General features: G+C 70.6%; 201 protein-coding genes, 4 tRNA genes and 2 riboswitches (1 of these 207 cut by a window edge). Of the genes, 88 read left to right on the top strand and 117 right to left on the bottom strand.

What is annotated here, in order from left to right; all coding sequences use genetic code 11:
- Both ASC58_RS14675 and ASC58_RS14670 read left to right on the top strand, forming a co-directional pair.
- Positions 1-1,073, top strand: partial view of an O-antigen ligase gene (locus ASC58_RS14675; RefSeq protein WP_157598528.1) — the 3' portion only. The gene continues 190 nt to the left of window position 1, outside the view; 1,073 of the gene's 1,263 nt are visible here — the last part of the coding sequence; its start codon lies beyond the left edge, outside the window; its stop codon occupies positions 1,071-1,073.
- Positions 1,070-2,218, top strand: coding sequence for a glycosyltransferase family 4 protein (locus ASC58_RS14670; RefSeq protein WP_056919803.1), 1,149 nt, complete (start codon positions 1,070-1,072; stop codon positions 2,216-2,218). The genes ASC58_RS14675 and ASC58_RS14670 overlap by 4 nt, the downstream gene beginning before the upstream one ends.
- Before the next feature lie 172 nt (positions 2,219-2,390).
- Here the strand turns inward: ASC58_RS14670 and ASC58_RS14665 are convergent, their stop codons facing one another.
- The 8 genes from ASC58_RS14665 to ASC58_RS14630 all read right to left on the bottom strand — a co-directional run bounded on the left by ASC58_RS14665 (position 2,391) and on the right by ASC58_RS14630 (position 18,376).
- A complete protein-coding gene (locus ASC58_RS14665) occupies positions 2,391-6,182 on the bottom strand; it encodes a PKD domain-containing protein (protein WP_235529248.1) in 3,792 nt (1,263 codons plus the stop codon).
- 989 nt (positions 6,183-7,171) lie between these two features.
- Entirely contained in the window at positions 7,172-11,884 is a 4,713-nt protein-coding gene (locus tag ASC58_RS14660) for a LamG domain-containing protein (protein ID WP_082553323.1), read from the bottom strand.
- Positions 11,874-13,196, bottom strand: coding sequence for a hypothetical protein (locus ASC58_RS14655; RefSeq protein ID WP_056919800.1), 1,323 nt, complete (start codon positions 13,194-13,196; stop codon positions 11,874-11,876). The genes ASC58_RS14660 and ASC58_RS14655 overlap by 11 nt, the downstream gene beginning before the upstream one ends.
- Positions 13,193-13,888, bottom strand: coding sequence for a hypothetical protein (locus ASC58_RS14650; protein ID WP_056919799.1), 696 nt, complete (start codon positions 13,886-13,888; stop codon positions 13,193-13,195). The genes ASC58_RS14655 and ASC58_RS14650 overlap by 4 nt, the downstream gene beginning before the upstream one ends.
- A complete protein-coding gene (locus ASC58_RS14645) occupies positions 13,888-15,474 on the bottom strand; it encodes a sugar transferase (RefSeq protein WP_082553322.1) in 1,587 nt (528 codons plus the stop codon). The genes ASC58_RS14650 and ASC58_RS14645 overlap by 1 nt, the downstream gene beginning before the upstream one ends.
- 354 nt (positions 15,475-15,828) lie before the next feature.
- The gene (gene pth / locus ASC58_RS14640; protein ID WP_056916568.1) at positions 15,829-16,431 is read right to left on the bottom strand and encodes an aminoacyl-tRNA hydrolase; all 603 of its coding nucleotides are present in this window, start codon (positions 16,429-16,431) and stop codon (positions 15,829-15,831) included.
- A 127-nt stretch (positions 16,432-16,558) separates the two neighbouring features.
- On the bottom strand, positions 16,559-17,254 hold the full coding sequence (locus tag ASC58_RS14635; RefSeq protein WP_056919798.1) for a 50S ribosomal protein L25/general stress protein Ctc: 696 nt from the start codon (positions 17,252-17,254) through the stop codon (positions 16,559-16,561).
- Positions 17,255-17,401: 147 nt separating this feature from the next.
- Complete coding sequence (locus ASC58_RS14630; RefSeq protein WP_056916566.1) at positions 17,402-18,376, bottom strand: EamA family transporter; 975 nt, start codon at positions 18,374-18,376, stop codon at positions 17,402-17,404.
- A gap of 89 nt (positions 18,377-18,465) precedes the next feature.
- Between ASC58_RS14630 and ASC58_RS14625 the strand changes: the two genes are divergently transcribed.
- A complete protein-coding gene (locus ASC58_RS14625) occupies positions 18,466-19,017 on the top strand; it encodes a CGNR zinc finger domain-containing protein (protein ID WP_056919797.1) in 552 nt (183 codons plus the stop codon).
- Positions 19,018-19,063: 46 nt separating this feature from the next.
- On the opposite strand, the gene ASC58_RS14620 is transcribed toward ASC58_RS14625, so the two are convergent.
- Together ASC58_RS14620 and glmU are read right to left on the bottom strand one after the other, a co-directional pair.
- Complete coding sequence (locus ASC58_RS14620) at positions 19,064-20,044, bottom strand: ribose-phosphate diphosphokinase (RefSeq protein ID WP_056916564.1); 981 nt, start codon at positions 20,042-20,044, stop codon at positions 19,064-19,066.
- Complete coding sequence (gene glmU / locus ASC58_RS14615; RefSeq protein ID WP_082553321.1) at positions 20,041-21,582, bottom strand: bifunctional UDP-N-acetylglucosamine diphosphorylase/glucosamine-1-phosphate N-acetyltransferase GlmU; 1,542 nt, start codon at positions 21,580-21,582, stop codon at positions 20,041-20,043. The genes ASC58_RS14620 and glmU overlap by 4 nt, the downstream gene beginning before the upstream one ends.
- A gap of 150 nt (positions 21,583-21,732) precedes the next feature.
- Here glmU and ASC58_RS14610 point away from each other — a divergent pair, with 150 nt between their 5' ends.
- Entirely contained in the window at positions 21,733-22,059 is a 327-nt protein-coding gene (locus tag ASC58_RS14610) for a hypothetical protein (RefSeq protein WP_157598527.1), read from the top strand.
- Positions 22,060-22,067: 8 nt separating this feature from the next.
- Here ASC58_RS14610 and ASC58_RS14605 read toward each other — a convergent pair whose 3' ends face one another.
- The 6 genes from ASC58_RS14605 to ASC58_RS20705 all read right to left on the bottom strand — a co-directional run bounded on the left by ASC58_RS14605 (position 22,068) and on the right by ASC58_RS20705 (position 26,534).
- Positions 22,068-22,652: a hypothetical protein gene (locus ASC58_RS14605; protein ID WP_157598526.1), complete on the bottom strand. Its 585-nt coding sequence runs from the start codon at positions 22,650-22,652 to the stop codon at positions 22,068-22,070.
- 7 nt (positions 22,653-22,659) lie between these two features.
- On the bottom strand, positions 22,660-24,084 hold the full coding sequence (locus tag ASC58_RS14600) for an HNH endonuclease signature motif containing protein (protein WP_157598525.1): 1,425 nt from the start codon (positions 24,082-24,084) through the stop codon (positions 22,660-22,662).
- A 97-nt stretch (positions 24,085-24,181) separates the two neighbouring features.
- Positions 24,182-24,892 (bottom strand): class F sortase, encoded by a 711-nt coding sequence (locus ASC58_RS14595; RefSeq protein WP_056919793.1) that lies wholly within the window; start codon positions 24,890-24,892, stop codon positions 24,182-24,184.
- Positions 24,892-25,656, bottom strand: coding sequence for a CHRD domain-containing protein (locus tag ASC58_RS14590; RefSeq protein WP_056916560.1), 765 nt, complete (start codon positions 25,654-25,656; stop codon positions 24,892-24,894). Before ASC58_RS14590 ends, ASC58_RS14595 begins: the two co-directional genes overlap by 1 nt.
- 102 nt (positions 25,657-25,758) lie before the next feature.
- Complete coding sequence (locus ASC58_RS14585) at positions 25,759-26,172, bottom strand: hypothetical protein (RefSeq protein ID WP_235529247.1); 414 nt, start codon at positions 26,170-26,172, stop codon at positions 25,759-25,761.
- Positions 26,173-26,225: 53 nt separating this feature from the next.
- Complete coding sequence (locus ASC58_RS20705; protein ID WP_235529257.1) at positions 26,226-26,534, bottom strand: cupredoxin domain-containing protein; 309 nt, start codon at positions 26,532-26,534, stop codon at positions 26,226-26,228.
- On the opposite strand from ASC58_RS20705, the gene ASC58_RS21700 reads away from it, so the two are divergent.
- The 3 genes from ASC58_RS21700 to ASC58_RS21825 all read left to right on the top strand — a co-directional run bounded on the left by ASC58_RS21700 (position 26,449) and on the right by ASC58_RS21825 (position 27,808).
- Positions 26,449-26,667, top strand: a complete 219-nt coding sequence (locus ASC58_RS21700) for a hypothetical protein (RefSeq protein WP_235529258.1) — start codon at positions 26,449-26,451, stop codon at positions 26,665-26,667. The two genes, ASC58_RS20705 and ASC58_RS21700, sit on opposite strands and share 86 nt — an antisense overlap.
- A gap of 280 nt (positions 26,668-26,947) precedes the next feature.
- The gene (locus ASC58_RS14570; RefSeq protein WP_162246859.1) at positions 26,948-27,589 is read left to right on the top strand and encodes a VOC family protein; all 642 of its coding nucleotides are present in this window, start codon (positions 26,948-26,950) and stop codon (positions 27,587-27,589) included.
- 93 nt (positions 27,590-27,682) lie between these two features.
- Entirely contained in the window at positions 27,683-27,808 is a 126-nt protein-coding gene (locus tag ASC58_RS21825; protein ID WP_255353305.1) for a hypothetical protein, read from the top strand.
- A gap of 197 nt (positions 27,809-28,005) precedes the next feature.
- Here the strand turns inward: ASC58_RS21825 and ASC58_RS14565 are convergent, their stop codons facing one another.
- The gene (locus tag ASC58_RS14565; protein WP_056919790.1) at positions 28,006-28,683 is read right to left on the bottom strand and encodes a GPP34 family phosphoprotein; all 678 of its coding nucleotides are present in this window, start codon (positions 28,681-28,683) and stop codon (positions 28,006-28,008) included.
- Positions 28,684-28,782: 99 nt separating this feature from the next.
- Positions 28,783-28,861, bottom strand: a tRNA-Gln gene (locus ASC58_RS14560).
- Between the two features lie 175 nt (positions 28,862-29,036).
- On the opposite strand from ASC58_RS14560, the gene ASC58_RS14555 reads away from it, so the two are divergent.
- Positions 29,037-29,639 (top strand): TetR/AcrR family transcriptional regulator, encoded by a 603-nt coding sequence (locus ASC58_RS14555; RefSeq protein WP_056919852.1) that lies wholly within the window; start codon positions 29,037-29,039, stop codon positions 29,637-29,639.
- Between the two features lie 20 nt (positions 29,640-29,659).
- Here the strand turns inward: ASC58_RS14555 and ASC58_RS14550 are convergent, their stop codons facing one another.
- A complete protein-coding gene (locus ASC58_RS14550; protein ID WP_056919789.1) occupies positions 29,660-30,466 on the bottom strand; it encodes a methyltransferase domain-containing protein in 807 nt (268 codons plus the stop codon).
- Between the two features lie 64 nt (positions 30,467-30,530).
- On the opposite strand from ASC58_RS14550, the gene ASC58_RS14545 reads away from it, so the two are divergent.
- A complete protein-coding gene (locus ASC58_RS14545; RefSeq protein WP_056919788.1) occupies positions 30,531-31,052 on the top strand; it encodes a MarR family winged helix-turn-helix transcriptional regulator in 522 nt (173 codons plus the stop codon).
- Positions 31,053-31,058: 6 nt separating this feature from the next.
- On the opposite strand, the gene ASC58_RS14540 is transcribed toward ASC58_RS14545, so the two are convergent.
- Both ASC58_RS14540 and ASC58_RS14535 read right to left on the bottom strand, forming a co-directional pair.
- Complete coding sequence (locus ASC58_RS14540) at positions 31,059-32,879, bottom strand: ABC-F family ATP-binding cassette domain-containing protein (protein ID WP_056919787.1); 1,821 nt, start codon at positions 32,877-32,879, stop codon at positions 31,059-31,061.
- The gene (locus ASC58_RS14535; RefSeq protein WP_056916553.1) at positions 32,879-33,814 is read right to left on the bottom strand and encodes a 4-(cytidine 5'-diphospho)-2-C-methyl-D-erythritol kinase; all 936 of its coding nucleotides are present in this window, start codon (positions 33,812-33,814) and stop codon (positions 32,879-32,881) included. The genes ASC58_RS14540 and ASC58_RS14535 overlap by 1 nt, the downstream gene beginning before the upstream one ends.
- Before the next feature lie 150 nt (positions 33,815-33,964).
- On the opposite strand from ASC58_RS14535, the gene ASC58_RS14530 reads away from it, so the two are divergent.
- Together ASC58_RS14530 and ASC58_RS14525 are read left to right on the top strand one after the other, a co-directional pair.
- The gene (locus ASC58_RS14530) at positions 33,965-34,651 is read left to right on the top strand and encodes a response regulator transcription factor (RefSeq protein ID WP_056916552.1); all 687 of its coding nucleotides are present in this window, start codon (positions 33,965-33,967) and stop codon (positions 34,649-34,651) included.
- Positions 34,648-37,161: a DUF4153 domain-containing protein gene (locus ASC58_RS14525; RefSeq protein WP_056919786.1), complete on the top strand. Its 2,514-nt coding sequence runs from the start codon at positions 34,648-34,650 to the stop codon at positions 37,159-37,161. The genes ASC58_RS14530 and ASC58_RS14525 overlap by 4 nt, the downstream gene beginning before the upstream one ends.
- 19 nt (positions 37,162-37,180) lie before the next feature.
- Here ASC58_RS14525 and rsmA read toward each other — a convergent pair whose 3' ends face one another.
- From rsmA to metG, 4 genes are all read right to left on the bottom strand, one after another.
- On the bottom strand, positions 37,181-38,047 hold the full coding sequence (rsmA, locus tag ASC58_RS14520) for a 16S rRNA (adenine(1518)-N(6)/adenine(1519)-N(6))-dimethyltransferase RsmA (protein ID WP_056919785.1): 867 nt from the start codon (positions 38,045-38,047) through the stop codon (positions 37,181-37,183).
- A gap of 131 nt (positions 38,048-38,178) precedes the next feature.
- Positions 38,179-39,273: a resuscitation-promoting factor gene (locus tag ASC58_RS14515; protein WP_304438398.1), complete on the bottom strand. Its 1,095-nt coding sequence runs from the start codon at positions 39,271-39,273 to the stop codon at positions 38,179-38,181.
- A 326-nt stretch (positions 39,274-39,599) separates the two neighbouring features.
- Complete coding sequence (locus ASC58_RS14510; protein WP_056919783.1) at positions 39,600-40,472, bottom strand: TatD family hydrolase; 873 nt, start codon at positions 40,470-40,472, stop codon at positions 39,600-39,602.
- A 14-nt stretch (positions 40,473-40,486) separates the two neighbouring features.
- Positions 40,487-42,289: a methionine--tRNA ligase gene (gene metG, locus ASC58_RS14505; RefSeq protein WP_056916547.1), complete on the bottom strand. Its 1,803-nt coding sequence runs from the start codon at positions 42,287-42,289 to the stop codon at positions 40,487-40,489.
- 314 nt (positions 42,290-42,603) lie between these two features.
- Here metG and ASC58_RS14500 point away from each other — a divergent pair, with 314 nt between their 5' ends.
- The 3 genes from ASC58_RS14500 (at position 42,604) to ASC58_RS14490 (ending at position 45,257) form a co-directional block, all read left to right on the top strand.
- Entirely contained in the window at positions 42,604-43,761 is a 1,158-nt protein-coding gene (locus ASC58_RS14500) for a cell wall-binding repeat-containing protein (RefSeq protein WP_056916546.1), read from the top strand.
- A 94-nt stretch (positions 43,762-43,855) separates the two neighbouring features.
- On the top strand, positions 43,856-44,455 hold the full coding sequence (locus ASC58_RS14495; protein WP_056919782.1) for a DUF4126 domain-containing protein: 600 nt from the start codon (positions 43,856-43,858) through the stop codon (positions 44,453-44,455).
- 31 nt (positions 44,456-44,486) lie between these two features.
- Positions 44,487-45,257, top strand: a complete 771-nt coding sequence (locus ASC58_RS14490; protein WP_056919781.1) for a CPBP family intramembrane glutamic endopeptidase — start codon at positions 44,487-44,489, stop codon at positions 45,255-45,257.
- 24 nt (positions 45,258-45,281) lie between these two features.
- Here ASC58_RS14490 and rsmI read toward each other — a convergent pair whose 3' ends face one another.
- Complete coding sequence (gene rsmI, locus ASC58_RS14485) at positions 45,282-46,133, bottom strand: 16S rRNA (cytidine(1402)-2'-O)-methyltransferase (protein ID WP_056917416.1); 852 nt, start codon at positions 46,131-46,133, stop codon at positions 45,282-45,284.
- Between the two features lie 33 nt (positions 46,134-46,166).
- Between rsmI and ASC58_RS14480 the strand changes: the two genes are divergently transcribed.
- Complete coding sequence (locus ASC58_RS14480) at positions 46,167-47,723, top strand: dolichyl-phosphate-mannose--protein mannosyltransferase (RefSeq protein WP_056916543.1); 1,557 nt, start codon at positions 46,167-46,169, stop codon at positions 47,721-47,723.
- Between the two features lie 17 nt (positions 47,724-47,740).
- The gene (locus ASC58_RS14475; protein WP_056919780.1) at positions 47,741-48,001 is read left to right on the top strand and encodes a hypothetical protein; all 261 of its coding nucleotides are present in this window, start codon (positions 47,741-47,743) and stop codon (positions 47,999-48,001) included.
- A gap of 81 nt (positions 48,002-48,082) precedes the next feature.
- Here the strand turns inward: ASC58_RS14475 and ASC58_RS14470 are convergent, their stop codons facing one another.
- The 3 genes from ASC58_RS14470 to ASC58_RS14460 form a co-directional block, all read right to left on the bottom strand.
- Positions 48,083-50,299 (bottom strand): glycoside hydrolase family 31 protein, encoded by a 2,217-nt coding sequence (locus ASC58_RS14470; protein ID WP_056919779.1) that lies wholly within the window; start codon positions 50,297-50,299, stop codon positions 48,083-48,085.
- A gap of 71 nt (positions 50,300-50,370) precedes the next feature.
- Complete coding sequence (locus ASC58_RS14465) at positions 50,371-52,437, bottom strand: ATP-binding protein (RefSeq protein WP_056919778.1); 2,067 nt, start codon at positions 52,435-52,437, stop codon at positions 50,371-50,373.
- Between the two features lies 1 nt (position 52,438).
- A complete protein-coding gene (locus ASC58_RS14460) occupies positions 52,439-52,867 on the bottom strand; it encodes a response regulator (RefSeq protein ID WP_056919777.1) in 429 nt (142 codons plus the stop codon).
- A 492-nt stretch (positions 52,868-53,359) separates the two neighbouring features.
- Here ASC58_RS14460 and ASC58_RS14455 point away from each other — a divergent pair, with 492 nt between their 5' ends.
- Both ASC58_RS14455 and ASC58_RS14450 read left to right on the top strand, forming a co-directional pair.
- Positions 53,360-54,082, top strand: a complete 723-nt coding sequence (locus tag ASC58_RS14455) for a response regulator transcription factor (protein WP_082553316.1) — start codon at positions 53,360-53,362, stop codon at positions 54,080-54,082.
- A gap of 16 nt (positions 54,083-54,098) precedes the next feature.
- Positions 54,099-54,320, top strand: coding sequence for a hypothetical protein (locus ASC58_RS14450; RefSeq protein ID WP_157598524.1), 222 nt, complete (start codon positions 54,099-54,101; stop codon positions 54,318-54,320).
- Between the two features lie 10 nt (positions 54,321-54,330).
- Here ASC58_RS14450 and ASC58_RS14445 read toward each other — a convergent pair whose 3' ends face one another.
- From ASC58_RS14445 to ASC58_RS14430, 4 genes are all read right to left on the bottom strand, one after another.
- Positions 54,331-54,753: a response regulator transcription factor gene (locus ASC58_RS14445; RefSeq protein WP_056919775.1), complete on the bottom strand. Its 423-nt coding sequence runs from the start codon at positions 54,751-54,753 to the stop codon at positions 54,331-54,333.
- Between the two features lie 177 nt (positions 54,754-54,930).
- Complete coding sequence (locus tag ASC58_RS21130; RefSeq protein ID WP_235529245.1) at positions 54,931-55,248, bottom strand: hypothetical protein; 318 nt, start codon at positions 55,246-55,248, stop codon at positions 54,931-54,933.
- Positions 55,245-55,688 (bottom strand): MarR family winged helix-turn-helix transcriptional regulator, encoded by a 444-nt coding sequence (locus ASC58_RS14435; RefSeq protein ID WP_235529244.1) that lies wholly within the window; start codon positions 55,686-55,688, stop codon positions 55,245-55,247. The genes ASC58_RS21130 and ASC58_RS14435 overlap by 4 nt, the downstream gene beginning before the upstream one ends.
- A gap of 272 nt (positions 55,689-55,960) precedes the next feature.
- The gene (locus ASC58_RS14430; protein ID WP_056919772.1) at positions 55,961-56,413 is read right to left on the bottom strand and encodes a response regulator; all 453 of its coding nucleotides are present in this window, start codon (positions 56,411-56,413) and stop codon (positions 55,961-55,963) included.
- A 229-nt stretch (positions 56,414-56,642) separates the two neighbouring features.
- Here ASC58_RS14430 and ASC58_RS14425 point away from each other — a divergent pair, with 229 nt between their 5' ends.
- A complete protein-coding gene (locus ASC58_RS14425; RefSeq protein WP_157598522.1) occupies positions 56,643-58,049 on the top strand; it encodes a cell wall metabolism sensor histidine kinase WalK in 1,407 nt (468 codons plus the stop codon).
- Here ASC58_RS14425 and ASC58_RS14420 read toward each other — a convergent pair.
- Positions 58,018-58,707, bottom strand: a complete 690-nt coding sequence (locus tag ASC58_RS14420; RefSeq protein WP_056919851.1) for a response regulator transcription factor — start codon at positions 58,705-58,707, stop codon at positions 58,018-58,020. The two genes, ASC58_RS14425 and ASC58_RS14420, sit on opposite strands and share 32 nt — an antisense overlap.
- Entirely contained in the window at positions 58,688-59,425 is a 738-nt protein-coding gene (locus ASC58_RS14415; protein ID WP_157598521.1) for a phosphatase PAP2 family protein, read from the bottom strand. Before ASC58_RS14415 ends, ASC58_RS14420 begins: the two co-directional genes overlap by 20 nt.
- Positions 59,426-59,599: 174 nt before the next feature.
- Here ASC58_RS14415 and ASC58_RS14410 point away from each other — a divergent pair, with 174 nt between their 5' ends.
- Positions 59,600-60,646 carry a flippase-like domain-containing protein gene (locus ASC58_RS14410; RefSeq protein ID WP_056919769.1) on the top strand — a complete coding sequence of 349 codons (1,047 nt, stop codon included), beginning with the start codon at positions 59,600-59,602 and terminating at the stop codon, positions 60,644-60,646.
- A complete protein-coding gene (locus ASC58_RS14405) occupies positions 60,643-61,890 on the top strand; it encodes a glycosyltransferase family 4 protein (RefSeq protein ID WP_162246858.1) in 1,248 nt (415 codons plus the stop codon). Before ASC58_RS14410 ends, ASC58_RS14405 begins: the two co-directional genes overlap by 4 nt.
- A 7-nt stretch (positions 61,891-61,897) precedes the next feature.
- Here the strand turns inward: ASC58_RS14405 and ASC58_RS14400 are convergent, their stop codons facing one another.
- Entirely contained in the window at positions 61,898-62,290 is a 393-nt protein-coding gene (locus ASC58_RS14400) for a hypothetical protein (protein ID WP_157598520.1), read from the bottom strand.
- 81 nt (positions 62,291-62,371) lie between these two features.
- Positions 62,372-63,190: a hypothetical protein gene (locus tag ASC58_RS14395; protein WP_235529243.1), complete on the bottom strand. Its 819-nt coding sequence runs from the start codon at positions 63,188-63,190 to the stop codon at positions 62,372-62,374.
- Positions 63,191-63,281: 91 nt separating this feature from the next.
- On the opposite strand from ASC58_RS14395, the gene ASC58_RS14390 reads away from it, so the two are divergent.
- The gene (locus ASC58_RS14390) at positions 63,282-64,178 is read left to right on the top strand and encodes a GDSL-type esterase/lipase family protein (protein WP_157598519.1); all 897 of its coding nucleotides are present in this window, start codon (positions 63,282-63,284) and stop codon (positions 64,176-64,178) included.
- 1 nt (position 64,179) lies between these two features.
- Here the strand turns inward: ASC58_RS14390 and ASC58_RS14385 are convergent, their stop codons facing one another.
- The gene (locus tag ASC58_RS14385) at positions 64,180-65,346 is read right to left on the bottom strand and encodes an esterase family protein (RefSeq protein WP_056919765.1); all 1,167 of its coding nucleotides are present in this window, start codon (positions 65,344-65,346) and stop codon (positions 64,180-64,182) included.
- A gap of 171 nt (positions 65,347-65,517) precedes the next feature.
- Here ASC58_RS14385 and ASC58_RS14380 point away from each other — a divergent pair, with 171 nt between their 5' ends.
- Positions 65,518-65,946, top strand: coding sequence for a VOC family protein (locus ASC58_RS14380; protein WP_056917414.1), 429 nt, complete (start codon positions 65,518-65,520; stop codon positions 65,944-65,946).
- Between the two features lie 95 nt (positions 65,947-66,041).
- Here ASC58_RS14380 and ASC58_RS14375 read toward each other — a convergent pair whose 3' ends face one another.
- Together ASC58_RS14375 and ASC58_RS14370 are read right to left on the bottom strand one after the other, a co-directional pair.
- A complete protein-coding gene (locus ASC58_RS14375; RefSeq protein WP_056919764.1) occupies positions 66,042-67,052 on the bottom strand; it encodes a hypothetical protein in 1,011 nt (336 codons plus the stop codon).
- Positions 67,053-67,132: 80 nt separating this feature from the next.
- Positions 67,133-67,534, bottom strand: a complete 402-nt coding sequence (locus ASC58_RS14370) for a helix-turn-helix transcriptional regulator (protein ID WP_056916524.1) — start codon at positions 67,532-67,534, stop codon at positions 67,133-67,135.
- A gap of 86 nt (positions 67,535-67,620) precedes the next feature.
- Here ASC58_RS14370 and ASC58_RS14365 point away from each other — a divergent pair, with 86 nt between their 5' ends.
- A complete protein-coding gene (locus ASC58_RS14365) occupies positions 67,621-68,379 on the top strand; it encodes an MIP/aquaporin family protein (RefSeq protein ID WP_056919849.1) in 759 nt (252 codons plus the stop codon).
- Positions 68,376-68,801 carry an arsenate reductase ArsC gene (locus ASC58_RS14360; RefSeq protein ID WP_056916522.1) on the top strand — a complete coding sequence of 142 codons (426 nt, stop codon included), beginning with the start codon at positions 68,376-68,378 and terminating at the stop codon, positions 68,799-68,801. The genes ASC58_RS14365 and ASC58_RS14360 overlap by 4 nt, the downstream gene beginning before the upstream one ends.
- A 31-nt stretch (positions 68,802-68,832) precedes the next feature.
- Here ASC58_RS14360 and ASC58_RS21125 read toward each other — a convergent pair whose 3' ends face one another.
- The 4 genes from ASC58_RS21125 to ASC58_RS14340 all read right to left on the bottom strand — a co-directional run bounded on the left by ASC58_RS21125 (position 68,833) and on the right by ASC58_RS14340 (position 71,292).
- Positions 68,833-69,399 carry a hypothetical protein gene (locus tag ASC58_RS21125; protein ID WP_157581486.1) on the bottom strand — a complete coding sequence of 189 codons (567 nt, stop codon included), beginning with the start codon at positions 69,397-69,399 and terminating at the stop codon, positions 68,833-68,835.
- 200 nt (positions 69,400-69,599) lie between these two features.
- Positions 69,600-69,672: transfer RNA gene (locus tag ASC58_RS14350), tRNA-Ala, on the bottom strand.
- A gap of 118 nt (positions 69,673-69,790) precedes the next feature.
- Positions 69,791-70,753, bottom strand: coding sequence for a zf-HC2 domain-containing protein (locus tag ASC58_RS21395; protein ID WP_056919763.1), 963 nt, complete (start codon positions 70,751-70,753; stop codon positions 69,791-69,793).
- Positions 70,750-71,292 carry a sigma-70 family RNA polymerase sigma factor gene (locus ASC58_RS14340; protein WP_056916519.1) on the bottom strand — a complete coding sequence of 181 codons (543 nt, stop codon included), beginning with the start codon at positions 71,290-71,292 and terminating at the stop codon, positions 70,750-70,752. The genes ASC58_RS21395 and ASC58_RS14340 overlap by 4 nt, the downstream gene beginning before the upstream one ends.
- Positions 71,293-71,418: 126 nt before the next feature.
- Here ASC58_RS14340 and ASC58_RS14335 point away from each other — a divergent pair, with 126 nt between their 5' ends.
- Positions 71,419-71,859, top strand: a complete 441-nt coding sequence (locus ASC58_RS14335) for a DUF2231 domain-containing protein (RefSeq protein ID WP_056919762.1) — start codon at positions 71,419-71,421, stop codon at positions 71,857-71,859.
- A gap of 43 nt (positions 71,860-71,902) precedes the next feature.
- Here ASC58_RS14335 and ASC58_RS14330 read toward each other — a convergent pair whose 3' ends face one another.
- From ASC58_RS14330 to galU, 6 genes are read right to left on the bottom strand one after another with little or no spacing between them, the layout of a single operon-like run.
- The gene (locus ASC58_RS14330; RefSeq protein ID WP_157598518.1) at positions 71,903-72,985 is read right to left on the bottom strand and encodes a hypothetical protein; all 1,083 of its coding nucleotides are present in this window, start codon (positions 72,983-72,985) and stop codon (positions 71,903-71,905) included.
- Positions 72,986-72,995: 10 nt separating this feature from the next.
- A complete protein-coding gene (locus ASC58_RS14325; protein ID WP_056917413.1) occupies positions 72,996-73,658 on the bottom strand; it encodes a GNAT family N-acetyltransferase in 663 nt (220 codons plus the stop codon).
- 19 nt (positions 73,659-73,677) lie between these two features.
- On the bottom strand, positions 73,678-74,190 hold the full coding sequence (locus ASC58_RS14320) for a molybdenum cofactor biosynthesis protein B (RefSeq protein WP_056919760.1): 513 nt from the start codon (positions 74,188-74,190) through the stop codon (positions 73,678-73,680).
- Positions 74,187-74,702 carry a cyclic pyranopterin monophosphate synthase MoaC gene (gene moaC / locus ASC58_RS14315; RefSeq protein ID WP_157581484.1) on the bottom strand — a complete coding sequence of 172 codons (516 nt, stop codon included), beginning with the start codon at positions 74,700-74,702 and terminating at the stop codon, positions 74,187-74,189. Before moaC ends, ASC58_RS14320 begins: the two co-directional genes overlap by 4 nt.
- Positions 74,699-75,919 carry a gephyrin-like molybdotransferase Glp gene (glp, locus tag ASC58_RS14310; RefSeq protein ID WP_056916516.1) on the bottom strand — a complete coding sequence of 407 codons (1,221 nt, stop codon included), beginning with the start codon at positions 75,917-75,919 and terminating at the stop codon, positions 74,699-74,701. Before glp ends, moaC begins: the two co-directional genes overlap by 4 nt.
- Positions 75,916-76,836, bottom strand: a complete 921-nt coding sequence (gene galU / locus ASC58_RS14305) for a UTP--glucose-1-phosphate uridylyltransferase GalU (RefSeq protein WP_056916515.1) — start codon at positions 76,834-76,836, stop codon at positions 75,916-75,918. Before galU ends, glp begins: the two co-directional genes overlap by 4 nt.
- Positions 76,837-76,900: 64 nt before the next feature.
- Between galU and ASC58_RS14300 the strand changes: the two genes are divergently transcribed.
- Positions 76,901-77,554, top strand: a complete 654-nt coding sequence (locus ASC58_RS14300; RefSeq protein ID WP_200947834.1) for a 5-formyltetrahydrofolate cyclo-ligase — start codon at positions 76,901-76,903, stop codon at positions 77,552-77,554.
- Here ASC58_RS14300 and ASC58_RS14295 read toward each other — a convergent pair.
- Complete coding sequence (locus tag ASC58_RS14295) at positions 77,551-80,238, bottom strand: penicillin acylase family protein (protein ID WP_056919759.1); 2,688 nt, start codon at positions 80,236-80,238, stop codon at positions 77,551-77,553. The two genes, ASC58_RS14300 and ASC58_RS14295, sit on opposite strands and share 4 nt — an antisense overlap.
- Before the next feature lie 47 nt (positions 80,239-80,285).
- On the opposite strand from ASC58_RS14295, the gene ASC58_RS14290 reads away from it, so the two are divergent.
- The 5 genes from ASC58_RS14290 (at position 80,286) to mscL (ending at position 84,582) form a co-directional block, all read left to right on the top strand.
- Positions 80,286-81,956 (top strand): potassium/proton antiporter, encoded by a 1,671-nt coding sequence (locus ASC58_RS14290; RefSeq protein ID WP_082553313.1) that lies wholly within the window; start codon positions 80,286-80,288, stop codon positions 81,954-81,956.
- 86 nt (positions 81,957-82,042) lie between these two features.
- Positions 82,043-82,417, top strand: coding sequence for an FmdB family zinc ribbon protein (locus ASC58_RS14285; protein ID WP_056919758.1), 375 nt, complete (start codon positions 82,043-82,045; stop codon positions 82,415-82,417).
- Between the two features lie 120 nt (positions 82,418-82,537).
- Positions 82,538-83,374 carry an S-methyl-5'-thioadenosine phosphorylase gene (locus tag ASC58_RS14280; protein WP_056919757.1) on the top strand — a complete coding sequence of 279 codons (837 nt, stop codon included), beginning with the start codon at positions 82,538-82,540 and terminating at the stop codon, positions 83,372-83,374.
- Between the two features lie 10 nt (positions 83,375-83,384).
- Entirely contained in the window at positions 83,385-84,077 is a 693-nt protein-coding gene (locus ASC58_RS14275; RefSeq protein ID WP_056919756.1) for an SAF domain-containing protein, read from the top strand.
- A 139-nt stretch (positions 84,078-84,216) separates the two neighbouring features.
- Positions 84,217-84,582, top strand: coding sequence for a large conductance mechanosensitive channel protein MscL (gene mscL / locus ASC58_RS14270; protein WP_056916510.1), 366 nt, complete (start codon positions 84,217-84,219; stop codon positions 84,580-84,582).
- Between the two features lie 151 nt (positions 84,583-84,733).
- Here the strand turns inward: mscL and ASC58_RS14265 are convergent, their stop codons facing one another.
- Together ASC58_RS14265 and ASC58_RS14260 are read right to left on the bottom strand one after the other, a co-directional pair.
- Positions 84,734-89,119: an AAA domain-containing protein gene (locus tag ASC58_RS14265; RefSeq protein ID WP_056919755.1), complete on the bottom strand. Its 4,386-nt coding sequence runs from the start codon at positions 89,117-89,119 to the stop codon at positions 84,734-84,736.
- A gap of 9 nt (positions 89,120-89,128) precedes the next feature.
- Positions 89,129-90,457, bottom strand: coding sequence for an MFS transporter (locus ASC58_RS14260; RefSeq protein ID WP_235529242.1), 1,329 nt, complete (start codon positions 90,455-90,457; stop codon positions 89,129-89,131).
- 148 nt (positions 90,458-90,605) lie between these two features.
- Between ASC58_RS14260 and ASC58_RS14255 the strand changes: the two genes are divergently transcribed.
- Entirely contained in the window at positions 90,606-92,525 is a 1,920-nt protein-coding gene (locus ASC58_RS14255; protein ID WP_056919754.1) for a hypothetical protein, read from the top strand.
- A gap of 108 nt (positions 92,526-92,633) precedes the next feature.
- Here ASC58_RS14255 and ASC58_RS14250 read toward each other — a convergent pair whose 3' ends face one another.
- The 3 genes from ASC58_RS14250 to ASC58_RS14240 all read right to left on the bottom strand — a co-directional run bounded on the left by ASC58_RS14250 (position 92,634) and on the right by ASC58_RS14240 (position 95,571).
- Entirely contained in the window at positions 92,634-93,641 is a 1,008-nt protein-coding gene (locus tag ASC58_RS14250) for a LacI family DNA-binding transcriptional regulator (protein ID WP_235529241.1), read from the bottom strand.
- 27 nt (positions 93,642-93,668) lie between these two features.
- Positions 93,669-94,442 (bottom strand): matrixin family metalloprotease, encoded by a 774-nt coding sequence (locus ASC58_RS14245; RefSeq protein WP_056919752.1) that lies wholly within the window; start codon positions 94,440-94,442, stop codon positions 93,669-93,671.
- A gap of 250 nt (positions 94,443-94,692) precedes the next feature.
- On the bottom strand, positions 94,693-95,571 hold the full coding sequence (locus ASC58_RS14240) for a universal stress protein (RefSeq protein WP_056919848.1): 879 nt from the start codon (positions 95,569-95,571) through the stop codon (positions 94,693-94,695).
- A gap of 308 nt (positions 95,572-95,879) precedes the next feature.
- Between ASC58_RS14240 and ASC58_RS14235 the strand changes: the two genes are divergently transcribed.
- The gene (locus ASC58_RS14235; protein ID WP_056919751.1) at positions 95,880-96,659 is read left to right on the top strand and encodes a hypothetical protein; all 780 of its coding nucleotides are present in this window, start codon (positions 95,880-95,882) and stop codon (positions 96,657-96,659) included.
- 118 nt (positions 96,660-96,777) lie between these two features.
- Positions 96,778-96,853, top strand: a tRNA-Arg gene (locus ASC58_RS14230).
- Positions 96,854-96,881: 28 nt separating this feature from the next.
- Here the strand turns inward: ASC58_RS14230 and ASC58_RS14225 are convergent.
- Together ASC58_RS14225 and ASC58_RS21980 are read right to left on the bottom strand one after the other, a co-directional pair.
- Positions 96,882-98,018 carry a site-specific integrase gene (locus ASC58_RS14225; RefSeq protein WP_056919750.1) on the bottom strand — a complete coding sequence of 379 codons (1,137 nt, stop codon included), beginning with the start codon at positions 98,016-98,018 and terminating at the stop codon, positions 96,882-96,884.
- Positions 98,015-98,281 carry a helix-turn-helix domain-containing protein gene (locus ASC58_RS21980; protein WP_369796238.1) on the bottom strand — a complete coding sequence of 89 codons (267 nt, stop codon included), beginning with the start codon at positions 98,279-98,281 and terminating at the stop codon, positions 98,015-98,017. Before ASC58_RS21980 ends, ASC58_RS14225 begins: the two co-directional genes overlap by 4 nt.
- 346 nt (positions 98,282-98,627) lie before the next feature.
- On the opposite strand from ASC58_RS21980, the gene mobF reads away from it, so the two are divergent.
- The 6 genes from mobF to ASC58_RS21110 all read left to right on the top strand — a co-directional run bounded on the left by mobF (position 98,628) and on the right by ASC58_RS21110 (position 111,958).
- Complete coding sequence (gene mobF / locus ASC58_RS14215) at positions 98,628-101,555, top strand: MobF family relaxase (RefSeq protein WP_235529240.1); 2,928 nt, start codon at positions 98,628-98,630, stop codon at positions 101,553-101,555.
- Between the two features lie 174 nt (positions 101,556-101,729).
- Complete coding sequence (locus tag ASC58_RS14210; RefSeq protein ID WP_056919747.1) at positions 101,730-104,789, top strand: BPTD_3080 family restriction endonuclease; 3,060 nt, start codon at positions 101,730-101,732, stop codon at positions 104,787-104,789.
- Positions 104,779-107,472 carry a site-specific DNA-methyltransferase gene (locus ASC58_RS14205; protein ID WP_056919746.1) on the top strand — a complete coding sequence of 898 codons (2,694 nt, stop codon included), beginning with the start codon at positions 104,779-104,781 and terminating at the stop codon, positions 107,470-107,472. The genes ASC58_RS14210 and ASC58_RS14205 overlap by 11 nt, the downstream gene beginning before the upstream one ends.
- A 208-nt stretch (positions 107,473-107,680) precedes the next feature.
- Positions 107,681-109,003, top strand: a complete 1,323-nt coding sequence (locus ASC58_RS14200; protein ID WP_157598517.1) for a hypothetical protein — start codon at positions 107,681-107,683, stop codon at positions 109,001-109,003.
- Positions 109,004-109,243: 240 nt separating this feature from the next.
- Complete coding sequence (locus ASC58_RS21115; protein WP_157598516.1) at positions 109,244-111,661, top strand: hypothetical protein; 2,418 nt, start codon at positions 109,244-109,246, stop codon at positions 111,659-111,661.
- 188 nt (positions 111,662-111,849) lie between these two features.
- Positions 111,850-111,958 (top strand) — tRNA-Ser (locus ASC58_RS21110).
- Between the two features lie 499 nt (positions 111,959-112,457).
- Here ASC58_RS21110 and ASC58_RS14190 read toward each other — a convergent pair.
- Positions 112,458-113,309, bottom strand: coding sequence for a hypothetical protein (locus tag ASC58_RS14190; RefSeq protein ID WP_056919743.1), 852 nt, complete (start codon positions 113,307-113,309; stop codon positions 112,458-112,460).
- Positions 113,310-113,429: 120 nt separating this feature from the next.
- Between ASC58_RS14190 and ASC58_RS14185 the strand changes: the two genes are divergently transcribed.
- On the top strand, positions 113,430-114,164 hold the full coding sequence (locus ASC58_RS14185) for a hypothetical protein (protein WP_056919742.1): 735 nt from the start codon (positions 113,430-113,432) through the stop codon (positions 114,162-114,164).
- Positions 114,165-114,360: 196 nt separating this feature from the next.
- Here the strand turns inward: ASC58_RS14185 and ASC58_RS14180 are convergent, their stop codons facing one another.
- Both ASC58_RS14180 and ASC58_RS21105 read right to left on the bottom strand, forming a co-directional pair.
- A complete protein-coding gene (locus ASC58_RS14180) occupies positions 114,361-114,576 on the bottom strand; it encodes a hypothetical protein (RefSeq protein WP_056919741.1) in 216 nt (71 codons plus the stop codon).
- Between the two features lie 175 nt (positions 114,577-114,751).
- Entirely contained in the window at positions 114,752-114,895 is a 144-nt protein-coding gene (locus ASC58_RS21105; protein ID WP_157598515.1) for a hypothetical protein, read from the bottom strand.
- Positions 114,896-115,015: 120 nt separating this feature from the next.
- Here ASC58_RS21105 and ASC58_RS14175 point away from each other — a divergent pair, with 120 nt between their 5' ends.
- Positions 115,016-115,555: a hypothetical protein gene (locus ASC58_RS14175; RefSeq protein WP_200947833.1), complete on the top strand. Its 540-nt coding sequence runs from the start codon at positions 115,016-115,018 to the stop codon at positions 115,553-115,555.
- A gap of 138 nt (positions 115,556-115,693) precedes the next feature.
- Here ASC58_RS14175 and ASC58_RS14170 read toward each other — a convergent pair whose 3' ends face one another.
- A complete protein-coding gene (locus ASC58_RS14170) occupies positions 115,694-116,485 on the bottom strand; it encodes a hypothetical protein (protein WP_157598514.1) in 792 nt (263 codons plus the stop codon).
- Between the two features lie 550 nt (positions 116,486-117,035).
- On the opposite strand from ASC58_RS14170, the gene ASC58_RS14165 reads away from it, so the two are divergent.
- Together ASC58_RS14165 and ASC58_RS14160 are read left to right on the top strand one after the other, a co-directional pair.
- Positions 117,036-117,680, top strand: a complete 645-nt coding sequence (locus tag ASC58_RS14165) for a hypothetical protein (RefSeq protein ID WP_056919738.1) — start codon at positions 117,036-117,038, stop codon at positions 117,678-117,680.
- 99 nt (positions 117,681-117,779) lie between these two features.
- The gene (locus ASC58_RS14160; protein ID WP_056916493.1) at positions 117,780-117,977 is read left to right on the top strand and encodes a hypothetical protein; all 198 of its coding nucleotides are present in this window, start codon (positions 117,780-117,782) and stop codon (positions 117,975-117,977) included.
- Between the two features lie 73 nt (positions 117,978-118,050).
- Here the strand turns inward: ASC58_RS14160 and ASC58_RS14155 are convergent, their stop codons facing one another.
- Positions 118,051-118,296, bottom strand: a complete 246-nt coding sequence (locus ASC58_RS14155; protein WP_157598512.1) for a hypothetical protein — start codon at positions 118,294-118,296, stop codon at positions 118,051-118,053.
- 331 nt (positions 118,297-118,627) lie between these two features.
- A riboswitch (guanidine-III (ykkC-III) riboswitch) is annotated at positions 118,628-118,688 on the top strand.
- An 11-nt stretch (positions 118,689-118,699) separates the two neighbouring features.
- Here ASC58_RS14155 and ASC58_RS14150 point away from each other — a divergent pair.
- Entirely contained in the window at positions 118,700-119,014 is a 315-nt protein-coding gene (locus ASC58_RS14150) for a multidrug efflux SMR transporter (protein ID WP_056919736.1), read from the top strand.
- A gap of 61 nt (positions 119,015-119,075) precedes the next feature.
- Here ASC58_RS14150 and ASC58_RS14145 read toward each other — a convergent pair whose 3' ends face one another.
- The 7 genes from ASC58_RS14145 to ASC58_RS14115 all read right to left on the bottom strand — a co-directional run bounded on the left by ASC58_RS14145 (position 119,076) and on the right by ASC58_RS14115 (position 129,234).
- Positions 119,076-122,234 (bottom strand): hypothetical protein, encoded by a 3,159-nt coding sequence (locus tag ASC58_RS14145; RefSeq protein ID WP_056919735.1) that lies wholly within the window; start codon positions 122,232-122,234, stop codon positions 119,076-119,078.
- A 234-nt stretch (positions 122,235-122,468) separates the two neighbouring features.
- Complete coding sequence (locus ASC58_RS14140; RefSeq protein ID WP_082553308.1) at positions 122,469-123,764, bottom strand: AGE family epimerase/isomerase; 1,296 nt, start codon at positions 123,762-123,764, stop codon at positions 122,469-122,471.
- Positions 123,761-125,053 carry an ADP-dependent glucokinase/phosphofructokinase gene (locus ASC58_RS14135; protein ID WP_056919734.1) on the bottom strand — a complete coding sequence of 431 codons (1,293 nt, stop codon included), beginning with the start codon at positions 125,051-125,053 and terminating at the stop codon, positions 123,761-123,763. Before ASC58_RS14135 ends, ASC58_RS14140 begins: the two co-directional genes overlap by 4 nt.
- 73 nt (positions 125,054-125,126) lie before the next feature.
- Complete coding sequence (locus tag ASC58_RS14130) at positions 125,127-125,990, bottom strand: ketose-bisphosphate aldolase (protein WP_056916488.1); 864 nt, start codon at positions 125,988-125,990, stop codon at positions 125,127-125,129.
- Positions 125,991-126,042: 52 nt separating this feature from the next.
- A complete protein-coding gene (locus ASC58_RS14125) occupies positions 126,043-126,888 on the bottom strand; it encodes a carbohydrate ABC transporter permease (RefSeq protein WP_056917408.1) in 846 nt (281 codons plus the stop codon).
- An 11-nt stretch (positions 126,889-126,899) separates the two neighbouring features.
- The gene (locus ASC58_RS14120; RefSeq protein ID WP_235529239.1) at positions 126,900-127,859 is read right to left on the bottom strand and encodes a carbohydrate ABC transporter permease; all 960 of its coding nucleotides are present in this window, start codon (positions 127,857-127,859) and stop codon (positions 126,900-126,902) included.
- Between the two features lie 64 nt (positions 127,860-127,923).
- The gene (locus tag ASC58_RS14115; RefSeq protein ID WP_056916487.1) at positions 127,924-129,234 is read right to left on the bottom strand and encodes a sugar ABC transporter substrate-binding protein; all 1,311 of its coding nucleotides are present in this window, start codon (positions 129,232-129,234) and stop codon (positions 127,924-127,926) included.
- 308 nt (positions 129,235-129,542) lie between these two features.
- Between ASC58_RS14115 and ASC58_RS14110 the strand changes: the two genes are divergently transcribed.
- From ASC58_RS14110 to ASC58_RS14100, 3 genes are all read left to right on the top strand, one after another.
- The gene (locus ASC58_RS14110; RefSeq protein ID WP_056917406.1) at positions 129,543-130,361 is read left to right on the top strand and encodes a DeoR/GlpR family DNA-binding transcription regulator; all 819 of its coding nucleotides are present in this window, start codon (positions 129,543-129,545) and stop codon (positions 130,359-130,361) included.
- 115 nt (positions 130,362-130,476) lie between these two features.
- Positions 130,477-130,887 carry an ankyrin repeat domain-containing protein gene (locus ASC58_RS14105; protein WP_056916486.1) on the top strand — a complete coding sequence of 137 codons (411 nt, stop codon included), beginning with the start codon at positions 130,477-130,479 and terminating at the stop codon, positions 130,885-130,887.
- Between the two features lie 130 nt (positions 130,888-131,017).
- Positions 131,018-131,266: a hypothetical protein gene (locus ASC58_RS14100; RefSeq protein WP_056919733.1), complete on the top strand. Its 249-nt coding sequence runs from the start codon at positions 131,018-131,020 to the stop codon at positions 131,264-131,266.
- Between the two features lie 3 nt (positions 131,267-131,269).
- Here the strand turns inward: ASC58_RS14100 and ASC58_RS14095 are convergent, their stop codons facing one another.
- A complete protein-coding gene (locus ASC58_RS14095) occupies positions 131,270-131,455 on the bottom strand; it encodes a hypothetical protein (protein WP_056916484.1) in 186 nt (61 codons plus the stop codon).
- A gap of 73 nt (positions 131,456-131,528) precedes the next feature.
- Between ASC58_RS14095 and ASC58_RS14090 the strand changes: the two genes are divergently transcribed.
- Together ASC58_RS14090 and ASC58_RS14085 are read left to right on the top strand one after the other, a co-directional pair.
- A complete protein-coding gene (locus tag ASC58_RS14090; RefSeq protein WP_235529238.1) occupies positions 131,529-132,023 on the top strand; it encodes a MarR family winged helix-turn-helix transcriptional regulator in 495 nt (164 codons plus the stop codon).
- Positions 132,024-132,120: 97 nt separating this feature from the next.
- A complete protein-coding gene (locus ASC58_RS14085) occupies positions 132,121-132,987 on the top strand; it encodes an alpha/beta fold hydrolase (protein WP_056916483.1) in 867 nt (288 codons plus the stop codon).
- A 24-nt stretch (positions 132,988-133,011) separates the two neighbouring features.
- On the opposite strand, the gene ASC58_RS14080 is transcribed toward ASC58_RS14085, so the two are convergent.
- Positions 133,012-133,233 carry a hypothetical protein gene (locus ASC58_RS14080; protein ID WP_056919732.1) on the bottom strand — a complete coding sequence of 74 codons (222 nt, stop codon included), beginning with the start codon at positions 133,231-133,233 and terminating at the stop codon, positions 133,012-133,014.
- A 168-nt stretch (positions 133,234-133,401) separates the two neighbouring features.
- Here ASC58_RS14080 and ASC58_RS14075 point away from each other — a divergent pair, with 168 nt between their 5' ends.
- Positions 133,402-134,718 carry a D-alanyl-D-alanine carboxypeptidase/D-alanyl-D-alanine-endopeptidase gene (locus tag ASC58_RS14075; RefSeq protein ID WP_056919731.1) on the top strand — a complete coding sequence of 439 codons (1,317 nt, stop codon included), beginning with the start codon at positions 133,402-133,404 and terminating at the stop codon, positions 134,716-134,718.
- Between the two features lie 10 nt (positions 134,719-134,728).
- On the opposite strand, the gene ASC58_RS14070 is transcribed toward ASC58_RS14075, so the two are convergent.
- The gene (locus tag ASC58_RS14070) at positions 134,729-134,935 is read right to left on the bottom strand and encodes a hypothetical protein (protein WP_162246857.1); all 207 of its coding nucleotides are present in this window, start codon (positions 134,933-134,935) and stop codon (positions 134,729-134,731) included.
- A 131-nt stretch (positions 134,936-135,066) separates the two neighbouring features.
- Between ASC58_RS14070 and ASC58_RS14065 the strand changes: the two genes are divergently transcribed.
- Together ASC58_RS14065 and ASC58_RS20685 are read left to right on the top strand one after the other, a co-directional pair.
- Positions 135,067-136,764: an alpha-glucosidase gene (locus ASC58_RS14065; protein ID WP_200947832.1), complete on the top strand. Its 1,698-nt coding sequence runs from the start codon at positions 135,067-135,069 to the stop codon at positions 136,762-136,764.
- Positions 136,765-136,865: 101 nt separating this feature from the next.
- Complete coding sequence (locus tag ASC58_RS20685; protein WP_082553306.1) at positions 136,866-137,393, top strand: PLD nuclease N-terminal domain-containing protein; 528 nt, start codon at positions 136,866-136,868, stop codon at positions 137,391-137,393.
- On the opposite strand, the gene ASC58_RS14055 is transcribed toward ASC58_RS20685, so the two are convergent.
- On the bottom strand, positions 137,372-138,262 hold the full coding sequence (locus tag ASC58_RS14055; RefSeq protein WP_056919730.1) for a DUF1028 domain-containing protein: 891 nt from the start codon (positions 138,260-138,262) through the stop codon (positions 137,372-137,374). The genes ASC58_RS20685 and ASC58_RS14055 overlap by 22 nt on opposite strands.
- Before the next feature lie 90 nt (positions 138,263-138,352).
- Between ASC58_RS14055 and ASC58_RS14050 the strand changes: the two genes are divergently transcribed.
- Entirely contained in the window at positions 138,353-139,450 is a 1,098-nt protein-coding gene (locus tag ASC58_RS14050; RefSeq protein ID WP_056916478.1) for a calcium:proton antiporter, read from the top strand.
- Positions 139,451-139,464: 14 nt separating this feature from the next.
- On the top strand, positions 139,465-139,995 hold the full coding sequence (locus ASC58_RS14045; protein WP_056919729.1) for an O-acetyl-ADP-ribose deacetylase: 531 nt from the start codon (positions 139,465-139,467) through the stop codon (positions 139,993-139,995).
- 5 nt (positions 139,996-140,000) lie between these two features.
- On the opposite strand, the gene ASC58_RS14040 is transcribed toward ASC58_RS14045, so the two are convergent.
- The 4 genes from ASC58_RS14040 to ASC58_RS14025 all read right to left on the bottom strand — a co-directional run bounded on the left by ASC58_RS14040 (position 140,001) and on the right by ASC58_RS14025 (position 143,959).
- Complete coding sequence (locus ASC58_RS14040; protein WP_162246856.1) at positions 140,001-140,678, bottom strand: DsbA family oxidoreductase; 678 nt, start codon at positions 140,676-140,678, stop codon at positions 140,001-140,003.
- A gap of 158 nt (positions 140,679-140,836) precedes the next feature.
- The gene (locus tag ASC58_RS14035; protein ID WP_082553304.1) at positions 140,837-141,595 is read right to left on the bottom strand and encodes a C40 family peptidase; all 759 of its coding nucleotides are present in this window, start codon (positions 141,593-141,595) and stop codon (positions 140,837-140,839) included.
- A gap of 2 nt (positions 141,596-141,597) precedes the next feature.
- Positions 141,598-141,813, bottom strand: a riboswitch (cyclic di-AMP (ydaO/yuaA leader).
- A gap of 179 nt (positions 141,814-141,992) precedes the next feature.
- Positions 141,993-142,691, bottom strand: coding sequence for a metal-dependent transcriptional regulator (locus tag ASC58_RS14030; RefSeq protein WP_056916474.1), 699 nt, complete (start codon positions 142,689-142,691; stop codon positions 141,993-141,995).
- 44 nt (positions 142,692-142,735) lie between these two features.
- Positions 142,736-143,959 carry an MFS transporter gene (locus tag ASC58_RS14025; RefSeq protein WP_157598511.1) on the bottom strand — a complete coding sequence of 408 codons (1,224 nt, stop codon included), beginning with the start codon at positions 143,957-143,959 and terminating at the stop codon, positions 142,736-142,738.
- 88 nt (positions 143,960-144,047) lie between these two features.
- Here ASC58_RS14025 and ASC58_RS14020 point away from each other — a divergent pair, with 88 nt between their 5' ends.
- Entirely contained in the window at positions 144,048-144,800 is a 753-nt protein-coding gene (locus ASC58_RS14020) for a hypothetical protein (protein WP_056919726.1), read from the top strand.
- Positions 144,797-145,543, top strand: a complete 747-nt coding sequence (locus tag ASC58_RS14015) for an SDR family NAD(P)-dependent oxidoreductase (protein ID WP_056916471.1) — start codon at positions 144,797-144,799, stop codon at positions 145,541-145,543. The genes ASC58_RS14020 and ASC58_RS14015 overlap by 4 nt, the downstream gene beginning before the upstream one ends.
- Before the next feature lie 168 nt (positions 145,544-145,711).
- On the opposite strand, the gene ASC58_RS14010 is transcribed toward ASC58_RS14015, so the two are convergent.
- From ASC58_RS14010 to ASC58_RS14000, 3 genes are all read right to left on the bottom strand, one after another.
- Complete coding sequence (locus ASC58_RS14010) at positions 145,712-148,087, bottom strand: beta-galactosidase (protein ID WP_056919725.1); 2,376 nt, start codon at positions 148,085-148,087, stop codon at positions 145,712-145,714.
- Between the two features lie 78 nt (positions 148,088-148,165).
- Complete coding sequence (locus tag ASC58_RS14005; protein WP_056919724.1) at positions 148,166-150,337, bottom strand: glycoside hydrolase family 3 N-terminal domain-containing protein; 2,172 nt, start codon at positions 150,335-150,337, stop codon at positions 148,166-148,168.
- A gap of 1 nt (position 150,338) precedes the next feature.
- Entirely contained in the window at positions 150,339-153,752 is a 3,414-nt protein-coding gene (locus tag ASC58_RS14000; RefSeq protein WP_157598510.1) for a GH36-type glycosyl hydrolase domain-containing protein, read from the bottom strand.
- Positions 153,753-154,053: 301 nt separating this feature from the next.
- Here ASC58_RS14000 and ASC58_RS13995 point away from each other — a divergent pair, with 301 nt between their 5' ends.
- From ASC58_RS13995 to ASC58_RS13970, 6 genes are all read left to right on the top strand, one after another.
- The gene (locus ASC58_RS13995; RefSeq protein ID WP_056919722.1) at positions 154,054-155,625 is read left to right on the top strand and encodes an ABC transporter substrate-binding protein; all 1,572 of its coding nucleotides are present in this window, start codon (positions 154,054-154,056) and stop codon (positions 155,623-155,625) included.
- Positions 155,626-155,768: 143 nt separating this feature from the next.
- A complete protein-coding gene (locus ASC58_RS13990) occupies positions 155,769-156,758 on the top strand; it encodes an ABC transporter permease (protein ID WP_056916466.1) in 990 nt (329 codons plus the stop codon).
- Positions 156,755-157,687, top strand: a complete 933-nt coding sequence (locus ASC58_RS13985; RefSeq protein ID WP_056919721.1) for an ABC transporter permease — start codon at positions 156,755-156,757, stop codon at positions 157,685-157,687. The genes ASC58_RS13990 and ASC58_RS13985 overlap by 4 nt, the downstream gene beginning before the upstream one ends.
- On the top strand, positions 157,684-159,654 hold the full coding sequence (locus ASC58_RS13980; protein ID WP_235529237.1) for an ABC transporter ATP-binding protein: 1,971 nt from the start codon (positions 157,684-157,686) through the stop codon (positions 159,652-159,654). Before ASC58_RS13985 ends, ASC58_RS13980 begins: the two co-directional genes overlap by 4 nt.
- A 108-nt stretch (positions 159,655-159,762) precedes the next feature.
- The gene (locus ASC58_RS13975) at positions 159,763-160,836 is read left to right on the top strand and encodes a LacI family DNA-binding transcriptional regulator (RefSeq protein WP_082553302.1); all 1,074 of its coding nucleotides are present in this window, start codon (positions 159,763-159,765) and stop codon (positions 160,834-160,836) included.
- 52 nt (positions 160,837-160,888) lie between these two features.
- On the top strand, positions 160,889-161,554 hold the full coding sequence (locus tag ASC58_RS13970) for a malonic semialdehyde reductase (RefSeq protein WP_235529236.1): 666 nt from the start codon (positions 160,889-160,891) through the stop codon (positions 161,552-161,554).
- A 462-nt stretch (positions 161,555-162,016) separates the two neighbouring features.
- On the opposite strand, the gene eda is transcribed toward ASC58_RS13970, so the two are convergent.
- Together eda and edd are read right to left on the bottom strand one after the other, a co-directional pair.
- On the bottom strand, positions 162,017-162,679 hold the full coding sequence (gene eda / locus ASC58_RS13965) for a bifunctional 4-hydroxy-2-oxoglutarate aldolase/2-dehydro-3-deoxy-phosphogluconate aldolase (protein ID WP_082553301.1): 663 nt from the start codon (positions 162,677-162,679) through the stop codon (positions 162,017-162,019).
- Entirely contained in the window at positions 162,676-164,538 is a 1,863-nt protein-coding gene (gene edd / locus ASC58_RS13960; RefSeq protein WP_369796240.1) for a phosphogluconate dehydratase, read from the bottom strand. Before edd ends, eda begins: the two co-directional genes overlap by 4 nt.
- 210 nt (positions 164,539-164,748) lie before the next feature.
- Between edd and ASC58_RS13955 the strand changes: the two genes are divergently transcribed.
- Complete coding sequence (locus ASC58_RS13955) at positions 164,749-165,282, top strand: phosphate-starvation-inducible PsiE family protein (protein ID WP_157581474.1); 534 nt, start codon at positions 164,749-164,751, stop codon at positions 165,280-165,282.
- Here the strand turns inward: ASC58_RS13955 and pdxH are convergent.
- Entirely contained in the window at positions 165,279-165,959 is a 681-nt protein-coding gene (gene pdxH, locus ASC58_RS13950) for a pyridoxamine 5'-phosphate oxidase (protein WP_056919719.1), read from the bottom strand. The two genes, ASC58_RS13955 and pdxH, sit on opposite strands and share 4 nt — an antisense overlap.
- 47 nt (positions 165,960-166,006) lie before the next feature.
- Here pdxH and ASC58_RS13945 point away from each other — a divergent pair, with 47 nt between their 5' ends.
- Positions 166,007-166,402, top strand: coding sequence for a hypothetical protein (locus tag ASC58_RS13945; RefSeq protein ID WP_056916460.1), 396 nt, complete (start codon positions 166,007-166,009; stop codon positions 166,400-166,402).
- A gap of 7 nt (positions 166,403-166,409) precedes the next feature.
- A complete protein-coding gene (locus ASC58_RS13940) occupies positions 166,410-167,330 on the top strand; it encodes an oxygenase MpaB family protein (RefSeq protein ID WP_082553342.1) in 921 nt (306 codons plus the stop codon).
- Positions 167,331-167,440: 110 nt separating this feature from the next.
- On the opposite strand, the gene ASC58_RS13935 is transcribed toward ASC58_RS13940, so the two are convergent.
- Entirely contained in the window at positions 167,441-168,721 is a 1,281-nt protein-coding gene (locus ASC58_RS13935; RefSeq protein WP_157598535.1) for an MFS transporter, read from the bottom strand.
- Between the two features lie 59 nt (positions 168,722-168,780).
- On the opposite strand from ASC58_RS13935, the gene ASC58_RS13930 reads away from it, so the two are divergent.
- Positions 168,781-169,650: an NYN domain-containing protein gene (locus tag ASC58_RS13930; protein WP_056919716.1), complete on the top strand. Its 870-nt coding sequence runs from the start codon at positions 168,781-168,783 to the stop codon at positions 169,648-169,650.
- A 3-nt stretch (positions 169,651-169,653) separates the two neighbouring features.
- Here ASC58_RS13930 and ASC58_RS13925 read toward each other — a convergent pair whose 3' ends face one another.
- Complete coding sequence (locus ASC58_RS13925; protein WP_056919715.1) at positions 169,654-170,244, bottom strand: pentapeptide repeat-containing protein; 591 nt, start codon at positions 170,242-170,244, stop codon at positions 169,654-169,656.
- A gap of 86 nt (positions 170,245-170,330) precedes the next feature.
- Between ASC58_RS13925 and ASC58_RS13920 the strand changes: the two genes are divergently transcribed.
- The 4 genes from ASC58_RS13920 to ASC58_RS13905 all read left to right on the top strand — a co-directional run bounded on the left by ASC58_RS13920 (position 170,331) and on the right by ASC58_RS13905 (position 175,367).
- Positions 170,331-171,428, top strand: coding sequence for a citrate synthase 2 (locus ASC58_RS13920; protein ID WP_056917400.1), 1,098 nt, complete (start codon positions 170,331-170,333; stop codon positions 171,426-171,428).
- 207 nt (positions 171,429-171,635) lie between these two features.
- A complete protein-coding gene (locus tag ASC58_RS13915; protein WP_056919714.1) occupies positions 171,636-172,628 on the top strand; it encodes a type IV toxin-antitoxin system AbiEi family antitoxin domain-containing protein in 993 nt (330 codons plus the stop codon).
- Positions 172,629-172,825: 197 nt separating this feature from the next.
- Positions 172,826-173,947: a phosphoserine transaminase gene (gene serC / locus ASC58_RS13910; protein WP_056916455.1), complete on the top strand. Its 1,122-nt coding sequence runs from the start codon at positions 172,826-172,828 to the stop codon at positions 173,945-173,947.
- Between the two features lie 103 nt (positions 173,948-174,050).
- A complete protein-coding gene (locus ASC58_RS13905; RefSeq protein ID WP_056919713.1) occupies positions 174,051-175,367 on the top strand; it encodes a lytic transglycosylase domain-containing protein in 1,317 nt (438 codons plus the stop codon).
- Between the two features lie 36 nt (positions 175,368-175,403).
- Here the strand turns inward: ASC58_RS13905 and ASC58_RS13900 are convergent, their stop codons facing one another.
- From ASC58_RS13900 to ASC58_RS13890, 3 genes are all read right to left on the bottom strand, one after another.
- On the bottom strand, positions 175,404-175,652 hold the full coding sequence (locus ASC58_RS13900) for a hypothetical protein (RefSeq protein WP_056916453.1): 249 nt from the start codon (positions 175,650-175,652) through the stop codon (positions 175,404-175,406).
- A 153-nt stretch (positions 175,653-175,805) separates the two neighbouring features.
- Entirely contained in the window at positions 175,806-177,107 is a 1,302-nt protein-coding gene (locus ASC58_RS13895; RefSeq protein WP_056916452.1) for an MFS transporter, read from the bottom strand.
- Positions 177,104-177,574, bottom strand: a complete 471-nt coding sequence (locus ASC58_RS13890; RefSeq protein WP_056916451.1) for a MarR family winged helix-turn-helix transcriptional regulator — start codon at positions 177,572-177,574, stop codon at positions 177,104-177,106. Before ASC58_RS13890 ends, ASC58_RS13895 begins: the two co-directional genes overlap by 4 nt.
- A gap of 215 nt (positions 177,575-177,789) precedes the next feature.
- Here ASC58_RS13890 and ASC58_RS13885 point away from each other — a divergent pair, with 215 nt between their 5' ends.
- Positions 177,790-180,918 (top strand): BTAD domain-containing putative transcriptional regulator, encoded by a 3,129-nt coding sequence (locus ASC58_RS13885; protein WP_056919712.1) that lies wholly within the window; start codon positions 177,790-177,792, stop codon positions 180,916-180,918.
- Here ASC58_RS13885 and ASC58_RS13880 read toward each other — a convergent pair.
- The 3 genes from ASC58_RS13880 to ASC58_RS13870 form a co-directional block, all read right to left on the bottom strand.
- On the bottom strand, positions 180,902-181,759 hold the full coding sequence (locus tag ASC58_RS13880; protein WP_056916449.1) for an ABC transporter permease: 858 nt from the start codon (positions 181,757-181,759) through the stop codon (positions 180,902-180,904). The two genes, ASC58_RS13885 and ASC58_RS13880, sit on opposite strands and share 17 nt — an antisense overlap.
- Positions 181,756-182,802, bottom strand: a complete 1,047-nt coding sequence (locus tag ASC58_RS13875) for an ATP-binding cassette domain-containing protein (RefSeq protein WP_056919711.1) — start codon at positions 182,800-182,802, stop codon at positions 181,756-181,758. The genes ASC58_RS13880 and ASC58_RS13875 overlap by 4 nt, the downstream gene beginning before the upstream one ends.
- 157 nt (positions 182,803-182,959) lie before the next feature.
- Positions 182,960-184,471 (bottom strand): NCS2 family permease, encoded by a 1,512-nt coding sequence (locus tag ASC58_RS13870; protein WP_056916447.1) that lies wholly within the window; start codon positions 184,469-184,471, stop codon positions 182,960-182,962.
- Between the two features lie 54 nt (positions 184,472-184,525).
- Here ASC58_RS13870 and ASC58_RS13865 point away from each other — a divergent pair, with 54 nt between their 5' ends.
- Positions 184,526-184,780 carry a DUF2530 domain-containing protein gene (locus ASC58_RS13865; protein ID WP_082553299.1) on the top strand — a complete coding sequence of 85 codons (255 nt, stop codon included), beginning with the start codon at positions 184,526-184,528 and terminating at the stop codon, positions 184,778-184,780.
- A gap of 164 nt (positions 184,781-184,944) precedes the next feature.
- On the opposite strand, the gene ASC58_RS13860 is transcribed toward ASC58_RS13865, so the two are convergent.
- The 3 genes from ASC58_RS13860 to ASC58_RS21870 form a co-directional block, all read right to left on the bottom strand.
- Positions 184,945-185,880 carry a type IV toxin-antitoxin system AbiEi family antitoxin domain-containing protein gene (locus tag ASC58_RS13860; protein ID WP_056919710.1) on the bottom strand — a complete coding sequence of 312 codons (936 nt, stop codon included), beginning with the start codon at positions 185,878-185,880 and terminating at the stop codon, positions 184,945-184,947.
- A gap of 196 nt (positions 185,881-186,076) precedes the next feature.
- A complete protein-coding gene (locus ASC58_RS13855) occupies positions 186,077-186,814 on the bottom strand; it encodes a DUF3027 domain-containing protein (protein ID WP_056916444.1) in 738 nt (245 codons plus the stop codon).
- Between the two features lie 2 nt (positions 186,815-186,816).
- Entirely contained in the window at positions 186,817-187,212 is a 396-nt protein-coding gene (locus tag ASC58_RS21870; protein ID WP_056916443.1) for a cold-shock protein, read from the bottom strand.
- A gap of 177 nt (positions 187,213-187,389) precedes the next feature.
- Here ASC58_RS21870 and ASC58_RS13845 point away from each other — a divergent pair, with 177 nt between their 5' ends.
- Entirely contained in the window at positions 187,390-188,703 is a 1,314-nt protein-coding gene (locus ASC58_RS13845; protein ID WP_056919709.1) for an MFS transporter, read from the top strand.
- A 3-nt stretch (positions 188,704-188,706) separates the two neighbouring features.
- Here the strand turns inward: ASC58_RS13845 and ASC58_RS13840 are convergent, their stop codons facing one another.
- On the bottom strand, positions 188,707-189,636 hold the full coding sequence (locus ASC58_RS13840) for an aldose 1-epimerase family protein (protein WP_056919708.1): 930 nt from the start codon (positions 189,634-189,636) through the stop codon (positions 188,707-188,709).
- 44 nt (positions 189,637-189,680) lie between these two features.
- Positions 189,681-190,592 carry a hypothetical protein gene (locus tag ASC58_RS21100; RefSeq protein ID WP_056919707.1) on the bottom strand — a complete coding sequence of 304 codons (912 nt, stop codon included), beginning with the start codon at positions 190,590-190,592 and terminating at the stop codon, positions 189,681-189,683.
- Positions 190,593-190,833: 241 nt separating this feature from the next.
- Here ASC58_RS21100 and ASC58_RS13830 point away from each other — a divergent pair, with 241 nt between their 5' ends.
- A complete protein-coding gene (locus ASC58_RS13830) occupies positions 190,834-193,122 on the top strand; it encodes a helicase-associated domain-containing protein (RefSeq protein WP_235529235.1) in 2,289 nt (762 codons plus the stop codon).
- A gap of 17 nt (positions 193,123-193,139) precedes the next feature.
- On the opposite strand, the gene ASC58_RS13825 is transcribed toward ASC58_RS13830, so the two are convergent.
- On the bottom strand, positions 193,140-194,081 hold the full coding sequence (locus ASC58_RS13825) for a hydroxymethylglutaryl-CoA lyase (protein ID WP_056919706.1): 942 nt from the start codon (positions 194,079-194,081) through the stop codon (positions 193,140-193,142).
- 103 nt (positions 194,082-194,184) lie between these two features.
- On the opposite strand from ASC58_RS13825, the gene ASC58_RS13820 reads away from it, so the two are divergent.
- From ASC58_RS13820 to ASC58_RS20675, 3 genes are all read left to right on the top strand, one after another.
- A complete protein-coding gene (locus ASC58_RS13820) occupies positions 194,185-194,880 on the top strand; it encodes a hypothetical protein (RefSeq protein WP_056919705.1) in 696 nt (231 codons plus the stop codon).
- Entirely contained in the window at positions 194,877-196,526 is a 1,650-nt protein-coding gene (locus ASC58_RS13815; RefSeq protein ID WP_056916437.1) for a DNA repair helicase XPB, read from the top strand. The genes ASC58_RS13820 and ASC58_RS13815 overlap by 4 nt, the downstream gene beginning before the upstream one ends.
- Positions 196,527-196,808: 282 nt before the next feature.
- The gene (locus ASC58_RS20675; protein WP_082553295.1) at positions 196,809-197,585 is read left to right on the top strand and encodes a CHAP domain-containing protein; all 777 of its coding nucleotides are present in this window, start codon (positions 196,809-196,811) and stop codon (positions 197,583-197,585) included.
- Between the two features lie 95 nt (positions 197,586-197,680).
- Here ASC58_RS20675 and ASC58_RS13805 read toward each other — a convergent pair whose 3' ends face one another.
- The 3 genes from ASC58_RS13805 to ASC58_RS13795 all read right to left on the bottom strand — a co-directional run bounded on the left by ASC58_RS13805 (position 197,681) and on the right by ASC58_RS13795 (position 201,056).
- On the bottom strand, positions 197,681-198,619 hold the full coding sequence (locus tag ASC58_RS13805; RefSeq protein WP_056919704.1) for an acetamidase/formamidase family protein: 939 nt from the start codon (positions 198,617-198,619) through the stop codon (positions 197,681-197,683).
- A complete protein-coding gene (locus tag ASC58_RS13800; protein WP_056919703.1) occupies positions 198,616-200,037 on the bottom strand; it encodes an APC family permease in 1,422 nt (473 codons plus the stop codon). Before ASC58_RS13800 ends, ASC58_RS13805 begins: the two co-directional genes overlap by 4 nt.
- An 83-nt stretch (positions 200,038-200,120) precedes the next feature.
- Complete coding sequence (locus tag ASC58_RS13795; RefSeq protein ID WP_056919702.1) at positions 200,121-201,056, bottom strand: proline iminopeptidase-family hydrolase; 936 nt, start codon at positions 201,054-201,056, stop codon at positions 200,121-200,123.
- A 131-nt stretch (positions 201,057-201,187) separates the two neighbouring features.
- Here ASC58_RS13795 and ASC58_RS13790 point away from each other — a divergent pair, with 131 nt between their 5' ends.
- From ASC58_RS13790 to ASC58_RS13765, 6 genes are all read left to right on the top strand, one after another.
- Positions 201,188-201,958: a FadR/GntR family transcriptional regulator gene (locus ASC58_RS13790; protein ID WP_157581472.1), complete on the top strand. Its 771-nt coding sequence runs from the start codon at positions 201,188-201,190 to the stop codon at positions 201,956-201,958.
- Positions 201,959-202,045: 87 nt separating this feature from the next.
- Entirely contained in the window at positions 202,046-202,753 is a 708-nt protein-coding gene (locus ASC58_RS13785; protein ID WP_056916432.1) for a response regulator transcription factor, read from the top strand.
- Positions 202,754-204,241 carry a HAMP domain-containing sensor histidine kinase gene (locus ASC58_RS13780; RefSeq protein ID WP_235529234.1) on the top strand — a complete coding sequence of 496 codons (1,488 nt, stop codon included), beginning with the start codon at positions 202,754-202,756 and terminating at the stop codon, positions 204,239-204,241.
- A 52-nt stretch (positions 204,242-204,293) separates the two neighbouring features.
- Positions 204,294-205,901 (top strand): trypsin-like peptidase domain-containing protein, encoded by a 1,608-nt coding sequence (locus ASC58_RS13775; protein ID WP_235529233.1) that lies wholly within the window; start codon positions 204,294-204,296, stop codon positions 205,899-205,901.
- A 122-nt stretch (positions 205,902-206,023) separates the two neighbouring features.
- Positions 206,024-208,036, top strand: a complete 2,013-nt coding sequence (locus ASC58_RS13770) for an AAA family ATPase (RefSeq protein ID WP_235529232.1) — start codon at positions 206,024-206,026, stop codon at positions 208,034-208,036.
- A gap of 53 nt (positions 208,037-208,089) precedes the next feature.
- Positions 208,090-208,743, top strand: a complete 654-nt coding sequence (locus ASC58_RS13765; RefSeq protein WP_056919701.1) for a hypothetical protein — start codon at positions 208,090-208,092, stop codon at positions 208,741-208,743.
- Positions 208,744-208,751: 8 nt separating this feature from the next.
- On the opposite strand, the gene ASC58_RS13760 is transcribed toward ASC58_RS13765, so the two are convergent.
- The gene (locus ASC58_RS13760) at positions 208,752-209,270 is read right to left on the bottom strand and encodes an NUDIX hydrolase (RefSeq protein ID WP_056919700.1); all 519 of its coding nucleotides are present in this window, start codon (positions 209,268-209,270) and stop codon (positions 208,752-208,754) included.
- The gene (locus ASC58_RS21685) at positions 209,267-210,013 is read right to left on the bottom strand and encodes a DUF4031 domain-containing protein (protein WP_157598508.1); all 747 of its coding nucleotides are present in this window, start codon (positions 210,011-210,013) and stop codon (positions 209,267-209,269) included. Before ASC58_RS21685 ends, ASC58_RS13760 begins: the two co-directional genes overlap by 4 nt.
- Positions 210,014-210,136: 123 nt before the next feature.
- Here ASC58_RS21685 and ASC58_RS13750 point away from each other — a divergent pair, with 123 nt between their 5' ends.
- Positions 210,137-210,427 carry a WXG100 family type VII secretion target gene (locus ASC58_RS13750; RefSeq protein ID WP_056916429.1) on the top strand — a complete coding sequence of 97 codons (291 nt, stop codon included), beginning with the start codon at positions 210,137-210,139 and terminating at the stop codon, positions 210,425-210,427.
- A gap of 93 nt (positions 210,428-210,520) precedes the next feature.
- Positions 210,521-211,135: an SHOCT domain-containing protein gene (locus ASC58_RS13745; RefSeq protein WP_056916428.1), complete on the top strand. Its 615-nt coding sequence runs from the start codon at positions 210,521-210,523 to the stop codon at positions 211,133-211,135.
- Positions 211,136-211,176: 41 nt separating this feature from the next.
- Here the strand turns inward: ASC58_RS13745 and ASC58_RS13740 are convergent, their stop codons facing one another.
- The 4 genes from ASC58_RS13740 to groL form a co-directional block, all read right to left on the bottom strand.
- The gene (locus ASC58_RS13740; protein ID WP_056919699.1) at positions 211,177-213,717 is read right to left on the bottom strand and encodes an ABC transporter permease; all 2,541 of its coding nucleotides are present in this window, start codon (positions 213,715-213,717) and stop codon (positions 211,177-211,179) included.
- Between the two features lie 2 nt (positions 213,718-213,719).
- Positions 213,720-214,532, bottom strand: a complete 813-nt coding sequence (locus ASC58_RS13735) for an ABC transporter ATP-binding protein (RefSeq protein WP_082553294.1) — start codon at positions 214,530-214,532, stop codon at positions 213,720-213,722.
- A 169-nt stretch (positions 214,533-214,701) separates the two neighbouring features.
- Complete coding sequence (locus ASC58_RS13730; protein ID WP_235529231.1) at positions 214,702-216,402, bottom strand: alkaline phosphatase D family protein; 1,701 nt, start codon at positions 216,400-216,402, stop codon at positions 214,702-214,704.
- A 306-nt stretch (positions 216,403-216,708) separates the two neighbouring features.
- Positions 216,709-218,334, bottom strand: coding sequence for a chaperonin GroEL (groL, locus tag ASC58_RS13725; RefSeq protein ID WP_056916426.1), 1,626 nt, complete (start codon positions 218,332-218,334; stop codon positions 216,709-216,711).
- Between the two features lie 414 nt (positions 218,335-218,748).
- Between groL and ASC58_RS13720 the strand changes: the two genes are divergently transcribed.
- Positions 218,749-219,186, top strand: a complete 438-nt coding sequence (locus ASC58_RS13720; RefSeq protein ID WP_056919698.1) for a phage tail protein — start codon at positions 218,749-218,751, stop codon at positions 219,184-219,186.
- Positions 219,187-219,352: 166 nt separating this feature from the next.
- Here ASC58_RS13720 and ASC58_RS13715 read toward each other — a convergent pair whose 3' ends face one another.
- The 10 genes from ASC58_RS13715 to ASC58_RS13670 form a co-directional block, all read right to left on the bottom strand.
- Positions 219,353-222,361, bottom strand: a complete 3,009-nt coding sequence (locus ASC58_RS13715; RefSeq protein ID WP_056919697.1) for a glycoside hydrolase family 38 C-terminal domain-containing protein — start codon at positions 222,359-222,361, stop codon at positions 219,353-219,355.
- A 93-nt stretch (positions 222,362-222,454) separates the two neighbouring features.
- A complete protein-coding gene (locus ASC58_RS13710; RefSeq protein WP_056919696.1) occupies positions 222,455-223,729 on the bottom strand; it encodes a CehA/McbA family metallohydrolase in 1,275 nt (424 codons plus the stop codon).
- Complete coding sequence (locus ASC58_RS13705; RefSeq protein ID WP_056919695.1) at positions 223,726-224,838, bottom strand: ABC transporter ATP-binding protein; 1,113 nt, start codon at positions 224,836-224,838, stop codon at positions 223,726-223,728. Before ASC58_RS13705 ends, ASC58_RS13710 begins: the two co-directional genes overlap by 4 nt.
- Positions 224,838-225,707, bottom strand: a complete 870-nt coding sequence (locus ASC58_RS13700; protein ID WP_082553293.1) for a carbohydrate ABC transporter permease — start codon at positions 225,705-225,707, stop codon at positions 224,838-224,840. Before ASC58_RS13700 ends, ASC58_RS13705 begins: the two co-directional genes overlap by 1 nt.
- The gene (locus ASC58_RS13695; protein WP_056916422.1) at positions 225,704-226,615 is read right to left on the bottom strand and encodes a carbohydrate ABC transporter permease; all 912 of its coding nucleotides are present in this window, start codon (positions 226,613-226,615) and stop codon (positions 225,704-225,706) included. Before ASC58_RS13695 ends, ASC58_RS13700 begins: the two co-directional genes overlap by 4 nt.
- A complete protein-coding gene (locus ASC58_RS13690; protein WP_235529230.1) occupies positions 226,590-228,110 on the bottom strand; it encodes an extracellular solute-binding protein in 1,521 nt (506 codons plus the stop codon). The genes ASC58_RS13695 and ASC58_RS13690 overlap by 26 nt, the downstream gene beginning before the upstream one ends.
- Before the next feature lie 113 nt (positions 228,111-228,223).
- Positions 228,224-228,670 carry a hypothetical protein gene (locus ASC58_RS13685; RefSeq protein WP_056916421.1) on the bottom strand — a complete coding sequence of 149 codons (447 nt, stop codon included), beginning with the start codon at positions 228,668-228,670 and terminating at the stop codon, positions 228,224-228,226.
- Positions 228,667-229,716 carry a P1 family peptidase gene (locus tag ASC58_RS13680; protein ID WP_056919694.1) on the bottom strand — a complete coding sequence of 350 codons (1,050 nt, stop codon included), beginning with the start codon at positions 229,714-229,716 and terminating at the stop codon, positions 228,667-228,669. Before ASC58_RS13680 ends, ASC58_RS13685 begins: the two co-directional genes overlap by 4 nt.
- Before the next feature lie 4 nt (positions 229,717-229,720).
- A complete protein-coding gene (locus tag ASC58_RS13675; RefSeq protein ID WP_255353304.1) occupies positions 229,721-230,095 on the bottom strand; it encodes a VOC family protein in 375 nt (124 codons plus the stop codon).
- A complete protein-coding gene (locus tag ASC58_RS13670; RefSeq protein WP_056919693.1) occupies positions 230,092-230,547 on the bottom strand; it encodes a GNAT family N-acetyltransferase in 456 nt (151 codons plus the stop codon). Before ASC58_RS13670 ends, ASC58_RS13675 begins: the two co-directional genes overlap by 4 nt.
- Between the last annotated feature and the right edge of the window lie 139 nt (positions 230,548-230,686).

Raw genomic sequence — 230,686 nt, 5'->3', positions numbered from 1 at the left:
AGGGTGCGCTTGGAGTGGCTGCGTTGACGATTGCCGCGAACGCCGCCCGAAGAAGCCGTCGGGGCCATGCCATCGGCACTCGGACGATCGTGATAGCAGCCAGCTACCTCGTGGCGTCCGTTGTCGGGGGATGGGCGGCGGGAAGCACGGTACCGGCTGCCGTTATCGCCGTACGCGTCGCGATGCTCGTCATGAGCATCGCGTTCCTGGCCAGTGCCTTCGAGACGGACCGGCTGATAGCCAGCGTGGTTGGGTCTTTGGCATCAGTGGCCGCTGTCTCGGCTGTCACCGGTGTCGGAACCCTGCGCTCAGGTCGGTTGGAGGGCGGCCTGCCCTCCCTGGCCTCAAACGAGATCGCGTTCGCCTGCGGCGTGGTTGTCCTGTTCGTCATGCACCATGCGAAGGAGAGCGTTGCTCGCGTCTGGCACCTGGCGGCTGGCGTGACCGGGTTCGCCGTGATGTGGTTGACAGGATCTCGCACCACCACTGCCACATTCGTCGTCGCCGCCTTTGTCCTCATCCTCCAGTCGCGCGTGCTTTCGGTACCCGCCTTCATCACTTGCGCGGCGGCGGTGCCGGTGGCCGCATGGGTGGCGCTCTCCACCCCCGTGATCACCGAGCTTCTGTTTCGCGGCGGGAGCTCGAACGTCACCACCTTGAGCTCGCGCACCATCGCGTGGCAGGCGGCCCTCTCGTTCGACGGAGCCACCTTCCAGAAGTGGTTCGGAGGTGGTCTGGCTCTCAAGTATGTCCCAGTATCGGGTCAGTATTGGCAGACACAGCTGCTGGACAGTAGCTGGATCTCCGCCTTGGTACAGGTCGGATTTGTCGGCCTCGCGCTCGCCGCCTTATGGGTATGCCTTGCGTTTGTCGGCGCGATGGCCTCTCCACGCCCGTGGCGTCCGCTGTGGTTGGCACTGCTCGTGTTCATGGTGCCGAGGAGCGCTCTGGAGAGCGGCCTCTTTGACGCCAGTGCCGCCTTCATCGTTTTCGCCCTAGTCAGCCTGCAGGTCGAACCGGCCGCCCATTCGCCAGCTCCAGCTGCTCCCGATCCTGTCCGGGAATCCGCGTGACACCCCCCAACGGCGCTGGGATCCTCGTCGTCAACCCGGGCGCCGACGTATATGGGTCTGACCTGCAGCTCCTCGAGTCAGTTACAGCGATGATCGACGGCGGATCCCAGGTCATGGTCGCCTGTCCCGAGCAAGGACCGCTGCTGCCCCTGCTGGTCGACCGTGGCTGTGACGTGCGCGTGGTCGACTTCCCCGTCCTCCGGCGCTCGTACCTATCCGCACGCGGCATCATGTCGTTGGCAGTCGAGCTGGCGCGAACACTGCCGGCGATGTGGCGACTCATCGGCGATGTGGACCCCGAGGCAATCTACGTCAACACCACCACCATTCCGTGGTGGATATTCTTGGCCCGTCTTCGTCGAGTGCCCGTGGTGTGCCATGTTCACGAGGCCGAGGACACCGCCGGCAGTCTCGCAGGACGGCTGCTCAACGCCCCGCTGCTCACTGCCGATCGACTCATCCTGATCTCGGAGACGGCGGCCTCGTCGGTCTGGCAGGTCTTTCCGCGCCTTCGCCGCAAGAGCGTGATCGTCATGAACGGGGTTCCAGACCGCACTGATCTCCCCACTCCATACTCGACGAACCATGGAGCGCTGCGACTCGCTGTCGTCGGCCGGTTGTCGCCGCGCAAAGCCCCGCACGTGGCGATCCAAGCGCTCAAGGTGCTGGTGGACCGAGGTGTAGACGCGACCCTTGAGGTCGCTGGCTCGGTGTTCCCAGGGTATGAGTGGTATGAAGAGCAGTTGCGATCCGACGCTGCACGGCTGGAGGTCGCAGAGAGGGTGTCATTCACCGGCTACGTCTGGCCCTCCCATGTCGCTTTCGACAGAACTGACATCGTCATCGCGCCCTCGGTCCGTGAGCCTTTCGGGAACGTCGTCGTGGAGGCCCAGCTCTCAGCGCGTCCGGTCATCGCAGCGGCCTACGGCGGGCATCTGGAATCAATCGAGGACGGCGTGACGGGAATCCTCGTGCCGCCTGAGGACCCCGAGGCCGTGGCTCTCGCCGTGGAACGACTCCTCGCAGACCCGGTGACGGCCGCAGACATCGCTAGGAAGGCCCGCGGCTCCGCCCTGCGCCAGTTCGGGATTCCCCGATATCAGATGGGCATCCGCCAAGTCCTGACCGAGACCGTCCAGCGCTGAATCGGCTGTCCATGCCCTCGAAGGTGCCTGACACCTGGCCGGCAGCGACGTAGACAGGTGGCGCCTTAAAGGTGGCAACGGGCGCATCAGTTGACCTCGCCGCTCCCACCTCACAGAGATGACGGAGTCGAGAACCCCCAAGGATTCCCGACTCCGCCCTCGTCTGGCCGACTTAGGGGCGCGGCGGACCGACCCAGAACTGGTCGATTCCGTACACCACCGGGATGTTAGTCGTGGTCCCACTGAGGTAGGCCCATACCCCGGCCGAGCCTGGCACCTGCAAGCCGGCCGTGCTATCGGCGGTCGTGAGCGTCCACGACGCTGGCTCGGTCGCCGTGCTCTTCCAGACCTTGGCGCGCACCGTGGTGGGCGACGTACCCGTCACCTGGGTGCGGACCCGAAGCTGGTCACCGGCCGCGTACGCGAGGCCGGAGATGGTAGACGAGGAAATAAGCGTCTCGGTCCCACCTGTGTTGCGGACCAACCAGAGAGTGACTTGACCATTGGATGCCATCCGGACCTTCGCCCGGTAGTCGACCGAGGCGCTGACGCGGCGGCCGATAAGGCTGACGTACTGTCCACCGCCGGTCGGAGCCTTGTCCGTTGTCACCAGTGCGGAGACCTCGGTCGTGGAGCTGGCGACACTGGACAGGTACGCCGTGTACCCGTCACCGGCGTTGAGGCTCAACTTGCCCTGGCCGCCAGAGACGCTCCAGCGGGTAGCGGGCCCACCGAGGGTCCAGGCGCCGCCCAAGTCGGCCGTGCCCCAACCGGTAGCCATGGTGCGCGCGAAGTCGTCCTGGGCGAACACGGTGGGAGCGGCCACGGTCACTGCCGCCGACTTCGTGGCGGTGCCGCCACCGTTGTCCGTCACGGTGAGGGTCACCGTGAAGGTGCCGGCCGCGGCATACGTGTGGTTGGCCGTGACCCCGCTGCCGGCGGCGGTGCCGTCACCCCAGTTCCACGAGTAGGACGCGATGGTGCCGTCCGGGTCGCTGGAGGTCGAGCCGTTGACCGAGGTCGCGAGCCCGTTCTCCGTGTGGGTGAACGCCGCCGTGGGCAGCTGGTTGGGCGGGCCGGCGACGGTGACCGTGTCGGTCTTCGTCCCGGTCTTGCCCTTGTTGTCGGTCACCGTGAGGACGACCGTGTAGGTGCCCGCCGTGGAGTACGCATGGGTCGGGGTCGCGCCACTGCCCGCAGGCGTGCCGTCACCCCAGCTCCACGAGTAGCCCGTGATGGTGCCGTCGGCGTCGGAGGACCCGGAGCCGTCGAACGCCACCGACAGGTTCGTCGGCGTCGAGGTGAACGCCGCCGTGGGTGCCTGGTTGGCCACGACCGTGACGACCTGCGACGAGGTGCCGGTGGCGCCCTTGTCGTCGGTGACCGTGAGGACGACCGTGTAGCTTCCCGCCGCCGCGTACGAGTGGGTGGCGTTGACGCCGCTGCCCGGAGGCGTGGCGTCACCCCAGTTCCACGAGTACGACGCGATGGTGCCGTCGGCGTCGCTCGAGGTGGCGCCGTCGGCGGCCACGTCGAGGAAGTCCTTGGTCACCGTGAACGCCGAGGTCGGCGGCTGGTTGGCCGGCGGCGCCGTCATCGTGACCGAGTGGGTCACGGTGTTGGTGCCGCCGCGGTTGTCCGTCACCGTGAGGGTGACGTCGTAGGTGCCCGCCGCGGCATACGAGTGGGTGGCGTTGGCACCACTGCCCGCGGGCGTGTTGTCACCCCAGCTCCAGGAGTACGACGCGATGGTGCCGTCAGGGTCGCTCGAGCCGGAGCCGTCGACCGACAGGTCCTGGAACGACTCGGAGTGGCTGAACGCCGCGGTCGGCGCCTGGTTGGGCAGCTGGCCGCCACCGGCCTGGAAGTGCGCCGCGACGGTGCTCGGGGAGAGCACCGAGGAGTAGACCGCGACCTCGTCGATGGTGGCGTCGAGGAACGGGCTGCAGCAGCCCCAGTGGTTGTCGCCACCGACCCGCCAGTAGCCGGCGTAGTCCTGGGCGTCGGTCTGGCCGTTGGTGCCGATGAGCTGGCCGTCGACGTAGAGCTTCATGCCGTCGGTGTTGCTCTGGCTGGCCACCACGTGGTGCCACTGGCCGTCGTTGACGGGGTTGTTCGTCGTGATCGTGTTCATCATGCCGGTCCAGACACCGAAGGTAAGCTTGCCGTCGTCGCTTACGTAGACGTGCCGGTCGTAGCAACCGGACGTCCCCGTCTGCGAGCAGCCGAACCCGATGATCTTGCCCCCGTTGGTCGACGTGGTCTTGAACCACGCCTCGAGGGTGTAGTTGTGCGGGTTGCTGTACTGCGTGTTGGAGGCGATGAATCCGTCCGTGCCGTTGAAGGCCACCGCCTTGTTCGTCGCAGGGTCGAACGCGCCGGCCTGGCCCTGGGTGTAGCCACCCTGGTAGGTGCCGTTGGACTCGTTCGGGCCGGAGTCCTTGGCCGTGCCGTTCGTGTCGCCCAGGCGCCAGTACAGGTCCGGGTTGGCGTCCCAGACCGCCTGGCCGTAGGCGTCGGTCGGACGGGTCGGGACGTTGAGCGTGCGACCGCTCGCGGTGTAGTGCGACTGCACCGTGGTCAGCGCGAGCGCCGTCGGGTAGATCGCCACGTCGTCGATGTCACCGGCGAAGTAGGGGTTGCCGCTCCAGGGGCTGTCCCCGCCGACGCGCCAGTACCCGGAGTAGGGCTGACCGGCCGAGGTCCCGGCGTTGCGGCCGATCCGCTTGCCGTCGACGTAGAGGACCACGCCCGACGCGTCGAGGCTGCCTACGACCTGGTGCCACTGGCCGTCGTTGAGGGCGGTCGGAGACGTGACGGTGAAGAAGCCGTTGTTGTAGACGCCGAAGGTGACCCGGCCGTCCGGCTCCATGTAGATGTGGCGGTCGTAGTTGTTCGACAGACCCGCGTTGGCGTTGCCGAAACCGACGATCTTGCCGCCGCTGGTGGTCGTCGTGCGGAACCACGACTCGACGCTGAACACGTCCGGGCCGACGACCGGGGAGGTCGTGGCACCGAGGCCGTCAGCTCCCCCGAAGGTCGTGGACTTGTCGGTGTCGCCGATGACGGCGCCGTCAGCACCACGGGTGAGCCCGCCCGACATCGTCAGGTCGTCGAACCCGGCCCAGTCGATGGCGCTGCCCGACGGCTCACCGAGCCGCCAGAGGTGGTTGGCTCCGTCGTCGAGGACCTTCTGCGCATAGGCGCTCGGCGAACCGCTGCCGACGGTTACGGTGTTGGAGACCGGGCTCCACAGGATGTTGCCGTCAGGGTCGGTGATCCGCACCTGGTAGCGCACCGTGGTGCCCGGGGTGAGGCCCTTGTCGACGAAGCCCATGGTGGGCAGCGTCCAGAAGTTGGAGTCGCCCGTGGTGGTATAGACCCAGGTGGTGTTGTTGCGCAGCACCTCGTACTTGAGGTTCTTGTCGTCCTGGTCCCAGGCCGAGCCCCACGAGACACGCACCGTTCCCGCGCTCAGCGAAACGGCGTTCGTGCTGGGGATGGGGGTCGCAGGGATGGTTGTGTACCGAGGACCGCGCAGCTTGGGTGCGGTCGGTCGGGTCTTGAAGCGGGTCAGGCCCTGCTGGCTCGCGCCGTTGACTCGTGGGAACTCACCTCCGAGGACGACGTAGTCACCCGAGCCCTCGACTGCCCAGGCGGCCTGTCCCGCCGACGTGTAGGAGCCAAAAGCGAGGTCCGGCCACCAATTCAGCATCTTGGCGTACTTGTAGCCCCGGTAGTCCCACCCGTAGGCGTCGTTCTTGGTCGTGACGTCCGTCGGATAGTTGACCATCGCCACAGCCTTCTGCCATCGCGAGCGCGGGTTGGTGTCGCCGAACCGGTCGACGGCCGAGCAGTCGTGGTAGTGGCTCACCGCATACAGGAGGTTGCCCACCGGGGAGACGTCGTAGGTGTCACCGAGGCAGTCGTTGACCCAGTCAATATCACCTGATGACGGATCCAAGCCAAACGTACCTTCAAAGTTTGCGTTGGAGTTGCCAAGGACGAAGGCGTAACCGCTGCCGTACACCCGTTGGCCATCCGCCTTCAGCGACGTAATGGCGGCGGCACTTCCGCCGGCGTGGATCTTTCCGTTGGCTCCCCACGGGAGTGTCACCCCCGTGCCCGCATCTAGCGCACCCATTCCGATGGCTCCAACCCCGTTGAGGGTCGTGAAGGAGCCTCCCGGGATGACCTTGGTCCCGTCAGGCGTCATGGTCATCGTCCAGACGTAGCCACCCTCAGCCTTCGGCGCCCACGGCAACATCGCCCCATTGGACGTCTGGAACGCTGCCAGCCTTGTCCGCGCCGCTCCATTGGCGGACAGGAAGTTGCCGCCCACGTAGACGGTGTTCGAGGTGATGCCGAGTCCGCGAACCTGGCTGCTGACGTTCGGCGCCCACGACGTGACAAGGGCATTCGTCGCTGTGGCGAAGGCAGCCACCTTGCCGCGCGCAACGCCGTCCACCGTGGAGAAGTCCCCGCCCACGTAGACTCGCGACCCATCGGGAGCGGCCTTGATGACGAGACCTTGCGCATTGAGTGAGTGGTCAAAGGACGCCACACGGTTCCCGGTCGTGAGGTCATAGGCGAAGATGTTGTTCGCGGCGACTTCTCCGGCGCCACCGGCGGCGACACCCGGGGGGCGGGCCTTAGTGAAGCTACCAGTGACGTAGACCGTCGTTCCGACTATTGCCTGACTGTAGACGACGCCGTTGATCTGCCACGTGGGCAGCGCGTCGGCAGTTGCCGTGGCAGGGTCCGGCGCAGGTGGTGGATCTGCTGCCTGCGCGGGCGCTGCGAGCACCGTGAGCCCGACGGCCGCCAGTGCGGCCACCGTCAACCCCACGACGGCCTGTTGCGTGAATGAAGCAAGTCTGGTCCCTGCAGACGTTCTCATGCGTTCCCCGCCTGTGTCGGCTCCGCGGCGCGGAGCAATGGAGTGGTCCGACCTCATGGGAGTTCGGTCACGGTGTAGTTGTCGATCCCGTAGACGACGGGGGCGTTGACGGTGCTGCCACTGAGGTAGAGGTAGACGCCGGCGCTGCCCGAGACCTGCATCGACGCCGTCGAGTCGGTCGTGGTGAGCCAGGTGGTGGGCTCAGGGCTGCCTAGCTTCCACACACGGGCGCGGATCGTGCTGGGCGACGTCCCGGTCACCTGCAGACGGACCACGACCCGGTCCCCTGCGGCGTAGGTGAAACCGCTCGTCGCCTGGGTCGCCAAGATCGTCTCGGTAGCCCCTTGGTTACGCGCCAACCAGAGGGACACATCGCCGTTGGCGGCAAACCGCACCTTCGCACGATAGCTGTCGGTGCTACCGGTCCGGCGACCGATGACGCTGGCGTACTGGCCGCCGCCGGTCGGCACCTTGTCGGTGGTGAGGGTGGCACTCACGTCCGCCTTCGAGCTGGACACCCCACTCAACGTCGCCGTGTAGCCATCGGCCGCATTGAGGGACAATCGACCCGCGCCGTTCGAAACCGACCACCGGCCGGCGAGTCCGTTCAGGGTCCAGGCGCCGCCGGCTTCAGCGGTACCCCAACCCGTCACCAGAGTCCGCTCGAAGGTGTCGGAGGCGAGCACTGCCCCCACCACCACGGTCGCCGTGGTGGCGCCCGTGGCGCCCCCGTCGTCAGTTACGGTGAGCGTGACCGTGTACGCGCCGGTGGTGGCGTACGTGTGGGTCGCCGTCGAGCCCGTGCCTGCGATGGTCCCGTCTCCCCAGCTCCACGAGTACGTCATCAGCGAACCATCGGCATCCGTGGATCCCGTGCCAGAGACCGATGTCGTGAGCCCGTTCTCCGTGTGGGTGAGCGCCGCGACTGGGGCCTGGTTGGGTGCCGCCTGGACCGTCACCGACCGTGTGATCGTCGCGGTGCCACCTTGGTCATCGGTCACGGTCAGGGTGACCGGATAGGTACCGGCGGTGGAATACGAGTGCGTGGCCGAAGAGCCAGTGCCGCCGCCTGTCCCATCCCCCCAGTTCCACGCGTACGACAAAACGCTGCCGTCCGGGTCGCTCGACGCAGTCCCGTCGACGGACAGGGCAAGGAACACCTCGCGGTCGGTGAAGGACGCCGTCGGTGCGACGTTGGCTGCCACCGTCACAGAAGCGGTCCGAGTCGACGCTGTCCCCTTGTCGTCGGTAACCGTGAGGGCCACGGTGAACGTCCCTGCTGCAGCATAGGCGTGGCTCGCCGTGGCACCGGATCCGTCGGGGGTCCCGTCTCCCCAGTTCCAGGTGTACGAAGCGATGGTGCCGTCGGGGTCGTTGGACCCGCCACCGTCGACCGATGTCTGGAGGAAGACTTCGCTGTGCGTGAAGGACGCGACCGGTGGGTCGTTGGGTCGCACACTGACAGTCACCGCTTGGCTGCTCGTTGAGCTCCCGCCGCGGTCGTCAACGACGGTGAGGATGACCGAGTAGGTGCCCGCTGCCGCATACGTGTGCGTCGCCGTTGCGCCGACACCGTCGGGTGTCGCGTCACCCCAATTCCAGGAGTAGGAGGTGATGGCACCGTCTGTGTCGATGGAACGACTGCCATCAACGGACAGGGCAAGGAAGGAGGAGCTGCTCGTCCATGACGCGATCGGTGCCTGGTTGAGCACTGTGCCGCCGGCCGCTTCGAAATGCGCGCGGACCTGGGCCGAGGTGAGAGCGCTTGGGTAGACCGCGACCTCGTCTAGGTCGGCCGCGAGGTAGTTGCTCGTGGTGCCACCAAAGGTCCGGTCCCCACCTACGCGCCACCAGCCCACGAAGTTCTGCGCATCCGAGATGGAATTGCTCGCAACGCGCGATCCGTCGACGTACAGAGCCATGCCGGCCGCGCCCTGTGTCGCGACAACGTGGTGCCACTGGCCGTTGTTGTATGCCGCAGCGCTCTCCAATGTGGTGCGCACTGCTCCGTTGGTGCCGAACTGCAGGTGGCCGTTGCTGAGCATCACCACCTGGCGGTCGTAGGAGGAGCTGAGGCCCGTCGCGGCATTGCCGAAGCCAATCAACTTCCCACCCTTGGTCGTCGAGGTGCGGAACCACGCTTCAGTCGAGTAGAACTTGGGCGCCGTCGCGGTCTCCTTGTCGACCAGCAGGCCGTTCGTGCCGTTGAAGGTCGCTGCTCGGCCGGGGCCGGTGGCCGGGGAACCGGCCACCCCCAGCGTGACTCCGCCCACGTAGGCGCCGTCCTGCCCCGACGCCGATGCGTCGACTGCGGTACTTGCGCCCAAGGATTCCCCTAGCCGCCAGTAAAGGTCAGGCCCATCGGCAACCACCGACTGGCCATACGGGTCCGCCGGCGCGCTAGACCAGTTCGCTGCGCGGTTGGAGGCGACGTACTGCGCTTGGATCTGTGCCTGGCTGAGTTCCGTCGGAAACACCGTGACCTCGTCGAAGGAACCCGCGAGGCCGGCATTAGTCGGGCGGTTCGGAAGCCCGGTCGTCTGGTCTGCAAGCAGGCGCCAGTAGCCGGTGAAGCCGGTCATCACCACCGGGGCCTGGTCGCGGCCAACCCTCCTCCCGTCGACGAACAGGGAGATGCCGGAGGATCCTGCCGTGGCGGACACCAGGTGCCACTGCCCGTCGTTGACGGTTCGATTGCTGGCTACCGCACGCACGGCGCCGCCGATCCCCGTCTGCGCAAAAGCCAGCTTGTTCGCGCTGTTCACGTAGAGGACGAGGTCGTTGGTCGTGGCGGCCGAAGTGCCTGTCTGGCTGTTACCAAATCCGATGATCCGGCCGCCCGCAACGCTCGTGGTCTTCATCCATGCCTGAACCGTCACCTCACCGGGGTGAGCCTCATTGAAACTCGTCCAGAGCTTGGAGGTGGCTCCGCCTGGGGACGAGATCGCGGAGTCGTCGGTCACCGCGCCAACGGAGCCGAAGGTGATACCAGTGGACGTTCCGTTGCCTCCGCCGACGGCGTCATTGATCGTCGGTCCGGCATCCCCGAGTCGCCATACGTGGGAAGGCGAGTCGGAGCGAAGAGCTCCGAGGAAGGGCGACGGGCTCGAGGACGAAACCGTCACCGGAGCGGACGCGAGACTCCATTGGACGTTGCCGTCCTTGTCCTTGGCCCGGATCTTGTAGCTGTGAGTGGTCCCTGGTGCAGAGGCGGCGTCCGTGAAGGTCAGACCCGGCAGGGTCCAGAAGTTGCTCGCCGCGGTGAGTGCACCGATGGCCGGGCCACCGTCTCGGTAGACCTCGTACGTCAAAGTGGCGTCATCGCGATCCCACATCGTTCCGAAGTCCACCTTGACCCGACCGGCTTCGGTCGACGTCGCCACCGGATCCATCGAGGGGCTATAGATCGGCTTCATGCCCTTCGGAGCGATCGACGGCATGGCAAACCGGACGAGCCCCTGCTGCGCCTTACCGTTGACCGTAGGGAACTCTCCGCCATAGGTGACGTAGTCGCCCGCGCCAGCAACCGACCACGCAGCCTGACCCGCCGAGGTATATGTGCCGAATTTGAAGTCCGGGAACCAGTGCAGAATGCCGGCGTACCGGTAGCCGCGGAAGTCCCAACCATAGGCATCTTTCACACCGATGGTGCCCGTCGGGTACGTCGGAGCCGCTGTCGCCTTCTGCCACCGCGCACGCGGGCTGGTGTCGGGAAACGAGCCCACAACGCTGCAATCGTGGGAGTGACCCACGCTGTAGAGCACGTGGTTCACGGCATAGGTGCTGTAGTTGTCGCCCAAGCAGTCATTGATCCAGTTGATAGAACCCGTGGTTGGCTCCGCCGCGAACGTCCCCTCGAACGCTGCCCCGGCGCCGAACGCGTATCCGCTGCCGAAGATCTGGGTTCCATCCGTGCTGAGACTCGTGATACCCCCGTTGTTGCCGCCAGACCGAATCTTCTGGTTGGCATCCCATCGCCCTACCTCACCAGTGACAGCGTCAACCGCGCCCATTCCCAGCGCGGGGATGCCATTGATCTGTTCGAAAGATCCGGCCAGCACGACCCTCCTCTGGTCCGGGGTAACAAGCAGTGCGGCTACGGACGGGTTTACACCTTGCGCCGACGGCGCCCAGGGCAGCAGGAGCGGCTTCGTCGCCGAGTATGCAGCCAGCTGGTCGCGTGCCTGTCCGCCCGCAGAAGGAAAGCCTCCCCCCGCGTACACCGTGTCGCTGGTTGCCGCCACGGCCCGCACCTGTCCCCCGATGTTGGCCGCCCAAGGGAGCAGGGCCCCCGTATCCGCGGCGAAGGCCGCGATGTGCCCGTGGGCCACGCCGTCCACCGTGGTGAAGTCGCCCGCCACGTAGATCCGTGAACCATCGGGGGACCTGGTCAGGGCCAGGCCCTGGGCGTTCAGCGCGTGGTCGAAGGACGCGACCCGGTTACCGGTGGTGATGTCGTAGGCGAAGATGTTGAGGGCGTCGACCTCGCCGACGCCACCGACGGCCACGCCCGGCGGGCGGGCCTTGGTGAAGCTGCCGGTGACGTAGACGGTGTTGCCGACGATGGCCTGGCTCCACACGACGCCGTTGATCTGCCACGTCGGCAGGGCGTCCGCGGTCACCGGCGCCGCGGTCGGGACGACCGGCGGCGGTTCCGCGGCACTGGCCGGCGTGGCCAGCGCCGAGGCGCCTGCGAGGACGACCGCGGCAGCAGCTGCTGCAGCGACAGCGCGACGGACGAGACCGCCGAGTTCCTCAACGTGCATGGTGTGCTGCCTCTCGGGGCTGCGCGGGGGCGGGGACCGCCGGGGCGCTGGTGGTGACTGACTGCTCCATGCGGAGCATCGGGGTGAGGACGACGAAGCGGGTGACCAGGCCGGCTGCGACCGGTCCGAGGGCGAGGACGAACGGCGTTGCGGCCGTGGGCAGGTCGGCGAGCAACCAGGCGACGAGCGCGACGAGCGAGACCGCGGCGTCCAGGAGCCGGACGCCGAGCATCGCGCGCTGGCGTCCGCGAGCAGCGGCGAGGCTGACGAACGGCTGCATCGACGCGATGGCCGCGGCGTAGCAGGCCCAGCCGGCCACGGCGAGCAGGGGGACGGTGAACCCGTCACCGGTGACCCACGGTCCGACGAGGGGCGCAGCCAACCAGATCAGGAGGCCGGCACCGAGGGCACCGAGGACGAGAGCGGTGCTGCCCCGACGCGCCCGGGTGACGAGCGCAGTCAGGGCGAGGGAACGGTCGCGCCCGTAGGACGCGAGCAGGTACGACCCGAGCCCCTGGACCATGAGCAGGGCGGGTGCCACGAGGATCCGGGCGGCTTCGAGGTGACCCAGCGCCGCGGCCCCGGCCACCGCCACGACGAGCAGGCGGAACGCCGTGAAGACGCCGGGGTTGACCGCGACCTGCGCCCCGCGCCATACGCCGAAGGACGCGACGTCACGCACGGCGCCGCCACGGACGGGAGCAGCCCACCGCTCCGACGGCGCCAGCATGGCGGCCACGGTGAGCAACCCGGTCGCCTGCCCGAGGGCGACGGCGCCCAGGAAGCTCCCGAGGGTGATGGTGCCGGCCAGGCCGAACGCCACCAGCGCCGCGACCGCCGTGGCCAGGGCGACGGAGTCGACGACCACGAGCCGCCAGAAGCGCAGCGACGCCATCAGCAGCCGGCGCCCCACCTCCTCGACCGCGAACAGGGCCGCGGCGAGCAGGAACAACCCGGCCTCGGCGGCGTCGAGCGAACCCGTGCCCCACAGCACCGCGGCGGCCAGGGCCGGACCAGCGGTGCCGAGCACGAGGGCCCACCACTGCAGGCCACCACGGACGCGGGAGTCCGCGCGGTCGAGCACGGTGAGCGAGTCGCCCACGAATCCGCTCGTGACCGCGGTGACCAGCACGATGGTGCCCAGGCAGAGCGAGACGAGGCCGAGACCCTTCGCACCGAGCACGTGCGCGGCCACGACCTGGAGCACGAAGCTGGTCGCCGCCTGCCAGACCTGTGCGACGAGGGCGCCCGAGGCGTGCGACGTGACGAGCGCGCGCAGACGTCCCGTCGGCAGGCCCCGGTGGTGGCTCACGAGACCACGACCGCGCCGGAGTAGGTGGCCGAGGTGTGGGTGCCGTCGAAGTCGACGACCATGGTCAGCTTCTTCAGCCCGGAGTCCGGCACGGCGAAGGCGTAGAACGCCGTCGCGGAGGCGCCGGGCTTGACGATGCCGGAGAAGTCGTAGGTCTTGGCGCTCTCGGTGTAGACCGGGGCGGCCAGCTGCTTGGACGCGGAGTAGTAGGTCGTGAGGACGACCTGGTTGAGGTTGATCGCCTTGGCCGAGCCGTTGGTGAGCTTGAGCTCGAAGCGGACGTACTTGCGGCCGGCCATGACCCCGGGGCCGTGACCGGTCTCGGTGGCCCGCACGGTCCGGACGATGTCGAGGCGGACCCCGTCGGGGTAGGTGACCGGCGCGGTGAACTTCGCGGCCGGTGCGGTGACCGACGGCGAGGACGGCTGGCCGGAACGCTTGACCTTCGGGACCGACGCCACCGGCTGCGGCAGGGGCGGCGGCACGGTGGCCGACGTGGTCGGGCTCTCGGCGTCGTCAGGCGTCGTGGTCGCCGACGGGCTCGCGCTCGAGGAGCTCGACGACGCGACCGGGCCGACGGCCGCGGTGCTGCTGGCGGCGGTGGGCGACGTGCGGTCGCCCGAGCAACCGGACAGGAGGGCGGCGGTGACGGCACCGACGACGAGGACGGCGGGGAGGCGGCGCAGGGACATCAGTACGCCCCCGTCCCACGCAGGACGGCCTTGGCGGTGCGCACGATGATCTGCAGGTCCAGCAGCAGGGACCAGTTGTCGACGTACCAGAGGTCCAGCCGCAGGGACTCGTCCCAGGACAGGTCGCTGCGTCCGCTCACCTGCCACAGACCGGTGAGGCCCGGCTTGACCCGCAGGCGGCGGGTGGCGTCCGACTCGTAGCCGGCGACCTCGGAGGGCAGCGGTGGCCGCGGACCGACCAGCGACATCTCGCCTCGGATGACGTTGATGAGCTGGGGGACCTCGTCGATGGACAGTCGGCGCAGGATCCGGCCGACCGAGGTGACGCGCGGGTCGCGGCGCATCTTGAACAGGACCGTGTTGCCGGCGTCCACCGCGGTGACGAGCTCGGCCTTGCGCTGCTCGGCGTCGACGACCATGGTGCGGAACTTGAGCATCTGGAACGTCTCGCCGCGGGCACCGACCCGGGTTTGGCGGAAGATGACGCCACCGGGTGAGTCCAGGCGGATCGCGACGGCGATGCCGAGCAGGACCGGGGCGGCCAGGACGATGAGCACGACCCCCAGGACCAGGTCGACGGTGCGCTTGAACACACGGCGAGCGCCCGACATCGCGGGCCGCTCCACGTGCAGCAGCGGCATGCCGGCAGAGGGGCGGATGCTCAGTCGCGGGCCGGCCACCTCGAAGAGGCCGGGGGCGATGACGAGGTCGACGGCGCGCTCCTCGAGGCTCCATGCCAGGCGACGCAGGCTGGGGCCGCTGAGCTCGGGGTCGCTGGACACGGCCACGACCTCGGCGTCGAGCAGGTCGATGGCGTACATCGCCTCGTCGGGGTAGCCGAAGACCGGCACGCCCTCGATCTCGGTGGAGAAGTCGCCCTCGGTCGCGATGCCGGAGACGCACGCGCCGACGACCTGCATGCCCTCGCCGGGCGCGCGGCGGAGCTGGCGGATGAGGGGGGCGACGGTACGGACGTTGCCGATGACCACGGTGCGCTGGGAGTCGATGCCGACCTCGCGGCGGGCCAGCAGGCCACGACGCAGGAGGTGGCGGCCGAGCAGGCCGAGGACGAGCAGCGGCGGGGCAGCGGTGAGCACCAGCCCGCGGGCGATTTCGGCGTGGACGAGCCAGGACAGGACGGCGACCGACACGACCAGCCCGACGACGGCCCGGCCGATGGCGCGGTACTCGTCGGCGGTGATCCCGAGGTAGCGCCGCTCGTAGCCGTGGCAGAGCAGGATCGCGAGGTACCAGGCGCCGGGGAGGGCGAGCGCGACCAGGCCGCGGTCGACCAGCGGGGCGTCACCGATGGGGACGAAGGTGCACAGCAGCCCGGCGACGACGGCGCCGGCGATGTCCACGGCGACCGCCTTGGAGCGGTAGCGCAGGTACCAGGACTGCTTGGCCGGGTGCTCGGGCGCCACCCCCGCCCAGTCGTGCGTCCCGACGAGCCCGGCCGTCCCGATGGCCTCGGTCGGCGTCGTCGGTCGTCCGATGAGGTCGTCCGACGGCACCTGGACCGGCACCTGCACCGGCGCTGGTGTCGGGATCGACGACACGGAATCCGCCCCCGCGAGATCCGTCATGACTTGCACCCCTTGCGCATCGCTTTCGGCCGAAGGTAGACCCCCACGGTCGACCTGTTAATGGCTCCTGCAGAAGTCATCAACCGGCTCCGCCAGCCTTGCAGGACAAGGGTTTCGACCTGTACGCCGCGCAACGGACGGTGATCCACCCCAGGTGGAGTAGCGCTGTCTACGTACTCACCTCATACCGATGGTGGAGTTCGCGAACACGAGCCGTTCGCTCGGTCCCGCAGGGACGAAGGGGTCGACCCTCGGCACCGTTCGCCTGACGTAGGGATACGCAAAAGGAACTAGTCCCAAAAATAGTCACTCCCGCGCCCCGCCCCGAGGGGTGGACGGGAGGAGCAGCAGGCCTCAGGCGGGGCTGTGGAACTTCTGCTGGGCCGTCTGCAGCCCCTCGGTGACGACCATCTCCGCCGCGTCGGCGGCGGCATCGAGCAGGAACGGCAGCTCCTTGCGCTCGGTCGGTGAGAAGTCGCGCAGGACGAAGTCGGCGGCGTCCATCCGGCCGGGCGGGCGCCCGATCCCCACCCGCACGCGCAGGTAGTCCTTGGTGCCCAGGGAGGAGCTGATCGAGCGCAGGCCGTTGTGGCCGCCCTCGCCGCCGCCCTTCTTGAGCCGGACGTCACCGGCAGGGATGTCGAGCTCGTCGTGGATGACCACGAGGTGGTCGGGGTCCACGGAGAAGAAGGACATGAGGGCCTTCACCGGACCGCCGGACTCGTTCATGTACGACAGCGGGACGCCGATGACAGCGCGGGGGCCGGGAGCGCCGCCGGGCAGCATGCCGATCCTGATCGTCGCCGCCACGGCCCGCGCCTTGTGCTTCGTGAGGGACGCCGACCCCCGTCGGGCCAGCTCGTCGACGACCATCGCACCGACGTTGTGGCGGTTTCCCGCGTAGGTGGGCCCGGGGTTGCCGAGCCCGACCACCAGCCACGTCCCGTCTGCACTCACGGGCGGCAAGTATGCCGGAAGGCCGGGTCCGTCGCGGACCCGGCCTTCCGGTGTGGAGCAGTGGTGGAGCCTGTGGCGCGGCCGCTGGGCCGCCCCTGTGGCACGGCTCGCGCCGTGCCGGTGGGACTCAGGCGTCCTCGGACTCGGCCTTCGCGCCGTCCGTGGACTCGCCCTCGGCAGCAGCGGAGTCGCCCTGGGCGGCGGCGTCCTCGTCGGACTCCTCGCGCTCGATGCCGGCCTCTTCCTCGGCCTCGGCGAGCTCGGCGTCCAGCTCCTCCTGCGAGATCTGCTGGGTGATGTTGACGACGAGGGTCTCCTCGTCGACGATCAGCGTCGCGCCGCGGGGCAGCTCGACGTCGGACGCCTTGATCTGCGTGCCGGCCTGGAGGCCCTCGACCGAGATGACGATGTTCTCGGGGATGTGGGTGGCCTCGACCTCGAGCTGCAGGGTCTGGGAGTCCAGCGTGACCACGGTCTCGGGGGCGGCGTCGCCCTCGAGGTGCACGGGCACGTCCACGGTGACCTTCTCGCCCTTGCGGACGACGACGAGGTCGATGTGCTCGATGACCGGCTTGATGGCGTCGCGCTGCACGTCCTTGGCCAGGGCGAGCTGCTCGTCACCGTCGATGACGATGGTGAGGAGGGCGTTGGCGGTCTTGAGCGCCATCATCGTCTCGTGGCCGGGGAGGGTGATGTGCACCGGCTCCGCGCCGTGGCCGTACATGACGGCGGGGATCTTGTGGTCGCGGCGGATCTTGCGCGCGGCGCCCTTGCCGAACTGCGTGCGCTTCTCGGCGTTGAGCGTGAGGTTGGTGTCAGACACGGGGACTCCTTGGACGGGGACTCGAGTAGGCGGTGGGCCTCGACGCGGGGCGCAGCACGGAGACCACACCGCGTCGAATTACGGACGTGACCGGCCCCCAGGTGGTGGCAGCCGTGCAGTGTCCCTCGCCGAGGCAACCCGGAGAGTCTAGGCGACGCCTGCGGGGAGAGGGAAATCCGCGTCGTCCGCCGCGGCCGTCGCCCGGGCCGAACGCTCGCGGCGCAGCTCGCCGAGGCGGACGGCGACCACGCCCCCGACGATGCAGACCCCGCCGAGCAGCTGGACCAGGCCCGGCAGCTCGCCCAGCAGCACCCACGCGAACAGCACCGCGAAGAGCACCTCGGTCAGCCCCACGAAGGACGCGACCGTGGAGCCGAGTATGCGGGCGGCCGTGACCCCGAGCAGGTATGCCGCGGCGGCGGCCACGAGGGCCAGCTCACCGACCGCGACCCACCAGGGCACGTCCGCGCCGCGCAGGACCACGTCGGTGGCGACGAAGTGCATCGGCAGCACACCGACCGCACCGAGCACACCGAGGCCGACCGCACCGGCGCCCATGCCGAGACCGGCCAGGGCGACCGGCGGGAGGTGGCTCTCCTCGGCCGCGAGGACGAAGAAGGTCGCCAGGCCCGCGGCGGCGACCAGCCCCCAGCCGACACCGACGAGGTCGGGCGCGGCCTGGCCACCGAGGTCGAGCACGAGCGCGAGCCCGCCGATCGCGAGCACGACCCCGAGCCCGGTGAGGGCACTGGGGGCCCGCCGGGTGCGCGCCCAGACGAACAGCACCACGAGGACGACACCGAGGTACTCCAGCAGCAGGGCGACCCCGACGTCGAGGCGCTGGACCGCGTAGAAGTAGGCGACCTGGCAGCCGGCGACGGCCACGGCGCCATACGTGAGGACGGCAGCGAGGTTCTCCCGCACGAGGTGCCACCGACCACGCAGGGCGAGCACGGTCGGGACGGCGAGGACGAGCGTGGCGCCGGCGACGCGGAGCAGGACGATCGCCCCCGAGCTCCAGCCCTCGACGAGCAGGGACTTGGCGAACGGGCCGCTGCTGCCGAACGTCGCCGCCGACGCGAGGGCGAGCCAGAGGCCGACCGCGGTGGACCGTGGGTGCATGACACGCCTCGCTTCGTCGTCAGGGATCTTGTCAGGATCAAAACTCCTTATACTCGTGACGGTACCGATGGTCCATGTCAGGAGTCAACATGTTGTTCGCCCATGACACCGAGGAAGCCTTGCGCGGCTGCGCGGCCCTGGTCAACACGGCCGCGACCCTGCCCACGGACACCGACGACCTGCAGACCCTCCCCCAGCTCGACACGTTCGTGCGCGAGTGGCAGTGGACCGGTTCGCGCGCCCACGACGCCGCCGAGCTCGAGGCGGTGCGCGCCCTCAGGCCGCGGTTGCGCGAGCTGTGGACCGCGGACACGGACCGCGCCGTCGAGCTCGTCAACACGCTGCTCGCCGAGGCCGACGCCCTCCCCCAGCTCGTGCGCCACGACGGGTGGACCTGGCACCTGCACGCGACGCCGCCCGAGGCCCCGCTGTCGACCCGGATGGCCGTCGAGGCGGCCATGGCGATGGTCGACGTGATCCGCGCCGACGAGCTGGCCCGGCTGCGCACGTGCGCGGCCGACGACTGCGAGGACGTCGTCGTCGACCTGTCGAAGAACAGGTCGAAGCGCTACTGCGACGGCGGTTGCGGGAACCGCGCCAACGTCGCCGCCTACCGGGCGCGCAGGGCCTCGACCGGCTGACCCGAGGCGACGGTGGCCCTGTCCTCGCAGCGTGGACGCACTGTGCTCAGGCGTGGCCGTCGAACAGGCTCGTCACCGAGCCGTCCTCGAAGACCTCCTGGATCGCACGGCTGATGAGCGGGGCGATCGACAAGGTCGTCAGCTTGTCGAAGTCGTGCGCCTCGTCGATCGGCAGCGTGTCGGTGACGATGACCTCCTGCGCGGTGCAGGCCTTGAGCCGGTCGACCGCAGGACCGGAGAGGATCGCGTGCGTCGCGGCGATGACCACGCCGGCCGCACCGTCCGCCATGAGGGCGTCGGCGGCCTTCGTGATGGTGCCGCCGGTGTCGATCATGTCGTCGACCAGGACGCAGATGCGGCCCTTGACCTCACCGACGACCCGGTTCGCGACGGTCTCGTTCGGCCGGTTGATGTCCCGCGTCTTGTGGATGAACGCCAGCGGCGCGTGACCGAGGCGCTCGGACCACTGCTCGGCGACCTTGATACGACCGGCGTCGGGCGAGACGACCGCGAGCTTCTCGTTCCCGTACTTCTCGCGCACGTAGTCCGACAGGATCGGCAGCGCCATGAGGTGGTCGACGGGACCGTCGAAGAACCCCTGGATCTGCGCGGTGTGCAGGTCGACGGCCATGAGGCGGTTGGCCCCGGCGGTCTTGAACAGGTCGGCCATGAGGCGGGCCGAGATCGGCTCACGACCACGGTGCTTCTTGTCCTGACGGGCGTACCCGTAGAACGGCAGCACCACGGTGATGCGCTTGGCGGAGGCGCGCTTGAGCGCGTCGATCATGATGAGCTGCTCCATGATCGCCTCGTTGAGCGGCGCGGTGTGGCTCTGGATCACGAACGCGTCGGAGCCGCGCACCGACTCCTCGTACCGCACGTAGATCTCACCGTTCGCGAAGTCGTAGGCGCTGGTCGGCACGAGGCCGGTCCCCAGCATCCGGGCGACGTCCTCGGCGAGCCCGGGGTGGGCCCTGCCGGAGAAGACCATGAGGTTCTTCTCGGTGGTCTTGAGGATGCCGGTCACGCCTGGCCCTGCCCTTCCGTGGAGTCTTCGGTATGCGGCGCAGCCACCTTCGCGGCCTGCGCCGCCCTGGCGGCTTCGTCCGTCTTCGTGCCGGCGCGGGCGCGGGCCACCCAGCCGTCGATGTTCTTCTGCCGTCCGCGGGCCACCGCGATCTGGCCCGGGTCGACGTCACCGGTCACTGCGGAGCCGGCGCCGACGTACGCGCCGTCGGCGATGGTGACCGGCGCGACGAGCACCGAGTTGGAGCCCACGAAGCTGTGCCGCCCGATCGTCGTGTGGTGCTTCTTGATGCCGTCGTAGTTGGCGAAGATCGTCCCCGCGCCGATGTTGGCGCCCTCACCGATGGTGACGTCACCGGCATACGTGAGGTGCGGGACCTTGGCACCGTCGGCGATCTTCGCGTTCTTGGTCTCGACGAAACCGCCGATCTTGCCCTTCGCGCCGAGCTCGGTGCCGGGGCGCAGGTAGCTGAACGGACCCACCGTCGCGCCCGCGCCGATGACGGCGAGCAGGGCCTCGGTGCGCTTGACCTCGGCCCCCTCCCCCACCTCGGTGTCGGTGAGGGTGGTGTCGGGGCCGATGACGGCGGTCGCACCGATGGTCGTCGCCCCGAGCAGCTGGGTGCCGGGCAGGACGGTGGCGTCACGGCCGATGGTGACGTCCGTGTCGATCCACGTGGTGTCGGGGTCGATGATCGTGACGCCCTCACGCATCCAGCGCTCGGTGGTGCGGCGGTTGAGCTCCTTGCCGAGGCGGGCGAGCTGCACCCGGTCGTTCACGCCCTCGGTCTGCCACAGGTCCTCGATGAGGTGGGCGCTGACCCGGCCACCGGCGCCACGGGCGATGGCCAGCACGTCGGTGAGGTACTTCTCTCCCTGGGCGTTGTCGGTGCCGACCTTGGCCAGAGCCTCACGCAGGACCGTCGCGTCGAAGGCGTAGATCCCCGAGTTGATCTCGGTGATCGCGCGCTGCTGCTCGGTGGCGTCCTTCTGCTCGACGATCCCCTCGACGCCGCCGTCGGCGTCCCGCAGGATCCGGCCGTACCCCGTGGGGTCGGCGAGGTGGGCCGTGATCACGGTTGCGGCGCTGCCGGACTCCGCGTGCTCGGCGAGCAGCGACACCAGGGTGTCGCCGGCGAGCAGGGGGACGTCGCCGTACGTGACGAGGACGGTGCCCTCGAGGTCGGCGGGGAGCACGTCGAGAGCGCACTCCGTGGCGCGGCCGGTGCCCTTGACCTCGTCCTGGTCCGCGATGACCGCGGAGGAGTCGACCTCTGCGACGTGGGCGGCGACGAGGTCGCGCTCGTGGCGGACGACGACCGCGAGGTGCTCCGGCTGGGCCGCCCGGGCCGCTGCGATCGCGTGTCCGACGAGGGTCCGGCCCCCGATCCGGTGCAGGACCTTGGGGGTCGAGGACTTCATCCGGGTGCCCTCACCTGCGGCGAGGACGATGACTGCAGCGAGCCTGGGGGTGCCGTGGGGGACGTTCACGCGCGAGGACTCCAGAGATCTGGTCGGGTGCGACGGGTCGGGCGTCATGCTACCCGCCGGTCAGGTGCTGTTCGCCCCACGGTTGCCGACCCCGCGCAGGACGGGCGACCTGGTCCGTTCGGGCAGGTTCTCGGCCGGCGCGAACCGCTGGCCGTCCCCGTGGTGCGGTTCGTCCGGGTTGGGCGCACAGTGGTGGACATGACGGATCTGGGGGCGGCGTCGCAGCTCCACACTGAGGCAACACCGGCACCGGCTACCGAGCTGGACGGGCTGCTGTCCCGCTCCGCCCTCGGCGACGCCACGGCCTTCGGGGACCTGTACGACCGCACCGCGGCGCGCTTCTACCACCTCGCCCTCACCGTGCTCGGTGACCATGGCCGGGCCGAGGAGACCACCCTGGCTGCCTACGCCCAGATCTGGGCCACTGCCCGGGACTTCGACACCCTGCAGCACCGGTCGTTGAGCTGGATGACGACGATCGTCTACGACCTCGCCCGCTCGGCACGCGGACCCCGGGCCGCCTGACCCACTCGTCAGAACGGCTGGTCCCAGGCTCGCGCGACCGCCTCCCGCTGTTCCTCCGGCGACATCCGCGTCACGTCGACCACGTGGTCGGCGAACGGCACCTGCTCCGCCTGGGCACGGTGGAGCTCCTCGAACTCCTCGCCGGTGAGCTGAACCTCTCGCCCGATCGCACGACGCGCGGCCTCCTGCGGGGACACGGCGAGGTGCACGACGGCCACCCTCTCGAGCAGCTCGCGGTACATGGTGGTCGTTGCCGGTGTCAGCACGTCAGCGACGACCACGGCGAACCCCTCGGTGGTCAGGCTGCGAGCCAGGAGACACGCGTGCCGCACCCCGAGCTCCTGCTGAAGCAGGCCATTCGAGCCCTCCCAGGGTGCGGCGTGGCCCGCAACCACGAGGTGCCGCGGGTCGTCGACGTCGATCACCGCTGCACGCTCAAGCTGTGCAGCGACGGCGCGAGCCGTGGACGTCTTCCCTGCTGCGGGCCCGCCCGTCAGGACGAGCACCGGCAAGGCATGGACGGCACGGTCATCCAGTGGAGTCACCCCAGCACCATCCCAGAACTGCAACACCGGGAGGTGGGCGTGGACCATCGCCCGCTCAGGTCGTGGCGGGGTGGGGGCGTGGCCGTGTCCGGGCTCGTTGTCGGGTGCGTTGTCGCCATTCGTCGAGGGTGGTGTCGTAGGAGCCGACCGTCAGGTCCCACTCGACCCGTGGGCTGCCGTGCTCGAGGCGGACCCTGCCGCCGTAGCGGTTCGTGTGCACCACCGTGTGATGGGCCCGGCACAACAGGGCAGCGTTGTCGATGTCCGTCGGGCCACCGTCGGCCCAGTGGACCAGGTGGTGCGCATCCGTCCACGCCGCAGGCTTCGAACAGCCGGGGAAGGTGCACTGCCCATCCCGCAACCACAGGTGCCGGACCTGCGCCCGGTCGAACAACCGCCGCCCCATCCCCTGGTCCAGCACCTCACCACGAGCACCCAGGACCACAGGGATGACCTGCGCGTCGCACGCCATCCGACGCACCGCCCCCACCGTCAGGGCCTCACCATCGAGGGTCATCCCCGCCCCCCGGCACCGGCCCTGCAAAACGTCCAGCGGCACTGTCACCACGAGGCTCGTCTTCGCCTGCCGAGGCACCCCGCTGGGTGCGGACACCGCCCTGGCCACCAGGTCCAACAACGCGTCCGCGCGACGCGCAGCCGGGGTGCGCGGGTCCAGCTCCCCGGTGTCCTCGTCCCGCCGCGGCTTCGCCAGCGCATCGACGGCGGCATCGACGACCGCGGCGCCTTCCTCGTCCAGCAGCAACGTGTAGCGGGACATCCCCACCGGACCACGCGACTTCACCAGCGACCGGTGGTCCCGACGGACCTGCGCGTCCCGCTCCACCGTCCCGTCCGAGCGCGCCACATCCGTGGTGCGCCTGACCGCGACCGCCAACGTGCGCTCGTCCCAACCCCACCTGCCCCGTGCCGCATCCACCAGGTCAGCCGTCGCCCCGGCCAACCAGGCCGGCTCGGCCAACCCACGGATCCCGCGGTGGAACCGGCACAGCTGCGCCGCCTTGGACACGGGCAACGCCCCGGCCCGCTCCTGCGCATCACCCGAGGCGGCTGCAGCGACCGCATCGGCGACCTCGCCCAACCGGTGGTCGCCGAGCTCGGGACGAACCCCGTCGAGGACCGCGGTCGCCACGACATGAGCGTCGAGCAGGTCCTTGGTAGGCAGGGACGGCGCCATCGCCCGTGCCCAGTCGACCGCGCCCCACCCCTGGCCCGAACCCAGGCTGCGACCCTTGGCCTCTGCCAGCACCGCGACCAGCTGGGCCGCAACAGCCGCGTGCACCTCAGCCAGCACGCCGAGCGCGTCACCGACTTCGGCGTCGGACAACGCCCACAACCGATCTGCGGCACCGTCGGTCATTGCCTCCAGGGCGACCCGCGCGCCACCCAGCACCGGACGGGCCGCACCCTTGCGTGCACCACCACCGAAGGTGGGGTGCGACGTGCCCGGAGCGATCGCCATACCGAGGACACTATCGGCGACCACTGACAAGGGCACCGGCACCGTCCACAGGCCCAGCATCGTTGCGCAGCAACGGAATCGGGCCGGGAAAGATCCGTCAGGAGGTGAGGTGGGCGAACGCCACGATGTTGTCGACGTAGTGACCCGTGGACTGGTCGAAGGCACCGCCGCAGGTGATGAGCCGGAGCTCGGCGCGGCCCTTCGTGTCGCCGTAGACGGTCATGGTCGGGAAGTCCGCCTTCGAGTAGCGCGCGACACGGTCGACGACGAAGCGCGCCGTCGAACCGTCCTTGCGGGCCACGGACACGGTGGCGCCCTTCTTCAACGATCCCAGGCGGTAGAACACGGCGGGACCGGACTTGCTGTCGACGTGGGCACCGATGACCGCGGGGCCGAACTCACCCGGGGTCGGGCCGTTGGCGTACCAGCCGGCCCTGCCGAAGTCGGTCGGGGCCTGCAGCTTGCCGCTCTTGTCGAGACCGAGGTCGACGATGCCCTTGGTGTCGACACCGATCGACGGGATCTTCAGCGAGACGGGCGCGCTCGGTCCCATGATCGGACCGAAGTCCGCGGTGCTGGGAGCAGCGGTCTTCCCGGTCGCGGAGGTGGGTGACGACGTCGGGCTCGGCGGTGAGGACGAGGGTGCCGGCGTGACCGACGGTGCGGACTGGGCTGCGTCGGGCTGCGGCGGGGCATCGGTTCCCGAGAAGGACTTCGCGACGAGGAACCCACCGACCACGAGAAGCACGACGGTGACCGCCGCGGCAATGCTGCCGCGACGGCCACCGGACTTCGTGATGTCAGACATCAGACGCGGTTACGAGCCTTGCGAGCAGTGAAGGCACCGGTGCCGACAGCCGCCATGAGCAGGCCGCCACCGAGGAGGAGCATGCCCTCGTTGTTCGGGGTGGACGTGCCACCCGCGCCGGTGTCCATGCCGCCGGCGGGAGCGGCGTTCAGGACGCCACAGATGGCCGGGTCAGTGGCCTCGGTGGGCAGGCTCGGGTCGAGGTCGCTCTTGGTCGTGCCGTCGTACTTGCCGTCGTTGTTGTGGTCAACGCCGTGGACGACGACGACAGCCTTGCCCTCGGTGATGGCCTGGGCCACGCCGGAGGAGACGTTGATGCTGCCGCGCTCGTAGTTGATCTTGCCGCCGGGGGCGGTGTCGAAGCGGTCGACCGCGAGGCCGCTCTTCGGCGAGGTGTCACCGGTCTTGGTCAGGGAGACCACGATCGGACCGTATGCCGGGCCACCGTCGGTGGTGTTGATGGTGCCGTCGCCCTTGGCGTCGTCACCGGCGACCGGGCACTCGTGCCGAGCGTCCGCACCGAAGTGGATGTGGGCCGCGTGCGGCGCGTCGGGGAGCAGGCCGTTGGCGGCCATGGTCACGTCGATGCGGGTGCCGTTCACGGTCACCATCGCGGTGCCGCTGCCCTTGACACCGTTCAACGCGACGGGACGGAGGGTCGCCATCGTGCTGCCGTCGGCAGCCTGGGCGACACCTGCACCGAGGAACGGCAGGAGCACTGCAGAGCCGAGGGCGACAGAAGCAATCTTCGAGGTAGTGCGCATTCTGGTATCTCCTTGATTCGCGGCCGCATCGGGCCGCACTGGGAACCACGCTTGTGCAGGTACTTCGGTGCCCGGCGTGGAACGGACTGGTGCGGGGGCCAACTAGTTTCTGGTCGGGCCGCCGTGCCGTGGGGCCGAGCTGCGGCCGGTGGTGAGCGACAACGCCAACAGGGCCCCCGCAGCCGCAACGCCCTCGGCGACGGCGCTGAGCGTCTTCTCGGCGAACCACACCGGCTCGTACATCGCCGGCAGGGGGCCGATGGCGGGGACGTTGACGTAGCGGTAGAGGACGACGGCGGCGACCGCGCTCACCCCCACGGCGAAGGCGGCGAGGAAGGCAGCGCGGCCACCGCGCCAGGCGAGCCAGACCGCGACGCCGAGCGCGAAGACGGCCTGGATGCGGAAGAGGTTGCCCGCACCGATGCCGCTCGGGGCGGACTGCTGGTACCCACGGGCGAGGTGGAGGTGCACGGCGGCGTCCACGACCAGGCAGAGAGCCACAGCCACGCGGAGCACGACGCCAGCGTTGTCTCGCGAGCTCCGTTGCTGCACAACGGTGCGTGCGGTGCTCACTTGACGACGAGCGTGCTGGACATGTCCGCGTGGAAGGTGCAGACGAAGTCGAAGCTGCCCGCCTTGTCGGGGGCCTTCATCGTCGCGGTGCCGTTGGGGTCGATCTTGACGTCGAAGCCGCCCGACTTGGACGTGACGGTGTGCGCCTGCGAGTCGCCGTTCTTGATGGTGATGGTGGCGCCGGGCGCCACCGATGCAGGCACCTTGAACTTGAAGTCCGTGATCGTGATGACGGCGGACGCGGCGTCGGATGCGCTCGACGACGGCGACTCAGCGGCCTTCGAAGAGGGCGTCTCCGAGGGCATCGGCATGGACGACATGGACGTCGAGGAGGTGGAGGGCGACGAGGCGCTGTCCGAGTTCGACGAGCCACAGGCAGCCAGGCCGAGGGCCAGAACGGGGACGAGGGCGATGAGTGTGATCTTGCGGGTCATGTGATGCCTCCGGATCAGGTGGTCGATGTGACGGCCACGGGGAGGAGTTCGGCGCCGAGCGCCTTCCGGGTTGGCGAAAGGCTCCGAGGGCGCCTGCGGGTCGGGCCCGAGGAGGGGAGCCCGTGCGGGTGACCGTCTCTGGACCGACTGCGCCGACAGCGTTGAACGCGACGGGACGGCCGGTCGGAATTCCGTTGCGTCCCCATGAACCGAGGCCTAGCGTCGATCAGTGGAAACCCCGGGTGAGGGCAGCACCCGCTGGGCCGATCGAACTCGGAGGCGCGATGACCAGCCGGCTGGTGGAGCTCTGCTTCGACGCGCGGCACCCACGTCGCCTCGCGGGGTTCTGGGCGAGCGTGCTCGGCCGGGACGTCGCCGGCGACGGGGTGACCCTGCTCCCCGGTGACGACGGGCAGCTCCAGGTCCGCTTCCTGCCCACGGAGGTCCCGAAGACCCGGCCGAACCAGATCCACTTCGACCTGATGACCCTGTCGCTGCAGGACCAGCAGGACACGGTGGCGCGCGCCCTCGCGGCCGGCGGACGACACCTCGATGTCGGACAGCTGCCCGAGGAGGAGCACGTCGTCCTGGCGGACCCGGAGGGCAATGAGTTCTGCGTCGTGGAGCCGACGAACAACTTCCTGCGCGGCACCGGCCGGATCGGCGCCTTCTCCTCCGACGGCAGCCAACAGGTGGGCTACTTCTGGAGCGAGGCCCTGGGTTGGCCGCTGGTCTGGGACCAGGACGAGGAGACGGCCATCCAGGCCGCGGACGGTGGATCGAAGATCAGCTGGGGCGGACCGCCCTTCCACCCCAAGCTCGCGAAGAACCGGCTGCACCTCAACCTCGCCCCGCACTCAGCAGGCGACACCGATGAGGTCGAGCGCCTCCTCTCCCTCGGCGCCGCGAGGTCGAGCGTCGGGTAGTGCGGCGAGGGCTGGGTCGCCATGACCGATCCCGACGGGAACGAGTTCTGCCTCCGAACCGCGAACCCAGCCTGACGCGGCATACTCGCCGGCATGTCCCTGAGCGACTCGCTGCGAAGAACGCTCGTGGCGACGGCCGCCGAGGTGGACGAGACCGAGGTCCTGACGTTCGGGGCCGCGGCATCCTGTTGCGGACGCCCGCCGGCCAGCACTCCCTGATGCTCGCGGCCTCCTGCGGGGCTGTCATGGCGGGGGCGCTCGGCGGCTGACGCGACCCAGCCGGACGCGACCGTCGCGGTCAGGTTAGCTCCTTGAACTGCCACGCCGGCGCCCACATCGCAGCGAGCGCAGCGACGAAGGCGACGACGAGAGGGCGACGGCGAAGGCCACTCCGGCGCTCTGGACTGCAGGTGACCTCAGCCGCCCGGGCCACTCCAGCCGGGGTTCCCGTCCATGCCGAGGAGCGGGCCCATGCTCACCAGGTAGGACACCGCGGGTTCGAGCCTGGGCACCAGCGCGCTGTTGGCGAGGAACCTCCGCGTGGGCTCGATGACCCCCGAGTCCGTGAAGGCGTTCGTGCTGAGGACGTGTTCGGCGATCCCCGCGCACCAGGCCACGGCGAGCACGCCTTCCTCCTGCGCAGAGGCGGTGCCACGGCCTCCGATCACGGCGAGGAGCCTCGCCCGCTCCCGGCGCGCGACGGCGAGGTCGGGCCTGCGTCGTGGCGCCATCCATCGCCGCACGGGACGCGGGACCTCCTCGGCCATCCCCTGCCTCGCCAGGTCCGCGCCGACGGCGTCCCAGTTCTGGGAACCCATGGCGTTGATGGCGTGGATGACTCGGAGCGGCTCCCTCCCTCCGGACTCCTCGAGCGCGGCAGCCCAGCGCCCGATGAGCGCGTCCGAAGGCGACTCACCGGTGCATACGACCTCGGGCTGGCCGGACGAGTCGACCCACGTTGCCGCACCACTGCCGACGACGTCGACGAGCGCCGCCGCGGCCACGGCGACCCCCATCGCACCGACCCGCGGCCGGAACAGCTGCTCGTCCTGCCCCAGCAACCAGAGCACGCGAGCGACCGACAGCTCCCCCATCACCGGAGCGTCCCACGTCGAGCCACAAGGCACGAGCGGAGCAACACCCTCCGATGGTCCGCCCCGGGGCTGGAGTAACCCGCGCGCCTCAGAACGGCGCTCCCCGGGTAGGAATCGAACCTACGTCGCTTGTCCTGATTCAAAGTCAGGCGGGCCCTGCCAGCAGACCAACCGGGGAACGTCCCGCAGAGGGACCTGCAAAGGGTAGCCAATCCGCGGCGGTGCCCTCACCCCGCTGGACCTCACGGTCCGGCCACGCGGCACACCGGTCGGGCGGGGCGGGGGCAACAGGCATGATGGAGCGTGTGAGCAGCAGCCATGACAAGCCCGTGACCACGGTCGCGAAGTCGCGCATGACCGGGAAGCAGCGTCGCGAGCAGCTCATCGACGTGGGCAGGAAGTTGTTTGCCGACAAGGGTTTCGAGGGTACGACCGTCGAGGAGATCGCCGCGAAGGCCAACGTCTCCAAGCCGGTCGTCTACGAGCACTTCGGGGGCAAGGAGGGCTTGTACGCCGTCGTGGTCGACCGTGAGATCGCCGCCCTCCTCACCCTCGTCACCGGAGCGCTGACCGCCGACCTCAACAGTCGCCAGACCCTGGAACGCGCAGCCATGGCCCTGCTCGACTACATCGAGAGCTCCACCGACGGGTTCCGGATCCTCGTCCGCGACAGCCCGCCCGGGCAGTCGACCGGTTCGTTCGCGAGCCTCATGTCCGACGTCGCGAGCCAGGTCGAGCACATCCTCGCGGCCGAGTTCAAGCGCCGGAAGATCGACCCCAAGACCGCCCCCCTCTATGCCCAGATGCTCGTCGGCATGGTGGCCCTCACCGGCCAGTGGTGGCTCGACTCGCGCAAGATGAAGAAGGCCGACGTCGCCGCCCACCTCGTCAACCTCGCGTGGAACGGCCTCGCCAACCTCGAGAACAAGCCGACCCTCGCCATCACCGCCAAGTAGGCCGCTGGCGCGCCCGGCGGTCAGGCACCGGTGCGGTGGGCCACGGCGAACACCCGCCGGAACGCCAGGATCACCCCCACCGGCGTGCGGGGGTATGCCGCGCGGAGCCGCGCGTCGTAGTCCGCCAGGAACGCCGCTCGTTCCGTCTCGTCGTCGAGCGCCTCGAGGACCGGCCGCAGCCCGGTCCCTCGCACCCACTCGAGCACCGGGTTGTCCTGCGCACCGCCCGGGTCGAGGACGTGCTGGTAGGTCGTCTCCCACCCGTCGACCTCGCAGCCGAGGGCGCCGAGCTCCACGACGTACCGGGCCGGGTCGTGGACGGCCAGCCGGTCGAGCGCAGGAGCGAGCCGGTCGGCCGCGGGGTGGTCCGCCGCCGTCTCACGCATGAGCGCGTGAGAGGGAGCGTCGTTGTTGCCGGGCACCTGCATCGCGAACCAGCCGCCGGGAGCGAGCGCCTGCACCCAGGCGCGGACGAGCGCGAGGTGACCGGGCACCCACTGCAGCGTCGCGTTGGTGACGATGACGTCCGGGGCCGCCCCGAGCGAGCCCACGTCCCACGACGCGACATCGGCCTCCACCCACTCGACGCGCCCCTCGGCGTCGAGCTCTCGAGCCGCGTCCAACATCTCCGGCGAGTGGTCCACGCCCACGACGCGCGCGTCGGGCCACCGGCGGGCGAGCCCCAACGTCAGCGGGCCGTTGCCGCAACCGAGGTCGACGACCAGACCGGGCGAGCTCGCACCGACCCGGGCCATGAGGTCCCCGAAGGGGCGCGACCGGTGGTCGGAGAACTTGGCGTACTGCGTCGGGTCCCAGTGGGTGCTCATGTCCTCATGATGCCCCTCACTTCTCTTGATATCAAGATACTTGATGAGGGGTACAGTTCTCGCCATGAGTCCCCGACGCCCAGGACCGGTCGTGCCACCGGCCGACGACGTGGACCACATCGTCGAGGCCTGGCGGCGCGAGCGCCCCGACCTCGACGTCGCCCCGTTGCAGGTGTTCTCCCGCGTCTCCCGCCTCGCCCGCCGCCTGGACCTCGACCGCGCGCAGGCGTTCGCGCTGCACCAGCTCGAGGGTTGGGAGTTCGACGTCCTCTCGGCCCTGCGCCGCGCCGGCGACCCCTACGAGCTCTCCCCCGGGCAGCTGATCCGCCAGACCCTCGTCACCAGCGGCACCATGACCAACCGCGTGGACCGGCTCGAGCGTCGCGGCCTCGTCGGCCGCAGCCCCGACCCCACCGACCGCCGCGGCGTCATCGTCCGGCTCACCCCGGCGGGGCAGCAGGCCGTTGACGCCGCGATGGCCGACCTCCTCGACCGCGAGCGCACGCTGCTCGCCGAGCTGTCCCCCAAGGACCACGAGGAGCTTGCGGCGATGCTGCGCCGCCTCCTCTCGCCGTTCGAGGTCTGAGGCTCCTCAGCCGACGATCTCCGCCGCGGCCAGCCACTCCAGCTCGAGGTTCTCGCGCTCGTCGACGATCTCGCGCAGCTGGCCGTTGAGCTCGAGCACCTTCGCGTGGTCGGCGGCGGCCTCTGCCATCGCGAGGTGGACCTTGTCCTCGCGCTGCGTCAGCCGGGTCAGCTGCTTCTCGATCCGCGCCATGTCCTTGCGCGCCTCGCGCAGCTCAGCCGGGCTCGGCCCGGACGTGCCGGCGACCGGAGCGTTGTCCACCCGCGCGGACGTCGAAACGGCTTCTCTCGCAGCAGATTCGATCGCCGCGTGCCGGAGCTCGAGGTACTGGTCGACACCGCCAGGGAGCTGTCGGAGCTTGCCGTCGCCGAGCAGGGCGACCTGCCGGTCGCAGGCCCGCTCGAGCAGGTAGCGGTCGTGCGAGACGACGAGCAGCGTGCCGGCCCAGCCGTCGAGGACGTCCTCGAGCGAGGTCAGGGTCTCGATGTCGAGGTCGTTGGTGGGCTCGTCGAGCAGCAGCACGTTGGGCTCGTCCATGAGCAGCCTGGTCAGCTGCAGCCGTCGTCGCTCACCACCGGACAGGTCGGAGACCCGGGTCTGCTGCCGCCCGCCGGTGAACCCCAGGCGCGTGGCGAGCTGGGACGCCGAGATCTCCTTGGGCCCGAGCCGCACGAACTTGCGGACGTCCTCGATCGCCTCGATGACTCGCCAGTCGGCATACCGCTCCAGCTCCCTGACCTCCTGCGAGAGGTAGGCCAGGCGCACGGTGATGCCCTGCTTGCGCTTGCCCGAGGCCAGCGGCAGCTGACCCGCGATGGCGCGCAGGAGGGTGGACTTGCCCGCACCGTTGACCCCCACGACCCCGATGCGTTCGCCGGGCGCGAGGTGCCAGGTGAGCCGGTCGAGAAGGACCCGGTCACCGAGGGCGACGGTCGCGTCGATGAGGTCGACGACGTCCTTGCCCAGGCGCGTGGTCGCGAACCTCAGCAGCTCGACGTCGTCGCGCGGGGGCGGCTCGTCGACGATGAGGGTGTTGGCCGCGTCGATGCGGAACTTCGGCTTGGACGTCCTGGCCGGCGGGCCCCGGCGCAGCCAGGCGAGCTCCTTGCGGAGCAGGTTGTCGCGCCGCTCGGCGGTCACCTGCGCCATCCGCTCGCGCTCGGCCTTCGCGAGCACGTATGCCGCGTAGCCGCCCTCGAAGGCGTTGACCGTGCCGTCCACGACCTCCCACGTGTTCGTGGCGATGGCGTCGAGGAACCACCGGTCGTGGGTGATCGCGACGACGGCGTTGTCAGGACGGGCTCGGTGACGGACCAGGTGCTCGGCCAGCCACGCGACCCCCTCGACGTCGAGGTGGTTCGTGGGTTCGTCGAGGAACAGCACGGTCGGGTCCTGCACGAGCAGGCGGGCGAGCGCCAGCCGACGGCGTTCGCCACCGGACATCGGACCGATCGTCGCCTCGAAACCGCCCACGGACTGCGCCTCGATGCCCCCGAGCAGGCCCGTCAGCACGTCGCGTACGCGGGCGTCACCGGCCCAGACGTGCTCGGCGAGGTCGCCGAGCACCACCTCGCGCACGGTGTGGGTGGGGTCGAGGACGTCCTCCTGGGCGAGCACTCCCACGCTGGAGACCCCGGCGCGGGTCACCCGTCCGGAGTCGACCTCCCGCTGGCCGGCGAGGACGCTGAGCAGGGTCGTCTTGCCGCCGCCGTTGCGGCCGACGATGCCGATGCGGTCGCCACCGAGGACACCGAGGGACACCTCGTCGAGGACCTGGGCGGTGCCGAGGGCCAGGGAGGCGCGCTCGACACTGATGAGGTTCGCCATCAGCCGGGCCGCGGTCCGCTGATCTCGTGGGCACCGTGCGCGGGGCCGGTGGCGCGCCGGACGTCCTGCACCGCGCCCGAGGCCGTCAGCGACACGGCCAGGTCGAGGGCGGCCTCGTTGTTCTCCACCACGAACGCCACGGTCGGTCCCGAACCGGAGACGACGCCGCCGAGGGCCCCGAACTCCAGGCCTGCGTCGAGCACGTCACCCAGCGCCGGCATGAGCGAGATCGCCGCCGCCTGCAGGTCGTTCTGAAGCGCCTCGCCGAGGGCCCGCGGGTCGCCGGAGCGCAGTGCCTGCATCATCTGCGGGCTCGATGAGGGGTCCTTGACGGCCTTGTCGCCGCGCAGCCGGTCGCACTCGGCGTACACGGCCGGCGTGGACAGTCCGGTCTCGCTGAGCGCGAACACCCAGTGGAAGCTGCCCCGCGCCAGCACTGGTGCCAGCACCTCGCCGCGCCCGGATCCCATCGAGGTGCCGCCGGAGAGCAGGAAGGGGACGTCGCTCCCGAGCTCGGCCGCGATGTGCTCGAGCTCGGTCCGGGGCAGCGCCAGCCCCCACAGCCGGTCGCACGCGACCAGGGCGGCCGCGGCGTCGGCCGAACCACCCGCCATACCGCCCATCACGGGGATGTCCTTGCGGATGCTCACGTGCACGGGCTCGCGCACCTCGCCGACCTCGGCGAGCATGCGCGCGGCCCGGAGGGCGAGGTTGCTCTCGTCCACCGGCACCCCGAGGGACTGCGGGCCCGAGACCCCCACCCCCCAGTCGTCCGCGGCGGCGACGGTGACCTCGTCGTAGAGGCTCACGGCGTGGTAGACGGTCGCCAGCGGGTGGTAGCCGTCCTCACGGGGCGCACCGACGAGCAGCTCGAGGTTGACCTTGGCCGGGACCCGCACCGTCACGGACGACGGCATCACGGCGGCAGAGGTCATGGTCGCAACCCTAACGGGGACGGCCGCACCGCGCGGATCAGCACAGCCGCCGGCACCTGGGGGCCCTCGAGGACCGACGCCTCACACATCTGCACAGAACCTTCACATGATCTCCGCCGACCCTCCTCGCGCTCCTCCTACGCTCGAACCGTGAGCCATCCACCCCGTGTCCTGGTCGTCGAGGACGAGCCGACCATCGCCGACGCCATCACCGCCCGCCTCGTCGCCGAGGGCTTCGACGCGCAGCAGGTGCACGACGGGCTGGTGGCCCTCGACCACGCCGCGACGTGGGACCCCCAGGTCGTCGTCCTCGACGTCATGCTGCCGGGGCTCGACGGGCTCGAGGTGTGCCGCCGCCTCCAGGCGACCCGACCGGTGCCGGTCCTCATGCTTACCGCACGCGACGACGAGACCGACCTGCTGGTGGGCCTCGGCATCGGCGCGGACGACTACATGACCAAGCCGTTCTCGATGCGCGAGCTCGTGGCCCGGCTCCGCGTCCTGCTGCGCCGGGTCGAGCGGGCTGCCGAGGCGCACGCCCCCGCCCCCACCGTCGCCGTCAACGGCCTGCGGATCGACGGCGCGCAGCGCAGGGTCTGGGCGGGCGACGCCGAGGTGCACCTCACCCCCACCGAGTTCGACCTGCTCGCCTGCCTCGCCGCCCGTCCCGGCACCGTCCTGTCCAGGGAGGCACTGCTCGCCGAGGTGTGGGGCTGGGCCGACGCCTCCGGCACCCGCACCGTCGACAGCCACGTGAAGTCGTTGCGCCGCAAGCTCGGCGCCGACCGCGTCCGCACGGTCCACGGCGTCGGCTACGCCCTGGAGCCGGGCGCGTGAACTACGACCTGCGTCCCCTCGACCGGGCCCGTTCCATCAAGACCAAGCTCGGCCTGCTGGTCGCCGTGACGATCACCGTGGCGTCGGTCCTCGCCGTGGTGGGCACGCGCCTCGGCGTCTCGCCGTGGGCGACGGTGCCGGTCGCGGTCGTGGCCGCCCTCGTGGTCACCCAGCTGCTGGCCCGCGGCATGACCTCGCCGCTGCGGGAGATGACGGTGGCGGCGCAGCGCATGGCGCAGGGGGACTACTCCCAGCGCGTGCGCGCCACCTCCGGCGACGAGGTGGGCGAGCTGGCGCGGGCGTTCAACCGGATGTCGGCGACCCTCGAGCTGGTGGACCGGCACCGTCGCGACCTCGTCGCCAACGTCTCGCACGAGCTGCGGACCCCGATCTCCGCGCTCCAGGCCGTCCTGGAGAACCTCGTCGACGGCGTCTCCGAACCCGGCCCCGAGGAGCTGCGGTCAGCCCTGGCCCAGACCGAGCGACTGGGTCGCCTGGTCGGCGACCTCCTCGACCTGTCCCGCGTGGAGGAGGGCGTGACACCCCTCCAGGTCGCGAAGGTGGACGTCGCCGAGCTCCTCGAGGAAGCCGTCGCGCAGGCCCGGACCGACGGCCTGCGCTACTCCGTGGTGGTCTCACCTCCCGGACTGCGGCTGTCGGCGGACGCGGACCGCCTGCACCAGCTGCTCGCCAACCTCCTCGACAACGCTGCCCGCCACAGCCCGCGCGACGGCGAGATCAGGGTGGCGGCCGTCGCCGAGGGCGACCGGGTCCGCCTCGACGTCGCCGACGACGGACCGGGCATCGCGCCGGCCGAACGCGGCCTCGTGTTCGAGCGGTTCACCACGAGCGCAGCCCACAACAGCGGCACCGGGCTGGGCCTGGCCATCTCGCGCTGGGTCGTCCAGCTGCACGGCGGCACCATCGCCGTCGCCGACAGTGAGCACGGCTGCCGCATCGAGGTGCTGCTACCCGTCGACCCCACCCGTCCGACCACGACCAAGGAGCCCGTCATGAGCACCCTGACCCCGCCGGCACCCTCGCAGCCACCCCTTCCCGCGCCCGCCCGTGACACCCTCACCGCGTTCTGGCCCGACGCGGACCGGCGCCGGCCGGGCCTCGTGGGGGCAGCTGCCGCGTCCGGCATCCTCGCCGCCCTGGTGCTGCCCGACCACCGCATCGGGCTCGGCGCAGCACTCGTGCTCGCGGCCATCTGCGCCACGGTGCTCGCGACGCGCACCCGCCGGGCCGGCAGGGGCACCTGGTCCTGGACGGACACCGCCGACGTCGCCGTCGTCGTCCTGCTGCTCGTCACCCTGGTGCTGCGCGACGCCGCGTGGATCACGGTGCTCTGCCTGCTGGCTGCGCTGGCCCTCGTCGCCGTGGGCTCGACCCGTGCGAGCTCCGTCCTCGGCACCGTCGGGTCCGCCGTGGCCGTCCCCCTGGCCGGCCTGCGCGGTCTCCCCTGGCTGGGGCGCACGCTGCGTCCCCGCGGCGGCACGCAGAGCTGGCTCCCGGCCGTGCGCGCAGGGCTCCTGTCCGCCGTCCTGCTCCTCGTGTTCGGGTCGCTGTTCGCCTCAGCGGATGCCCTCTTCGCGACCTGGGTCGACGCGATCACCCCGGACATCACCTGGAACGACCTGCCCGCCCGCACGGCCCTGGCCCTCTTCGTCGCGGGCGGCACCCTCGCGGCGGCCTACGTGGGCCTCGCCCCACCAGCCGTCGACCGCCTCCAGCCGCGGCTGCGTCCCAGCCGCCGCCCCTTCGAGTGGCTGGCCCCGATCGCGGCCGTCAACGCCGTCTTCGCCGCCTTCCTCGTGGCCCAGGCGACCGCGCTCTTCGGTGGCCACGACTACCTCCAGCGGACGACCGGGCTGACGTATGCCGACTACGTCCACGAGGGGTTCGGCCAGCTGACCGTGGCGACCGTGCTCACCCTCACCGTCGTCGCCTGGGCCAGCCACAAGGCCGAGCCGTCGCGGCGCCGTGACGTGGCGCTCGGCGCCCTGTGCCTGATGACCATCGTCGTGGTCGTCTCCGCCCTGCACCGGATGAGCCTCTACGAGGAGGCGTACGGCTTCACCCGGCTCCGGCTGCTCGTCTCGGTCTTCGAGGGCTGGCTCGGCCTCGTGCTGGTGATGGTGCTCGTCGCCGGGGTCGTGGGCGGGCGCCGGTGGCTCGTCCCGGTCGCCGTCCGGACCGGAGCGCTCGGGCTGCTGGGCCTGGCCCTGGTCAACCCGGACCTCTACATCGCCGAGCACAACCTCTCCCGCACGCAGGCCACCACTCCCGTCGACTACGCCTACCTGCGGTCGCTGTCCGCGGACGCCCTCCCCGCGATCGTCCGGCTGCCGGACGCCGAGTTCGCCTGCGCGGTGCGCGGCCTCCAGGTGCCGGTCCGCGGCGACTGGCTCGACTTCAACCTCGCCCGCGAGCGGGGCGCGGACCAGCTCGCCGAGCGCACCGCGTCGGGGGCCGGCTCGGCCGTCGTCTGCCCGACGACGCCCTGAGACCGGTGGCCGCGGCCCGTCAGTCGCCGAGCGCGGCGCGGGCCGCGGCGATCGCGGCGAACTCCGCGATGCCCAGCTGCTCCCCCCGCGTGCGGGGGTCGACCCCGGCGGCGCGCAGGCACTCCTCGGCACGGGGGGCCGAACCCGCCCACCCGCTCAGCGCGGCGCGCAACGTCTTGCGCCGCTGGGCGAACGCCGCGTCGATGCAGGTGAAGGTGTCGCGGCGGCTGGCGGCGGTCGTCGGCGCCGGTCGCCGTTCCAGCAGCACCAGGCCCGACTCGACGTTCGGCACCGGCCAGAACACGCTGCGTGGCACCGTCCCTGCGAGCCGCACCGCGGCATACCAGGCGGCTTTGACGCTCGGCACGCCGTAGGCCTTGGACCCCGGCGACGCGGCGAGGCGTTCGGCGACCTCGAGCTGGACCATGACGAGCACCCGCTCGAGCGTCGGGAACGTCTCGAGGAAGTTGAGCACCACGGGCACGGAGACGTTGTACGGCAGGTTCGCGACGAGGGCGGTGGGCTGCGGGTCGGGCAGCTCGCGGACCTGCATCGCGTCCGCGTGGACGAGCGTGAGCCGGTCGGCGTATGCCGGCGCGAGCCGGCTCACCGTGCCCGGCAGCGCCTCCGCGAGGGTCGGGTCCACCTCGACGGCCGTGACGTGACCCACCTCGGGCAGGAGGGCCAGGGTGAGCGAGCCCAGACCGGGTCCGACCTCGACCACGACGTCGTCCTGACCCACACCGGCCAGCCGCACGATGCGCTTGACCGTGTTGGCATCGACGACGAAGTTCTGGCCCCACTGCTTGGTGGGACGCATCCCGAGCCCGGCGGCGATCTCGCGGATCTGGGCGGCCCCGAGGAATCCGCTGGTCTGCTCCGCCATGCCGAGAACTCTAGGGGAGGTGGGCGCGCTCCCCTCACACCCAGGGACACCCGGCGGGACACACGAGGACGCCCCCGACCCGGTGGGGTCGAGGGCGCCGTCGGTGACGTGTCAGGACGTCGGCACGGCGATCAGGCCGCGTGGGCGCATCCCCACGGGCTCAGGCCCGCCTTGGCGTAGTAGCGGTTCGCCACCGTGATCTGCTCGGCCCGGGAGGCCAGGTCAGGGCGCGACGCGAAGTCCCCGCCACCGTTGGCCATCCACGACGAGATGTCGAACTGCAGGCCACCGTAGTAGCCGTTGCCGGTGTTGATCGACCAGTTGCCGGTCGACTCGCACTGGGCGATGCGGTCCCACATCGCGGCGTTCGAGAGGTTGATCCCGGCGCCGGAGGTGTTGCCCGCGCTGGGACGGCTGCTGGTGGTGGCCGCCGGACGCGACTTGGTGCCGACGGCGACGATCCTGGTCACCGGCTTCTGGGTGACGACGGAGGAGAGCTTCTTGCGGCTCTCGACCTTGCCGTCGACCTTGGTGACGCGCCAGGTGGTGACGCGGGCACCCTCGGAGCCGGCCTTGAGGACCTTGCTCTGGCCCTTGAACAGGCCGCTGTCGTTCTTCTGCGAGACCGGGGCGGCGATCGACTCGGTGGTCTTGGCCTGGGTGGCGGAGACGCGCAGGACCGAGATCTTCATGCCCTTGGTCACCGCACGCGCGGGGCCGGGAGCCACGCGGTCGTCGGCGTCCATGGTCACGCCGAGCTCCTTGAGCGCGGCACCGACCGTGGTGCCCGTCGTGGTCTCGGAGCGGTTCTTGCCGTCCACGCGGACGAGGACGTCCTTGGGGGTGGTCACGGAGAGCGCCAGGCCCTCGCGGCCCAGGCTCATCGAACGTGACGCGGAGAGCTTGGCGGAGTCGGCGCGGATGCCGAGCTCCTGCAGGGCACCGTCGACCGTGGTCGCGGTGGTCCAGTAGTCACGCGTGGCGCCGTCGACGGTCACGGTGAGCTTGCGTCCGTAACGGACGACGATCTTCTGCCCGTCGGACACCTTGGTGTCGGGGGCCGGCACGACCACGTCGTGCTCCTTGAGGGTGATGTCCTGCTTCGCGAGGACGTCACCCACCGTGCCGCCGAAGGCGTGGACGGTGGAGGGCTTGCCGTCGACCGAGACGGTCACGGACTTGTCGAGGTGCGAGACGCCAACGGCTCCGGCGACGAGGGACGTCACCACCGCGGCTTGGGCGATACGCCGAACGGGACGGGTGATCACAATGCTCCAGTGGTCGATCTCCCCGGGCATCGGTGGGGTGCCGCGTCCCGCCGGCAAGGGTTCCACCGGCAAAGAAAGAGGGGCGCTCCGGGCCGCCGGTTCCCCGACGGATTGAGCACCCCCGCTCGCGTCACCCAAGGTCCGACCCCGGCCAACAGTCATCAACCATGACCGCCGATCTCCCGTAGGTCAACTTTTGATAACGGAACCGTCTTGCTTTCACCAAGGACATGCGGGACTCCCGTCACAGGAGCACCATGTGCGCCCACGCGCCCGACGCCACCTCACCAGGGGCCGTAGACGTCCTCCGACGTGGCACTCAGGGCCTGGCAGAGAGTCGGCACGGCGACGCCCAGGACCCCTGCCATGGCCCGGACCGTGAGGGGGACGAGGAAGGGCGAGTTCGTCGCCCCCCGCCACGGCACCGGCGTCAGGTACGGGGCGTCGGTCTCGACGAGCAGGCGGTCCAACGGGGTGACAGCCAGGGCGTCCCGCAGGCCCTTGGCGTTCTTGAACGTGACCGTCCCGGCGAAGGACAGGTAGTAGCCGCGCTCGACGCACTCACGCGCCATACCCATGTCTCCGGAGAAGCAGTGGAGCACCGTCTTCTCAGGTGCCCCCTCCTCGGCGAGGATCCGCAGGACGTCGTCGTGGGCATCACGGTCGTGGATCTGGAGCGCCTTGCCCGTGCGCTTGGCGAGGTCGATGTGCCACCGGAACGAATCCTGTTGCACCCCAACCCCTTCGGGACCGGTGCGGTAGTAGTCCAGCCCCGTCTCCCCGATGACCCGGACCCGGGGGTGGGCGGCCAGCGCCTCGATCTCCGCACGGGCGGAGGGCAGGTCGCCCTGCTCGGCGAGGCGGGGCACCTCGTTGGGGTGCAGGGCCACCCCGCCGAGCATCGCGCGGTGCCGGTCGACGACCTCGACGGTGAACCTGGCGCCGGGCAGGTCGCACCCGATCTGGACCATCCGGTCGACCCCGACCGAGGCCGCGAGCGCCACCGCGGCAGCGACGTCGGGGGCGTCCTCCCCCTCGCGCGCGATGTCGAGGTGGGTGTGGTTGTCGACGACCGGGATGGGCAACGGGTCGGGCGCGGTGGGCACCCGGCCGTGGCCGGTGCGCGCGGGCGCGTCGCTGCTCGTGGGGTCCGCCATCCGGGGCCGTCCGGTCAGCTCTGCTCGAGCCGGGCGAGCTCTTCCTCGACGACCGCCTCGTCCAGCTTGGTGAAGATGGGTGTGGGCTTGGTCACACTCGCCCCGACACGCACCGGACGGGACTCCCAGCGTGGTGTCGAGGTGTACTCGCCGGTGATGATCGGGTAGCTGCGGCCCTCGTCGCCGGCGTCCAGGCCGGGGACGTCCTGCACGGCCGGCATCGGCATGAACCCGCCCTCGCCACCGATGGCCAGGTGCACGGCATTCGAGGAGTGCGGCAGGAACGGGCTGAGCACCGTGTTGAGGTCGCTGACGCACTGGACGAGGGTGTGCAGCACGGTCGCCAGACGGACCTGCTGGTCCTCGCCCTTGAGCTTGAACGGCTCGGTGTCGGTGACGTACTTGTTGACCTCGCCCACGGTGCGCATCGCCTCCGCGACGGCGGACTTGATCCGCTGGCGCGCGAGCAGGTCGCCGACCGTCCCGAACGCCGCGAGCACCTTGGCCCGGACGGCCTCGTCGACCGGCTCGAGCGGACCGGGCTGCGGGATCTCGCCGAAGTTCTTCGCGACCATGGCCGCCGTGCGGTTGACCAGGTTGCCCCAGCCGGCGACGAGCTCGGAGTTGTTGCGCTGGACGAACTCGGCCCAGGTGAAGTTGGAGTCCTGGTTCTCCGGTCCGGCCGCACAGATGAAGTAGCGGATCGCATCGGGGCCGTAGCGCTCGAGCACGTCGCGGATGTGGATGACGTACCCGCGGGACGTCGAGAACTGCTTGCCCTCCATCGTGAGGTACTCGCTCGAGACGACCTCGGTCGGCAGGTTGAGCGTCCCGAACGCCCCCGGCTCTCCCCCCTTGCTGCCCAGACCGGCATACCCGAGGAGCTCGGCCGGCCAGATCTGGGAGTGGAAGGTGATGTTGTCCTTGCCCATGAAGTAGTAGGACACGGCCTCCGGGTCGTTCCACCACTCGCGCCAGCGCTCGGGCTCACCGAGCCGGCGGGCCCACTCGACCGAGGCCGACAGGTAGCCGATGACGGCGTCGAACCACACGTAGAGACGCTTGGTCGGCTGGTCGACCCAGCCCTCGAGCGGCACCGGGATGCCCCAGTCGATGTCGCGGGTCATGGCCCGCGGGCGGATGTCGTCGAGGATGTTGAGGCTGAACTTGATGACGTTGGGACGCCACGTACCCGACGCCTCGCGACCCTCGAGCCACTCGCGCAGGGCGTCCGCGAGCGCCGGCAGGTCGAGGAAGAAGTGCTGCGTCTCGATGAACTCCGGGGTCTCGCCGTTGACCTTGGACCGCGGGTTGATCAGCTCGGTCGGGTCGAGCTGGTTGCCGCAGTTGTCGCACTGGTCGCCGCGGGCCTCGGGGTACGAGCAGATCGGGCAGGTGCCCTCGATGTAGCGGTCGGGCAGCGTCCGGCCCGTCGACGGGGAGATGGCGCCACGGGTGGTCTGCTCGACCATGTAGCCGTTCTTCCAGACCTGCGTGAACAGCTCCTGCGCCACGGAGTAGTGGTTGGCCGTCGTGGTGCGCGTGTAGAGGTCGTAGGAGCACCCGAGGTCGGCGAGCTCGTGCGCGATGATCGCGTGGTTGCGGTCGACCAGCTCGCGGGCGGTCACACCCTCCTGGTCGGCCAGCACGAGGATCGGGGTGCCGTGCTCGTCGGAGCCGCTGACCATGAGGACGTCGTTGCCGGCCATCCGCATGTAGCGGCTGAACACGTCGGACGGCACGGCGAACCCGGCGACGTGGCCGAGGTGGCGCGGCCCGTTGGCGTAGGGCCAGGCGACGGCGGACAGGACCTTCATGCGGCGACGGCCTCGGTGCCCGGGCAGCGCACGTGCGGTGCCGGCAGGGCTCGGGAGCATGGGACGACGGTTGCGGTGCTCACGCACCGATCCTAGGGGGCGCGGGCAAGCGACTTCCGGCCGCTCCGGGCACCCCCGCACCGGTATGGCGCCCGCGCGCCACCGCGCGCGTCATACCTCCTGCTGAACCGGCCGGACGTGTCGGTTCCGTGGGGAGGCACAAATTTTGCCGGTTATGCCTTACTTCGACGCGGGTGAGGACCTACTGTGAGCGCGTGCGGCGGGGAGATGCCGCCTTTCCAGAGAGAAGAGACATGGCCAACCGTCTGCCCAAGGCTGCAGCCCTCATCGCTGCAGTGATCGCCGTCCCGCTCGGAGCTGGCGCCGCCACCGCGTCACCGGTGACCAAGCCCGCCCCCCAGACCGTCCAGTCGGCCTCCCAGGCCAAGGCGCTGGCGAAGCTGCTGCACCAGCGCTCCGACCACCGCGCCACCGCCAAGAAGGTGGCCCCGAACGCCGCGGGAGAGCCCACCACGGGTCGTCTGGCCGGTGCCGACCGTTACGCCACGTCGGTCGCGGTCTCCAAGACCAGCTACGACGACAAGCAGCTCGCGGGTGGCACGCTGGTCGTCGCCTCCGGGATGCAGTTCCCCGACGCCCTCGCCGGCGGCCCTGCCGCGGCAGGCATCGGTGGCCCCCTCCTCCTCGTCCCGCCGAACGGCACCGTCCCGGCCGGCACCATCGCCGAGATCAAGCGCCTCGGCGTCGAGTCCATCGTCATCATGGGTGGCACCGGTGCGGTCAGCAGCGGCATCGAGGACCAGCTCGCCAAGGTCGTCCCCTTCGTCGACCGCCTGTACGGCGACAACCGCTACGAGACGGCGGCCTTCGCGTCGTACTTCACGTGGCAGTTCGACGAGGCCAACCCCGACGCCGAGCCCACCCCGCCGTCGGTCGTCTACCTCTCCAGCGGCAAGACCTTCGCCGACGCCCTCGCAGGTGGCGCCGCCGGGTCCATCGCCGGTGCGCCGCTCATGCTGACCGACCCCGCGAGCCTTCCGGACGTGACGCAGTTCGCCCTCGAGGACACCAACCCCACCGAGGTCCGCATCCTGGGCGGGACCGGCGCCGTCTCCGGCGCGGTCGCCTCCAAGATCCGCATGGTCCTGCCCAACGTGAAGATCACCCGCCTCGGTGGAGCCAACCGCTACGGCACCGCGGCGCTGACGGCGCACAACCTGGGCCTGCCCACCGGCGGCGCGGTCATGCTGGCCAACGGCAGCACGTTCCCGGACGCCCTGTCCGCCTCCACCTCCTCGGCCGTCATCGGCGCCCCGCTGCTGCTGGTCCAGCAGAAGTGCGTCCCGGCCGAGACGTTCAAGGCGGTCAACGAGCTGGAGCCGAGGCTCATCCGCGCCATCGGCGGCACGGCGATCGTGTCCAACGACGCGCTCAACGGGAAGCCCTGCTGACCCAGCTCCACAGCACCACCCGCACGACCGTGATCCACCCGAAGGGCCCGGCAGCCACCACGGCTGCCGGGCCCTTCGCCCTAGGAGGTGACCGATGATCGCCGCCCTCACCGGCATGGGCCTGTCCGCCGCGGCGGGCCTGAACGCCTACATCCCGTTCCTGCTCGTCGCGCTCGTCGCACGCTTCACCGACGTCCTCACGCTCCCCCAGTCCTACGCCTGGATCGAGTCCTGGTGGGCCATCGGGATCGGCGCACTGCTGCTGCTCACCGAGGTCGTGCTCGACAAGATCCCCGCCGTCGACACCGTCAACGACGCCGTGCAGACCTTCATCCGTCCGAGCATGGGTGGCCTGGTCTTCGCGGCCACGTCCGCGGCGGACCAGATCGACCGCTCCACCTGGATGACCGACCACCCGTGGGTCGGGATCGCCCTGGGGGTGGTGGTGTCCGGCCTGGTCCACACCGGCAAGACCGTGGCGCGGCCGGCGATCAACGCCGGAACCCTCGGCTTCGGCGCCCCGGTCGCCTCGACCGTCGAGGACGGCGCCTCCATCGGGATGAGCCTGGTCGCGGTCTTCCTGCCCGTCCTGGTGATCGTCCTGCTCGTCGCCCTCGCTGCGCTGCTCGTGTGGCTGTGGCGCGTCGCCCGGCGACGACGGCGCCGACGCGACAGCCGCTCAGCGCTTGCATGACGCTCTCAGGGTTCGCGGACAGGATGGGCGCATGACCGTCGCCACCACCCCGCTGTCGCGTCGCTCGCTGGTCACCGAGACGGTCCTCGTCCTCGGCGTCAGCCTGGGGGCGTCGGCGATCTGGTCGCTCCTGTCGATCATCAACAAGCTCACGCAGCAGCGCGCGCTCAACCAGCAGACCACCGCGATGAACTCGTCGGTGACGCCCGACCGACCCTGGCTCGACCTGGCCTACCAGCTCGTCGGCATCGCCATCGCCCTCGTCCCGGTCGCCCTCGCCGTGCACCTGCTGCGGCGCGACCGCCCCGACGCCACCCACGCCATCGGGGCCGACCTGCGCCAGCCCGGCCGGGACCTCGTCCGGGGACTGCTGCTGGCAGCCGCCGTGGGACTGCCGGGACTGGCGCTGTACGCCGCGGCGAAGGCCGCCGGGTTCAACACCACCATCGCCGCGGCCAACCTCTCCGACCACTGGTGGACCGTGCCCGTCCTCGTCCTCGCGGCGGTGCAGAACGCCGTCCTCGAGGAGGTCATCATGGTCGGCTACCTCTTCACCCGGTGGCGCCAGGCCGGCTGGTCGCTGCCCGCAGTGGTCGTGACGTCGGCCCTGATCCGCGGCTCGTACCACCTCTACCAGGGCTTCGGCGGCTTCATCGGCAACATCGCCATGGGCCTGTTCTTCGGCTGGGTCTACACCCGCACCAAGCGGGTCGGCCCGCTCGTCGTGTGCCACACGATCCTCGACGTCGTCGCCTTCGTCGGCTACGCGCTGCTCAAGGACCACCTGTCGTTCCTCACCTGACCCGGGCGCCGGCCCGGGACCCGCTCACCGCTGCGCCAGGTACCCGTCGTACAACGACTTCTTCGACAGCCCCGTGGTCACCGCGACGTCGGCACACACGTCCTTGAGCCGCTCCCCGGCCGTGACCCGCTCCCGTATGGCGGGCAGCGCCTCCTCGACGGACGTCACCGTGGGCGTCGCCCCGGCCACGACGACCGTGATCTCGCCGCGCACGCCGTCGGCGGCCCAGTCGGCGAGCTCACCGAGGCCACCGCGGCGGACCTCCTCGTAGGTCTTGGTCAGCTCGCGGCACACGGCCGCACGACGGTCCGGCCCCCAGGCCTCGGCCATCGCCCGCAGGCTCACCTCGATGCGGTGCGGCGCCTCGAAGAACACCATGGTGCGACGCTCGTCGGACAGCGCAGCGAGGGTGCGTGCCCGCTCGCCACCCTTGCGCGGGAGGAAGCCCTCGAAGCAGAACCGGTCGACCGGCAGACCGGAGACCGCGAGCGCCATGAGCACGGCACTGGGCCCCGGCACGCAGGTGACCCGGACGCCGGCAGCCACGGCCGCGTCGACCAGGCGGTACCCGGGGTCCGACACGGACGGCATACCGGCGTCGGTCACGACGACCACGCGCTCGCCGGCGCGCAGCCGCTCGACGAGCTCGGGGGTCCGGGCCGCCTCGTTGTGCTCGTGGTAGCTGAGCACCGACCCCCCGGGCGTCACCCCGAGGTCGTTGCACAACCGGCGCAGCCGGCGGGTGTCCTCCGCCGCGACGACGTCGGCGCCGGTGATCTCCTGCGCGAGCCGCGGTGCGGCGTCACGGGGGTCGCCGATGGGGGTCGCCGCGAGGACGAGGACTCCTGCCTTCGGCTCTGGTGTCACGGGTGTCATCCTGTCAGGCCCGGTGTGCATACGATGTCGCGCATGACCCGGACCGACGAGCTGCGATCACGGCTGCTCGGGTTCCGGCCCAGCGACACCCTGTGGGGCTGGCTCGGTCCGCTGTTCTTCGCCGTCGTCGGCGGCATCATGCGCTTCTGGTCGCTGGACCGGCCGCACCAGCTGGTGTTCGACGAGACGTACTACGTCAAGCAGGGCGTCTCGATGCTCGAGTACGGCGTCGAGATGCGCGTGCCCGACAGCATCAAGAAGCCCGACGAGCTGTTCACCCGCGGCACGCCCGACGTGTTCGGGACCGAGGGCGACCTCGTCGTCCACCCGCCCGTCGGCAAGTGGATCATCGCGGTCGGGGAGCACCTCTTCGGCCAGACCTCGTCGTGGGGCTGGCGCTTCTCGGTGTGCGTGCTCGGGACGCTGTCGATCCTCATGATCGGCCGAGCGGCCCGGCGGTTGTTCGGCTCTTCCCTGCTCGGGACGATCGCCGCGTTCCTCGTGGCCTTCGAGGGGCACCACTTCGTCCAGTCCCGGACGGGGCTGCTCGACCTCATCGTCATGTTCTGGGCCCTGGCCGCGTTCTGCGCGTTGCTCATCGACCGTGACCGCTCGCGGGCGATCCTGGCCGCCAAGGTCGCCGACCTCACGCCGCGCCAGCTCGCGACCGGGCTCGGCCCGTGGCTCGGCTGGCGACCATGGCGCTGGGTGGCGGCGGTCTGCCTGGGCCTGTGTGCCGGCACCAAGTGGTCGGGACTGTTCTTCCTCGTGGCGTTCGGCCTCATGACGGTGCTGTGGGACCTCGGCGCGCGGCGAGCTGCCGGGGTGCGCCACTGGTTCTCAGCGATGCTCGTCAAGGACGGGCTGTGGGCCGCGCTGCTCATGGTGGGGACGGCCACGCTGACCTACCTCGCGTCCTGGGTGGGCTGGTTCCGCTCGAACCTCGGGTACGACCGCACGTGGGGAGCGATCCACCCGTCGAAGGACACGCCGTGGGTCCCTGACGCGGTGCGCTCGCTGTGGCACTACCACCAGGAGATCTACACCTTCCACGTCAACCTCCACGACAACCACCCCTACCGGACCAACCCGTGGTCGTGGGTCGTCCAGGGGCGGCCCACGTCGTTCTTCTACGAGGGGCCCAAGCGCGGCGAGGACGGCTGCACCGTCGCCCAGTGCTCCAAGGCGATCACCTCGATCGGCACGGTCTCGATCTGGTGGCTGGGCGCGGCTGCGGTGTTCGTGCTCGTCTTCTACTGGCTGTTCAAGCGGGACTGGCGGGCTGGCGGCATCCTCGCCGGGCTGGCCGGCGGCTACCTCCCGTGGTTCGGCCTCGAGGAGCGCACGATCTACTCCTTCTACACGGTGGCGTTCGAGCCGTGGATCATCTTCGCCGTCGTCTTCGTCCTCGGGATCGTCCTCGGCAAGCGGACCGACTCGCGCCGCCGACGCGAGGTCGGCCTCTACGTCGTGGGCGCCTACTGCCTGCTGACGCTGGTGCTGTTCGCGTTCTTCTGGCCGATCTACACCGCCCAGGTCATCCCCCAGGGTCAGTGGTCGCTGCGGATGTGGTTCCCCAGCTGGGTCTGACACGGCAGGCTTGGCCCGTGACGCGCTTCGAGTTCGCCCCGGGCACCGTGGGCATGATGATCGAGGACGAGGACGTCGCCCGCCTCGACGCCGCGAACGCCGTCCTGCGGGCCACCATCCGTGAGGTGCGCGACGCCATGGGTGGGGTGCCGGCCGACACGGTCCACGCCGAGCTCAACCGCCTCCTCGCTGATCGCGTCGGCCCCGCATTCGTCGTCCGTGACGCCGACCTGCGGGCCGATGCCGAGGCGATCAGCGACGGCACCCTCTTCGGCTGACCGCCGGTTGAGCGCCTCCCCGGCCGGTTCGAGGTGTTCGAGGACCGGGATCCGGTACCTGAACACCTCGAACCGAGGAGGTCAGCCGGCCAGCAGCACCTCGGTGAGCGCGCCCAGCAGAGCCGGCGACACCTCGAGCGCCTGCAGGGTCCCGATCGCGGAGGCCGGTGTGGGGGCCGTGCGGATCGCCTCGTAGGCCGCGCCCTTGAGCTCGAAGCCCATCTGCGCCCGGTCGAGGATCGCGAACGCCGCGGCCACCGGGTCGGCCTTGTCGATCCCGACGAGAACCGTGTCGTACGAACGGTCCGCGGGCACGGACGAGCCGTCGCCCTCCACGTCGTGCACGGTCACGGCACCCGCCGCGTCGTCATACGTGATCCGCGTGCGGGCCCACCGCTGGTCGTCCCTGTCCTCGACCAGGGTGAACTCCCCGTCCGCGCCGGGGACGACTCGCAGCTCGATCCGGCTCGACGGGTCGGTGCCTCCGCCGAGGGAGTCCGCGGGCACCACCGGGAGGATCGTGCCGGCCCGCGCGAGCACCGGTATGGAGCCGAGGTCGCGGTGCAGGTGCAGCACCCGACCGCCGCGGTAGCGGGTGCCCGTGAACAGGTCGACCCACTCCCCCTCCGGCAGCCACGCCTTGACCCGCCCGAGACCGGTCTCGCGGTCGGCCGGTGAGGTGATGGGCGCCACCAGCAGGTCGGTGCCGAACATGAACTGGTTGGGCACCTGGTACGCCTCGTGCTCATCCGCGTGCTCGTAGTACATCGGCTCGACGATCGGGCGCCCCTCGTGCGCGCGGACGTTCATCGTGGCGAGGTAGGGCATCAGCTGGTGCCGCAGCCGCAGGTGCTCGGTCATCACCTGCTGGGCGCGCGTGCCGAAGCGCCACGGCTCCTTGGTGTTGAACGGGTTGAAGCCCGAGTGCAGCCGGTTGATCGGCGAGAAGACCCCGAGCTGGACCCAGCGCGTGGCGAGCTCGTCGTCCTTGTACCCCTTGAAGTGGCCGCCGACGTCGTGGCTCCACCAGCCGTAGCCGGCGTTGCTCGCCGTCGCCGTGAAGTACGGCTGGAAGTCCAGCGACTCCCACGTGATCATCGTGTCGCCCGAGAAGCCGATCGGGTAGCGGTGGCTGCCGATCCCCGCGTAGCGCGAGAAGGTCAGCGGCCGTCGGCCCGCCCGTCCCGAGTCGAGGTAGTGGAAGTGGTTGAGCAGCCACAACGGGTCCAGGCCGGGGACCCGGGTGACTCCGCCCTGCTGCCAGTCCAGCCACCAGAAGTCGACGCCCTCGTCCTCGAGCGGGTGGTGCAGCTCCTCGAAGTACGCCTCGAGGAAGTCGGGGTCGGTGGGGTCGAAGGGGACGGCGACCTCGGAGGCCGGGTCCACCCCGACCCTCTTCGCGAGGGCGGCGTAGGCGGCTTCGTGCGCGTGGACGCCCTCGGCCGGGTGCACGTTGAGCGACGTGGCCAGACCCCGCTCGTGCAGCGCGGTGAGAAACGCCTGCGGGTCGGGGAAGAGGTCTCGGTTCCAGGTGTAGCCGGTCCAGCCGCTGCCGTACTTCGGGTCGATGTCGACCAGGTGCCAGTCCATGTCGATGACACCGACGGAGAACGGGATGCCCTCGCCCGCGAACTTGTCCATGAGCGCGAGGTACTCGTCCGCGGAGTACGGGTGGTAGCGGCTCCACCAGTTGCCGAGGGCGTACCGCGGCAGCAGCGGGGTCGGGCCTGTCAGGGTGTAGAGCACCTCGAGCGCGCGACGGAAGTCGCGGCCGTACGCGAAGACGTAGAGGTCGAGGTTGCCCTCGCGGCGCGGGGTGATCCAGCCGTCGTCGGTGAGCAGGACCGTCGAGGAGTCGTCGACCATCGCGATGCCGTCGTGGGCGAGGATCCCGTTCTCCAGCGGGATGGCGCCGTCGACGTCGTCGAGCGTGCGCGCGGTGCCACCGAGGTTCGGGGACGGCACGCCATACCTCCACACGCTGTCCTGGGAGTGGAACCCGCCCTTCGCCCACACGGACATGCCCTGGGTGGTGAACTCGCCCCCGTCGTAGGTGAGGTGGAAGCGTTCGGTGCTGATCTCGACCAGGCCGTCGGCCCCCTGCGTCACCGTGAAGTCGCACGGCGGGAAGGCGCGGTTGAGCACCGTCTGCGACGCCCGGTCCTCGAACTCTCCCGTCGCGCTGTACTCCAGCCGCACCAGCCCGGCGTCGAGGACGGTGATCCGGTGGTGTTCGCCCTGCACGATGTTCGCGGGGTCGGCGATCGGGTGGGTCTCGAGCCGGAAGTGCTCTTTCACGGTGCTCCCTGTCGGGTGGGCCGGAACGGACGGCCACCACTCTTCCACGTCCGTGCGCCCGGACCTCGGCGTCAGAGGGTGGCGGCGTCCACGGCGGCAGGGTCGTCGAGGGGCAGGTTCAGCGTGAACGTCGAGCCGAGTCCCTCGACCGAGGCGGCCGACACGGCCCCGCCGTGCTGGCTGGCGATGCCGCGGACGATCGACAGGCCGATCCCCGTGCCCTGGATCGCCTGCCGTTGGGCGCTGCTGGACCGGAAGAAGCGGCTGAAGAGCTGGTCCTGCTCGTCCTCGGGGATGCCCATGCCGGTGTCCGACACCGAGAGCAGGGCGTTCGTGTCGCTGTGGGACACGCGCACCGTGACGGCACCACCGTCGGGGGTGAACTTGATGGCGTTGCTCAGCAGGTTCATGACCAGTCGCTCGAGCTGACCGGCATCGGCGAGCACCGGCGTCGGTTGGCTGCCCACCTCGAGGTTCATCCGCAGCCGCCGGTCGCGCAGCAGCGGCGCGACCCCCTCGAGCGCGCCCTTGGCGGTGTCGCGCAGGTCGTGGTTGCGCAGGACCGGGGTGTTCGCGCCGGACTCGAGCCGGGAGGCGGTGAGGAGGTCCTCGATGAGGACCATGAGGCGTTGACCGTTGCGCCGGATCCGGCCGAGCATGTCGCGCTGGTCGGGGTTGACGTCGCCGCCCACCCCGTCGATGAGCATCTCTGTGTAGCCGACGACGCTGGTGACGGGGGTGCGCAGCTCATGGCTCACTGACGAGACGAATGTGGACTTCGCGTCGTTGAGGCGCCGGAGCTCGACGACGGCCTCGCGCTCCTTGACCAGGGCCGCCTCGAGGAGCTGGCGCGCGCTGTGCTGCTCCGTGGTGTCGACGAGCTGGGCGGTGAACATGTAGTGGGAGCCGTCACGGTTGAGAGTGGAGAGCACCAGCTCGATCCACCGCGACGGGTCCTGCGCGAGCTGGACCTCGCCGCGCCACCCCTTGCTGGTCTCGGCCATGATCGCCAGCATTCCGGCGCGGACCTCGGAACGTCCCGGCTCCAGGAAGTTCTCCAGCCAGTCGCCGTCGGACAGCAGGGCCCCGCGGTCCTGGCCCAGGAGGCGGGCCGCCACGTCGTTCGCCTCGATGGCGCGGGGGTAGGCGTCCTCGCAACGCAGGATGAACATGCCCAGCATCGCGTCGGCGAACCCGTGCCGGAACACCTCCTCGCTCTCGCTGACCCGGGCCAGCAGCTCACGGCGCTGCATGACCGTCAACGACAGGGGCAGCACGGTGAAGGCGCACACGGCCAGGAACGCCTGCACCAGCGAGGCGACGGTCTCGGGCGGGAGGTTCGACCCGGACGCGCTGAGGGCGAACGGCCCGTGGCCGCGAGCAGTGAACACGCTGACGAGCACCCCGACGCAGAGCAGCTGCAGCGAGGTCGTCCGCAGGGAGTTGCGCAACGCGCTCCAGACCAGGACGGGGATCGCCACGAACGCCACGGGAACCTGCTGGGTGAGGCCGAACACCACCGAGGTGCTCACGACGACGCCGGTCCACTGCACGACCCGCTCCCACGGCCGGCGGTGGATGGTCGGACCGGTGCGCAGGAACAGGGGGAGGATCACCAGCAGGGCTGCGAGGTGGGACGCGGCGACCGAGCGCGCGGTGGGCAGGAACGGTGCCGGCGTGAAGGCCGTTGCACTGAGCCCGCCGAGCGCGCCCGCCACCACCGCACCGCAGAACGCCGCGAGCAGCAGTCGCCAGAAGTCCTGCATCGTCCGCAGCGAGCGCCCCTGGCCGCCGTAGCCGAACATCAGCAGCGCGACCACGACGCACTCGGCCAGGTTGGCGAAGGCGAAGCCCGCGGCGGAGGGCACGTGCCGGCCACCGATGACGTTGGCGGACAGGCACACCAGCCAGATGCCGGCGAGCATGACCACCCGCTGGCGGCCGCGGGTGAGGAGCACCCCGCCTGCGCTCACCCCCGCCGCCGGCCACCACGCAGCCACGGTGGAACCCACCGGCGCCAACCGGACGGACGTCAGCATGAGGACGAAGACGACGGCGAGGACCGCGACACCGACGGCCACCTCCCTCGGGCGACGAGGGAGGCCCTTCCCGTATGCGGTGAGGCCGGCGGTGGTCATGTCAGCAGTCCCTCTGCATCGGCAGGTCGGGGATCACGACCGGCGCGGGAAGTGCAAGTGCGGCACGCTCGGTGAGCAGCTGGGCGACCACCGCCATGATGTGCGCCGGGCTGAACGGCTTGGTCACGTAGTGGTTCGCACCGGCCAGCAGGCCCGCGTCGATCTCGAACGGCGACGTCCGCGAGCTGACCAGGATCACGGGCACGTGCACCAGGTGCCGCTGCCGCCGGATCCACCAGCAGACCTCGATGCCGCTCAACCCGGGCATCTGGACGTCGAGGAGGATCACGTCCGGGGTGATGTCCTGCAGCCTCCGCACCGCCTCACGGCCGTCCTCCACGAGGACGGTCTGGGCGCCGGTCCTGCCCACGGCCAGCGACAGGAGATCGCGGATGTCCGCGTCGTCGTCGGCGATCAGGGCAAGGGGCATGAGTCCACGATCTCCCATCACGTGCAGGGACGGGCTCGAAATGGAGGGGGAACCATCACGAGCCCGTCCCGGGGCAGTGACGGCAGGTGCGATCAGGGGTCTCGCACCGCCGCCGTCTTCGGTGACGTCCGCGCGCCGACCGGGGGACGTCGGCACGGGTTCATCAGGGGGGTGGACGGACTCGAAGAGTGCAGGGAGGTCTCTACGAGTCCGTCCGGTCGCCGGGGTCCTGCAGGGGGGAAATCCAGGACCGTCATGACCGGCACCGCGTGGTGCCGAGACCCATTCTGCGACGGTCGGCGTGAAGGATGCGATGAGCAACCCCCCGCACCGCGTGAAGATGGCGTGAAGATCCACGAAGGTCCTGGCCAACGAGGGCCAGCGGGAGCGACCGCGCGCCAGGGAAGCCGTCGCGATGCCGACCCACGCGTCCACCTGTGAGCTACGTCGATTGTGCCCCCTTGTGCACCTTTGTGTCTCTAGACTCACGGAATGGCTCGACTGATGGTGGTCGATGACGAGGCGCAGATCGTGACGGCGCTGACCCGCGGCCTCCAGCGGGAGGGATACGACGTCGACGCGTCCCGGAACGGACTCGATGCCGTCTCCCTCGCCGCGTCCAGCGCCCCGGACCTGATCGTGCTCGACCTCAACCTCCCGGACATCGACGGGATCGAGGTGCTGCGCCGGATCCGCTCGTGGAGCTCGGTCCCGGTCCTGATCCTCTCCGGCGACGGGGAGGAGGAGCGCAAGATCGCGGCTCTCGACGAGGGCGCTGACGACTACCTCGAGAAGCCGTTCAGCCTGGGCGAGCTCCGCGCCCGCGTGCGGGCACTGCTCCGGCGGTCGGGCGCCACCCCGGACTCGGCCACCCTCAGCACGGACGGCCTCGACGTGGACCTGGCCATGAAGACCGTGGAGCTCGACGGCGTCGCCCTGCGGCTCACCCCGACCGAGTGGCGCCTGCTCGAGCTGTTCGTGGCGCAGCCGGGCAAGCTGCTGACGCACCAGTGGCTGATCGCCCGCATCTGGGGCGCCGGCCACGGTGAGGAGACGGTGCAGACCCTGCGGGCCCACCTGCGCTCGTTGCGGGCCAAGCTCGGCGACGACTCCAAGGAACCGCGGTTCGTGCGCACGGAGACCCGGATCGGCTACCGCTGGGTGCCGACCGTCGTCGCCGGCGTCGCCCAGGCAGGGACCGGCCAGGGTGGGTGAGCCCGCGGACCACCGCGTGCGGAACACGCTGGCCGCCCTGCGCGGCTACCTCGAGCTGGCCAGGGAGGCAGCCCGCGGTGAGGCGGGTCGGCCGGAGGACGTCGTGCGCGACCTCAGCGATGGCCTTGCGTCGCTGACCAGGCTCGAGCACCTCCTCGGGGTGCACGCGGACGACGGCACCGCCGACCACGGCGAGGGCGCCCACAAGGACGTCGAGGACGTCAGGGACGAGGGATAGCCCCCAGGCCTCAGAGGCGGGTCGCCTCCGCGAACCGCTCGGGGAACGGAAGGTCCGGTGACACCGAACGGATCGCCCGTGCCACGACGGTGAGCAGGGCACGGGTCTGGAACGGCTTGCGCACCACGGCGAAGGCCCCCACCTCGAGCGCCTCCACCTCGATCTCGGTCTCGACCGAGGCCGTGAGCATGACCGCCGGCACCGTGGCGCCCGTGTGACGCATGGTGGTCAGGACCTCCATGCCGTCGACGTCGGGCATGCGCAGGTCCAGGACCAGGCAGTGCGGGTCGACGACCGACACGGCCGCCAGGGCCGCGGCCCCGTTGCCGACGGTGGTGACCCGGACCCCGACGTAGGAGAAGACGCGCTCGATGAGGATGCGGATGTCCTCATCGTCCTCCGCGACAAGGACACGGACGTCCTGGCTCTCCAACGCGCCCCCCCTTTGTCCCTCATCACGGCTTTTCGCCGCCCCGGAGAATTGTCACACAGGACTTCGGAGACCACCCGGGTTCAGGTGGGCCGTCCGGGCCCTGGACGATCGGGGCGGGTGGTCAGTGGTGCAGGTCATCCAGGAGGCAGCCGGGGGCAGCCGGGGGCAGCCGGCGGGTCAGCCGGAACGGTCGCCCGGGTCGCGGTCGTCGCCGACGGTCACCGTCCACCCCGCGCCGCAGGAGAAGCACTTGTACCCGGGGTTGTCGCGCCGGATCGAGCTGCCCGGTCCGCGGTCGGCCGACTGCACGACGGTCGTCTTCTCGCTGCCGCACGACGGACAGTGGACGCTCCAGTCGTCAGCACGCGACCGCGCATCGGACCTCGACTCGACCTCGCTCTCGGACTGCCTGCTGCCCCACGACATCGAATAGTCCGAGTTCGGGCTGCTCGGTTGCCGCCTGTCCTCGGGAACTCTCGAACGGTTCGGGCTCATGACGCCTCCGCCACGAGGTCGACGACGAGGGCGCGCAGCGCGTCGCGCAGCTCGCCCAGGTCCTCACTGCACAGGCGGGTCTGGTCCACCACGTCGTACTGCGCCAGCGAGGCCCCCTGCTCGAGCTCGCGACCCTCGGGGGTCAGCGACACGATCGTGACCCGGGCATCGGCGCCGTCGACCTGGCGCTCCACGAAGCCGGCGCTCTCGAGTCGGCGCAGCAGCGGGCTGAGGGCGTGGGTCGACAGCTGCAACCTGCCGGCGATGTCGCTGATCGGGCGGTGGTCGGACTCCCACAGCACCATCATCACGAGGTACTGCGGGTAGGTCAGACCGATGCGGTCGAGCAGCGGACGGTAGGCACGGGTGATCTGGTTGGTCGCCGCATACAGGGCGAAGCACAGCTGGTCGTCGAGCCGAAGATTGGTGGGGGTGGTCACGAGCGCTCCTTCCGGCCGGGACAGAATATACATCACGCGCGATGTATTCGACTCCACGCCCAACGGGAGAGCCCGGGGCAACGGAACCGGACGATCGACCCCTCCGGTCCCCGGGTCACAAGTGGGTCAACTTGTGCCCCGACATCTGCCAAGACGCTTCCCCCGGGGACCGACGGCGGCCCACACTGGGCCTGCCGCCGACGCGGGGTCAGCATCCGGGGGGATGGCTGATCCCGCGGCGGCACCAACAGGTGCCGGGCCGCGCCGTCCGCTCAGCGGGCCAGACCGAGGTCCGGTATGACGACGGCCGTCGGGGCGCGCAGGGCCGGCGTCGTCGCCGGGCGGCTCGTCCGGAACTTGGCGATGACCCCGAGGATCTGGGCCTGGGTGAACGGCTTCGTGACGTAGTGGTTCGCGCCGGCGAGCAGCCCGGCGTCGATCTCGAAGGGTGACGTGCGGGCGCTGACGAGCACGACGGGCACGTGGGCGAGGTGGCGCTGGCGCCGGATCCACCAGCAGACCTCGATGCCGCTCAACCCGGGCATCTGGACGTCGAGCAGGATGAGGTCGGGGTGCAGGTCCTCGAGCAGCTGGACCGCCTGCCGGCCGTCCTCGGCCAGGACCGACTGGAGCCCGGCCGTGCCGACGGCCAGGGACAGCACTCCGCGGATGTCCTCGTCGTCATCGGCGATCAGGGCGATCGGCTGCCCGCTCGGGGCCCTCATCCGGCCGCCACCGTCGGCGCACGTCGAGCACCCAGGACCCTCGGGGGAACCAGTGTCGACACAGTGCTCGCGCCTCCTACGACGGTGCGGACAGGAGGTGATTGAATTTACCGCCGGCGCTCGAAGCGTGAGGCGTGATTGGGAAATCCGTTCCCCGTCCGAGACTCAGGGTCACTTCAGGACGTCGCTGCTAGCCTGCCTGCCCACATCCAGACCGACGGGGCTTCGCGTGAGACGTTGGAACGCTTGGTCACTGCAGCGCCGCGTCCTGGTGGTCTCCGCGGCCGCAGCGACGATCGTCATCGTCCTGGGCGTCGTGGCCTTCGCCACGGCCCTCGACCGCATCCTCTACAGCGCCGCCCAGGAGGCGGCCCGCAGCCGTGCCACCGAGATCAGCGCAACGATCGCCGGCGGCGGACGGTCGGCCGACCTCGCCCTCCTCGACGTGACCAGCCAGGGTTCGCTCCTGCAGGTCATCGACAGCCAGCAGCGGGTCGTCGCGTCGTCCGAGTCGGCCCTGGCGCGGTCCCCGCTCACCGCCCTGCGCCCCGCTCCGGGATCGGTCGACGTGGCCCAGGAGGCGACGATCCCCGGTGAGGTGGGCGAACCCCACGCCGTGGTCGCGCAGGGCGTCGCCGACCCGTCGGGGGCGGCATACGTGGTCGTGGTGGCCAACCCGCTCGACGTGGAGGCCAACACGGTCCGCACCGCCACGCTGCTGCTCGCGCTCGGCGCGCTCGCGGTGCTCGTCCTCCTGCTCATGCTGATCAGCCGGATCGTCAAGCAGGCCCTGATGCCGGTCGAGCGCATCCGCAGCGAGGTCGCCCGCATCACCAGGGTGCGCGGGCGGGGTCACATCACCGTGCCGCCGACCGGCGACGAGATCGCCCGGCTCGCACAGACCATGAACCTCATGCTGGCGCGGTTGGAGCAGGCGGACGCGACCACGCGCAGGTTCATCTCCGACGCCTCCCACGAGCTGCGCAGCCCCTTGGCCACCATCCGCGCCGCGATCGAGGTGTCGCGCTCGGACCCCGACCGGGACGCCGTCATCCACGGCGAGGTCCTGCGGATGCAGCACCTTGTGGAGGACCTGCTGACCCTGGCCAAGGCCGACGACGGCCTCCCGCTGACCCTGCAGGAGGTGGACGTCGACGACCTGCTCGAGGGCGAGGTCCGCCGGCTGCGCGCCACCGGCGAGGTCCCGGTGACGGCCTCGATCACCGCGTCCCGCGTCGTGGGCGACCGCCTCAAGCTGGGCCAGGCGCTGCGCAACCTCGTCGACAACGCCGCCGCCCACACCCAGGGCGGCGTGTTCCTCGGCGTGCAGCCGCAGGGGGACGACGTGGTGATGACCATCGACAACGACGGCCCGCCGGTCCCGCTGGAGCAGCGGGAGGCGGTCTTCGACCGGTTCGCCCGCCTCGAGGAGTCGCGCGAGCGCGACAGCGGCGGGAGCGGGCTGGGGCTGGCCATCGTCCGGACGATCGTCGAGGCGCACGGCGGTGTGGTGCGGGCGACCGAGACCCCGGACGGTCAGTGCCGGTTCGAGGCTCGTGTCCCCGTGGTGCCGGCGCCGGTCACCGCGGAGGCGACCGAACCGGTCACTGGGGCGTTCCGCCAGTCACCGCCATGAGCCGGTAGCCCATCCCCCGCACCGTCTCCAGGGACGTGACACCGAAGGCGACGTCGATCTTGCGGCGCAGGTAACCGACGTAGACCTCGACGATGTTGTCGCTGCCGTCGAAGGCTTGGTCCCAGACGTTGTCGAGGATCTCCGCCTTGGACAGGACCACCTCGGGGTGGCGCATCATGAACTGTAGGACCGCGAACTCCTTGGCAGTCAAGGGGATCGAGTGCCCGTTGCGGCTGACGGTGCGCTTGTTCGGGTCGAGCTGCAGATCCCCGACCGCAAGCTCGACCGGGCGGACGGGGGCACCTCGACGCACCAGGGCGCGCAGCCGCGCGACCAGCACGAGGAAGCTGAACGGCTTCGTGAGGTAGTCGTCGGCCCCGAGGTCGAACGCGTCCGTCTGGTCGTAGTCGCCGTCCTTGGCGGTGAGCATCATCGCGGGCGTCCAGATCTTCAGCTCGCGGATGTTCTTCAGCACGTCGTAGCCGTTGCGACCGGGCAGCATGATGTCCAGCACCATGACGTCGTAGGGGTTCTCCGTCGCGAGCCATTGACCGGTGATGCCGTCGTGGGCGACGTCGACGACGAACCCCTCGTTCGTCAGGCCGCGGCGCAGGGTCTCCGCCAGGGCCTTCTCGTCCTCAACGAGCAGGACCCGCATGGGCTGCACCCCTCACGTCGTGCTGCTGCCGCCGGACCGACCCCACGGTGAGGGCGAGGCCGAGGACTCCGACAGCCAACACCCAACCCGCGATGACGTCGGTGGTCCAGTGGTAGCCGAGGTAGACCCGGCTCGCCCCGATCGCGGCGCTGGCGAGCGCCCACGCGGCCACGGCCGCCACCCGACCACGCCGGTGGGCCCGCGGCCAGAGGACCAGCATCACCACGAGCCCGATGAACACGGTCGAGAACAACGTGTGGCCGGAGGGGAACGAGTACCCGGTGTCGACCGGCCCCACGACGAACGCGGCCGGCGGGCGGTGCCGCCCCAACAGGTGCTTGACGCCGAGCGTCAGGACCCCCGCAGCCGCCATGGTCGCACCGAACAGGACCGCCCGGGCGCGTTCCCGCCAGACGAACCACAGCAGGGCCAGGGTCACCACGGTCAGCAGGCCGATGGCCACCTCGCTGCCCACGGTGCTGACGACCTCCGCGGCGAAGGTGAGGCCGGGGACTCTCAGGTCGGCCACGGAGGACGCGATGCCGGGGTCGTACGACGTGAGGTCGGCGTTCTCCGTCACCCCGTCGACGAGGCCGGCGAACCCGGCCAGGGCCGCGGCAGCGACACCGGCTCCGGCGAGGGCCGGGGTGCGCGACGAGGTCACCACCAGCGCGCCGGGCACGGCGAGCCGGGGTGCGGCAACGGGTCGACGGCTCACAGGTTCACGCGCTCACTCTCTGGTCGCCGGTAAGGTCACCGGCCAGCGGTCAGGATCACACCACTGTCCCGCTGGCCGCCTGAACGATTCCTGAGGAAACTCTCTCAGGAACCGTTCAGGACCGCCGGGCCACAGTGTGGTGACGTGGACCGAGGTCGGCATCGAGGGGCAGTCATGGACAGGAACGCCGCGCGCGTGGTCGCGGACCGCGCCTCCGTGTCCCTGCGTGCCATCGCCGCCATGTCGCTCGCCCTCACCGTCCTGTGGTGGGCCCTGCCGAAGGTCGCCGGGGTCGGCTGGGGGCAGATCGGCTCGACCATCGGCGACATCTCGGCCCGCGTCGCCGTCGGGCTCGCCCTGCTCTGGGCCTGCGGGCTCCTCGCCCACTCCTTCGTCCTCACCGCCGCCCTGCCGGGGCTGAGCCGACGGCGCGCCCTGACCCTGAGCCTCACCGGCAGCGCGGTGTCCAACGTCATCCCGTTCGGCGGCGCGCTCGGCGTGGCCCTCAACTTCACGATGGTGCGCGCCTGGCGGTTCCACCGCAGCGCCTACGCCACCTTCGTCATGGTCACCAACGTCTGGGACGTGCTGGCCAAGCTCGCCCTCCCCCTCGTCGCCGTCGTCATGATGACCGCGGCGGGCGCGCTGCCCGGCCGGGCGTTGCAGACGTGGGCGATCGTGGGTGCGGCCCTGATCGCCGCGCTCGTGGCGGTCGGCGCGGCCCTGCTCACCAGCGACCGGCTCGCCACCGGCGCGGCCCGCCTGGTGGCGGCGGCTGCTCGCCGGTTCCGCCGTGGTGACGGCGTCTCCGCGGCGCGGGTCCAGGTCGAGCTGCTGGAGTCGCGTGACCGCGTCCGCGGGATCGTCAGCGCCCGCTGGCCGCAGCTCACCACGGGGATGGCCGCATATGTCGCGCTCCAGGGCGCGCTGCTGTGGTGCTGCCTGCACGCGGTCGGCATCGACCTGCCCGTGTATGCCGTCATCGCCGCCCTGGCCACGGACCGCGTCCTCAGCCTCATCCCCCTGACGCCCGGCGGCGCGGGGTTCGCCGAGGTGGGGACCGCAGCCGCGCTCATCGGGTTCGGTGCCGACCCGCTCGGGGTCGCCGCTGGGGTCCTGCTCTACCGCGCCTTCACCTTCCTCCTGGAGATCCCCGTGGGCGGCGTGTGGCTGGGCTGCTGGTTGGCCCTGCGGCCCCGGTCCGGGACGGCGGCCGCGTGAGGATCCTGCACGCGACCGACACCTACGGGCCCACCGTCGGCGGCATCGAGGTGCTCGTCCGGGCCCTGGCCGAGAGCCAGGCCGCGGCCGGGCACGAGGTCACGGTGCTCACCCGGACCCCGGGCCCTGCCGATGTCGGTGGACCCGTCGAGGTGTGCCGCGACCCCCGCGCGTTCGCCACCCTCCTCGCCTGCACCGACGTCGTCCACGGTCACGTCTCTGCCTACTCCCCCTTGGCCCTCCGCTCGGTCGAGTCGGCGGCCAAGGCGGACGTCGCCGCCGTGGCGACCGTCCACTCCGTCTGGGGCAGCGCCTGGCCGTTGTTCAGGGCGTGCGCTGCCGTCCGGGGGTGGCCAGACCTGCCGATCCAGTGGGCGGCCGTGAGCGACGTGGCCGCAGGCCCGGTCCGCCGGGCCATGGTCGGCCGCGACGTGCTCGTCATCCCGAACGCCGTCGACACGGCCTACTGGACACCGGCGCTCCCGGCCCGGGTCTCCCGCCACGTCACCCTCGTCTCGGTGATGCGGATGAGCCACCGCAAGCGACCCCTGGAGCTCGTGGCGGCGCTGCACCGCATGCAAGGGCTCGTCCCCGCGGGCACCGCGGTCACCGCCCTCCTCGTCGGCGACGGACCGCTCCTGGGGCGGGTGCGACGACGGATCAGGCGCCTGGGCATGGCGGACTGGGTGCAGGCCCCCGGCGACCTGTCGCACCCACAGCTGCGCGACGTCTACCGTCGCGCGGACGTGTACGTCGCTCCCGCGACCCTGGAGTCCTTCGGCCTCGCGGCGCTGGAGGCGCGTGCCGCAGGGTTGGCGGTCGTCGCCCGGCACGGCACCGGTGTCACCGAGTTCGTCACCCACGGCGTCGAGGGCCTGCTGGCCGGCGATGACCGGGAGCTCGCGGAGCACCTCGCCCGCCTGTGCACCGACGACCTGCTGCGGCAGCGCATGGTGCGACACAACCACCACGTCCCACCACCCCTGGACTGGTCGCAGGTCAGCGAACGCAACACCGCCGCATACGTGCTGGCGGGTGCGGTCGACTCGCGACCGGCCACCCCCACGGCCTCGCCCAGCACGCCCCCGTCGACCCCCCTGCCGGCGGGTGGTTCGTGGGCGAGGACGGACCAGTCCGAAATCAGCGACCCCTGCGCTGTCGGCTGGTCGTCGGTGCCTGGCGGTCTCGACCGCCAGGCACCGACTCCCCTCCCCCTGAGCCGGACGGCAGTCCGACCGAGCTGAACGTCGGTCAGCCGAGGGTGGTCACCGGGACCCCGAACCTCGCGACGCGACGGACGACGTCGTGGTGACCCCAGGACCTGGTGCGCGTGGTCGGCAGGGCCAGCAGGATCTCGTCGACCGGCTCGCTGAGGACGGTCTCCTCCACGGCTTCCACGGGGTCGTGCCGGATGGAGACCGAACCGATCACCCGCCGGCCCGCTGCGGCCTCGAGGTCCGGCAGCGTCTCGAGCAGGATGCACTCGGCCTCGAACGCCAGGTCGCGCCGCTCGGGGTGCAGGAGGTGCAGCTCGGCCCGCGCCGGGTTCAGCACCACGAGCCGGAGCTGCACGTCCTCGTCCCGGGCCCGGGCCGCCACCGCATGGAGCAGCGCAGGCGAGGGGGTGGCACTGTCGGTGACCACCAACACCCTCGTCCTGCGCTGCACCACGTCTGCCTCACTCTTCGTCGGGCCGCCGATCCTCGAGCCGGCCCGGTGCCGACGTCAGACCTGTCGGTCCTCCACCGGAGTCGCCTGCTCGGCCCGGAGGTTCGCCCGCTCCGTGCGGTCCTTGTGGGTCACGCTGAGGTAGACCACCACGGCGAGGATGGTGCCGAGGAACAGGACGCTGGTCCCCAGCGTCCCCAGGCCCGCTCCACCCTCGTCGCGCGCCGAGGCGAGGAAGTCGCCGATGTTGGCGCCGAGGGGGCGGGTGAGGATGTAGGCGAGCCAGAAGCACAGCACCGGTCCGGCGCCGAGCTTCCAGGCGGTGAGCACCGCGGCGATCAGCCCGAGCGGCAGCAGGACCGAGGCGCCGGCCGACCAGCCGGTCAGCTCCAGCGTCCAGTCGCCTGCGGCCGTGCCGAGCGCGAAGGTCACGAGGACCGTGAGCCAGTAGAACGCCTCACGCGGCGTGGTGACGATCGAGTGGATGGAGAGGGTGCGCTCCCGGGCGTACCAGACCGCGAACACGGCGGCGAGGGCCACGGTGAACACTGCGGTACTCACCCAGAGCGGCACGCCGACACCGTCGGTGAGGTTGTCGGTGAGGAGCGTGCCGACCACGCTGACGAGCACCACCGCCAGCCAGTAGACGGCCGGGACGTACTGCCGCAGCCGGAACTGGGCCACCAGGACCGCCACGAGCGCGACCGAGAACACCACGGTGGTGTTCGTCAGCCCGAAGCCGAGGGTCTCGTTCACGTAGTCGGCGAAGCTCTCCCCCACGGTGGTGCACAGGATCTTGATGATCCAGAAGTACACGGTCACCTCGGGGACCTTGTTGAGCATCGTGCGCTGTCGTGCTGGTGCGAGCGTCGTCATGACCCCACGGTCCCAGCGCCGCCCTGAGCGGACCCTGAGCCGTCGCCTGCGCCAAGTTGCCTGCGCCGCCGCCGGGGAGCAGGCTCGAAGGGTGTCGAGGGTCGTCAGGGTGCCGTTCCTCGCGGGACCCTCGAGGTCGCAGGCCGCCCGCAGGGCGGTGGTGGCGGCGGTGCTGACGGCGTTGGTCGTCGTGCTGTCCGCCTGCACGCCCGCCGCCTCGGCCCACACCCGCAGCCCGGTTACCTCCGGCACGGCCGGTACGTCCTCGACGACGACGCCCGCGACGCCGCCGACGACCTCCGTCACCGGGCGCGGGCCACTGGTCGTGGTCGGCCTCGGAGACTCCGTCATGTCCGGCACGGCGTGCGACTGCCAGCCCTTCATCGTCCGGTATGCCGCGGCCCTCGCCTCCCGCGACCACGCCTCCAGCGAACGCGTCGTCAACCTCGGCCACTCCGGACTCACCGTGCCCGGGTTGACGAGCCAGCTGGGCACCGGAGCCGACCAGGACGCCCTGCGCGCCGCCTCGGTCGTCGTGGTCACGATCGGCGCCAACGACCTCGTGCCCCTGGTGGACCGGTGGCGGGACGACGCCTGCGACGACGCGTGCGTGCGCGACGGGGCTGCCGGCCTCGCCGACCCGCTGGCCGTCGCCCTCCGGCGCGTGCGGACGCTCGCACCGGACACGGCACGCGTCCTCGTGACGACGTACTGGAACGTCTTCGAGGACGGCGACGTGGCCGATGGCGACTACGGCGCGGGGTTCGCGCAGTGGAGCGACGACGTGACTGCAGCGGCGAACACGCGGATCTGCGATGCAGCGCAAGGGATCGGGGCCACCTGCGTCGACCTCTACCGTCCGTTCAACGGTGACGGCGGCAAGGACCCCACTCCCCTGCTCGCCGACGACGGCGACCACCCCAACTCCGCAGGCCACGCGCTCATCGCCAGGACCCTCCTCGAGGCCACGCCTGCGGGAGCGCCCTGACTCAGGCAGCGTGGAGCCGCTTCGACAGCCAGTCGAACGCCGGGCCCATCACCGTCGACCACGAGTGGAAGTTGTGGCCACCACCGGGGATGACGACCGAGGTGACGCTCATCGGTGACCGGACCAGCGACAGGAAGTGGCGGGTGTCCGAGATCCCGGTGTGACCCTTCTCCGCAGTGCCGATCGTGGCCAGCACGGAGACCGGCGGTGCCGGTTGGTGCGCCAGCAACCATTCCGGGCTGTTGAGGTCGCGCAGCACCGACGAACCACCCCACAGGTCGCCCGTGGTCGTGTCCCGCAGCGTGTGGTAGTACCCCGACAGGGAGACCGCCGTGGAGAAGACGTCGGAGTGGGCCATCGCGAGCTTCACCGCGCAGTACCCTCCGGTCGAGTCCCCCATGGCGCCCCACCCGGTCGGGCGCACCCGGTAGGCCGACTCGACCGCGGACGGGACGTCCTCGGCGAGGTACGTCAGGGCCTGCGGGCCGGCGGGGACGTCGGTGCACTCGGTGTCACGCGGTGGCGCGACCGTCGGCCTGAGCATCACCAGCACCATCGGCCCGGCCCTGCGCTGCCCCATCTCCGTGAGGAGGGTGTCTGGATAGTGCTGTCGCTGAACGAGATTCGCGACAACCCCCGGATAGCCGGTCATCACCTCGACGGCGGGAAAGGTCCGGTGCGCCGAGGCCGGCTGGAAGTACTCGGGCGGCAGGTAGACGAGGGCCTGCTCCGACAGGTCGCTGCGCGCACCCCGAACCGTCACCGTGTCGACGCGGCCTCGCGTGGCCCACTCCGTCGGCGTGGACCAGGAGGTGGGTCCGCTCTTCACCGCGGGCAAGGCTCCTGCAGCACCGACGTGACCCTGCCTCGGGCCGGGGCCGCCGTGGGTCGGCGGCAGGGCGACCGCGGCCTGGGACGAGCCACCGAACAGGTCGGACCACGAGCCGTAGAAGTAGCCGTAGTTGTTGGCACCAGCCGCGAGGAGCAGCACGACCAGGGCCTGCGAAGACCCGACCAGCGCCGCCCGCTGGAGCACCCGCACCGCGCGGGGCCCGCGCACCCGCGACCATCCCAGCACCGTGGCGGCGACGACGAGGACGAACAAAGAACCCAGCGTGACCATCAACGGCCAGCCCAGCAACGGCACGACCACCACCTCGTTCCACATCACTCGCTCCACCAGAGCAGCCACACTCTGCGCCCCACACCTGCGAGGTTGCCGGACGCTGGCTGTGAGGTTGCTGAGGCACCGTTCGTGCTGGTGGGCACGCACCGTCGCGGCATAGCGTGGGGCGCACCCGGCCCGTGGCCAGCACGGACCCAGCCAAGGGAGGACACCGTGGCCAACCTCGTCGTCCACTTCGAGATCCACGCATCCGAGCCGCAGCGGCTCATCGACTTCTACGGCCAGCTGCTCGGGTGGTCGTTCACCCAGTTCGGTGACATGCCGTACTGGTCCATCGAGACCGGCGAGGGTGCGATCACCATGGATGCGCCCGGCCGGGGCATCAACGGTGGCCTCACCCAGCGACGGGGTCCGGCGCCCGAGCGGGGCGCTCCGGTCAACGGCGCGAACTTCGTCATCGGCATCGAGGGCAGCGTGGACGAGGTGTTCGCGAAGGGGCTGGAGCTCGGGGCGTCCGAGGCCGTCGCCCCCGAGGACATGCAGGGCGTCGGCCGGGTCGGGTACCTCCTCGACCCTGACGGCAACGTGTTCGGCCTCATCTCGTCGTTGCTGTCCGACGGCACCGACGCCATGGCGAGGTAGGCCCCGAGCCGCGCACCAGACGACCCCCTCCCGGCTGCCGGGAGGGGGTCGTCGCGCGCCGGCTGGGGGTTGCCGGGGCGGTCCGGGGCCTGCGGTCAGCCGACCCGGGGGGTCAGCCGGCTGCCCGCCGGCACCGGGAAGGGGTGACCGAGGTTGGCCAGACGTCCTCGCACCTGGTTCTGCGCCTGGCAGTTGCTCGTGCAGGTGGTGGGCGGGTTGGCGACCTCGGTCGAGTCCGCACCGGTGACGAAGCCCATCCGTCCCCCGCTGGCGACGTCCCAGACCGAGACCCCTCCGCAGTGACGGACGCTCGGCGTCACCGCGGTGGCCGTGTTGCAGGTGGGCTGCGGCACGCGGGTCGCCACCTGCGCGCTGTCACGCACCACGAACTGCGGCGAGACGTCGTTGGAGATGTTGACGCGCGGGGTCACCTGCACGCAGAACTGTCCGGGCGGGCCCGTCTGCACGCTCGTGCAGCCCGACCCGAGGAACTGTCCGGCCTTGGCGCGGAAGTTCGGGTTGTCGTAGTAGAAGGGCGTGAGGCCGGCGGTCGTGGAGGTGGCCAGCGTGTGCGTGATGCGGGTGGTCGTGCCGTCCGAGCGCTGGGGTTCCATCTGGAAGATCCCCCCCTGGGCGCAGTCCTTGGCGCTGAGCGTCATGGACAGGCCGGTGCCGGTGCGCTGCAGGGAGAGGTTCTCGCCGTCGAGCTGGACGGTGATGGCGCTGCTGAGAACGAGCCCGCGGTGGTTCGGGACCTTGCTGGCGAAGACCGGCGTGAACCGGCCGCCGGTGATGTCGAGCTCGTTGGCGGCGCCCGTGAACGCCTGGTTGAAGACTGCGAAGTCCGAGGACCGGACGTCGAACTGCGCGTAGCGACCCCGGACGGCGAACGCCGTCCCCAGCTGGGCCGCGGGGATCGTCGCGCGCACCCGGTCCGTCCCCGCTGCAGCGACCGTGGCCCCGGTGGCCCGGTTCACGAGGCGGAAGCCGCCGTCGGTGCAGCCCTTGCTCGAGGCCGCCTGGGCGGGTTGGGTCGCGGCGAGGGCCGAGCCGACGAGCGCGGCCACGACGACCCCCACCCGCAGGGCGTTGGTGATGCGTGCCATGTGTGTCTCCAGGTGTCAGGGGGGTGCGTCCGTGTGGTGCGCCCACCCTGATGCCCTGCAGCGGACAGCAGCAATTGGACCTAGGTCGTAAGACCCCCGCCGGAGCGACGCGGAGCAGCCGTGGCGGGCTCGCCCAGGGTCCGCGCGAGGGCATCGAGCGCCTCGCGCTGGACCGTGAAGTAGGCCCAGCGTCCACGTTGTTCGCGTCGCACCAGCCCGGCATCGGCGAGGATCTTCATGTGGTGCGAGACGGTGGGCTGGGAGAGGCCGACGGGCTCGGTCAGGTCGCAGATGCACGCCTCCGCCCCCGGTGCCGCAGCGATGAGGGAGACGAGACGGACCCTCGTCGGGTCACCCAGGGCCTTGAACCGGTGGGCGAGCTCCTCCGCGTCCGCGACGTCGAGCACCCCGGCGGTCATCGGTGCGCAGCACGTGGCCGGGTCGTCGGCCACCGGCAGCCGGGCGCGGGTCGAGGAGGGCATGGGCCGATCCTCCACCACGCATTGACAAATGTAAATCAATGGGTCAACGTTCACCTCGCCGACGCCCATGGACCCTAGGAGTGCTGATGGACGAGCCCCCCGTCGCGGGGCCAGCGCCACTGGCTCGTCGACTCCTCGCCGAGTTCGTGGGCACCGCCCTGCTCGTGGCCATCGTGGTCGGCTCGGGCATCGCCGCCCAACAGCTCTCACCGGACGACGTCGGCCTGCAGCTGCTGGAGAACAGCACCGCGACGGTGCTGGGCCTGACCGTCCTCATCCTGGTGTTCGGCCCGGTGTCCGGCGCACACTTCAACCCCGTCGTGTCCCTCGCGGACTGGTTCCTGGGGCGGCGGCAAGGGCACGGGCTGGGCGCCACCCACCTCGCGGCATACGTCGTCGTCCAGGTCGGCGGAGCGGTGGTGGGTGCGGTGCTCGCCAACGCGATGTTCGACGTGGGTACCTCCCTGTCGACCAAGGACCGCGCCACGCCCGGGCACCTGCTCGGCGAGGTCGTGGCCACGGCCGTCCTGGTCGCCCTCGTCTTCGCCCTGGCCCGCACCGGGCGGGGCGCCCTCGCGGCTCCCGCGGTCGGCGCCTACATCGGGGCCGCCTACTGGTTCACCAGCTCGACCTCGTTCGCGAACCCTGCCGTGACGGTGGGGCGGATGTTCTCCGACACGTTCGCGGGGATCGCGCCCTCCTCGGCGCCGGGGTTCGTGCTCGCGCAGCTCGTCGGCCTCGTCGTCGGGTCCGGGCTGGTCCTGGCCCTCTACCCCGACGCCGGCGAGCGGGCCGACGACGTCGTCCTGCCCCATCCCGCACCGACCGAGAGGCACCAGCGATGACCCTCGAGACCGGCCCCCGGCCGTCCGTCCTGTACGTCTGCGTCCACAACGCCGGGCGCTCCCAGATGGCCGCGGCCTACACGCACCGCCTGTCCGCCGGCGCTGTCGAGGTCCGCTCAGCAGGGTCTGCACCGGCCGAGTCCATCAACCCCGCCGTCCGCGAGGCGATGCTCGAGGAGGGCATCGACATCTCGGCCGAGAAGCCCAAGATCCTCACCACCGACGCGGTCCAGGCGTCCGACGTCGTCATCACCATGGGGTGCGGCGACACGTGTCCGATCTTCCCCGGCAAGCGGTACGAGGACTGGACCCTCGAGGACCCTGCGGGGCAGGGCGTCGACGCGGTCCGCCCGATCCGGGACGACATCCGCCGACGCGTCGTCCAGCTCCTGTCGGAGCTCGGCGTGGAGCCGGTCTCCTAGTCACGTCCGCGGGGCCCTGAGCCTGGGTTGCTCAGGCGACCTTGTGCCAGTTCTGGCAGTGGGCGGTCTCGAAGAACGCGTCCGAGGACCTGATGGTCACGACCGCCTTGCCCGTACCCGCACCACGCTGGATCACCGCCGTCGCCTTCCCGTCGAGGTCGCGCAGTCGCGACCAGCTGCACTCGCCCTGCGTGGCACCGGCCGACTCGTAGGTGCCCGGAGCGATGCCCTTGCCCACCAGGTAGGTGCCGACCTCGCCGAGGTGCCACACCCCCTTGGCAGCGGTTCCGGACGCAGGTTTCTTCGCCGTCGCGTCGTCGCTGGCCACCGACCTGGCCACCTGGGTTGGGTCCAGGGCGTGCAGCCGACGCGCCTCGCTCGAACCCGTGGGCTTCACGCCGGTCGTCGCTGCCCCCGTCGGGTGGCCGACGGCCCGGCTCTGCTGCTGACCCGACGACGTCGAGGGGTTCGAGCGGGCATCCCGCGAGCCCACACCCATCGCCAGCGAGGCGGCGACGCTCCCGGCGGCGACCACCGCGAGGCCCAGGGCCACCGCGGCCGTATGCCTGGGTCCACGCCCGCTGGTGGACCTCGTCACTCGTTCTTCCATCACGCTCGCCCTCGATCGCGCAACGCCCGACGACCTGACCCCGGGTCAGCTCGACGCCACCGTGGCAGAGCCACCTTCGACATTTCTTGGGCTCACCTCGGCGCGTGCCGGGGGACCTCGGGCCCGGACGACGAAGAACCCCGCCTGCCCGGCGCCATCGGCGCGGTCCAGACGGGGTTCTCCCGGGGTGGAGCTGCGGGGATTCGAACCCCGGGCCTTCTCATTGCGAACGAGACGCGCTACCAACTGCGCCACAGCCCCTTGATGCGGACGAAACGATAACACCAGCAGTGCCCCTCACGGAAAACGGCACCCCGGTATGCCGCGGACGACCGTCCGTGCGCGTCGCCCGTGCGCCTGGCGAGCTGCCCGCCCGCGTTCAGCCCACCTGGGCGCGCATCACGGTGGCTCCGCCGTCCACCAGGCGGATCTCGATCGACTCGATCTGGCCGACCGACCACGGGGTGACACCCCGGGGGTGCATGACGCGTCCGGCCCGAGCCGTCCAGTCCTTCACCAGCATGTCCCGACCGTCGCGGCCCACCACCCAGATGGCGTACCGGATCCCCGGGTATCCCCCGTCGCCGGAGCCGGTCGTCGCCGAGCCGGTCGACCCCGTCGCAGCGGTCGAGCCGCCCGAGGAACCGCTCGACGGCATGGACCCGCCGGTACCCATCCGGCCACGCGTGCCGGTCATGGCACCCGACCCGGTGGAACCCGAGCCCGTGGCCCCCGACGTTCCGGAGCCACCCACGCCGGAGCCAGTGCCGCTGCCGGTGCCGCTACCGGCGCCGGTTGCCGTGGACTGCGCGTACTGGCACTCCACCCGCAGCTCGGTCCCCTGCGAGGTCGGGACGACGTCGACGACGGCGGTCATCGGGGACGCGCTCACGGGCGCGAACGCCAGGCGACTGCGCCCCTGGGCCAGGGTCGACGAAGGGCCAGCGCCGGGGACGGCGTCACGGGAGGCGGACACGGCATACCCGCCGACGCCCCCGATGAGGAGGGCAGCCGCCGCGGCGGCCATGGGAGCCAGCCACCGCTGGCGCCATTCGGACGCGTGCGGAAGGCGGGGCATGAGGGACGCCGGCGGGTCGGGGACGGCGAAGGGGTCGGCGAACGGTCCGGCGCCGTCGCTGCCGCCCGAACCCGACTCGACGGCGATCGCCTCGGCCGGACTGAGCTGGCCGAGCAGCCCGGGCAGGCCGGCGAGCTCGGCCACGGCTGTGCGGCAGCTCAGGCACCCGGACAGGTGCTCCTCGTACTCCGCCCGCTCGCTGCCGGAGAGGGCACCGAGGACGTAGGCGGCATCCCACTGGGCGTACTGGTCGGTGTCGTTCATGCCCGGGTCACCCCCTTCTCCTGCAGGGCGAGGCGCAGGCTCCGCAGTCCGTAGTGGAGTCGCGACTTCACCGTCCCCTCGGGGATCCGCAGCTCAGCGGCGATCTCGGCCACCGTCCTTCCTTCGTAGTAGGCCGCCGCGACAACGCGGCGGTGATCGGCCGACAGGGTGCCGAGGGCGTCGGCGATGAGCCAGCGGTCGAGCACCTCACCGGTGCGGTCCGCGACGAGCGGGTCGACCCAGTCGAGGCCGGCCACCTCGTGCCGGTTGGCGGCGCTGCGCCAGCGGTCGACGACGAGGTTCCGCACGACCGTGAACAGCCAGGCCCTCGCCTGCGCCTCGCTGCGCCCGCCGAGCTGCGGGTCGCGCCAGGCGCGCAGCAGCGACTCCTGGACGAGGTCCTCGGCGACCTGGGGGTCGCGGGTCAGGCGCAGCGCGAACCGCCACAGCTCCGGGGCATGCCGGTCATGCAGTCCCTGGAGGGCCGCGTGCCGCTGACCAGCCTCCACCACCACTCCTTCGCCGACCGACGCCGACATCTGCGATCCTCCCGCTCCGGCCCTTCCCGGTAAAGGACGAAATGCCCGGCCCCGGGGTTCACCTCGGCCGCAAGCTCGTCGGGACCGGCCCGTGAACAACTGCGCAGCCCATCTCGTCTATCCGGCATGGAGATCAACGGCCTGCCCGCCCATGCCCTGCTCGTCCACCTCGTCGTCGTCCTGCTCCCCCTCACGGCCGTGGCGGCCATGGCCGTGAGCGTCTGGCCTGCGGCGCAGCGCAAGCTGACCTTCCTCGTCCCGCTGGGGGCGGTGGTCGGCCTCGTCGCCGTCCCCGTGACCACACGGGCCGGGAACGACCTGGCCACCAAGCTGGGCAACCCGGCGTTCATCGACCACCACCGGTCGTTGGGCTCGATGGTGCTGCCGTGGGCGGCGGCCCTCGCCGTGACGACCGTGGCGCAGTGGCTGGTGCTGCGGCGCGAGCAGCCCGACCGCAGGATGCGGCTGGGCTTGGCGGTCCTGGTCCTCGCGAGCGCGGTGGGCACCGCGGTGATCGTGGCGCTCGCGGGCGATGCCGGCGCCCAGGCGGTGTGGGGCAAGCGCTAGCCGGCAGCCGGCGACCCTCGGGTCTCGGGTCGTGCCGAGCGGGTCAGGCGCCGGCGACGCGGCGGACCGGCTCCTGCTCGTAGCGCGCGAACTCGGTGTCGGCGTCACCGACGAGGTCCGCGGAGGTGGGAGCCGGGCGGGTCGCACGGGACTTCATCGTGTAGGTCGGGCGCGGGACGGGCACCGGGTCCCAGGTCAGGGGGATGTCGTCCTCGTCGACGAGGGGCATCCGCGGCGCCGCGGCTGCCGGAGCGGCGGCGCCTCGGGCGGCAGGACTTCGCGTCGCCACCGCGGCGGGTGCGGCGAGACCGCGCTCGACCTCCTGCACGTCGTAGAGCTCGTCACGCACGGGCGCGGCGACCGACTCGGCGACCGGCTCGGCCTCCTCGGAGGCGTGCTCTGCGTCGGGGCCGGCGGCGCGGGCGGTGGGTGCCGCGTGCTCACGGGGAGCGGGGCGCCCCGAACGCTGCAGGCCCTGGTCCCGGCGGTGTGCCGAGGACTCGCTGCGCTGCGACCGGAGCTCCGCGGAGGGGCGACGCGCGTCGCGGCGAGCAGCCTGCTCGGTGGCGACGGCCTGGCGGAGCCAGACGACCGCGCCGGCGGCGGCGGCCAGCGGCACGAGGATGCCGAACCACGGGACGACCCCGAGGGCTGCGAGCGGCACGGAGAGGACGAACCCTGCGAGGGCGGCGAGCAGGGTCAGCCCGCGAACCGCACGCGCCGGTCGGACGACCGGCGCCGCCTCGACGTCCCAACCCTGACCCTCGTCGTCGGTGTCGACCGAGGCGTCCCAGCCACCGGAGCGGCGGGGCGAGTCGGGGACCGCGTCCGCGACGGGCGTGACCGCACCGGAGGGGGTCATCGTGAAGGTCGTGGTCTCGGCGCGCTTGACGAGCACCTGGGCGCGCACCGCGCGCGCCGGGCTCACGGCATACGAGGGACGAGCCGGGGTCGAGAGGTCCGTGGCGGGGAGCGGGGAGCGGCGCTCGAGGACCCGCATGGTCTCGGAGAACTGGTCGACCGACTGGGCGGTGGCGAGGTGCTCGCGGCGACGGACCCAGTACTGCACGAAGTAGGCAGCCCAGACGGCGATGATGACGAGGAAGATGAGACTGCTGGGCTGCACGAACACGACGTTAGGTGCCGTGCGCGGGACCCTCGGGGACGTGGGGCGGTGTGTCGCCAATGTGACTGGTGTGATTGGTGTGCAATCGCTCCACGAGCGTCGCCCCACCGAGGTCCTCGCGCGTCAGCGCGAACGTTCGGTGGTCGCGCCACTGACCGTCGATGTGCAGGTATGCCGCCCGCCGGCCCTCGTCGCGAAAGCCCAGCTTGCGCACGACGGCAAGGCTGTTGGTGTTCTCGGGGCGGATGTTGACCTCGATGCGGTGCAGGCCCATCGGGCCGAGCGCGTGGTCGCCGGCGAGGGCCAGGGCCATCGGCACGATGCCCCGACCTGCCACCCGCCGGTCGATCCAGTAGCCCGCCGAGGTCGACAGCAACGAGCCCCACGAGATGCCGAACAGCACCAGCTGGCCCACGACCTGCCCCTCGGTGCGGATCGTGAACGGCATCATCCGCCCGGCCCGACCCTCGCGGTTGTAGTGCCGCACCAGGCCGCTGAAGGACACCGGGCGGGGGTCGTCCTCGGGGGCGGTGGCCTCCCACGGGCCGAGCCACTCGCGGTTGACCGAGCGCACGCGCACCCAGTCCTTGCGGTCACGCCGGCGCAGCGGGTCGAGCAGCAGCTCCTGACCAGCCGTCGTGCGGCCAGCGAGCTGGACCGGCCACGGAGCCATCAGGCGCGCCACGTCGACATCAGTGGTCGCCGCCCCGGATCTGCGAGAGCGCGTGCCGCAGCACGGGCTCGAGCACGGCGAGGCCGTCCTTGACCCCGCCCGAGGACCCGGGGAGGTTGACCACGAGGGTCGATCCGGCGATGCCGGCGAGTCCGCGCGAGAGCATGGCCGTCGGCACCCCGGCTCGGACCCCGGCCGCGCGGATCGCCTCGGCGATGCCGCTGACCTCGCGGTCGAGCAGGGGCCGGGTGGCCTCCGGGGTGCCGTCGGTCGGCGAGAGCCCGGTGCCTCCGGTGGTGATGACGAGGTCCGGCTCCGCGGCCAGGACCGCCTCGAGCGCCTCGCGCACCGCCGGCCCGTCCGGGACGACCGTCGGGTCGCCGACCTCGAAGCCCCACTCGCGCAGGGCCGCCACGATCAGGGGTCCGCCCCGGTCCGGGTAGACACCCCCGGCCGCCCGGGTGGAACAGGTGACGACGAACGCCCGTGGCGCCTCCGGCACCCCCTCGGTCGCCTGCGTCGGGTCGCTCACGTCGTCTCCTCCACCCAGTCGCCGGACCGACCGCCGGACTTGGCGGTGACCCGGACGTCGGTGATGCGGGCGTGCTTGTCGACCGCCTTGACCATGTCGATGAGTGCCAGGGCGGCAACGGCGACAGCGGTGAGCGCCTCCATCTCGATGCCGGTCCGGTCGGCCGTGCGGACCGTGGCCCGGACGTCGACCCCGTCGTCGGCGACGTCGAGGTCGACGGCCACGCCGTGCACGGCGATCGGATGCGCCAGGGGGATCAGCTCCGGAGTGCGCTTGACCGCCTGGATGCCGGCGATCCGGGCCACCGCGAGCGCGTCACCCTTGGGGACGTTGCCGTCACGGAGGGCGCCGATCGCCTTGGGGGACAACAGGACCCGACCGGCGGCACTGGCCTCCCGGGCGGTCACCGACTTGGCCGACACGTCGACCATGTGCGCGGAGCCGTCGGCGCGGACGTGGGTCAGCCGCGAACCGTCCGGCCCGTCCGGTTGGCCACCGGTGACTTGGCTCACTGGCCCTCCCGACCGAGCAGGGGAAGGCACTCGAGGGCGTCACCCTCGTCGACCTGGGTGACGTCGGGCGGGATGACCGCGAGCGCATCGGCGGCCGCGAGGGCGCCGAGCATGTGCGACCCCTGACCACCGGCGAGCCGGGCCCGGTCGTCGTCCAGGACGACCCGCATGAACTCCATCTTCCCGGGGATCGAGCTGAACGACTCTGCCGCCACCGCGGGCACGTACCCCGGGGGGAAGGACGGCTCGGGGCGACCGGCCATGGCGCGCAGCGCGGGGGCCACGAACACGTGGAACGACACGAGCGCGCTGACCGGGTTGCCCGGCAGGGTGAAGACCGGGACCTGCTCGTCCCCCAGCACCCCGAAGCCCTGCGGCATGCCCGGACGCATGGCGACCTTGTCGAACTGCACCGTGCCGACGCGCGAGAGCACCTCTTTGACCGTGTCGAAGGCCCCCATCGAGACCCCGCCGGTGGTGATGATGGCGTCGGCGCGGACGAGCTGGCCCTCGAGGGTGGCCATCAGGGTGCGGGCGTCGTCGGCAACCCCGCCGACGCGGTAGGGCGTGGCACCGACGGAGGTGACGGCAGCGGTGAGCATGACCGAGTTGGAGTCGACGATCTGGCCGAAGGCCGGCTTCTCCCCCACCTCGACGAGCTCGTCACCGGTGGAGATGACGACGACGCGGGGTCGCGGGACGACCCGCACCCGGGCGACCCCTGCGGCGGCGAGCAGGGCGATCTGCCCGGGGCCGAGCAGGGTGCCGCGCCGGAGCACGACGGTCCCCTCCTCGACGTCCTCGCCGACCTCCCGCACGTGTTGGCCGACCACGGACGCGGCCCGGATGCTGACGCGGACCACCCCGCCGTCGGTGTTCTCGACGGCCACGACGGCGTCGGCCCCCCGGGGCATCGGTGCGCCGGTCATGATCCGCATCGTCTGGCCCTGGGCCAGGGAGAGCGCGTTGGTGTTGCCGGCCGCGATGTCGTTGACCACGGGCAGCACGACCGGGTGCTCCTCGGAGGCGGACGCCACGTCCGCGGCGTGCACGGCATACCCGTCCATCGCGGAGTTGGTGAAGCCGGGCAGCGACCCGCGCGCAGTCACGTCCTCGGCGAGGACGCAGCCCTGCGCATCGAGCACGCCCTGCTCGAACGGCCTGATGACCTTGACGGTCTCGAGGATCCGGGTGAGGTGCTGCTCGACGGAGATCACTGGGAGGCGGCCTTCGCGTCCCGGCGCTCGGCGGCGAACTCGTCCAGCCAGCCGCCGAAGTCGGCACCCAGCTCGTTGTGGTCCAGGCCGAGCCGCACGACGGCCTTGAGGTAGTCGAGCCGGTCGCCGGTGTCGTAGCGGCGGCCGCGGAAGACGACACCGTGCACCCCGCCGCCGGGCTCGGAGGAGCCGGCCAGGGTCTGCAGGGCGTCGGTCAGCTGGATCTCACCGCCGCGTCCGGGCGGCGTCTGCTCGAGCACGCCGAACACGGACGGGTCGAGGATGTAGCGACCGATGACGGCGAAGTTGCTCGGCGCCTCGGACGGGTCGGGCTTCTCCACCAGTCCCGTGATGCGCACGACATCACCGTCGACCTCGTCGACCGCGGCGCAGCCGTACAGGTGGACGGACTCCGGCGGCACCTCGAGCAGCGCGATGACGCTGCCGCCCTTCTCCTCGCGGACGCGCAGCATCTCCTCGAGCAGGTGGTCGCGGGCGTCGATGAGGTCGTCGCCGAGCAGCACGGCGAACGGGTTGTCGCCCACGTGCTCCTTCGCGACGTGCACCGCGTGGCCGAGCCCCTTGGGCTGGCCCTGGCGCACGAAGTGCACCTTCATCGCCGCCGACTCGCGCACCCGCTCGAGGCGGAACGTGTCGCCCTTGGCCTCGAGCGCCTGCTCGAGCTCCCACTGGTGGTCGAAGTGGTCCTCGAGGGCGTTCTTGTTGCGGCCCGTGATGATGAGGACGTCATCGAGCCCGGCGCGCACCGACTCCTCGACGACGTACTGGATCGCCGGCTTGTCGACGACCGGCAGCATCTCCTTGGGCGTCGCCTTGGTGGCGGGGAGGAAGCGGGTCCCGAGTCCAGCTGCGGGGATCACGGCCTTGGTCACAGGTCGGGCGGGCTGGCTGCTCATGCGTCCCACCCTATTCGGCCCCGGCCCTCGCGGCTCGACCACCGTGGCGGGCACCATGGAGCCTGTGCCCACCCCCAGTCCCGACCGTCCCCCCGAGCCGGACCCCCAGCCCACCAGCGGGTATGCCGCCGGGCCCGCTCCCGAGGACAAGGCGGCGGTCCGAGGGCGGCTGCGCCGGCTGAGGCGCGAGCAGGTGCCGGGCCGCGACCGGGCCGCCGACGGCGAGGCCATCGCCCTGGCCGCCCTCAGGGCGGCCCGTGAGGCCGGAGTGGGACGCGGTGACTGGGTCGCCGCCTACGAGTCGATGCCGACCGAACCCCCCACCGAGGCGCTGGTCGCGGCCTTCGTGGCCAGGGGGGTCCGCGTGCTGCTGCCCCTCACCCTCGCGGACTGGGACCTCGACTGGCGCGAGGCGGGCAGCGGGACGGCGCTGGGACTCGATGCGGTCGGCCGGGCGAAGGTGGTCTTCGTCCCGGCGCACGGCGTCGACGTCGACGGCACCCGGATCGGCCAGGGCAAGGGCTGCTACGACCGGGCGCTCCCGCGCACCGCGGCCACCCTCGTCGCCGTGGTCCACCCGTGGGAGCTGCTCGAGGACGACCTGCCCCGAGAGTCGCACGACCGGGCCGTCGACGCAGTGGTCACCGCGGAGGGAGGGCTCCGACGACTCCCGGCGCCGTCAGGGGACGCGTTCCCCGGCCCGGCCGGCTCCCGCTAGCTCGTCGTGCCGGGCACGAGCACGAGCTCGTCGCCGCCCGCGGCGTCGACTGCCTTGCGGCTGAACGGCCAGTCGTAGAGCTCGTTCTTGGCCCACGCCTCGGACTGGTCGTTGTAGTGGTCGGAGAACGCGTGGCCGCTGTTGCCGGTCTGGTTGACCCAGCGTGACCGGTCGAGGTCCGAGAAGTCGAGCACCATGCGCATCGAGGGGGCCCAGTCGACCTTGAACGCCTTGGAGCGGCTGGCGTCGTCGAGGCCCTGGCTGGCGTCCCAGCCGTTGGCGTTGACGATCGCGGAGCCACCGGGCAGCTCGATCGGGCCGCGGTTGAACAGGGCCCGCACCACGCCGGGGACGTCGTCGCCGCCGAGCACCTGGTGCTGCAGCGTCAGGGTGTGCAGCTCCCCCCACTGCCAGTCGGACGGGTCCTTGCCGAGCTCACGCGTCAGGTCGAGGCGGGCGTCGACGAGGGCCTTGCGCAGGATCTCGGACTGGCCCTCGGCCACCCCGGCGGTCCGCTTGTCGTCCCACCAGGCCGAGCGCGGCTTGGTCAGCAGCTGGGTCATCGCCTGCATCCACTGGTCGCCGCCGTCGGCCCGCAGGTCCTTGGGCAGCTCGTCGTCGAACGTCAGGTCGAGCAGGCTCGACCAGACCGCGTTGTAGTAGGCCGCGGCCGCGCCGGCGTCGCTCGCGCCCACCGGCATCGTGTAGTCCCACTTGCGCAAGAGGTCCTGGGCCTGCTTGGTGAAGTCGTCACCGCTCAGGTCCACCTTGAGCAGCGCCTTGACCAGCGTCGGGGCGAACTGGCTGCGCACGTCACCCTGGATCTGCGACATCGTGGCCGGGGTGACCTTGGTGTTCTTCTCCAGCAGGCTGCGGATGCGCTGGCTGCGGAAGCCGTAGTCCCACTCGGTGGTGAGGAACGGCGAGCCGCTCTCGGTGACCGCCTGGTTGGCCGCCACGATGAACCCCTCAGGCGGGTTGTAGGACCAGGGCATCTCGTCGAACGGGACCTTGCCCTTCCAGTCCCACGAGGAGACCCACCCCGGGCGGATCCAGAAGCCGGGGGCGCTCTCCATGTACCGGCTGCGGATCGGTATGGAGCCGGGAGCCTGGTAGCCGATGTTGCCGGCCGTGTCGGCGTACAGGAGGTTCTGCGCCGGGACGGCGAAGTCCTTGGCTGCCGCGCGGAACTCCTGGAAGTTCTGGGCGGTGTTGAGGCCGAAGATCGCATCGGCGGTCTGGTTGACCTCGATGCCGGTCCACTGCAGCGCGACCTCGTAGTCGCCGGGGCTCGTGCGGGAGTTGACCAGGGGGCTGTCCCCGGCCTCGGCGACCTTGTCGAGCGCGTCGGACAGCAGCGGGCCGTGCGCGGTGCTGCGGACCGTGATGGTCTGCTCCCCGCCGCCACCGATCTTGATCGTCTCGGTGCGCATGGTCAGCGGCTCCTGCTTGCCGTCGCGCAGGTAGGTGTTGCCGCGCACCTGCTCGAGGAAGAAGTCGCTGACGTCGGGCCCGAGGTTGGTGAAGCCCCAGCCGATCGACTGGTTGTGCCCGATGACGACGCCGGGCAGGCCGGCGAACGAGTAGCCGGCCACGTCGAACGGGCAGCTGCTGCTGACCGAGCGGCAGTGCAGGCCGACCTGGTACCAGATGCCGGGGATGCTGACGCCGAGGTGCGGGTCGTTGGCGAGCAGCGGCTTGCCGGTGCTGGTGCGCGACCCGCCGACCACCCACGAGTTGGAGCCGATCCCGTCGCCCCGCCCGACGGTGACCGGGACGGCGCGCAGGGCCCTGGACACCGCGGCATACGCCTGCTCCGCGGCGGGGCTGCGCTCGGCGGTGAGCTCGGGGTCGGTCGCCTTCGCGTCCTTGACCGCCTTGACCGCCTTGGCCGCCTTGCCCGTGGTGGCGGGGGCGGCGAAGGGCAGGGCGGAGTTGGCCGAACCGTTGGTGGCGTTCGACGTCGTCGGCGTCCAGTCCTGGGCGGAGAGGATCGGCTTGTTGGTGTCGTAGGGGTACGGCGGGTAGAGCTCGTTGATCTGGGCCAGGGACATCGTCCCCGCGAGGCGAGCCCGCATCAGCTCGTCGCTGTAGTCGCCGCGCAGGTCCCAGGCCATCGCCTTGAGCCAGGCGAGCGAGTCCGCCGGGGTCCAGTCCTCGACCCGGTAGTCGGGGACCTTCTGGCCCAGGACGACGTACTCGAGCGACATCTTCGAGGGGGTGCCCTGCTGGTGGATGTAGGCGTTGACCCCGTCGGAGTACGCCTGCAGGTAGCGGCGGGTCTCGGGCTTGAGCGTCGGCAGCTCGGCCTCGGCGACGCGCCGCCAGCCCAGCGTCCGGATCACCCGGTCGGTCTCGAGGCCGCCCTCACCGACCAGCTCGGAGAGCCGCCCGGAGGTGATGTGCCGGCGCAGGTCCATCTCGAAGAACCGGTCCTGGGCCTGCACGAACCCCTGCGCGCGGAACAGGTCGTCGGAGCTGTCGGCGTAGATCTGCGGGATGCCCTTGTCGTTGCGGACCACGTCGACCTTGCCCTGCAGACCGGGGACCTTCATCTCCCCCTCGGTGACGGGGAACGGACGCCTCACCCACGTGACCGCGAGAACCGCGACTATTCCGAGGACGACGACCAGGAGGGCCGCCACGGCGATGGCAATGCGGCGGGCAAGAATGGCGCGGGACACCCTGCGAGACTATCCGCACCACTGACAGGGAAAGGACGTGACGGGCCGTGCACGCAGGACTCCCCGCCCTTGCCCTCGAAGCGGGTTCGTCGGCCTTCACGCTGCACGACCTGACGCCCGCACTGCTCGTCGGATCGCTCGTCCTGCTGGTCTCCGTGGCCGCCGTCCGGCTGTCCGTGAGGTCCGGCCTGCCGTCGCTGCTCATCTACCTCGGCATCGGTCTGGCCATCGGCGAGGCCGGCTTCGGACGGATCCAGTTCGACTCCAACGAGCTCACGCAGGTGCTCGGCTACGCGGCCCTCATCCTCATCCTGTCCGAGGGCGGGTTGAGCACGCGGTGGGAGGGCATCCGCAGGTCCGTAGGCCCCGCGGCCGTGCTCTCGACCCTGGGCGTGGTGGTCTCGGTCGCCGTCGTGGCGGTCGCCGCGCGGTTCGTGCTGCACCTGGACTGGAACACCGCCCTGCTCGTCGGCGCCATCCTGTCCTCGACGGACGCCGCGGCCGTGTTCTCCGTGCTGCGCCGGGTGCCGCTCCCGCGCCGGATCACAGGGATGCTCGAGGCCGAGTCCGGCTTCAACGACGCCCCGGTCGTCATCCTCGTCACGGCGCTCGCCGCCCGCAGCGCCGACCCGGCCGACGCCGAGGGCTGGTTCACGCTGCTGTTCAAGGCGGTGGTCGAGCTCGGGGTCGGTGCCGCGATCGGGCTCGCCGTCGGGCGGGTCGGTGGACAGTTCATGCGCCGGGCCGCGTCGGGTTCGTCCGGCCTGTTCAGCATCGGGGTGGTCGCCCTCACCGTCCTCGCGTATGCCGCCGCGGCCACCGTGCACGCGAGCGGCTTCATCGCCTGCTACCTGGCCGCCCTCGTGCTGGGCAACCTGCGGCTGCCGCACGGCCCGGCGGTGCTCGGCCTCTCCACGGCGCTGGGTTGGCTCGCGCAGATCGGCCTGTTCGTGCTCCTCGGCCTGCTCGCCTCCCCCAGCAAGATGGGCTCGCAGGTCCTGCCGGCCATCGTCATCGGCCTCGTCCTCCTGCTGGTCGCCCGCCCCCTGTCCGTGATCGCCTCGGCCTCCTGGTTCCGGATCGGGTGGCGGGACCAGGTGTTCCTCTCCTGGGCCGGGCTGCGGGGCGCCGTCCCCGTCGTGCTCGCGACCGTCCCCCTCACGGTGGGGGCCAAGAACGTCGAGTGGATCTTCGAGCTGGTGTTCGTCCTCGTGGTCGTCTTCACCATCGTCCAGGCGCCGACCCTGCCGTGGGTGGCCCAACGCCTCGGCATCGTGGAGGACTACGCCACGCTCGACCTCGCTGTCGAGGCGACGCCCCTGGAGGAGCTGGGGGCGGAGATGCTGCAGGTCACCGTGGGCCCCGCGTCCAAGCTGCACGGCGTCGAGATCTTCGAGCTGCGCCTGCCCGAGGGCGCCAACGTCACGCTGGTCGTGCGCGGTGACAAGGGGTTCGTCCCCGAGGTCAACACCGTGGTCCGGCGAGGCGACCAGCTGCTCATCGTCGCGACCGCCGAGTCCCGCACCAGGGCCGAGAAGAGGGTCCGGGAGGTCAGCCAGAACGGCCGCCTCGCCGGGTGGGCCACCAGCGGTGGACGCCAGCTGCGCGGCCGGGGCGACGGGACCGCCGTGGTCCCGGCGGGGCAGGCCCTGTCGCCGGGAGACAGCGGTCGGGCCCTGGTCAGGCGCCTGGGCGAGCGCCTCGGCGGGAAGAAGTAGGGTCCGCTCGGCCTTATAGTTGGCAGTCGACCCACCACAGTGCCAGCCCTCACCGGACCGCTGGCCGCCACATCTTGGAGGAACCAGTGCCGACGTACTCCTACGCCTGCACCGAGTGCGACCACCGCTTCGACGCGGTGCAGTCGTTCAGTGACGACTCGCTCACCGTCTGCCCCGTGTGCGAGGGCCGCCTGCGCAAGGTCTTCAGCGCGGTGGGCGTCGTGTTCAAGGGCGGCGGGTTCTACCGCACCGACTCGCGCAGCGGCTCGTCCGCGTCGATGCCCGCGGGCAAGAGCGACTCGGGCTCGAACGGCTCCAGCGACTCGGGTTCGTCCAGCTCGTCCGGTTCCGACTCGGGGTCCTCGTCTGGGTCGTCCTCGTCGGGGTCGTCCTCGGGCAGTGCAGCCAAGGCCGGGGCCTCCTCGTCCTCGTCGAAGGCCGCGGACGGCTCGGCTGCCTGAGCACTCCCTACGTCTCCTCGACGCCCGCTCCTGTCCACAGGGGCGGGCGTCGTCGTCTCACGTCCACAGCAGCAGCTCGCCCGGATGTCGGCCCCGACCCCGCTGCGTAGGCTGGACGACATGACCCCAGAGCACCTGCGCGCGGACCTCGGCCTCATCGGCGGCTCCGGGTTCTACGAGTTCTTCGACCAGGCCGAGCGGGTCAGCGTGAGCACACCGTTCGGCGACCCGAGCGACGACCTCGTCATCGGTGAGGTGGACGGCCGGCGGGTGGCCTTCATCGCACGGCACGGTCAGGGACACCGCTTCCCGCCCCACCGCGTCAACTACCGGGCGAACCTCTGGGCCCTGCGATCGGTCGGCGTCCGCCAGGTCCTGGCACCGTGCGCGGTCGGTTCGCTGAAGCCCGAGCTCGGGCCGGGGACCGTGGTCGTCCCCGACCAGGTCGTCGACCGCACCTGGGGCCGCGCCCACACCGTCTACGACGCGGAGGGACCGGTCGTGCACGTCGGGTTCGCCGACCCCTACTGTCCGCGTGGGCGTGAGGTCGCGATCGCCGCCACCCGCGGGGCCGGCAAGGAGGTCGCCGACTCAGGCACCCTCGTGGTCATCAACGGTCCGCGCTTCTCCTCCAAGGCCGAGTCCGCCTGGCACCAGCAGGCCGGGTGGACCGTGGTCGGCATGACCGGGATGCCCGAGGCATCGGTCGCCCGCGAGCTGGCCATGTGCTTCACCACCATCGCGCTCGTCACGGACCACGACGCCGGAGTCGACGGCGGAGAGGCCGTCACCCACGAGGAGGTGCTGGCGGTGTTCGGCCGCAACGTCGACGGCCTCAAGGCCGTCCTGCGTTCGGCACTCGCGGCCATGCCTGCCGCTGAGGACGACGAGACCGCCACCTGCTCGTGCCGCCGCGCGCTCGACGGGATCACCCTCCCCTTCGCGCTCCCCGGCTGAGGATCGTCACGTGGAGACGGCCCGGGCAGGGCAGCTGGTCGACTGGCTGCGCGGTCCCGGACGTCGCCGTGAGTGGCGACGCCGGGTCGCGCGTCGTGGACTGGCGGCTGCATGCGCCGCGGCCGCGGTGCTCGGTGTCGTCGCCCTCGCGCAGTCACCGCGTGGCGGGGCACTCACACCGGTCGTCGTCGCGGCCCGACCGCTGGCGGTCGGCGAGGTGGCGACCCCCGACGCCCTGCGCGTGCTGCTCTTTCCGGCCGACCTCGTCCCGGACGGTGCGGCGTCCGAGGTGTCGCAGGTCATCGGCCGGCCCCTGACGGCGACGCTCAACCGCGGCGAGCCGGTCACCACCGACCGGGCCAGGCCGTCGAGCGTCCTGGCCGGGCAGCCGATCGACCTGCTCGCCTTCCACGTGATGATCGCCGACGCCCGGTCGGTGTCGATGGTGCGCCCCGGCGACCGCATCGACCTCGTCGGTCCGGGCGGCGTGGTGGCCCACAGCGCGCCGGTCCTGGCCGTCGACGCGGTGTTCACCACCGACTTCGGGGCGGTGCTCAACGGGCCGGGTTCCTCCAGCGGCGACAACCTGGAGGGTTCGGGGCTCACCGTGGCGGTCGACCAGCCGACCATCCTCGACCTGTCCGCCGCCCAACAGGACGTGCTGGGTCGCCCGCAGCTCGCGGTGATCCTCCGGTCGCGCTGAGCCCCACGACCCGGTGAGGGACGCAGCTCCGTCCGCGACACGGACATTTTCCGCAGATGGTCATGCGCAGACGCGCGCGGTTCGGATCGCTAGCGTGGAAGCCACTGCTCCACTCATCAAGGGAAAGGGTGCGGATCCCATGAAGGGTTTCAAAGACTTCGTCATGCGGGGCAACCTCGTCGAGCTTGCCGTCGCGTTCATCATCGGCGCGGCATTCGCGGCCGTGGTCACCTCGTTCACCAAGATCATCATCGAGCTCGTGGGCAAGGTGGGCGGCGCCAAGAACTTCGATGACTTCAAGCCCGGCGGCTTGGTCTCGGTCGGACCGTTCCTGACTGCTCTGTTCGCCTTCCTGCTCATGGCATTCGTCGTCTACTTCTTCGTCGTCAAGCCGTACGAGGCAGCGAAGGCCCGGTTCGCCCAGGCGCCGGAGGTCGACGACGCCCCGGACGAGAGCGTCATCCTGCTCCGCGAGATCCGCGACTCGCTCAACCGCGCCGTCTGAGCCCACCGGGCCAGGCGCGCGCCCGACGCGCCCCCTTCACACGCAAAACGCTGGTTGCACGGCATACCGCGGGTTGTTTCCCCGAGGGTTGCCCCGCAACCAGCGTTTTGCGTGTGACCGTCTGGTGTCGCCCGCCCGTGGCGGGCGTGGGTCAGTCGCGACCCCAGTGCGGGGGTCGCTGCTCGAACAGCCAGCGGTCGTGCGCCGAGAGGTTCGGCTGCTCGCCCCAGCCGGCGTCGGTGTCGTCCTTGGTCTGGTCCGGCGCCTTCGGCTGGGCCTCGGCCTTGGTGGACTCGGCGCCCTCGGCCGGCTCGGGCTCGGGGAGCTGCTCCCCCGACTGGGTGTTCGTGGGCTTCGCCGTGGCGCGGCGGCCACGGACCCGGCGCTTGCGGGCGCCGGTGTCGGGCTTGGGCGCGAAGTCGTCCGACGACCCGAGGCCCTCGAACGTCAGCTGGGCATCGCCGGTCGAGGCCTCCGCCACCGCGTCGCCGACGACCTCCTCGGACTCCGCGGGTGCCTCCGCCTCGACCGGAGCCGGGTCGACGGGAGCAGAGTCGGCGAGGGCCGTGTCGACGGGGGTCGCTGCGCCCGTCGCCGCCTCGGGCTCGACCGGCTCGGCGGCCGGGATCACGACAGGGTTCGCGACAGCGACCACGGGTGCGGCGGCCTTGGCCGCACGCTCGGCTGCCGTCCGGCGGGAGGCTGCCCGCTGGACCGCCGCGTGGACGCGTGACACGTCTCGGGCCGGGTCACGGAAGAGGTCCGTCGTCCACACGCGGACGTGCTCCCAACCCAAGCGGCCGAGCTGCTCGCCGCGCAGGCGGTCGCGGTCGCGGCTGCTGTGCATGGCGGCGTAGGCCGGGCCGTCGGTCTCCACCGCGACCAGCACCAGGCCGGGGCGGTCGGGGTCCTCGACCGCGAGGTCGACCGGGTGACCGGCGCCACCGAACGCCTCGTGCACCACCAGCCCCGACTCGCGCAGACGACGGGCGAACTCCGCCCGCACCAGCCCGCCCAGCGGAGCCGCGGCAGCCGCAGCCGTGAGGTCCGGGACCGGCTCGACGACCTCGTCCGTCGACGACGCGTCCGTCCCTGCGGCCTCCGTCACAGCCACCGGGGCGGCGACCGTGGACGCGGCGGACGAGGCGGCCGGACCCGGGAGGGTTCCGTCGGCGGCATACGAGAGGAAGTCGCGGAGCATGACCGCGCCACGCGCCTTGAGACGGGTCGGGTCGAGGTCCGACGCGAGCAGCGACGAGACGACGGTCATGCGGCGCCGGGCACGGGTGATGGCGACGTTGAGGCGGCGCTCGCCGCCCTCGAGGTTCAGCGGTCCGAACCGGTGCAGCACCCGACCGTGCGGGGTCTTGCCGTACCCCACGGACAGGATGATGGCGTCACGCTCGTCACCCTGGACGCGCTCGAGGTTCTTGACGAAGAAGCGTTCGCGACGGTCCTCGTCGAAGAAGTCGCCGACACCGTCGGCCTCGAGCAGGGCCTTGCGCAGCGCGTCGTCGAGGCGGGTGGCGTGCTTGATGCCGAGCGCGATGACGCCGAGCGACTCCTGCGGTCGGGTGCGGGCGTGCTCGAGGACCAGGGCCACGACCCGGTCGACCTCGGCCTCCGTCGACTCGATGGCCTCCTCGCCGGGCGCGACGACGCCGGAACCCTCGACCGACTCGAGGCGCACCACGGCGTCGGTGCCCGTGCCGGGGAAGGTCACGAGCGAGCCGTCGTACATCTCACGGTTGGCGAACGCGACGAGGCGCTCGTCGAGCGAGCGGTAGTGCCACGACAGGCGACGCGTCGGCAGGGCGGCGGTCAGCACGTCGAGCACCGACTCGAACCCCTCGGTCAGCGTCTCCGAGTCCGGCGCGAGGTCCTCGTCGACCGCTGAGGTGAAGAAGTTCGTCGGCGGGAGCTGGCGCTCGTCACCGGCGACGACGACCTGGTGGGCGCGGGAGATCGCAGAGACCGCCTGCGCGGGTGGGATCTGCGAGGCCTCGTCGAAGATGACCACGTCGAACCAGCGTCCCGGCGGCAGGATCGAGGCGACGACCAGCGGGCTCATCGCCCACGCGGGCTTGGCCGCGGTCAAGGTCTCCCCTGCCTTGGGCAGCAGCTCGCGCAGCGGCCGGTGGCGCCGCGACTTACCAGCCTCTGCCCTCACCAGCGCCTCCTGCTCGGGGTGGTCGGCGAGGACCTCGCGCAGCTTGCGGGCGGCTCCGGCGCGGACGCGGTCGGCGCTCGCGGCCAGGTGGGCGTGGTCGGCGGTGACGTACTCCGCCGCCACCCGCAGGAGCTGGGCCCCGTCGTGGGCCCCGTACCGCGAGTCGCGCACGATGAGGTCCTCGGACAGCGAGGTCCACCACACGAAGTCCAGCTCGGCCGACACGTCGTCGGGCTCGACGCCGCGGCGGGCGAGGTCGTCGACCAAGGGCCCCATGCCCGCGGCGCGCAGGGCGTCGAGGGCGCCGAGGACGCGCGGGACGACGGTGAGCCGCTCGGGGCGGGAGGCCAGGTCGGCCATCCGCTGCTGCAGCTCGGTCAGCGGGGTACCCATGAGGTCACCGCCGGCGGCGGTGGGGGCGAGCCGCTCGCCGAGCCAGCGCAGGTCCTGCGCGAGGGAGTCGTATGCCGCCTGCGCCCGGTCGAGCTCGAGCGGGATCTCGGGGCGGCCACCGGCGCCGGCCATGGCCTGCCACGACGTGCGCTGCTGCTGCGCGTCGACCAGGGCCGCGTGCAGGTCGGTGGGCGGCGGGCCGGGGCGCAGCAACGAACGGGCCTGACGCCTCAGGCGCCACCGGGACCACGCGCCGAGCTCGACGTCGTGCTCGGCGCGGTAGGACTTCGAGCCGGTCGCCGCCACGAGATCGCCCAGGGGGATGTCGAACACCTCGGGCCGGAACACCTCGAGGGTGTCGCGGACCTTCGACACCGAGTCGAGGACGACGCCCCAGTCGCCGACGCGTTCGGCGCGCGGCAGGCTGACCTCGGCGAACACCTCGGTCATGGTCTGCTCGACGTCCTGGAGCTGACCCTCGGCGAGGCGGCTGGTGATCTCGCGGGCGCGGACCGCCTCCTCGGAGGTCGGGATGCGGGCGCCGAACCACGGGTCGGACCCGTCCTCGGTCGACCAGGCGCCCAGCGATGCCGCCTCGGTGAGCTGGCGGCCGAGCTCCTGGACCCGGCGGCGGTCGAGATCGGCGAGCTGCTGGCCGCGGACCCGGACGCGCGAGGTCGGCGAGTGCCGGGCAGCGCCCAGGGTGGCGATGGCCTCCTGCGCCTGGTGGGCCGAGACGCCCCAGGGCTGACGCACCTCGTGCAGGGCCCTGGAGTGCTCGACGAGGATGGCGCGGCGGTCGACGAGGTCGCGTTCGATCTCGGCGGTGTCGGGCTCGGTGGTGCTGGTGCCGCGTTCGAGCGCCTTGCCGAACTCCTGCGCCAGCCGTCGCTTGTTGCTGGCGCCGTCGTAGGCGTCGAGCACGAGGTCGGACAGGCCCACGTTGTCCAGACGCCCCAGCACGGCGTCGATGGCGGCCCGCTTCTCGGCGACGAACAGCACCCGCTTGCCCTCCCCCGCCAGGCTGGCGATGAGGTTAGCGATGGTCTGTGACTTGCCCGTTCCGGGTGGGCCCTTGATGACGAGGTGCGCACCCGAACGGACCGCGTCGATGGCGGCCTGCTGCGTCGAGTCGGCGTCGAGGATGAGCAGCTCGTGCGACGGGTCCGCGTCCGCGGGGAACTCCGGCACCCGGGTGCGCACCGCGCGCAGCGCCCCCGGGTCACCCGCCAGGGCGGCGACGACATCGTGGTCGGCGAGGGAGCTCCCTTGCGCTGCAAGGTCGGCCACCATCGGGAGCTTGGCGTACGAGAAGGTGCCGACGACCAGCCGCGGGGTGATCGCGAAGTCGGGGACCGCGGCGCAGAGCTGCTTGAGCCGCTCGTACACGGGGTACGCGTCGAAGCTGCCGCTCGCGGTCGCAAGGTCCTCGAGGGCGTCGGTGTCGAGGTCGAGACCCTGCTCGGACCGCAGGTAGTGCTCGAGCACCGGGTTGAACTCCACGTCGCTGCCGAGGTCGAGGTCGAAGTCCTCGCGCGCGGCACCGGTCGGCTTGAGGACGCAGGAGCGCAGCAGGACCGGGGCCGCCGGGGGGCGCGAGGCCCCGCGGACGGTCCACGTCGCCATACCGATCGCGATGAAGCCCGCGGCGATGCCCCGCTCCTCGGAGAGCTCGAGGGTCTTGGACCGTATGGTGCGCGCGCGCCGCCGTGCCTCGTCCAGGGCCGCGGGCTCGCGGACCAGGTCGGACAGGCGGGTGGGCCGACCGGCGAGGAGCATGGCGAGGCCGCCCGGGTGGGCGGTGGTGAGGTCGAGGGTGCCCGTGGGGAGGTCGCGGTACCAGAGCAGGGTGTTGCGCCCGCCGAGGTCGACCAGGTGGCGCTGCCAGGTCTTCACGGCCGCGGCGACGCGTTCACCACGGGGGTCGGGGTCGGCAGCCGGGGCGGTGGGGGTCTCGTCGGTCGGCTGGTTCACCTGTGCAGGCTAACGAACCCTGCTGTCGGTCGGTTCGACGCCGGGCGGCGTGTGGGCGGCCGTCTCGACCAGGTGCCCCCGGGGTCCTCGGAGGAAGGCGGCAGCGAGCCCGATGGCGACGGCGACGACGGCCGCGCCGAGGCCGAGTGCGCCGTACCCGAGCTGGCCGACGACCACCCCGGCGAGCGCTCCTCCCCCACCGGCGGCGAGCCCCATCGCGAGGTCGGAGGCGCCCTGGGCCCCGGCCCGCTCGGCCACCGGCACCGCCCCTGCGATGAGGGTGGAGCCGCTGACGAGGGTGCACGACCAGCCCACGCCGAGCAGGAAGAGGCCGACGGCCAGGCCAGGCGACCAGCCGGTGGGTGCCTGGGCCGCGAGCAGGCAGGCCGCCAGCAGGACGACCGAGCCGACCCCCACGACGGGCCGGGCACCGAACCGGTCGACCGCCGTGCCGACGACCGGCGAGAGCGCGTACATGCCGAGGATGTGGATGCTGATGACCAGGCCGATGAGCCGCAGCGTCGAGCCGCCGTGGTGCATGTGCAGCGGTGTCATCACCATGACGCTGACCATCACCACGTGACCGAGCGCCACCGCCACCAGCCCCAACAGGGCCGCCGGACTGGCGAGCACGACGCGGGCACCGCGGACGACCGACCCGTGGGGGCGCTCCACGAGGTCGTGGGGTGCCGCGTCGTGCGCGCGACGCCGGGCGAGCAGGAGCGGGTCGGGGCGCAGCCGCACGGTGAGGAGCACCGCCGCGAGGGCGAACCCGACGAGCGAGAAGACGAACGCACCGGTCAGTGCGGGCAGGTGCAGGACATCGGCGACGCCGCCCGCGAGGCCGACGAGGTTCGGCCCGAGCACCGCGCCCACGGTCGTGGCCCAGACGACGATGCTGAGGTCGCGCCCGCGGTGGGCATCGTCCGCGAGGTCCGCCGCGGCATACCGGGCCTGGCTGTTGGCGGTGGTCGCCCCACCGAACAGCACGCTCGCCACGAGCAGGAGCGGGAAGCTGCGCACCACGCCGGCCACGATGAGCAGGACGGCACCGAGGATGCCGAGGACGTACCCCATGACCAGCCCGGGTCGGCGCCCGCTCCGTGCCATGAGGCGGGCCATCGGCACGGCGATGAGGGCGCCCCCGAGGACCTGGAAGGTGCCTCCCAGCCCGGCGAGCTCGGCCGAGCCGCTCACGTCCTCGGCCAGCAGCGAACCCACGGCCACCCCGCTGGCGACCCCGACCCCGCCGAGCATCTGCGACCCGACGAGGGTGCGGACGGTGCGGTGCTGGACCGCCACGCCGGACGTCGGGGCAGGTCGCGGGGCTGGTGGCACCAGGGCAGGCTAGCCGGTGGGCCACCCCTTGACGTCGTCCATCCACCCCCACATGCTTCGAGGTGACACGATTCACCAACCCACCGGAAGAGCGCCGACGATGTCCTCGCCCCCCACCCCCAGACACCTCCCACCCCCCTCGGGGACGATGGCCCACCGCGGCACCGGAGCCCGCCGCTGGGTCGCCGTGGCTGCGACCGTGACGATGCTCGGAGCCCTGTCCGCGACCGCAGGTCCGTCCGCCGTCGCCGCGCCGGGCCAGGCGAAGCCGAAGGCCGGCCCCACCGACCCGGCCCTGCCACCCTCGGTGACCGTGTTCGACCCGAGCATGCCCGTGGCCACGATCCAGGCGGCGCTCGACAAGGCCGCGGCGACCCAGGTCGACAACGAGATGGGCAGCGAGCGCTACGCCTTCCTGTTCAAGCCGGGTACCTACGGCACCGACGCCCAGCCGCTGCAGGTCAAGGTCGGCTACTACACCGAGGTCGCCGGCCTGGGTGCCTCACCGACCGACGTGCGGATCAACGGCAAGATCGAGGTCTACAACCGTTGCCTCGGTGACGGTGGCACCAGCAACTGCATCGCCCTCAACAACTTCTGGCGCACCCTGTCCAACCTCTCGATCCGCGTCAACGCGGCCGGGCAGGACGGGTGCCGCGCCTCCGCCGACTTCTGGGCGGTGTCCCAGGCGGTGTCGATGCGCCGGCTCGACGTCAGCGGGGCGAACCTGTCGTTGATGGACTACTGCACCGCCGGACCGCAGTACGCCAGCGGAGGGTTCATCGCCGACTCGCGCCTCCCCCAGGTCATCAACGGTTCGCAGCAGCAGTGGCTGACCCGCAACAGCGAGATCGCCGGCTGGAGCAACGCCGTGTGGAACGCGACCTTCTCGGGGGTCGTGGGCGCACCGTCCGAGGCGGGCTTCCCGGACCCGGCGTACACGACGTTGGACCGCACGCCGGTGAGCCGCGAGAAGCCCTTCCTGTTCGTGGACGACCAGGGCCGGTATGCCGTGCGCGTCCCGTCCGCGCAGCGCGACAGCCGCGGCATCTCGTGGGGCTCCGGCCCCACCCCCGGCCGCACCATCCCCCTGCGCGACTTCTTCATCGCCCGCCCCGGGACCTCCGAGCAGGAGATCAACTCCCAGCTCGCCCGCGGCAAGCACCTGCTCCTCACCCCGGGCGTGTACGACGTGGACCGCACCATCGAGGTCAAGCGCGCCGACACCGTGGTGCTCGGCCTCGGTCACGCGACCCTCACGTCCGCCCGCGGCGCCGTGCCGGTCGAGGTGAAGGACGTCCCGGGGGTGGTCATCGCGGGGGTCACGGTCGACGCCGGTCTGGTCCAGTCGCAGGCGCTGATGCGGATCGGGTCGAAGCGCCACGACCACGGCGACTACGGCGACCGACCGAAGGCCGGCCGCCCCGCCGCGTCGAACCCGACCACGCTGTCCGACGTGTACTTCCGCGTCGGCGGTCCCCACGTCGGTCGGACCAAGGTCGCGCTCGAGATCAACAGTGACGACGTGCTCGTCGACCACACCTGGGTGTGGCGCGCCGACCACGGAACGGAAGGCTTCACCCGGGGGGTCAACGGCGACACCGACCGCTGGCGCACCAACACCGCGGCCAACGGCGTCGTCGTCAACGGTGACGATGTGACGACGACCGGCTTCTTCGTGGAGCACTTCCAGGAGCACAACGTCGTCTGGAACGGCGAGCGCGGCACGACGGTGTTCTTCCAGAACGAGCTGCCGTACGACCCGCCGACGCAGGCGGACTGGATGAACGGCCGCATCCCCGGCTGGTCGGCGTACAAGGTCTCCGACCGGGTGAAGCAGCACCGCCTCTTCGCCGGTGGCGCCTACGTGTTCAACCAGAACAACCCGTCGATCCACACGGAGAACGGGTTCGAGGTCCCGAGGACGCCCGGCGTGATGCTGCACCACGTCCTCACGGTCAACCTCGGCGCCGGCACCCTCGACCACGTGGTCAACGGGGTCGGGGCCGCCGTCGACACCACGCGGGTCGGGACGCCCGAGTACGTCGTGGACTACCCGGCGAAGTAGCCACTGCAGCAACGGGTTCGGGTGGGTCGGGTCGCTGTGGCGGCCCGGCCCACTGGCGTCAGCGGTCGGCGGTAGGTCCGTCCGACGCCTGCCGTCGGACACCGGACGTCAGACGGAGTCGCGGGCGACGACCTCAATGAGGTCGTCGCCCGTGGGCAGGCCTTCCTCGTCGCCACCCCGGAGCCCTTCGACGACGACGCCGGCGAGGTGGCGCGCCTGCACCTCCAGGGCCTGCGAGACGGTGGTGAGGGGCGGGACCGTGAAGGGGGCGGCGGGGCCGTCGTCGACACCGATCACCGCGAGGTCCCTCGGCGCCTGCAGGCCCTCGGCCCGCACGGCGGCCAGGACGGCGATGGCGACGTCGTCGTTGTAGGCCGCGACCGCTGTGGCGGCGGGGTCGGCGCTCCGCCAGCCACGCACCGCCGCGACCGCGGACTCGAGGGACGGGTCGACCGAGATCACCTGGGGCGCAGCCAGTCCCGCCTCGGCGCACTCGGCGCGGACACCCTCGAGGCGCAGCTCCACGAAGTGGGCGACGCGCGGGTCGGTCGCGGCGGCATACCCGATGACGCGGTGCCCGTGCTCGCGCAGGTGACGGGCCTGGAGGCGACCGATGCTGCGTTGGGAGGCCGTGAACAGGCCCGCCGCGCCGGGGTCGTCGAGCAGGGTCCCCAGGACCTGGACACCGGCTCGGCGCAACGCGTCGCGGTCGGCCGTCGCGAACGCCGTGAACCCCACGACCGCGCGTGGCGTCACGACCCGCAGCAGGTCGGTGAGGGGTCGCCCTCCCCGCTGGTGGTGGACGAGGAGGGACAGGCCACGTTCCGCGAGCTCACCCGCGAGGTGGTCGAGCAGCGAGTCGACGGCGGGCCCGAGGGGCCAGTCGGGCAGGACGTACAGCACCAGGTCGCTGCGGCCGGTCCGCAGCGTGCGGGCCGCGGCCGACGGCGTGTAGCCGAGGCGTTCGGCCGAGGCGCGGACGCGGGCCCGGGTCTGGTCGGAGATCGTCACACCCGGCGTGTCGTTGAGGACGTAGCTGACCGTCGTGCGTGAGACACCACTGTCCCGAGCGACGTCGGTGCTCGTCACAGATCGGGTCGGGGTGGAGGGGCGCACGACAGGAGGCTAACGCCGCGCCGTGCCCTAGCTGAGGTCGGTGAGCGGCATCCCGGAGGTGTTGATGCAGCCGGCGGGCTTGCCGAGCCGGTAGAGACCTCCCCGGTCGCCGGTGGCCATGCCGTTGGGCGAGACGCTGGAGATGCTGGGGTACATCTGCTGGGTGTTCGTCGTGACGTGGGCCAGGCCGAAGGCGTGGCCGAGCTCGTGCAGGACGACGTTGGTGCGGCGCAGGCCGGCGCCGAAGCCCGGCTTGGTCTGGCTGAGGATCTGCGGGGTGTCGAGGACGACGAACCCGCGCAGCGCGGCCGTCGTGTACGTCGTCGTGCCGCCGGACGTCCGCGAGACCCAGGCGGCGTACAGGCCGCCCTGGCCGAGGATGGAACCAGCCAGGCTGTAGTTCGTCTTGCTGGGGGTGGTGTAGGCGATGACGAGCTCGGCCGACTGCTTGGGCATCGACCCCGACTGCGGGACCTCGGTCGTGGACCCCTTGTAGGAGAACGTCATCCCCGTGTACGTGGCGATCCGGCTGACCGCGGTCTTCGTCTCCGCCAGCACGGTGGCGCGCTGGGCGGTGGGCACCGCGGCGAGGTTCGCCTTCCACGTCACGGCGGCCTGGCAGCCGTTCCAGCGCAGCGGCACCTTCGTGCCGTTGGGGAGCGTGAGGTAGGTGAACTTGTACGTCGCCGTCGCGCCCTCCGCGGACTGCGGCGTGGCGGTGGTGACCGCGGTGGCGAAGGCGAGCATGGCGGTGGCCGCGGTGATCGCGGCGAGGGCCTTGCGAGGGAGGGGGATGCGCACAGGGTGTCCTTCGACGAGGTCGAGCGCTCCGGGGGATTGAGTCGCTCTGCGGGCAACGCTAGACCTCGGCCCTGTCCGGTTCGCGCACTCGGGAGGCGTTTGGTCCGTTCGGTTGAGCGCGCGTCGACCAACGGACCGAGCCGTGCCCCGCGTTGCCTCCCTTGACCCGCCCTTGACCGAGATTCCGGTATGGCGCGTCGCCGCCCAGGTCGCGGCCGCGGCTGCGCCCCAACCCGCCGGGTCGCGGGGCTCAGCGGATGACCATCACCGGGCAGGATGCCTCGTGGATCACGGTGTGGCTCACCGAGCCGAGGAGGAGTCCGGCGAACCCGCCCCGCCCCCTGCTCCCCACGACGATCAGGCCTGCGTGCGCGCCCAGGTCCGCGAGCACGTGACCCGACTCCCCGAACAGGACCTCGGTCTCGATCTCGAGCCCTGGGTGCCGCTCGAGGGCACGCTCGCGAGCACCTTCCAGGATCGGTATGGCGTGCTCGCGGACGGCGTGCGAGTGCTCGGTCCCGGCCTTGGAGTCCTCGACGTAGGCCCATCCCTCGGGTGAGCGCAGCCGGCCGACGGTCACCAGTCGCAGGGTGGCGTCGGCTGTGGCAGCGAGCAGGGCTGCCGCGTTCACGGCGCGGTGCGAGGCCTCGCTGTCGTCGACGCCGACCACCACCGGGTGGTCCGGGTCGGGTTGGACCGTCGCCTCGCCCCGGACCACGACGACCGGGCACAGGGCGTGCGCGGCCACGGCATACGAGGCGGATCCGAGCAGGCCGGAGGCGATCCGGCCGCGCCCTCGCGACCCCACCACGACCACGTCGGCGTCCTTGGAGGCGCTGACCAGCTCAGCCGCTGCGGTGCCGAGGACGAGGACCCCGGTCACGAGCGACGGGGTGGTGACCGCCTGCGCCCGCTGGACGCCGCGGTCGAGGGTGGCCTGCGCGTCGTCGCGCACCTCGCTGGGCAGAGCGGCGACGGACATGATCGGAACGATGGGTACGGCCCCCATCTCCACGCAGTGGAGGACGGTCAGCCGCGAACCCTGTCGGCGCGAGGTGGCGGCGGCCCAGTCGAGGGCGACCTCCGATCCGGGCGTCCCGTCGTAGCCGACGAGGATGCGTGCATCCATGGAGTCCTCCTTGTCGAGGACCCGGTGGGCTGGTGCGCGCAGGGTGCGCAGGCCCACCGGGTCCCCACCATCGTCTTGGTCGCGCTCCAGGCAGGTCAGGGTCCAAGGTCCCGGTGCGCGACATGCTCCTTCCGCGCACCGGCTGGGCAGCGCGGTGGTCCAACACCCTCACCAAGCGATCGGGCCGCCGCTGACCTCGGAACGGATCCACCGCGGGTACGCCGAATGGTGCATCCGCACCTGCCCTGTCAGCGAGACCATCTCCACAGCAGCAGCGGACGCCCGTCCGGCGCGCAGGGGAGGCAGCCATGGACACGAAGGTCCTGACGGACGCCAGCGTCCGCACCCTCGTCGATCAGTACATCTCCGCACGCCGCGAGCTCGACGTGCTCCCGGATGCCCTCGAGAGGCAGATCGGCCTGGCCGCGTTGCGGGTGGAGTCGCAGCTGACCCTGGACCAGGCAGCGACGACCGCGAGAGTCGAGGGGCCGCAGATCTTGGCGCCGTTGCGCGACTTCGTCGACCACAACCGCGGCGGAGAGCAGCTGGAGAAGGCCTTGGCGAAGGCCGATGACAAGGCGGCCGCCGCTGCCGCCTCACTGTCGTCCTACGTGGCCACCGGCATCTTCACCGGGGTATGGGTGTGGCCGGCGATGGCGGGCGTGCTGGGATTCGCCCTGTCGCTGACCGGGACCTTGGAGGCCATGGGACAGGCAGTGTCCGGCGTCGCCTTCGTCGGTGGCGGCCTCTGGATGCTGGGACGTTTCGTCGCCGCGGCCAGCGAGAGCGCCGCCAATGCCGCGAACGGTTCGTGGACCTGGGCGCAGAGCCTCGGCACCACCGCCGAGCGCACCCTGTCCTCGGCGCGCGCAGAGCAACGACGGGTCTGGACCCAGATCGGCGGACGCGGCGCGAGCGACTCCCCCATTGCCACGAGGGTGAGGGGGTGGGCGCAGCTCGGGGTGGCCGCCCTCGTGATCGTCTCGGCGGTCGGCGTCATCGCCATGGGCATCGGCTTCGCGAAGGGATTCGCAGAGCGAACGACGCCACCGCCACTCCCCCGGACCACGTTCACCTTCACTCCCTGAGCGCCCGACGGCCGCCGGACGGCGATGCACTTCCCGCGTGGGCTAATCTTCCTGTCGCACAGTTCGTCACCTGCTCGCCAGGTGCCGAACCTGAACTCGCGGCACGCAGTCGCACCCCGCCCTCGTAGCTCAGGGGATAGAGCACCGCTCTCCTAAAGCGGGTGTCGGCAGTTCGAATCTGCCCGAGGGCACCACCACGTTTCCGCAGGTCAGAGGCCATTTTCACCCCTCGCCGGTGCTTCCCGAATCCGACGATTTCGGCCGCTGGGTGCCCGCTGGGTTCCCAAGAGCCTTGTTGACCCGGTCTAGGGCAGCCCGGTCCGCGTCCGTCCCCATCAGGTGCCCGTAAGTGTCGAGGGTCAGCTTCGCCGTCGAGTGACCGAGCCAGGACGACACCGTTTTGATGTCCACCCCGGCCGCGATCCACAGGGATGCCGCCGTGTGGCGCAGGTCGTGCGGACGCCTTCCGAGGCCTGTCGTGTTCCAGTGAATCTGTCGCCGCCAGTTCTGAGCGTGGAGGTATCCGCCCTCGGGCGCCGGGAAGAGCAAGTCGTTCGGTTCCTTGCCCTCCGCCGCCTCTATGACCACGGGCAGGACCAGCTCCGACAACGGCACCATCCGGGATCGACCGCTTTTGGTCGTGGACCGTTCGATGACCGCACCAGTCAGCCCGGACTGCGGGATGGATCGCTTGACCACGATCCCGGGATAGGGAACCGACACCACGTCTCGGACTCGGAGCCCACGCAGCTCACCGAACCGGAGACCGGTCAGAGCCAGGACCAACGTGATGTTGGCGCCCCCGGGCGACAGCTTGGCCTGAGTGTCGACCACATCAAGGAGTGCCGCGACCGTGAAGGGGTCGACCTCGACCACCTTCCCCGTCCTCGAGTCGGGGTGCGGCAGCGGCACGAGTTCGGCTGGGGACAGTTGCAGGCGTCGGGTGCGTACGGCGTAGCGGAACAACCCCCGCAGGGTCGTTCGCACCCGTGCGGCAGTCCTCACGGATCTCGAGACAGCTAGGCCGACGAGGAACCTCTCGACCAAGGGTGGTGTGACAGAGGAGATCGGGAGCTTCCCAAAGGCCGGCACGATGTGGACCCGCAGGGCGCTCTCGTCCGACTCCCACGCCCGCACCGACACCTGACCCTTCCTCGCTTCTCGAAACTCCTCCGCCAGCTCGCGCACGGTGATCCGACCGGCTGCGGGAGCGACGAACTCGCCAGAGTGCAGCAGCCGCTTCTGCTCGATTTCCCACCGCCCCGCATCGCCGCGACGATCGAAGGTCCGATCAGCCACGACACGGCTGCGGTACTTCACCTGGACCCGCCACTTGCCGTTGGGACGCTTGATGATCACGCCGGTTCCTTCTGCGACTCCAACCACGCCAGCAGGTCCTTCGGGGTCCAGAAGCAGCGCTTTCCGATCCTGATAGCCGGGGCAAACCGCCCGTGGTATCGCAGATGGTTCAGCGTTCCCACACTGATGTGGCACCACTCCGCGGCCTCGCTCGGGGTGAGGAGGACAGGAGCACGTACGCCGTCGTCGTCTTCCACGTTGATGGCGATCCCTTCTACCTGATGACGTGTAGCAACTTCATTTGACTCTCGTGACCTCTGCATGGCCATCCTCCGTTCCGGGTTGTGTGGACAACGCCCGCGCGGGGGCACCATGAGCGCGGGGCCGTGGACGGAGGGTTGCCAAACGTCTCCGGCCGGCTTGAAGCCACCTCCAGCCCCTCTGCCGCGACCTGCCCCCAACACCCCCACGCCCCATGCCGCCACGCCCCCAACGTCCTGGCGCTCCGCCTACTCCTCCACGCCCGCACTACCCCCGGCCGACGCGAACCGCTCGGCCTCCGCCTACCGCACCCAAGACGCACAACCTGACTGCTCCACACGTCTGGCACCAAGGTGGTCGGGGTGGTCGTCGATGGTGCCCCCGCGGCGACGTTGTCCGACTGTGACGATGTCGATCCGCCGGATGACGATGGGTACTGGGTACCGCTATCTGATGTCTTCGGTCGCGCGCAGCGACGAGGCCACCCGGGCGTCTGGGCTCACGGGCTACTACGCCGTGACGGGCACCCCGCCCGGCTGGTTCCTGGGGGCAGGCCTTGCCGGGCTCAGGGGCGGTGCGGGCGTCGAGCCGGGCTCGCAGGTCAGCGAGGAGCAGCTGTGGCGCATGCTGGGGATGCTGCAGGACCCGGTCACTGGTGAGCAGCTCGGGCGGCCGCCGACCGGGCAGGGGATGGTGTTCGTCGACCACCTGGGGCGGGTGCGCAAGGCGAAGCAGTCGGTGGCCGGGTTCGACCTGACCTTCTCCGCCCCGAAGAGCGTTTCGGTGGCGTGGGCGCTTGCGGACGAACCCACCCGGGCGCGCATTCAGGCGGCCCACCGGCGCGCGTTGCAAGCGGTCATCGCGTACGGGGAAGCTCAGGTGTTCGCGACCCGCACCGGGCACGCCGGGGCCATCTCAGAGGACGTGCGCGGGGTGGTGGCGACGGCTTTCGATCACTGGGATTCCCGCGCCGGCGACCCGCAGTTGCACACCCACGTGGTGGTGCTCAACCGGGTCCAGTCCGTGGTGGATGGCAAGTGGCGGACCTTGGACTCCAAGGCGTTGTTCCGGGCTGCGGTGGGCATGTCCGAGCTGTACAACGGGGTCCTCGCCGACGAGTTGACCCGGGACTTGGAGTGGGCCTGGGCGCCCGAGAGCCGGGCGCGGTCGGCGGAGCCCAAGTGGGAGGTCGACGGCGTCGGAAAGGAGCTGCGGGAGGAGTTCTCGCAGCGTTCGAGTGTGATCGAGCGGGCCAAGGACGAACTGGTCGAGGCGTTCGTCGCCTCCCACGGGCGGCAGCCAATCGCCCGCGAGGTGATCGCCTTGCGGCAGCAGGCGACCCTGGCCACGCGGGAGGTCAAGCAGGTCAAATCGCTGGCCGAGCTCGTCCGCAGCTGGCGCGCCCGCGCCCGGGACTTCATCGGCGACGACCAGCAGGCGTGGGTCGCCCACCTGGCCGGGGGACATACCCAGAAGCTCGTCACAGCCCGCGATCTGGGGGACGGGATCCTCGCCGACGCAGCCACGCTGGTGGTGGGCAAGGTCGCAGACAAGCGGTCCACGTTCACCCGGGCCAACCTGCTCGCCGAGGCGCACCGGCAACTACACGGGGTACGTTTCGCCACCCCGGCAGACCGCATCGATGTAGCCGAGCGCACCGCCACCCTGGCCGCCGACCGTGCGGTCATGCTCACCCCGGCAGAGGCCGTGCACGCCCCGGAGCATCTGCGCCGCCCGGACGGGTCGAGCATGCTGCGCGCCCGCAACAGCGAGGTCTATGCCACCCAGGAATTGCTCGACGCCGAGGCTCGCCTGCTCGCAGCCGGACAGGCCACCGACGCCCCCACCGTCACCACGTCTGTGGCGGCCAAGTTGGGCCGGATGCTCATGCCCGGCAAGGAGCATGTCCTGTCCCCGGAGCAGGCGCACGCGGTCGCCACCGTCGTCACCTCCGGGCGTCGCCTCGACGTGCTCGTCGGTGCAGCAGGCACTGGGAAGTCGACCACCATGGCAGGGGTACGGGCTGCCTGGGAAGCTGAACACGGGCCCGGATCGGTGGTCGGGCTGGCGCCATCCGCGGCCGCGGCGGAGGTCCTCGCCGACGCCGTGGGCGTCCCGACCGAGAACACCGCGAAGTGGATCAGCGAGCACCGTTCCCTCCCCGAACGGGAAGCGCGGCTGCGGGAGTATGCCGCGCGCCTGGCCGGCGCGTACCCCTCCCAAGCCACCCGGCAGCTGCAGCTTCAAGCGCGCGCTGAGCTGGCTGCCTATCGGCGTTGGGCGCTGCGCCGCGGGCAGCTGGTCATCGTGGATGAGGCGTCGATGGCCGCAACCAAGGACCTGGACCACATCACCGCTGCCGCCACCAAGGCGGGCGCGAAGGTGCTGCTCGTTGGGGACTGGGCCCAGTTGTCGCCGGTGCAGGCCGGGGGCGCGTTCAAGCTGCTCGCCGACGCCGCCGGGCAGGGCGTCGCGACGCTGCATGACGTGCGCCGGTTCCGACACGAGTGGGAGCGCGATGCGACGTTGCGGCTGCGAGTGGGCGACATCACCGTGGCGGAGGAGTATGCCGCGCACGGCCGGGTCGAGTCCGGTGCGCGCGCAGACATGCTTGACCTGCTGTTCGACGCGTGGCTGACCGACCAACGGGCCGGGAGGTCTTCGCTCATGGTGGCCGCCGACGCGGACACCGTCCACGAGCTCAACGCGCGCTCCCAGGCGTGGCGGCTGAATGCCGGAGAGGTCATGCAGGACGGGATTCGTTGCGGCGATGGGACGGTCGTCGGGGTTGGGGACGTGGTCGTAACTCGGCTCAACGTGCGCGCGCTAACCACCGGACACGGGTGGGTCAAGAACGGCGACGACTGGGTCGTCACCGCGAGCGGCACGGACGGGTCGCTCCGAGTTACTCGCCCCAGTAACGGTGCGGCTGCGGTGCTGCCGGCTGAATATGTTCGCGAGCACGTCGAACTGGGGTACGCCTCGACCGCACACAGGGCGCAGGGCCGAACCGTGGACACCGCTCACGCCTACGTCACCTCGACCACTCTGCGCGAACCGCTGTACGTGATGACGAGCAGGGGACGGGAAGCGAACCGACTCTACGTCGACACCGCGCACGAACCGGAGTCGGCGACAACGCATGGCGACGGCGAACACGTCGAGCCTCTCGAGGTCCTGCGGAAGGCCATCGCTAACAGCGGATCCGACCTCGCCGCCCACGAAGTCCGACGCCAGGAACGTGCCCGCCTAAGGCAGACCTTGCACACCACACAGAGGCTGATCCCTGCCCTCCACGACCCACCGGGACCGGACCAACTCGGGCGTGAGATCTGAACCCCAACCCTCCCGCCGCCCTCTGGCGGCGCCGGAGGGCGGCGGTCGGGCCGCAGGCGGCATTGAAAACGAACTGTCCGACGATTCGACCCACTTGAGGATGATCCGCCCACATGCTTCGACCACCCTTACTAGTCTGAGCCCCATGGATACGGGGACTGCTGGGGCGGGCGGATGACGTCGATCGATAACCCGATCCTCAATTCACCGTACGAGCAGCCGGACCGTTACTACGAGATCGACTCCCAGGGTCCTACCGGCGAAGTCAGGGAGGGTCGTCGACCAAGTGAGTCGTTCATCCCGATCGCCGTTTCCCGGAAGGGCCAGAAGGGCAAGGGCGACTCGGTCCAAGGGTCCTTCGACTTCGATGCCACTGGAGAGCGTCGAGAGAAGAACAGCCTGATCAACGACGTCCGGCGTGATGTGGCCAAATGGCGTCGTGGGGGCGAGTACGCCGGCGTGACACCGATCACCCGAAAGCTCCTTCAGTACTGGGCTGACCCTGAGCGAGAGAATCGAGTCATCTTCGCCCAGCGGGAGGCTGCCGAGACGGCGATTTTCCTCACCGAAGTCGCGGGTCGAACGCATGGGTATGCGGACTGGCGCCAGCGACTGGAGCCGCAGAACGATGTCCACAATGCCGGTCTGCCGCGAGCTGCCCTCAAGATGGCGACCGGCTCTGGCAAGACCGTCGTGATGGCGATGCTGATCGCGTGGCAGACCCTGAACAAGGTCCAATCGCCGCGGGACGCGCGATTCACAAACCGCTTCCTGATCGTCGCGCCGGGCATCACCATCCGGGACCGCCTCCGGGTGCTCTTGCCAGAGGACTCGGAGAACTATTACGACCTCCGTGACTTGATCCCTGCCGACCTCAAGGGCGGCTTGGAGCACGCCCGGATCGTGATCACCAACTACCACGCCTTCCAGCTCAAGGACGCCAAGGAGATCAAGGGCGTCGCCAAGAACACTCGCCTGCTGCTCAAGGGTGACAAGAAGGGTGACCCCTTCAAGGAGACGCCCCAGGCGATGGTGAGTCGTGTCCTGCGTGACCTCGGCACGGACAAGCAGCAGATCATCGTCTTCAACGATGAAGCCCACCACTGCTACATGGACAGGCCCCTCCCTGCCGGTGAAAAGGCCGCTAAGGAACAGGAGGCCGCCAACGACGAGGCCAGAGTCTGGTTCAAGGGCCTTCAGGCGGTCGCCAAGCACGTCGGTGTCAAGCAGATCCTTGACCTCTCGGCAACGCCGTTCTACCTCGCTGGCTCCGGCTACAACGAGGGCTACATCTTTCCCTGGACCGTCAGTGACTTCTCACTCATGGATGCGATCGAGGCCGGCATCGTGAAGGTGCCAAGGACCCCGGTCGATGACGACGCAGCCCACGAACTGGTGACATACCTGCGCCTCTGGGATTTCGTCGGCGAAGCCCTACCCAAACGCGCGGCAAAGGGAAACGTCGCCGGTTGGCTGCCTCCGCCCGAGCTCGAGGGTGCGCTCCGGAGCCTCCATCGCAGCTACGAGAAGGCCTTCACCCACTGGGAGACTGAGCTCGCACAGCATGGCGAGACTCCACCTGTCTTCATCGTCGTCTGTCCGAACACCGTCGTGAGCAAGCTGGTCTACGACTGGATTGCCGGCGAGGAGGTGGTCGAGGACGACGAGGTCATCGCCCACAAGCCCGGGAACCTGGAGCTGCTGAGCAACGTCCAGGACGGCGGGCCGCTCTCGCGGCCACGGACTGTCCTCATCGACTCGGCTCAGCTTGAGTCCGGCGAGGCCATGAAGGCCGACTTCAAACTCGCCGCTGGGCCGGAGATCGCCTCGTTCAAGGCCGAGTTCCGGCGCCGCAACCCCGGAGCGGACACTGACCAACTCACCGACGAGGATCTACTCCGCGAGGTGATGAACACCGTCGGCAAGAAGGGCAAGCTCGGGGAACAGATCCGCTGCGTCGTCAGCGTCTCTATGCTCACGGAGGGATGGGACGCCAACACCGTCACCCACATCCTCGGAGTCCGCGCGTTCCGCAGCCAGCTTCTGTGCGAGCAGGTTGTCGGCCGAGGCCTGCGACGACGGTCGTATGCCGTGAACGATCAGGGCTTCTTCGAGCCGGAGTACGCCAACGTCTACGGCATCCCGTTCCAGTTCATCTCCTCCGACAAGCCGATCAAGGACCCGCTGCCACCGAAGCCGGTCCAGCAAGTCGCGGCCATCGAGGGCCGAGAACACCTTCGCATCCAGTTCCCCAAGCTCACCGGTTACAGGGTCGAGCTCCCCGACGAGGACATCTGGCTCGACCTGGAGCAGGCGCCGGGCTTCGAGATCGGCCCGAACACCGTTCCGCGATGGGTAGAGATGCAGGGCGTAGTCGGTGCCGGCGAGCGTGAGCGTGGCGAGGACCGCGTTTACCGGTCTCAGGAGGTTGCCTTCGCCCTGGCAAAGCGAATCTTGGACACTCAGTTCAACACGGTTGATGACAAGCGTCCGTGGCTGTTCCCGAGGCTTTTCGGGATGTGCCGGGAATGGATAAACCAGAAGGTCCAGCTCGCCGAGGGTTACACGCTCGCTTACCTCATGACCATCACGGAGGCCCAGGTGGAAGCTGGCGAGCAGGTCTGGAACGCAATCACCCGTCAGGTCGGAAACCGCCGCGAGCGGCTTAGGCCCATGCTCAACCGGTTCGACCCGGAGGGCTCGACCGGCGACGTCGACTTTGACACCCGCAAGGCCACCGTGTCCACTGAGAAGTCCGAGGTCTCTCACGTCACCCTCGACGGCAAGGACGGCAACACCTGGGAACAGCTTCTCGCCTCTGAGCTCGAGCTGAACAGGAATGTTGAGGCCTACGCGAAGAACGACCACCTCGGATTCAGCATCCCCTACGTCCACAAGGGCCGCACTCACTCCTACGTGCCGGACTTCCTCGCGCGTCTCCAGCCTCTCGACGGCGATGACCTGGCGCGGACACTGGTCATCGAGGTGTCCGGCAGTCAGAAGAGCCCCGGTCCCACCACTGCCAAGGCCACAACCGCACGCGACTCTTGGTGCGCCTCGGTGAACAACCACGGAGGCTTCGGGCGCTGGGGGTACATCGAGATGACCAACCCCCTCGACTTCAAGACCCAGCTGGCCGAGGCGATCCAGCTCTTGTACGACGACGCGCCGATCATCGGCGACCCGGACCTACTCGACTTCAATGAAGACGTAAGGAGCGCCCGTGGCGCGTAAGACTTCCAAGGGCCCAACCCCAGTTGACGCGATCAAGCACGGCGACAAGCGGACGAACATCCCCACCGCCGATGCGCACGAGTTCGTTGATCCCTCGATCGAAGAGGTTCGCCAAACGCGCTACGCACGGGACGAGAGCCTCGACCCTCAACTGGTCTGGCGAGGCAAGTACCCGGCGGCTGACGATCTCGAGGACTTTGACAGCGACCTCGTTACCGACGCCCCACCGATCTACATCCAGGAGAAGATCGACCCACGCGTCCTGATTGAGAACCTCCGCCCCACGGCGGCCAAGGCTGAGGACGAGCCAGAACTGAGCCTCTTTGACTCTTTCGACGGCCTCAACGAGCTCGACCAGGTCGACTTCTACAAACACGACGCGAACTGGTCGAATCGCATGATCCTTGGCGACTCGCTCCAGGTCATGGCCTCACTCGCCGAACGAGAGATGCTCCGCGGCAAAGTCCAGATGGTCTATATCGACCCGCCTTATGGCATCAAGTTCGGGTCGAATTGGCAGGTATCTGCGCGCAACCGTACTGTCCGAGATGGGCGGTTGGAGGATACGGCGCGCGAGGCTGAGCAGATTAGAGCGTTCCGCGACACGTGGGAACTTGGGATCCATTCATACCTGGCCTACCTACGTGACCGATTGCTCGCTGCCCGGGATCTGCTGACCGAATCCGGCTCCTGCTTCGTTCAGATCGGCGATGAGAACGTGCATCTCGTCCGATCGCTCCTTGACGAGGTCTTTGGCAGGGAGAACTTCGTAAGTCAGATCTCGGTGGACAAGACATCTTCATCGTCGATGGGATACATCGACGGTGTTGCTGACTACGTCCTTTGGTATGGCAAGGACTTCGAACGTACGAAGTATCGACCCCTGTTCACGCTCAAGAGCGAACGAAGTCTGCGCTTCCTGGAGTTGGCGGACGGCACGAGGAGATCTGCAACGAAGGCCGAACGTGATGACATGTCACGCGCGCCAATGGGTGCACGCTGGTACGAGGTCGGGGACATCACTAGCCAAACCGACTCCTCACAAGCGCGTTACGACATTGAGTTCGATGGCGCTGTCTTCAAGGTCGGCAAGCGAAACTGGGCCACGCCGCGTTCCGGCATGGAGCGCGCAATCGCCGCTGGGCGGGTGCAACGCCGGGGAGCAAGCATTGGCTTCGTGCGGTTCGCTGACGACTTCCCTGCGATCCCCCTCCGCAACAACTGGACGGACACCGGCACCGGCTCGTTCACGGACGAGAAGATCTACGTGGTCCAGACAGGGAACAAGGTCGTCGAGCGTTGCCTGCTGATGTGCACCGATCCGGGCGACTTGGTGATCGATCCGACATGTGGCAGCGGCACGACGGCATATGTCAGTGAGCAGTGGGGTCGTCGTTGGATCACCGTCGATACGTCTCGCGTCGCCCTAGCGCTGGCGCGCCAGCGAGTGATGGGAGCCCGATACCCGTGGTATCTCCTTTCAGACACGCGTGAGGGTTATGCCAAGGAGCAGCTACTCACGGCCAATGTGCTGCCTCGCCAGGACTTCAAAGGCGACATCCGCCAAGGCTTCGTCTATGACCGCGTCCAGCGGATCACCTTGAAGTCGATCGCAAACAACCCCGACATCAGGGAGGGGATGTCTCGAGCTGAGATCGAAGCTGCTGTCAAGCGCCACGCCGACTTCGAGTTGCTCTATGACAGGCCTTTCGAGGATGCCAAAAAGGTCCGGGTTGCCGGCCCGTTCACCGTCGAGTCGCTCAGCCCGCACCGGTCGCTAGCATTCGCCGGCGGACCCGCGACCGAGTCCCTCGCTGAGACCGAGGCCGCCAAGGAGGCCGGCGCGCTTAACTTCGAGCAGTCGATCCTGGATAACCTCGCCAAGGCTGGCATTCAGAACGGGCGACGTCAGGAGCGGATCACCTTCGCCTCCCTCGAGACGTATGCGGGCGATTACATCCAGGCGGTCGGGCAGCGGTCAGGTGACATAGAGAGCGAAGCGCCGACTCGCGTCGCAATCGCTATCGGCCCCCAGTATGGAACCGTCAGCCCGGCATACGTGAAGAAGGCCGCACGTGAGGCGATCAACGCTGAGGACGTTGACCTGCTGTGCGTATTGGGGTTTGCCTTCGACGCACAAGTAACGGGCGTGACCGAAGATGACGGCGTCACGGTGGAAGCATCGGACGAAGGTTTCGCCAATGTCGCAGGTGCGCGGAAGCTCGGCCGCATCCCGGTCCTAATGGTGCGGATGAACGCCGATCTTCTGATGGGCGAGGAGCTCAAGAAGACCGGTGCCGGCAACCTCTTCACCGTTTTCGGCGAGCCCGATATCGAGATCGAGGGCACGGTCGACGGCTATGTGGTGAACCTCAATGGCGTCGACGTATACGACCCGACGACCGGAGAGGTCCGTAGCAACGACACCAGCCGCATCGCTCTCTGGATGATCGACACGGACTACAACGAGGAGTCCTTCTTCGTCCGCCACTGCTACTTCACGGGCGACAACGACCCCTATAAGAGGCTGAAGACTGCGCTGAAGGCAGACATCGACGTGGACGCCTGGGACTCGCTCTATCAGACCACTTCCCGCCCGTTCCCGAAGCCGGAGGCCGGCAAGATCGCAGTGAAGGTCATCAACGACTACGGCGACGAAGTCATGAAGGTCTTCGAGGTCTGAGACGTGACCACCGCGCAACCAAAGTCTGGGCCAAAAGGCAGGGCGGCCGGGAGCGATGTCTGGCGCGATGGTGGCCGTGATTTCGAAGCCTGACGGGACTACGCGGACCAAAACGTATTCAATGACCTCCAAAGGTCATGGGACGGACAAGCTTGAGGGGAATTGACTAGTGGCGCGAATCCCGATCCAAGGCGGCGACTCTGGTCCCGTGGAGGTAACTGACACTCACCGAGCAACGTCTGGCGAGATCATGGAGCAACTCGCTCGCGAGGTTTCTTCGTCACGGCGAGTGGCTCGAGCGCTCGATGTGCACATCGGCCACTATCAGCACACGGGCATGCTTAATCCACTGCTTTATGGCTTCTGGATCCTTCCCGTGCTTCCGGGCCTCGAGAACCCTCCGACAATCCCAGGGCTCGAGGACCTTGGCGGAACACCTTGGGCAGTTGAGCACATGCACGATTGGGCGCCTCCTGCCGAGATGACGCGCCTACTAGAGGGCGATGGCATTCGATTGCAGTCCCCGAATGAAAGTTCACCCGACTCGCCATCCGTATGGGCCTGCGTCCTGAACAACTCGATCGAGGCGCAGGTCGAATCCACCTTGGTCTCGTTGGCCATGCTCATCGCTCGGCAGGAGCTTGTCGTCAAGATGAGAGAGGGCGAGATCATAACCCTGCCTGACCGAGCGGGCCGGGTCGATGAGGACACCACCAAAGATATCGGTGATGATGTGCGCCTCAATGGCTGGAGAAGCGCCGCTCGTGCGATTCGTGCACGGGCAGAGGCCGCAGACTGCTCACTCCATGTCGAGTATCGCGCTCCCCTGATGGAAGGGGAAACCGCCCGTGATCGCATGCTCTTAGCCCGCCATGTGTACAACACGCTCCCTGGCGCAAGGGGCACGGTCGATCGTGTGGTTGAGATGCTCAGCCAAGGTTGGTCCATCACCGGAGCTGGTGACGAACGCAGCCTCCAGCGCGGTCGCGACATGCTCGAGGGTCTGGGCATCTCCTATCTACTGGCGCACGTATCCAGAGATGCCATGGTTTGCGGTGTCGGGGCCCTGTCGCTCGGTAACATTCCGCTCGAAGACCCTTGGCTGATCCGCCCGGAAGACATCAGCAGTGTCTCCGATGATGGTGACAGTGTCTTTCGTCGCAACGGTGATTCGATCGAACGCGTTCAACCCGTTCTGGCGCTCTCAGGAGCGGCACAGGTGGACTCTCGGGTCGGACTCAGCCTCTTGGAGCCCCTGGTGGTGAACGCTGCAAACCGAGATCTGTATTTGAGAATCCTTCTGAGCGCTCGAGTCGTACAAAAAGTTCAGCAGCGCCTCCCCGATCAGGTCCGCCAATGGGCCGAGGAGACCACCCCCATGGCCACGCGGCAGCTCACGACCCTGGCCAATACGGCCGAGGGCACCTTCAACCCGGCCATCTTTCGACTGTCGAAATTACCCGGAATGATCTATAGCGAGGGCCACGAACTCATGCACCCGTCGGCCTTCCGGGTCACCGTCGGCCGATGAACGGCAGGTGAGCGGATGCCTCCGTCTGGGCACCAGCAGATCGTTGACGCAGCCCTACGCACGCCTCGCTGGCGACCGGCATGGGTCGCACGTTCGTGGCCTAGCGCGCTAGACCTTGCGGCCCGCGGGCGCAAGTACTCGGCCAAGAGGGCATTGCGCCTCCTTGGGTCGATCCACCCGACTGCGATCCGCTACCTGCGAGCCAGGAGGTGTCTCTCCTATGCTCTGGCACGGCTGGTCGTGGCCAGCGGCATCCTCCCCAATATCGACAACCACCGTGTCCAAGGGTGGGTCTCGAGCCCGGGCCTCGCGGCGAAAATCCTGACATCTGGCGAGCACCAGCAGGGCTCAACAGGCTCACTTGTAGACGAGGTCGCCAGCCTTCCACGTGAACTGCGCCGTCTTGGCGCCCTTTGGCTCGCTCAGCAATCTCGTGTGAGTGATGAACTGCCGCTCGTCGTGTACCAAGGTTTGGCGTTAGACGGTCCAGCAGTTCTTGGCAACGAACGAACTGCTCTGCTCCTTGTTCAAGTCCCACGTGTCGCCACCGGACTCGCCGAACCTCAAGCCTTGGCCCTGCTCAAACCCCTATGGTCCCTGGCATCCGCTGCACCGGATCCTTATGACCCGGTTTCCCACAGATCCAGCGCGGCAACCGCCCTGATTCACCTCATCTCAAGTCGACCGGAGGCGGAGGCGAAGTTCGTCCGGGACTACGTCGACACGAGTCTCCCTCGGAGAGACCTCGCTCTCGATCTCTTGGCGCGAAGCATTCGCACTCGAGGTTCCAAGAGCAGTGAATCGATCGTTCGATTGCTTTCACAGCTCACCCTCAGCGCAGAAGAGCAAACCCGCTTCGCCTCCTCGGCGGACGTCGCTCAACGGACTGATCCTGCGCGGCAGCACAGAACGAGTCGCGTGTCGGGCACGTTGCTGGGCGCGTTGATAGGTCGAGCCTGGCTCGCACTCGTCATTGGTTTGGCCCCCATGACACTGATTGGCGTTCTGCTTGCGCGGCATCTCGACATGCGTTCGCCGTTTCCTAGCGCGTGGACCGAGCTGCTTCAGAGTCTCCCGTTATCCGGTATCGCCCCCGAGGCAGCGCTTGCCGTCATCGCGCTCATAGCCACCATCAACGTCTTTACGGTGCAGCTATCGACCACGCGCCTGCCTGCCACCGTCGCGCGAGTCTCAGGTCAGCCCTGGCAACTTGCCGCAGCCTACTCGGCAGCCATCACATTGCTCGGTACGACAGTCGTGTCCTTCGTCCCCGTTCCGCGGTACTGGCACCTCCTGGAAATTGGATATACGACCGGCGCCCTCGTTTGGCTCGCGACGGCACTGGTCAGGATCTTCCGGCGCACCGACGCGCAAGAAGCTTGCCGAGTGTATGTGGGCCGGAACATCCGACGTTGGAATCGTGCGGGCCGTGAGTTCGGAAGGACCCAATGGCATGCGGTGCAGCTTTCGCGGGCCATTGAGGCTCTTCCTTTTGCGGGCGCCAGTAGCCAACGCGAGATGATCGGCCACGATCTCCGGACAGTCGATGCCGACACCCGCGGCATCTTCCTTCCCTCTCGCAAACGTCTGCGCAAGGTCCTCGCCCGTCCAGAGTTCGAGGAAGGGGCATACCTCCAATTTCCCGTAGGTTTCGGGCAGGTGGTTTCTCTGGGCCGGGCCCTCGCAGTCCTCCGCCTTCCCTCGCCCATCCCTAGAAGCGGGCACGCGCTAACTCGGGAACTGATCAACTGCCTCCAGCCCATTGAGGCGGGAAATGTGGAGGACGTGAGCACACAGGCCATCACGCTCGCCGCATTCGCGCTCCGAGCTGCTGAGGACGGTGATTCGCGCCTGGCCGAAAACATCGCGGGCCATGCATCCACCATCGTTACCTCACATTTGGCTTGCATACAGCGCTCCAGGGAGACGTGTCGAGGTCGCTATGGGGGGCCGTCGCCCGAGTCAGGATCACAATCCCCACCCATGTTTCCGGTCACGCCGGTGCTGATCGACATGATTGGCATGCTCATCAACAGCGCAGCCAAGTCCGAGCGAGTGTGCGACACGGCGGAATCCCTGCTTGTTAGGTGCCTAAATGCCGCGGGCCCCTCGGAGCATGCAGCTGTGATTTTGGTATCGCTCATCAGCGACACCACGCCGGATATCGAACCAAGCCGACTGTGCAACTGGCTCCGATTCGCGGGCCTCAGCGCCTTACGCCACGACAGTCCCCATGAACTCCAATCCGTTGCTGGCCAACTGGCGACCCTGGCTGCGCAGGCGACATTCACGCCCGATGCCCTTCGTGGGGTGGCGGCTCTATCGGCCGCGACCTCTCGTCTAAGACCAAAGCAGTTCTCCACCGTTTGGGACGAGTTCGTCAAGGCGAGCCTTAGCTCTCAGGACGCGAAAGTGTTAGTTCAGTATCCAATGTATGTTGGAGCCGCCGCCTTGCTCGCCGGGAACTCCTCGGCGGCCTTGACGTGTGCACGCACCCTAGATGCTCCTGCCAAGCGGAGCATGGTCATGAAGTTGACGGACTACGATCACGTGGCCGTCGAAGCAACCGTTGCCGAACTGTCAGGGATCGACTTGGGAGAGGTCGCGACAACAACGCTGGAGCGATTCAGAGACTTCTTGGCCGTCGTAAAGTCGTGACCCACCGTCGCTTCTGGTGCGTTGGCAGCGAGTCGGCGCTGGGTCGCAACTGGCGGCGCGCTAAACGGCCGAGTGTCTGCGGAACTCCTCGCCAACAGCTGTCAGCGATGCGGGTTCAGTCGAAGGACGAACCAGTCCACAAGGCGAACTGACGCGTCGGCCAGTTCCAGGGCGCGCTGTGGACCGATGCCCTCATTGAGACCGTGCGCAATCTTGTTGCAATGGAACTCAGAGCTCGGATCACACCCGGGCTCGCTCCTAAAGCGGGTGCCGCCGGTTCGAATCCGGCCGAGGGCACTTCAGCGGACACCGTTGGGCATCAATGGGAGCCATCTGGGCCTTCAGGTGTTGAGGAGGCGATCGCGGGGCGGAAAGCGGTATCAACGTCGAAGGCGGTCCGCGCGCGGAGGTCCCGCCCGCCCACACGATCATTGTCCTAGCAATCGCCGTGAGGACCCGCAACATGATCAAGCTCGAGTAGGTCGCTGCCACAGAATGCACACAGATCGGCCGATGCCTGAGGGTGCGTCCTTACGCCCACTAGGGGCGACCCACTCCGCCCACTAGGGGCGCCCCATCGCCACCCGTAGGCCTCGTCTCCGCCTCAGAGGCAGCGGTGGATACTCGGCGCCGGCGTCGCCCATTCGGGGCTATCGAGCCCGATGGGCGATCGTTTGGTTCAGTCACCGGCATGAGGGCATCGACCAACCCCCGATTCGTTCCTATTCGCGCGGCCGAGCGCAAATAGGAGGGAGCTGCGGGCAGGGAACTCTCCGACCGCGAAATACACCGAGTCCTACTCGAAGTCGGCCAGGTCTCGACCCCGGAAGTCCCATGGAACGACGCTCAACGCTTCGGGTGAACTGGGGTCGTGCACCCAGCCGTGCACCTCCTCCTTCGGAGGGTTCGTCCGGAATTCGTATCCCACATCCATGCCGCCTGCATAGTACTCGGGGCGCGATGTAAAGAACGCTCTAGTACTCAGTCTGTCGACGCTTGTGGAAGCCAGGACCACCGCGAACTTGCCATCGACGGGAGTCGTGAGGCCTTGATCGTCGTAGATCTGTACGCGGCTCGAGACAACGCGATGAGTCTCATGGGGTGATGAGTTGATTAGTCCCAACACGGTTAGACCTTGATCAACCAAGCGTCTCATCGACTCGTCCGAAATCGATCGATCACCTGCGATTGCGGCATCGAGCAAGATCGAGAAGATCAGGGTTGAGGCGAGCCGGTCAAGATCCCACCCCACACTCTGAGCCACGATGTGAAGGCGTCGCCAAGACGGCGCGTCCTTCTGGACGGCCTCCTGCCAATTGCTCTCAATCGCTAGTCGTCGTACGCTCCGGTCGATCTCGCGCCCAAGTGCGATCAGTGCGGTTCGAGGGTCTTTGCCGGCGAGCCGGAAGATCTCCTTTTCGATGGGCCTCGGGACCGCTTCTGGCCTCGCCGAGTTAAGAGGTATGGATCCGATCAGCACCTGTGAACTGTCGAGCGCACTCGCGATGAACTCATTGCCGGCGACGCTTATCCTTGTCATCCGTTGAGCGAAGGCGCGTAATGGCTTGTAGAAGATCGCGGCCAGAGCCAACACGACGACTGGCCAAGCAAGGGCTGAGGCAAGGTCTATGGCTTGATCGGCGTCCATAAGTGGATCGTGTCATGTCAAGCCGTGGCAGCGCGGGCACGCCCGTGGGGGTGCGCGTTCACCGCCGATCTCAAGTGGCATTGTGGACGACGGGAACCTCGACGCTGGTACAACGGACACATGACCGAGCACGAGGACGACGCCGCCCCTGTGAAGAGCTCGCACCAACTGCCTGCCAAAATCGCCTCGGGTGTCGCCGCAACCACGGCCGGCTTGGTGGTCACTGGGGTGGCCGGGCCACTCGCGGGAGCGTTTACGAGCGCAGCCTTGGCACCGGTCTTTGACCGCATTGTGGCTTTCGACCGACAGGCAGCAGAGAATGCTGTTCGCACCAGCGAGAGAGCTGCGGAGCTGGCCAGCATGCAGCCTGCGGAACTGGCCGCGTGGTCGGAAGGGTCTCCCGAACGTTTGGCGCTATTAGCTGCGGTCATCGAGGCAGCGTGGCGTTTGACCGGTCAGCAAAAGGCCGAGGCGCTTGCTCGGATCCTGGCGCACGGCGTGGAGGACGATGCGCGACTAGACGTGGAACCGCTGTACGTGGCCGCAATCCGCGAAATGGAGCCGGCGCACATCCAGACGTTGGTAACTATGACGACGGTGCTCAACACACGCGACGTGTTCGAGGGCCAAGATGTTGGCGCAAGTGGCGAGTGGGCCACCGACCACCTCATGGAAGAGCTCCCTCGGCTCGCAGAAGGGATGCACTACATCGTGGCCACGCTCGACCGTGTCGGCTGTATCGGCCCAGGCAGCTCACGCCTTGGCGTTGGATCTTGGTGGATCGTCACGCCGTTCGGGCACCAGTGCCTCGCGTACCTAACGGACGGTGCAGGGCCAGGTGAGCCGGCGACTTGAAGCTCGCTCCCTCTGAGCATCCGACCTCTTGGCCGCCGAGAACGAAGTTCTCCTTCAAACGGAAGGCCCGCGACTCATCGGGGCCACACAGGCGGTGGACGTCCTGAACTGTTGCGATCCGCACCGTCGTCTCACCGCCGCGAGAGGCCGCCACGGTGAGGCTTGCCGTATGCCCAGACAGGTGGGAACAGAAGGACTACGAGTCGGCCTTGCGCGCCGGCGAAGCAGAGTCGTGCTCCGTCGTCCCCGCGCCGGGGTCTACCTCCTCTTCCTGCTCCGTGGCCGATCGGTCGCGCTCGTGCGCCTCCCGCACGGTCCTGCGTAGCTTTCGGTCCTCCAGCCAGTCAACAAAGCCGCCGATGAGCTGACCACAGTCCTCGATAGCCTTTGGGATGTTTGCCATGTCAGCCATTGTCGCCCCTCAGCCCCCGGGAGGCGGGTGCACTTCTCCAGTGTCTGGCCCCTTGGCGCGTGCCTTTTGTTGCTGCGGAGCCCCGAAGTGCCTGAGTAAGTCATCCCACCGCGAGGCGACCATGCCGCTGGTTGCAGATGCGATTCGAGCGGGGAGGCTTGGGTCCATGCACGATCTAGTAATCCGGTGCCCGCGGTGCAAGCAGACCTTCACGAGCGGAAACGCCGACCTGCTCGCGGGCGTGCTGATCACGCACGTGGAGCAGGAACATGGTCATGCGCCGCCACGCGAACACGTGCTGGCGCGGATCGAGCGACACGACCCGACCAGCTGACATGGTGCGTCTATCCGCCGCTAGTCCCGCATGCAACGGAGGAGCTGAGGAGGATCTGCGAGCCAAACGGCTCCCGATGTTCGACGGCTCGAGTACCGTCCTTGGGTGGCTACAACCGTGTTCGACCTAACCGCGCATAGCCCTCGCGAACTTTTGGCTCTCTACTCACAGATACTTACGGAGCTGATTCGGAGACGGATCATCTGGTCGCGCAACGCCCCTGCTGGTGACTACGCGGAGCTGCTGGTCGCCGAAGCCTTCGACGGGGGAATCGCCAGGGCCTCGGAGAAGAGCTGGGACGTGCGCGTCCACGACCGGCTGCTGCAAGTGAAGTGCCGAGTAACTGACGCCTCGGCTAAGAAGTCGCAGACCTACTCGCCATTTCGCAGCTTCGAGTTCGACGCATGCGTATTTGTTCTCCTGGACTCTGTCACCTACGAGGTTGTCAGTGCCATCGAGGTGGATCGCCAGGTAGTCGAAGAGTCTTCGTCCCTCTCCGCCTGGGTTGCTGGTCGCCGCGTGACAGTTAAGCAAGTCCTCTCCCTGCAGGAGAAGATCGACGTCACGGAGAGACTGCGCAAAGCTCAAGCGGATATAGACGATCGCGGCCGACGCGCTATCCGCGACGGAGAGTCGACTGCATAGCTGACAGGTCATTCCGCCGCCTGCAGGCGTAGCCACTTGGTGTGCACACCGGCTTTGTGGCCAGGTGCCGCGTTCATGCGTTGCTCGTGCGTTAGTCATCAAGCAGATCTGGCTCGCAGATTGCGGCGCAAGCAAGGATCAGGTGGAGGTGTCGCTCGTGCCCGGTCTCATTGGTCCCCAAGCGTAAGTCTCGTCCTCAACGTCGACATTGGGCCAGACTCGACACACAAGCCATTCTCCGCCGATGCCCTCCATATCCAGGCGATCCGGGTCGGTGGCCAAGAAAGTCGGAAGCACGTCGGTTACCGACCTCGCTACGACGCTGAGGGGCTCGCCCGCCAAGGACAACTGTCCCCGAAAGTCGGCCATGGGGTCGTCAGCGAAGTGGTCGAGCCGCTCGCAGTACTGATCAGTCGTGAGGAGCCCAAACTCGGCCCGAACCAGGTCGCTAGTGTCGTTGTAGATGGGCAGGGCTAAGAAACGATCCTGAAGGAAGCCTGGGCTCAGCCCCGGCCCCCCAGTCGTATCCGGAGCCGTGAACTCGTAGACCTGCGCAACGTCCTGGCCTTCGTCGTAACCTGCAACGACGACGACCACACCATGTCCGGGGATCGAGTGCGCGAGATCGGCTGCAATCAGGGCCTCGAAGCACGCTTTCGCGGCGCCGTCCACGGTCAAGCGCGCCCCAGATTCGGCGAAGCTGCAAACCCATCTGCGGAGTGCGGACTCCAAGACGGCAGCGGCGTCTGCAGAGCCGAAGTTCAACCGTCCGGACGCTAGCGCCACCACGGAGGCGCCTGGCGTAAAGGCGGCTTTCCGGGCATCGTCCTTCAGGATGTAATGGCTTCCGTCAGGCTCAGTCCTTCTGACCCGTCCGTCAGCAACGGCCAGAAGTCCATCTGACGCCTCAATCAACAGCAGAAGGGTCACGGAGTCACGATGTCATGGAGAGGCTGTCGTCGATGCCATGCGCTCTCCGCAGACCCGAGATGGCTTCGCCGCCCAACGACGTCATACCGCCGCCTGTGCAATGAGTCTTGGCTCCGGGGCAGCCTCATCGGAGATGCACTCGGTCCGGCAGGCGAACTGGCGACGACGGGGTCTCGACGTGGTTCAGTGAGCGAGTCACACTCGTCAGGAGCTGGCTGCAGCACCCAAAGAGGTCAGGTGCCCGAGAGGTACCTACTGCGCCGGAACCAACCAGAACTAGCCAGCGGGTAGATTCGCTATTCCGTTGCTGCATAAAGGAATACGATCAGCATCGTCACCTAGGTCGGACTCCTAAAGCGGGTGTCGGCAGTTCGAATCTGCCCGAGGGCACCACCAAGTTTCCGCAGTGCCACCGGTGCCGACGTTTCGCCACCGCATCGGTGCCCGGTCCTCGCCCTTCCGGCGCCACCGGACCACAACAGAGCAAGGCGTCTCTGGCGCGCGCCACTGACAGCCCCTGCCGAGACGTCCCCGGGCCTAGGCTGCCCAGGTGGCCAGGGTCGATGCGGAGGACGACAGCATCCGGCGGTTCGTGGTCCGGCACTACCGGTACGACCCGGATCGACACGAGCGGCGGCACGTCGTCGTCGCCGCGTTCGACAACGAGCGCGAGTTCATGACCTTGCTGGAGTCGATCCGGGACGACATCGAGAAGCGCCGAGCCGCAGGCGAACCGGTCGACCGCAACGAGCACGCCTCCGGCACGGTCCACGAGCCCGGGGATCGGCGACGAGCAGCCACCGGTCACCTCATCCGCAGGGCGATGGAGCACGGAGTGGATCCGAGGCCCTGGATCAACATGGACGACGTGCCGTCGAACATCGCGTTCTTGAGCCTGGGCGAGGAACCCAGGGCTCGCCCGGCGCGGCTGTCGGTCCGCGGCTTCCTCTTCGCCCGGTACCTCGCCATGGTGGCCTGGGTCGTCCTCGTGATGGCTGCGTACCTCGTCTACCGAACGATCTCGCCGAACATCGACAGCGACTTCCTGCGGTGGCTCCTCAACCTCGCGACCCTGGCCGCCTCGATCGCCTTGGGCCTCTTCATCCAGCGGCGCGCCCTGCGGTGGCTCGATGCGGACGGAGAGCTCCGTCGCCAGGTGGCGCACGACGAACGAGAGTCGCGGCGCGAGGCCTGACCGTCCTCGTTCGTGACCTCAGGTGGTCCGGTCTGTCCCTTGTCGCCAGGGTCGCAGTCGCAGGACACTGGAAGCTCGATCACCCCTACTCCGCAAGCGGTGATGACGATGTTCTGGACCGTCGCGTTCTGGATCCTGCTCCCCTTCCTGATCATGCTCGGGGTCCTGATCGTGATCTCGGCCATCGTCCGGCGCCGGCGCTACCAACCGACCGAGGACGACTGGCAGGACTGGTCGGCCAAGGCCGCGCGCCAACGACAGGGTGAGCACTTCGACCCCACCCACGGCGCCCTGTAGGCGGGTGAGCCCCGCCGAGCCCGCCCTGCCGAGCCCGACGCGCCGCCAAGCACGCCCAGTAGGCGAGCAGGCGTCAGACTCCGGTGGCGCCATACAGGTAGATCCGCGGGTCCCTGTTGACGCGCGTGCGGTAGCGAGCCGTGCTGGCATCCCCCATCCCGCGGGGGTCGAACCCGTCGTTCGGCCCGGGATCCTCCACCGGTTCGGGCGACTCGCCGTCCCACGCGGCATACCCGTTGAACCGCCCGAATGACGCCTCGGTGTCGAGCACCCCCGCAGCCAGCCGCCGGGCGAACGTGCGGCCAGGCTGTCCAACCACGCCAGCGGTGCTCGATGGGCACCGACGGCGACCAGGTGGGCGACCTTGTCCGTCTCGGTGGCGTCCACGTGACGACCTGTCGCGAACGCGTCGAGCAACGCCCCCAGCACCCTCGCCCGGTCGGCCACGGACAGGCTCCCCATCACCTCGACGTGGATCCCCTGGAGTGCGTCGACCGACGCCGTCGTGAGGAGGTACCGGTACTGCCGCACGACGACGTCCTCGGCGACGTCCACCGCCGCGACTCGGTGCTGCGAGGCCCTCCCGGGTGCCATGAGGTCAGCCTAGGAACCTGTGGAGCCGGCGGCCAGAGGCCGGCCTGTAGAATCTGGGCAAGCCTCAGCAAGGCTCCGGACGAGCGCGCCGTACCCGGTCGGACACGACGGTGCTCCGGAGGTATGTCATGTCCTGGATCGCACTCGTCGTCTCAGGGGTCCTCGAGACCGTCTGGGCCTCTGCCCTGGCCGAGTCACGCACGCTGACGCGCCCTCTCCCCACCGCGATCTTCGCGGTCGCCCTGGTCGCCTCGATGGCAGGGCTCGGTTTCGCGCTGCGCACCCTGCCGGTCGGCACGGCGTATGCCGTGTGGGTGGGCATCGGCGCGGTGGGCACCGCCGTCTACGGCATCGTCGCGCTCGAAGAGCCGGCGACCGCGGCACGGCTGGTGTGCCTGGGCCTGATCGTCGCCGGCGTGGTCGGGCTCAAGCTCGCCCACTGACCTTGCTCACCGGGGTGACTCCACTGTTCGTGGTCAACGGTCACCCCGGTGACGGAACCCGTCAGGGGAGCCCGGCGATGTGCGGCTGTGGCCTCGGCCGCGCGGTGGACCGCCGCGGTGCTCCGGGGATCCAGTGGCACATGCGCAGCGAGGTGACGGTCGCGGCATACCCGAGGCCGCGGTAGGCCTCGAACTCGAGGTCGCCGAACTTCTGCCGCGCTGTCGGCGCGCGGGGGAAGTCCTTGTTGTTGATCTGGAACGACTGCACGTTCGGCGGGAGCGCGGCGTTCCAGTCGACGCCGGTCGCCCCCGCGGCTGGCGGCTCGACGCGGACGGACTTCACCACCACCACTTCGAGGCCGCGGGGATCGCGGTAGCAGCGCAACCACGGCGGCTCGTCCTCGATCATCTGCCGCTGGAGGTCGATGTCGAGGTCGGCCCGGACGACGGCGATGGCGTCGCCGACGGCGGACCACGACTGCGGCGGGTCGTTGCTCGCGTCGAAGATGAGGATCCGCCGGGCCGCATCACCACCCGAGGTGACGTGCTGGCGCACGCACTCGACCAGTCCTGTGTTGTCCAGGTGCCCACCGTCGCTGAGGTAGATCCACCGGTCGTCTGCCGACAGCCGCCCCGCGGCCTCCACCGCGATCTTCGTCAGACCGGGCTTGCTCGTGAGCCACAGCCAGCCCTTCGGCCGCTCCAGGACCGGGGTGTGGGTGTGGAGCGGGTTGCGCACCCACGTGCCGACGCGGAGGTTGAACAGGGTGAGCAGCAACCGGTACGGCGCCATCTGGATGCCGAAGCGCCCCATCAGTGGCGAGATGGCGGCGCCGCTGATCGCGACCGACGCCATCACGGACGTGCGACCGGCGCCGGCGAAGTCCTCGTACTCCCGCATCGGGACCGTCACCGTGGTGCCCTCCTCCCGGAAGACGCGGATCCCTTGTGGTCCGAACACGACCGGGAACCCGCCGCGCATCGTCGGCGCCTCGTTCGGGGCCTTGGAGTTGAGCGTCGCGACGATGTTGAGCCCGATGCCGTCGAGGTCGGAGTAGCGGTACACCTGCGCGGGTGGCAGCTCGACGGCACGGCCCGTGGTCGCGTCGATCCCCACGCAGAACGCGTCCGCCAGCCGCGCCCGGTAGAAGCCGTGCATCGAGGTCGCGTTGGCGTCGACGAGGTAGGCGAGCAAGCACGCCACAGCGACGAGCAGCGCGCTCCACGCCACGAACGTCGGCGTGAAGGGACCCTTGAGCTCGATCAGGTAGTGGAACATCCACAACAGCTGGAGGTACACGGCGACCAGTCCCACGATCGCGAGCGGAAGCCAGGTCAGCAGGTACCGCTTGACCCGCGCCATCAGATTCGCCTCGGCCGCCGCCTCGGGTGACGGGCCTCGCCGGAGCAGCCCGATGACCGCGAGGAACAGCCCCGAGATGCCACCGATCTGGACCGAGACGCGGGTGGCGCCGGCCAGGTCCCGCGCCGCCTGGTCGTCCCCTTTCAGCAGCACGTCGTTGGCGGGGTCCTTGTCGCCCTTGGTGACCAGCGTCCGGGTCACCTCGGTCTCGTACCCGCACGCCCCGGCATCGACACTGCGTGCCTCGTCGGGGCTGATCCGGGCCTCGAGGCTGACCTTGCTGACGGCCTTGGCGATGTTCTGCGATGCCGCTTCCTCGCAGATGCTGCGGGTCCCGAACCCCAGGCCGCTCAGTGCCGCCGCGCCGAGGGTGGTCGGCTTGTTGCTCGTGGTCAGGGTCGTCACCCCCACCAGGGCGGCCGGCAGCCCCGCGACGACAGCCAGCCAGACCGCGGCCACCCCGAGGACGAGGGGACGCCAGCGCGCCACCTTGTCTCGCGTCGCGATGGTCTCATCGCGTTGCGGCTGGTCGGGATCCGTGTCGTCGAAGACCGCCGTCCCCCTCCAGTCCCACACGGTCAGCCCGACCAAAACGACGAGGCAGGCGATGGGCACGCTGAGCAGGCCCAGCCACTGCCCGGTGCCCCACGAGGGAGCCAGCTGCAGCCCGTCCACCAGCACGACAGGGGTGTTGTCCACCACTCGTGAAACCCGATGGGCTGCAACGAAACCCACCGTCACGGCAAGAGTCGCACTGACCAACGTCGCGAACAGCAGCGTCAGGCCGACGACGATGACGTTGACCGATGCGCCGAGCACGAGGCTGACCAACCCGTCCCGCCATCGGGCCACTGGCTCGAACAGGTAGCGGGTGTGTCGACGCAGCCGCTCGATCTCCGACGAGTTCGGCCGGTAGCTCTGCGTCCACGGGATCGGGGGAACCGGCGAGCCGTCCCCGGCGAAGCGGCGCCGCAGGGCCAGCGCAGCGCCCATGTAGCTGCCACCGCTGACGGCGAAGATCGCCGGCTCGTCCTCGACCCGGTCGAGGCCGAGCTCCTTGGCGTGGTCCTGCAGCGCGTGCATCCCCCCGAGGGCGAACGCCGTCGCGCGGATGCCACCGCCGGAGGCACCGATCGCGAGCGGCCCGGCGTCTCGGGTGTCGACCACGGCGGTGGTCCCGGTGGGTGGGGCTCCGGCCGGTGGCGCACCTCCCCCGGTCCCGGGCAGCTCCCGGCGCCGGTCCGCGAGCCCACGGACGGTGAGCAGGTATGCCGCGGCGGCTGTGACCTCAGCGACCGCACCGATGACGACGGTGTGCCACCACGACAACCGGGCCCAGTCGATCCCCACCGCGGCGCCCACCAGGACGAGGAGGACCAGGCGCAGGACCTTGATCCGGGGCGGCGCCGGGGTCGCGCGGACCCAGCCGCGCAGGGTTCGCACCGACGAGCTGAACGACGGATGCTTCGCGGCTGGCTTCTCCACGACCCTGCGGGCCCCGACCCGTGTGCTCCCGGCGGTGTAGCGGTGCTCGACGACCAGCAGGACCAGGACGAACTGGGTCGCCACCTGCAGCAGGAGGAGGGCGAGCATGGCCCGGGGCCACGGGCTGTCGCCGTCCTCCACCGGCACGCGTGACTCGCCCTCGGCGAGGCGCACCTCCCCGAGCGGGAGGACTCCGGTCGCGCGGAGCAGGCTGAGCAGCAGCAGGACCAGGGTGAACGCCGCGACGACGGCCCAGACCTTGCGCGCTGTGCGGATCTCCACCTCGATGGCGCGGTCCTCGAGGGCCTTGCCGGGTCGACCGACGTGCAGCCAGTCGCGTTCGACCATCTGGGTCGGGTCCAGCGCGGGCATGCTCGAGGAGCTGCCCGAGGGTGACGGCGCCGGACCGGCCCTGCCCTGGCCACGGTCCCTTGGTCGAGGCGGACGGCGTGCCTCTCCCTCGCCCGAACCCTGCTCCTCGGCCATGGCATCCCCGCTTCGACGGTCCGACATGCGCCTGCCAGTGTCCCGCAGGCGGGGCAGCGGGCGTCTCCGTCAATAGAGTGAGGTTTGCGGCCGGTTGCGTGGATCGGCGCGCGACGTGCGTCAGCCCAGCCGGGCGGCGGCCACCGTCATGAACGGCCAGGCGGGGAGCAGCGGCGCCATGTAGGCGCCGGTCGCGTGGTAGACGTCCGGACGTCCCGGCCACACCACGAAACCCTCCTTCATGTCCTCGTCGAGCTCGTTGATCCAGCTGCCCGTGGTGTCGACGAAGTACGCCGCTGCGTGGTCCCACAGCCGGCGGTACCACTGCTCCCACTCGTCGTCACCGGTCAGCCCGCCGAGCAGCGCGGTCGCCTGGATGCCCTCGCAGATCGGCCAGTGCAGTCGGACGTCGGAGACCGGCTCGGACTCCCAGTCGACGGTGTAGACCAGGCCCTCACGGCCGTCGACTCCCCACGCGGACAACGCCTTTCGCGCCAACGCCTCGGCTGCCTCCAGCACCCAGGGACCGGTCTGCACGCGAGGTGAGGCGTGCAGGCCGCACAGCAGGCGAGCCCACTCGAGCAGGTGGCCGTACGTCGCGCCATACGGGCGGAAGGGGTCGTTGGGGTTGTCGATGTTGTAGTCGGGCAGCTCCTGCCACTGCGCGTCGTAGTGCTCGGGCAGCAGCCAGTCGCGACCACGCGCGTGCTGGTTCACGATGCGCTCGCAGATGCGCAGCGCCCTTGCGTGCCAGACGTCCTCGTCGAGCGCGTCACCGATCGCGAGGAACGCCTCGACCGCGTGCATGTTGGCGTTCGCCCCGCGGTACTCCTCGGGGTCGTCCCACGTCGCCGACCACGACTCGCACAGCGCACCCTCGTCCTCACGCCAGAACTTCTCCTCGACGACTCGGGTCACCTCGCGCGCCAGGGCCTGCGGGTCACCGACGGACGCGGCCCCCTGGGCCTGCGCGGCCAGCGCCGACGCCGCCGCCAGGACGACGTGGACGTGCTCGTATGCCGTCTTGCGCCCGGTCCGCTCCAGCGTCCCGAACCAGCCGCCGTGCGCCTCGTCACGGAAGGCGCCCTCCAGGGACGCCAGCCCGTGGGCCAGCAGACGCTCGGAGCCGGGGATGCCGAGCACCGAGGCCAGGCCGGCCACGTGGGTCATGCGGGCGGTGAGCAGCAGGGACGGCTCGCGCCCCGGCATCGGGGATCCATCACCCCCGAGGTAGGCGAACCCACCGCCGGGCAGGACGCTCGGGCCGACGAACTCGATCATCCGCGCGAACCGCTCCTGCACCCAGAGCCGGTGCGCCGGGCGTTCGGCCCAGCGGGTGGTACCGGTGCCGCTTCCGACCTCAGCTGCAGAAGCGGCACCGGGGATGGTGGGGGTGGACGAGGTCGTGTCGCTCATGGCGCCTTTCCTGCAGCCGCGGGGTGGGACTGCTCGTCGACCAGTCTGGCGCAGGCTGCGAGGAACCCGCCGACGAAGGTGTCGCCGAGCCCCACGGTCGTCGGGTCCGGCACCTCGAGGGTGGGGACGGCCACGACCGTGACCTGCTCCCCCGCGATCTCCCGGATCCGCCGGGCGAAGGCCACCGCCGCCGGGTCGGGGCTCGCACCGGCGACGCTGGTGATGTGGTCGTGGGTGACGAGCTCGCCGTGTGCGTACCGCGCGGTGGCCAGAGCGGTGCCGGTGGCCAGGGCGTCCCGGTACCGGCCGGCCGTCGGGCCGAAGGCCAGCGCCCAGTGCCGGGAGTGGACCACCACCGTGGGGACTCCGAGTCGGGCGGCGAGCGTCGAGACGGCAGCGAGCACCGCATCGGCGTCCAGCAGGTCGAGCGCGCCGGAGGCCGCGACCGCGTCGACCAGCTCCTCGTCGCTGAGGCTGTACACGTCGACGACCCGCGCCATCCGGCTGCGGACGACCTCCGCGAACTCGGGCTGGTGGAACCCGGCGTCCTCGTACATGACGACACCCTCGGTGCCGGATGCACGGCGTTGCACGACGGCGGCCTCCACGACGTCCAGGCGTGCGCGCAGGGCCGGGAGGTTGCGCATGGCGTTGAAGCCAGAGACCAGGAAGACAGCAGCCCCGGCGACCGCGGACGGGAGTGCAGGACTCAGCGCGATCTCCTCGTTCGCCGGGTCGTTGACGTAGATCAGCCGGTTGGCCCGGGTCGCGACGAGTTCCAGCTGGTCGGTGACCACCCGGGCACCGGCGGGGTACTGCACGACGAGGTGCGGGTAGGACGGCAGGTCCACGTCGGGGACCAGCGCCTGCGTACCGGGCGGGAGGAGGCTGAGCACCTGGTCGCTCTCGAACGCGAGGTGCACCGTCGCCTGCTGGCCGAGCCGCAGCATCGCCGCCGCCGCCCGCACGCACGTCCCACCGATCGAGGCCACTCGGTCGAAGCGGGCGCAGAACTCCTCGATCACCTCCGGCTCGTCGACCCGGCGCTCCCCACCCGCGCTGCGGGCGAAGTAGCCCAGGATCGAGACCACGAGGTCTCGTTCGGAGCAGATCGGGCGCTGGCCGACGAGCTCGTCGGGGACCACGCCATGCGACCTGGCGAGGTCGCTGAGGACGCTTGCATCCCAACGGATCTCGCAGTCGAGAGCCGCCCCGAAGCCCAGCACGACGCCGGACGCGGGGATGAGCGTCCGGCTCGTGCTGGAGGCCACCGTGGTGGGGTGGGTCATCGTCGGGGTCCTCCGTGGGCGACTCGGTCGAGGTGGGGAGACGTGCGGGTCGTGCGGCTGCGGCCGGGCCGGCTCAGTAGAGGGAGGCTTTGCCGTCGGCGTTGAACAGCTCGATCTTGTGGGCCGCCGCCGCCTTCATCGCCTTGATGCAGTCCGGCTGGATGGAGTTGGGCTCGCGCAGCTTCGGGTCGTTGGCCAGCATCTCGCGCATCTTCCCGTGGTAGGCCACCTTGATGTCGCTGGAGATGTTGATCTTCGCGATGCCGCGGGACACCGACTTGGCGATCTCCTCGTCGGGGTTGCCCGAACCGCCGTGCAGCACCAGGGGGATCGAGACCTTGGCCTCGATCTGCTCGAGCAGGTCGATCTTGATCTCGGGCTTCATCCAGTCGGGGTAGAGCCCGTGGCAGGTGCCGATCGCGACGGCCAGGCTGTCGACACCGGTCTCCTGCACGAATCGGACCGCGTCCTCAGGGTCCGTGTAGACGATGTACTCGGTGCCTGCCTCGGCTTCGTCATCGGCCTTGCCGATGGTGCCGAGCTCGGCCTCGACGCTGAGGCCCACCGCGTGGGCGGCCTCGACGACGCGCTTGGTGATCGCGACGTTCTCGTCGAAGGACACCAGCGACTTGTCGATCATCATCGAGGTGAAGCCCAGCTGGATGGCCTTGAGCGACTCCTCGTAGCTGGCGCCGTGGTCCCAGTGGATGGCCACCGGGACGGGGCTGCGCAGGGCCAGGTCGATCGCCGAGCGGAGGAAGCTGTCACCGACGTGCTTCTGCTCGTCGGGGTGGATCGCGATGATGAGCGGTGAGTTGGTCTCCTCGCTGATCTCGAAGATCCCCTTCATCATCGCGTAGTCGCTGATGTTGAAGGCCGGCACGGCGAACTGGTTCTCGCGGGCGACCTGCAGGAGGTTGACTCCGTTGACGAGCATGGGTGTGTCTCTCTCTGTGTGGGGAGGGGTTCTGGGCGTCGACGGTCGACGGTCAGCTCTTGACTGCACCAGCGGTCATGCCACCGATGAAGAACTTCTGGAAGAACACGAACAGCACCATCACGGGGATGCTCCCGAGCACACTCATGGCCATCATCTCGGTCCACTGGTACGAGTGCTGGCCCATGAGCAGCTGGATGCCGATGGGCACCGTGCGCATGTTGTCCGTGCGGGTCAGGGTGAGCGCGAAGAGGTACTCGTTCCACGCGATCATGAACGTGTAGACGGCCACCGAGACGATGCCCGGCAACGAGATCGGCACGAGGATCCGCCAGAGGGCGCCGAACGACGTGGTGCCGTCAACCCGTGCGGCCTCGTCCAGCTCGCGCGGCAGGGTGTTGAAGTAGCCGGTCATCATGACGATGGCGTACGGCAGCGTGAACACCATGTAGGTGAGCACCAGGCCCTGGTAGCTGTTGTAGAGGCGCAGCGCCACGATCAGCCCGAAGTAGGGGATGAGCAGCGTGATCGGCGGGACGGCCTGGATGCCGACGATGATCACGTTGACCAGGCCCTTGCCGCGGAACTGGTAGCGGCTGAACGCGTACGCGGCCAGGATCGCGCAGACCAGCGTCAGCACCGTGACCGCGATGGCCACGACGTAGCTGTTGACGAAGAACCGCACTTTGGTCGGGTCGGTGAGGACGGTCGTGTATGCCGCGAACGAGAAGTTCTCGGTGATGAGCTTCGGCGGCCACGCGAAGATCTCGGAGTTCGACTTGAACGAGCTCGAGAGCATCCACAGGACCGGGAGGCCGGCGAACAACGCCCCGAGGATCAGGCCCGTCCAGGTGCCGGCCTTGAGGGCCGCCTTCTTGCGGGGGTTGGTGGTCGTCATGACGGTCATGGTCAGTCCCTCACTCGCTGGTGCCGCACGTAGAAGACGGCGAGGACCAGGGCGACGGCGAGCAGCATCACGGCGCTGGCCGAGGCCTGGGCGAACTGGTACTCGCTGAACGCGAGCTTGTAGGTGTACGTGCTGAGCATCTCCGTGCGGTCCAGGGGACCACCGCCGGTCGTCATCCAGATCAACGGGAACTGCTGGGAGGTCCAGATCATGTCCAGCAGCGCCATGCTCAGGATGATCGGGCGCAGCGACGGCAGGGTGACGTGGAAGAACCGGCGCCACCACGACGCCCCGTCGACGGCCGCCGCCTCGTAGAGGTCGGCGGAGATGCCCTGCAGCCCGGCGAGCAGGCTGACCATGAAGAACGGGTAGCCGGCCCAGATGTTGATGAAGGTGACGGCCGGGAGGGCGAGGTTGAGGTCGGCGAGCCAGGCGATCGGGGTGTCGATGACGCCGCCCTGGATGAGCGCGTAGTTGACGACGCCGTTCGGGTCGAGCAGCAGGCGCCAGAGGATGGCGATGATGGCCACCGTCAGGAGCCACGGCATCACGAGGATTGTGCGGAAGATCGTCTTGGTCCAGCGGCCCAGCAGGGGCGAGTTGAGCAGCATCGCGAACCCGAGGCCGAGGACCAGGTGGGCCAGGACGCTGCTGCCGGTGAAGACCGCCGTGTTCTTGATGGCCGTGTGGTAGACCGGGTCGCTGAGGATCGTGATGTAGTTCTTCAGCCCGACGACCACTGAGGTCGGCGTCATGATCACGTTGTCCAGCAACGAATACCGGATCACGACGGCGATCGGCAGGATCATCAGGACGAGCATGAGGACGATGACCGGCGCGAGGTAGCCGTAGGGCTCCAGCTTGCGGATCACCTGCGAGCGCGGGCGCGGTGTCTTGCGTCCCTTGGCCTTCGCCGATCCCGGTAGCTGCTCCGGGGCGGTTGAGATCGAGGTGTCGATCACGGGGTACCTCCTGCGGGGCGGGTGGGCCGTGCGGCTGTCGTCGCGACGACCCACCCTCCTCCTGTCAGAACTTCGCGGACCACGCCTTCTGGGCGTTGTTCAGGGTCGTGTCGACGGGCTGGTTCTCCGCCAAGGTCTTCTGCAGCTCTCCGTCGAAGGACCGCATCAGGTCCTCGGCGGTCGGCAGGCCGGTGAACTCGTTGGCCGGGACACCCTTGTTCCAGATGTCGAAGGCCGTCTTGAACATCGCGTCCGACTGGACGAAGTCCGGCACGGACTCCTTGTTGCCGGGGAAGGCGTTGGCCACGGACGACAGCTTGGAGTTGGTGTCCTTGCTCATCAGGAACTCGACGAGCTTGAGGGCTTCCTTCTTGTGCTTGCTGTTCTCCGAGACGCCGATGCCCCAGGAGGCGTAGGGCATCCCGCGCTTGCCCGTGTAGCCGTCAGCAGCCGGGATCGCCGAGATGCTGAACTTGAGGTCCGGCGCGTTCTCCCGGATCAGGTTGATGTGGGCGAGGGAGTCGATCATCATCCCGACGCGGCCGTTGGTGAACTGCTCGACCTTGTCCTGCTCCTTCATCGTCAGCGCGCCGGGCGCGATCGCCTTCGCGTCGTTGAGCTGCTTGATGAACTCGACGACGCTCTTGACGGAGGAGTTGGTCAGGTCGGGCTGGCCGTCCTTGAGCATGGAGCCACCCGAGGCCCAGACCCACGACATCACGTCGTTCTGGATGCCGTTGGGGGCGTCCTGGGCGAGCGGGAGGATCCACCCCGAGTTGCCCTTGCCGGTGGCCGTGACCTTCTTGGCCGCGTCGACGAACTCGCTGCGCGTCGAGGGCGGGGCGTTGACGCCGGCCTTGGCCAGCAGGGTGTCGTTGGTGAACATCGGGTAGACGAAGTTCACGACGGGGATCATGTACGTGTTGCCGTCGACCTTGATCTGGCTGGCCAGCTGGGAGTCGTCGTAGCCGGACTCCTGCATCAGGGACGTCAGGTTGGTGATGGCCTTCTGCTTGGAGAAGTCGTTGACCCAGGCCCCGTCGAGGCCGACCACGTCGGCGAGGGTCTTGGAGGCCGCACCGGCGACCGTCTGCTGCTGGGTCGAGGCGTAGGGGGCGCTGATCAGCTTCACCTTGACGCCGGGGTTCGCCTTCTCGAACTCGTCCATCATCCCGCGCAGCGAACCCTTGGGGAGCTCGGGCTCCCACCACTGCGAGAACTCCAGGACGACCGAGCCGTCCGCCGCAGTGCTGTTGTCGTCGGCGTTGGCGCCGATCGGCGCACCCTCGCCACCCGCGCATGCCGCGAGGAGGCTGACCGCCGAGACGAACCCGACCACCGCCACCACCCGTGAAGCACGACTCTGTGCTCGCATTGCTGCTCCGTTCCTTGGCGCCATCGCCTGCGTGTAGTTGCTGTTTCCTGCCTGTTCCTGCGACATTAATCCGCAGGATGCGGCATGGTCAAGAGGTTCGACGCAGCGAAATCGCCCAGTGAGACGACCGCGCACCGAGCCGCCTGGCGGGCCGATCACCCACCGGAACACATCGCTGAGCACGAATCCGCACACTCACGGCATACCCCACGGCGAACAGACAGTTCGCCCGAGAAGAGGGCACTTCGATGCGAGAAACCGCACCAACACGTAAGACAAAGCGCAAGAACGCACGTATGCTCCCCGCCATGGAGGACGACTCGACGCACCTGCCGGCCAGCCGCAAGGCCGCGATCGTCGCGCTGGTCGCGGACGCGGGGCAGGTCACGGTGCAGGCCCTGGCGGAGCGCCTGCAGGTGTCCGCCGACACGATCCGGCGCGACCTGGACCACCTCGACGGGGAGGGTCTGGTCATGCGCACCCGCGGGGGCGCGGTCGACCCCACCCGCATGCCGCGCATGGACCCCGGGCTCAACACCCGCATCCAGGTGCACCCCGACGCCAAGGAGCAGATCGGCGCCACGGCCGCGAGCCTGGTCACCGACGGCGACGTCCTCATCATCAACGCCGGCACCACGGCGCTGGCCGTCGCCCGTCACCTGCGCGAGCACCGCGGCCTGACCATCGCCACCAACAACCTCCGGCTCGCCACCGAGATCTCCCCCAAGTGCTTCCGCGACCTCTACCTCTTCGGCGGCGACGTGCGGCACGCGGCGCAGGCGACCATCGGACCCGTCGCCTTCCCGGTCTCGCTGGGGGGCCGTGACATGGACATCCGTTGCGACCTCGCCCTGGTGACCGTGGGGGGCGTGTCGACCGACGGCGGGTACTCCACGAGCAACCTTGCCGAGGCGGCGATGATGCGCGAGATGCTCGGGCGCGCAGGCAAGGTGGCGATCCTGGCCGACTCCTCGAAGTTCGGTCGACGGCTGTTCGCCCAGATCACCACGCTCGACGCGGTCGACTACTTCGTCACCGACCGGGAGCCCCCGGCCGACCTCGCGGACGCCCTGCGCAAGGGACACGTCGAGGTCCTCTGGACCCCGATCGCACCCTCCGGCCAGTAGCGCCGCCGGGGTCACCGGCTTCACTTCCACCGAGGAGTTCTGTTACCTCCTCCGACCGGCTGAGAACGCTCGAAACCCACCACGTGGGGAGCCGGCCTTGGGCACCATACGGGGCATGGAACTGGACCGTGAGGGTCGCACCGACCTCCACTACGCGGCTGCGGACGGCGACCTGGCCCTGGTGCGCCAGCTGCTGGCGCAGGGGTATGACGTGACGCTCGCCGACACCGGCGGGTACACCCCCCTGCACCTCGCGGCCCAGAACCAGCAGGCGGACGTGGTGCCCGAGCTCGTCGCGGCAGGGGCCGCCCTCGAGGCGCGCGACCAGTGGGGCAACACCCCGCTGTGGCGGGCCATGTCCTCCTCACGGGGTCGAGGAGAGACCATCCTCGCCCTGCTCGCGGCCGGCGCCGACCCGGACGCCGAGAACAACCACGGCACCTCTCCACGGATCGGGGCCCTGCGGATCTCGAACTACGACGTGGCCCAGTACTTCGTCGACCTCACGAGCAGCCGAGCCAGCTGACCGCGGTCGGGCGTTCCGAGCACATTCGGGGCACATTCGGGGCGCATTCGGGGCGCACCCGAGGCCTCGCGCCGGTACCCTCGCCGCTCTCGCGCGACGCTCGCCGTGCGACGCCGACCCGGGGGGATCCATGAGCACCGACATCCAGCTCGCCCAACGCTCGTCAGCCGAGCTCATCGGTGGCGCCTTCGTCGCCATCCCGGCGGGCCTGTTCGTGCACCTCGTCACGCGCGGGGAGGACTCACGGTTCTACCCTGCGGCCGCGGCCCTCCTCGTGCTGCTGGGCTGGACGCTGCTCGGCGTCGGGCTGGTCCGGATCGGCGCCAAGGTGGACGACCTCTACCGCGCCAGGGTGACCGGGTCGACCCCCCGGGACTGACGCTCAGGCGTCGCGCCGAGCCGCGCGAGCAGCCTCGACCTTCGCCGCACGCGCGCGCTTGAGGCGCATGTGCGGGTCGGCGGCCTCTGTCAGCTGCGCGGGACCGAAGAGGTGCCACCCGACGTACTTCACGCCGTACGCGATCCGGTAGCCCACCGAGAGGCCTTCGTTCCTGCCCTTGCCAGCCATGCGTCCGCCTAATAGTTAGTACACGAATGATTTGATGCCTAACTGTAAGCCCGCATACGCATAGGATGAAATCGTGTCCCGCTCCCCTCGTACCGACCCGACCTCCGCGGCCCCCGAAATTGGCGGCGCACCAGACCTGCTCGCGCTCGACCGGCAGGTCTGCTTCGCCCTCGCGGTCGCGTCGCGCAACGTCATCGGGCTCTACCGGCCGCTGCTCGAACCCATGGGCCTCACCCATCCCCAGTACCTCGTGATGCTGGCCCTGTGGGAGCAGTCGCCCCTCAAGGTGTCCGAACTCGCGGCGCGGCTCAGCCTCGAGCCGGCCACCCTCTCGCCACTGCTCAAGCGGCTCGAGGCGAACGGCATGGTGGCGCGTGGCCGCGACCCGCGGGACGACCGCGCCCTGGCGATCACCCTGACGACGAAGGGCCGCCGGGCCCGGCGCCAGGCCGAGCGCATCCCGCCGGCGATCATGGCGCGCCTCGGCATGGGCCTGCCCGAGGTCGAGGACCTCCGCGACGGCCTCACTCGCCTGATCGACGCCGCCGACCGCGAGGGGCCTGCCTGACCGATGAGTTCTCGCGGGCGCGACGGTCTCCACTGCAGCCACCGCCGGGCGGTGCCCGCACGCGCCACCCCTGCCACCCAGGAACCGGAGCCCCGAGATGCCCACCACCCGCCACCTGAAGACCCCTGACGTCACCCTCGCCTACGACGTCCACGGCCCGCTCCCGACCGCGGACGGCCGCCCGCCGTTGTTCCTCGTCGGCGCCCCGATGGGAGCCGAGGGCTTCACGACGCTGGCGTCGCTGCTCGGCGACCGCACCGTCGTCACCTACGACGTCCGCGGCCTCGGCCGCAGCGAGCGCACCGACGGCTCACTGGTGCAGACCCCGGAGCAGAACGCCGCCGACCACCACGCCGTCATCACCGACCTCGGCGCCGGTCCCGTCGAGATGTTCGCCAGCAGCGGCGGGGCCGTGAGCGCCCTTGCCCTCGTCACCGCGCACCCCGAGGACGTCACGACCGTCGTCGCCCACGAGCCGCCGCTGCTGGCGGTCCTCCCTGACGCCGACGCCGCCTTCGCCGCGGAACGAGCGGTCCACGACGCCTACCACCAGCGCGGCCAGGGCGCCGGCATGGCCGCGTTCATCGGCCTCACCTCGTGGTCGGGCGAGTTCACCCCGGCGTATGCCGCCCAGCCCCTCCCCGACCCCGCCCAGTTCGGGATGTCCTCCGAGGACGACGGAAGGCGGGACGACCCGTTGCTGTCCGGGGTCTCCGATGCGATCACCGCCTACCGCCCCGACCTCGAGGTCCTGCGCGCCACCCCCGTGCGGCTGGTGCTGGCGGCAGGGGTCGAGTCGGCCGGCACGATCACGGCGCGGTCGACCGAGGCGCTGGCCACCGCGCTCGGTCAGGAGGTCGTCGTCTTCCCGAGCCACCACGGTGGGTTCATGGGCGGGGAGCACGGGTACGGCGGCCAGCCGGAGGCCTTCGCCGCGAAGCTCCGCGAGGTGCTCGACGCCTGACGCGACACGTCCACGGAGGACGGGTCAGACGTTGGCCAGGAACGTCGCGTTGAAGAGGCTGACGAGGAACCCGACGATGACGATCGCGTCGAGGACGCCGTAGGACATGAGGTGGAAGTTGGCGACCTTCCACCTCAGGGGCGCGTCGGCATACCCTCGTGGGCGCCAGCGACGGACGCGCTGGGCGTACCAGACCACCATGAAGACGCCGTAGCAGATGGCGCTGAACTGCCAGGCGGATCTCACCCCACCAGTGTGCGGCCCGCACGGGTGGCGCGCTCAGGGGGATCGTCCGTCCGGTCAGACCTCGCCGACATCGCCCCGGTCCCACCGTCCCCGCCGCTACCGTCCTCCCACGTCACAGGCGCCCCTTCCGCCCCCACGGAGACCGCGCCACGCCCCCGGAGGACGGTCATGACCCCATCCCTGACGAGCTCCACCCGCACGTCGCCGCCCCGCCGCACGCGGCTGACCCGGCTGCTTGCCTCCGGAGCGCTCGCGAGCGCCGTCGTCTCCGGCCTCGCGCTCTCCCCCGCCCACGCGGTGCCCATCTCGCCCGACCCGACCCGGCCGACGGTCGTCTTCCGTCCCGCCGAGCACCGGTTGAAGGCGAAGCTGGACGTCCGGGCGACGACCGCACGGTTCGGGTCGTCGTTCACGGGCGCCGTCGTCGACGCCGCGAGCGGTCGTGTCGTGTGGAGCAGGAACGGCACCACGGCCCTGATGCCGGCCTCCACCACCAAGCTCGTCACCGCGACCGACGCACTGCGCGTCTTCGGCTCCTCGCACCGGTTCGTCACCAGCGTCAAGCGTGGACCGTGGTCGGACCAGGTCATCCTCGTCGGCTCCGGGGACCCGGCGTTCAGCTCCGGCCAGCTCGCGGCCCTGGCCAGGACCACCGCCGCGACGCTCAGGTCCGCCGGCCGGACCACGGTCCGCCTGTATGCCGACGACCACCTCTTCCCCGCCCCCACCCTCGCGACGGGATGGAAGTCCTCCTACATCCCCGACGACACGACCTGGCTGCGTGCCCTCGTGGTCGACGGACGGCAGAACTCCGACACGACCAGCGACGCGGCGAAGCTGTTCGCCGCCCAGCTCAAGGCCAACGGCGTGACCGCCACGAAGATCGGCCGCGGGCGGGCTGCCGTCGACGCCCCCGTCATCGCGACCTCGGCCGGCCAGACCGTCGGGGAGATCGTCGGTCCGATGCTGCTCGACTCGGACAACGAGGACGCCGAGGCCCTGCACCGGCTCGTCGCCATCGCGACGGGGTACGGCAACACGTGGACGGCGGCCCGGAACGCCCAGGCGGCCCTGCTCGGCAAGGAGGGGCTGTCCGCGACCGCTCTCTACGACGGCTCCGGCCTGTCGCGCAGCGGGCGGCTGAGCGGGCTGCAGCTGGCCCGGATCGTGGCCAACGCCTTCGAGCCCGGCAACGCCACCCGGTTCGCGCTGCTGCGCTCCGACGCGGGACTGCCCGTCTCCGGTCGGAGCGGGACCCTCAGCTCGTCGATGGGGCGGTTCACGACGGCCGAGTCGAGGTGCGCGGTCGGACGGGTGCACGCCAAGACGGGCACGCTCAGCGACGCCGTGGCCCTGTCGGGCTGGACCCTCGGCGCCGACGGCCAGGTGAAGACGTTCGCGTTCGTGGTGAACGGCAAGGGCTCGACGCTGGCCCTCAAGCAGGGCCTGGACATGCTCGCCGCCACGGTGACCGGCTGCTACTGAGCCCCTGGGGTCAGTGCCCCATGCCACCGATCTGGTTGGCGCCGTAGCCGGGCGTGACCCTGGCCGAACCCGGCGCGAGATCGCCGTGCTCGTCCGCGCGACGCTCGTCCCTGGTGCGGTGGTCCCGCGAGCGCGCCACCACTGCCACCACGAGGCCGACGACGACAGCGACCGCTCCGATCGCGAAGATCCCACCGAGCACGACTGTGAAGAACACGAGGAACACCCGTCCGATCCGAGCCCGCCGCCCCCCAGTGGGTACGAGTAGCTCGTCCCTGATGATCCGGCATGCGACACCTCCGGGCAATGGCTTTGCCGCACCACGCAACGGCGACCAGACTGCTGCCCATGACCGAAGCCCCGTGGTTCCGTGACGCCGTCGTCTACCAGATCTACCCCCGCAGCTTCCAGGACAGCAACGGCGACGGCATCGGCGACGTCCGCGGCATCATCGACCGCCTCGACTACCTGCACACCCTGGGCATCGACGTGCTCTGGCTGTCGCCGATCTACACCAGCCCGCAGGACGACAACGGCTACGACATCGCCGACTACCAGGACATCGACCCGACCTTCGGGACGCTCGCGGACGTGGACGAGCTGATCGCGCAGGCGCACGCGCGCGGCATACGCATCGTCATGGACCTCGTGGTGAACCACACCTCCGACGAGCACCCGTGGTTCGTGGAGTCGCGCTCGAGCACCGACAACCCGAAGCGGGACTGGTACTGGTGGCGCTCCCCCGGTGAGTCCGCGGACGGGTCCCCGACCGCCCCCAACAACTGGGAGTCGTTCTTCAGCGGTCCGGCCTGGGAGCTCGACGAGGTCAGCGGGGAGTACTACCTGCACCTGTTCAGCCGCAAGCAGCCCGACCTCAACTGGGAGAACCCCGAGGTCCGCGAAGCCGTCTACTCGATGATGCGCTGGTGGCTGGACCGCGGCGTCGACGGGTTCCGCATGGACGTCATCAACATGATCTCCAAGGTCACGTCCCTGCCCGACGGCGAGCCGATCCCCGGCAGCCCCGGGCTCGGCGACGGGACGCCGCACTTCCTGAACGGGCCGCGCATCCACGAGTTCCTCCAGGAGATGCACGCGTCGGTCTTCGAGGGGCGCGCGGAGAAGCTGCTCACCGTCGGCGAGATGCCCGGCGTGACGGTGGACGACGCCGTCCTCTACACCGACCCGGAGCGGCACGAGGTCGACATGGTGTTCCAGTTCGAGCACGTCGGTCTCGACCACGGCGACCACAAGTGGGACCGCCGCACCCTCGACCTGCGCGAGCTCAAGACGTCGCTCGGCCGCTGGCAGGAGGGGCTCGCCGAGACCGGCTGGAACTCCCTCTACTGGAACAACCACGACCAGCCGCGGGCGGTGTCTCGGTTCGGCTCCGACGCGCCCGAGCACCGCGTCGCATCCGCGAAGCTGCTCGGCACGGTCCTGCACCTGCACCGCGGGACGCCCTACGTCTACCAGGGTGAAGAGCTCGGTATGACGAACGTGCCGTTCGCGTCGTCGGAGGACTTCCTCGACATCGAGTCGGTGAACTACTACCGGATGGCCGTCGAGTCGGGTTCGGACGCGGCCAGCGTGCTGGACAACCTGAGGATCGGCAGCCGCGACAACGCGCGCTCCCCGATGCAGTGGGACAGCACCGACCACGGCGGGTTCACCACCGGCACACCGTGGTTCAGGGCCAACCCCAACTACGTGGAGATCAACGCCGAGGCCGAGGTCGCCGACGACGACTCGGTGTTCCACCACTACCGCCGGGTGATCGAGCTGCGGCACACCGAGCCGGCTGTCGGCCACGGCGACTTCCAGATGCTCGCCGCCGACCACCCGACGCTCTACGCGTTCACCCGCTCGCACGAGGGCGTCGAGCTGCTCGTCGTCGCCAACTTCTCCGGCGACGAGCTCGCCCTCGACGTGCTCGACGACCTCGACGGCTGGGCCGGTTCGACGCTGCTGCTCGGCAACGTCGGTGAGCCGAGCTCGGTCACTGCGCCCCTGCGCGCCTGGGAGGCCCGCGTCCTGCGTCGCTGACCGCTCGCCTGCCCGGAGCGGGTAGGTGTTGCGTGATCCGGCAAGGGCGAGGTCCGGGGATTTCCGGGACGGATCCGGTGCGGGCGTGGCACCATCGCGGCGTGATTCGCGCAGAGCTCGGCTTGGGGGTCCTGGGCACAGCCCTGTGGATCTACTGCCTGCTCGACGTGATCATGACCGACGAGCACCGGATGCGGAACCTCGGCAAGGCGAGCTGGATCATGATCGTGCTGATCACGTCGGTCGTCGGTGCGGTCGCCTGGCTCGTGGCGGGCAAGCCCCAGTCAGCGCCCCGCGGGATGCCCTACAAGGGCAACACGGGGTACTCCGAGTACGACCGCCCCGGGCGGTTCGTGGCGACCGACCCCGAGGCCGACGAGGCGTTCCTCAAGCAGGTGCGCGAGCGCGCCGAGGCGCAGCGCCAGGAGGCGAGGCTGCAGCGACTGGCCCGCGAGCAGCGGGAGGAGCGCGAGCGCCAGGAGATCCGGGAGGCCCACGAGCGCCGCCGCCTCAAGCCGACGGAGCCGAACCCGTACGCGCAGCCCGGCCAGGTCGACCCCCTCGACCCCGGCCGCGCCGGCCAGAACGGCACGGTTCCCCAGGACGGTCAGCCCGGAGGGCCGGCCTGACCTTCCCGGCGCAGGTCGGCCGTCTCCGCACGGAGCGCCGCGAGCACCTTGGTGTCGATGCCGTCGGGGCTCATCCTCATCTCGTAGTTCGCCTCCGAGGCCCAGGACTCCAACGCCCGGCCGACGGCACCGTCCCCGCCCGTGCCCCGCCCGGTGTCCACGACCGGGTGCCCCAGCGCGGCCAGGCGGCTCCCGACCTCCTCGGCCAACGCGCCGGTGAGCGGCAGGACCTCTTCGGCCGTGCCGAAGAGCAGGTCGTTGACGACCAGCAGCCGCGCCAGCTCCTGCGGTGCCTGCGGGTGGTCGTCGACCCGGACGTCGGCGAGGACCCCGTATCCGTCGTACCCCGCACCCGGTGCCACCGCATACAGCGCCGCTCCCTGACGACCACGCGAGTCGCCCCCGGCCGCATCCCCGGCGAGCAGGGCGGCGAGCAGTCGGTCGGTCAGCGAACCGCCCGACGAGGCGAGCCAGGCATGTTCCATCGCCTCGACGACGTCGCGACCGGTGAGGATGTTTCCCTGGATGGCGTACCCGCCGGTGGCCTCGCGCCCACTGACGCCGCCCGCCCAGTCCATGCACTCACTGCCGGTGAACGTCGCCTGCGAGTCGACGCCGACGACGCCCAGCTGCCGGTGCTCCCGGCCGTCATCGGGCTGCGTGCACGCGGTAACCGCACCGTGCGCATCGGCTCCACCAGCCAGTGCTTCGAGGGCGGTGTCGCGGTAGGAGACACGCGCCATCGCCTGCGTCGCGACGGCTCCCACCCCGAGCCGGGCGGCAGGAACCACCGCCCCGACGAACGGGAACTTGCTCGCGACGGCGACCCCGAACGCGTCACCGACCTGACCAGCGATGGAGAACGTCATGGGTCGACGCTAGGCGCTACCGGAGAGGACGGCGCGGCGGACGGGCGTGGACGGTGCGGTGGGGGTTCGAAATCTCTGGGACAATGGAGCATGGCCGCGCGAACGACCAACCCCATGCTCACCTGGACCACCCTCTCTCCCGTCGTGGCACTCGTTGCCCTGGCCCTCACCTGGGGTCGCGATCTCGGCACCCTGCCCGTCATCGTCATCGCCGCCGCGCTCGCCGCCGCGGTGCTGGCCGCGGTGCACCACGCCGAGGTCGTCGCCCACCGCGTCGGTGAACCCTTCGGCTCCCTCGTCCTCGCCGTCGCCGTCACCATCATCGAGGTGGCGCTGATCGTCACGCTGATGATCTCCGGCGGCAAGGAGACCTCGACGCTGGCCCGGGACACGGTGTTCGCGGCGGTGATGATCACCTGCAACGGGATCGTCGGGCTGTCGCTGTTCGTCGGCGCGCGCCGGTACAAGCTCATCTCGTTCAACGCCGAGGGCACCGGCGCCGCGCTGGCCACCGTGACGACACTGGCCATCCTCACCATGGTCGTCCCGACGTTCACAACGGGCGAGCCGGGACCGGAGTTCACGCCCGGCCAGCTCGCCTTCGCCGCGGTCATCTCGCTGGTCCTCTACGGCATGTTCGTCACCACCCAGACCGTGCGGCACCGCGACTTCTTCCTCCCCGTCGGCAAGCAGGGCGAACCCCTCAACGACGAGCACGCCAACCCCCCGAGCACCAGGCAGACCTACCTCTCCCTCGGCCTCCTGCTCGCCTCCCTGGTCGCGGTCGTCGGCCTCGCCAAGGTCGAGTCGCCGGCCATCGAGTCGGCCGTGGCCGCGGCAGGCTTCCCGCAGTCGTTCGTCGGTGTCGTCATCGCCCTGCTCGTGCTGCTCCCCGAGACGCTGGCCGCCGTGCGGGCCGCCCAGCGCAACCGGATCCAGATCAGCCTCAACCTCGCGCTGGGTTCGGCGATGGCCAGCATCGGCCTGACCATCCCGGCGATCGCCATCGCCTCCATCTGGCTCGACGGCCCGCTGCTGCTCGGGCTCGGCCCGGTGCAGATGGTCCTGCTCGGCCTGACCGTCCTGGTCAGCGTGCTCACCGTCGTGCCCGGCCGCGCGACGCGCCTGCAGGGCGGGGTGCACATCGTCCTGCTCGCGGCGTTCGTCTTCCTCGCCGTCAACCCCTGAGGACGCGTGGAGGTATGACGCGCATCGAGGCAGTCCGGGGCGACATCACCCGCGAGCAGGTCGACGCGATCGTCAACGCGGCCAACTCGGCCCTGCTCGGGGGTGGCGGTGTCGACGGTGCCATCCACGCCGCAGCCGGACCCCGGTTGCTCGAGGAGTGCCGCAGGCTCCGGAACACCACCCACCGCGACGGCCTCGAGGTCGGCGACGCGGTGGCCACGGGCGCCGGCGACCTGCCGGCGCGGTGGGTCATCCACACGGTCGGTCCGAACCGGCACCGCGGCCAGACCGACCCCACCCTGCTGGCCTCCTGCTTCACGCGCAGCCTCGCCGTCGCCCGCAAGGTCGGCGCGCGATCGGTGGCCTTCCCTGCCGTCAGCGCGGGCGTCTACGGCTGGGACGCCGACGAGGTGGCGCGCATCGCCGTGACAGCGGTGCGCGCGGACCTGGCCACCCGGTCCGGCGCAGCGCCGGAGATCGACCTCGTCCGGTTCGTGCTGTTCAGCGACCGGCTGCTGGCCGCGTTCGAGGCCCAGCTGGGCTGACCGGCTCAGGCGTCGGCCGTGGCCGGCTCGTCGTCATCGGCCGCAGCGGCCTCGATGAGCCGACCGAGGATCTCCACGGTGTGCACCCCCGACAGGCCCACCTTGTGGTTGCCCATGTAGAACGGCACGCCGGTGATCCCGAGCTCGCGGGCCGCCTCCTCGTCGCCACGGACCTCGTCGGTGTACTCGTCGCCGGCCAGCACCGCCGACACGCGTCGCCCGTCCAGCCCGGCCTCGGCACCGAGCCGCTGCAGGGTCTCGACGTCGTCGATGGCCTTGCCCTCGGTGAAGTGCGCGTTGAACATCCGCTCCAGGACCGCACCCTGCAGCGCCGGTCCACCCTGGGCCAGCCCGAGAGCGACGAGTCGGTGCGCATCGAAGGAGTTGGACCGCAGCTGCTTGTCGACCTCGATGTCGATGCCGTCGGGGCGGCCCATCGTCGCCGGCCGCTCGGCCATCTCGCGGGCGCCGTCGAGGTCCGTGCCGTACCGCCCGGCCAACCACGCCAGGACGGTGTCACCCGTGCCCTTCGGCGTGCTGGGGTCGAGCTCGAAGGCGTGGTAGGTCACCGTGACCTCTGCCGGGTGGGCGCTCTCGGCGATGGCCAGCTCGAGGCGCCGCTTGCCGAGGTAGCACCACGGGCAGACCACGTCGGCCCAGACGTCGATCTCCACTGCGTTCATCGCTCCATCCTCACACGAGGCCCTGCGCGGCGTCACACGGGCGGGCGGCACCCCACACCAGGCACCCGGCATACCGGTGGGCGCACGACGAAGGCCCCCACCGCGGTGCGGTGGGGGCCTTCGTGGAGCCGGAGGTCAGCCTCGGTGAGCGCGCAGGCTCAGGGGCGACCGTAGGTCACGCTGGAGGACCAGATGTCGCGCAGGGCGACGGCCTTGCCGGTGCGGGGGCTGTCCCACATCTTGCCGTTCCCGGCGTAGATGCCCACGTGGTAGGCCGGCGAGCCGAAGAACACGAGGTCGCCCGGCTGCGGGTTGGACACGGGGGTGGTGGCCTGGCGCTGGGCCTCGGCCGTGCGCGGCAGGTTGATGCCGAGCTGGCGGAAGACGTAGGCGGTGTAGCCGGAGCAGTCGAAGCCGGCGGGGGTGGTGCCGCCGTAGACGTACATGATGCCGGCGTACTGCGCGGCGATGCCGAGGACGCCACCGACGGCGGGACCGGACGGTGCGGCCGGGACGGCGGAGCGCTCGGTCGAGCGGCTCGCCGCGGCGGGGGCACGCGTCTGGGCGGCCGGCACGACCACGGGGCGGGCCTTGGGCTTCAGCTTCGGCTTCGGCTTCGGCTTGGCGGTGGCCTTGAAGCCGATCACGCCGAACGCGTCCGCGGCCTGGGGCGCAGCGGCCTCGGGAGCCTTCACGGCCACGGGGGCGGCGGTGGTGGCGGCCGTCCGGGTCGAGGGCTCGGCAGCCGGGGCTGCGGAGGCGGGGAGGGCGAAGGACGCCACGAGGCCACCGGAGGCGGCGATCACGGCGGATGTCTTCACGGCGGGCTGAGCGGCCTTGGCGGCGATGTCAGCGAGCTCGGAGACGGGATTGAAACGACCGGGCGCGCGATGGCGACCAGAGCTGTGTGAAGCCACGATGGTTGAACCTCCAGCGCCTACGAGGTGAGCTGTCGGGTTCGGGTGGAGGTAGATCACCCGGCCCTCGCGGTTTGCCACCCGACCTTGCGGGCGCTCACACGAGGACTTCACCCCAAGGACCGTCCGGAGACGGCCCGAAATTGGGTCCCCCGCTCCTGCCAAGCGGTGTTGCTGGTGGACCCGGGCGTGGTGACAGGACTAGGCGTTTCCACATCGGGCCAGCCTCTCCGGGGGGCGAAGAGACCTCGGCCACCGTACACAAGGCCTCTGGGAATGTCACGTTCGGGTCACGGCGGGTCAAGAAAACCCCAAGAAAGCGGTCGAAACGTGCATCGGTCCGTGAGGCGCGGCTGGAGCTCGTGCTCAGCACCCTCGCAGTGCTACCACGGATGGCTCAGATGAGCGCGCCGAAGACGTGCTGCGCGACGTCGTCCGGCAGGGACACCGCGGTGGAGTCCGGAGCATCCTCCCGGACGGCGACCACGCGACCGTCGGCACGGTGGACGCGCACCCGCTCCCCGGGCAGCAACCGGGCCACGGTGAGCAGGGCCAGCGCCTCGTGGTCGACCTGCACGGGCTCGCCGATGCGGCGCACCAGGACGACCTCGGGGTGCTCGCCCGCGAGCTCGGTGAGCGTCTGCAGGCCGGTGCGGAAACCCTCCATGGGCTCCTCCTCCCCGAGCTCGTCGAGTCCGGGGATGGGGTTGCCGTAGGGCGAGTCGTGGTGGTCCTTGAGCATCGCGAGGATCTTGCGCTCCACCCGCTCCGACATCACGTGCTCCCAGCGGCACGCCTCGTCGTGGACGTACTCCCACTCCAGGCCGATCACGTCGACGAGGAGTCGCTCGGCCAGGCGGTGCTTGCGCATCACGCGGGTGGCGAGCAGGCGACCGTGGTCGGACAGCTCGAGGTGACGGTCACCCCCGAGGCTGAGCAGCCCGTCGCGCTCCATGCGGGCGACGGTCTGGGACACGGTCGGACCGGAGTGCCCGAGCCGCTCGGCGATGCGGGCACGCAGGGGGACGATGCCCTCTTCCTCGAGCTCGAAGATCGTCTTGAGGTACATCTCGGTGGTGTCGATCAGGTCCGTCACAGGGCAAGCCTCTCATCTGGAGGCGTCAGCCGGGGCCGCCCTGCTCAGCCGCGGCGGCGAGAGGGGTCGAAGCGCGGTACCCAGTACCCCAGCCATCCCGTGCCGAGGAGCGCCAGCCCGCCGAGGGAGACGCAGGCGGCGGCCAGCCCGGCCTCGGCGGTGACGAGGCTGATCAGGGCCGGGGCGCCGCTCCCACCGATCACCGACATGAACCGCCAGCCTCCGAGGAACTGCGACCGGCCCCACTCGGGCGCGCTGTCGGCGCCGAGGGTCATGACGATGCCCGACCCCATCCCGTTGCCGACGGCCGCGACGAGGGCGACCAGGGTCACCGCCACCGCGCTGTGGGTGAGCGGGAGGGCGAGCATCCCGATCCCCAGCAGCACGACGCAGGGCACCGCCACCCAGATGCGGCCGAACCGGTCCATCACCGAGCCGGCGGGGTAGAACAGGAGCATCTCCACGCCGGCGACGATCCCGAAGATGATGGCCGTGGTGCTCGCCGAGAGCCCGACGTACTCGGCCCACAGGGGGAGCAGGACCACCCGGGAGGACCGGGCCGCACCGATGACCATGATCCCCAGCCCGAGGGTGAGGTAGGTGCGCCGGTGGTCCCACAGCACCGTGGCGGTGCTGACGGGCGCCCGGTCGCGCGACTCCTCCTTCGCCTGGGCCTCGTGGGCGGCCGTCAGGTCCGGGCCGAACTGCACCAGGGCCGCGGCGGCGAGACCGGCAGCCACCGCGACGGCGAACCCGGCCCGTGGCCCCCAGGCGTGGATGATCGGCGCACCGACGAACGGGCCGATGAACATGCCGATCCGGTTGACCCCGCCCAGGGTCGACATGGCGCGCGCCCGCATCGAGGCCGGCACCGCGTCGATGAGGTAGGCCTGACGTGCGACGAGGAAGACCGACGAGGTGAAGCCCATCGCGAAGACGGTGGCCATCAGGACGGCCAGTGAGGGGGCCGTCAGCGCGACGAAGGCTGCCACGGCGTCGACGGCACTGGCCCAGAGCAGGGCCCGGCGCTCCCCCACGCGGTTCACGAGCGCCCCCGCCGGCACGGCGAAGAAGAGCTCCGCGACCAGCCCGAGCCCCGCGGTGAGCGCGGCGACCGACTGGGACGCCCCGAGGTCGAGGGCGCTGAGGGCCACGATCGGCACGATCGCCCCCGCACCGATCGCCGCGATGACCGTCGGCCCGTAGGCCGGCACCGCGATCCTGCGCAGGCTGACGGTCGGATCGGTGGTGGCCTCGGGTCGTGACATCCCGCCCATTCTCACCCGTGCCCGCGTCTGCGGCCCCATGGGTCGGTGCCCCCGGCGCACCCCACGGGGCGCACAGTAGGTTCGGGCCATGGCTTTCCTCGTGCCGGCGCGGTTCTGCGGCCCTCCCGAGTCGGGCAACGGCGGCTGGGTCAGCGGTCACTTCGCCGGACAGGTCCCCACCTCCCCGGAGCTCCCTGCGGTCTCCGTGCGCCTGCGGACCCCGCCGCCGCTGGACCGGGAGATGGCGACGCGCACGGTCCCCGGCGGTCCGGACGGCTCGACCACCGTCGTCGAGCTGTTCGACGGCGACCACCTCGTGGCGCAGGGGCAGGCCGTCCACGGACCCGAGCCGCGCGGCATACCGGGTCCGGTGTCGTTCGAGGACGCGCAAGCGGCCGGCGAGCGCTACGAGGGGCTGGCCGACCACCCGTTCCCCACCTGCTTCTCCTGCGGCACCGGCCGTTCCCGTGGGGACGGACTGCGGCTGCAGCCCGGACGGGTGGCGGGCTCGGACACCTACGCCTGCGCGTGGGTGCCCGGCGACGACGTCGACCTCGAGACGGTGTGGGCCGCGCTGGACTGTCCCGGCGGCTGGGCGTCCGGCATCGCGGGGCGGCCGATGGTGCTCGGCACCATGACCGCCCGCGTCGACACCCTTCCCGTTGCCGGTGAACCCCACGTCGTCATGGCGTGGCAGCGCGGCGAGGAGGGGCGCAAGCACCTCAGCGGCACGGCCCTGTATGCCGCCGACGGCACCCTCCTCGCGCAGGCCGAGGCCACCTGGATCGCCATCGACCCCGCCACCATCCGTCCCGCCAGCCCTGCAGGAGGCACCTCATGACCACCCGACCCCTCGCCGTCGTCACCGGAGCCAGCAGCGGCATCGGTGCGGCCACCGCGCGGCAGCTCGCCGCAGCGGGCTTCGAGGTCGTCTGCGCGGCCCGTCGCGCCGACCGCATCGAGGCCCTGGCGACCGAGATCGACGGCCGCGCCGTCACGTGCGACGTCTCGGACGCGACCGACGTCGCGGCGCTCGCGGCGGCCGTGGGCGACCGGCTCGACGTCCTCGTCAACAACGCCGGTGGTGCCCTGGGCCTGGCGCCGGCCGCGTCCACCGACGTCGCCGACTGGCGGGGGATGTTCGAGTCCAACGTCATCGGGACCCTGCAGGTCACCCAGGCCCTGCTGCCGGCTCTCGTCGCGTCGGGCGCCGGCACCATCGTCAACGTCGGCTCGATCGCCGGCCGGACCGTCTACGAGGGCGGGTCGGGGTACACCGCGGCCAAGCACGCCGTCGCCGTGCTGACCGAGACCCTGCGCCTCGAGCTCGTGGACCAGCCGGTCCGGATCACGGAGATCGCGCCGGGCATGGTGAAGACGGAGGAGTTCTCGTTGACGAGGTTCGGCGGGGACCAGGAGCGGGCCGACTCGGTGTACGCCGGGGTCGCCGAGCCGCTCGTCGCCGATGACGTGGCCGAGGCGGTCGTCTGGATGGTGCAGCGCCCGGCGCACGTCAACATCGACCTGCTGGTGATCAAGCCCCGCGCCCAGGCCGCGTCCTACAAGGTGCACCGCGAGCCCTGACCCCGCGTCTCGCCCTCACCCCTCCGCAAAGCGGGTGTCGTTCGGCGAACCGGGACTTATTTGTCCTGGTGTTCCCGAACGACACCCGCTTTGCGCGTCAGGGGCCGGGGTCAGGGGCCGGGGTCAGGCGGGTTGGGGTCAGGCGGGTTGGGGTCAGGCTGGGCGGGGTCAGGCGGGGGTGAGGGTCAGGACCAGGGGTGAGCCGGCAGGGGCCGTGAACGTCCGGACGTCCCCGTCCCGCGCGACGGCGACCTCGTCCGAGCCTGCCGTCGCGACGACCTCGGTGCCCGGGACCGTGTCGAGGACGACCGTGGTCCGACCGCCCAGCGGCGGCCCGAACACCAGCCGGTCGTCGCCGACCTCGATGAGCTCGGCGTTCGCCCACTCGACCCGGCCGACCGGGGTGTCGAGGCCGAGCGCCAGGAACGCGCTCGTCCGTGGCGGGACGACGAGGGCACCGTCACCGAGCATCGTGCCGTCGAGGGTCAGCGTGACGGGGTTGTCGTGCCCGCTGATGTTCGTCAGGTGCAGCATCCGCTCACCATCGGCCGTCGCGGACGTCGTGGCGAAGATCCCCGGCACCGCGGCCGAGAACTCCAGCCCCGGAGCGGCGCCGAGACGCCGGAGGGCACGCCCGAACAGGCCGACGTCCGAGGGCAGCTCGGCCGCCAGCAGGATCGCGCGGCCGGCGCCGACCTCGACGTCGATGCCGATCACGGCTCCGTCCACGTCGTGCAGGACCGCCTCACCGCGCTCGTGCTCGAGCGCCTGGAACCAGCCGACCCGGGTCTCGGGCCACGGTGCCGCCCAGCCACTGGCGACGGCGGACGGGTAGTAGTGGTCGGCCCCCCAGGTGAGGTCGGCCCCGGAGACCCCCATCGCGTCGGCGAGGAGCGTGCAGGGTCGACCCTCCAGGTCTCGGTCGGGCACCCGACCGAGCAGGAGCAGGCCACCGCCGCGGGTCAGGTGGTCGACGAGGCCCTGCTGGACCTCCGGCGACAGGTGGCGCCCGGTCGACAGGGCGACCACCCCAGTGGGTTCGTCGCGCTGCAGGTGCACTGCCGGGAACCGGTACCCGCCGAGCAGCATCGACCGCACCAGCGCACGCCGCGGGCCGGCGCCCCGGTGTCGCTGCAGGTCGTCGACGACCTCGGTCATCACCGCGCTGTCGGGGTGGTGGTACTCCGTGGCGTAGGCATCGAGGACCAGCCCCAGCTGCACGCCGTCGTGCTCCTCCTCCATGCGCGACAGCCAGCGCTCGTGGACCCGGACCGCGTGCACGACCCGCGCCGTCGCGGCATACGTCATGCCCTTCTGGCCCTCGGGGCCGACGGGCGCGGCGGTGCCGTGGCGCTCTCCGGTGAAGCTGATCCGGTCGTTCCCGTCGCCCACGGGCTCCTCGAGCGGTGGGTTGATGCCGCCGGCGAAGAGGTAGTAGTTGATGGCGCGGTTGCCCTGCGCCAGCGAGCGGCGGGTCTTGAGGTCGACCGTCGACGGGTCGTACTGGTTGTCGATGCCACCGCCGTAGTCGCCCGACCCGGCCTCGAACTCCAGGGACGTGGTCGGCTGGCCCGGGCCGTGCACCGCGTCCATGAAGGCGTTGATGACGTAGAGGTCGGTCGTGGTGTTGAGCGTCATGTCGCCCATGTAGTGGTCGGACCCGGACAGCATCCCCGGCACCCCGGCATACGTGTCGACGAGCTGGCTGACCCCGATCGGGAACGGCTCCCCGCTGCCGCCCTCGGTCCCGTGGATGTTGATGAGGAACGGCACGTCCGTCACCCCCTGCGCCTCGGCCATCGTCCGCAGCTCCTCGACGTAGCGCCGGAACCGGTCGCGCATGAAGACCGCGAGGTCCTGTCGCAGCACGCCCGCACCCTCCTCACCGGGTGTGCGGATCGCGTTGCCCGACAACGGGTATGGCGCGTCGCCACCGTGGCGCGCGACGGCCCAGCGCGCGAAGTCGGCGACGAGGTCGTCGGTGAGGTCCGGGCTGTTGGTCACCCAGGCGAGCATCCCGATCTCGTTGTCGAGCTGGACCGCGATGACGTTGCCACCGTTGGGCTGCAGCCGACGGGCGATGAGCGGCAGCACGGCGCCGAACCACCGGCGGCACTCGTCGAGGTAGGCCGGCGCGAGGTAGTCGACGGTGCGGCTCGGTGCCTGCTTCCCGTCCCAGCCCACCGGCACGATCTCGGGGTGGTCGGTGTAGAGGCGGAACGGCAGTCCTTCGTTCTTCAGCTCGGCCATGATGAACGGCCCGGGCCGGGCGACGAACCAGAGGCCGTGTTCGGCGCACAGGTCGATGAACGCGCCGATGTCGCGCTCCGCCCGCGTGGCACCGGTCACGTCGATCGTGCCGTCGGGCAGCTCGTGCCAGAGCCACGGGATGTACGAGGCGACGGCGTTGCAGCCCGCCTCCTTGAGCAGCAGGATGCGCTGCTCCCACTCCTCGCGCGCCACGCGGAAGTAGTGGATCTCGCCGGCCATCACCATGCGGGCCTCGCCGTCGATGAGGATCTGCTTGTCCTGGATCTGGATCATGACGCTTTCCGTTGGGGGGCGGGGGTTCCGGGGACGACCGAGGCCGTCGTGGCGAGGTGCCACGACGGCCTGGTGCGCTCAGGGGTTGACGCGCAGGGACAGCCGGGAGCCGTGCAGGGCGTCGGGGCCGGCGACGAGGACGATCTCCCCCGCGTCGACCCGGCTGGTGTTGTCGGTGCCGAAGTAGGCGAACTGGTCGGCCCGCACGGTGAACGAGGCGGTGCCCTTCTCCCCCGGCGCGAGGTCCAGGAACGCCCAGTCGACGAGCTCGACGAGAGGTCGGGTCACCTGGGCGACCGGGTCGCGGAAGGACAGCTGCACCACCTCCCTGCCGGCGCGGTCACCGGTGTTGGTGACATCGATCTCCACGACGACCTCACCGGCCCCGGACAGCTCCGTCCCGCCGACCGTGCGCAGCTCGCCGTACTCGAACGAGGTGTACGTGAGGCCGTACCCGAACGGCAGCCTCGGGAAGACCTGGTCGTCGAGGTAGCGGCCCTGCCGACCTTCCTCGTGCAGCTCGATGAGCCGACCGGTGGGCCGTTGGTGGGTGCTCGTCGGGATGTGCCCCGTGGTCCGGGGGAACGTCATCGGCAGGCGTCCGTGGGGTGCCACGTCACCGAACACGATGTCCGCCAACGCATTTCCTGCCTCGACACCGGGGTGCCAGACGACCAGCACCGCGTCGGCGAGGTCCAGGACGTCACCGAGCTCGAGCGGCCGACCGGTGTAGACGACCACGACGAGCGGCTTCCCGATCCGTGACAGCTGACGCAGGTGCTCGAGCTGCCCGGCCGGTAGGCCGATGTCGGTGACCGAGTTCGCCTCGCCGGATCGCCAGGGGTGCTCCCCGACGACCGCGACGGTGACGTCGGCGTTGCGCACCTGCTGGACGGAGCGGTCGCTGAACCGGCCGTCGGAGACGAGCAGCTGCTCCCCACCCAGCCGGGCCCTGAAGGCGGTGGCCGGGGCGACGACGTCCTCACCACGGCCGTCGAGGGTCCAGGTCCCGAAGAGCTCCTCCGCGGCCTCGGCGTACGGACCGGTGAGGTGCACGGTCCCCGCACCGGGTGCGAGCGGCAGGATCCCGTTGTTGGAGACGAGGACGTGCGCCGCGTGGGCGGCGCGCAGGGCCGTCGCCCTCGAGGCGTCCGTCGGTGCGTTGCTGCGGATCGGCTCGCCGACGTAGGGACGGTCGAACAGCCCGAGCCGGAACTTCAGGGTGAGCAACCGGCGCACCGCGTCGTCGACCAGCGCCTCGTCGACCTCGCCGGACTCCACGAGCTCGGCGAGGTGCGCGGCGTACGAGCCCGAGCACATGTCGAGGTCGACGCCCGCCTCGATCGCCAGGAGCGCCGCCGCGCGCAGGTCTGCGGCAACACCTTGGTGGACCAGCTGCCCGATCCCGTTCCAGTCGGCGACGACGACGCCGTCGAAGCCCCACTCACCCTTGAGCACGTCCCTCAGCAGGTGCCGGTGGGCGTGCATGGGCGTGCCGTCGACGTCGTTGAAGGCAGCCATGATCGTGGCGACACCGGCGTCGACGGCGGCCTTGAAGGGGCGCAGGTGCAGGTTGCGCAGCGTGTTCTCGCCGACCGAGACGGTGTCGTAGTCGCGGCCGCCCGCGGAAAGGCCGTAGCCGGCGAAGTGCTTGGCGCAGGCCGCGATGTGGTCGGGGTCCGAGGGGTCGTCGCTCTGGAACCCCTTCACTATCGCGGCAGCCAGCCGCCCGCTGAGGACCGGCGTCTCGCCGAGCGACTCGGCCACCCGGCCCCATCTCGGCTCCTCCGACAGGTCCACCATGGGCGCGAACGTCCACGCGACACCGTCGACGACCGCCTCGGCGGCAGCCACGGCGGCGACCTCCTCGACGAGCCCCACGTCGAAGGACGCCGCGAGACCGAGCGGGATGGGGCACACCGTGCGGTGCCCGTGGATGACGTCCCGCCCGAACAGGACCGGTATGCCGAGCCGGCTCGCCTCGACCGCGTGGCGCTGGGCCGCGTCGATGTTCGCCGCCAGAACACCTTCGTCACGCTCGTTGCCACCCGTGGCACCGCTGGCGAACAGGCTGGAGCCGATCTGTCCTCCGGCGAGCTGCGCGGCGTCGTCGTCGGGGTGGATGTTGGCGACCTGGTGGGTCTGCCCCACCTTCTCCGCCAGGGTCATCTGCGCCAGGAGGAGCTCGACGCGTTCGGTGGTGCTGCGGTCAGGGTCCAGCCAGGGCCGGGCGCTCTGGTCGGCAGTCATGTCAGGAGATCTCCACGGTGAGCTCGATGTCGTCGCCGGTCGCGCGCGCCAGCAGGTCCGTCCGGGCGACGCTGACACCCGCTCCACGGTACGGGTTCTGCAACGGGATCGACCGCAGCTCACGGCCGCCGGACGTCACCCGGGTCACCCCGGATCCCACCGCGCTGACGCGGTAGGTGATCCGCAACCGCTTGTCCCCCAACGGGACCCGCGCGGTCAGTCCGTCCAGGCCGGGGTCGAGCACCGGGTCCAGCTCGACCCGGTCGGCACGGGCACGCACTCCGAGGAGGGTCTCGGCGAGCAGGCGCAGGTAGAGACCCGGTCCGGAGGAGTACACGCGCCACCCACCCTCGAGGTCGACGTCGCCCGCCATCAGCGCGGCATACCGCTCGCTCGCGTCGAGGCGGTCGTCGAAGGCGCCGTCCGAGGAGGAGTAGTAGGTGGTGCTCTGTCGCGGGCGGGCGTTCGGCACACGCTCGGTGATCCCGACCGGGTTGGCCTGCGCGAGAGCGGCGAACAGCCGCCGCGGCTCGCCGAACCGCGCCAGCGCCTCGGCGTAGCGCAGGTGGGCGTGCATGTACATGAGGCCGATCTCGCGACCCCAGAAGGTGCTCGCCTCGGCACGCTGGAAGACGCTCATCGGCCCGCCCCGGTACGCCACCGGGCGGTCGAAGAGCCGGGCGCCGTCGGGACCGAGCAGGTGCTCCTCGATCAGGTCGAGGTGGGCGCGGGCCTGGTCCGGGGTGAGCAGGTCGGCCGAGATCGCGTGGATCCACGGCAGCACGCCGTACGTGAGGCCGGTGCGGGTGTCGCGCGGGTGCACCAACGGCTCGGACGTGCCGTCGTCGTGGAGCAGGACGTACCCCGGCAGGACCCCGTCGACCATCAGGTCGGACTGGATGGCGTCGTCGGCGGCGTCCGCCGCCTCCCGCGCCCGGGTCACCAGGTCGTCAGCGGCACCGCAGGAGTCGAGGCCTTCGGCGAGGGACCGCAGTGCCGTCACGAGCAGGACGGTGGTCCACGTGGAGACGAGGCGGGCCGCCAGGTGGGGGTCGGCCGGCTGGAGCGAGTCGTTCCAGTCCCCGTGCCCGTAGGCCGGCAGGGCCGTTCCGGGGACGCGCACCTCCGCCACGCGGTCCAGGGCCTTGCGGAGGTGGTCCTCCACGGAGGCCGGCACGGTGAGGCCGTCGTCACCGACGAAGGGGACCCCTTCGCTCAGCAGGGAGGCGTCTGCGGTCGCGCGCAGGTAGTCGCCCGTCGCCAGCAGCGGCCAGTAGACGACGTCACCATGGGCGTCCTGCTGGCCGCCCTCGGCCAGCGGCGGGAGGAAGTCGAAGGCCTGGGGCCAGTCCCCCCGGGCGTTCTGGGCGCGGAAGACACGCAGCAGCACGTCGCGCTGCTCGGCGTCGCGCCCCAGTGCCGTGAGCAGCCCGACCGGTCCCTGGCAGACGTCACGCGTCCCCCACCCGCCGCCCGAGAACTGCTCGAGACCCCGCGGGGACAGGTAGTGCACCAGGGCGTTCTGGGTGAACCACGGCAGGACCGCGTCGATGCGGGCGACCTCGGCGGCGAGGGCGCCTGCGGGGTCGGACGCGGCAGCGACCGGCGTCCCGAGCCGCAGGCCGCGGGAGACCGTCGAGGTCCAGTCCGGCCCGAGGTGCTGGTCGGCCGTCGGACGCACCTCCAGGTCGGTCCGCGCGTCGGCGACCGAGAGGGTCAGGTCGAACCGGCTGCGCGCGGGGACCTCGAGGGTCACCCACGGGGTGCCACGCGTCGTGCCGTCGGCGAACAGGAGCTCGTCGCCGCCGACGGCGATCCCGCTGCCCTGCCAGTCCAGTCGCAGGGTCGTGTCGTCGTCACCGATGTCGAGGCCGCCGTCACGCTCGGTGAGGAGGTGGTCGGCGGGGTCGAGCCCGTCGTCGCCCGACAGGGCGACGTGCAGGGCCACGAGGACGCGGCGCGGGGCACCGGACAGCCACCGCACCGACAGGCCGAGCTCGTGGGAGGTGGTGGGGGCCGACGAGGTGACCTCGAGGGCGACGTCGTCGGCGCAGTACCACCAGGTGGCGGAGTCGGTGCGCAGCGACCAGGCGCTCGGGGTCTCGAGCAGCGCCCAGCCGGTGGCACTCGCGCCGTCCTCGACGAAGACCCGCAGGCCCTGGGCCCGCTGCACGCCGAGGTAGCCGCGACGGGTCGACAACAGCCGGTCGCGACCGACGTGGCCCCGCGTCACCTGCGAGTGGAAGCCACCCGTCATCCAGACCGTCGAGGTGAGTCCGCGGGTGTCCGGCACGAGGGAGTCGCCGGTCCGCAGGAGGTGGCCGTGCGGGCGGAGGACGGCGCGTTCCTTGGCCGCCGTGACGACGTGCGAACCGTCGCTGCCGAACCCGGCCAGCAGCTCGCCCTCGTCGTCGTGCTCGGCATGGGCGAGGTCGGTGTGACCCGTGATCTCGCGCAGGGTGTCGGGGTCGAGGTCCTCGCTCGCGAAAACGGGGGCAGCGCTGAAGAGCGCGCCGGAGCGGGCACCGGACCCGTGCGACGCCCCCTGCGACGCGAGGGCGTCCTCGAACCAGTCGACAGCGTCGGCCTCGGGCTGGGCCAGGGCGACGTCCGCCCAGTGGGCGTCCGAGTCCGAGGTGGCCTCCGGGTGGTCCTCGAGGCTGGTGCCGTGGAACCCCGTCAGGTGCCTCCCCCCGGGAGTCAGGCGAACCGGGGCGTCCTGGAGGACGACCAGGGCGTGCTCGTGCTGGAGCCGGTGCGAGGGCAGGACGGCCGTCGCGAGGGCGACAGGCTCTCCCGGCCGCTGCGCACCGCGCACCAGCTGGAGGGTGTCGGTCGCCCAGCCCGCGCCGCTGGCCAGCGAACCCACGAGCACCCAGGGCACCAGCTCGCCGGGCATGTTCTGCCGCACGGCGATCGCGGTGCCACGGCTCGTGGTCACCGGGGTGAGGTCGAGGTACTGGCTCACGTAGAACTCGTTGTTGCGGACCGCCCCGTAGGGCGCCAGGCCGGGGTCGTGCGTCAGGACGACGTCGACCTCGACCTCCGTGTCACCGGTGTTCTCGACCGCCACGTGCCAGAACCACACGGGGGCCGACGCAGCGAGGCGGAACGTCACGGCATACCGCAGCCCGTCCCACTCGCCGGTCACCGTGGGGACCTCCGCGGACCAGCTCACCGAGCTGGGGCTCGCAGGCCCGAGCAGTGGGACGTATGCCGCGTCGTCGCCGTCGAGGCGCCGCAACCAGAGGTTGAGCGGGCCGGCCTCGTGGGCGCTGGCGGGGTACATCAGGAGCGAGTTGTCACCGGCGTCGAGACGGGCCAGGCATGCCTCGTCCGTGAACACCGCCCTCAGCCCTGCGTCGCTGGAGAGTTCATGGTGGCCACGCGTCATCGCGTTCGTCCGAAAAGACACCCCTGTTGTATAGCAGTGGCGCAAGCGCCGATGACAACCCGAATTCGCTTGTAAATAAATGAAACTCGATCACTGAGCACGAGCCGTGGCCATGAAAGTACTTTCATGGCCAGAACCGTTGACACGCCACTGCGGACCGACCCAAGGTGACAACACATTCATCACCCCGGAAGGTCAGTCAATGTCGACGAAAACCAAATCCGTTGTGGCTCTTGCACTTTGCGGAGCCCTGGGCCTCTCGGCCTGCGCGGGCAGCCGCTCAGCAGGAGGCGAGGGAGGTGGGGGCGCTGGTGGCGACGGCATGATCGCCCAGCTCAACTTCCCGTCGGACGCACCGGCGACCATCGGTGGACTGGTGGACTACAACCCCTACGCCGTCAACGCGGTCACCAAGACGTGGCTCTACGAGCCCCTGATGATCCGCAACGGCATCACGTGCAAGGTCACGCCCTGGCTGGCCACCGACTTCACGTGGGACGGCGGCGCGACCACGCTCGACTTCACCATCCGTGATGGCGTGAAGTGGAGCGACGGCCAGGCGTTCACGGCCAAGGACGTCGCCTTCACCCTGAACCTCGCCAAGCAGTACCCCGCCCTGGACCGCGCCGGCATCTGGACCGACGTGTTCGGCGCACCGGCGAAGAGCGTCACCGCCACGGGTAACAAGGTCCGGATCGAGTTCACGGGCAACGCCGCCCCGAAGTTCGACGAGCTCATCAAGATGCAGGTCCTCCCGGAGCACGTGTACGGCAAGGTCGGCGACCCCACGAAGTACATCGACAAGGCCCCGGTCGGCACCGGCCCGTTCAAGGTCGGCAGCTACAACGGCCGTCGCCTCGAGCTCGTCCGCCGCGCCGACTACTGGCAGGCCGACAAGGTCAAGGTCCAGAAGCTCGTCCTCGAGGGCAACTTCGAGGCCGCTCAGGCCGCCCTGAAGCTGAAGTCGGGCCAGCTCGACGCCTACCAGGGTGAGATCCCCAACCCGAAGCGTGCGTTCATCGACGCCGACCCCAAGACGAACCACCTGTACTTCCCGCCGAACGGCATGACCGTCTTCTCGCCGAACGTCGAGAAGGCACCGTTCGACGACGTGAAGTTCCGCGAGGCCATCGCGCAGGGCTTCAACCGCCAGGAGATGTCCGACAAGGCGACCTACGGGATCATGAAGCCGGCCAGCCAGACCGGGCTCAAGCTCCCGGCCGCGGCGAACCTGCTCCCGGAGCAGTACGCGGCGAACGGCGGCGCGAACACCGTGATCCCGTTCGATACCGCCAAGGCCAACCAGATGCTCGACGCCGCCGGCTACGCCAAGGGCGCCGACGGCAAGCGCACGACGCCGGACGGCAAGCCGATCAACATCACGTTCACGGTCCAGGCCGGGTACATCGACTACCAGTCGATGGCCGAGGTGATCGTCCGCGACCTCAACGCCATGGGCGTCAACTCCAAGGTGCTGGCCACCGCCCCCGAGTCGGTCGACGCGCAGAAGAAGAGCGGCGACTACCAGGCCCTGCTCGAGTACCTGCACGGTGGCTGCGAGAACGCCAAGAACATCGGCGGCAAGCTCGCGTCCAACCAGATCCCGACCAAGACCGCGATCCTCGGCAACGTCGAGCGCTTCCGCGACGCGTCGACCGACGCGACGGTCAAGGAGCTCAGCGCCACGGTCGACGAGGCGAAGCAGAAGCAGCTCGTCGGCACGCTGGTCGACACGATGATGACGAAGTACCCGGTCATCCCGCTCATCTACGCCCCGGCGCGCATCTTCTACCGCACGGACAAGGCCGTCGGCTGGCCGGACGAGGCGAACCCCTACGCCCAGCCCGCCGACGACAGGCTGCTGATCATCACGAACCTCAAGCCCGCCAAGTAACCCCGGCGACGCACAGGTCCAGCAGCAACCCGCCAGCGGGAGCACCGACACCGGTGCTCCCGCTGGCCCCCCGGGGCCGTGAGGCCCGCCACGAGCTCGACGGTCTCCCGGCCCGAGGGCGCACACGGACAAGGAGGTCCGCCGTGAGGTACTTCGTCCGCAAGATCGCGTTCTTCCTCGCGACCCTCTGGGCCGCGATCACCCTCAACTTCATCATCCCCCGGCTCCAGCCCGGAGATCCTGCCGAGGTGATGGTCCAGAAGCTCGCCGGCAAGGACGCACAGCTCAACCCCGCCGCCGTCCAGGCCATGCGCGCCATGCTCGGCGCGCCCGACGGCAACCTGTTCACGCAGTACGTCAGCTACCTGGGGGCCTTGGCGCACGGCGACTTCGGCATCTCCTACACGTACTACCCCTACCCCGTCACCGAGGTGATCGGTCAGGCCCTGCCCTGGACCCTCGTGCTCGTGGGGGTCACGCAGATCCTCGCCTTCGTCATCGGCATCACCCTCGGTGCGTATGCCGCGTGGCGACGCAACACTCGCTTCGACAGCATCGTCACGCTCGGGTCCACGTTCATCGGGACGCTGCCGTCGTTCTGGATCGCGTTGCTGCTGCTGTTCGTCTTCGGCTACACGGTGGGCTGGTTCCCCACCAGCGGTGGGTACTCCGCCTCCACCCCGGGCTTCAACGGACCCTTCATCACCGAGGCCGTGTCCCACTCGTTCCTGCCCGCCCTGTCGCTGCTCATCACCGCGCCGATCGGCTGGATCCTGGGCATGCGCAACACCATGGTGATGAACCTGGGCGAGGACTACATCCGGCTCGCGAAGGCCAAGGGCCTCCCCGACCGCGTGGTTGCCCTCCGGTATGCAGCGCGAAACGCGTTGCTGCCCAGCGTCACCGGCTTCGCGATCGCGCTCGGCGGCGTCCTCGGCGGCTCAATCCTCGTGGAGCAGATCTACGACTACCCCGGCATGGGGCGCCTCATGGGTGAGGCCATCGGCAACCGCGACTTCCCGCTGCTGCAGACCTTGCTCCTGTTCATCATCGTCGGCGTCCTGCTGGCGAACCTCGTCGCGGACCTCCTCTACGGGGTGCTCGACCCGCGTGCACGGAGGGCGCAGTCATGACCGCAGGAATCGTCCAGACCGGCTCCGAGGAACGCCCCGGCGACGCCACCGACGAGCGGGGCGAAGGCGACGCTGGCTACAGCCAGCAACGGTGGTGGCAGCTCCTGTGGAGCAACACGAAGGCCCGGGTCGGCATCATCCTGCTGCTGGCCTTCATCCTCATCGCCACGTTCGCTCCGCTGATCGCGCCCTACGAGGGCACGCGCTCGGACTTCGACGCGCTGCTGCCCGTCAGCGGCGACCACCTGCTCGGGACCACGAGCCAGGGCGCCGACATCTTCTCCCAGCTCGTCTACGGCAGCCGCGTCTCCCTGCTCGTGGGACTCTTCGGCGGCCTCGTGTCCACCGCGATCGCCCTCGTCATCGGCATGTGGTCGGGCTACAAGGAGGGGACGGTGATCGACGACATCCTCTCGTTCATCACCAACGTCGCCATCGTCGTGCCCGTGCTGCCCCTCATGATCGTGCTGATCGCCTACAGCGAGGTGCGCGGCATACCGCTCATCGTGTTCGTCATCGGCATCACGTCGTGGGCCGGTCACGCCCGCGCCAAGCGGTCGCAGATCATCACCCTTCGCAACCGCGACTTCGTCACCGCGGCGAAGTTCGCCGGCGAGGGGTCGGGACGGATCATCTTCCGGGAGATCATGCCGAGCATGACCTCGCTGGTCGCCGCCGGGTTCGTCGGCGCCTCCACCGGCGCCATCGGGGCCGAGGCCGGCCTGTCCTTCCTCGGCCTGGGCGACCCGAACTCGATCTCGTGGGGCACGATGCTCTACCAGGCCGACTCCCAGGGTGCGGTCGGGCAGGGCCTGTGGGCGTGGGTCCTCGCGCCCGGGCTCATCCTCGCCCTCCTCATCACGTCGCTGACGTTCATCAACTTCGGCGTCGACCTGCTGTCCAACCCCCACCTCCGGGAGGACTCGTGACGACCACCGACGCCACCACCGCCGCCGCGACCACCGAGTCGGTGCCCACGTCGCAGACCCTTGCCGCCGACACCCGTCGCAACAGCCACCCGCTGCTGCGCGTCCGTGACCTGAGCGTCCGGTTCGAGCCGAAGATGTCACCGGCTCTCACGGCCGTGGACAAGGTCAGCTTCGACCTCCTCGAGGGCGAGTTCGTCGGCCTCATCGGCGAGTCGGGCAGCGGCAAGTCCACCCTGGCGATGGCCCTGCTGAGCCTGCTCGAACGGCCGGGACGGATCAGCAACGGCAGCATCGAGTTCGACGGCGAGGACATCGCCTCCATGTCGCAGGAGGACCTGCGGCACCGCCGCTGGCGCGACATCGCCACGGTGTTCCAGAGCAGCATGAACTCCCTCAACCCCGTCATGCGCGTCGAGGCGCAGTTCCGCGACGCCATCGAGGAGCACAGCGAGCTGCGCGGCGATGCCGTGACGGAGCGGGTCCGTGAGCTCTTCTCGATGGTCATGATCGACGAGAAGTTCATGAGCGCCTACCCGCACGAGCTGTCGGGAGGGATGAAGCAGCGCATCAACCTCGCGCTGGCCCTCTGCAACCGCCCACGCTTCGTCCTTCTCGACGAGCCGACGACCGGCCTGGACGTCGTCGTGCAGCGCTCGATCCTCGAGGCGGTGCGCCGGCTCCAGAAGGAGCAGGGGTTCGCCGTGCTGTTCATCAGCCACGACATCGGCACCGTCATGGAGCTGTCCGACCGGATCTTCGTCATGTACGCCGGCCAGCTCGTCGAGCAGCAGGCAGCCACGACGCTGGTCAAGGACCCGCTGCACCCCTACTCCAAGGGACTGCTGGGTTCGTACAGCAACCCGCGTGCCGACACGGTGCGGGTGACCTACATCCCGGGCCGCCCACCGGACCTCACGCGCCCGATCAGCGGCTGCCGGTTCGCCGCGCGCTGCCCCGAGGCCATCGAGCGCTGCTCCAGCGACGAACCACAGCTGCTCCCCCTGGCCGGAGGTCGCGTGGCGTGCCACGTGGCGCACCTGCAGCGCGGGCCCTCGGAGGACAAGCCGGACGGCCTCCCGGAGCAGACCACGCGGTTCGCCGGGCCGGAGTTCGTCAAGACGGCCGAGGACAGCGATCGCGCCCGCCGTGGCGAGGTCTTCCTCGAGGTGGACTCGGTGACCAAGGTCTTCGAACGGCGACGTGGCCTGAGGAAGCAGCAGACCCTGGCGGTCGACGACGTCTCCTTCGCCCTGCGCAAGGGCGAGGTGACGGCCCTGGTGGGCCAGAGCGGCAGCGGGAAGACGACGCTCGCCCGCATGATCACCGGGGTCGACAAGCCCAGCAGCGGCACCATCCGCTTCACCGGCTCCGAGGGCACCATCGCGGTGGAGAAGCTGAGGACGCGCCAGCTGCGGGACTACCGCAAGCACGTGCAGATGGTGTTCCAGGACCCCTACAGCTCGCTCAACCCGGCACTGACGCTGCGGTACACGCTGACCCGTCCGCTGCGGAACCACCGCGGGCTCTCGGCGCAGGAGGCCGATGCCGTCGCCGGCGAGCTCATGGAGACCGTGGCGCTCACCCCGAGCAACCGGTTCCTCGACCGCTACCCGCACGAGCTCTCGGGCGGCCAGCGCCAGCGCGTCGTCATCGCGCGCGCCCTGGCGGCCAACCCCGAGCTCATCGTCGCCGACGAGCCGATCTCCAGCCTGGACGTCTCCATCCGCGCCGAGGTGCTCGAGCTGCTGCAGGAGCTGGTCACCGGGCACGACATCGGTGTCCTCTACATCACCCACGACCTGCTCAGCGCACGGCTGCTGGCCGACGAGATCCTCGTGCTGTCGCAGGGCAGGGTGGTCGAGCAGGGCAACGCCCTCGAGGTGATCCGCAACCCGCAGGACGCCTACACGCGCACGCTGCTCGACGCCATACCGAACCCGTTCGAGCAGGCGACCACGACGTCCTGACCGCACCCACCCGGCCGCGGCCGCTCCCGAGGGGCGGACGCGGTCGGTGGCGTGCTTGCCGGTCCCCAGCCTGCCCGCAAGGATGCTCCCCATGGACAGGGCCCGGCGGTGAGCGTGGAGGCTGACGACCGACCGGTGACGATCTACACGGTCGCCGAGCGGGCCGGGGTCAGCATCGCGACCGTCTCGCGGGTCCTCCAGGGCTCCGCGCGGTCCTCGCCGCTGACGCGCCAGAAGGTCCTGCGGGCCGTCGAGGAGCTCGACTACGTGCCGCTGCGGGCCGCGCGCACGCTGGACGTGAAGCGGCACGAGGCCCACGGGCTCGTCCTCCCCGGCCTGACCGGTCCGTACTTCGCCGAGCTGCTCGCGGGGTACGAGTCGACGGCCGCGCAGTACGGCCAGTCGGTCGTCGTCGTCCTCGCCGCCGGCATCGCCGACCTCGACACGACCCTGCGCACCCTCCTCGCGCGGGTCGACGGGCTCGTCCTCACCCACGGCACGGCGAGCGACTCCATCATCCGCACCCTGGCCACGAAGACCCCCACCGTCGTCCTCGCGCACGCCCCGATCGAGGGCTGTGACACGGTCCTCGTGGAGAACAGCGAGAGCGCCGAGGAGCTGACCACGCACCTGCTCGGGCACGGCCGCCGCAAGCTCGTCTTCGTCGGCGACCCGGAGACCTCCCACGACATCAGCCAGCGCTACGACGGGTTCGTCTCGGCCCTCGCTGCGGCGGGGGTCACGGAGGGGATGCCACCGCTGCGGGTCTGGTTCGAGGAGTCCTCGGCCCTCGAGATCGTCGAGACGCTGATGGCCGCCCCCGGCAGGGCCGACGCCCTGGTCTGCGCCAACGACGAGCTGGCCCTGGCCACGATGACGCTGCTCGCACGGCGCGGGGTGGTCGTGCCGCGGGACCTGGCGATCGTCGGGTTCGACGACATCATGGCGTCGCGGTACGTCGACCCCGGCCTGACCACGGTGAAGCAGCCGACGCACGGGCTCGGTCGCTGGGCGGCGATCCGCCTGCACGAGCGCATCCAGGGCCGCACCCGCGACGTCGCCCCGCAGATCCTGCCCACGCAGGTCGTCCTCCGCGGATCGTGCGGGTGCCCCTGGGAAGGCCCCGAGATCCGCCCGAGGCGCCAGCACCTCGGCGTCGACAGCGTCACCGCCCGCGCCTGACGGGGAGCTCCGGCGGCTCTGACCTGCGGCGTCGTGGTTGGGGAATGCAACCATGAAGTTGACTGTTCAACTTTTTATGACCCAGACGCATGATGACCTGACCGAGCTCGAGGCCCAGTTCGCCGACCACCTCGAGCTCGCGCCCGAGGCCGCCGACCTCCTGTTCCGCGCGGCCCGGACCGCCAACTCCTTCAGCGACGAGCCCGTCACCGACGAGCAGGTGCGCGCGATCTTCGAGCTGGTCAAGTGGGGCCCCACCGCCATGAACAACCAGCCCCTGCGCATCGTCCTGGTCCGCTCCCCCGAGGCACGCGGCCGGCTCGTCGAGCACATGGGCGGCAACAACAAGCCGAAGACGTCCACCGCCCCCCTCGTGGCGATCCTGGCGGCCGACGACGACTTCCACGACGAGCTCCCCACGGTGTTCCCGATCTTCCCGGGTGCCCGCGACATGCTGGCGGCCGACGACGAGAACCGTCGCACCACCGCGGACCTCAACGCCACGCTGCAGGCGGCCTACTTCATCCTCGGTGTCCGCGCGGCCGGCCTGGCCGCCGGCCCGATGACCGGCTTCGACGCCGCCGCCGTCTCCCGCGAGTTCTTCCCCGACGGGAAGCACCGCGCCCTCATGGTCGTCAACATCGGCCGCCCCGGCCCCGACGCCTGGTTCGACCGCCTCCCGCGGCTCGGCTACGACGAGGTCGTCACCTCCGTCTGAGGCCGGGACCGCGGACCCCTGCATCGTGGCCGTCGTCGCGACCCGGCGGCGGCCACGATCCGGACACCCTTCCTTAACCCGTTGCGGGACGCGCTGGGTGGACCTAGCGTCGAGGTACACGGAAGGGAGGTGGTCCAGGAATTGATTTCATATTGGACGCGTGAGGTGACTGCGCGCTAGGTGCGCAACGTCGACTGCTTCGACGGGGCATCCTGCGCAATCCCAAGCAGTTCACCGCAGCCCGCGGGCCGTGCAGGTCGTCCCCTGCACATGTCGAGCCGCTCGAATTCGGCGAGGCGAGGCCCGCGGGCTGTTCCATGCCCGGACGTGCGGACGCCCAGACCCCCGGAAGGTCTCTGGCACAGCGGTGGACGGCGGCCTCAAGTCCCCCGACGAGGCCACCGCCCACCTGTTCGCGGGGCACCACACGATGCCGAATCGCCTGGCGACAGGCGCGATCCCCTAGGGACGCAGTGTGGCAGCCTCGGCCGCCAGCCGCTCGACCACGTCCCAGTCGCCGCGCGCGACGGCGTCCTTCGGGGTGAGCCACGAGCCACCCACGCAGCCGACGTTCGGGAGCGCGAGCCAGTCCGCCGCGGTCTCCCGCGTGATGCCGCCGGTCGGGCAGAAGCGCAGCTGCGGGCACGGCCCGGCCACGGCGGAGAGGTACGGGCGTCCACCGCTGGCCTCGGCGGGGAAGAACTTCATCGCCTCGAGCCCGGCCTCGGCCAGCGTCAGCATCTCGGTCAGCGTCCCCGCACCCGCGAGCAGGGGCAGGCCTGAAGCAAGAGCCGCCTCCAGCAGCCGTGGGGGCGAACCCGGCGTGACGATGAACTGTGCGCCGGCGTCCTGCACCTGGCGCACCTGCTCGGGCGTGACCACGGTGCCCGCGCCGACGACCATGCCCTCGACCTCCGAGGCCACGGCCTCGATGGCGCCGAGTCCGGCCGCACTGCGCAGGGTCAGCTCGATGACCGGTATGCCGCCGCGGAGCAGCGCCCGCGCGAGGGGGACCGCCTGCTCGACGGAGTCGACGACGACCACGGGGATCACCGGCGCGAGGTCGAGGATGTCCGCCTCGCGGGAGATGACGGGCTTGGCGGGAACGGTCGTGGGGACGGTCATGAGATCTCCTCGGAGGGGATGACGGAGTGGTCGAAGGCGCGCCCCCGGCTGGCGAAGACGTGGGCGCCCTCGTCGGCGCGGCCCACTGCCGCACGCATCGGCGCGAACAGCTCACGACCCGTACCGACCCCCTCCTCGCTCACCCGCTGGGCGGGCAGCCGCGCGGCGAACTCGTCCTCGTCGACGAGGACGTCGAGTCGACCGGTGCGGGCGTCGACACGGATCACGTCACCGTCCTGGATCCTCGAGATGGGGCCGGCGTGGACAGATTCCGGCGTCACATGGATCGCGGCCGGGATCGCGCCGGACGCTCCGCTCATCCGACCGTCGGTGACGAGCGCGACGGCGTGGCCACGCTTCTGGAGGACACCGAGGGACGGGGTCAGCGCGTGCAGCTCGGGCATGCCGTTGGCGCTGGGACCCTGCTCGCGGATGACGACGATGACGTCACGGTCCAGCTCACGGCGCGAGAACGCCTGGAGGAACCCGACCTGGTCGGTGAACACCCGGGCCGGGGCCTCGACGACCTTGTGCTCGTCGGCGACGGCCGAGACCTTGATGACGGCGTGGCCCAGGCTGCCGCGCAGGACACGCAGCCCGCCATCGGCGGCGAACGGGTCGGTCGCCGGGCGCAGGACCGCGGGGTCGAGCGACTCCGCCGGGGCGTCGACGAACTCCAGGACGCCGTCGACGAGCTGCGGCTTGCGCGTGTAGTGGCGCAGGCCGGGCCCGGCGAGCGTGAGGACGTCCTCGTGCAGCAGCCCCGAGTCGAGCAGGGTGCGGACGAGGTAGGGCGTGCCTCCGGCGGCGTGGAAGTGGTTCACGTCCGCGGGGCCGTTGGGGTAGATCCGCGCGACGGAGGGGACGGCCGCAGACAGGTCGTCGAAGTCCTCCCACGTCAGGTCGACCCCGGCAGCGGCGGCCATCGAGATCAGGTGCATCGTGTGGTTCGTCGAGCCGCCCGTGGCGAGCAGGGCGACGACACCGTTGACGACGGACTTCTCGTCGACGACCTGGCCGATGCCGTACGGCTGCTCGGAGCCCGCGATCTCCGCGACGCGACGCGTGGTCGCCGCGGTGAGGGCGTCACGCACCGGGTCGTCGGGGTGGATGAAGGCTGCACCGGGCAGGTGCAGGCCCATGACGTCCATGAGCATCTGGTTGGAGTTGGCGGTGCCGTAGAAGGTGCACGTGCCGGGCGAGTGGTAGGACGCGACCTCGCTGGCGAGGAGCTCCTCGCGCCCCGCCTCGCCGGCGGCATACGCCTTGCGCGTCTCGGCCTTGTCGGCGTTGGAGCGCCCGCTCGCCATGGGCCCGGCGGGCACGAGCGCGGTCGGCAGGTGGCCGAACGACAGCGCACCGGCGACGAGGCCGGGGACGATCTTGTCGCAGACCCCGAGCATGAGGACGCCGTCGAAGACGTCGTGGGAGAGCGCGATCGCCGTCGACATCGCGATCACGTCGCGGCTGAACAGGCTGAGCTCCATGCCGGCCCGGCCCTGGGTGATGCCGTCACACATCGCGGGGACCCCACCGGCGACGCGCGCGACGGCACCGACCTCGCGGGCGGTCTGCTTCATGGCCTGCGGGTAGTGCTCGAAGGGCGCGTGCGCAGAGAGCATGTCGTTGTAGGACGTGACGATCCCGAGGCTGACCCCGGTGTCGGCAGCCATGGTGGTGCGGTCGCTCCCCCCGCACGCCGCGACGGCGTGGGCGAGGTTGGAGCACCCGAGGTCGGTGCGGGCCGGGCGCAGGCTCAGCTCGGAGGCAGCGCGGGACAGGCGCTGCAGGTATGCCGTGCGGCTGGCGCGGCTTCGTTCGGTCACCCGGGCGGTGACCTCGGCGACGACGGGGTGGATGGCGGTGGCCATGGGGCTCCTGGAAATCGGCGGTCGAAGAAGGAGGACCGCGCGGACGACACCCTTGGCGTGCGCGTGTGTGATTCGTTTCACAAGTGTGCCGACGTCTCACGATTCATCAACGCCCATCCCGCCATGCGGACACGGCTGGCGGGGACCCGACGCGCGCTCAGGGTGCCGACCAGCGCGCCGTCGGCCACCATGTCCGTCATGGGCGAGTGGATCGAGCGGCTGATCGAGCAGGTCGAGAACGTCGTCTACCTGGCGGTGGCCGTCATCCTCTTCGGCCTCGCGGGAGTGGTGATCGGCAAGACCGCCCTGGCGTTCGGTGACCTCGGCAGCGGCGGTGTCATCGAGACGTCGGCCGAGATCCTCGACCTCCTGCTGCTCGTCTTCATCGTCGTCGAGCTGCTGTTCGCCGTCCGCACGACGCTGGCCCGCCGCGAGCTCGTGGCCGAGCCGTTCCTGCTCGTCGGCATCATCGCCTCGATCAAGGAGATCGTCGTGCTGTCGGTGAAGGCACCCGACCTGCTGGGCAAGCCCGAGTTCGCCGACACGCTGCGGCTCATGGGGCTGCTGACCGGGACCGTCATCGTGCTGGCGCTGGCGTCGTTCCTCCTGCGCCGCAAGGAGCGTGAGCCCAGCGAGGGAGCGAACTCCGGCAACGGCGAGGACGAGGTGGAGCGGGACGTCGACGGCCAGGACGAGAACGCGCGCGAGAAGCGGGCGTCGTTGCAGCCCTAGGGCTGACGGCGGGACAGGCTCCAGCTCGCTGGGTCGTCGAGGGTGCCCTCGCCGGTACGGGTGAACACCAGCCGGTCGTGCAGCCGGTTGCGTCGCCCGCCCCAGAACTCCACCTCGTCGCAGTGCACCCGCCACCCGCCCCAGAAGTCGGGGACGGGCACGTCGTGGGCGTTGCCGTGGTCGGGGAACTGTGCGGCATACCGGTCGTAGGCGGCCTCGAGGTCCGTCCGGCTGCCGACGGGCTGGGACTGCTGCGACGCCCACGCCGAGATGCGCGAGGCCCAGGGGCGGGTGAAGAAGTAGCCCTCGATCTCCTCGCGGTCGAGCTCGACGGCCCGGCCACGGAAGCGGATGGCGCGGAACATCGACGGCCACGTGAGCGCCGCGGCGATGCCGCCGGTCGCGGCGATCTCCCGACCCTTCGCCGACACGGTCGCGGTGACGAACCCGGGTCCGCGGTCGTCGAAGAAGCGCATGAGCACGGTCCGGACGTTCGGCTGCCCGTCGGCGTCGACCGTCGCGATGGAGATGGCCGTCGGTTCCGGCACGTCGTCCTGCGCCTCGGACCGGGCGATCGCCTCGTCGACCCACAGCCGGGCCTGCTGCCAGGGCGTGTCAGCCACCTCGTCCTCGGAGAGCCCTTCGCCGGTGTAGTCCACGCGCCGCGCAACTGTCATGGTCCGAGATTAGGGTGGGGAGAACGAGCCAGCGACAGGGAGGCACGATGCCAGGCAAGGGCAAGGCCGTCGGCAGCATCATCCGGTGGGGCGTGAAGTACGGCCCGCACGCGATCGTGCTCGCCCAGCAGGCCAAGGAGCCGGCCATGGCTGCAGCGCAGAAGGCCCTCGACCGGCAGAAGGCCAGGCGCCGGGCCATCGAGCACGCCGGGACCGTCCGCGACGGGTCCGTCCTCAAGACGTTCGACCCGCGGGCCGACCACGGCGAGGCGGTCTGGGTCGTCTTCTCCGGCGAGGACCCCATCGCCGCGCACCCGACCACCACGACGCCCATCGGGGAGCTGATCGCCAACAGCGACCTGTCGACGCGGGTCCGTCCCGCCGACCTGCCCACCCCCGCCGAGCGCCTCAAGCAGCTCCCCCGCCGTCGCAGCGGTCACTGAGGTGGCCCTGCTCGACCCGATCTCGAACGGTGCCGGCGCGCTCAGTGCGGGCGCCCGTCGCCAGCTCGCGCACGCCCTGCGCTCCAAGGTCGCCGGCAACGACGCCCAGGTGAAGGCCGAGCGCATCTGGGGTGCGGAGGGTCCGCGGTGGTTCACCCCGCAGGACCCGATCTGGCGCGTGCACGCCGACGCGTCGATGTTCCCCGCCGGGATCCGGGCGCTGCTCCTGCAGTCCCTGCACCCCCTGGCGATGGCCGGCGTCGCCGGTCACTCGGGCTACAAGGGTGACCCGTGGGGACGCCTCCAGCGCACGAGCGAGTTCCTCGCGACGACGACGTTCGGCACCATCGAGGACGCGGAGGCGCTGATCGCGCGCATCCGCGGCATCCACGAGCGGGTCCGCGGCAAGGCGCCCGACGGCCGCCCCTACTCCGCCAGCGACCCGCACCTGCTGAAGTGGGTGCACGTCACCGAGGCCGACAGCTTCCTCACGGCCTACCAGCGCTACGCCGTGACGCCTCTCACCGACGCCGAGGCCGACCGCTACGTCGAGCAGAGCTGCGTGGTCGCCGAGGCCCTGGGCGTCATCGACCCGCCGCGCACCGTCGCGGCCCTGCGCCAGACCATCGAGGACTACCGCCCCGAGCTGGAGTCCACCGAGGCGGCACGCGAGGCGGCCCGGTTCCTGCTCGTGCACCCGCCGCTGCCGCTTGCGGCCCGCGCGGGGTACAGCGCGCTCGCCGCCGGTGCGGTCGCCATGCTCCCCCGCTGGGCCCGCATGCCGCTGCGGCTGCCGTGGCTGCCGGTCACCGAGCGCTTCGTGGGCCGGCCGATCGGCGGCTTCGCGACCGCGACGGTCCGCTGGGCCATGCAGGACCCTGACGACGTCCGACGACGGTCCCTCGCCCAGCGCGACGTCGTCGCCTGACGGCCCGCGAAGCGAAAGCCCGGGAACCGGAGGCCCGGGGACCGGCGTTCGGAGGCCCCGGCACCGGGTGCCTGAGGGCAGCGAACCGGCGGTCCTCGCCCGCTGGCCGGCTACGGCGTGGGGTGGCGGGCGTCGTAGCGCAGGAAGCCCGACTGCACGCGGGCCAGGACGACGATGGCGAGCACGCACGCCATACCGCCGATCACGGCCGTCCACGCCTCACCGACGCCGGTCGACAGGAAGCCTCCCGCCATCTCGCCGAGGCGCGGTCCACCGGCCACCACCACGATGAACACGCCCTGCAGCCGCCCGCGCAGGTGGTCCGGCGTCGCGGCCTGGAGGATCGTCGTGCGGAACACCGAGCTCACCGAGTCCGCCGCCCCGGCGACCGCCATCGCCAGCAGGCCGAACCACAAGGCGTGGCCGCGGCTGAGCACTCCCCCGGCGGCCAGCATGGCCGCACCGAGGCCGGCGATCGCGAACCCCCAGCCGACGATCGACACCATGATCGCCAGCCCCTGCCGTCGCACGTGGCCGAGCCGTCCCGAGAAGAACATCGCGACGATCCCGCCGACCGCCGCCGCCGCGCTGAGGGCGCCGACGGTCCTGGCGCCGCCGCCGAAGATCACCGCGCCGGCGGCGGGGAACAGCACCCGGGGCTGGGCCAGCAGCATCGCGGCGATGTCGGCGACGAACGTCATGCGGACGTTCGGGCGGGTGGCGAGGAACGCGAATCCGTCGAGGACAGAACGCAGTCCGGGCTTGCTCGGTGTCGCACCCTCCTCCGTCGGCTCGGGCGGGAGCGGCGGGAGCTTGGCAAGACCCCACAGGGCCGCGGTCGTGATGACGGCATCGGTCGTGTAGGCCGCCTTGAACCCGCCTGCATCGACGAGGACACCAGCGAGCAGCGGGCCGACGGTCATCGAGGCGTTCATCGCGAAGACGGACAACGCGTTGGCCGCGGGGAGCTGGTCGCGCCGCAGGATGCGTGGGTAGATCGAGCTGCGAGCGGGTGAGGAGACGGCGAACGCGCCGTTCCACACCGCGACCAGCAGGTAGAGGACCCACACCTGCGTGTTGCCGAGCCAGGCCTGCAGGGCGCAGAGCAGGCTCGTCACGAGGGCCACCCCCTGCGCGACCAGCCCCACGACCCGGCGGTCGTAGTGGTCGACCAGCGTGCCGCCGTACAGGCCCATGAACACCAACGGCACCAACGCGCAGAGGCCCACGATGCCGACCGCCGCGGTGCTGTGCGTGAGCGAGTAGACCTGCAGGCCGATGGCGACCACCGCGAGCTGGGAGCCGACGTTCGAGAGGGTGAACCCGGCATACAGGCGGCGGTACGGCGCGTTCTCCCGGAGCGGGGCGAGGTCGAGGAGCAACGGCACCAGAGGACTGTATGCCGCGTGGCCCGCGCCCCGTGCCGCGGTTCCGGGCGTAGCGTCGCGGCATGGACCCCCGCGCACGCATCGCCCTGCTCATCGATGCGGACAACTCCTCCGCCAAGAAGCTCGACCTCATCCTCAGCGAGCTGTCCAAGCTCGGGGAGACGAGCATCCGCCGGGCGTACGGCAACTGGACCAAGCCCGGTCTGCGGCCGTGGACCGAGGTGCTGCACGCCAACGCGATCCAGCCGATCCAGCAGTTCGACTACTCCCGCGGCAAGAACGCCAGCGACATGGCGATGGTCGTCGACGCGATGGCGCTGCTCTACAACGATCACCCCGACGCGTTCGGGATCGTGTCCTCGGACGCCGACTTCACCCCGCTCGTGATGCACCTGCGCGCCAAGGGGGCCCAGGTGTACGGGTTCGGCGAGGCGAAGACGCCCGAGCCGTTCCAGACCGCCTGCACGAAGTTCCTGCGGCTCGACCAGCTCTCCGAGCCCGAGGAGGAGGTGGTCGAGCCGGTTTCCGCGGCGGCCGAGCCCGTTGCCGAGCCCGTTGCCGAGCCGGCTGCCGCGGCGGCCCCGACCGCCAAGCGGACGACGGCACGCAAGAAGGCGGCGACCGCCGCGGCTGCGGCCGCCAGCAAGGCCACGGACGCTCCGTCCTCGTCGCGGCGCAGCCCCGCCGACCTCAAGGGCGACGCGCGCCTGGTCCGGATGCTGCGCAACGCTGCCGAGGGCGCTGCCGACGAGGACGGCTGGGCCAGGGTCAGCACGATCGGGCAGTACATCTCGAACCAGTCGTCGTTCGACTCCCGCAACTACGGCTACGGCTCGTTGATCAAGCTCCTCAAGGCGATCGAGCTGTTCGAGATCCGCGACGAGGGCAAGCAGAGCCTGTCGGTCCGGGACAAGCGCCGCGCGAAGGGCTGACCCTCAGTCGGTGACCTTGAGGTTCAGCTCCACGGCGAACGCCTCGGCAAGGTCGATGAGCTGCAGGCGCGAGATCGTCGCGCCCGCCATCCCGGTGATCCCGCGTGGCGCGCTGACCACCGACGAGCTCAGGTCGACGTCCTTGAGCCGGGCGCGGGAGAAGTCCGGGGCGATGACCCGGCCACCCTCCACTCTGACCCGGGTCAGCTCGGCCTCGGCGAGATCCGGCTCGACGAGCTGGCAGTCGACGAACTGCACGTCGAGGAGCTTGGCCCCGCGCAGGTTGAGGAACTCGATCTTGCAGCCCTCGAAGCGGACGCGGCGCAGCTGCGCGCCATACAGCTGGACGGCGCCGAGCCGGGCACCGCGGACGGTGCAGTCCTGCCACGTCGTCTCCGAGAGGTCCACCCCCGCCCCACGCACCCCGGTGAGCCCGCACTCGCTGAACCGCGCACGCGACGCCCGCAGCGACGACAGGTCCGCCTCGTCGAACGTGCACTCGAGGAACCGGGCGTTCTCCGCCGAGGCTCCCGAACCGCCCCCGAGGTCGCCCGTGAACGTCTCGCCGTCGTAGTCCTCGTCCGCGATGAGCATGGCTCCATGGTGGCGGACGGCGCCGACGGTGCAGAATGTCCCGAGCCTGACCATCGCCAGTGTTGACGAACAAGATCGGGGACCCGATGTCCGACAGTGACTTCAAGCCCGGGCTCGAGGGTGTCATCGCCTTCGAGTCCGAGATCGCCGAACCCGACAAGGAGGGCGGCTCGCTCCGTTACCGCGGGGTCGACCTCAAGGACCTGGTCGGCAAGGTCAGCTTCGGACAGGTCTGGGGCCTGCTCGTCGACAACTCGTTCGAGCGCGGGCTGCCGCCGGCCGAGCCGTTCCCGCTCCCGGTGCACACGGGCGACATCCGTGTCGACGCGCAGTCGGCGATCGCCCAGCTCGCACCGCTGTGGGGGTTCAAGCCCCTGCTGGACATCTCCCCCGAGCAGGCCCGCGACGACCTGGCCCGCGCCTCGGTGATGATCCTGTCGTTCATCGCGCAGTCCGCCCACGGGCAGAACACCCCGATGGTGCCGCAGGCGCGGGTCGACGAGGGCAGGACGATCGTGGAGCGGTTCATGATCCGCTGGCGCGGCGAGCCCGACCCGGCGCACGTCGAGGCGATCGACGCCTACTTCACGTCGGCGGCCGAGCACGGCATGAACGCCTCGACCTTCACCGCCCGCGTCATCGCCTCCACCGGCGCCGACGTCGCCGCCTGCCTCTCGGGCGCCATCGGAGCACTGTCCGGGCCGCTGCACGGTGGTGCGCCGTCCCGCGCCCAGCACATGATCGAGGGCGTCGAGCGGACCGGCGATGCCCGGGCCTACGTCAAGGACGTCCTCGACCGCGGCGAGCGCCTGATGGGCTTCGGGCACCGGGTCTACCGGGCCTACGACCCGCGCGCCGCCGTCCTGCGCGACACCTGCAAGCGGCTCGGGGCTCCGCGCTACCAGGTGGCCCTCGAGCTCGAGCAGGCTGCGCTCACCGAGCTGCGCGAGCGCCAGCCCGACCGCGTCCTGGAGACCAACGTCGACTACTGGGCAGCCGTGCTGCTCGACTTCGCCGACGTCCCCGGCCACATGATGACGCCGCTGTTCGTCTCGGCGCGCACCGCCGGCTGGTCCGCCCACGTCCTCGAGCAGAAGAAGACCGGTCGCCTGATCCGCCCGTCCTCCCGGTACGTCGGCGAGGGCCCCCGCGGCCTCGACGCCGTCACCGGCCACCGCGCCTGACCCCCGCGCCATACCCGCCAGGGGCACTCTGCCCTTGACTGCCGCTGACTGCAGCAACCTCTGCTAGCAGAGGTTGCTGCAGTCAGCACAGGGTGCTCCCTGCCCCTTGGGCAGCAACCTGTGCTGGGTGGGGCCCGGACTGGCCGAGGTACCGCGTTGTCCACAGGCCCTCCGCGAGGAACGGGTCATCTGCGACACCCTTTCGCGATGGAACTCCACGACCTGGCCAAGGACGGCATCGTCTCGGCTGCCGAGGCGGCACAGATCGGCATCGGTCCATCGGACCTGCGCCGACTGAGACGACTCGGCTCCGTCACGCGCCTCATCCGCGGCTGGTATGCCGTGCATCCGCCGAACGCTGACCGTCCCCCGTGGGAGGGGGTCGACCACTTCGACACCGAGCGCCGGCGACACAGCCTCCTCACGCTCGCCCTGATCCGCTCGTTCGACGGACGGGCGGTTGCGAGCCACCAGTCCGCGCTGGTGCTGCACGACGTACCCCTCTGGAAGTCCGACCTCAGCACGGCTCACCTGTGCCGCGTGCGCGATGACCACTCCCGGCATCGGCCATCGGCCCTTCTCCATCCCGCCTTCGGTGGCGACCCCGTCCTGTGTCCGCGTGGCTACCTCACCGTTCCCGTGGCTCAAGCCGTGGTGCAGGTCGGCCTCGTTCCGTCGCGGCCAGGTCATTGTCCGTTCCCGTTCGAGACGCTCGTCGCTGCCGACGCCGCCCTCCGTCGCGGTCTCGTGACGGCCGAAGAGCTCGCCGCAGCCGTCCGCGCCCATGGCCGACACCCCGGCATCACAGCCGTCCGCCAGCTCCTGAAGCACGCCGATGGTCGCCACGAGTCCGTGGGAGAGACCCGCCTGGCGCACACCCTGCGCGTCCTGGGCTACCGCTTCACCCCGCAGGTCTGGGTGCAGGCGGAAGGGCGACGGTGGCGGGCCGACTTCGAGCTCGATGACGAGCCGGTGGTCATCGAGTTCGACGGGATGGCCAAGTACTCGGGCGACCTGGTGAACCCCACGGCCGATCAGCTGAGAGCTGCCCTGGCGACGGAGAAGTGGCGCGAGGACCGCCTGCGCGATGCCGGTCGCGAGGTCACCCGATTCGTGTGGGCGGAGGCTGATGACCTCCGCCTGGTTCGCTCACGCGTCGACGCGGCCATCCTGCGCGCTCGGCGGCGCGTCCGTGTCTGATCGATCAGAGCGCACTCAGCACAGGTTGCAGCACCCGACACAGGTTGCTCCCCGTCCGTGGTGCAGCAACCTCTGCTAGCAGAGGTTGCTGCACCACAACGCCGCGGAGTGGGCGGAGAGGACGGTATGGCGCGGGGCGGAGTCCGGACGGTGGACCTGACGTCCCACGCCTCGGGACGGGGTGCGACACTGGGCGCGTGACTGACAACGCCGCCCAGACGATCCCCGCCGACCTCCTGCCGAAGGACGGCCGGTTCGGTTCCGGTCCCTCGAAGGTGCGCTCCGAGCAGGTCGACTACCTCGCGAGCCTGGGGTCCACCCTGCTCGGCACGTCGCACCGCCAGGCACCGGTCCGGAACCTCGTCGGGGCGGTCCGCGAGGGCCTGTCCGACCTGTTCAGCCTGCCGGAGGGGTACGAGATCATCCTGGGCAACGGCGGCTCGACCGCGTTCTGGGACATCGCGGCCTTCGGGCTGGTCCGCGAGCGCGCGCAGCACCTGGCGTTCGGCGAGTTCTCGTCCAAGTTCGCCTCGGTCACCCAGAACGCACCGTTCCTCGGCGACTCCACGATCATCAAGGCCGACCCGGGCAGCCTGGCCACCGCACGTGCGGAGGCGGGCGTCGACGTCTACGCCTGGCCCCACAACGAGACGTCCACCGGTGTCATGGCCCCCGTGAAGCGCGTCGAGGGTGCCGACGAGGGCGCCCTGGTGCTCGTCGACGCGACGTCGGGTGCCGGTGGACTGCCGGTCGACGTCTCCGAGACCGACGTCTACTACTTCGGCCCGCAGAAGTGCTTCGCCGCCGACGGTGGCCTGTGGCTGGCGGCGTTCTCCCCCGCGGCCCTGGCCCGGGTGGACGAGATCGCCGCGAGCGGCCGGTGGGTCCCCGACTTCTTCAGCCTGCCGACAGCCGTGTCCAACAGCCGGCTCAACCAGACCTACAACACCCCTGCGCTGTCCACGCTCGCCCTGCTGCGGTCGCAGATCGACTGGATCAACGGCCACGGTGGCCTCGACTGGGCCGTCGAGCGCACCGCGGACTCCAGCGGCCGCCTCTACGACTGGGCCGAGCGCACGAGCTACACCACCCCGTACGTCTCCGACCCGGCCGCCCGCTCGCAGGTCGTCTCCACGATCGACTTCGACGACGCGGTGGACGCCGCGGCGATCGCCAAGACCCTGCGCGCGCACGGCGTCGTCGACGTGGAGCCGTACCGCAAGCTCGGCCGAAACCAGCTGCGTGTGGCGACCTTCCCGGCCACCGAGCCCGAGGACGTCTCTGCCCTGATTGCCTGTATTGAGCACATTGTCGGCTGATCGGCGCGCGTCCGCGGCAACCCGCGCGTAACCTCGGCTCCGAATCCTCGTTGTTCCCGGTACAAGCCCCGGGGGTGGGGAGAACTGGACCGAGGAGTCGACGATGACCCGCGTGACCCGCGTGAACTGGCGCACCATCGCTGCCGCCCTGCCCGCGGTGGCCCTGATCGGCAGCGGGCTGGTCCTCGTGGCCACGGACGGCAACCCCAGCACCGACGTGGTCGCCGACTCGAGCCCCCTGGTCACCGTGCCGAAGGACGCCGTCCAGCGGCCCGAGTCCCCCTCCCTCCCATCCCTGCCCGAGCTCCCGGCCCCGCCGGAGGCCACCGCGACCCAGGTCGCCGACGCCGCGGGCCTGCAGCTGTCGGGGAGCGCCAACGGCATCCCCGCCGCCGCGCTCGCGGCATACCGTCGCGGGGCGCAGCTCGTCGACGCGGCCGACGCCGAGTGCAACATCGACTGGGCCCTCCTGGCCGGGATCGGCAAGGTGGAGTCCAACCACGGCCGGTACGGCGGCAACGGCGTCGACGCCAGCGGCACGGTCCGCCCCGGCATCTACGGCATCCCCCTCAACGGCACGAACAACACCGCGGTCATCCGCGACACCGACGGGGGCGTCTTCGACCGCGACACGAGCTTCGACCGCGCGGTCGGGCCGATGCAGTTCATCCCGGGCACCTGGCGCTCGGTGGGCGTCGACGCGAACGGCGACGGCCGCAAGGACCCGCAGAACCTCATGGACGCCGTGACCGGCGCCGCGGTCTACCTCTGCTCCGGTCCGGGCAACCTCGGCACCGAGAGCGGGGCCCGCACCGCCGTCCTGCGCTACAACCAGAGCGACGCGTATGCCGACGAGGTCCTCGCGATCGCCCGCGCCTATCGCGGTGGTTTCGCCGTCGTCCCCGACGGCACGCTCTCCGACGCCCAGCGCACCGGCCAGCCCTTCCTGCCCACGGGCAACGAGGTCGTCCAGCCCGGACCCGCCGCCGGCGTCGCCGCAGGCAGCAAGCCGTCCGCGTCGTCCACGTCGAAGCCGGGCGCCAACGGTTCCGTCCCCTCGCCCAGCAGCACGTCCGCCGCGGGCGCAGGATCGGGCGGCTCCGGCGCGGGTGGCTCGGGGACCGGCGGTTCGGGTGCGGGTGGCTCGACCCCGGCTCCCTCGACCACGGCCGGCGGTGGCCTCGCCGGCACCGTCGGGGGTGTCGTCGGAGGTGTCGTGGGTGGGGTGACCGGCCAGACGCCGAGCTCGACCTCGTCGACCCCGAAGCCCTCCTCGTCCAGCAGCACCTCGAAGCCGGCCCCGACGCCCAGCACGACCAAGCCGCCGCTGACGCTTCTCCCCAAGGACGGCAAGTGCCCCGCCGGCTACGACCCCGTGCTTAACCCGCTCAAGATCGTCATCCTCTGCCGACTCAAGTAGGGCGGAGGAGCCCTCGCCGCACCCAGCGGCCCGCCCTCACCCGTCGCGGCGGCTGAGGGCGGCGAGGCTCCCGGAACCCACGGGGCTCTCCTCGACGACCATCCCCTGCTCGTCCAGCAGGGTGACCCGGCCGCCCCCGCAGTCCGACAGGTGCAACGACGCCCAGCGGCGCGCGCCCTCGAGGGTCGCGCAACGGCGGGTGACGCCGCAGCCCGACACCTCCCAGGTCCCCGGGCCGAGCGGGCGGATGGTCAACGCACCCGGCGGGGGCAGGTCGCCTGCCATGGCTCCAGCGTCCCGCGGACCACGGAAGCGCGCCTCGGTCAGATGGACGACCGGGCGCTGCGGTAACCCGTCAGCGCACGAGGCTGGCGAGGACCGCCACGGCGACGACGATGGCCAGGACGGCGATGGTCACGCGCCGGCGGAAGACCGGTGTCATCGCACAGCCTCGGGAACCGGCTCCGAGACCGGTGTCGGCGCCGGAACGGTCCGGATCCGCAGCCGCGGGCGGCGCTTGGTCTCGTAGGTCACCTGGACATTCTCGTGCTTCGCGAGCCAGACCGACACCACCACGGTGACGAGCCCGACGGCGATGGTGCCGATCCCGATGGTCCAGCGCGGGCCCCACACGTCACCGATCCAGCCGATGACCGGAGCGCCGAGCGGCGTCCCACCCATGAAGATGGCCATGTAGAGCGCCATCACGCGGCCACGCATCGCGGAGTCGACGGTGAGCTGCACCATGGCGTTGGCGGTGGTCAGCGCCGTCAGGGCGGACAGCCCGACGGGGACCAGCGCCAAGGCAAACAAGGTGTAGGTCGGCGCGACCGCGGCGAGCCCGCTGGAGATGGTGAAGCCGACGAACGCGAGGAGCAGGATCCGCAGACGCGGGCGGGCGCGTCGGGCCGACAGCAAGGCCGCCGACAGCGACCCGATCGCCATGATGGAGCCGAGCAGGCCGTACTCCTGCGGGCCCTTGCCGAACTCCCGGGTCGCCATGAGCGCGGTCGTGATCTGGAAGTTCATCCCGAACGTCCCCAGCACGAAGACCAGAGCCATCACGAGCATGATGTCGGGCCGACCCCGGACGTACCGGACGCCCTCGCGGATGGCGCCCTTCCCGCGTGACAGCGTCGGGGCGGGCTTCAGCTCGGAGCGGGTCATCGACCCCAGGGCGATGAGCACGGCGACGAACGTCAGCGTGTTGAGCAGCAGCGTCCACCCGGTGCCGAACGCGGCGATGGTCAGGCCGGCGACGCCGGGGCCCACGAGTCGGCCGGCGTTGAAGCTGGCGCTGTTGAGCGACACGGCGTTGGCGAGCCGCTCCCGCGGCACCATCTCGGAGACGAACGTCTGGCGGGCCGGGTTGTCCACGGCCGTCGCGACACCGGTGAACAGCGCGATGGCGTAGACCATCCACAGCTGCGCGGTGCCCGTGACGACGAGCAGGCCCAGGGCCAGGGACGACAGTGCGAGTGCCGTCTGGGTGATCGCGAGGATGACGCGCTTGGGGTAGCGGTCGGCGATCATCCCGGCCCACGGCGCGAGCAGGAGGAACGGCAGGAACTGCAGCCCCGTGACGATGCCGAGCGCGGTGGACGAGTGGTTCGTCAGCTCGGTCAGGACCAGCCAGTCCTGCGCGACGCGGCCCATCCACGTGCCGATGTTGGAGATGAACGCGCCGGTGGCGTAGATGCGGTAGTTCCGCACGGACAGGGAGGAGAAGGTCGGGCTCATTCGTTGGCCACCCTGGTGAGGATGACCGCGGCCTGCTCGAGGATGTCCTGCTCGGCCGGCGTGAGGTGGCCCACGCGCACCGACATCCAGGCGTCGCGCTTGCGACGGATGTCGCGCAGCAGCGTCAGGGCGTCGGGCGTGAGGGACAGGATGACCTGTCGGCGGTCGGAGGGGTCGGCGGTGCGCTCGACGAGACCGAGCTCGACGAGTCGTCCGACGGTGCGGGTCATGCTGGGGGCGCTCACCCGTTCGATCTCGGCCAGCTCACCCGGCGTGCAGGGAGCTTTCTCCAGGCGGTTCAGGACCGAGAACTGGTGCGGCGCGATGGCGTCGGTGCTCTCGAACCTCACGCGGCGCGAGATGCGCATGCACGCGAGTCGGAGCTCTCCGGCGAGCCGCGAGACCGCTGCGGGGGTGAGACCGGCCTCAGCGGTGCGGCGCGGTGAGCGCGCAGGCGGTGGGGTCATGATGGTCTCCTTGGTTCAGGTACTTAGCATAACTCATTACCTGTGCTAAGTATTTCCAGCGTGCCCCTCCGCCCGCGAGGCCGAGTGCCCGAGCAGGGACCCAGCGCGTGCCCCGGCGCGGATGGCATGTGGTCGAGCAGGGAGGCCGCGCGTGCCCGACCCGGTATGCCGCGTGCCCGCCCGCCGCAGCCCGCGAGCGTCCTAGGGTTGGCGGGGTGACCGCCCGGCTGCGCCTCCTGGACCGTGTCACCTGGGACGACCGAGTCATCCCCGGTGACCGGCCGGCAGCGCTCCTCGCCCTCCTCGCCGCGCACCCCGCCGGCCTGGGCGATGACCGCATCGTCGAGGAGGTGTGGCGCGGCGACCCTCCCGAGAAGCCGACCAAGGCGCTGCAGGTCCTGGTGTCGCGGCTGCGCTCCATCGACCGTTCCCTGGTCGAACGTCACGACCGCGGCTACCGGCTGGGCCTGCCCCGTGCCGCGGTGGACGTCTGGCTGCTCGACGAGCTCGTGGACGGTGCCGAGCAGGCGTGGCGGTCCGGAACCGCCGAGCAGGCCGAACCCGCCGCCCGCGCCGCCACCGAGGTGGCCGTCGGCGACCGTGGCAGCGGTCCGCTCGCCGACCTCCGCGCGGACGCCAGCCACCGGGTGCACGCCGCCGAGCGCGTCCTGGCCCTCTCCCTGGCCGGCACCGCGCGGCATACCGAGGCCCTGCCGCGGTTGCAGGCGCTGGCGGCCACCACGCCCGACGACCCCGAGGTCCTCGTGGCGCTCCTGCGGGCCGAGGCCACGGTCCACGGCGTCCCCGCCGCGCTGGAACGCTACGAGGTCTACCGGCGCGACGTGGCGGACCGGCTCGGGGTGGACCCGGACCCGGCGGTGCGGCGCACCCACCGCGAGCTGCTGGCCGCGGACGACCCTCGGCGCACCGGCGTGCGGTTCGACGCCGAGGAGCTCCTGGGGCGCGAGGAGGACCTGCGGCGGCTGCGGGCGGCGCTGGCGACGGGTCGGCTCACGACGGTGCTGGGGCCCGGGGGGATCGGCAAGACCCGGATCGCACACGTGCTGGCCCGCGAGGCGACCCAGCCGAGGGTGCACGTCGTCGAGCTCGTCGGCCTCGGATCGGGGGACGACGTCGTCGCCGAGGTCGGGGCGGCCCTCGGGATCCGGGGGTCGGTGACCGCGCGGCACTCCCTGACACCGGCCCAGCAGGCCGACGTGCGCGGGCGCATCGCCCAGGAGCTCGACAGCAGTCCGGCCCTGCTCGTGCTCGACAACTGCGAGCACCTGCTGGAGGCGATCGCGGGGCTGGTCGCGTTCCTCCTGGCCACCACCCGCGACCTCAGCATCCTCACGACGAGTCGGGCCCCCCTGCGGATCGCCGCCGAACGCGTCGTGCCGCTGACCCAGCTGGCGCCCGACCACTGTGCCGACCTGTTCGTCCGTCGCGCGCAGGCGGTCCGTCCCGGAGTCGCCCTCGACCCCGGCACGATCGAGGCGGTCGTGGCCCGCCTCGACGGCCTGCCGCTCGCGGTCGAGCTCGCCGCGGCGCGGGCGCGGACCATGTCGGTCGAGCAGATCAGGGCCGCCCTCGACGACCGGTTCGGCCTGCTGCGCAGCCGCGACCGGGGAGCCCCCGAACGGCACCGCACCCTCACCGCCGTCATCGAGTGGTCGTGGGACCTGCTGACCGAGGACGAACGGGTCGCGGCCGCCCGGATGTCGGTGTTCCACGACGGGTTCGACGCCGGTTCCGCGACCGCCGTGGTCGGTCCGGACGGCATGGACCGGGTCGAGGCCCTGGCCGACCAGTCGATCGTCACGGTCGAGGAGATCGGTGGGGCGACGCGGTTCCGGATGCTGGAGACGGTGCGCGAGTTCGCCGGGCTGCGCCTGCTCGAGCACGGGGACCACGAGGTGGCCCTCGAGGCGCAGACCACCTGGGCGCTGGACCTCGTGGCGGCGGTCGGTTCGGTCTTCTTCTCCCCCGACCAGTACGCCACCGTCGACGCCCTGCTGGTCGAGGAGAACAACCTCACCGACGTGCTCCGCCGGGCGCTGCTGGGCGGCGACACGGGCACCGTGGCCCGGCTCATGGCGACGTTGAGCAGCCTGTGGACCATGACCGGCAACCACGCGCGCATCTTCGCCCTCGCCGACGCGACGCAGAACGTCCTCGCGGACTGGGACCCGCGCGACGACACGGAGCGGTCGGCAGCGTTCGAGACCGCCGGCCTCCTGCTCATCCACCTCAGCTGGATCCGCGGGCGGGACACCTCGGACCTGCGCCAGGCCATGCTGCGGTGGGGGCCGTCACGGGACCCCATGGCGCTGGCCGCCCACGCGATGTTCGTCGAGGGCGAGGGTGGCGACGTCGCCTCCCGGGTCGTCGAGCTCACCGCCGACGAGCCCGACCCCGGCCGCGTCGCGATGCTCCTCCTCTGGGCAGCCATCTCGGCCGAGAACGTCGGGGACGTGGCGGCAGCCGTGGCCCACAGCCGGCAGGCGCTCGCCCAGGACGGCCTCACGCCATACCTCGAGGCGTCGCTGCACACCGAGCTGTCCCAGCTCGCGATGTACGTCGGGGACCACCACGTCGCGGCCCACCACGCCGAGCTCGCGTGGCCGGTGCTGCTGCGCCTGCACGCGAACGACGACGCGAGCTCGATGCGGTTCACCTCGGTGGTCTCGCGCCTGCTCGACGGTGACGTCGACGGGGCCGCGGCGCTGATGGACGAGATCGGCGAGCTGCCGGACGGCGGCCAGCTGGGGTCACGGATGGTCCTGCACGCCGCGCGGGCCGAGCTGGCCCTGGCCCGCGGTGAGACGCAGGACGGCTTCGCGCACTACGAGCGCGCCCTGGTCGAGGTGATGGTCGACATCCCCGGGTGGACCGGCGGGCCGACGCCCTGGGTCTCCATCGCCGCCGGCGCCGGCCTCACCGCCCGGGTCCACCACGGCCCTCCCGGACCCGACCCGCGCGCCGACGAGCTGCGCGACCTGCTGCTCGGCGCCTCGGCCAGGTCGTCGGGCGGATCCACCACCAGCGCGCCCATGGACGACCTCCCCCTCAGCGGGGTGATGCTCGTCGCGATCGGGGCCTGGGGACTTCGGTTCGGCGACCCCGCGCTGACCGACGACGCCGTGCGGCTGCTCGCGATCGCCCGCCGCTGGAACTACAACCGGACGCTCCCCTCACTGGCCTGGGAACCCCTGGTCGCCCTCGCCGACGAGGTCCGGCCCGGACTCCTCGGCCAGCTCCTGCAGGAGTATGGCGCGCGGCCGGGTCCGGACCTCGTGCCGGACGCGTCGGAGCTGCTGCGCCGGTTCACATCTTCCGGTTGAAGCTCCGCACCGACAGCGGGGCGAAGACCGCGATGACGACCGCGCAGCCGAGGAGGGCCCAGCCGACGTGGCCCGTGACGGCACCGTCGTTGGCGAGGTCGCGGATCGCGGTGATCACGAGGCTGACCGGGTTCACGTCGGCGAACGCGCGCAGCCACGACGGCATGGTGGCCGTCGGGACGAACGCGTTGGACAGGAACGTCAACGGGAACATCACCATCAGCGAGACGCCCTGCACACCCTGCGCGGTCTTCCCGATCGTGCCGAACCACGTGAAGATCCACGCCAGCGACCAGCCGGCGACGATGGCCAGGAGGATCGCGCCGAGCACCCCGAGCACCCCACCCCCGGGTCGGTAGCCCAGGGCGATGCCGGTGGCGAAGGTCAGCGTCGAGGCGATGGCGTACCGGATGAGGTCGGCGACCATCGGTCCTGCCAGGGGGGCGATCCGGGCGATCGGCAGCACCTTGAACCGGTCGAACACGCCCTTGTCCATGTCCTCGCGGAGCTGGACGCCGGTGGCGACGCAGGCCGTCAGGACGGTCTGCCCGATGAGCCCGGTGATGATGAGCGGCAGGTAGCCCTTGACGCTGCCGCTGATGGCGCCACCGAAGATGTAGGCGAACATCGCCGTGAACAGCAGCGGCTGGATCGTGACGTCGAAGAGCTGCTCGAAGTTGCGCCGCATCTTCATGGTCGAGCGCCAGGCCAGCGTCATCGTCTGGGCGACGGTGTCGCGCAGGGAGACGTGGGTCGACAGCTGGCGGTCCAGGACCGCGGGCCGGTCGGCGCCGGTGGGTGTCGTGGTCGGGTTCGCACCGGGGTTGGTGGTGGTGGTCATGATGCGGCCTCCAGCTCTGACGTGGTGGTGGACGTGGTGGAGGACGCCGTGCCGGACGTGCCGGACGTGCCGGACGTGCCGGACGGGTCGGACGGGTCGGTGCCGTGGCCGGTGAGGGCCATGAACACCTCGTCGAGCGAGGGCTTCTGGACGGTGAGCGACTCGATCCCGACCCCCTGCTCGCGGAGGGCGACGAGCACGTCGACGGCCTGGTCGCTGCGCTCGAGCGGGACGGCGAGGCGCCGCGACTCGGGTGAGGGCACCGGCTCCTCGCCGACGAGGCGGCGCGCGGTCTCGGTGGCCGCCTGGAGGTCGGCCGGGTCGGCGAGGTGCAGCACGAGCGAGCTGCGGCCCACCGAGGACTTGAGCTCGTCGGACGTGCCCTGCGCGACCTTGACGCCCCGGTCGATGACGGCGATGCGGTCGGCGAGCTGGTCGGCCTCGTCGAGGTACTGGGTCGTGAGCAGCACGGTGCACCCCTCGGTCACGAGCTCGCGGATGGTGTCCCACATCTGGCCGCGGGTGCGCGGGTCGAGCCCGGTGGTGGGTTCGTCGAGGAAGATCAACGGCGGCCGCGTGATGAGGCTCGCGGCGAGGTCGAGCCGGCGCCTCATCCCGCCGGAGAAGGCGCTGATCGGCTTGGCCGCGGCCTCGGTGAGGTCGAACTGCTCGAGCAGGGTCCCCGCCCGCCGCCGGGACTCACCACGGCTCAGTCCCTGGAGGCGACCGAACAGCAGGAGGTTCTCGGTGGCTGTGAGGTTCTCGTCGACCGAGGCGTACTGCCCCGTCACGCCCAGCAGCTGCCGCACGACGTGGCCCTCCCGGCTCACGTCGTGACCGAAGACCTCAGCGGTGCCGCCGTCGATCGGCAGCAGCGTGGCGAGCATCTTGAGCATCGTGGTCTTGCCGGCACCGTTGGGCCCGAGGACGCCGAAGACCTCGCCGCGGTGGACCTCGAGGTCGATGCCGTCGACGGCGCGCTGGTCGCCGAACGTCTTGACCAGGCCCTGCGCGCGGACGGCGAGTGTGTCGGTGGAGTTCATGGCACCAGCATGTGCGACGACGCTTTCACCGCGGTTTCACGACGCCTTCGCCTCCCGGTGGGCGGTCGCACCGGCCCCACACGCACGTATGCCGCGCGGCCCCCTCGCGGGGCCACGCGGCATACGTGGTGGTGCGGGTGCCCGGACCCGCGCCCGGTCAGACTCCGAGCAGCTCCTTGATCGGGGTGATCGCGAAGTAGATGACGAAGAGGACGGACACGGTCCACAGCAGCGGGTGGATCTGGGCGGCCTTGCCGCGGGCCGCCTTGATGAGGGTGTAGACGACGAACCCGGCACCGATGCCCGCGGTGATCGAGTAGGTGAACGGCATCAGGACGATCGTGAGGAACGCGGGGATCGCGATCTCCAGGTCGTCCCAGTCGATGCCCTTGACCTGCTGCATCATGAGGAAGCCGACGACGACGAGCGCGGGGGTCGCGGCCTCGTACGGGACGACCTTGACCAGCGGGGCGAGGAACGTCGCGAAGAGGAACATCACGCCCGTGACCACCGAGGCCAGACCCGTGCGGGCGCCCTCGCCGACACCAGCGGCCGACTCGATGTACGACGTGTTGGACGAGACCGAGCCGACACCACCCGCGATCGCGGCGACCGAGTCGACCATGAGGATCTTGTCGGAGTTCGGCGGGTTGCCGTTCTTGTCGAGCAGCCCACCCTCGGCGCCGACCGCGACCATCGTGCCCATGGTGTCGAAGAAGTCGGCGAGCAGCAGGGTGAAGACGAGCAGCACCGCGGCGACCACGCCGATCTTGCTGAACGAGCCGAGGATGCTGAAGTTGCCCAGCAGCGAGAAGTCGGGCACCTCGACGATGGTCTTGGGCAGCGTCGGGACGTTCAGGCCCCAGCCGGCCGGGTTGACGAACTTGCCGGTCGCGTCGAACTGTCCACCGATGTTGCCGATCGCCTCGACGATGATCGCGAGCACCGTGCCGCCGACGATGCCGTAGAGGATCGCGCCCTTCACCTTGCGGACCATCATGAGGATGATCGCGAGGACGCCGATGACGAAGACGAGCGACGGCCAGCCGTTGAGGGTGCCGCCGATGCCGAGCTCGACCGGGACCGGGCCCGTGCCGGTGCGGCGGATGAAGCCCGCGTCGACCAGGCCGATGATCGTGATGAACAGGCCGATGCCCACGGAGATCGCGGTCTTCAGCTCGGCCGGGATGGCGCGGAACACCGCCTGCCGGAACCCGGTCAGCACGAGGACGAGGATGATCACGCCCTCGATGACGATCAGGCCCATCGCGTCCGCCCACGTCATGTCGGGGAGCTTGGCGATGCCGAACGTCACGAACGCGTTCAGCCCCAGGCCGGTCGCGAGCGCGAGGGGGTAGTTCGCGACGACCCCCATGAGCAGGGTCATCACGCCGGCGACGAGCGCCGTCCCGGCAGCCACGAGGGTCTGCGCCTTGACGATGTCACCGCCGCCGAGGAACTGGCCGGTGCCGTCCTGCTGGGTGCCGATGATGAGGGGGTTCAGCACGACGATGTACGCCATCGTGAAGAACGTGACCAGGCCGCCGCGGATCTCCCGCGGGATGGTCGAGCCGCGTTCGGTGATCCGGAAGAACCCGTCGAGTCCGCTGGTGGGGGCACTGGCGGCCGAGGCCGTCGCAGGCTTGGAGGTGGGTGAGGACTTCGCCATGGGCAGCAGAGTAGGGCCTGCGTGTTGCGGCGGTGTGAAAGATAGGCTGCACGCATGAGCGAGTCGCAGCGGCACCCCGACTCCCCCGCGTCGGACGAGCTCCAGCCGCTCTCGCTGAGCAGCGCGACCGTCACCCTGTGGGGCACCGTCGCGTGGCTCGTGGCACTGGTCGTCACCCTCGTCGTCCCGGCCCTGCACCAGGGCGACCGCCACTGGTGGCCATGGACCTGCGTGGCCGCGATCGTGCTCGGCCTGCTCGGCTTCTCCTACGTGAGACGCGGCCGCGGCAACGCCGCCGGCGCCGAATAACCCCACCCCTGCGCGAAGCGGGTGTCCTTCTGCAACACGGGACTTATTTGTCCCGGTTTTGCCACACGACACCCGCTTTGCCGGGTCAGCGAGGCCCGGGGCACGGCTACCGGGACGACGGTATGGCGCGCACGTCACCCGTGCGCGGCGTGCTGGCGAGCAGGTCAGGCGGCGCGACGCAGGAGGGCAGCCCTGATCTGGGCCAGCATCCGCGCAGGATGGGCGAGGTCGGCCCAGGTCAGACGGACCACCTCGTAACCGAGGGACCTCAGCCGGTCCTCGCGCCTCTTCTCTGCGACGAGGCCGTCCCGACCGTCGGCGCCGCCGTACTTCACCGCACCATCGAACTCGACGACCACGCGCCCGGCGACGAGGAAGTCGACCCGGCCGACGAACCCACCCTGCTCGTCCCGGACGACCACCTGCGACTCGACGGGGAGCCCCAGGGCCGACAGCACCAGTCGGGTCCGGCTCTCGCCCGGCGACTCTGCCAGCGGGTCCATCGCCGCCAGCACCCGTCGAACCCGGGCCCGTCCACGCAGCCCGGGCAGGAGCCGGTCGGCGGCGGCGCGCAGGTCGTCGGTGGTGGCTGCCTGTCCGTGCAGGGCTGCATCGGCGGCCACCACGCCCGCCTCGACCGACCCGGAGCCCGTCGTCACGACCGCGTCTGCGAGCGCGAGGGTGGGCAGCCCGTCGACCTCGACCACCGAAGCCATCGACCGGAGCGGCATGACCCGAAGCCCTGCCAGGGTCGTGGACTGCTGCACGTCGCCGCTGAGCACGACGAGGCGGCGGTCGACGTGCCACAGGGGCAGTCGGTGGAGAGCGAGTGCGGCCTGGTGACTGGCTGCCTCGACCGCGCCGGCCGTTCCGTCCAGCCGTGAACGCATCACCGCCATCACCGTCAGGCGGTACTGCTCGTCGCCGTCCGCGTCGTCCCATCGGCGGCCGGCGACGAAGGCTCCTCGGCGTACCCGGCGCAGGTAGCCGCGCGCGACCCAGCTCTGCACGTCATACGCGGGGATGCCCAACCGGGCGAGCTGGCCGGCACCGATGACCCCACCCTGCGCTTCCACCAACGCGGTTGCCTGCGAGTCCATGCCGAGAGGGTGATGCCGTCACCGGCCGTGGCCAACGGACGCCAGCGGCAGCTGTGGACGGCGGTCCCACGAGTGCGCGCCTGTGGAAACCGCCGACACGACGAAGCGGGTGTCGTTCGGCAATGCCAGGACAAATAAGTCCCGTGTTGCCGAACGACACCCGCTTTGCGGAAGTGGGCGGAAGGGGGGACGTCCCTCAGACGAGGTCGTAGCTCAGCTCGTCGACGATCGGTTCGCCGGTGTGGACGTGCTCGGCGGGTTCGGCGTCGACCTCGGAGTGGGCGCCGCAGCCGTGGTCAAGACTCACGACGCGACCGTCGGAAGGCGACCAGGCGTTGGCGCACACGCCGAAAAAAGACCGGAGGGCACCTGCCATCGGGAGGAAGTACCCGCAGGACGAGCAGGGCGAGGAGGCCTTCTCGGCGACCTCGGCGTGCGGGCCGTTCTCACCCTCGTACCAGCGCTGGGCCGCGGCCTCGCGGCCCTCGGCGGACAGCACGCGCTTGCGGCCGAGCCCGAGCTCGTACGTCGCGAGCTCGTCGACCTCCTCGTCCCCCGTGGCCTCGAACCCGGGCTCGAGCAGCGGGTCGTCCTCCTTGTAGGGCAGGACGTCGCCGGCACCGAGGTCTCCGGGGGCGATGCGGTCGGCGTACGGCAGCCACTCCGGCGACAGCAGCGCGCCGTCACCGGGGACGAGGTTGGTCTCGCACACCGTGGCCGACTTGCCGCGCGGCACCCGCGCGACGGTGATCGCCCAGCGCCAGCCGGGGTACGCCCGGGCCGTGCACGCGAAGTAGTGGGTCCCGAGGCGCTCCTCGTCGAGCTCCATGCCGAGGTGCTCACCGACGGTGCCGGCCTCCGCGATGGACTCGGCGGCCTCACGGGCCAGGTCGACGGCGCCCTCGAGCACCGGGTCCTTCTTGGGGGTGGCCATGCTCACGGCTCCAGCTGGTCGGCGAGAAAGCGCAGGACCGCGGCGACCTTGGTGCCGTGCTCCTTGTCGAGGCGGCGGCCCCGACGCAGGGAGTTGCTGGTGCTGTCGAGCAGCTTGATGGCGTCCTCGACGAGCGGGGCGAGGTCCTCGGGCGACTTGCGGTTCTGCTCGCGCTTGCCGGCCGTCACGCTGGGCGCCGGCTCGAGCAGGGTCACCTGGAGTGCCTGGGTCCCACGACGGCCCTCGGCCACGCTGAACTCGACGCGGGCACCGCCCTTGAGCGTGCTCGCGCCCTCGGGCAGCGCGTTCGCGTGGAGGAACACGTCGCTGCCGTCGTCACCGGAGATGAAGCCGAAGCCCTTCTCCGCGTCGTACCACTTGACCTTGCCAGTGGGCACTGGTCCACCTCTACGTCGAAAGTTTGGGTGCGCTCTGTGCGCATCGCAAGGCTATCGGGTGGTGCCAAATCCTTTCCGGGTATGCCGCGTGCCGGGTGGCCCTGCGCGCGTCACCCGGGCCCCGCGCGGCCGGAAAACCGGTTCGGGACTGTCGGTGCCGTGCGCGAGGATGGAACCGTGAGTGAGTCCTCGAGCCAGCGGCAGAGCGTGCGCCAGTTCTGGGGAGACCTGTCGGTCGAAGGTCGCTGGCTGCTGTCGACCGTGGCCGTCCAGACGCTGGGGCGCGGCCTGACGCTGCCGTTCACCGTCATCTACCTCAACGAGGTCCGGGGCATCTCGCTCGACCTCGCCGGCGCCCTGATGGCGTTCATCGCCGTCGTGGCGCTCGCGGTCACCGGCCCCGGTGGCGCCCTGACCGACCGGGTCGGGGCCCGCCGGATGCTCCTGCTCGCCACGAGCGCCCAGCTCGTCGGCTGCGTCGTGCTGGCGTTCGCGACGACGCCGTGGACGGTGGCGCTGGCGTTCGTGTTCCTCGGCTTCAACTTCGGGGTGTCCTGGCCCGCGTTCAACGCCCTCGTCGCGGCCGTCACCACCGGTCCTGCGCGCCAGCAGTACTTCGGCGTCAACTTCGCCCTGGTCAACCTCGGCATCGGCCTCGGCGGGGTCATCGGTGGCCTCTACGCCGACGTCCACAACCCCACGTCGTTCACCGTCATCTTCCTCGCCGACGCCGCGAGCATGCTCGTGCCGATCGGCCTCCTGCTCGGCCCCCTGCGCCACGTCCACGGCCGCGCCGAGAAGCCGGAGGGCACCGAGGGGTCCGGCGGCTCCTACCTCGACATCGTCCGCCAGCCGGCTGTCGTGTGGATGACCGTGCTGACGTTCCTCGGCACGTTCGTCGGGTACGGCCAGATGGAGGCCGGGTTCCCCGCCTTCGCCCGTCAGGTCAGCGAGGTGCCGACCGAGGTGATCGGTTTCGCCTTCGCCCTCAACACCGCGGTGATCGTGGGTCTGCAGTTCGCCGTCCTGCACCGCATCACCGGTCGCCGCCGCACGCGGGTGCTGCTCGTCATGGCCGCCCTGTGGGCTGCCGCCTGGGTGGCGCTCGGGCTCACCGGGTTCGCCCCTGGCACCCTCGTCGCAGCCGGTGGGGTGCTGGCCTTCCACGCGTTGTTCGCGCTCGGGGAGACCTTGCTGCAGCCGACCATCCCCGCCATCACCAACGACATGGCCCCGGACCACCTGCGCGGTCGCTACAACGCGGTCAGTGCCGGAGCGTTCCAGGCCGGCACGATCCTGGGACCTGTGGTCGCCGGGTTCATGCTCAACCACCGGTGGTCAGCGGAGTTCATCGCCATGCTCGTCGTCAGCTGTGGCGCCATGGCCCTGCTCGCCCTCGCCGTCGAGCGCCGGATCCCGCCCGAGGTCAACGGTCTGACGGGTGACCAGGTCGTGCCGGTCGTCGACCCGGCAGGGGCCCGACCCGTCTGAGGCTCAGGCGAGGTGGCTGGGGTTCATGCCCCAGGTTGCCGACCAGTCCTGACCGGGTTCGAGGACCACCAGCCCGTCCCCGGAGTTGAACGCGTTGCTCGGGCACGACATCGGCTCGACCGCGATGCCGCGGGTTCCCTTGACCCCGGTGTCGGCGCCCTTGGCAGTGAACACCTGCACCCAGTCCAGCGCCCGGTCGCCCCAGACCCGCACCTCGCCGGTGGCGAGCCCGCCGACGACGACCTCCCACCCACCGTCCGCGCGGGTCCGCGCGAGGTCCGTGTATGCCGTGTCCAGACTCGTGCCACCCAGGGCCCGCCCCTCGCGGAAGTCCGTCTCGGGCCGGACCGGTTCGGTGGCGACCGGGATCATCTGCTCGTCGACGAGCACCTCACGCGTGGCGGGGATGGTCAGCTCGACATCGGCGAGCCGGGTCTCCCCGAGGGCGACGTAGGGGTGCGCGCCATACCCGAACGGTGCGGGCGAGCTCCCCACGTTGACCGCGTGCGCGCTCACGGTGAGGCCGTCGTCGTCCAGGACGTAGTTGACGCTGAGGTCCAGGCTGCCGTCCCACCCCGGTGAGGGGTGCAAGCGCGTGCGCACGGTGAGGGCCGACCAGTCGTCGTCGTGCCAGTGCAGCTGCCACGGCAACCACCGGACCAGGCCGTGGTTGGAGTTGGAGAGCGGGATCTCGGTGAGGGCCAGCTGGTGGTCGACGCCGGCGAACGTGTACCGCCCACCCCGGATGCGGTTGGGCCAGGGCATCAGCACCTGCCCACGACCGGCGAGGCAGAACTCGTCCTCGGCGTAACCGGCGACCACGTCGACCCCGTCGACCGTGTAGGTCCGCAGCCCGCCGCCCACCTCGACGACGGTGGCCTCCTGACGTCCGTTCCGGAGGGTCCACTGCTCGCCGCTGGGAGAGGTGCTCACGGGCTCACGCTACTGGCCGGGCAGCGGGTCCGCCGTTGCGGTGGTCAGGCGCCGCGGACGACCCGGACGGACACGGCCTTGCTGCCGTCCTTCCGCGCGAGGACGAGGACCACATCGTCCTTGGCCAGCGCACCGGCACGGCCACGGGTGGTGTCGTCGATGACGTAGGTGGCGCTGAAGCCGTCGGCGCTCTTGACGGTGACCGACGTGCTGGACGCGGCGGTGACCGTGCCCCGCTGGAGGGTCATGACGACCGCCTTGCCGGTGGCGTCCTGCACGGTGAACTCGCCGTGCTGCACGTCGCCGAGGGCGGCTGCCCCACCCATCATCGAGCCCATGCCGAGGCCGCCACCGAGGCCACCACCGAGACCGTTGCCGTTGCCGTTGCCGTTGCCGTTGCCGTTCGGCTTGCCCTTGCCGTTGCCGTAGCCGTCGCCCTTGCCCTTGCCCTTGCCGGGACCGTCCTCGGTGCCGGGCAGCTGACCGCGGCCCATCGGGCCGTTCTCGAGGCGGCGCTGCTGCCCCGGGGCGCTGTCGCTGCGGCCGTGCATCTGGCCCATCCGGTCGCCGTCGTGCCCGGCCACCGTCCGGACGACGGCCACCGCACCGACGCCGAGCACGCCGACCACGAGGAGCAGGGTGAGCACGGAGGCGACGATGAGCGCGATCGTGCCGCCGGTGGTGGAGGTGGCCTGGCGCCAGAGGTTGGGTCCCTTGGGCGGCGTGGGACCGGTCGCCCCGGCGGTGCTGGTCGGCCCGGCCGCGCCGGTTGGTCCCGCGGGCCGTGCCGGTGCCGCGTGGGCCGCCTCGGACGTGGCCGACGGGAACGACTCCTGCCGGGACGCCTGTGCCGGCGGCTGCCCCTGTGCGGGCTGCTGCCCCGGGTGCGGCGTGGGCATCGGCCGGGTGGGATCGACCGGGTCAATGGGCCCCGTGGGTCCGGTGGGCTCCGACATGGCGGCTCCTCTCGCTCTGTGCATCATCCCTCGGGAACCTGTGGTTCAACTGGGAATCGCGCCAAACTCGACCGCGCCCGGACCCCGCCCCAGACCCCGCCTCGGAGCCCGCCTCGGACCCGGCACAGGACCGGGCCAGGACCAGGCGGAGCCCCGGCACAGCACCCGGCCGGGACGAGACCCACACCCGGCCCTCGGTCACGCGGTACGCGACCTCACGGCGGCCGACTACCGTGGTCCGGTGCCCCCGAAGTCCCGCCCCCAGCCCACGGCCGTCCGGTCGATGGCCGACGACGTCCGGGGGCGCACCGATGACGAGCTCCGCGCTCTCCTGCACCGCCGGCAGGACCTGGCCCGCCCGGCGCCCGCGGACCTGTCGGCCCTCGCGGCCCGGGCGAGCACCCGCGCCAGCGTCCAGCGCGCCGTCGACTCCCTCGACCTGGCCCACCTCCAGGTCCTCGAGGCGGCCCTGACCGCTCCCGCGACCAGCTCGTCGCCGGTGCAGCCGTCGACCGTCGCGGCCCTGCTCGGGTCGACCGCGGCCGAGGTGCAGCCCCTGCTCGACGACCTCTGGACGGTGGCCCTGCTCTGGCGCAGCCCCGAGGGCCTGCGAGTCGTGCGCACGGTCGGCGAGGTGCTCGTCCACCCCGCCGGACTCGGCCCCCGCGCGACCGACCTGCCCGGCGCGGCCCCCGCGCCGCCTGCCGACGCCGTGGTCGCCGCCGTCTCCGACGCGCCACCGGCCGCCCGTGCCATCCTCGACCGCCTCACCTGGGGACCGCCGATGGCGGTGCTCCCGACCGGGACCCCGGACCGCGTGGCCGAGGGTGCGCGCTGGCTGCTCGAGCACCACCTCGTGCGTTCGGTCGGCGGTGAGCAGATCGCCCTGCCGCGCGAGGTCGCCCTGGCGCTGCGCGGCGGCCGCAGCCACGCCGAACCCGCCCTCACCTCACCCGACCTCCACGGCGAGGACCGCACCCCGGACGCGGTCGACGCCGCCGCCGGTCAGCAGGTCACCGACCTCCTCGCCCTGGTCGACGAGCTCGCTGCCGAGTGGGGGCTGCGACCGCCACGCGTGCTGCGGTCGGGTGGCCTCGCCGTGCGCGACCTCAAGCGGATCGGCTCGGTCCTCGACGTCGACGAGACGCGGGCGGCCTTCGTCGTCGAGCTCGCGTATGCCGCCGGCCTCCTCGCCGACGACGGCTCGCTCGACCCGTCGTGGGCTCCGACGCCGGCGTACGACGAGTGGCAGCAGCAGCCCGGCGACCAGCGCTGGGCAGTGGTCGCGCGGGCCTGGCTCCTCACGACCCGCGCACCCCACCTCGTCGGCACCACCCCTGCGGGCGCGTCGGGCACCGTGAACGCCCTCGGCCCGGACGCCCACTGGCCACCGGCCAGGGGTCTTCGCCGGGACGTCCTCGACCAGCTCGGCGACGCCCCCACCGGGCTGGCCCCGGCACCGGCGTCCGTCGCGAACGCCCTGCGCTGGCGGCGGCCCCGTCGCGTCCCCGGCACCCTCGAGGCCGTCATCGCCGCAACGCTCCGCGAGGCCGAGTGGCTGGGCGTCACCGGACGCGGCGCGCTCTCCACCGCAGGGCGGGCCCTGCTCGAGGGGCGCGACCAGTCCTCCCTCGCCGCGGCGATGCAGCCCCACCTGCCCGACCCCGTCGAGCACGTGCTCCTCCAGGCCGACCTCACCGCCATCGCACCCGGTCCCCTGGCCGGAGGCCTCGCGACCTTCATGCGTCTGGTCGCCGACGTCGAGTCGCGCGGCGGCGCGACGGTCTACCGCTTCACCCCCGACTCGGTGCGGCGCGCGCTCGACGCCGGGTGGTCGGTCGACCAGGTGGTGGGCACCCTCAGCGACGCCAGCCACACCCCCGTCCCGCAACCCCTCGACTACCTCGTCCGCGACGTCGCACGACGCCACGGCCAGGCGCGGGTCGGGGCGATGCGCGCCTACATCCGGTGCGACGACGAGACCACGCTGGGAGCCATGCTCGCCGAGCGGGCGCTGTCGCCCCTCCAGCTGCGCAGCATCGCCCCGACCGTCCTCGTCTCCCCCGTGGCGGCCGAGACCGTCGTGGACTTCTTGCGGGAGAACGGTTTCGCCCCCGCGGCCGAGACCCCGGACGGCGGGATCGTCGTCCCGCAGGCGGGACGGCACCGGACGCCGCTGCAGCGGCGCACCTCCCCCGTCACGGCCACGGGTGTCGACGACGAGCTCGTCACCACCCTGGTCGGCGCGCTACGGGCCGGGGAGGCGGCGGCGGACTACCACCGCGAGCAGGTGGCCACGCGCCCCGGACCCAGCCTGCCGAGCACCGACCCGACGACCACCCTCGCCGTGCTGCGTGACGCCGCCGCCGACCGTCAGGCCGTCTGGCTCGGGTACTCCGACGCGGACGGTCGGGTCCAGCGGCTGCTGTTCTACCCCGAGCGGGTCGAGGGCGGCCGCGTCCACGGGACCACCGAGGGCCTGAACCGCACCCTGTCGATCCACCGCGTCACCGGCGCTGCCGTCGGCTGACGCCCGACCGGCGCCGGTCAGTCGCTCCCGGCGAGTGCCTTGACCACCCGCGACGGAGACGGGCGCCCGAGCTGCTCGGCCATCCACGTGCTCGTCTCGACGAGCGACGCGAGGTCGACCCCGGTCTGCACCCCCGCACCGTCGAGGGCCCAGACAAGGTCCTCGGTGGCGAGGTTGCCGGTGGCGCTCTTGGCGTAGGGGCACCCGCCCAGGCCACCGGTGGAGGCGTCGACGACGGTCACGCCGTGCCGCAGGGCCGTCATCGTGTTCGCGAGCGCCTGGCCGTACGTGTCGTGGAAGTGCACGCCGACCCGGTCGGCCGGTATGCCGCGGGCCTCCAGGGCGTCGAGCAACCGGCTCACGTGCCCGGTCGTGCCGACCCCGATGGTGTCGCCGAGGGAGAGCTGGTCCGCGCCGAGGTCCATCAGGCGCACCGCGACGTCGGCGACCTGGTCGACCGGCACCGGTCCCTCCCACGGGTCGCCGAAGCACATCGACAGGTAGGCACGGACCCACAGGCCCGACTGGCGCGCCCGGTCGACGACCGGCGCGAACATCGCGATCGACTCCTCGACCGTGCGGTTGAGGTTCTTGCGGGCGAACGTCTCCGTGGCGCTGCCGAAGATCGCCACCGCCCCGACCCCGGCCTCCAGGGCCCGGTCGAGCCCTCGCTCGTTCGGGACCAGGACGGGGCGCTGCGGACCCTTGCCGGCGTCGCCGAGGAGCGCGAGCACCTCGGTGGCATCCGCCAGCTGCGGGACCCAGGCTGCGGGGACGAACGACGTCGTCTCGATCGTCCGCAGTCCGGCAGCTGCGAGGCGCCGCACGAACTCCGCCTTCACCTCGGCGGCGACGACGGTCTTCTCGTTCTGCAGCCCGTCGCGCGGACCCACCTCGTAGATGGTCACGGCCCCGGGCAGGTCGGTGGCGGGCTCGAGCTGCGGCAGTCCGGTGGTCACGTCCCTGATCCTGCCACTGCCCGGATTCGTGGTTGCCGGACACCGGGCCCGGCGGCGCAGGTTAGATTTGGGCGCAGTACCGGACCCGGCTGAAGGACATCGCATGAGCGACACCCCCAGGAACGACAGCACCGAGGACCGCGGAGACGACATCTTCCGCGACCCGACGGCTCCCAGCGACGCGCCGTCCTACGGCTCGCCGTCGTCGGCCGGAGCCACGGAGCACACCGAGCAGCTGCCGACCGGTGGTGACACCCAGCAGGTCCCGACCGAGTCGTCGGTGCCCCCGCCTCCCGCGGCGCCCCAGAGCCCGTACAGCGCCCCCCCGGCGGCGGATGCTCCGCAGAACCCGTACGCCTCCCCGGACCCTGCTGCGCAAAACCCGTATGCCGCGCCGCCGGCCGCCCCGAGCCACCCCACCCAGGGTGAGGTGGCCTCCCAGCACGGCGCCCCCGGCACGCCCCCGCCGCCTCCCGGCTACGGCCAGGCCGGCTACGGCGCCCCCGCCCCCGCCTACGGACAGGCTCCGTACGGAGGCGGACCCACGTCCGACTCCCTGAGCGGCAGCACGATCGCGCTCCTCGTCGTGTCCGGGCTGCTGACCATCGGTGCCTGCGGCATCGGCATCCCCGCCCTGGTCTTCGCGATCATCGCGGTGACCAAGAAGGACCAGCCCTCCGAGATGGGCAAGTGGACCAGGTGGGGCTGGATCGCCCTGGCCGTCACGGTCGTCCTCGTCGTGCTGGTCATCGCCGGCCTCGTCGGTATCGCTGCCGTGGGTGGGTCGACCAGTCCGTGACCGACGGACCGCTGATCGTCCAGAGCGACAAGACGCTCCTGCTCGAGGTCGACCACCCGCGCGCCGAGGAGGCGCGTCGGGCGATCGCCCCGTTCGCCGAGCTCGAGCGCGCCCCTGAGCACATCCACACCTACCGGGTCACGCCGCTGGGCCTGTGGAACGCCCGGGCCGCGGGGCACGATGCCGAGCAGGTCGTCAACGCGCTCATCACGTTCAGCCGGTATGCCGTGCCGCACGCCCTGCTCGTGGACGTCGCCGACACGATGGACCGGTACGGCCGCCTCACCCTCGAGAAGGACCCCGAGCACGGCCTGCTCCTGCGGACCACGGACCGCCCGGTGCTCGAGGAGGTGTTGCGGCACAAGAAGATCAAGCCGCTCATGGGTGAGCGCATCGACGCCGACCGCGTCCTGGTCCACCCGTCCGAGCGGGGCCACCTCAAGCAGGAGCTGCTCAAGGTCGGCTGGCCCGCCGAGGACGAGGCGGGGTACGTCGACGGCGAGGCCCACCGGATCGACCTGGACAACGCCGACTGGTCGATGCGGCCGTACCAGCAGCAGGCGGTCGACGGGTTCTGGCACGGCGGCTCCGGCGTGGTCGTCCTCCCCTGCGGCGCCGGCAAGACCCTCGTCGGCGCCGGGGCGATGGCTCAGGCCAAGGCCACCACGCTGATCCTCGTGACCAACACCGTCTCGGCCCGGCAGTGGCGCGACGAGCTGATCAAGCGCACCAGCCTCACCGAGGAGGAGATCGGCGAGTACTCCGGCGCCCGCAAGGAGATCCGCCCGGTCACCATCGCGACCTACCAGGTGCTCACGACCCGGCGGAAGGGCGTCTACACGCACCTCGACCTGCTCGACGCCCGCGACTGGGGCCTCATCGTCTACGACGAGGTGCACCTGCTCCCGGCCCCGATCTTCCGGATGACGGCCGACCTCCAGGCCCGCCGTCGCCTCGGCCTCACCGCCACGCTCGTGCGCGAGGACGGCCGCGAGGCCGACGTCTTCTCGCTCATCGGCCCGAAGCGCTACGACGCCCCGTGGAAGGACATCGAGGCGCAGGGCTACATCGCGCCGGCCGACTGCGTGGAGGTGCGGGTCACGCTCCCCGACAGCGAGCGCCTCGCGTATGCCGTTGCGGAGCCCGAGGACCGCTACCGCCTCGCCTCGTGCAGCCCGGTCAAGATCCCCGTGGTGGAGAAGATCGTCGCCCAGCACCGGGGCGAGCCCACGCTCGTCATCGGCCAGTACCTCGACCAGCTGGACGAGCTCTCCCAGCGCCTCGGGGCCGAGGTCATCACCGGCGCCACCTCTGTGGCCGAGCGCCAGAAGCTGTTCCAGGCCTTCCGCGTCGGTGAGATCGACCTGCTGGTCGTCTCCAAGGTCGCGAACTTCTCGATCGACCTGCCCGAGGCCAGCGTCGCCATCCAGGTGAGCGGCACCTTCGGGTCCCGGCAGGAGGAGGCCCAGCGCCTCGGCCGGGTGCTGCGTCCCAAGGGCGACGGCCGCACGGCGCACTTCTACTCGGTGGTCGCCCGCGACACCGTGGACGCCGAGTTCGCCGCGCACCGGCAGCGGTTCCTCGCCGAGCAGGGCTATGCCTACCGCATCGTCGACGCCGACGACCTGGGCGACGTCCCCGCCTGACCACGCCGTCCCGCCGAGGGGCGGGAATCGGCCGACTCACCAGCTGGTGAAGCGGCAGATCCCCACCCCTCAGCGCGGAAGGGGAGCTCTCCCCTCGAGGTGACCACACGTTCAGCGTCCGCTGGGTTCCGTTGTGCTGCAACAGAACTCGGCTCGACGCCATACCCACGTGGACGTGAGGCGGGGACCTCTCCCCATCGCCGGGGGGCATCCCCCGCTCCTACCTTCGGTTCTGCAGCCGGGCCGAGGTGGCCGGGCACCACTACCGAGGGGATCACCGCAATGCTCAGCACCGTCATGACCCGCAAGCCCGTCCGCTTCGCCGTCGCCTCCGTCGCCGGCCTGGGCCTCGCCGGGGGCATCGCCCTCGCCGCCGACGCCGCGACCGGCACCGTGAAGACGTCCGGCGCCAGCCTGTCCGTCCGCAAGGGCCCCGGCACCGGCTACGCCAAGGTCGGGACCGTGAAGAAGGGCGCCAAGGTCAACATCATCTGCCAGACCACGGGCAGCACGGTCAAGGGCACCTACGGCACCTCGAACATCTGGGACAAGATCGGCACCGGCCGGTTCGTCTCCGACGCCTACATCTACACCGGCTCCGACGGCCGCGTCGCCCCGAAGTGCGGCGGCTCCGCCCCGGCCCCGAGCACCCCGAGCGGGGTCATCGGCAACAACTACCCGTACAGCGGCCAGACGTCGGGCGTCGACCCCTGGAACTTCTACAAGGGCCAGTGCACGTCGTTCGCCGCGTTCCGCGCCCGCTCGGTCAAGCACGTCGGCTTCACCAACTCCTACAAGGGCCAGCACTGGGGCAACGCCAACCACTGGGACGACGCCGCCCGCGCCGCCGGTGTGACCGTGAGCAGCCGCCCGCACGTGGGTGACATAGCCCAGAGCGACGCCGGCAGCTTCGGCCACGTCGCCTACGTCGCGAAGGTCAACGCCAACGGCACGTTCGTCGTGGAGGAGTACAACTGGTCGCACCCGGAGCACTACGGCACCCGCACGGTCAGCCGCGGTTCGGCGCACGGCCAGTTCGACTCCTTCATCCGCTTCTGAGCCGACCCCTCCGGGGTGGTCACACCCCTGACCCGCACGAGCGCGGCGCCCTCCCTGCGACGGGAGGGCGCCGCCGCGTCGGCCACCCGCCGGGCTCAGAGCGCGTCGAGGACCTCGTGCGCGATCCGCGCCAGGGTGACGGCCCCCACCGGGCGGAAGGGGTGCAGCGGGTCGGGAGCCACCGACCCCGTCGGGCCGCCGAGCTCGGTGTGGGCCAGCGCGCTCATCACGACGTAGGCGTCCTCACGACTCACCCCGCGCTCGTCCACGAGCACCGAGAAGAGCGACTCGTAGGCCATGTCGATCGAGTCCTGGACCGGGTCGCCGAGACCGACGCAGACCAGCTCACGACCGGTGTCGACCCGCGGTGCGCGCAGCCGGGCGCCCAGCCCCTTGACGACGTCCACGGTCACCGTGACGCGGCCGGCCGCCTCGATGGCCACGAACGACGACTCCCCCCTGCTCATCACGGCGTGCAGGTCGCCGAGCGACAGCAGCGCCCCCGGCACCTGGACGGGCAGGTAGACCGTCGACCCCGGGGCGGCGTCGGTGAGGTCCATGTTGCCGCCGGTGGGGTAGCTGGGCATGACCGTCGAGAGGTCGCCGTCGGCGGGAGCAACCATGACGCAGCCGACCATGGGAGCAGCGGGGCAGTCGAGGCCGTCGGTGAGCTGGACCCGCCCGTCGCGCAACGGGATCCGACGCACGAACCACTCCTCGCCCATCGGTCCCGCGAGCGCGCCCGCGCCCGGGATGTACACCGACCAGCCGAAGTCGCCGAAGGTGATGTCCTCGATGGTGACGGCGAGCGCGTCGCCGGGCTCCGCACCCTCGACGAACACCGGTCCGGTGACCGGGTTGAGGGGCGCCGTCACCTTGGCGAGGTCGCGCCGCTCCTCCATCTGGGCGTATGCCGTGTCGTCGGTCTCGAAGGTGATGCGGTCACCGCCCCCGGCCGCGACCCGAAGCACCGGCTCATCGGCGGCCGACAGCCCCGGCCGCCCCTGGTCTCTGGTCAGCAGGTGCTCGCTCATGCCCGTCCTCCCCTCGGGGCCTCGACGGACTGGTCCCGCGCCGCAGGCCCGTCCGCGGCGTGCTCGGGCAGGATGCCCCGGTCGTGCGTGGTGTACCACGCCAGGACGAGGCAGCCGATCGCCAGCCAGACGAGCCCGCCGATCTTGGCGGCCGCCTCGGCGTTCCACAGGACGTAGCCGATCACCGCGAAGCCCAGCACCGGGGAGACCCAGTGCAGGAACACGTTGCGCGAATGCTTCCGCACGCCGTACCAGGACACGACGGACACGTGCAGGAGCAGGAAGCTCGTGAGCGCGCCGAAGTTGACCAACGACGAGATCAGGCCGACCTGGCCGACGAAGAACAGCCCGGTGACGAGGGTGAGGCCACCGACGAGCAGGATCGCGCGCTCGGGCACCTTGGTGCGGCTGTTGACGTGGGCCAGGAAGCCGGGCAGCCGCCCGTCACGGCTCATCGAGAACAGGAGCCGTGAGGTGGCGCTCTGGGCGGCGACGGCGTTGGCGATGCCGACGGCCAGGGCGTTCATGGCGAGGAAGGCGACCTGCCACCCGTGGCTGCTCACCTGCTCGACGATGCCGAAGAAGGCGTTGTTGACCTCGTCGTCGCCGAACTGCTGCGTGTCCGGCACGAGCATCGCCGCGAGCCAGGTCTGGGAGACGAAGAAGAACGCGACGAGGACGAGCCCGACCACCATGGCCAGGCCCGCCGCCTTGCGTCCGCCCTTGGCCTCCTCCGAGAGGGTCGCGATGCCGTCGAACCCGAGGAAGCTCAGCACCGCGATGGACAGCGCGGTCGCGACCAGGCCCGGGGTGAAGTCGCCGGAGTCGAACAGCGGCGCCGTGGTGAACCGGGCACCGCTCGTCCCGCGGGCGATGGCGACCACGGCCATGACGACGAAGATCACGACGAAGAGCAGCTCGGCCGCGAGGAAGAGCCGGTTGACGATGGCCGTGAACGAGATGCCGATGTAGTTCACGCCGGTGTTGACGACGAGGAAGAGCACGATCCACAGCGCCTTCGGGATGTCGGGGAAGATCCCGGCCATCGACTCGGCGGCGAACACGTAGAGCAGGGTCGGCACGAGAAGGTAGTCGAGCAGGATCGTCCAGCCCGCCAGGAAGCCCAGCTTGGGGTTGAGCCCCCGACCGACGTACGAGTACACGGACCCGGCGATCGGGAAGGCGCGCGACATCTGCGCGTACGACATGGCGGTGAAGATCATCGCCACCAGGCCGATGAGGTAGACGAGGGGCACCATGCCCTTCGACTCGTTGTAGACCACGCCGAAGATCGCCCACGGCGCGATGGGCACCATGAAGACGAGCCCGTAGATGATCAGGTCCGTGGTGGACAGGGTGCGGTTCAGCTCTTGGCGGTAACCGAACTCGGCGAGCTCGGTGTCATGGGTGCTGCTCACGACGCTCCTCGGGGGAAGGGGTGGGACGTGGACGGGGGACGTGGACGGGGGACGGTGGGACGGGGGCCGGTGGTCGTGCTGTCTCAGTCGTGCTCGCGCAGGAAGGCGCCGACCACGGCGGTGAACCACTCGGGCTCCTCGACGTGCGGCATGTGGCTGGACTGCGCGAACACGTGCGAGCGGGCACCCGGGATGCGGTCGACGAAGGGCTGCCACACGATCGGCATCGCCTCGTCGTGCGCACCGCTGACCACGAGCGTCGGCGCGGTGATGCCCGGGAGGCGGTCGACCACGGTCCAGTCCTTGAGCGTGCCCACGACGTGGAACTCCGACGGCCCGTTCATGGTGTGGTAGACCGTCGGGTCGGCCTCGAGCTGGGCGAAGGACGCGAGCACCTCCGGCGGGTTGGGCACCACGCGGCAGACGTGGCGGTCGTAGAAGACCTGCATCGCGGCGGCATACTCCGGGCTGTCCGTGGTGCCGGCCTCCTCGTGCCGCAGCAGCGCCGCCTGGACCTCCTCGGGGAGCTCGGCGCGCAAGGTGGCCGCCGCCTCGAGCCAGAGGGCCATCGACGCGGGGCTGTCGCAGATGCTCAGGCTCGCGACACCGTGCGGGTCGGCGAGCAGCACCTCGCTGGCGAGCATGCCTCCCCACGACTGGCCGAGCAGGTGGAACCGGTCGCCGATGCCGAGGTGGTCCACGACGGCGCGCAGCTCCTCGATGAAGAGCTCCACGGTCCAGGAGGCGGGGTCGGCGTCGGGCAGGTGGGTGCTCAGGCCGCAGCCGAGCTGGTCGTAGTGGACGACCGCACGCCCGTCGCCGGCGAGCGCCGTCATCGCGAGGGTGTAGTCGTGCGCGACCCCGGGCCCTCCGTGCAGCACCACGAGGGGCGCCCGCGGCGCGTCGGGGCGCAGCGCGTCGGGGTCGCCCGTGACGCGGAACCACGTCCCGTGACCCCGGAAGGGCACCGTCCCGGTCCGGCTCGGCTCGGGTATGGCGCGGACGGCTGTCTGGTTCACAGGTCTCCTCGGCTGGTCCTGGGACGCCCCTGCGGGCGACCGCGACACTCAACCGCAGAAATGGTCTGGTGACAATACCTTTGATCGGGTGACGAGACGGGCGGCCGGACCCCGACCCGTAGACTCCCCGCGTGGACGAGGGCGCAGAGCTTCTGGGGGCCGCGGGCGGAGGGGGCGCGGCAGGGGGTCTCGACCCGCTCCGCGTGAGCATGACCGCCTCGCTCGCCGACCGGCTCGTCACCGCCATCGCCGTCGGCGCCTACTCCCCCGGGGAGCGCCTGCCCCCGGAGCGAGAGCTCGCCTCCTCGCTCGGAGTCTCCCGCGTGACCCTGCGCGAGGCGCTGCGCCAGGTCTCCGAGCTCGGCCTGGTCGAGGCCCGCCGGGGACGCGGCGGTGGCACGTTCGTGTCCACCGTCGACTGGAGCGAGGTGGCGCCGCAGGTGGCCCGTCGCACCCTCGAGGTCGAGCTGCCGCGGCTGCGCGACCTGTTCGACTTCCGTTGCCTCGTCGAGGGGATGATCGCGCGGACCGCCGCTGAGCGACGCACCGCCGAGGACGTCGCCGAGCTGAACGCGGCGCTGGCGGAGTTCGACCGGGTCGAGGGGATGATCGAGGCCAGGGCCGTCGACCACCGGATCCACGGGCTCATCACCGCGGCGGCCCGCAACCCGCACCTGAGCCTGCTGAGCGCTCGGCTGACCGCCGCGGCCACCCTCGGGTTCGGCGCCGAGCCCTACGCCCCGGAGTTCCTCGCCCAGGCCCGCTCCGAGCACGCCGAGCTGGTCCGCCACGTCGTCCTCGGCGACGCCGACGGGGCGGGGCGCTGCGCCCAGGCCCACTTCTCCCTGACCCTCGAGTCCATGCAGGCGGGGCTGCGCAAGGCCGTGGCCCGGTCCAGCTGAGCCGGCCACGGCGGCAGGGCGACCGGGCGCACGACGCGCCCAGTCGGCATACAGGAAACTCCCAGACTCCACCCGGACACTGGGACCGTGACCAGCGTCGAACCCGAAGCCCGCCTGCTCGTCGTCGAGGACGAACCCAACATCCGCGAGCTGCTCGCGACCTCCCTGAGGTTCGCGGGCTTCGAGGTGCACGTGGCCGCCGACGGGGCGACCGCCCTCAACCTCGCCACCGCCCACGAGCCGGACCTGGTCGTCCTGGACGTGATGCTCCCGGACATGGACGGGTTCACCGTGACGCGCAAGCTGCGTGACACGGGCCGCCAGCTGCCGATCGTCTTCGTCACGGCGCGCGACTCCCTCGACGACAAGGTCAAGGGCCTCACGGTCGGGGGCGACGACTACGTCACCAAGCCGTTCAGCCTCGAGGAGGTCGTGGCCCGGATCCGCGCCGTGCTGCGGCGGACCCGTGGCGAGGTGGACGAGTCGTCGGCGCTGCGGTTCGAGGACCTCGAGCTCGACGAGGACTCGCACGAGGTCCGCCGCGGCACCCGCTCGATCGACGTGTCGCCCACCGAGTTCAAGCTCCTGCGCTACCTCATGCTCAACCCCAACCGCGTGCTGTCGAAGGCCCAGATCCTCGACCACGTGTGGGACTACGACTTCCGCGGTGAGAGCGGCATCGTGGAGTCCTACATCTCCTACCTGCGTCGCAAGATCGACACCGAGGGCCTGCCGCCGCTGATCCACACCAAGCGCGGGGTCGGGTACGTCCTGCGCAAGCCACCGGAGGCGTAGGTGGACCCGGCAGTCCAGCCCAGGCACCAGCGCGCGCTGGCCCGGGCGTCCCGCCGGCTGGAGGCGCTGCCGCTGCGGCTGCGCCTCATCGCGGTCATGCTCGTGCTGCTGCTCCTCGCCCTGACCCTCACGGCCTCCGCGACCGCCGTCCTCATGCGGCGCGACCTCGTGAGCCGGGTCGACCAGCAGCTGAGGCTCGCCGCCGACCCCGTGGCGAAACAGGCCTTCAACGACCTCGGCAGCGCGATCAGCGAGGGCATACCGAACGGCTACGCCTTCGTCGTGCTGCCCAACGACGGCCGCGCCCCCATCGCCGCCAACCCCATCGGCGAACCGATGCACCCCGCCGTCCCGTCGCTCACCGTCGACAGCCCCCAGGTCCGCACCGGCGACCCCTTCACCATCGCCTCGAAGGAGGGCGAGCTGAAGTGGCGGGCCATCGCGGGCACGCTGCGCGGCAGCGAGGCCGTGGTCGTCGTCGCCGTACCGCTGCGCACCGTCGACCGGACCGTGCACAAGCTCGTGCTGGTCGAGCTGCTCATCGGCATGGGCGTGCTCCTCGCCTGCGCCGCCGGCGGTTGGTATGCCGTGCACCGCGCCTTCCGCCCGCTGCGCCAGATCGAGGACACGGCCTCCGCCATCGCCGCGGGCGACCTGACGAGGCGCATCCCGACGCGGACGGCCAAGGACGAGGTGACCTCGCTGTCCCGCTCGCTCAACGTCATGCTCGCCCAGATCGAGCAGTCCTTCTCCCAGCGGGAGCAGTCCGAGGAGCGGATGCGGCAGTTCGTCGCGGACGCCTCGCACGAGCTGCGCACCCCCCTCGCCGCGGTCCGCGGCTACGCCGAGCTGTACCGGCAGGGTGCGGTCCGTGAACCGACCGACGTCGCGAGCGCCATGTCGCGCATCGAGGGCGAGGCCAGCCGGATGGGTGGGCTGGTCGAGGACCTGCTGATGCTGGCCCGCCTCGACGACCAGCGCCCCCTGAAGATGGACGACGTCGACCTCACGGTGCTGGCTGCCGACGCGGCCCAGGACGCGCGGGCCATCGACACGCACCGTCCCGTGACGGTCACCGGCCTCGACGGACCGATGGGCCCGACGGTGGTGCGCGGCGACGACTCGAAGCTGCGCCAGCTCCTGGCCAACCTGCTGTCCAACGCCCTGGGCCACACCCCGGCCGGCACCCCGATCGAGGTGGCGGTGGGTGTACGGCGCTCCGACGGCCTCGCCGTCGTCGAGGTCCGCGACCACGGCCCCGGTGTCGATCCCGACCAGGCCAAGAAGGTGTTCGAGCGGTTCTTCCGCGCGGACCCCTCGCGCGGGCGAGGCAGCGGTGGCGGCAACGGCCTCGGTCTGGCCATCGCCGCCGCGATCGTCGCCGGTCACGACGGCCGCATCGGTGTCGCCCAGACGCCCGGTGGCGGTGCCACGTTCGTGGTGCAGATGCCCACAGCAAACTCCCAGCCGGCGCCCAGTACTCCTTGACGTCGGGTGTGTTGACTGAGGTCACCAAGCCACACCAAGGAGTGCGAGAGCCATGACCCAGATCCACCAGGACACCCAGCCGGGCACGACCGGTGAGGGCGGCCAGCCTCCCCAGCAGCACGCTGGCTCGACCGGCCCCGTCTTCCAGGACTCCGGCACCCAGCCCGGCGAGCAGCTGCCGCTCGCCCCGATGCAGCAGCCGCCGATCGCCCCGGCCCAGGAGTCCCCCGCGCAGGCATCGACCCCGCAGCCGCCCACCGAGCCGTTCGCCCGGCCCGACGACACCGCCCCCGTCTGGTTCGGCCAGACGCAGTCGTTCTCCCGCGACAGCGCGACGCCCGGCGCCCCCGGTGGTTCCGGCGCCTTCGGGCCGTACGGCACCGGCGAGCACACCGCATACCCCCCGACCGCACAGCCACCGGCTGGGCCGCCCCCTCCCGCGCACACACGGGATGGAGCAGAGCCTGCCCAGCCGGGCAATCGGCGCCGATGGACGGAACTCACCGCCGTCGCGGCGCTCGCCGCCCTCCTCGCGAGCGGCGGCACCTACGCCGCGGCCCAGCTCACCGACGGGACGCAGTCCTCCTCCACTGCGTCCTCGTCGACCCTGGGCCGCGGCGCAGACGCTGCGCCGGTGGTGCAGGCGGATGCGACGAACCCCAACTGGACGGCCACCGCGGCCGCGGTCTCCCCGAGCGTCGTCTCGATCACCGTGGCGTCGAGCTCGAGCGAGGGCCAGGGCTCGGGCGTGGTCATCGACGGCAAGGGCCACATCCTCACGAACAACCACGTCGTCGCCGGCGCCGGGCAGAACGCCAAGCTCACGGTGACCCTCAACGACGGCCGGACGTACTCCGCCACGGTCGCCGGGACCGACCCGACCACCGACCTGGCCGTCATCACCCTGACGAACCCGCCGAGCAACCTCACCCCCATCGCCATCGGCAACTCGGACGCCATCAAGGTCGGCGACCCGGTCATGGCGATCGGCAACCCGCTCGGGCTCGCCGGCACCGTGACCACCGGCATCGTCAGCGCCCTCAACCGCCCCGTGACCACCGCGGCAGAGGACGACAACAGCCAGCAGCAGAACCCGTTCGGCCAGGGCCAGGCGCCGCAGACGCAGACCGGCGGGAACGACGTCGTGACCAACGCCATCCAGACGTCGGCCGCCATCAACCCCGGCAACTCCGGCGGCGCCCTCGTCAACGCCTCCGGGCAGCTGGTGGGCATCAACTCCGCCATCGCCAGCCTCGGGTCGTCGAGCGGTTCCTCCCAGAGCGGCAGCATCGGCATCGGCTTCGCCATCCCGGCCAACGAGGCCAAGTCGATCGCCACCCAGCTCATCGACAAGGGCACCGCGGAGCACGCGTTCCTCGGCGTGAGCCTGGCCGACGGGACGGCCTCCGACGGCACCAGCCAGCGAGCCGGCGCCGAGGTGTCCGCGCTGACGGCGAACACGCCCGCCGCCCAGGCCGGCCTGCAGAAGGGTGACGTCGTCGTCGCGGTCGACGGTGAGCGGGTCGACTCGGCCCTCGCCCTGGTCGCCACCATCCGCGAGCGGGCCGTGGGCGACAAGGTCGCCCTCACGGTCCTGCGGGGTGGCAAGCAGCTCGACCTGACCGCCACCCTCGTGGCCAAGTCCGGCACGACGCAGTAACCGGGATCGCGTCCCGGCTTCGGGGGCGGGAGGGTGAGCGAGAGCTCCCCTACCGCCCCCGACCGCGTCAGGGGACGCAATTCGTTCGCCCGACGGACGCTGCGGTGGCATTGTGGACCCTTGTGTCTGCCTCCCCCGAGCTGAAGCGAGAGCAGGACCACCTCAGCACCGCTCGAGCGGCCCTGGCCCGGATGCGGGAGCTGACCCTCTCGCTCAAGGTGCAGGCCCACGACCCGATCTCGGCCGAGCACCTGGCGCGGACCCTGCACCTGCGCGCGGCGTCCCTGCAGGACGACCCGTCGACCACGTTGTTCTTCGGGCGGATCGACACGGACAGCGACGAACGCTGGTACGTCGGCCGTCGCCACGTCGCCGACGACCACGGCGACCCGCTCGTCATCGACTGGCGCGCCGGGATGTCGACCGCCTTCTACCGCGCCTCGCGCACCGAGCCGATGGGTGTGGTGCTGCGGCGACGGTTCGGCTTGGACCGTGGCGCGATCACCGCCTACGAGGACGAGCACCTGCAGGACCGCGCCGAGCACGAGGTGCGCAGCCAGATCCTCGCCGAGGAGATCGAGCGCCCCCGCGTCGGCCCGATGCGCGACATCGTGGCGACCATCCAGCCCGAGCAGGACGAGATCGTCCGCGCGGGAGCCGAGCAGACCATCTGCGTCCAGGGCGCCCCCGGCACGGGCAAGACGGCAGTGGGCCTGCACCGGGCGGCCTGGCTCCTCTACGCGTTCCGCGACAAGCTGGCCCGTTCCGGCGTCCTGGTCATCGGCCCCAACCGCGCGTTCCTCGAGCACATCGGCGCGGTGCTGCCCGCCCTCGGCGAGGTGGCGGTCGGCCACACGACGATCGAGGAGCTCGTCGCCTCCGTCCCGGTGCGCGGCACCGACTCCACGGCGACCGCGGTCCTCAAGGGCGACGCCCGGCTGGCCGAGGTGCTGCGGGCAGCGGTCTGGTCGCAGGTACAGCCTGCGACCGAGGCACTCGTCGTCCCGCGCGGCGTCCGCAAGTGGCGCGTCCCAGCATACGAGGTCAACGAGATCCTCGAGGAGCTCCGCACCCGCGGGGTCCGTTACGACGCAGCCCGCCAGATGCTGCCGCAGCGCCTGGCCCACGCCGTCCTGCTGCAGATGGAGCAGGCCGGCGACTCCCCCGACGACCGGGTGCAGGACACGGTGGCCCGCAGCCCGATCGTCAAGAAGTACGTCGCCTCCGTCTGGCCCGCGCTCGATGCCAAGGCGGTGCTGTTCTCGCTGTTCTCCGACCCGGGCGAGCTCGCGCGGCACGCGGCGGACCACCTCACCGAGGAGGAGCAGGCGTTGCTGGTGTGGGAGAAACCCCCACGCAGCAAGGGATCTGCCCGGTGGTCGCGACCTGACACCGTCCTGCTCGACGAGCTCACCGACCACATCTCCAGGACCCCGTCCCTCGGGCACGTCGTCCTCGACGAGGCGCAGGACCTGTCGCCGATGCAGCTGCGAGCCGTGGGGCGTCGCTGCTCGACGGGCGCCGCGACCGTCCTCGGCGACATCGCCCAGGGCACCACCCCGTGGGCCACGGACTCGTGGGAGTCCTCGCTCGCCCACCTCGGCAAGCCGGGGAGCCACATCGAGGTGCTCGACCGGGGTTTCCGCGTGCCCGCCAGCGTCATCGAGTATGCCGCGCAGCTCCTCCCGCACATGGCCGCCGGTCTCGGGGCGCCGGTGTCGGTGCGTGACAACCCGGGGCGGCTCGACGTCCTCGCGGTCGAGGCGGACGACCTCCTCGCGTCGGTCGCCCGGGTCGTCGGCAGCGAGGTCGAGGAGCCCGGCTCCATCGGCGTCATCGTGCCGGATGCCTGGGTCGACCGCGTGTCGAAGTCACTGCAGGACAAGGGAATCGAGCACGGAGTCCTCGGTCAGGACCACGGCGACATCGACCACCAGGTCGACGTGGTGCCGGCCACGGTCGCCAAGGGGCTCGAGTTCGACCGGGTCGTCGTCCTCGAGCCGGCGGCGATCGCTGCGGCCGAGCCGGACGAGCGCACCGGCCTGCGGCGTCTCTACGTCGTCCTCACCCGAGCCGTGTCGGCCCTGACCGTCGTGCACGCCGAACCCCTCCCCTCTGCGCTGGACGGGACCTGACCCACCGCCGCGTCCGCCGCTCGTGCGGACCCGGCTCTGGGACACTCGACACCGTGCCTGCCCTCATCACCTGGTGGAAGCTCGACCTCGCCGAGATCGCCCCCGGCGCGCACGACGACGCGGTGATGGCCATCGGCACCGACCTCATGCGGCGCTGGACCGAACCGCACCGCGGCTACCACGACACCCGCCACCTGGTCGAGGTCTTCTGGGCGCTGGAGGACCTCGAGGAGGGCGGGGAGACCACCTCGCGCGAGGGGGTGCTGGGCCGCCTCGCAGGCTGGTTCCACGACGCCGTCTACGACCCGTCGGCACCGGCCGGCGCGAACGAGGCCGACAGCGCCGACCTCGCCGTGCGCGACCTGCGTGCCCTCGGGCTGGCGTCCGACGACGTGGCCACGGTCCGCGACCTCGTCCTCGCGACCGTCGGCCACGACCTGAGGGACGGTGGCCTCCCGGCGGCCTTCCACGACGCGGACCTGTGGATCCTCGGGTCCGGCGACGAACGCTACGACGACTACACGGCCCAGGTGCGGGCCGAGTATGCGGCCGTGCCCGACGACGCCTTCCGCGCGGGCCGCGCGGCGATCCTGCGCCCGTTCCTCGAGCGGGAGTCGATCTACGCGACGCAGACCGCCCGGCACCTGTGGGAGGAACGGGCGAGGAGCAACCTGGTGCGCGAGCTGGCCGTCCTCACCGGCAGCTGAGGCGCCCGTCAGTCGCGCAGGACGCCCTCGACGACCGGCCACCAGAACTGCGCCCCCGCACGGGCCCGGAACTCGGCCGCCTCCACCCACTCCGGATCGAGCGAGTCCGCCTCCCGCGCCACGAGGGCGGGCCCCACGGCAGGCCAGTCGGCGGCATACAGCTGCAGGTAGCCGCCCTCCCTCGGCCAGCGTCCGGGGGTGACCGGTTCGAAGGCCTCGTGCCCCACCGGGACCAGCGTCGACGGGTCGAGATCGAGGCCGATCTCCTCGGCCACCTCACGGACCACGCACTCGACGACTGACTCGCCGTCCTCACGCGCCCCGCCGGGCGGTCCCCACTCACGTCGGCGGGGGCTCCACGTCACGGCGTAGCGGCCGTGGGCGTCGCGGAGCACGACCATGGCGGCGAACACGGCCTCCTTTGGCGCCGGGTCCGGAGTGGTCGTCAGCACCACGTGCGACACCGACCCGTCCGTGAACACGACGTCGTCGAGGCGCACCGAACGGCTGGTCGCCCCACGGCTCATCGCGGCACCTCGTCCAGGTGCGCCACGAGCGGCCACCAGTGCCGGTCCGTCAGCGACTCCGCCGCCCGGTCGCGCCGGATCCACTGCCCCACGCCGGTGTCCAGCTCGACCCGGCCGCCCAGCTCCGCGTGCCAGACGGCGAAGCAGGCCTTCGGCACCGGCCACGGGTAGTCGGCGTCTGGGTCGGGGACGGTGTTGCGCACGTAGCCGAGCAGCTGCGGTGCCACAGCGGTCTGCTCACCGACGACCACGGTGAGCAGCCGCCCCAGCGCATCGCGCGGGTCCAGGCTCCCGACGGGGGCCGACGGCAGGTCGAGCCCACCGGTGAGGCGTTCGAGGACGAGCAGGTCCGGACCGCGCAGGAGTGCGAGACGCACCACGACCGTGTTCGCCGGTGGCTCGGGCTGGCGTGACGTGATGATGTCGGCACGCGACCCGGGTGGCAGCCACGACGCCTCCGGAATCGAGCGAATCACCTTCTCGTGCTTGCGTTTCTGGATCCGCAGACCGCTGCGCTGGAGGATGCGGACGATCTCCTTGCCGGGCACCTCCTGCGCACCCGCCGCCACGAGCGCGGCATACCGCTCCTCGGGCACGTCGTAGTGGTCACCCTCGAAGCCACGGCGCGGGATCCCTTGCGCGACAGCGAAGTCGTGCAGCTCGTCGTATGACGCGTCGCTGACCAGGTGGGACCAGAGCCGTCCGTGGGCCGGCCACGCGGGCGGGTCGATCCAGATGGTCACGACCCGACGCTACCCCGCGCCGGGCAGGCCTGTGGAAAAGCCCGCGGGCGGTACGCGCGTTGCGCCTAGCCTCGCCGGACAGTGGTGCCACGGAGGCACCGACGACCCGTGAGGAGGACGGTCATGAGCGCACAGTTCCAGGTGGACACCGGCCAGATCCAGGCAGCGTCGGGCGACATCGCCCGCATCTCGAGCGAGATCGACGGCCAGGTGACCGCGATGATGGCCCGGCTCAACGGCCTGCAGGGCGCGTGGACCGGCACCGCGTCGGCACGGTTCCAGGCCCTCGTCACCGAGTGGCAGGGCACCCAGCGCCAGGTGCGTGCCTCGCTCGACTCGATCGGCGGCGTGCTGGCCGCCGCGGGCGTGCAGTACGCGGAGACGGAGGCGCAGACCCTGCGGATGTTCAGCTGACGCCGGCCGAGGTGTCCGGAGGGGGTGGATTGCGGTAATGGTCCACGCAGATCGGCCGATGCCTCCCTCCGGAGCCGGTCCTAGGGTGCGACCATGACGACGACTTCCGGCGGCGTGGTCTTCCGCAAGAGCCTGATCGCGTACCTCTACACGATCGTGGGGACGGTGCTGCTGGCCGGTTTCCTCGGCCTGGTCGCTGCGGGCCTGTCCGGAGGCGCCAAGACGTTCGTCACGCTGCTGGTCGTCGCCGTCCTGGTTCGTGGCGCGTACCGAGTCGCCTACCTGCACAGCGTCACCTGGACGGTGCTCCCCGAGGGGTTGCGGATCAGGGGCGGCATCCTCCCGTGGAAGGCCCTCGACTGGCACAACCCCTGGCCGGCGCTCTTCGAGTCCTCCTACCGACACGGGTTCTTCGGCTTCGTGCTCAACTACGGCACCTGCGTCGTCAGGCGCAGCGAGGGCGTGACGACGAACCAGACCGAGAACCGGATGCACGACGCCAAGCGGTTGAGCGGGATGATCAACACGGGCATCGCCAACCACAGAGCCCGGATGGTCCCCGTGGCGGCGCCGCCTCCACCGACGCCCACCGCGGCCGTGCGGCCGGACCCCGTGGCCGGACTCACCGACCTGGCACGGCTGCTCGCCAACGGGGACATCAGTCGGGCGGAGTACGACACCCTCAAGGCGCGCCTGATCAATCCCTGACCTGACCAGGCCGAGCTGCCCTGACCTGACGCGCGCGAGCGCTACTCCGTGGTGATGGCACGCAGCACGTCCAGGCGAGCGGCGCGACGTCCCGGCCACAGCGCCGCGAGCACGCCGACGACACCGGCCAGCACCACGAAGACCGCGAGCTGCAGCCCCGGGATGGCGAGCACGTCGATCCCGTCGTCGGCGAGGCTGCGCTGGAGGGCCCAGCCGGCGACGAGCCCGAGCACGACGCCGAGGACGGCCCCGAGCAGGGCGATCGCCACGGACTCCAGCCGCAGCATCGTCCGCAGCTGCCGCCGGCTCAGGCCGACGGCGCGCAGCAGCCCGATCTCCCTGGTGCGCTCGATCACCGACAGCGCCAGGGTGTTGATGATCCCGAGGATGGCGATGATCACGGCCAGGCCGAGCAACGCGTAGATGATGTAGAGGAGCTGGTCGATCGGCTTGCGCTGCTCGGCGGCGAACGCGTCCTGGTCCTTGAGCGTCACCGTCGGCACATCGGCGATGACCTTCTCGATCGCCGCCTCCACGGCCGCCGGGTTCGCGTGCTTGTCCCGCACCACGAACGCCACGCTGTCCTGGTTCGGGACGCCTGCCGCGTTGGCGGTGTCCAGGGTGATGAGGATGGAGTTGGGCACCGACGCTGACGTGACGAAGATGCCGCCGACCGTGTAGTCCGCCTGCTGGCCGGCGACCTCGCCCTTGACCGTGCTGCCGACCGAGAGCTTCTGCTGCTTGGCGCGGTTCTCGGAGACCAGGACCGACCGGTTCGTGAGCTTGTCGAGCGAGCCGGCGGCGAACTCGAGGGGAACCGCCTTGCCGAACGATCCCGGGTCGATCGCGGCCGCGAAGCCGCGGTCCCCGTCGAGCGACACCGGCAGGTAGCGCAGCGGGCTCACGGTGGCGACACCCGGGACCGCTGCGACGTCCTTGGTCACGGCCGGCGAGAACGGCTGGCCGACCGCGTTCGACACCACGTAGTCGGCGGCGAACGTCGAGCTGATCGACTTGTCGACACTGGCCTTGGCCGACGCACCGAACACGGACATCATCGCCACGAGGGTCAGGCCGATCATCAGCGCCGAGGCCGTGGCTGCGGTGCGGCGGGGGTTCCGGGTGGCGTTCTGCTCGGCCATCAGGCCGACCGACCCGAACAGCCTCCGGTAGACCCAGCCGAGCCCGGCGATGACCGGTCGTCCGATCACCGGCGAGGTGAGGATGGCGGCGAGGACGAGACCGAGCACACCGCCGCCCACCCAGTAGGCGCCGTTGTCGATCGTGGTGAACGACCCCAGCCAGGTGCAGACGAGACCGGCCACGAAGAACGCTGCGCCGACCCAGACGCGGCGGTGCAGGGTCGACTCGGGCATGGCCACGTCGTCGCGCATCGCGGCCACCGGCGGCATCGCGCCGGCGCGGCGAGCGGGCAGGTAGGCGGCCAGCATCGTCACGACCATCCCGACGCCATACGCGATGAGGGCGGTGCTCGGCTCGAAGACGAGGGGGGACCCGCTGAGGTCGAGGCCGAACTGGGCGAACAGCGTCTGGATGCCGATGGCGAGCAAGAAGCCGCAGCCGAGCCCGACGGTCGAGCCGAACAGGCCCACGACGAACGCCTCGAACAGCACCGACCGCGTCACCTGCCGACGACCCGCGCCGAGGGCCCGCAGCATGGCGAGCTCGCGACTGCGCTGCGCGACGAGGATCGAGAAGGTGTTGATGATGAGGAACGAGCCGACGAACAGGGCGATCCCGGCGAAGACCAGCAGGAAGATGTTGATGAAGCTCAGCGCCTTGTTGATGCCGGTCGCGGACTCCTTCGCGACCGCCTTGCCGGTGACCGCCTCGAACCCCGCAGGGAGCTTGGCCTGCACGGTCTTGGCGAGGTCCTCCGCGCTGGTGCCGTCGGTGGCCGTGACCCACGCATCGGTGAACTGGGCCTTGCCGCCGTAGTAGAGCTGCTGCGCCGTCACGGTGTCGAAGAACGCCAGCGTCGCCCCGACGGTGCCACCCTTGAACTCGGCGATGCCGACGAGCTTGGCGGTGACGATGGGCTGGGCGCCGCTGGTGACGAGCCGCACCGTGTCGCCCACGACGTACCCGGCGCGCTTGGCGGTGCCGGAGTCGAGCACGACCTCGCCGCTTCCCTTCGGCCAACGGCCCTGGGACAACGTGGCCGGCGGGTCACCGGCGGACGTCGGGGCGTCGTTGTAGCTCAGGCCGAGTCCGGGCGGGCCCCCGCCGCCGATGATCTTGCCCTTGCTGGAGATGACGAAGGTCGTCGGGTCGCTGACGTTCCCGTCGGCACGGGCCACCCCCGGCAGCCCCTTCAGCGAGTCGACGAGGGACGCCGGGACGGTCTTGGCCGTGGGACCCGAGTCGAAGTCGGAGCTCGCGCTCTCGGGCCTGACGACCACGTCGCCCACGGTGTTGACGATGCCGTCGAACGCCTTGCCCAGGGTGTCCGTGAAGATGAACGAGCCCGAGACGAACGAGACGCCGAGGATGATCGCGAAGGCACTCATGAACAGCCGCAGCTTGCGGCCGAGCAGGCTCTTCCAGCTGGCGCGCAGCACGGTCAGGCTCCCGAGGACACGGCCGGGGACTGCAGCCGGGTGTCGAGCTTCTTCATCCGCTCGAGGATCTTCTCGGCAGTGGGCTCGCGCATCTCGTCGACCACGACGCCGTCGGCGAGGAAGACGACGCGGTCGGTGTGGGCCGCGGCCACCGGGTCGTGGGTCACCATGACGATCGTCTGGCCGAACTCGTCGACACTGCGCCGCAGGAACCCCAGGACCTCGGCGCCCGACGTCGAGTCGAGGTTGCCGGTCGGTTCGTCGGCGAACACGATCTCGGGCTTGCTCACCAGCGCGCGGGCACAGGCGACGCGCTGCTGCTGACCGCCGGACAGCTCGTTGGGCCGGTGGGTGAGGCGGTCGCGCAGCCCCACCGTCTCGATGACCAGGTCGAACCACTGCGGGTCGGCCTTGCGCCCCGCGATCGCCAGCGGCAGGAGGATGTTCTCCTCGGCGTTGAGGGTCGGGATGAGGTTGAAGGACTGGAAGACGAACCCGACCCGGTCGCGCCGCAGGGTCGTGAGGGCCTTGTCCTTGAGCTGGGTGATGTCGACGTCCCCGATGTAGACCTCACCGGCCGTGGCGGCGTCGAGCCCCGCCGCGCAGTGCATCAGCGTCGACTTGCCCGACCCCGACGGCCCCATGATCGCCGTGAACTCCCCCGCGGCGATGTCGAGGCTCACGCCGTCGAGGGCGCGGACCTGGGCCTCGCCCTTGCCGTAGACCTTGCTCAGGTCGCGGACCCGGGCCGCCGGTGCGCGGGTCGACCCGTCGCTGGCCACACGGGTGGTGTCGGACGAGGGCGTGGCGGTCATCGGGGCTCCCGGGCTCATGGTGGTGGTTCTCACGGATGACAACGCTAGGGACCCCCACAATGCTCCACCCTCGGGTGAGACCCCGAGCCGCCCCTGAGCCGACCCTGAGCCGGATCGTCAGCAGCCCGGTGACAAACCACCCGCATCCCGTCCGCACCCGGACGAACTGTCAGCTGATGACGACGCGAGCCACCTGCTCGAGGTCCGGCGCGTCATACCGCTCGCCCCGCACGACCCCCATGTCCCAGCGCATGACGAGGCCCCGCCCCCGGACCTCGAGGGTCGCGAGGTTGTTGTCGAACCACGGTCCTTCGGTCATCGGCCAGTCGTAGGGCGCGTTGGGTACCTTCGGCGTGCGGCGCACCAGCAGCTTGAGCGGGCGGGCCAGGCCCTTGCCCAGCATGGCCTGGGCGATGCGGGCCTGGCGCGGCAGGGGGTTGCGGATCGGGGAGCAGACCGCCTGGATGATCCGGCTCGAGCCGGCGGGGAGCTGACCCGGCTCGATCTCGGTGACGTAGGAGTTGTGCACGTCGCCCGAGAGGAAGGTGATGGTTCCCGGGGCCCGACCCCGCTTGCCCTCCGCGACCTCCACCACCATGGCGAGCACCTTGGCGAAGCCGTCCTGGAACGCCGCCCAGTGCTCGAGGTCGAGCGCGCGGCGCATCTTCTCGCCCCACGTCGCGACCCGCGGACCCCAGGCACCGGTGGCCATCGCCTCGTTGATCGCCTCGAGGTCGTGGATCCCCTGGGCCATGAGGAACGGCAGCGAGGTGCCGATGAACAGGTGGTCGACGTCGCCGCGCAGCTCACCGTCGAGCCAGGCCATCTCGTCGTCGTCGAGGATCGATCGGCGGTCGGGCTCGAGCAACCGGGCGGCGCGGCTGTCCACCACGACGAGCCTGGAGTCGCCGAGGTCGCGGGAGTAGCTCCAGCGATAGGTCTCGGGGTGCTTGTCGACGCGTTCGGCGAAGGTGTCGAGCACCTCGGTGAGGTCGAGCTCGCCCTCGGCTCCCGACTCCGCGTGCTGGGCGATGAGCTGCCACACCTCGTCGTCCGCGAGGCCCTCGGGACTGAGGTTGCCGACGTGCTGGTAGACCCAGTACGACGCGAGACCGCCGACGATGCGGTCGTGCCACCACGGCTTGCGGTTCATCTCCCGGTGCCAGTCCTGCGAGGTGTTCCAGTCGTCGCGGATGTCGTGGTCGTCGAAGATCATCGCGCTCGGCAGCGTCGACAGCAGCCAGCGGTTGAGGGGGTCGGACCACGCGAGCCGGTAGAGGTGCGCGTACTCCACGTAGTCCTTGAGCTCCTCGCCCGGCGGCTCGTCGAGGCTGCGTCGGGCGGCGATGAACTCGCGCATCTCCTCCGAGGTCTCGTCGGCGTAGACCTGGTCGCCCAGGAAGACCACGAGGTGCGGCCAGTGCGCCGGGTCCGCTCCCCGGAGGTGGTGGGCGTAGGCACGCAGCGCGTCGACCCCGTTGCTCTGGTTGCCCTCGGCGTCGTGGGGCACGCTCGTGCGGCACGAGCCGAACGCCATCCGCGTCGGCTCGCTGCGCAGCAGCGTCGTGATCCGGCTGGCCGGGAGCGTGGCGGCGAGCGACCCCTCCGGCTCGGCCGTGGACGGCCAGACCTGGGACCCGTCGACGTCGACGGTGTACTCGCTCGTGGCCCCCGGCTCGAGGCCGTCGAGGACGACCAGGGCGTAGTGGTGGCCGTGCGCGGCGAACGTCGGCGCATCCCACGACCGGTCGAACGCCCGCACCGTCACTGTCGCCGCGTCCCGCGTCTGCACCCACACGGTCGCGCTCGTCTCCGCCACGTGGCGCAGCAGGGGGCCAAGCGTGAGCGGGGTCGCGTCGAGTTCGGGCACGCACCGTTTCTACACGCACCGACTGTGCCGTGGGTGGCAAACCCCTGGGCGGACGACCGGCCCCGCACGGTATGGCGCGGTATGGCGCCATACCGTGCCGTCGGGGCACCCGCGGCGCCCACGCCGCTGCGACATGTCGGCTCACGCCGAAGCGACATGTCGGCTCACGCCGAAGCGACATGTCGGCTCACGCCGCTGCGACATGTCGGCTCACGCCGCTGCGACATGTCGGCTCACGCCGAAGGGCGGCCCCCCTCTCGGGGAACCGCCCTCCGTGTCGTGCTGGTGACTCGGTGGGAGCTGGGCTCAGAAGCCCATGCCGCCCATCTCGTCGCCACCGGGAGCCGCAGCGGCAGCCTTCTCGGGCTTGTCCGCGATGACGGCCTCGGTGGTGAGGAACAGCGCAGCGATCGACGCGGCGTTCTGCAGCGCGGAACGCGTCACCTTCGCCGGGTCGATGATGCCCGCGGCGATGAGGTCGACGTACTCGCCGCTCGCAGCGTTGAGGCCCCAGCCCGCAGGCAGGTTGGAGACCTTCTCGGAGACGACGCCGCCCTCGAGGCCGGCGTTGATCGCGATCTGCTTGAGCGGAGCGGACGCGGCGACGCGGACGATGTTCGCGCCGGTGGCCTCGTCACCCTCGAGCTCGAGCTTCTCGAACGCGGCCTTAGTCGCCTGGAGCAGGGCCACGCCACCACCGGCGACGATCCCCTCCTCGACAGCAGCCTTGGCGTTGCGCACGGCGTCCTCGATGCGGTGCTTGCGCTCCTTGAGCTCGACCTCGGTCGCGGCACCGGCCTTGATGACTGCAACGCCGCCGGCCAGCTTGGCCAGGCGCTCCTGCAGCTTCTCGCGGTCGTAGTCGCTGTCCGACTTGTCGATCTCGGCGCGGATCTGGTTGACGCGACCCTGGATCTGGTCGGCGTCGCCCGAACCCTCGACGATCGTGGTCTCGTCCTTGGTGACGACGACCTTGCGCGCACGGCCGAGCAGGTCGAGCTCCGCGGTGTCGAGCTTGAGGCCGACCTCCTCGGAGATGACCTGGCCACCGGTGAGGATGGCGATGTCGGCCAGCATGGCCTTGCGACGGTCACCGAAGCCCGGGGCCTTGACGGCGACGGACTTGAAGGTGCCACGGATCTTGTTGACCACCAGGGTCGACAGCGCTTCGCCGTCGACGTCCTCGGCGATGATGAGCAGCGGCTTGCCGGACTGCATGACCTTCTCGAGGAGGGGCAGCAGATCCTTGATGCCGGAGATCTTGGAGTTCACGACGAGGACGTAGGGGTCCTCGAGCACGGCCTCCATGCGCTCGGTGTCAGTCACGAAGTAGTGGCTGATGTAGCCCTTGTCGAAGCGCATGCCCTCGGTGAGCTCGAGCTCGAGGCCGAAGGTGTTGCTCTCCTCGACGGTGATGACGCCTTCCTTGCCGACCTTGTCCATGGCCTCGGCGATCATCTCGCCGATCAGGGGGTCAGCAGCGGAGATCGAGGCCGTCGAAGCGATCTGCTCCTTGGTCTCGACGTCCTTGGCCATCTCGAGCAGCTGGGCGGAGACGGCCTCGACGGCCTTCTCGATCCCGCGCTTGAGGGCCATCGGGTTGGCGCCTGCCGCGACGTTGCGCAGACCCTCCTTGACGAGGGCCTGGGCGAGGACGGTGGCGGTGGTGGTGCCGTCGCCAGCGACGTCGTCGGTCTTCTTGGCGACCTCCTTGACGAGCTCGGCACCGATCTTCTCGTACGGGTCGTCGAGCTCGATCTCCTTGGCGATGGACACGCCATCGTTGGTGATCGTGGGGGCGCCCCACTTCTTCTCGAGGACGACGTTGCGGCCCTTCGGGCCGAGGGTGACGCGGACGGCGTCGGCGAGGATGTTCATGCCCCGCTCGAGACCGCGACGTGCCTCTTCATCGAATGCGATGATCTTGGCCATTCGGGTGGTTCCTCCCACGCGAATCGTGTGTGGCGGCCTCGCCGTGCCCGCGACGGACGGCCCGGTTCCGGCGGCTCACGTCGCACACGTTCCCCGGACCTCACTTTGAGGCCATGATTGTCACTCTCATGGTGAGAGTGCTAACCGCCATTATTGGCACTCTCCCCCCGAGAGTGCAAACGCCTCGACCCAGTCCCGGGACACCTCGACCACACCGGCCCCGCGAACCGCTCACCGTGAACACTCGCGGTCGTCCGCCGGCCACCTCGGGGACGCTTGCCGGTCACTGCGATCACCGGCCGTCGCGCCCTCGATTCGCGTGGACGACGCAGCCGTCACCGTGAGCACGCACCGTCGGCGGACGGTGGCGGGAGGGGTATGGCGCGGGGCCGGGTCCTGGTGGGAGCCTGAGCCATGGCAGCGCCACCCGAGCCGTTCGAGGGCTCGAACTTCCAGGTCGAGATCGACGGACTCGTGAGCTCCTCGTTCTCCCGCGTCGAGCTGCCCCAGGCGGTGGTCGACGAGGTCGCCCATCGCTCCGGCACCGACAGGACGTCGGCCTCCCGCAAGGCGCCGGGGCTATCGCACTACTCCCACCTCGTGCTCTCGCGGGGACTGACGAACGACCTGGAGCTCTGGCACTGGTGGACCGCCGCTCGTGACGGCGACCCGTCGGTCGACCGCGACGTCGCCGTGCGGCTGCTCGACGCGACGGGTTCGCCGGCGCTGACCTGGCGGTTCCGCAACGCGTTCCCCGTCGTCCACCGGCTCACCCCGCTCGACGCGTCGTCCAGCGACGTGGTGCTGGAGACGGTCGAGCTGGCCTTCGACGCGATGGACGCCGACGCCTGACCTCGAGGCACCTGCTCGACCCAGCCTAGGCTGCTGCCGTGGCCACAGGTTGCTCCCTGCCCGTACTGCAGCAACCTCTGCTAGCAGAGGTTGCTGCAGTACGGGGCTCGGGGCTCGGGGCGTGGGGCTCGAGGCGTGGGGCGTGGGGACAGCGAGCGGGCCGGGGTCAGCGGGTGAAGCGCAGGGTGACCACCTGGAACGGGCGCAGGGCGAGCCCCACGCCACCGTCGACGGCCTCGACGCCCGGAGTCGGCAGCGGGCGCTCGAGCAGGTCGACCGCCTCCACCCCACCGAACTCGAACCCTGCCAGCACGGTGGCCGAGCTCCGGGACCCCAGCGACTCGTAGAGCCGGACCACGACGTCACCCGACCCGTCGTCGGCCAGCTTGACCGCCTCGACGACGGCGGAGCCCTCCGACACGGTGACCAGCGGCTCGACCACGGCTCCTGAGCCGGGGACCGTCCGCAGGGGGAGGTTGATCCGGTACCCCTCGCGGATGGCGTCGGCGATCCCGGCGCCGGGGACGACGGCATACCGGAGGCGGTGGACCCCGAGGTCGGCGACCGGGTCGGGGCTCTGCGGGGCGCGGAGCAGGGAGAGCCGGACCTGCGTCGTGGTGCCGCCGCCGTCACGGTCGCGGCGGGTGACGTCGTGGCCGTAGGTCGAGTCGTTGACGACGGCCGCGCCGTACCCGGGCTCGCCCACGTGGACCCAGCGGTGCGCGCAGATCTCGAACTTGGCCGCGTCCCACGACGTGTTGGTGTGGGTCGGGCGCTGGACGTGGCCGAACTGCACCTCGGCGGTCGAGCGCTCCGTCGTCACGTCGAGGTCGAACCCGGCCTTGAGGATCTTCTCGCGCTCGCGCCAGTCCACCTCGGTGTCGACGTCGACCCGGGCCTCGCCCGGCGTCAGGGTCACGAGCTGGGTGACGGTGGACTCCCCGAAGTGCCGCACGACACGGACCCCACCGTCCACGGCCGAGAGCGACGAGACGTCCGTGAGGTCGGTCCAGGTCCGCCGGTAGTAGGCGTCGACGTCCCAGGCGTCGAAGTCGACAGGGGTGTCGGGGTGCAGCTGGAGCAGGTTGCCGGCGGCACCGGGGGCCAGCGCCTCCCGGCCGGTGGTCGTGTCGACCACGGAGGTGAGCAGCCCCCGCGCGTCGACGACCGCGCGGACGAGCCCGTTGGACAGCACCCACCCGTCACCCTCGGCGGCGACCTCCACCTCAGCCAGGTCAGCGGCGCGTGGGCCGCCACCGAGCGCGGCGACTCCCCCGCGCGGGTGCGGGCTCGCGTTGAACGCCACGTCGACATCGCCGTCCCCGGCCAGGGCCGCCTGGGCCCCTTCGATGATCGCGGTGAGTTCCCCAGCCACGGCCTCGTAGTTGGCGACCGCCTCGCGGTGCACCCACCCGATCGAGGAGCCGGGGAGGATGTCGTGGAACTGCTGCAGCAGCACCACCTTCCAGATCCGGTCCAGCTCCTCCAACGGATATGCCGCGCCGGTGCGGACCGTGGCGGTGCTCGCCCAGAGCTCGGCCTCGCGCAGCAGGTGCTCGCTGCGACGGTTGCCCTGCTTGGTCTTGGCCTGCGACGTGTACGTGCCGCGGTGCATCTCGAGGTAGAGCTCACCGACCCAGACCGGCGCGTCGGGGTACTCCGCCTCGGCCTGCTCGAAGAACGCATCCGGCCGCTCGACCTCGACCCGCGCCGAGCCGTCCAGGTCCTTCAGCCGTGCAGCCCGCGCGAGCATCTCGCGGGTGGGGCCGCCACCACCGTCGCCCCAGCCGAACGGCAGCAGCGAGCGGGTCGCGTCGCCCTTGTCGGAGAAGTTGCGGGCGGCGTGCGCCACCTCGGCGCCGGAGACCTCCGAGCCGTAGGTGTCGGCCGGCGGGAAGTGCGTGAAGATCCGCGTGCCGTCCAGCCCCTCCCAGCGGAACGAGTGGTGCGGGAAGCGGTTCGTCGTGTTCCAGGAGATCTTCTGGGTGAGGAACCACTGCGACGCCGAGAGCGCGATGAGCTGCGGCAGCGCGGCGGTGTACCCGAACGAGTCCGGCAGCCACACCTCGCGCGTCTCGATGCCGAACTCGTCGAGGAAGAAGCGCTTCCCGTGGTTGAGCTGGCGCGCCAGCGCCTCGCCGCCGGGCATGTTCGTGTCGGACTCGACCCACATCCCGCCGACGGGGACGAACCGGCCCTCACGGACGCGCTCGACCACCCCGGCCCACACCTCCGGCCGGTGGTCGCGCAGCCACGCGAACTGCTGGGCCGACGACATCGCGTAGACCAGCTCGGGGTGCTCGTCCATGAGTGCGAGGACGTTCGAGCTGGTGCGGGCGACCTTGCGGACGGTCTCGCGCACCGGCCACAACCAGGCCGAGTCGATGTGGGCGTGGCCCACGGCCGAGATGCGGTGGGCACTGGCGCGGGCCGGGTCGGCCAGGACCCCGGCGAGCTGCGCCCTCGCGGCCGAGGCGGACCCGCTGATGTCGGAGGTGTCGAGGACGTCGAACGCCCGGTCGATCGCGCGCAGCAGCTGCCACTGGCGCGGGTCGCTCCCGGGCAGCTCGGAGGCGAGCTGACCCAGCACCTCGAGGTCCTGCTGGAGCTCCCAGACCTCCTGCTCGAAGACGGCGAGCTCGGCGCGCACGACGGAGTACAGCGGTTCGCTCCCGGCCGTCTCCTTCTCGCCGAGCGGGGACGGAGTGAAGTCGAACCCGCCCCCACCCAGCAGCAGCGGGTTGGAGGCCGACTCGACGAACAGCTCGACCTCCTCACCACCCTTCGCCTCGTCGGTGACGCGCACCCACTGGTTGCGCGGGTTGAGCCCCTTCACCGGGGTGCCGTCGGCCCGGTAGACGAGGCCCTCGACGTGGAACCCGGTGCGCAGCGGGTCGAACCCCAGGTCGAGCCTCAGGTCGACCGGTCGCCCCGCGTGCGTGTCGGGCACGGTCGCCCGCACCCGCCACCAGGTGGTGCCCCAGGGCGGCCCCCAGCGGTCGTTCACCTGCGCGGCGGCATACGGGGCGGCGAGGCCCTCCTCGACCGGGACGGGCTCGCCGGGCGCGTCCCAGCGGCCCAGGTCGACCGGTACCGGGGCCGACCACACGGCGCCCTCGATCCGCTGCAGGGTCCGGCGGAGCCGTCCTTCGATGAGGCGACGGTCGTCGTGCATGGTGCTCCTTCTCGTGGGGGCGAGTGGTTCCGACAGGTATGGCGCGGGGTCCAGCGGGCGGGACGGGGCGGGCGGGGGCGGTCGGGGCGGTCGTCAGGCGGCGATGGCGACGACGGTGCGGTCGGTGAGCTCGAGGAGGTGGTGGCCCTCGTGGCCTCCGACGATGGCACGGTCACCACGGACCGGCGACCGGCGACCATCCGGGCAGACGAGCATCGTGCCGTCGGCATCGATCGCCACGAGCTCGTCACCGACCCGCAGGAGCAGCGGCGCGTCCGGGCCGGCCGAGACCGCGGTGCGGCCCGCGAGCATCCCGCCGAGCACGTCGCCGTCCTCGCACGCCACCCACGTCGTGGGTGATCCGGGGGCCGCGTCGTGACCGGGACGGTGGAAGTCGCTGCCCCCCAACGGGAGCGGACTCCCGGCAGCGATCCACCAGGCCAACGGGCCGCCGTCGGCGCGGTCGGTCCACGACGAGTGCCAGACCTCCGCCGCCGGGGCGGGCGAGGTCGGCGCGCCACCGGCTGAGGCGGGCGGAGGGTGCCGCCAGGCGCAGTCCCCGGACACCGGGTGGTTGACCGACAGCAGCCCGCCGCGGCTCGTCACGTCCGCCGCCCACTCCCCGCCCGGGCGCCGGAAGTCGACCCAGCCGATGTCGCCGAACGCGTTCGCGTGGCCGTCGGCCGTGGTCACCTCCTGGCCGGGCAGCAGCTCGATCCCGTGGCGCGCACCCGCCTCGGCCAGGAACGGGTGGTGGCTCGTGGTGTTGTGGTCGGTGACCCAGAGGAAGTCCAGGCCCCGACCGGCAGCCAGCGCCGCGAGCTCGTCGATCGTGAGCGAACCGTCGGAGTGGACCGTGTGGGCGTGGCAGTCCCCGGCCCGCCAGGTGAGGCCGTCCACCGCCGGGAGGTCACGCCGCGGCCGACGAGGTGGGACGGGAGACCGGGGGCCGGACCACGCGCCCGGGGAGTCGACCACCGCAGAGCCCACCACCGCAGAGTCGACCACCGAGGAGTCGACCACCGTGGCGTCGGTGTCGACGACGACCTGCCACGGGAGGCCCTGGGCCGGCACGCGGTGGAGGCCGAGGACGACCTGCCACTCCCCTGTCGGCAGACCCCGGTCGAGATAGCCCGGTGTGCTGGAGCCGGGACCGATCTCCACGACGCTGCGCGCGCCGCCGGACCAGCCGCGCCAGCCCTGCGGGTCGACGAGACCGAGGTCGAGCACGCCGCCCGCGCCGTGGGACCGGTCGAAGTCGAGGGTCACGCGCACCCCCGCGGTCGACGCGGACACCTCGAACGGCAGGTACTGCCAGACGGACCCGGCGCGGTCGTCCGGGGTCCAGGTCCCGGCGTGACGGATCACGACCCGATCAGCTCGCCGTCCCCGTCGGCGCGGTAGAGCAGGGCCCGGCCGGGCGCCGGGGCGAGGTCGATGGTGTCGCCGAGTCCGGGCTCCTCGGACTCCGGGACGACCGCGCGGACCGCCTGCTCCCCGGCGTCCACCGTCACGAGCACGTTGACCCCGAGGTTCTCGACGGCACTGACCGTGCCACGCATCCCGGAAACCTTCGGGGGGCTGGCCTCACCCCGCCCGGGAACCCCCTCACGATCCCCGGGTGAGGCAAGGACGTACTCGGGGCGCACGCCGTACACGACCTTGTCGCCCTCACCGACCGCGAAGCCGTCGGGGACGGGAAGGGTGAACCCACCGAGGTCGAGGCGTCCGTCGACCACCTGGGCGTCGAGCAGGTTCATCGGGGTGGCGCCGATGAAGTTGGCCACGAACGTGTTGGCGGGACGCTGGAACACCTCGCGCGGCGTCCCGATCTGGCGGATCCGCCCCGACTCCATGACCGCCATCCGGTCGGCCATGGCCAGGGCCTCCGCCTGGTCGTGGGTGACGAAGACGGTGGTGACGCCGAGCGACTTCTGCAGCTGCTTGAGGAAGGTGCGCGCCTCGAGCCGCAGGCGCGCATCGAGGTTGGACAGGGGCTCGTCGAAGAGGAACACCTGCGGGTGGCAGGCGATGGCGCGGGCCAGGGCCACCCGCTGCTGCTGGCCGCCCGACAGCTGTGCCGGACGGCGCTGCATCAACGCCCCCAGGCTCAGCCCCTCGGCGGTCTCGCGCGCCCGTGACTCGCGTTCGGCCTTGGCGACCTTCTGGATCCGCAGCGGGTAGGCGACGTTGTCGGTCACTGTCATGTGGGGGAAGAGGGCGTAGTCCTGGAAGACCATCGCGACGTCCCGGTCCCCCGGATCGAGCCGCGTGACGTCGCGGTCGTCGATCCGGACCGATCCCTCGGTCGCTGCCTCGAGCCCCGCGAGCGTGCGCAGCAAGGTGGTCTTGCCGCAGCCCGACGGCCCGAGCAGCGCGAAGAACTCGCCGTCGCCGATCTCGACGTCCACGCCGTCGACGCCACGCACGCCGCCGGGGTACTCCTTGACCAGTCCGGTCAGTGTCACTGAGGCCATCAGCCCTTGATTCCTCCTTGGAAGGCGAACCCGTAGCGGCGGTTCACGACGAGGTACAGCACGACGACGGGCACGGAGTACACGAGCGCGAACGTCGAGATGAGGGAGAAGTTCGGCTGGCCGCCTGCGTCGTAGAACGTGTACATCACCACTGCCGCAGGCTGTTTCGCCGGATCGGACAGCAGGACGTACGGGACGAGGAAGTTGCCCCAGACCTGGACCAGCGCCCAGACCCCCACCGTCGCCATACCGGGGCGGATCACGGGCAGGACGATGTGGCGCAGGATCTGACCGGGTGAGGCGCCGAAGACGCGGGCCGACTCCTCGTAGGACTTCGGGATGGAGTCGACGAAGTCCTTGAGCATGAAGACCGCCGCCGGCAGCAGGCCGCCCGACAGCACGAGCACCACCCCGAACTGCCGGTCGATGATCCCCAGCTGGAACAGCATGAGGAAGATCGGCACCATCGCTGCCGTCCCCGTGACGATGGAGCTGAGGAGCAGGAGGGCGTACAGGAGCTGGTCGCGTCCCGGGATGCGCACCCGCGAGAGGGCGTATGCCGCCAGCGCCGCGAGGACGATCACCAGCACCGAGGAGCCGATCGCCAGGACGAGCGAGTTGCGGATGGACGGCCACGTCTGGGGGTTCGCGAAGAGCTTGTCGAAGTTGCCGAACGTGAACCCGGACAGGGTCGCCCGGTACGACGGGGTCGGCGAGAACGGCGTCAGCACCAGCCACAGCAGGGGCAGCGCGAAGAACACCACGAGGACGCACAGACCTGCGTAGCCGAGGGACCGGGCCGCGATGGTCCGCGCCGGGTTGGCGGCGGGACGGGCCGAGGGGGCGTGGGTCGCCGTCGCGGCGCTCATGCGGTCGCCTCCTTGTCGCTGCCGTTGCGCAGCAACCGGATGTAGACCACGGCGATGACGAGGTTGGCCAGCAGGAGCAGCAACGAGATCGCCGAGCCGTAGCCGAGGTGGCCGCCGATGATGGCCTCCTTGTAGATGTAGACCGGGAGGATCTCGGACTCGTTGTCGGGACCGCCCCCGGTGAGCAGGTAGGGCGAGAAGTCGTTGAAGGTCCACAGCGTGATGAGCAGCGTGTTGGTCAGGACGTGCCGCTTCACGGTCGGGAGCACCACGTCCCGCAGCTGCTGCCAGGGCCTGGCTCCCGCCATCCGCGCCACCTCGAGGTGCGAGCGCGGGACGGTGTTGAGCGCGGCCGAGTAGAGCAGCATCGAGAAGGCCGTGCCACGCCAGATGTTGAAGATGATGATGACGGCCATCGGGTGGTCCAGCGCCCACGCCATGTCGGTCGTGCCGAGCAGGGCGTTGAGGGTGCCGTCGCGCCGGTCGAGCAACGCCTGCCAGAGGAAGGCGACCACCGAGCCCGGCAGGATCCAGGCGAGCAGGACCAGGACGTTGAGCGTGTTGCGGATGGCCGGCCGGGTGGTCCGGAAGAACCACGCGAGCAGGAAGCCGAGGACGTTCTGCCCCACGACCGCGGAGAACCCGACGTAGAGCAGGGTGAGGTACAGCGACTTGGTGAACGCCGGGTCCCCGAGCGCCGTGACGTAGTTGCCGAGCCCGACGAAGGTGGGTGCCTTGGCGCCGGAACCGCTGAGGCTGTAGTCGAGCAGGCCGAGGTAGATGGTCCACGCCGCCGGGAAGACGAGGAACACTCCGACGAGGACGAGCGCGGGCGCGACGAACGCCATCGCCCGGCCACGGCCGAGCCCGACGACGTCGCTGTCAGCTCCCGGAGACGTGGTCGGCACCGACGGCCTTCTGGAGGGCGGACTGGTAGGTGGCTGCGGCCTCGTCGGGCGACTTCCCGCTCACCACCGCCGCGGTCGCCTCCTGGATGGCCAGCGAGACCTCGTTGTACTTCTCGTCGGAGGGCCGGTAGGTCGTGATCGGCAGGACCTCCTTGGAGATGAAGCTCAGCAGCGGGTCGTCGGTCAGCGTCTGGGCATTGACGTCGGCGCGCGCAGAGATGCGGATCTGGGCCTTGGACAGTGCCGTCTGCATCTGCGCCGAGGACATCCACGCCATCAGCTCCCAGGCCTGCTGGGGGTACTTGGTCTTCGGGTTGAGCATCCAGCCGGCGCCACCGGAGACGCTGACGAAGTCCTGGCCGTTCACGCCCTTGCCCGGCGCCATCGCCGGGATCTTGGCCCACCCGACGACGTCGTTGCGCTTCGGCATGGCCGTGGTCGCGCAGTCGGTGGTGCTGGGGCAGATGACCGAGCGCCAGAAGTAGTCGCCCTCGGCGAGGATGCCGATCTTGTCCTTGCTGAAGTCGGCGAACGACTGGTCGCGTCCGGCCTTGTCCTGCTGCACCTTCGGGTCCCCCAGGCCACCTCCGTAGATCGACGTGTAGAAGCCGAGGACGTCCTTCACGCCGGCGGTCGCGCCCTGCCACTTCGCACCGGAGTCGTCGTAGAGCGGCTGACCCGTGCCGGCCAGCAGCGGGAGGAACCCTTGGGCGGTCGTGGCCTCACCCATCGGGACACCGGCGTTGATCTGGATCGGGGTGACCCCGGAGAGCTTCTTCAGCGCCTGGCCGGCGCTGAGGATGTCGGCCCACGACTTCGGCTGCCAGTCGGTGGGCAGGCCGGCCTTGGCGAAGAGGGTCTTGTTGAAGTACAGCACCCGGCCGTCGGTGCCGTTGGGGATGCCGTAGAGCTGGTCCTTGAAGGTGAGGTTCTGCTGGACCGCCTTGGAGATCTGGGTCCACCCGTCCCACTTCTTGGCCGTGTCGCCGACGACGGTGTCGAGCGGCTGGACGTACCCGGCGCTGGCCAGCTCGCCCAGCCAGATGCCGTCGGCGGCGAACACGTCGGCGCCGCTGCCGGTCTTGAGGTTGAGCTCGAGCTTGGTCTTGTACTGCTCGTCCTCGACGCCGGACCCGTTGAACGTCACCTTCGCCGTGACGCCCTTGGCCTTCTGCGCCGCGACGAACCCGGGGATCACGCTGTCGGTGATCCACGCGGCCTCGGCGGCGTTCTTGCCGCCGACGACGTCGTTCGCGCTGATGGTCAGCGTGACGTCCTTGGCGTCGGCGTTCGCCTTGGGGTCTGCGGTGGTGCTGTTGTCCTTGGCGCCCACGCACCCGGACAGGACGAGGGACAGGGCGGTACCGCTGGTCAGCAGCACGGCACGGCGGGAGAGACGCATCGGGGGACCTCCGGGCTCGGACGTCGGCACGGGCCAGGGGGCTGTCTGCACCGACTGCAGGTCCTCGTTGACCTGCGTCAGCAACCCTTCCACAGTGGGACGAAACGGTCCACGCTGACAATCTCGTGCTTTGTCAGGTCAAATGGTGACGAACGACCGCGACAGCCAGCCACGGCCCCCGACCACGACCACCCTCGGTCGGACGACTACGACTGCACGAGGGTGCGCAGGGTGGCGTCGGCCTCCGACGACACCGGGTCGTCGAGGTCGCCGACGAACACGACCTGCGCCTCGCGCGCCGGGTTGGACTCGAGCTCGGCGAGGACGGTCCGCAGGGCGGCGAGGTTGGGGTGGTCCATCGACGTGCAGGCCTCCGCCGGGGCCAGCGTCTCGACGGCCGCCTCGACCTGGGCCCTGGACAGGTCATAGGTCTGGGTGCCGTGGGCGTGGCCGACGATCTTCGCGAGCACGACGGCGGGCAGGCCGTGCGTCCCTCCGGGTCCGTTCACGTGCGGGAACTCCCGCTCCGGCGAGCTCGACGCCGGACTGATCCCCACGCCGTACGCGACCGGGGCCACCCACCCCTCGATGGTCGCGGCGAGCGCGTCCTTGATGGCGGCGATTCCCTCGGGGGTGCTCCAGTCGTTGCTCATCGCCCCATCCTGACAGCCGACGGGAAGGCATCGGGGTAGGACCGCAGGTCGACCGTGCCGTTGTCCACCGAGGTCGCGGCGAGGACGGCGTGCGCGACGGCCCGCGTCACGCAGTCACCGGCCGCCACCATGAGCGCGTGCAGGGACGGGAGGTCGGGCGCTGGGCGCTCCCCCGTCGAGAGGGTGAAGAGCGTGTCACCGTCGAGCAGGGTGTGGACCGGGTGGATCGCCCGCGCGAGCCCGTCGTGGCCCAACCCGCTGACCTTCTGGCACTGGGCCTTCGTGAGGACGGCGTCCGTCGCGATGACGCCGATCGTCGTGGCCGTGCCGGGCCGGACCGGCTGCCCCTGGTGTGCCGCGGCAGCACGTTCCCGGGCCGCGTCCAGCTCCGAGGCTGCCGGCACCCCGACGTCGGCGAACTCCCCGTCGAGCCCGAAGCGGGTCGCGAAGAGCTCCCCGGTCCGGTCGTCGACGGCCGTACCGATCGCGTTCACCACCACCAGGGCGGCCACGGTGGTGCCGTCCGCGAGCACGGCGCTGGCCGAGCCGACGCCGCCCTTGAGGCCCCCGACCCTGGCACCGGTACCGGCCCCGACACAGCCCTGGACGACCGCCCCAGCGGTTGCCGCGTCGAAGGCCGCAGCCCCGTCGACGGCACCGGGGGCGTTCCCGAACTCGCCACCCCGCCCGAGGTCGAACAGCACCGCACCCGGCACGATCGGCACCACCTGCCCCGGCGCCCCCATCGGCCACCCGACACCGGCGTCATACAGGCGTCGGACGACTCCGTCCGCGGCAGCGAGGCCGAAGGCACTCCCGCCGGTGAGCACCACGGCGTTGACGCGGTCGACGAGGTTGCGTGGGTCGAGCAGGTCGGTCTCGCGCGTGCCCGGGGCCCCGCCGCGGACGTCGACGCCACCGACCGCCCCGGCGCCGGGAGCAAGGACGACGGTCGTGCCGGTGAGCCAGCCGGGCTCGGTGCGCGTGGCGTGGCCGACCCGGATCCCCGGGACGTCGGTGAGGGAGTTGGTCGGGCCGGCTCGCACGGGCTCAGTCCTCGGAGGCGTCGATGACGCAGAACCGGTTGCCGTCCGGGTCCTGCAGGACGACGAAGTCGTGCGGCTCGTCGGGGTAGGGCCAGTCCTCGACCCGGCGGGCACCGAGGGCGACCAGGCGTTCCACCTCGGCGGCCTGGTCCTGGGCATAGAGGTCGAGGTGGATCTCGGGGAACTGCGGCGGGTCGGCGCCCACGCCGTCGAGGGAGAGGTTGGGGCCGGACCGACCCTCGCGTGGGCGCAGGATGACCCAGTCGGGTTCGGGCTCGTACCGCGGTTCGTAGTCCAGTGCGGGCGCCCAGAAGGCCATCGCCCGGGCGACGTCAGCGACGTGCACGACGATCGACCCGATCCTCAGCCCCTCGCTCACGACAGCTCCAGGTGGTGGGCGGCGTCGTGGGCGACGAACCCCACCCGCTCGACCATCGGCCGGGTGAACTTCCCCGCCGTCATCCGGACCTCGGTCAGGCCCTGCGCCCCGGACCAGTCGACGGCAGCCCGCAGGAGGAACTCGCCCACGCTCAGGCCCCGGTGCGTCGGGCGGACGAAGAAGGTGTCGACGAGCAGGACACCCGCCGCTTCGCTGCGCCCCGGCCACGGCAGGGCCGGCACGATCGCCGCCTGCAGGTAGCCCGCGTGCTGGTCGCCGACCTCGGCGATCCACGCCGGGCGGGTCCGGACCTGGGCCGACCAGGCCCGGGCGAAACGGTCGAGGAAGCCCGGCTCGGGCGTGCCGCCCCGGTGCAGCGCGCACTGCAGCGTCAGGCCGGCCACCACCAGGGCGTCGTCAGGTCCCGCGGGGCGCGTGCGCACGTCGGTCACGGCGGCAGTCAAGCACGCGCGAGCGGTATGGCGCGCGCAGAGCCGCACAGGCGCCATACCGTCCTCCCCTGCCCTGCCGCCCTGCCCGCACAGCGGGTGTCGTTCGGCAAACCCGGCACGAACAGCACCCGGTTCGCCG

It is taken from the genome of Phycicoccus sp. Root101, assembly GCF_001426245.1.
Taxonomy (GTDB): Bacteria; Actinomycetota; Actinomycetes; order Actinomycetales; family Dermatophilaceae; genus Pedococcus.
This window is presented reverse-complemented; position numbering and strand designations above follow the sequence as displayed.

What these genes read in the sequence shown, in the direction of transcription:
- ASC58_RS14455 (WP_082553316.1), top strand. Translation starts at nt 53,360, where the DNA reads ATGGCTCGACTGATGGTGGTCGATGACGAGGCGCAGATCGTGACGGCG.
- ASC58_RS14650 (WP_056919799.1), bottom strand. Translation starts at nt 13,888, where the DNA reads ATGTCCCTGCGCCGCCTCCCCGCCGTCCTCGTCGTCGGTGCCGTCACC.
- ASC58_RS14280 (WP_056919757.1), top strand. Translation starts at nt 82,538, where the DNA reads ATGACCCCAGAGCACCTGCGCGCGGACCTCGGCCTCATCGGCGGCTCC.
- ASC58_RS21825 (WP_255353305.1), top strand. Translation starts at nt 27,683, where the DNA reads ATGTCCCTGAGCGACTCGCTGCGAAGAACGCTCGTGGCGACGGCCGCC.
- ASC58_RS13970 (WP_235529236.1), top strand. Translation starts at nt 160,889, where the DNA reads ATGAAGTTGACTGTTCAACTTTTTATGACCCAGACGCATGATGACCTG.
- ASC58_RS14100 (WP_056919733.1), top strand. Translation starts at nt 131,018, where the DNA reads ATGAGCACCGACATCCAGCTCGCCCAACGCTCGTCAGCCGAGCTCATC.
- ASC58_RS20675 (WP_082553295.1), top strand. Translation starts at nt 196,809, where the DNA reads ATGCTCAGCACCGTCATGACCCGCAAGCCCGTCCGCTTCGCCGTCGCC.
- ASC58_RS14240 (WP_056919848.1), bottom strand. Translation starts at nt 95,571, where the DNA reads ATGGATGCACGCATCCTCGTCGGCTACGACGGGACGCCCGGATCGGAG.
- ASC58_RS14495 (WP_056919782.1), top strand. Translation starts at nt 43,856, where the DNA reads ATGATCGCCGCCCTCACCGGCATGGGCCTGTCCGCCGCGGCGGGCCTG.
- ASC58_RS13895 (WP_056916452.1), bottom strand. Translation starts at nt 177,107, where the DNA reads ATGAGCCCGACCTTCTCCTCCCTGTCCGTGCGGAACTACCGCATCTAC.
- ASC58_RS13685 (WP_056916421.1), bottom strand. Translation starts at nt 228,670, where the DNA reads ATGAGCAACGACTGGAGCACCCCCGAGGGAATCGCCGCCATCAAGGAC.
- ASC58_RS14105 (WP_056916486.1), top strand. Translation starts at nt 130,477, where the DNA reads ATGGAACTGGACCGTGAGGGTCGCACCGACCTCCACTACGCGGCTGCG.
- ASC58_RS14480 (WP_056916543.1), top strand. Translation starts at nt 46,167, where the DNA reads ATGACCCGGACCGACGAGCTGCGATCACGGCTGCTCGGGTTCCGGCCC.
- ASC58_RS13930 (WP_056919716.1), top strand. Translation starts at nt 168,781, where the DNA reads ATGGACCCCCGCGCACGCATCGCCCTGCTCATCGATGCGGACAACTCC.
- ASC58_RS14190 (WP_056919743.1), bottom strand. Translation starts at nt 113,309, where the DNA reads ATGGACGCCGATCAAGCCATAGACCTTGCCTCAGCCCTTGCTTGGCCA.
- ASC58_RS14115 (WP_056916487.1), bottom strand. Translation starts at nt 129,234, where the DNA reads ATGCGAGCACAGAGTCGTGCTTCACGGGTGGTGGCGGTGGTCGGGTTC.
- ASC58_RS14610 (WP_157598527.1), top strand. Translation starts at nt 21,733, where the DNA reads ATGACGGATCTGGGGGCGGCGTCGCAGCTCCACACTGAGGCAACACCG.
- ASC58_RS14015 (WP_056916471.1), top strand. Translation starts at nt 144,797, where the DNA reads ATGACCACCCGACCCCTCGCCGTCGTCACCGGAGCCAGCAGCGGCATC.
- ASC58_RS14420 (WP_056919851.1), bottom strand. Translation starts at nt 58,707, where the DNA reads ATGCGGGTCCTGCTCGTTGAGGACGAGAAGGCCCTGGCGGAGACCCTG.
- ASC58_RS13915 (WP_056919714.1), top strand. Translation starts at nt 171,636, where the DNA reads ATGGAACTCCACGACCTGGCCAAGGACGGCATCGTCTCGGCTGCCGAG.
- ASC58_RS14125 (WP_056917408.1), bottom strand. Translation starts at nt 126,888, where the DNA reads ATGACGACCACCAACCCCCGCAAGAAGGCGGCCCTCAAGGCCGGCACC.
- ASC58_RS14565 (WP_056919790.1), bottom strand. Translation starts at nt 28,683, where the DNA reads ATGGGGGAGCTGTCGGTCGCTCGCGTGCTCTGGTTGCTGGGGCAGGAC.
- ASC58_RS20705 (WP_235529257.1), bottom strand. Translation starts at nt 26,534, where the DNA reads ATGCCCTCGGAGACGCCCTCTTCGAAGGCCGCTGAGTCGCCGTCGTCG.
- ASC58_RS14500 (WP_056916546.1), top strand. Translation starts at nt 42,604, where the DNA reads ATGGCCAACCGTCTGCCCAAGGCTGCAGCCCTCATCGCTGCAGTGATC.
- ASC58_RS13880 (WP_056916449.1), bottom strand. Translation starts at nt 181,759, where the DNA reads ATGACCACCACCACCAACCCCGGTGCGAACCCGACCACGACACCCACC.
- ASC58_RS13820 (WP_056919705.1), top strand. Translation starts at nt 194,185, where the DNA reads ATGAGCGACACCCCCAGGAACGACAGCACCGAGGACCGCGGAGACGAC.
- ASC58_RS14140 (WP_082553308.1), bottom strand. Translation starts at nt 123,764, where the DNA reads ATGAGCGACACGACCTCGTCCACCCCCACCATCCCCGGTGCCGCTTCT.
- ASC58_RS13855 (WP_056916444.1), bottom strand. Translation starts at nt 186,814, where the DNA reads ATGGCCACCCCCAAGAAGGACCCGGTGCTCGAGGGCGCCGTCGACCTG.
- ASC58_RS13775 (WP_235529233.1), top strand. Translation starts at nt 204,294, where the DNA reads ATGACCCAGATCCACCAGGACACCCAGCCGGGCACGACCGGTGAGGGC.
- rsmI (WP_056917416.1), bottom strand. Translation starts at nt 46,133, where the DNA reads ATGACACCCGTGACACCAGAGCCGAAGGCAGGAGTCCTCGTCCTCGCG.
- galU (WP_056916515.1), bottom strand. Translation starts at nt 76,836, where the DNA reads ATGAGCAGCCAGCCCGCCCGACCTGTGACCAAGGCCGTGATCCCCGCA.
- ASC58_RS13920 (WP_056917400.1), top strand. Translation starts at nt 170,331, where the DNA reads ATGTCCGACAGTGACTTCAAGCCCGGGCTCGAGGGTGTCATCGCCTTC.
- ASC58_RS14645 (WP_082553322.1), bottom strand. Translation starts at nt 15,474, where the DNA reads ATGACGGATCTCGCGGGGGCGGATTCCGTGTCGTCGATCCCGACACCA.
- mobF (WP_235529240.1), top strand. Translation starts at nt 98,628, where the DNA reads ATGTCGATCCGCCGGATGACGATGGGTACTGGGTACCGCTATCTGATG.
- ASC58_RS14130 (WP_056916488.1), bottom strand. Translation starts at nt 125,990, where the DNA reads ATGCTCGTCAACGGAGTCAACCTCCTGCAGGTCGCCCGCGAGAACCAG.
- ASC58_RS14570 (WP_162246859.1), top strand. Translation starts at nt 26,948, where the DNA reads ATGACCAGCCGGCTGGTGGAGCTCTGCTTCGACGCGCGGCACCCACGT.
- ASC58_RS14050 (WP_056916478.1), top strand. Translation starts at nt 138,353, where the DNA reads ATGGCCGCGCGAACGACCAACCCCATGCTCACCTGGACCACCCTCTCT.
- ASC58_RS14605 (WP_157598526.1), bottom strand. Translation starts at nt 22,652, where the DNA reads ATGGTCCACGCCCACCTCCCGGTGTTGCAGTTCTGGGATGGTGCTGGG.
- ASC58_RS13925 (WP_056919715.1), bottom strand. Translation starts at nt 170,244, where the DNA reads ATGCTCATCGCGGACGAGGACTACGACGGCGAGACGTTCACGGGCGAC.
- ASC58_RS14535 (WP_056916553.1), bottom strand. Translation starts at nt 33,814, where the DNA reads ATGACCTCTGCCGCCGTGATGCCGTCGTCCGTGACGGTGCGGGTCCCG.
- ASC58_RS13720 (WP_056919698.1), top strand. Translation starts at nt 218,749, where the DNA reads ATGGCAGCGCCACCCGAGCCGTTCGAGGGCTCGAACTTCCAGGTCGAG.
- ASC58_RS14335 (WP_056919762.1), top strand. Translation starts at nt 71,419, where the DNA reads ATGGAGATCAACGGCCTGCCCGCCCATGCCCTGCTCGTCCACCTCGTC.
- ASC58_RS13900 (WP_056916453.1), bottom strand. Translation starts at nt 175,652, where the DNA reads ATGGCAGGCGACCTGCCCCCGCCGGGTGCGTTGACCATCCGCCCGCTC.
- ASC58_RS13745 (WP_056916428.1), top strand. Translation starts at nt 210,521, where the DNA reads ATGACGACGACTTCCGGCGGCGTGGTCTTCCGCAAGAGCCTGATCGCG.
- ASC58_RS14365 (WP_056919849.1), top strand. Translation starts at nt 67,621, where the DNA reads ATGGACGAGCCCCCCGTCGCGGGGCCAGCGCCACTGGCTCGTCGACTC.
- ASC58_RS14595 (WP_056919793.1), bottom strand. Translation starts at nt 24,892, where the DNA reads ATGTCTGACATCACGAAGTCCGGTGGCCGTCGCGGCAGCATTGCCGCG.
- ASC58_RS14370 (WP_056916524.1), bottom strand. Translation starts at nt 67,534, where the DNA reads ATGCCCTCCTCGACCCGCGCCCGGCTGCCGGTGGCCGACGACCCGGCC.
- ASC58_RS14065 (WP_200947832.1), top strand. Translation starts at nt 135,067, where the DNA reads ATGACCGAAGCCCCGTGGTTCCGTGACGCCGTCGTCTACCAGATCTAC.
- ASC58_RS14660 (WP_082553323.1), bottom strand. Translation starts at nt 11,884, where the DNA reads ATGCACGTTGAGGAACTCGGCGGTCTCGTCCGTCGCGCTGTCGCTGCA.
- ASC58_RS14410 (WP_056919769.1), top strand. Translation starts at nt 59,600, where the DNA reads ATGGACAGGAACGCCGCGCGCGTGGTCGCGGACCGCGCCTCCGTGTCC.
- ASC58_RS13715 (WP_056919697.1), bottom strand. Translation starts at nt 222,361, where the DNA reads ATGCACGACGACCGTCGCCTCATCGAAGGACGGCTCCGCCGGACCCTG.
- mscL (WP_056916510.1), top strand. Translation starts at nt 84,217, where the DNA reads ATGAAGGGTTTCAAAGACTTCGTCATGCGGGGCAACCTCGTCGAGCTT.
- eda (WP_082553301.1), bottom strand. Translation starts at nt 162,679, where the DNA reads ATGACCGTCCCCACGACCGTTCCCGCCAAGCCCGTCATCTCCCGCGAG.
- ASC58_RS14045 (WP_056919729.1), top strand. Translation starts at nt 139,465, where the DNA reads ATGACGCGCATCGAGGCAGTCCGGGGCGACATCACCCGCGAGCAGGTC.
- ASC58_RS21100 (WP_056919707.1), bottom strand. Translation starts at nt 190,592, where the DNA reads ATGTCGGAGCCCACCGGACCCACGGGGCCCATTGACCCGGTCGATCCC.
- ASC58_RS14360 (WP_056916522.1), top strand. Translation starts at nt 68,376, where the DNA reads ATGACCCTCGAGACCGGCCCCCGGCCGTCCGTCCTGTACGTCTGCGTC.
- ASC58_RS14540 (WP_056919787.1), bottom strand. Translation starts at nt 32,879, where the DNA reads ATGGCGAACCTCATCAGTGTCGAGCGCGCCTCCCTGGCCCTCGGCACC.
- ASC58_RS14550 (WP_056919789.1), bottom strand. Translation starts at nt 30,466, where the DNA reads ATGAGCACCCACTGGGACCCGACGCAGTACGCCAAGTTCTCCGACCAC.
- ASC58_RS13985 (WP_056919721.1), top strand. Translation starts at nt 156,755, where the DNA reads ATGACCGCAGGAATCGTCCAGACCGGCTCCGAGGAACGCCCCGGCGAC.
- ASC58_RS14430 (WP_056919772.1), bottom strand. Translation starts at nt 56,413, where the DNA reads ATGAGGGCCCCGAGCGGGCAGCCGATCGCCCTGATCGCCGATGACGAC.
- groL (WP_056916426.1), bottom strand. Translation starts at nt 218,334, where the DNA reads ATGGCCAAGATCATCGCATTCGATGAAGAGGCACGTCGCGGTCTCGAG.
- ASC58_RS13865 (WP_082553299.1), top strand. Translation starts at nt 184,526, where the DNA reads ATGAGCGAGTCGCAGCGGCACCCCGACTCCCCCGCGTCGGACGAGCTC.
- ASC58_RS13875 (WP_056919711.1), bottom strand. Translation starts at nt 182,802, where the DNA reads ATGAACTCCACCGACACACTCGCCGTCCGCGCGCAGGGCCTGGTCAAG.
- ASC58_RS21395 (WP_056919763.1), bottom strand. Translation starts at nt 70,753, where the DNA reads ATGAACGACACCGACCAGTACGCCCAGTGGGATGCCGCCTACGTCCTC.
- ASC58_RS13805 (WP_056919704.1), bottom strand. Translation starts at nt 198,619, where the DNA reads ATGAGCGAGCACCTGCTGACCAGAGACCAGGGGCGGCCGGGGCTGTCG.
- ASC58_RS14510 (WP_056919783.1), bottom strand. Translation starts at nt 40,472, where the DNA reads ATGGCGGACCCCACGAGCAGCGACGCGCCCGCGCGCACCGGCCACGGC.
- pdxH (WP_056919719.1), bottom strand. Translation starts at nt 165,959, where the DNA reads ATGACAGTTGCGCGGCGCGTGGACTACACCGGCGAAGGGCTCTCCGAG.
- ASC58_RS13705 (WP_056919695.1), bottom strand. Translation starts at nt 224,838, where the DNA reads ATGGCCTCAGTGACACTGACCGGACTGGTCAAGGAGTACCCCGGCGGC.
- ASC58_RS14255 (WP_056919754.1), top strand. Translation starts at nt 90,606, where the DNA reads ATGGCCCACCGCGGCACCGGAGCCCGCCGCTGGGTCGCCGTGGCTGCG.
- ASC58_RS14235 (WP_056919751.1), top strand. Translation starts at nt 95,880, where the DNA reads ATGGACACGAAGGTCCTGACGGACGCCAGCGTCCGCACCCTCGTCGAT.
- ASC58_RS14465 (WP_056919778.1), bottom strand. Translation starts at nt 52,437, where the DNA reads ATGACCACCGCCGGCCTCACCGCATACGGGAAGGGCCTCCCTCGTCGC.
- ASC58_RS14110 (WP_056917406.1), top strand. Translation starts at nt 129,543, where the DNA reads ATGGAGGACGACTCGACGCACCTGCCGGCCAGCCGCAAGGCCGCGATC.
- ASC58_RS14150 (WP_056919736.1), top strand. Translation starts at nt 118,700, where the DNA reads ATGTCCTGGATCGCACTCGTCGTCTCAGGGGTCCTCGAGACCGTCTGG.
- ASC58_RS14025 (WP_157598511.1), bottom strand. Translation starts at nt 143,959, where the DNA reads ATGTCACGACCCGAGGCCACCACCGATCCGACCGTCAGCCTGCGCAGG.
- ASC58_RS13860 (WP_056919710.1), bottom strand. Translation starts at nt 185,880, where the DNA reads ATGGACTCGCAGGCAACCGCGTTGGTGGAAGCGCAGGGTGGGGTCATC.
- ASC58_RS21980 (WP_369796238.1), bottom strand. Translation starts at nt 98,281, where the DNA reads ATGCAGAGGTCACGAGAGTCAAATGAAGTTGCTACACGTCATCAGGTA.
- ASC58_RS13735 (WP_082553294.1), bottom strand. Translation starts at nt 214,532, where the DNA reads ATGACCGCCACGCCCTCGTCCGACACCACCCGTGTGGCCAGCGACGGG.
- rsmA (WP_056919785.1), bottom strand. Translation starts at nt 38,047, where the DNA reads ATGGCGGAGCAGACCAGCGGATTCCTCGGGGCCGCCCAGATCCGCGAG.
- ASC58_RS14625 (WP_056919797.1), top strand. Translation starts at nt 18,466, where the DNA reads ATGTTGTTCGCCCATGACACCGAGGAAGCCTTGCGCGGCTGCGCGGCC.
- ASC58_RS13905 (WP_056919713.1), top strand. Translation starts at nt 174,051, where the DNA reads ATGACCCGCGTGACCCGCGTGAACTGGCGCACCATCGCTGCCGCCCTG.
- ASC58_RS14210 (WP_056919747.1), top strand. Translation starts at nt 101,730, where the DNA reads ATGACGTCGATCGATAACCCGATCCTCAATTCACCGTACGAGCAGCCG.
- ASC58_RS14395 (WP_235529243.1), bottom strand. Translation starts at nt 63,190, where the DNA reads ATGACGACGCTCGCACCAGCACGACAGCGCACGATGCTCAACAAGGTC.
- ASC58_RS14385 (WP_056919765.1), bottom strand. Translation starts at nt 65,346, where the DNA reads ATGTGGAACGAGGTGGTGGTCGTGCCGTTGCTGGGCTGGCCGTTGATG.
- ASC58_RS13760 (WP_056919700.1), bottom strand. Translation starts at nt 209,270, where the DNA reads ATGAGCCGTGGGGCGACCAGCCGTTCGGTGCGCCTCGACGACGTCGTG.
- ASC58_RS13700 (WP_082553293.1), bottom strand. Translation starts at nt 225,707, where the DNA reads ATGAGCGCCGCGACGGCGACCCACGCCCCCTCGGCCCGTCCCGCCGCC.
- ASC58_RS13945 (WP_056916460.1), top strand. Translation starts at nt 166,007, where the DNA reads ATGCCAGGCAAGGGCAAGGCCGTCGGCAGCATCATCCGGTGGGGCGTG.
- ASC58_RS13995 (WP_056919722.1), top strand. Translation starts at nt 154,054, where the DNA reads ATGATCGCCCAGCTCAACTTCCCGTCGGACGCACCGGCGACCATCGGT.
- ASC58_RS14005 (WP_056919724.1), bottom strand. Translation starts at nt 150,337, where the DNA reads ATGACTGCCGACCAGAGCGCCCGGCCCTGGCTGGACCCTGACCGCAGC.
- ASC58_RS14185 (WP_056919742.1), top strand. Translation starts at nt 113,430, where the DNA reads ATGACCGAGCACGAGGACGACGCCGCCCCTGTGAAGAGCTCGCACCAA.
- ASC58_RS14020 (WP_056919726.1), top strand. Translation starts at nt 144,048, where the DNA reads ATGGCTTTCCTCGTGCCGGCGCGGTTCTGCGGCCCTCCCGAGTCGGGC.
- ASC58_RS13955 (WP_157581474.1), top strand. Translation starts at nt 164,749, where the DNA reads ATGGGCGAGTGGATCGAGCGGCTGATCGAGCAGGTCGAGAACGTCGTC.
- ASC58_RS14010 (WP_056919725.1), bottom strand. Translation starts at nt 148,087, where the DNA reads ATGATCCAGATCCAGGACAAGCAGATCCTCATCGACGGCGAGGCCCGC.
- ASC58_RS13870 (WP_056916447.1), bottom strand. Translation starts at nt 184,471, where the DNA reads ATGGCGAAGTCCTCACCCACCTCCAAGCCTGCGACGGCCTCGGCCGCC.
- ASC58_RS14145 (WP_056919735.1), bottom strand. Translation starts at nt 122,234, where the DNA reads ATGCCCGCGCTGGACCCGACCCAGATGGTCGAACGCGACTGGCTGCAC.
- ASC58_RS14325 (WP_056917413.1), bottom strand. Translation starts at nt 73,658, where the DNA reads ATGGCTCCGTGGCCGGTCCAGCTCGCTGGCCGCACGACGGCTGGTCAG.
- ASC58_RS14375 (WP_056919764.1), bottom strand. Translation starts at nt 67,052, where the DNA reads ATGGCACGCATCACCAACGCCCTGCGGGTGGGGGTCGTCGTGGCCGCG.
- ASC58_RS14075 (WP_056919731.1), top strand. Translation starts at nt 133,402, where the DNA reads ATGACCCCATCCCTGACGAGCTCCACCCGCACGTCGCCGCCCCGCCGC.
- ASC58_RS14085 (WP_056916483.1), top strand. Translation starts at nt 132,121, where the DNA reads ATGCCCACCACCCGCCACCTGAAGACCCCTGACGTCACCCTCGCCTAC.
- ASC58_RS13750 (WP_056916429.1), top strand. Translation starts at nt 210,137, where the DNA reads ATGAGCGCACAGTTCCAGGTGGACACCGGCCAGATCCAGGCAGCGTCG.
- ASC58_RS13890 (WP_056916451.1), bottom strand. Translation starts at nt 177,574, where the DNA reads ATGACCCCACCGCCTGCGCGCTCACCGCGCCGCACCGCTGAGGCCGGT.
- ASC58_RS14600 (WP_157598525.1), bottom strand. Translation starts at nt 24,084, where the DNA reads ATGGCGATCGCTCCGGGCACGTCGCACCCCACCTTCGGTGGTGGTGCA.
- ASC58_RS14490 (WP_056919781.1), top strand. Translation starts at nt 44,487, where the DNA reads ATGACCGTCGCCACCACCCCGCTGTCGCGTCGCTCGCTGGTCACCGAG.
- ASC58_RS14135 (WP_056919734.1), bottom strand. Translation starts at nt 125,053, where the DNA reads ATGACCCACCCCACCACGGTGGCCTCCAGCACGAGCCGGACGCTCATC.
- ASC58_RS14340 (WP_056916519.1), bottom strand. Translation starts at nt 71,292, where the DNA reads ATGTCGGCGTCGGTCGGCGAAGGAGTGGTGGTGGAGGCTGGTCAGCGG.
- ASC58_RS21130 (WP_235529245.1), bottom strand. Translation starts at nt 55,248, where the DNA reads ATGAGCCCGAACCGTTCGAGAGTTCCCGAGGACAGGCGGCAACCGAGC.
- glmU (WP_082553321.1), bottom strand. Translation starts at nt 21,582, where the DNA reads ATGACGCCCGACCCGTCGCACCCGACCAGATCTCTGGAGTCCTCGCGC.
- ASC58_RS14180 (WP_056919741.1), bottom strand. Translation starts at nt 114,576, where the DNA reads ATGGCTGACATGGCAAACATCCCAAAGGCTATCGAGGACTGTGGTCAG.
- ASC58_RS14055 (WP_056919730.1), bottom strand. Translation starts at nt 138,262, where the DNA reads ATGACGTTCTCCATCGCTGGTCAGGTCGGTGACGCGTTCGGGGTCGCC.
- ASC58_RS14590 (WP_056916560.1), bottom strand. Translation starts at nt 25,656, where the DNA reads ATGCGCACTACCTCGAAGATTGCTTCTGTCGCCCTCGGCTCTGCAGTG.
- ASC58_RS14555 (WP_056919852.1), top strand. Translation starts at nt 29,037, where the DNA reads ATGACCGGGAAGCAGCGTCGCGAGCAGCTCATCGACGTGGGCAGGAAG.
- metG (WP_056916547.1), bottom strand. Translation starts at nt 42,289, where the DNA reads ATGAAGGTCCTGTCCGCCGTCGCCTGGCCCTACGCCAACGGGCCGCGC.
- ASC58_RS14545 (WP_056919788.1), top strand. Translation starts at nt 30,531, where the DNA reads ATGAGTCCCCGACGCCCAGGACCGGTCGTGCCACCGGCCGACGACGTG.
- ASC58_RS14040 (WP_162246856.1), bottom strand. Translation starts at nt 140,678, where the DNA reads ATGAACGCAGTGGAGATCGACGTCTGGGCCGACGTGGTCTGCCCGTGG.
- ASC58_RS14630 (WP_056916566.1), bottom strand. Translation starts at nt 18,376, where the DNA reads ATGCACCCACGGTCCACCGCGGTCGGCCTCTGGCTCGCCCTCGCGTCG.
- ASC58_RS14095 (WP_056916484.1), bottom strand. Translation starts at nt 131,455, where the DNA reads ATGGCTGGCAAGGGCAGGAACGAAGGCCTCTCGGTGGGCTACCGGATC.
- ASC58_RS14460 (WP_056919777.1), bottom strand. Translation starts at nt 52,867, where the DNA reads ATGCCCCTTGCCCTGATCGCCGACGACGACGCGGACATCCGCGATCTC.